214 protein-coding genes, 4 tRNA genes and 1 riboswitch (1 of these 219 only partly in view) are annotated in these 218,445 nt (G+C 62.7%); of the genes, 96 read left to right on the top strand and 122 right to left on the bottom strand.

The window, feature by feature from the left end; all coding sequences use genetic code 11:
* Window positions 1–306 precede the first annotated feature (306 nt).
* Complete coding sequence (locus tag WA070_RS19165; protein WP_422635483.1) at window positions 307–687, top strand: hypothetical protein; 381 nt, start codon at window positions 307–309, stop codon at window positions 685–687.
* A 189-nt stretch (window positions 688–876) separates the two neighbouring features.
* Entirely contained in the window at window positions 877–1,317 is a 441-nt protein-coding gene (locus tag WA070_RS19160) for a hypothetical protein (RefSeq protein ID WP_422635482.1), read from the top strand.
* 179 nt (window positions 1,318–1,496) lie between these two features.
* Here WA070_RS19160 and WA070_RS19155 read toward each other — a convergent pair whose 3' ends face one another.
* The 4 genes from WA070_RS19155 to WA070_RS19140 all read right to left on the bottom strand — a co-directional run bounded on the left by WA070_RS19155 (window position 1,497) and on the right by WA070_RS19140 (window position 5,611).
* On the bottom strand, window positions 1,497–2,234 hold the full coding sequence (locus tag WA070_RS19155) for a peptidase (protein ID WP_422635481.1): 738 nt from the start codon (window positions 2,232–2,234) through the stop codon (window positions 1,497–1,499).
* 25 nt (window positions 2,235–2,259) lie between these two features.
* A complete protein-coding gene (locus WA070_RS19150) occupies window positions 2,260–3,132 on the bottom strand; it encodes a transglutaminase family protein (RefSeq protein WP_422635480.1) in 873 nt (290 codons plus the stop codon).
* 24 nt (window positions 3,133–3,156) lie between these two features.
* Complete coding sequence (locus tag WA070_RS19145; RefSeq protein ID WP_422635479.1) at window positions 3,157–4,089, bottom strand: alpha-E domain-containing protein; 933 nt, start codon at window positions 4,087–4,089, stop codon at window positions 3,157–3,159.
* 112 nt (window positions 4,090–4,201) lie between these two features.
* Window positions 4,202–5,611, bottom strand: coding sequence for a circularly permuted type 2 ATP-grasp protein (locus WA070_RS19140; protein ID WP_422635478.1), 1,410 nt, complete (start codon window positions 5,609–5,611; stop codon window positions 4,202–4,204).
* Between the two features lie 143 nt (window positions 5,612–5,754).
* Between WA070_RS19140 and WA070_RS19135 the strand changes: the two genes are divergently transcribed.
* From WA070_RS19135 to WA070_RS19125, 3 genes are all read left to right on the top strand, one after another.
* Window positions 5,755–6,600, top strand: coding sequence for an alpha/beta hydrolase (locus WA070_RS19135; RefSeq protein WP_422635477.1), 846 nt, complete (start codon window positions 5,755–5,757; stop codon window positions 6,598–6,600).
* A gap of 97 nt (window positions 6,601–6,697) precedes the next feature.
* Window positions 6,698–6,774: transfer RNA gene (locus tag WA070_RS19130), tRNA-Met, on the top strand.
* A 164-nt stretch (window positions 6,775–6,938) separates the two neighbouring features.
* On the top strand, window positions 6,939–8,165 hold the full coding sequence (locus WA070_RS19125) for an NAD(P)/FAD-dependent oxidoreductase (protein ID WP_422635512.1): 1,227 nt from the start codon (window positions 6,939–6,941) through the stop codon (window positions 8,163–8,165).
* 219 nt (window positions 8,166–8,384) lie between these two features.
* Here WA070_RS19125 and WA070_RS19120 read toward each other — a convergent pair whose 3' ends face one another.
* The 4 genes from WA070_RS19120 to WA070_RS19105 form a co-directional block, all read right to left on the bottom strand.
* Complete coding sequence (locus WA070_RS19120) at window positions 8,385–8,933, bottom strand: hypothetical protein (RefSeq protein ID WP_422635476.1); 549 nt, start codon at window positions 8,931–8,933, stop codon at window positions 8,385–8,387.
* A gap of 173 nt (window positions 8,934–9,106) precedes the next feature.
* The gene (locus WA070_RS19115; protein WP_422635475.1) at window positions 9,107–9,487 is read right to left on the bottom strand and encodes an STAS/SEC14 domain-containing protein; all 381 of its coding nucleotides are present in this window, start codon (window positions 9,485–9,487) and stop codon (window positions 9,107–9,109) included.
* A 62-nt stretch (window positions 9,488–9,549) separates the two neighbouring features.
* A complete protein-coding gene (locus tag WA070_RS19110; RefSeq protein ID WP_422635474.1) occupies window positions 9,550–9,804 on the bottom strand; it encodes a hypothetical protein in 255 nt (84 codons plus the stop codon).
* Window positions 9,805–9,884: 80 nt separating this feature from the next.
* Complete coding sequence (locus tag WA070_RS19105; protein ID WP_422635473.1) at window positions 9,885–10,076, bottom strand: hypothetical protein; 192 nt, start codon at window positions 10,074–10,076, stop codon at window positions 9,885–9,887.
* Between the two features lie 166 nt (window positions 10,077–10,242).
* On the opposite strand from WA070_RS19105, the gene WA070_RS19100 reads away from it, so the two are divergent.
* Together WA070_RS19100 and WA070_RS19095 are read left to right on the top strand one after the other, a co-directional pair.
* The gene (locus WA070_RS19100) at window positions 10,243–11,367 is read left to right on the top strand and encodes a sensor histidine kinase (RefSeq protein ID WP_422635511.1); all 1,125 of its coding nucleotides are present in this window, start codon (window positions 10,243–10,245) and stop codon (window positions 11,365–11,367) included.
* 5 nt (window positions 11,368–11,372) lie between these two features.
* Window positions 11,373–12,131, top strand: coding sequence for a LytR/AlgR family response regulator transcription factor (locus WA070_RS19095; protein WP_422635472.1), 759 nt, complete (start codon window positions 11,373–11,375; stop codon window positions 12,129–12,131).
* Between the two features lie 601 nt (window positions 12,132–12,732).
* Here WA070_RS19095 and WA070_RS19090 read toward each other — a convergent pair.
* From WA070_RS19090 to WA070_RS19080, 3 genes are all read right to left on the bottom strand, one after another.
* Entirely contained in the window at window positions 12,733–13,020 is a 288-nt protein-coding gene (locus WA070_RS19090) for a type II toxin-antitoxin system RelE/ParE family toxin (protein ID WP_422635471.1), read from the bottom strand.
* On the bottom strand, window positions 13,017–13,265 hold the full coding sequence (locus WA070_RS19085) for a type II toxin-antitoxin system ParD family antitoxin (RefSeq protein ID WP_422635470.1): 249 nt from the start codon (window positions 13,263–13,265) through the stop codon (window positions 13,017–13,019). Before WA070_RS19085 ends, WA070_RS19090 begins: the two co-directional genes overlap by 4 nt.
* A gap of 137 nt (window positions 13,266–13,402) precedes the next feature.
* Window positions 13,403–13,747: a UrcA family protein gene (locus WA070_RS19080; protein ID WP_422635469.1), complete on the bottom strand. Its 345-nt coding sequence runs from the start codon at window positions 13,745–13,747 to the stop codon at window positions 13,403–13,405.
* Between the two features lie 664 nt (window positions 13,748–14,411).
* On the opposite strand from WA070_RS19080, the gene WA070_RS19075 reads away from it, so the two are divergent.
* The 9 genes from WA070_RS19075 (at window position 14,412) to WA070_RS19035 (ending at window position 22,707) form a co-directional block, all read left to right on the top strand.
* Window positions 14,412–15,194: a helix-turn-helix domain-containing protein gene (locus WA070_RS19075; RefSeq protein WP_422635468.1), complete on the top strand. Its 783-nt coding sequence runs from the start codon at window positions 14,412–14,414 to the stop codon at window positions 15,192–15,194.
* 132 nt (window positions 15,195–15,326) lie between these two features.
* Complete coding sequence (uvrA, locus tag WA070_RS19070) at window positions 15,327–18,320, top strand: excinuclease ABC subunit UvrA (RefSeq protein ID WP_422635467.1); 2,994 nt, start codon at window positions 15,327–15,329, stop codon at window positions 18,318–18,320.
* On the top strand, window positions 18,321–20,000 hold the full coding sequence (locus WA070_RS19065; protein WP_422635466.1) for an AIPR family protein: 1,680 nt from the start codon (window positions 18,321–18,323) through the stop codon (window positions 19,998–20,000).
* Between the two features lie 57 nt (window positions 20,001–20,057).
* On the top strand, window positions 20,058–20,234 hold the full coding sequence (locus WA070_RS19060) for a stability determinant (RefSeq protein ID WP_422635465.1): 177 nt from the start codon (window positions 20,058–20,060) through the stop codon (window positions 20,232–20,234).
* Complete coding sequence (locus tag WA070_RS19055; RefSeq protein ID WP_422635464.1) at window positions 20,234–20,506, top strand: type II toxin-antitoxin system RelE/ParE family toxin; 273 nt, start codon at window positions 20,234–20,236, stop codon at window positions 20,504–20,506. Before WA070_RS19060 ends, WA070_RS19055 begins: the two co-directional genes overlap by 1 nt.
* A 229-nt stretch (window positions 20,507–20,735) precedes the next feature.
* Window positions 20,736–21,617 carry a hypothetical protein gene (locus tag WA070_RS19050; protein WP_422635463.1) on the top strand — a complete coding sequence of 294 codons (882 nt, stop codon included), beginning with the start codon at window positions 20,736–20,738 and terminating at the stop codon, window positions 21,615–21,617.
* 166 nt (window positions 21,618–21,783) lie between these two features.
* The gene (locus tag WA070_RS19045) at window positions 21,784–21,996 is read left to right on the top strand and encodes a cold-shock protein (RefSeq protein ID WP_422635462.1); all 213 of its coding nucleotides are present in this window, start codon (window positions 21,784–21,786) and stop codon (window positions 21,994–21,996) included.
* 168 nt (window positions 21,997–22,164) lie between these two features.
* Window positions 22,165–22,362 (top strand): hypothetical protein, encoded by a 198-nt coding sequence (locus WA070_RS19040; RefSeq protein WP_422635461.1) that lies wholly within the window; start codon window positions 22,165–22,167, stop codon window positions 22,360–22,362.
* A 123-nt stretch (window positions 22,363–22,485) separates the two neighbouring features.
* Window positions 22,486–22,707, top strand: a complete 222-nt coding sequence (locus WA070_RS19035) for a hypothetical protein (RefSeq protein ID WP_422635460.1) — start codon at window positions 22,486–22,488, stop codon at window positions 22,705–22,707.
* A 216-nt stretch (window positions 22,708–22,923) separates the two neighbouring features.
* On the opposite strand, the gene WA070_RS19030 is transcribed toward WA070_RS19035, so the two are convergent.
* The 4 genes from WA070_RS19030 to WA070_RS19015 all read right to left on the bottom strand — a co-directional run bounded on the left by WA070_RS19030 (window position 22,924) and on the right by WA070_RS19015 (window position 26,370).
* Complete coding sequence (locus tag WA070_RS19030; RefSeq protein WP_422635459.1) at window positions 22,924–23,853, bottom strand: electron transfer flavoprotein subunit alpha/FixB family protein; 930 nt, start codon at window positions 23,851–23,853, stop codon at window positions 22,924–22,926.
* Window positions 23,850–24,599 (bottom strand): electron transfer flavoprotein subunit beta/FixA family protein, encoded by a 750-nt coding sequence (locus WA070_RS19025; protein ID WP_422635458.1) that lies wholly within the window; start codon window positions 24,597–24,599, stop codon window positions 23,850–23,852. The genes WA070_RS19030 and WA070_RS19025 overlap by 4 nt, the downstream gene beginning before the upstream one ends.
* Window positions 24,600–24,697: 98 nt before the next feature.
* Complete coding sequence (gene sucC / locus WA070_RS19020) at window positions 24,698–25,897, bottom strand: ADP-forming succinate--CoA ligase subunit beta (protein ID WP_422635457.1); 1,200 nt, start codon at window positions 25,895–25,897, stop codon at window positions 24,698–24,700.
* A gap of 146 nt (window positions 25,898–26,043) precedes the next feature.
* Window positions 26,044–26,370 (bottom strand): hypothetical protein, encoded by a 327-nt coding sequence (locus WA070_RS19015; RefSeq protein WP_422635456.1) that lies wholly within the window; start codon window positions 26,368–26,370, stop codon window positions 26,044–26,046.
* Between the two features lie 85 nt (window positions 26,371–26,455).
* On the opposite strand from WA070_RS19015, the gene WA070_RS19010 reads away from it, so the two are divergent.
* On the top strand, window positions 26,456–26,854 hold the full coding sequence (locus WA070_RS19010) for a low affinity iron permease family protein (protein WP_422635510.1): 399 nt from the start codon (window positions 26,456–26,458) through the stop codon (window positions 26,852–26,854).
* 31 nt (window positions 26,855–26,885) lie between these two features.
* Here the strand turns inward: WA070_RS19010 and WA070_RS19005 are convergent, their stop codons facing one another.
* Window positions 26,886–27,065: a hypothetical protein gene (locus tag WA070_RS19005; RefSeq protein WP_422635455.1), complete on the bottom strand. Its 180-nt coding sequence runs from the start codon at window positions 27,063–27,065 to the stop codon at window positions 26,886–26,888.
* Window positions 27,066–27,309: 244 nt separating this feature from the next.
* On the opposite strand from WA070_RS19005, the gene WA070_RS19000 reads away from it, so the two are divergent.
* Genes WA070_RS19000 through WA070_RS18985 form a run of 4 tightly spaced genes read left to right on the top strand, consistent with a single transcriptional unit; the run spans window position 27,310 to window position 31,511 of the window.
* Entirely contained in the window at window positions 27,310–28,722 is a 1,413-nt protein-coding gene (locus WA070_RS19000) for a glycosyl transferase family protein (RefSeq protein ID WP_422635509.1), read from the top strand.
* Between the two features lie 32 nt (window positions 28,723–28,754).
* On the top strand, window positions 28,755–29,780 hold the full coding sequence (locus WA070_RS18995) for a hypothetical protein (protein ID WP_422635454.1): 1,026 nt from the start codon (window positions 28,755–28,757) through the stop codon (window positions 29,778–29,780).
* Between the two features lie 58 nt (window positions 29,781–29,838).
* Window positions 29,839–30,753, top strand: a complete 915-nt coding sequence (locus WA070_RS18990; protein WP_422635453.1) for a sulfite exporter TauE/SafE family protein — start codon at window positions 29,839–29,841, stop codon at window positions 30,751–30,753.
* A complete protein-coding gene (locus WA070_RS18985) occupies window positions 30,750–31,511 on the top strand; it encodes a TIGR02186 family protein (RefSeq protein WP_422635452.1) in 762 nt (253 codons plus the stop codon). Before WA070_RS18990 ends, WA070_RS18985 begins: the two co-directional genes overlap by 4 nt.
* Window positions 31,512–31,554: 43 nt before the next feature.
* Here the strand turns inward: WA070_RS18985 and WA070_RS18980 are convergent, their stop codons facing one another.
* On the bottom strand, window positions 31,555–32,541 hold the full coding sequence (locus WA070_RS18980; RefSeq protein ID WP_422635451.1) for a threonine ammonia-lyase: 987 nt from the start codon (window positions 32,539–32,541) through the stop codon (window positions 31,555–31,557).
* Between the two features lie 97 nt (window positions 32,542–32,638).
* Window positions 32,639–32,714: transfer RNA gene (locus WA070_RS18975), tRNA-Ala, on the bottom strand.
* Between the two features lie 230 nt (window positions 32,715–32,944).
* Here WA070_RS18975 and WA070_RS18970 point away from each other — a divergent pair.
* Entirely contained in the window at window positions 32,945–33,847 is a 903-nt protein-coding gene (locus WA070_RS18970; RefSeq protein WP_422635450.1) for a DUF2171 domain-containing protein, read from the top strand.
* A gap of 54 nt (window positions 33,848–33,901) precedes the next feature.
* Here WA070_RS18970 and queA read toward each other — a convergent pair whose 3' ends face one another.
* The 5 genes from queA to WA070_RS18945 all read right to left on the bottom strand — a co-directional run bounded on the left by queA (window position 33,902) and on the right by WA070_RS18945 (window position 37,601).
* Window positions 33,902–34,936, bottom strand: a complete 1,035-nt coding sequence (gene queA, locus WA070_RS18965) for a tRNA preQ1(34) S-adenosylmethionine ribosyltransferase-isomerase QueA (protein WP_422635449.1) — start codon at window positions 34,934–34,936, stop codon at window positions 33,902–33,904.
* 100 nt (window positions 34,937–35,036) lie between these two features.
* Window positions 35,037–35,813 (bottom strand): peptidylprolyl isomerase, encoded by a 777-nt coding sequence (locus tag WA070_RS18960; protein ID WP_422635448.1) that lies wholly within the window; start codon window positions 35,811–35,813, stop codon window positions 35,037–35,039.
* Window positions 35,814–35,908: 95 nt separating this feature from the next.
* Window positions 35,909–36,421 carry a pantetheine-phosphate adenylyltransferase gene (coaD, locus tag WA070_RS18955; RefSeq protein WP_422635447.1) on the bottom strand — a complete coding sequence of 171 codons (513 nt, stop codon included), beginning with the start codon at window positions 36,419–36,421 and terminating at the stop codon, window positions 35,909–35,911.
* A gap of 3 nt (window positions 36,422–36,424) precedes the next feature.
* The gene (locus WA070_RS18950) at window positions 36,425–37,264 is read right to left on the bottom strand and encodes a polyprenyl synthetase family protein (RefSeq protein WP_422635508.1); all 840 of its coding nucleotides are present in this window, start codon (window positions 37,262–37,264) and stop codon (window positions 36,425–36,427) included.
* Window positions 37,265–37,340: 76 nt separating this feature from the next.
* Window positions 37,341–37,601 (bottom strand): exodeoxyribonuclease VII small subunit, encoded by a 261-nt coding sequence (locus tag WA070_RS18945; protein ID WP_422635446.1) that lies wholly within the window; start codon window positions 37,599–37,601, stop codon window positions 37,341–37,343.
* 193 nt (window positions 37,602–37,794) lie between these two features.
* On the opposite strand from WA070_RS18945, the gene WA070_RS18940 reads away from it, so the two are divergent.
* On the top strand, window positions 37,795–38,175 hold the full coding sequence (locus tag WA070_RS18940; RefSeq protein ID WP_422635445.1) for a hypothetical protein: 381 nt from the start codon (window positions 37,795–37,797) through the stop codon (window positions 38,173–38,175).
* 103 nt (window positions 38,176–38,278) lie between these two features.
* Here WA070_RS18940 and WA070_RS18935 read toward each other — a convergent pair whose 3' ends face one another.
* On the bottom strand, window positions 38,279–38,500 hold the full coding sequence (locus tag WA070_RS18935; RefSeq protein WP_422635444.1) for a hypothetical protein: 222 nt from the start codon (window positions 38,498–38,500) through the stop codon (window positions 38,279–38,281).
* A 172-nt stretch (window positions 38,501–38,672) separates the two neighbouring features.
* Between WA070_RS18935 and purL the strand changes: the two genes are divergently transcribed.
* A complete protein-coding gene (purL, locus tag WA070_RS18930; protein ID WP_422635443.1) occupies window positions 38,673–40,850 on the top strand; it encodes a phosphoribosylformylglycinamidine synthase subunit PurL in 2,178 nt (725 codons plus the stop codon).
* Between the two features lie 148 nt (window positions 40,851–40,998).
* A complete protein-coding gene (locus WA070_RS18925; RefSeq protein ID WP_422635442.1) occupies window positions 40,999–41,358 on the top strand; it encodes an endonuclease domain-containing protein in 360 nt (119 codons plus the stop codon).
* Between the two features lie 161 nt (window positions 41,359–41,519).
* Here WA070_RS18925 and WA070_RS18920 read toward each other — a convergent pair whose 3' ends face one another.
* Complete coding sequence (locus WA070_RS18920) at window positions 41,520–42,287, bottom strand: methyltransferase domain-containing protein (RefSeq protein ID WP_422635441.1); 768 nt, start codon at window positions 42,285–42,287, stop codon at window positions 41,520–41,522.
* Between the two features lie 97 nt (window positions 42,288–42,384).
* Between WA070_RS18920 and WA070_RS18915 the strand changes: the two genes are divergently transcribed.
* The 3 genes from WA070_RS18915 to bfr all read left to right on the top strand — a co-directional run bounded on the left by WA070_RS18915 (window position 42,385) and on the right by bfr (window position 44,495).
* Window positions 42,385–43,638: a DUF418 domain-containing protein gene (locus WA070_RS18915; RefSeq protein WP_422635440.1), complete on the top strand. Its 1,254-nt coding sequence runs from the start codon at window positions 42,385–42,387 to the stop codon at window positions 43,636–43,638.
* 59 nt (window positions 43,639–43,697) lie between these two features.
* Window positions 43,698–43,868 carry a (2Fe-2S)-binding protein gene (locus WA070_RS18910; protein WP_422635507.1) on the top strand — a complete coding sequence of 57 codons (171 nt, stop codon included), beginning with the start codon at window positions 43,698–43,700 and terminating at the stop codon, window positions 43,866–43,868.
* Between the two features lie 147 nt (window positions 43,869–44,015).
* The gene (gene bfr, locus WA070_RS18905) at window positions 44,016–44,495 is read left to right on the top strand and encodes a bacterioferritin (RefSeq protein WP_422635439.1); all 480 of its coding nucleotides are present in this window, start codon (window positions 44,016–44,018) and stop codon (window positions 44,493–44,495) included.
* 37 nt (window positions 44,496–44,532) lie between these two features.
* Here the strand turns inward: bfr and WA070_RS18900 are convergent, their stop codons facing one another.
* Window positions 44,533–44,940 (bottom strand): (deoxy)nucleoside triphosphate pyrophosphohydrolase, encoded by a 408-nt coding sequence (locus tag WA070_RS18900; RefSeq protein ID WP_422635438.1) that lies wholly within the window; start codon window positions 44,938–44,940, stop codon window positions 44,533–44,535.
* Between the two features lie 81 nt (window positions 44,941–45,021).
* Between WA070_RS18900 and WA070_RS18895 the strand changes: the two genes are divergently transcribed.
* On the top strand, window positions 45,022–45,210 hold the full coding sequence (locus tag WA070_RS18895; protein ID WP_422635437.1) for a Flp family type IVb pilin: 189 nt from the start codon (window positions 45,022–45,024) through the stop codon (window positions 45,208–45,210).
* Between the two features lie 134 nt (window positions 45,211–45,344).
* Complete coding sequence (locus WA070_RS18890; RefSeq protein ID WP_422635436.1) at window positions 45,345–45,503, top strand: Flp family type IVb pilin; 159 nt, start codon at window positions 45,345–45,347, stop codon at window positions 45,501–45,503.
* A 430-nt stretch (window positions 45,504–45,933) separates the two neighbouring features.
* On the opposite strand, the gene WA070_RS18885 is transcribed toward WA070_RS18890, so the two are convergent.
* The 5 genes from WA070_RS18885 to WA070_RS18865 form a co-directional block, all read right to left on the bottom strand.
* Entirely contained in the window at window positions 45,934–47,409 is a 1,476-nt protein-coding gene (locus WA070_RS18885) for a M48 family metalloprotease (protein WP_422635435.1), read from the bottom strand.
* Between the two features lie 66 nt (window positions 47,410–47,475).
* Window positions 47,476–48,420 (bottom strand): acetyl-CoA carboxylase carboxyltransferase subunit alpha, encoded by a 945-nt coding sequence (locus tag WA070_RS18880; RefSeq protein ID WP_422635434.1) that lies wholly within the window; start codon window positions 48,418–48,420, stop codon window positions 47,476–47,478.
* Window positions 48,421–48,431: 11 nt separating this feature from the next.
* The gene (locus WA070_RS18875) at window positions 48,432–49,361 is read right to left on the bottom strand and encodes a tyrosine recombinase (RefSeq protein WP_422635433.1); all 930 of its coding nucleotides are present in this window, start codon (window positions 49,359–49,361) and stop codon (window positions 48,432–48,434) included.
* Between the two features lie 3 nt (window positions 49,362–49,364).
* Window positions 49,365–51,164, bottom strand: a complete 1,800-nt coding sequence (locus WA070_RS18870) for a hypothetical protein (RefSeq protein ID WP_422635432.1) — start codon at window positions 51,162–51,164, stop codon at window positions 49,365–49,367.
* A 36-nt stretch (window positions 51,165–51,200) separates the two neighbouring features.
* Entirely contained in the window at window positions 51,201–51,389 is a 189-nt protein-coding gene (locus WA070_RS18865; protein ID WP_422635431.1) for a hypothetical protein, read from the bottom strand.
* 112 nt (window positions 51,390–51,501) lie between these two features.
* Here WA070_RS18865 and WA070_RS18860 point away from each other — a divergent pair, with 112 nt between their 5' ends.
* Window positions 51,502–52,050 carry a shikimate kinase gene (locus WA070_RS18860; protein WP_422635506.1) on the top strand — a complete coding sequence of 183 codons (549 nt, stop codon included), beginning with the start codon at window positions 51,502–51,504 and terminating at the stop codon, window positions 52,048–52,050.
* Window positions 52,041–53,147 carry a 3-dehydroquinate synthase gene (gene aroB / locus WA070_RS18855; protein ID WP_422635430.1) on the top strand — a complete coding sequence of 369 codons (1,107 nt, stop codon included), beginning with the start codon at window positions 52,041–52,043 and terminating at the stop codon, window positions 53,145–53,147. Before WA070_RS18860 ends, aroB begins: the two co-directional genes overlap by 10 nt.
* A 176-nt stretch (window positions 53,148–53,323) precedes the next feature.
* On the opposite strand, the gene map is transcribed toward aroB, so the two are convergent.
* The 13 genes from map to rpsB all read right to left on the bottom strand — a co-directional run bounded on the left by map (window position 53,324) and on the right by rpsB (window position 66,132).
* Entirely contained in the window at window positions 53,324–54,151 is an 828-nt protein-coding gene (map, locus tag WA070_RS18850; protein WP_422635429.1) for a type I methionyl aminopeptidase, read from the bottom strand.
* Between the two features lie 504 nt (window positions 54,152–54,655).
* Complete coding sequence (gene rpmE, locus WA070_RS18845) at window positions 54,656–54,880, bottom strand: 50S ribosomal protein L31 (protein WP_422635428.1); 225 nt, start codon at window positions 54,878–54,880, stop codon at window positions 54,656–54,658.
* A gap of 312 nt (window positions 54,881–55,192) precedes the next feature.
* The gene (gene fabZ, locus WA070_RS18840) at window positions 55,193–55,669 is read right to left on the bottom strand and encodes a 3-hydroxyacyl-ACP dehydratase FabZ (protein ID WP_422635427.1); all 477 of its coding nucleotides are present in this window, start codon (window positions 55,667–55,669) and stop codon (window positions 55,193–55,195) included.
* Between the two features lie 7 nt (window positions 55,670–55,676).
* Entirely contained in the window at window positions 55,677–56,330 is a 654-nt protein-coding gene (locus WA070_RS18835) for an OmpH family outer membrane protein (protein WP_422635426.1), read from the bottom strand.
* Window positions 56,330–58,987 (bottom strand): outer membrane protein assembly factor BamA, encoded by a 2,658-nt coding sequence (bamA, locus tag WA070_RS18830; RefSeq protein WP_422635425.1) that lies wholly within the window; start codon window positions 58,985–58,987, stop codon window positions 56,330–56,332. Before bamA ends, WA070_RS18835 begins: the two co-directional genes overlap by 1 nt.
* A gap of 90 nt (window positions 58,988–59,077) precedes the next feature.
* The gene (rseP, locus tag WA070_RS18825; protein ID WP_422635424.1) at window positions 59,078–60,211 is read right to left on the bottom strand and encodes an RIP metalloprotease RseP; all 1,134 of its coding nucleotides are present in this window, start codon (window positions 60,209–60,211) and stop codon (window positions 59,078–59,080) included.
* Window positions 60,208–61,365: a 1-deoxy-D-xylulose-5-phosphate reductoisomerase gene (locus tag WA070_RS18820; RefSeq protein ID WP_422635423.1), complete on the bottom strand. Its 1,158-nt coding sequence runs from the start codon at window positions 61,363–61,365 to the stop codon at window positions 60,208–60,210. The genes rseP and WA070_RS18820 overlap by 4 nt, the downstream gene beginning before the upstream one ends.
* Entirely contained in the window at window positions 61,365–62,141 is a 777-nt protein-coding gene (locus WA070_RS18815) for a phosphatidate cytidylyltransferase (protein ID WP_422635422.1), read from the bottom strand. Before WA070_RS18815 ends, WA070_RS18820 begins: the two co-directional genes overlap by 1 nt.
* Before the next feature lie 4 nt (window positions 62,142–62,145).
* Window positions 62,146–62,886: an isoprenyl transferase gene (locus tag WA070_RS18810; protein WP_422635421.1), complete on the bottom strand. Its 741-nt coding sequence runs from the start codon at window positions 62,884–62,886 to the stop codon at window positions 62,146–62,148.
* A gap of 43 nt (window positions 62,887–62,929) precedes the next feature.
* Complete coding sequence (frr, locus tag WA070_RS18805) at window positions 62,930–63,487, bottom strand: ribosome recycling factor (RefSeq protein WP_422635420.1); 558 nt, start codon at window positions 63,485–63,487, stop codon at window positions 62,930–62,932.
* Between the two features lie 4 nt (window positions 63,488–63,491).
* Window positions 63,492–64,217, bottom strand: a complete 726-nt coding sequence (gene pyrH / locus WA070_RS18800) for a UMP kinase (protein WP_422635419.1) — start codon at window positions 64,215–64,217, stop codon at window positions 63,492–63,494.
* Window positions 64,218–64,329: 112 nt separating this feature from the next.
* On the bottom strand, window positions 64,330–65,274 hold the full coding sequence (gene tsf, locus WA070_RS18795) for a translation elongation factor Ts (protein WP_422635418.1): 945 nt from the start codon (window positions 65,272–65,274) through the stop codon (window positions 64,330–64,332).
* A gap of 99 nt (window positions 65,275–65,373) precedes the next feature.
* On the bottom strand, window positions 65,374–66,132 hold the full coding sequence (gene rpsB / locus WA070_RS18790; RefSeq protein ID WP_422635417.1) for a 30S ribosomal protein S2: 759 nt from the start codon (window positions 66,130–66,132) through the stop codon (window positions 65,374–65,376).
* Window positions 66,133–66,389: 257 nt separating this feature from the next.
* Between rpsB and WA070_RS18785 the strand changes: the two genes are divergently transcribed.
* Window positions 66,390–66,611, top strand: a complete 222-nt coding sequence (locus WA070_RS18785) for a hypothetical protein (protein WP_422635416.1) — start codon at window positions 66,390–66,392, stop codon at window positions 66,609–66,611.
* A gap of 7 nt (window positions 66,612–66,618) precedes the next feature.
* Here the strand turns inward: WA070_RS18785 and WA070_RS18780 are convergent, their stop codons facing one another.
* Together WA070_RS18780 and WA070_RS18775 are read right to left on the bottom strand one after the other, a co-directional pair.
* The gene (locus WA070_RS18780; RefSeq protein WP_422635505.1) at window positions 66,619–67,359 is read right to left on the bottom strand and encodes a CDP-alcohol phosphatidyltransferase family protein; all 741 of its coding nucleotides are present in this window, start codon (window positions 67,357–67,359) and stop codon (window positions 66,619–66,621) included.
* A 50-nt stretch (window positions 67,360–67,409) separates the two neighbouring features.
* Window positions 67,410–68,144: a phosphatidylserine decarboxylase gene (locus tag WA070_RS18775; RefSeq protein ID WP_422635415.1), complete on the bottom strand. Its 735-nt coding sequence runs from the start codon at window positions 68,142–68,144 to the stop codon at window positions 67,410–67,412.
* Between the two features lie 173 nt (window positions 68,145–68,317).
* On the opposite strand from WA070_RS18775, the gene WA070_RS18770 reads away from it, so the two are divergent.
* Window positions 68,318–69,538: an NADP-dependent isocitrate dehydrogenase gene (locus tag WA070_RS18770; protein WP_422635414.1), complete on the top strand. Its 1,221-nt coding sequence runs from the start codon at window positions 68,318–68,320 to the stop codon at window positions 69,536–69,538.
* A 108-nt stretch (window positions 69,539–69,646) separates the two neighbouring features.
* The gene (locus tag WA070_RS18765) at window positions 69,647–71,260 is read left to right on the top strand and encodes a GNAT family N-acetyltransferase (RefSeq protein WP_422635413.1); all 1,614 of its coding nucleotides are present in this window, start codon (window positions 69,647–69,649) and stop codon (window positions 71,258–71,260) included.
* A 110-nt stretch (window positions 71,261–71,370) separates the two neighbouring features.
* On the opposite strand, the gene glmS is transcribed toward WA070_RS18765, so the two are convergent.
* The 3 genes from glmS to glmU form a co-directional block, all read right to left on the bottom strand.
* A complete protein-coding gene (glmS, locus tag WA070_RS18760; protein WP_422635412.1) occupies window positions 71,371–73,194 on the bottom strand; it encodes a glutamine--fructose-6-phosphate transaminase (isomerizing) in 1,824 nt (607 codons plus the stop codon).
* Between the two features lie 111 nt (window positions 73,195–73,305).
* Window positions 73,306–74,169 carry a metallophosphoesterase gene (locus tag WA070_RS18755; protein WP_422635504.1) on the bottom strand — a complete coding sequence of 288 codons (864 nt, stop codon included), beginning with the start codon at window positions 74,167–74,169 and terminating at the stop codon, window positions 73,306–73,308.
* Between the two features lie 11 nt (window positions 74,170–74,180).
* The gene (gene glmU / locus WA070_RS18750; RefSeq protein ID WP_422635411.1) at window positions 74,181–75,581 is read right to left on the bottom strand and encodes a bifunctional UDP-N-acetylglucosamine diphosphorylase/glucosamine-1-phosphate N-acetyltransferase GlmU; all 1,401 of its coding nucleotides are present in this window, start codon (window positions 75,579–75,581) and stop codon (window positions 74,181–74,183) included.
* A 44-nt stretch (window positions 75,582–75,625) separates the two neighbouring features.
* Here glmU and gph point away from each other — a divergent pair, with 44 nt between their 5' ends.
* Window positions 75,626–76,294, top strand: coding sequence for a phosphoglycolate phosphatase (gene gph / locus WA070_RS18745; protein ID WP_422635410.1), 669 nt, complete (start codon window positions 75,626–75,628; stop codon window positions 76,292–76,294).
* Window positions 76,291–77,052: an enoyl-CoA hydratase/isomerase family protein gene (locus WA070_RS18740; protein ID WP_422635409.1), complete on the top strand. Its 762-nt coding sequence runs from the start codon at window positions 76,291–76,293 to the stop codon at window positions 77,050–77,052. The genes gph and WA070_RS18740 overlap by 4 nt, the downstream gene beginning before the upstream one ends.
* A 200-nt stretch (window positions 77,053–77,252) precedes the next feature.
* On the opposite strand, the gene lpdA is transcribed toward WA070_RS18740, so the two are convergent.
* From lpdA to WA070_RS18695, 9 genes are all read right to left on the bottom strand, one after another.
* Entirely contained in the window at window positions 77,253–78,653 is a 1,401-nt protein-coding gene (lpdA, locus tag WA070_RS18735; protein WP_422635408.1) for a dihydrolipoyl dehydrogenase, read from the bottom strand.
* Window positions 78,654–79,043 (bottom strand): lysozyme inhibitor LprI family protein, encoded by a 390-nt coding sequence (locus WA070_RS18730; RefSeq protein WP_422635407.1) that lies wholly within the window; start codon window positions 79,041–79,043, stop codon window positions 78,654–78,656. It lies immediately after the preceding gene.
* 29 nt (window positions 79,044–79,072) lie between these two features.
* Window positions 79,073–80,332: a 2-oxoglutarate dehydrogenase complex dihydrolipoyllysine-residue succinyltransferase gene (gene odhB / locus WA070_RS18725; RefSeq protein ID WP_422635406.1), complete on the bottom strand. Its 1,260-nt coding sequence runs from the start codon at window positions 80,330–80,332 to the stop codon at window positions 79,073–79,075.
* 8 nt (window positions 80,333–80,340) lie between these two features.
* Window positions 80,341–83,136: a 2-oxoglutarate dehydrogenase E1 component gene (locus WA070_RS18720; protein ID WP_422635405.1), complete on the bottom strand. Its 2,796-nt coding sequence runs from the start codon at window positions 83,134–83,136 to the stop codon at window positions 80,341–80,343.
* Window positions 83,137–83,227: 91 nt separating this feature from the next.
* Window positions 83,228–84,112 carry a succinate--CoA ligase subunit alpha gene (gene sucD, locus WA070_RS18715; protein WP_119745596.1) on the bottom strand — a complete coding sequence of 295 codons (885 nt, stop codon included), beginning with the start codon at window positions 84,110–84,112 and terminating at the stop codon, window positions 83,228–83,230.
* A 96-nt stretch (window positions 84,113–84,208) separates the two neighbouring features.
* Complete coding sequence (gene mdh / locus WA070_RS18710; protein WP_422635404.1) at window positions 84,209–85,171, bottom strand: malate dehydrogenase; 963 nt, start codon at window positions 85,169–85,171, stop codon at window positions 84,209–84,211.
* 353 nt (window positions 85,172–85,524) lie between these two features.
* Entirely contained in the window at window positions 85,525–86,637 is a 1,113-nt protein-coding gene (zapE, locus tag WA070_RS18705; protein ID WP_422635403.1) for a cell division protein ZapE, read from the bottom strand.
* The gene (locus WA070_RS18700; RefSeq protein WP_422635402.1) at window positions 86,634–87,092 is read right to left on the bottom strand and encodes a PaaI family thioesterase; all 459 of its coding nucleotides are present in this window, start codon (window positions 87,090–87,092) and stop codon (window positions 86,634–86,636) included. The genes zapE and WA070_RS18700 overlap by 4 nt, the downstream gene beginning before the upstream one ends.
* Before the next feature lie 5 nt (window positions 87,093–87,097).
* Complete coding sequence (locus WA070_RS18695) at window positions 87,098–87,886, bottom strand: succinate dehydrogenase iron-sulfur subunit (RefSeq protein WP_422635401.1); 789 nt, start codon at window positions 87,884–87,886, stop codon at window positions 87,098–87,100.
* A gap of 200 nt (window positions 87,887–88,086) precedes the next feature.
* On the opposite strand from WA070_RS18695, the gene WA070_RS18690 reads away from it, so the two are divergent.
* From WA070_RS18690 to WA070_RS18680, 3 genes are read left to right on the top strand one after another with little or no spacing between them, the layout of a single operon-like run.
* On the top strand, window positions 88,087–89,163 hold the full coding sequence (locus WA070_RS18690) for a glycosyl transferase (protein ID WP_422635400.1): 1,077 nt from the start codon (window positions 88,087–88,089) through the stop codon (window positions 89,161–89,163).
* A complete protein-coding gene (locus WA070_RS18685; RefSeq protein ID WP_422635399.1) occupies window positions 89,160–90,257 on the top strand; it encodes a CDP-alcohol phosphatidyltransferase family protein in 1,098 nt (365 codons plus the stop codon). The genes WA070_RS18690 and WA070_RS18685 overlap by 4 nt, the downstream gene beginning before the upstream one ends.
* A complete protein-coding gene (locus WA070_RS18680; RefSeq protein ID WP_422635398.1) occupies window positions 90,254–90,694 on the top strand; it encodes an HIT family protein in 441 nt (146 codons plus the stop codon). Before WA070_RS18685 ends, WA070_RS18680 begins: the two co-directional genes overlap by 4 nt.
* Before the next feature lie 7 nt (window positions 90,695–90,701).
* Here the strand turns inward: WA070_RS18680 and WA070_RS18675 are convergent, their stop codons facing one another.
* Together WA070_RS18675 and WA070_RS18670 are read right to left on the bottom strand one after the other, a co-directional pair.
* Window positions 90,702–91,223, bottom strand: coding sequence for a hypothetical protein (locus WA070_RS18675; RefSeq protein WP_422635397.1), 522 nt, complete (start codon window positions 91,221–91,223; stop codon window positions 90,702–90,704).
* Between the two features lie 597 nt (window positions 91,224–91,820).
* Window positions 91,821–92,588 (bottom strand): sugar phosphate nucleotidyltransferase, encoded by a 768-nt coding sequence (locus WA070_RS18670; protein ID WP_422635396.1) that lies wholly within the window; start codon window positions 92,586–92,588, stop codon window positions 91,821–91,823.
* Between the two features lie 215 nt (window positions 92,589–92,803).
* On the opposite strand from WA070_RS18670, the gene WA070_RS18665 reads away from it, so the two are divergent.
* Complete coding sequence (locus WA070_RS18665) at window positions 92,804–94,111, top strand: lipopolysaccharide biosynthesis protein (RefSeq protein ID WP_422635395.1); 1,308 nt, start codon at window positions 92,804–92,806, stop codon at window positions 94,109–94,111.
* A 143-nt stretch (window positions 94,112–94,254) separates the two neighbouring features.
* Here WA070_RS18665 and rpsI read toward each other — a convergent pair whose 3' ends face one another.
* From rpsI to WA070_RS18640, 5 genes are all read right to left on the bottom strand, one after another.
* Window positions 94,255–94,830 carry a 30S ribosomal protein S9 gene (rpsI, locus tag WA070_RS18660; protein ID WP_422635394.1) on the bottom strand — a complete coding sequence of 192 codons (576 nt, stop codon included), beginning with the start codon at window positions 94,828–94,830 and terminating at the stop codon, window positions 94,255–94,257.
* On the bottom strand, window positions 94,830–95,309 hold the full coding sequence (rplM, locus tag WA070_RS18655; RefSeq protein ID WP_422635393.1) for a 50S ribosomal protein L13: 480 nt from the start codon (window positions 95,307–95,309) through the stop codon (window positions 94,830–94,832). The genes rpsI and rplM overlap by 1 nt, the downstream gene beginning before the upstream one ends.
* A gap of 162 nt (window positions 95,310–95,471) precedes the next feature.
* Window positions 95,472–96,509 carry a COX15/CtaA family protein gene (locus WA070_RS18650; protein WP_422635392.1) on the bottom strand — a complete coding sequence of 346 codons (1,038 nt, stop codon included), beginning with the start codon at window positions 96,507–96,509 and terminating at the stop codon, window positions 95,472–95,474.
* A 70-nt stretch (window positions 96,510–96,579) separates the two neighbouring features.
* Window positions 96,580–97,212, bottom strand: a complete 633-nt coding sequence (locus WA070_RS18645; protein ID WP_422635391.1) for a 2-dehydro-3-deoxy-6-phosphogalactonate aldolase — start codon at window positions 97,210–97,212, stop codon at window positions 96,580–96,582.
* Window positions 97,209–98,111 (bottom strand): 2-dehydro-3-deoxygalactonokinase, encoded by a 903-nt coding sequence (locus WA070_RS18640; protein ID WP_422635390.1) that lies wholly within the window; start codon window positions 98,109–98,111, stop codon window positions 97,209–97,211. The genes WA070_RS18645 and WA070_RS18640 overlap by 4 nt, the downstream gene beginning before the upstream one ends.
* A gap of 137 nt (window positions 98,112–98,248) precedes the next feature.
* On the opposite strand from WA070_RS18640, the gene WA070_RS18635 reads away from it, so the two are divergent.
* The 8 genes from WA070_RS18635 to WA070_RS18600 all read left to right on the top strand — a co-directional run bounded on the left by WA070_RS18635 (window position 98,249) and on the right by WA070_RS18600 (window position 106,649).
* Window positions 98,249–100,051, top strand: a complete 1,803-nt coding sequence (locus WA070_RS18635; protein ID WP_422635389.1) for an IlvD/Edd family dehydratase — start codon at window positions 98,249–98,251, stop codon at window positions 100,049–100,051.
* Between the two features lie 150 nt (window positions 100,052–100,201).
* A complete protein-coding gene (locus WA070_RS18630) occupies window positions 100,202–101,779 on the top strand; it encodes an aldehyde dehydrogenase (NADP(+)) (RefSeq protein WP_422635388.1) in 1,578 nt (525 codons plus the stop codon).
* Window positions 101,776–102,699 (top strand): Gfo/Idh/MocA family protein, encoded by a 924-nt coding sequence (locus tag WA070_RS18625; RefSeq protein WP_422635503.1) that lies wholly within the window; start codon window positions 101,776–101,778, stop codon window positions 102,697–102,699. The genes WA070_RS18630 and WA070_RS18625 overlap by 4 nt, the downstream gene beginning before the upstream one ends.
* Before the next feature lie 15 nt (window positions 102,700–102,714).
* The gene (locus tag WA070_RS18620) at window positions 102,715–103,449 is read left to right on the top strand and encodes a FadR/GntR family transcriptional regulator (RefSeq protein WP_422635387.1); all 735 of its coding nucleotides are present in this window, start codon (window positions 102,715–102,717) and stop codon (window positions 103,447–103,449) included.
* 117 nt (window positions 103,450–103,566) lie between these two features.
* Window positions 103,567–104,211: a PepSY-associated TM helix domain-containing protein gene (locus tag WA070_RS18615; RefSeq protein WP_422635386.1), complete on the top strand. Its 645-nt coding sequence runs from the start codon at window positions 103,567–103,569 to the stop codon at window positions 104,209–104,211.
* Between the two features lie 14 nt (window positions 104,212–104,225).
* Window positions 104,226–104,759: a DUF2271 domain-containing protein gene (locus WA070_RS18610; protein ID WP_422635385.1), complete on the top strand. Its 534-nt coding sequence runs from the start codon at window positions 104,226–104,228 to the stop codon at window positions 104,757–104,759.
* A 13-nt stretch (window positions 104,760–104,772) separates the two neighbouring features.
* The gene (locus WA070_RS18605) at window positions 104,773–105,684 is read left to right on the top strand and encodes a DUF4198 domain-containing protein (RefSeq protein ID WP_422635384.1); all 912 of its coding nucleotides are present in this window, start codon (window positions 104,773–104,775) and stop codon (window positions 105,682–105,684) included.
* Window positions 105,685–105,782: 98 nt separating this feature from the next.
* Window positions 105,783–106,649: an FAD:protein FMN transferase gene (locus tag WA070_RS18600; protein WP_422635502.1), complete on the top strand. Its 867-nt coding sequence runs from the start codon at window positions 105,783–105,785 to the stop codon at window positions 106,647–106,649.
* Window positions 106,650–106,676: 27 nt separating this feature from the next.
* Here the strand turns inward: WA070_RS18600 and WA070_RS18595 are convergent, their stop codons facing one another.
* The 9 genes from WA070_RS18595 to WA070_RS18555 form a co-directional block, all read right to left on the bottom strand.
* Window positions 106,677–107,360: a Fe2+-dependent dioxygenase gene (locus tag WA070_RS18595; protein WP_422635383.1), complete on the bottom strand. Its 684-nt coding sequence runs from the start codon at window positions 107,358–107,360 to the stop codon at window positions 106,677–106,679.
* 17 nt (window positions 107,361–107,377) lie between these two features.
* A complete protein-coding gene (locus tag WA070_RS18590) occupies window positions 107,378–108,070 on the bottom strand; it encodes an energy transducer TonB (protein WP_422635501.1) in 693 nt (230 codons plus the stop codon).
* A 269-nt stretch (window positions 108,071–108,339) separates the two neighbouring features.
* Window positions 108,340–110,778, bottom strand: a complete 2,439-nt coding sequence (locus WA070_RS18585; protein WP_422635382.1) for a TonB-dependent receptor — start codon at window positions 110,776–110,778, stop codon at window positions 108,340–108,342.
* Window positions 110,779–110,839: 61 nt separating this feature from the next.
* Complete coding sequence (locus WA070_RS18580; protein ID WP_422635381.1) at window positions 110,840–111,133, bottom strand: ribbon-helix-helix domain-containing protein; 294 nt, start codon at window positions 111,131–111,133, stop codon at window positions 110,840–110,842.
* 4 nt (window positions 111,134–111,137) lie between these two features.
* Complete coding sequence (gene phbB, locus WA070_RS18575) at window positions 111,138–111,860, bottom strand: acetoacetyl-CoA reductase (RefSeq protein WP_422635380.1); 723 nt, start codon at window positions 111,858–111,860, stop codon at window positions 111,138–111,140.
* 19 nt (window positions 111,861–111,879) lie between these two features.
* A complete protein-coding gene (hemH, locus tag WA070_RS18570; RefSeq protein WP_422635379.1) occupies window positions 111,880–112,890 on the bottom strand; it encodes a ferrochelatase in 1,011 nt (336 codons plus the stop codon).
* Window positions 112,887–115,163, bottom strand: a complete 2,277-nt coding sequence (locus WA070_RS18565) for a molybdopterin cofactor-binding domain-containing protein (protein WP_422635378.1) — start codon at window positions 115,161–115,163, stop codon at window positions 112,887–112,889. Before WA070_RS18565 ends, hemH begins: the two co-directional genes overlap by 4 nt.
* Before the next feature lie 38 nt (window positions 115,164–115,201).
* Window positions 115,202–115,636, bottom strand: a complete 435-nt coding sequence (locus WA070_RS18560) for a CoA-binding protein (RefSeq protein WP_422635377.1) — start codon at window positions 115,634–115,636, stop codon at window positions 115,202–115,204.
* 140 nt (window positions 115,637–115,776) lie between these two features.
* On the bottom strand, window positions 115,777–116,745 hold the full coding sequence (locus WA070_RS18555; protein WP_422635376.1) for an Mrp/NBP35 family ATP-binding protein: 969 nt from the start codon (window positions 116,743–116,745) through the stop codon (window positions 115,777–115,779).
* Window positions 116,746–116,819: 74 nt separating this feature from the next.
* On the opposite strand from WA070_RS18555, the gene hflK reads away from it, so the two are divergent.
* The 12 genes from hflK (at window position 116,820) to WA070_RS18495 (ending at window position 136,163) form a co-directional block, all read left to right on the top strand.
* A complete protein-coding gene (gene hflK, locus WA070_RS18550) occupies window positions 116,820–117,995 on the top strand; it encodes an FtsH protease activity modulator HflK (RefSeq protein ID WP_422635375.1) in 1,176 nt (391 codons plus the stop codon).
* Entirely contained in the window at window positions 117,995–118,843 is an 849-nt protein-coding gene (gene hflC / locus WA070_RS18545) for a protease modulator HflC (RefSeq protein ID WP_422635374.1), read from the top strand. The genes hflK and hflC overlap by 1 nt, the downstream gene beginning before the upstream one ends.
* A gap of 129 nt (window positions 118,844–118,972) precedes the next feature.
* Window positions 118,973–120,484: a Do family serine endopeptidase gene (locus WA070_RS18540; RefSeq protein ID WP_422635373.1), complete on the top strand. Its 1,512-nt coding sequence runs from the start codon at window positions 118,973–118,975 to the stop codon at window positions 120,482–120,484.
* Window positions 120,485–120,647: 163 nt separating this feature from the next.
* Window positions 120,648–122,282, top strand: a complete 1,635-nt coding sequence (locus tag WA070_RS18535; RefSeq protein ID WP_422635372.1) for a helicase HerA-like domain-containing protein — start codon at window positions 120,648–120,650, stop codon at window positions 122,280–122,282.
* Window positions 122,283–122,314: 32 nt separating this feature from the next.
* Entirely contained in the window at window positions 122,315–122,704 is a 390-nt protein-coding gene (locus WA070_RS18530; RefSeq protein ID WP_422635371.1) for a hypothetical protein, read from the top strand.
* A gap of 101 nt (window positions 122,705–122,805) precedes the next feature.
* Window positions 122,806–124,110, top strand: a complete 1,305-nt coding sequence (locus WA070_RS18525; protein WP_422635370.1) for an MFS transporter — start codon at window positions 122,806–122,808, stop codon at window positions 124,108–124,110.
* Complete coding sequence (gene cysK, locus WA070_RS18520; protein WP_422635369.1) at window positions 124,107–125,036, top strand: cysteine synthase A; 930 nt, start codon at window positions 124,107–124,109, stop codon at window positions 125,034–125,036. Before WA070_RS18525 ends, cysK begins: the two co-directional genes overlap by 4 nt.
* Window positions 125,037–125,054: 18 nt before the next feature.
* Window positions 125,055–126,398: a cell wall hydrolase gene (locus WA070_RS18515; RefSeq protein WP_422635368.1), complete on the top strand. Its 1,344-nt coding sequence runs from the start codon at window positions 125,055–125,057 to the stop codon at window positions 126,396–126,398.
* A gap of 310 nt (window positions 126,399–126,708) precedes the next feature.
* On the top strand, window positions 126,709–130,875 hold the full coding sequence (gene rpoB / locus WA070_RS18510) for a DNA-directed RNA polymerase subunit beta (RefSeq protein ID WP_422635367.1): 4,167 nt from the start codon (window positions 126,709–126,711) through the stop codon (window positions 130,873–130,875).
* 78 nt (window positions 130,876–130,953) lie between these two features.
* Window positions 130,954–135,240 (top strand): DNA-directed RNA polymerase subunit beta', encoded by a 4,287-nt coding sequence (gene rpoC / locus WA070_RS18505; protein ID WP_422635366.1) that lies wholly within the window; start codon window positions 130,954–130,956, stop codon window positions 135,238–135,240.
* 212 nt (window positions 135,241–135,452) lie between these two features.
* A tRNA-Gln gene (locus tag WA070_RS18500) sits at window positions 135,453–135,526 on the top strand.
* A gap of 115 nt (window positions 135,527–135,641) precedes the next feature.
* Entirely contained in the window at window positions 135,642–136,163 is a 522-nt protein-coding gene (locus tag WA070_RS18495; protein ID WP_422635365.1) for a PilZ domain-containing protein, read from the top strand.
* On the opposite strand, the gene WA070_RS18490 is transcribed toward WA070_RS18495, so the two are convergent.
* Window positions 136,140–136,352, bottom strand: coding sequence for a hypothetical protein (locus WA070_RS18490; RefSeq protein ID WP_422635364.1), 213 nt, complete (start codon window positions 136,350–136,352; stop codon window positions 136,140–136,142). The two genes, WA070_RS18495 and WA070_RS18490, sit on opposite strands and share 24 nt — an antisense overlap.
* 185 nt (window positions 136,353–136,537) lie before the next feature.
* On the opposite strand from WA070_RS18490, the gene WA070_RS18485 reads away from it, so the two are divergent.
* Window positions 136,538–136,810 carry a hypothetical protein gene (locus WA070_RS18485; protein WP_422635363.1) on the top strand — a complete coding sequence of 91 codons (273 nt, stop codon included), beginning with the start codon at window positions 136,538–136,540 and terminating at the stop codon, window positions 136,808–136,810.
* Between the two features lie 25 nt (window positions 136,811–136,835).
* On the opposite strand, the gene WA070_RS18480 is transcribed toward WA070_RS18485, so the two are convergent.
* The 4 genes from WA070_RS18480 to WA070_RS18465 form a co-directional block, all read right to left on the bottom strand.
* The gene (locus WA070_RS18480) at window positions 136,836–138,455 is read right to left on the bottom strand and encodes an NAD(P)/FAD-dependent oxidoreductase (RefSeq protein ID WP_422635362.1); all 1,620 of its coding nucleotides are present in this window, start codon (window positions 138,453–138,455) and stop codon (window positions 136,836–136,838) included.
* Between the two features lie 49 nt (window positions 138,456–138,504).
* Window positions 138,505–139,776 (bottom strand): PepSY-associated TM helix domain-containing protein, encoded by a 1,272-nt coding sequence (locus WA070_RS18475; protein WP_422635500.1) that lies wholly within the window; start codon window positions 139,774–139,776, stop codon window positions 138,505–138,507.
* Between the two features lie 16 nt (window positions 139,777–139,792).
* Window positions 139,793–141,826, bottom strand: a complete 2,034-nt coding sequence (locus WA070_RS18470; RefSeq protein WP_422635361.1) for a TonB-dependent receptor family protein — start codon at window positions 141,824–141,826, stop codon at window positions 139,793–139,795.
* A 169-nt stretch (window positions 141,827–141,995) separates the two neighbouring features.
* Window positions 141,996–142,400: a DUF2946 family protein gene (locus tag WA070_RS18465; protein ID WP_422635499.1), complete on the bottom strand. Its 405-nt coding sequence runs from the start codon at window positions 142,398–142,400 to the stop codon at window positions 141,996–141,998.
* A 99-nt stretch (window positions 142,401–142,499) separates the two neighbouring features.
* Between WA070_RS18465 and WA070_RS18460 the strand changes: the two genes are divergently transcribed.
* The 10 genes from WA070_RS18460 (at window position 142,500) to WA070_RS18415 (ending at window position 152,097) form a co-directional block, all read left to right on the top strand.
* Window positions 142,500–142,910, top strand: a complete 411-nt coding sequence (locus WA070_RS18460) for a MerR family transcriptional regulator (protein WP_422635360.1) — start codon at window positions 142,500–142,502, stop codon at window positions 142,908–142,910.
* Window positions 142,911–142,946: 36 nt separating this feature from the next.
* Complete coding sequence (locus tag WA070_RS18455) at window positions 142,947–144,749, top strand: acyl-CoA dehydrogenase C-terminal domain-containing protein (RefSeq protein ID WP_422635359.1); 1,803 nt, start codon at window positions 142,947–142,949, stop codon at window positions 144,747–144,749.
* A 201-nt stretch (window positions 144,750–144,950) separates the two neighbouring features.
* Window positions 144,951–145,868: a YihY/virulence factor BrkB family protein gene (locus WA070_RS18450; RefSeq protein ID WP_422635498.1), complete on the top strand. Its 918-nt coding sequence runs from the start codon at window positions 144,951–144,953 to the stop codon at window positions 145,866–145,868.
* A gap of 53 nt (window positions 145,869–145,921) precedes the next feature.
* Window positions 145,922–145,997, top strand: a tRNA-Trp gene (locus tag WA070_RS18445).
* 167 nt (window positions 145,998–146,164) lie between these two features.
* Window positions 146,165–146,371 carry a preprotein translocase subunit SecE gene (gene secE / locus WA070_RS18440; protein ID WP_422635358.1) on the top strand — a complete coding sequence of 69 codons (207 nt, stop codon included), beginning with the start codon at window positions 146,165–146,167 and terminating at the stop codon, window positions 146,369–146,371.
* A gap of 133 nt (window positions 146,372–146,504) precedes the next feature.
* Window positions 146,505–147,041, top strand: a complete 537-nt coding sequence (gene nusG, locus WA070_RS18435; RefSeq protein ID WP_422635357.1) for a transcription termination/antitermination protein NusG — start codon at window positions 146,505–146,507, stop codon at window positions 147,039–147,041.
* A 215-nt stretch (window positions 147,042–147,256) separates the two neighbouring features.
* On the top strand, window positions 147,257–147,688 hold the full coding sequence (gene rplK / locus WA070_RS18430; protein WP_422635356.1) for a 50S ribosomal protein L11: 432 nt from the start codon (window positions 147,257–147,259) through the stop codon (window positions 147,686–147,688).
* A 4-nt stretch (window positions 147,689–147,692) separates the two neighbouring features.
* Window positions 147,693–148,391 (top strand): 50S ribosomal protein L1, encoded by a 699-nt coding sequence (gene rplA / locus WA070_RS18425; RefSeq protein WP_422635355.1) that lies wholly within the window; start codon window positions 147,693–147,695, stop codon window positions 148,389–148,391.
* 316 nt (window positions 148,392–148,707) lie between these two features.
* A complete protein-coding gene (locus tag WA070_RS18420; protein ID WP_422635354.1) occupies window positions 148,708–150,498 on the top strand; it encodes a DEAD/DEAH box helicase in 1,791 nt (596 codons plus the stop codon).
* A gap of 60 nt (window positions 150,499–150,558) precedes the next feature.
* Complete coding sequence (locus WA070_RS18415; protein ID WP_422635353.1) at window positions 150,559–152,097, top strand: cryptochrome/photolyase family protein; 1,539 nt, start codon at window positions 150,559–150,561, stop codon at window positions 152,095–152,097.
* On the opposite strand, the gene ybaL is transcribed toward WA070_RS18415, so the two are convergent.
* Window positions 152,094–153,734 carry a YbaL family putative K(+) efflux transporter gene (gene ybaL / locus WA070_RS18410; protein ID WP_422635352.1) on the bottom strand — a complete coding sequence of 547 codons (1,641 nt, stop codon included), beginning with the start codon at window positions 153,732–153,734 and terminating at the stop codon, window positions 152,094–152,096. The two genes, WA070_RS18415 and ybaL, sit on opposite strands and share 4 nt — an antisense overlap.
* A gap of 227 nt (window positions 153,735–153,961) precedes the next feature.
* On the bottom strand, window positions 153,962–154,369 hold the full coding sequence (locus tag WA070_RS18405) for a hypothetical protein (protein ID WP_422635351.1): 408 nt from the start codon (window positions 154,367–154,369) through the stop codon (window positions 153,962–153,964).
* Window positions 154,370–154,555: 186 nt separating this feature from the next.
* Between WA070_RS18405 and rplU the strand changes: the two genes are divergently transcribed.
* From rplU to WA070_RS18390, 3 genes are all read left to right on the top strand, one after another.
* Window positions 154,556–154,921 carry a 50S ribosomal protein L21 gene (gene rplU / locus WA070_RS18400; RefSeq protein WP_422635350.1) on the top strand — a complete coding sequence of 122 codons (366 nt, stop codon included), beginning with the start codon at window positions 154,556–154,558 and terminating at the stop codon, window positions 154,919–154,921.
* A 92-nt stretch (window positions 154,922–155,013) separates the two neighbouring features.
* Window positions 155,014–155,283 (top strand): 50S ribosomal protein L27, encoded by a 270-nt coding sequence (gene rpmA / locus WA070_RS18395; RefSeq protein WP_422635349.1) that lies wholly within the window; start codon window positions 155,014–155,016, stop codon window positions 155,281–155,283.
* A gap of 306 nt (window positions 155,284–155,589) precedes the next feature.
* On the top strand, window positions 155,590–156,165 hold the full coding sequence (locus WA070_RS18390; protein ID WP_422635348.1) for a GNAT family N-acetyltransferase: 576 nt from the start codon (window positions 155,590–155,592) through the stop codon (window positions 156,163–156,165).
* Between the two features lie 57 nt (window positions 156,166–156,222).
* On the opposite strand, the gene WA070_RS18385 is transcribed toward WA070_RS18390, so the two are convergent.
* A complete protein-coding gene (locus WA070_RS18385; protein WP_422635347.1) occupies window positions 156,223–156,750 on the bottom strand; it encodes a GNAT family N-acetyltransferase in 528 nt (175 codons plus the stop codon).
* A 31-nt stretch (window positions 156,751–156,781) separates the two neighbouring features.
* Complete coding sequence (locus WA070_RS18380) at window positions 156,782–157,633, bottom strand: metal-dependent hydrolase (protein WP_422635346.1); 852 nt, start codon at window positions 157,631–157,633, stop codon at window positions 156,782–156,784.
* 55 nt (window positions 157,634–157,688) lie between these two features.
* On the opposite strand from WA070_RS18380, the gene WA070_RS18375 reads away from it, so the two are divergent.
* The 5 genes from WA070_RS18375 (at window position 157,689) to WA070_RS18355 (ending at window position 162,384) form a co-directional block, all read left to right on the top strand.
* Window positions 157,689–158,339: a TetR/AcrR family transcriptional regulator gene (locus WA070_RS18375; RefSeq protein WP_422635345.1), complete on the top strand. Its 651-nt coding sequence runs from the start codon at window positions 157,689–157,691 to the stop codon at window positions 158,337–158,339.
* Window positions 158,340–158,370: 31 nt separating this feature from the next.
* Window positions 158,371–159,465, top strand: coding sequence for a GTPase ObgE (gene obgE, locus WA070_RS18370; RefSeq protein WP_422635344.1), 1,095 nt, complete (start codon window positions 158,371–158,373; stop codon window positions 159,463–159,465).
* 97 nt (window positions 159,466–159,562) lie between these two features.
* Window positions 159,563–160,690 (top strand): glutamate 5-kinase, encoded by a 1,128-nt coding sequence (gene proB / locus WA070_RS18365; protein WP_422635343.1) that lies wholly within the window; start codon window positions 159,563–159,565, stop codon window positions 160,688–160,690.
* A gap of 6 nt (window positions 160,691–160,696) precedes the next feature.
* Window positions 160,697–161,611, top strand: a complete 915-nt coding sequence (locus WA070_RS18360) for an NAD-dependent epimerase/dehydratase family protein (protein ID WP_422635342.1) — start codon at window positions 160,697–160,699, stop codon at window positions 161,609–161,611.
* 254 nt (window positions 161,612–161,865) lie between these two features.
* On the top strand, window positions 161,866–162,384 hold the full coding sequence (locus WA070_RS18355; RefSeq protein WP_422635341.1) for a TPM domain-containing protein: 519 nt from the start codon (window positions 161,866–161,868) through the stop codon (window positions 162,382–162,384).
* 59 nt (window positions 162,385–162,443) lie between these two features.
* On the opposite strand, the gene WA070_RS18350 is transcribed toward WA070_RS18355, so the two are convergent.
* Together WA070_RS18350 and radA are read right to left on the bottom strand one after the other, a co-directional pair.
* Window positions 162,444–162,950 carry a CvpA family protein gene (locus WA070_RS18350; protein WP_422635340.1) on the bottom strand — a complete coding sequence of 169 codons (507 nt, stop codon included), beginning with the start codon at window positions 162,948–162,950 and terminating at the stop codon, window positions 162,444–162,446.
* Between the two features lie 11 nt (window positions 162,951–162,961).
* Window positions 162,962–164,329, bottom strand: coding sequence for a DNA repair protein RadA (gene radA / locus WA070_RS18345; protein ID WP_422635339.1), 1,368 nt, complete (start codon window positions 164,327–164,329; stop codon window positions 162,962–162,964).
* 88 nt (window positions 164,330–164,417) lie between these two features.
* Here radA and WA070_RS18340 point away from each other — a divergent pair, with 88 nt between their 5' ends.
* The 3 genes from WA070_RS18340 to WA070_RS18330 all read left to right on the top strand — a co-directional run bounded on the left by WA070_RS18340 (window position 164,418) and on the right by WA070_RS18330 (window position 168,145).
* Window positions 164,418–165,113, top strand: coding sequence for an endonuclease/exonuclease/phosphatase family protein (locus WA070_RS18340; protein WP_422635338.1), 696 nt, complete (start codon window positions 164,418–164,420; stop codon window positions 165,111–165,113).
* A 186-nt stretch (window positions 165,114–165,299) separates the two neighbouring features.
* On the top strand, window positions 165,300–167,645 hold the full coding sequence (locus WA070_RS18335) for a patatin-like protein (RefSeq protein WP_422635337.1): 2,346 nt from the start codon (window positions 165,300–165,302) through the stop codon (window positions 167,643–167,645).
* Between the two features lie 29 nt (window positions 167,646–167,674).
* A complete protein-coding gene (locus WA070_RS18330) occupies window positions 167,675–168,145 on the top strand; it encodes a hypothetical protein (protein WP_422635497.1) in 471 nt (156 codons plus the stop codon).
* An 18-nt stretch (window positions 168,146–168,163) separates the two neighbouring features.
* Here the strand turns inward: WA070_RS18330 and WA070_RS18325 are convergent, their stop codons facing one another.
* A complete protein-coding gene (locus WA070_RS18325) occupies window positions 168,164–168,454 on the bottom strand; it encodes a 4a-hydroxytetrahydrobiopterin dehydratase (RefSeq protein WP_422635336.1) in 291 nt (96 codons plus the stop codon).
* Between the two features lie 58 nt (window positions 168,455–168,512).
* On the opposite strand from WA070_RS18325, the gene WA070_RS18320 reads away from it, so the two are divergent.
* From WA070_RS18320 to WA070_RS18305, 4 genes are read left to right on the top strand one after another with little or no spacing between them, the layout of a single operon-like run.
* Window positions 168,513–168,920 (top strand): metallopeptidase family protein, encoded by a 408-nt coding sequence (locus tag WA070_RS18320; RefSeq protein WP_422635335.1) that lies wholly within the window; start codon window positions 168,513–168,515, stop codon window positions 168,918–168,920.
* Complete coding sequence (gene ccmA, locus WA070_RS18315) at window positions 168,917–169,531, top strand: heme ABC exporter ATP-binding protein CcmA (RefSeq protein WP_422635334.1); 615 nt, start codon at window positions 168,917–168,919, stop codon at window positions 169,529–169,531. Before WA070_RS18320 ends, ccmA begins: the two co-directional genes overlap by 4 nt.
* A complete protein-coding gene (locus WA070_RS18310) occupies window positions 169,528–170,175 on the top strand; it encodes a heme exporter protein CcmB (protein WP_422635333.1) in 648 nt (215 codons plus the stop codon). Before ccmA ends, WA070_RS18310 begins: the two co-directional genes overlap by 4 nt.
* 47 nt (window positions 170,176–170,222) lie before the next feature.
* Entirely contained in the window at window positions 170,223–171,113 is an 891-nt protein-coding gene (locus tag WA070_RS18305; RefSeq protein WP_422635332.1) for a DMT family transporter, read from the top strand.
* Between the two features lie 13 nt (window positions 171,114–171,126).
* Here the strand turns inward: WA070_RS18305 and WA070_RS18300 are convergent, their stop codons facing one another.
* Window positions 171,127–171,405 carry a chorismate mutase gene (locus tag WA070_RS18300; RefSeq protein WP_422635331.1) on the bottom strand — a complete coding sequence of 93 codons (279 nt, stop codon included), beginning with the start codon at window positions 171,403–171,405 and terminating at the stop codon, window positions 171,127–171,129.
* 158 nt (window positions 171,406–171,563) lie between these two features.
* Here WA070_RS18300 and WA070_RS18295 point away from each other — a divergent pair, with 158 nt between their 5' ends.
* Window positions 171,564–172,592: a polyprenyl synthetase family protein gene (locus WA070_RS18295; RefSeq protein ID WP_422635330.1), complete on the top strand. Its 1,029-nt coding sequence runs from the start codon at window positions 171,564–171,566 to the stop codon at window positions 172,590–172,592.
* Between the two features lie 79 nt (window positions 172,593–172,671).
* A complete protein-coding gene (locus tag WA070_RS18290) occupies window positions 172,672–173,451 on the top strand; it encodes a TSUP family transporter (RefSeq protein WP_422635329.1) in 780 nt (259 codons plus the stop codon).
* 12 nt (window positions 173,452–173,463) lie between these two features.
* Here the strand turns inward: WA070_RS18290 and WA070_RS18285 are convergent, their stop codons facing one another.
* Entirely contained in the window at window positions 173,464–175,077 is a 1,614-nt protein-coding gene (locus WA070_RS18285) for an ATP-binding protein (protein ID WP_422635328.1), read from the bottom strand.
* Between the two features lie 147 nt (window positions 175,078–175,224).
* Here WA070_RS18285 and hrpB point away from each other — a divergent pair, with 147 nt between their 5' ends.
* From hrpB to WA070_RS18260, 5 genes are all read left to right on the top strand, one after another.
* Entirely contained in the window at window positions 175,225–177,678 is a 2,454-nt protein-coding gene (gene hrpB / locus WA070_RS18280) for an ATP-dependent helicase HrpB (RefSeq protein ID WP_422635327.1), read from the top strand.
* A gap of 56 nt (window positions 177,679–177,734) precedes the next feature.
* Entirely contained in the window at window positions 177,735–178,013 is a 279-nt protein-coding gene (locus WA070_RS18275; protein ID WP_422635326.1) for an NADH dehydrogenase ubiquinone Fe-S protein 4, read from the top strand.
* A 119-nt stretch (window positions 178,014–178,132) separates the two neighbouring features.
* Entirely contained in the window at window positions 178,133–178,375 is a 243-nt protein-coding gene (locus WA070_RS18270; RefSeq protein WP_422635325.1) for an acyl carrier protein, read from the top strand.
* Between the two features lie 125 nt (window positions 178,376–178,500).
* Window positions 178,501–179,766: a serine palmitoyltransferase gene (gene spt / locus WA070_RS18265; RefSeq protein WP_422635324.1), complete on the top strand. Its 1,266-nt coding sequence runs from the start codon at window positions 178,501–178,503 to the stop codon at window positions 179,764–179,766.
* 69 nt (window positions 179,767–179,835) lie between these two features.
* Entirely contained in the window at window positions 179,836–181,827 is a 1,992-nt protein-coding gene (locus tag WA070_RS18260) for an ATP-binding protein (protein WP_422635323.1), read from the top strand.
* Here the strand turns inward: WA070_RS18260 and WA070_RS18255 are convergent.
* The 28 genes from WA070_RS18255 to WA070_RS18120 all read right to left on the bottom strand — a co-directional run bounded on the left by WA070_RS18255 (window position 181,784) and on the right by WA070_RS18120 (window position 213,258).
* Window positions 181,784–182,662: a hypothetical protein gene (locus tag WA070_RS18255; RefSeq protein WP_422635322.1), complete on the bottom strand. Its 879-nt coding sequence runs from the start codon at window positions 182,660–182,662 to the stop codon at window positions 181,784–181,786. The genes WA070_RS18260 and WA070_RS18255 overlap by 44 nt on opposite strands.
* Before the next feature lie 50 nt (window positions 182,663–182,712).
* Window positions 182,713–183,357: a DUF938 domain-containing protein gene (locus WA070_RS18250; RefSeq protein ID WP_422635321.1), complete on the bottom strand. Its 645-nt coding sequence runs from the start codon at window positions 183,355–183,357 to the stop codon at window positions 182,713–182,715.
* On the bottom strand, window positions 183,354–184,931 hold the full coding sequence (gene gcvPB, locus WA070_RS18245) for an aminomethyl-transferring glycine dehydrogenase subunit GcvPB (RefSeq protein WP_422635320.1): 1,578 nt from the start codon (window positions 184,929–184,931) through the stop codon (window positions 183,354–183,356). Before gcvPB ends, WA070_RS18250 begins: the two co-directional genes overlap by 4 nt.
* Window positions 184,928–186,286 carry an aminomethyl-transferring glycine dehydrogenase subunit GcvPA gene (gene gcvPA, locus WA070_RS18240; RefSeq protein ID WP_422635319.1) on the bottom strand — a complete coding sequence of 453 codons (1,359 nt, stop codon included), beginning with the start codon at window positions 186,284–186,286 and terminating at the stop codon, window positions 184,928–184,930. Before gcvPA ends, gcvPB begins: the two co-directional genes overlap by 4 nt.
* 48 nt (window positions 186,287–186,334) lie before the next feature.
* Window positions 186,335–186,706, bottom strand: coding sequence for a glycine cleavage system protein GcvH (gcvH, locus tag WA070_RS18235; protein WP_422635318.1), 372 nt, complete (start codon window positions 186,704–186,706; stop codon window positions 186,335–186,337).
* A gap of 27 nt (window positions 186,707–186,733) precedes the next feature.
* Window positions 186,734–187,897 carry a glycine cleavage system aminomethyltransferase GcvT gene (gcvT, locus tag WA070_RS18230; RefSeq protein WP_422635317.1) on the bottom strand — a complete coding sequence of 388 codons (1,164 nt, stop codon included), beginning with the start codon at window positions 187,895–187,897 and terminating at the stop codon, window positions 186,734–186,736.
* A gap of 174 nt (window positions 187,898–188,071) precedes the next feature.
* A riboswitch (glycine riboswitch) is annotated at window positions 188,072–188,172 on the bottom strand.
* A 57-nt stretch (window positions 188,173–188,229) separates the two neighbouring features.
* The gene (locus WA070_RS18225; protein WP_422635316.1) at window positions 188,230–189,402 is read right to left on the bottom strand and encodes a deoxyguanosinetriphosphate triphosphohydrolase; all 1,173 of its coding nucleotides are present in this window, start codon (window positions 189,400–189,402) and stop codon (window positions 188,230–188,232) included.
* Between the two features lie 12 nt (window positions 189,403–189,414).
* The gene (locus tag WA070_RS18220; RefSeq protein WP_422635315.1) at window positions 189,415–191,250 is read right to left on the bottom strand and encodes an SPOR domain-containing protein; all 1,836 of its coding nucleotides are present in this window, start codon (window positions 191,248–191,250) and stop codon (window positions 189,415–189,417) included.
* Window positions 191,251–191,491: 241 nt separating this feature from the next.
* Window positions 191,492–192,931 carry a cell division protein FtsZ gene (ftsZ, locus tag WA070_RS18215; protein ID WP_422635314.1) on the bottom strand — a complete coding sequence of 480 codons (1,440 nt, stop codon included), beginning with the start codon at window positions 192,929–192,931 and terminating at the stop codon, window positions 191,492–191,494.
* Window positions 192,932–193,040: 109 nt separating this feature from the next.
* Window positions 193,041–194,327 (bottom strand): cell division protein FtsA, encoded by a 1,287-nt coding sequence (gene ftsA / locus WA070_RS18210; protein WP_422635313.1) that lies wholly within the window; start codon window positions 194,325–194,327, stop codon window positions 193,041–193,043.
* 7 nt (window positions 194,328–194,334) lie between these two features.
* Entirely contained in the window at window positions 194,335–195,276 is a 942-nt protein-coding gene (locus tag WA070_RS18205; protein WP_422635312.1) for a cell division protein FtsQ/DivIB, read from the bottom strand.
* The gene (locus tag WA070_RS18200; protein ID WP_422635311.1) at window positions 195,269–196,219 is read right to left on the bottom strand and encodes a D-alanine--D-alanine ligase; all 951 of its coding nucleotides are present in this window, start codon (window positions 196,217–196,219) and stop codon (window positions 195,269–195,271) included. Before WA070_RS18200 ends, WA070_RS18205 begins: the two co-directional genes overlap by 8 nt.
* 43 nt (window positions 196,220–196,262) lie before the next feature.
* On the bottom strand, window positions 196,263–197,156 hold the full coding sequence (gene murB, locus WA070_RS18195; RefSeq protein ID WP_422635310.1) for a UDP-N-acetylmuramate dehydrogenase: 894 nt from the start codon (window positions 197,154–197,156) through the stop codon (window positions 196,263–196,265).
* Between the two features lie 2 nt (window positions 197,157–197,158).
* Complete coding sequence (locus WA070_RS18190) at window positions 197,159–197,356, bottom strand: hypothetical protein (RefSeq protein ID WP_422635309.1); 198 nt, start codon at window positions 197,354–197,356, stop codon at window positions 197,159–197,161.
* Entirely contained in the window at window positions 197,356–198,783 is a 1,428-nt protein-coding gene (murC, locus tag WA070_RS18185) for a UDP-N-acetylmuramate--L-alanine ligase (RefSeq protein WP_422635308.1), read from the bottom strand. The genes WA070_RS18190 and murC overlap by 1 nt, the downstream gene beginning before the upstream one ends.
* A gap of 163 nt (window positions 198,784–198,946) precedes the next feature.
* On the bottom strand, window positions 198,947–200,113 hold the full coding sequence (gene murG / locus WA070_RS18180; protein WP_422635307.1) for an undecaprenyldiphospho-muramoylpentapeptide beta-N-acetylglucosaminyltransferase: 1,167 nt from the start codon (window positions 200,111–200,113) through the stop codon (window positions 198,947–198,949).
* Window positions 200,110–201,312 carry an FtsW/RodA/SpoVE family cell cycle protein gene (locus WA070_RS18175; protein WP_422635306.1) on the bottom strand — a complete coding sequence of 401 codons (1,203 nt, stop codon included), beginning with the start codon at window positions 201,310–201,312 and terminating at the stop codon, window positions 200,110–200,112. Before WA070_RS18175 ends, murG begins: the two co-directional genes overlap by 4 nt.
* Before the next feature lie 45 nt (window positions 201,313–201,357).
* On the bottom strand, window positions 201,358–202,698 hold the full coding sequence (murD, locus tag WA070_RS18170) for a UDP-N-acetylmuramoyl-L-alanine--D-glutamate ligase (RefSeq protein WP_422635305.1): 1,341 nt from the start codon (window positions 202,696–202,698) through the stop codon (window positions 201,358–201,360).
* Window positions 202,695–203,768 carry a phospho-N-acetylmuramoyl-pentapeptide-transferase gene (mraY, locus tag WA070_RS18165; RefSeq protein WP_422635304.1) on the bottom strand — a complete coding sequence of 358 codons (1,074 nt, stop codon included), beginning with the start codon at window positions 203,766–203,768 and terminating at the stop codon, window positions 202,695–202,697. The genes murD and mraY overlap by 4 nt, the downstream gene beginning before the upstream one ends.
* A gap of 3 nt (window positions 203,769–203,771) precedes the next feature.
* Complete coding sequence (locus WA070_RS18160; RefSeq protein ID WP_422635303.1) at window positions 203,772–205,184, bottom strand: UDP-N-acetylmuramoyl-tripeptide--D-alanyl-D-alanine ligase; 1,413 nt, start codon at window positions 205,182–205,184, stop codon at window positions 203,772–203,774.
* Window positions 205,181–206,626, bottom strand: a complete 1,446-nt coding sequence (locus WA070_RS18155; protein ID WP_422635302.1) for a UDP-N-acetylmuramoyl-L-alanyl-D-glutamate--2,6-diaminopimelate ligase — start codon at window positions 206,624–206,626, stop codon at window positions 205,181–205,183. The genes WA070_RS18160 and WA070_RS18155 overlap by 4 nt, the downstream gene beginning before the upstream one ends.
* Entirely contained in the window at window positions 206,623–208,329 is a 1,707-nt protein-coding gene (locus WA070_RS18150) for a peptidoglycan D,D-transpeptidase FtsI family protein (protein ID WP_422635301.1), read from the bottom strand. Before WA070_RS18150 ends, WA070_RS18155 begins: the two co-directional genes overlap by 4 nt.
* Window positions 208,329–208,979, bottom strand: coding sequence for a colicin transporter (locus WA070_RS18145; protein WP_422635300.1), 651 nt, complete (start codon window positions 208,977–208,979; stop codon window positions 208,329–208,331). Before WA070_RS18145 ends, WA070_RS18150 begins: the two co-directional genes overlap by 1 nt.
* Window positions 208,976–209,947, bottom strand: coding sequence for a 16S rRNA (cytosine(1402)-N(4))-methyltransferase RsmH (rsmH, locus tag WA070_RS18140; RefSeq protein ID WP_422635496.1), 972 nt, complete (start codon window positions 209,945–209,947; stop codon window positions 208,976–208,978). The genes WA070_RS18145 and rsmH overlap by 4 nt, the downstream gene beginning before the upstream one ends.
* Window positions 209,948–209,952: 5 nt before the next feature.
* Window positions 209,953–210,447: a division/cell wall cluster transcriptional repressor MraZ gene (locus WA070_RS18135; protein ID WP_422635299.1), complete on the bottom strand. Its 495-nt coding sequence runs from the start codon at window positions 210,445–210,447 to the stop codon at window positions 209,953–209,955.
* Window positions 210,448–210,632: 185 nt separating this feature from the next.
* Window positions 210,633–211,874, bottom strand: a complete 1,242-nt coding sequence (locus WA070_RS18130) for a DUF4350 domain-containing protein (RefSeq protein WP_422635298.1) — start codon at window positions 211,872–211,874, stop codon at window positions 210,633–210,635.
* Between the two features lie 28 nt (window positions 211,875–211,902).
* Entirely contained in the window at window positions 211,903–212,223 is a 321-nt protein-coding gene (locus WA070_RS18125) for a hypothetical protein (RefSeq protein ID WP_422635495.1), read from the bottom strand.
* A gap of 39 nt (window positions 212,224–212,262) precedes the next feature.
* Window positions 212,263–213,258, bottom strand: a complete 996-nt coding sequence (locus WA070_RS18120) for a cysteine synthase A (protein WP_422635297.1) — start codon at window positions 213,256–213,258, stop codon at window positions 212,263–212,265.
* Window positions 213,259–213,477: 219 nt separating this feature from the next.
* Here WA070_RS18120 and WA070_RS18115 point away from each other — a divergent pair, with 219 nt between their 5' ends.
* Complete coding sequence (locus tag WA070_RS18115) at window positions 213,478–214,407, top strand: cell wall hydrolase (protein ID WP_422635296.1); 930 nt, start codon at window positions 213,478–213,480, stop codon at window positions 214,405–214,407.
* A 352-nt stretch (window positions 214,408–214,759) separates the two neighbouring features.
* Window positions 214,760–214,888 (top strand): entericidin A/B family lipoprotein, encoded by a 129-nt coding sequence (locus WA070_RS18110; RefSeq protein ID WP_422635295.1) that lies wholly within the window; start codon window positions 214,760–214,762, stop codon window positions 214,886–214,888.
* 90 nt (window positions 214,889–214,978) lie between these two features.
* Here WA070_RS18110 and tatC read toward each other — a convergent pair whose 3' ends face one another.
* From tatC to nagZ, 6 genes are all read right to left on the bottom strand, one after another.
* Window positions 214,979–215,770, bottom strand: coding sequence for a twin-arginine translocase subunit TatC (gene tatC / locus WA070_RS18105; RefSeq protein WP_422635294.1), 792 nt, complete (start codon window positions 215,768–215,770; stop codon window positions 214,979–214,981).
* Entirely contained in the window at window positions 215,767–216,213 is a 447-nt protein-coding gene (gene tatB / locus WA070_RS18100; protein ID WP_422635293.1) for a Sec-independent protein translocase protein TatB, read from the bottom strand. The genes tatC and tatB overlap by 4 nt, the downstream gene beginning before the upstream one ends.
* A 32-nt stretch (window positions 216,214–216,245) precedes the next feature.
* Window positions 216,246–216,485, bottom strand: a complete 240-nt coding sequence (locus tag WA070_RS18095) for a twin-arginine translocase TatA/TatE family subunit (protein ID WP_422635292.1) — start codon at window positions 216,483–216,485, stop codon at window positions 216,246–216,248.
* A gap of 28 nt (window positions 216,486–216,513) precedes the next feature.
* Window positions 216,514–217,104 (bottom strand): SMC-Scp complex subunit ScpB, encoded by a 591-nt coding sequence (scpB, locus tag WA070_RS18090; protein ID WP_422635291.1) that lies wholly within the window; start codon window positions 217,102–217,104, stop codon window positions 216,514–216,516.
* Window positions 217,101–217,871, bottom strand: coding sequence for a segregation and condensation protein A (locus tag WA070_RS18085; RefSeq protein ID WP_422635290.1), 771 nt, complete (start codon window positions 217,869–217,871; stop codon window positions 217,101–217,103). Before WA070_RS18085 ends, scpB begins: the two co-directional genes overlap by 4 nt.
* Window positions 217,872–218,010: 139 nt before the next feature.
* Window positions 218,011–218,445, bottom strand: the final stretch of a protein-coding gene (gene nagZ, locus WA070_RS18080) for a beta-N-acetylhexosaminidase (RefSeq protein ID WP_422635289.1). The gene runs 579 nt beyond the window's last position; the window shows 435 of its 1,014 coding nt (coding positions 580–1,014); its start codon lies off the right edge, out of view — the gene reads right to left on this strand; its stop codon occupies window positions 218,011–218,013.

The following is a 218,445-nucleotide window of genomic DNA, read 5'->3' as shown; positions in this document are numbered from 1 at the left end:
ACGCCGCATTGAGAAAAACAAGCACAAGGTTGATTAACGTGTCGACGCACTGCCCGACGCGATCAGCCTTCCCATGCTAGCCACGCTTGACTGGAGGGATGCGATTATACAACCGTTACAAGTCCAGAACCACGAAGTGGTGGAGGGGTGTCGCCATCTCGATAGGGCGACACCCCTCCGTCTGGCCTGCGGCCATCCACCTCCCCTTGCAGGGGAGGATGACGGGAAACGGCCATTTTTTGATGTTCCCAAGCCTCGCTGTTGATCCCAATTGCGGACATAGCCAAAGCAGCTAAAGTCGAAAGAATGAGCACTTCAATCTCCGACCGCCTGCTTGACCAGCGCCTTCGCAATGGCATGATTGAGCGTCTACAAATGCTCGTGGATTGGACTGAAACGATAGCGGCTGTCGGTGCGGCAGGCTATTTCAACAGCTTTTTTGATGTGTTTCCAGACAAACCGCCATTGCCGGTCAATACCGTTCTGTCGTCGGAAGAATGCGAAGCTTTGACGAAAATCCTTGAACTGATGGACCAAGTGGCATCCTGCACCCGCCAGAACCTGACGGACGATGAACTGGTCGCAAGTGCGTGGCCTATGAGAATTGGCGAGCAGGCAAACTCTGCACTGTCAATCATGATGGTTCGCGGGAAGCTATCGGATGATGTTGAGGTTCCAATACCATAGCCGATGGTCGGTCTTCACCTCTGCCGTGCTGAAAGCAGAAGGTCCGCTTTCCACCCGCCGGTGCTGCTCCTTTGCTGGATCGGGTCGAGATAGAAGCTGCCCAACGGCTCTCGACCAAATATTGCCGTTCTTTTGCAGTTTCCTCACGCCCGATTGCAGACGTTGCGGTAGAATGCGAAGCATAGGCTCATGAACAAGCTAACCCTCCGCTATCAGTATGACGCCAGCTTCTTCGATCCCAAGCAGCCGACTGATGATTTCGGTCGCCTGTCCATCGAGGTGAAAACCGATCGCTTTTCAGGCGAAGGAGGCTTTTGGGTTCAATGGCAGGACGTAAAAGAGTTTGGCGAGGCTCTAAGCGCCTTCCCCATTACGACAGATCATCCAATCACGGCGCAGTGGGGGTATGAAATGCAAGAAGGCGACGATTTGATCCTGCGCCTTGAGATTGCCCCTGCGAACAATCGTGGCGATCTTGCTGTTAGATATGAAATTGCTGACGAACATGAGCCTCACTGTCGGACACGCGGATGGTTCACTACAAACTACCCTGACCTTGACCTCTTTCGTGTCAGCATAGCGCGCCTACTGGACCGGGAGGCTGAAGAAGCCATCTTGATTGGCCGGTAACGGCAGCTTCGCTCAATTTCTTGCCACAAGCCGACTGTCAGCTCCCCACCCAACTCGTCATTCCCGCGAAGGCGGGAACCCATCTCCCAAACTCTCCAGATAAAAGGGCGGGAGATGAATCCCCGCCTGAGCGGGAATGACGGTCGTGCGGTGACATACGCAGCCCCGCCCCTACCCGCTCAATCCAATACGTTCGGCAGATCCTCGAAGCCCCGGCGCAGGGCGGTGCTCCAGCCGTGGGAGATCATCGCGAATTCTTCGTTGTCCGCTTCGATCCGGGTGCGGACGCGGAAGTCGAAGGCGTCGGTGGGGATGACGGTCAGGTCGAGCGGCATGCCGACCGACAGGTTGGAGCGCAGGGTCGAATCCATCGAGACCAGCACCGCCTTTGTCGCGTCCTCCAGCGTGGTTTCGCGGCTGACGATGCGGTCGAGGATGGGCTTGCCATATTTATGTTCGCCGATCTGGAAGAAAGGCGTGTCCTCGGTCGCTTCGATGAAATTGCCCGCGCTGTAGATCAGATACAGGCGTGGTTTACCGCCCTTGCGCTGGCCAGCGACCATGATCGACGCGCTGGCGCCCGATCCGCCCATTTCGATGCTTTCGCGATAGCGGGCCTGCATGGCGCGCATATTGTCGCCCACGATTTGCGCGACGCGGTGCATGGTGTCGCAATTGAGGATGGTTTCCACGTCGGGGTCGACCTTGGCATCCTTGATCGCCTTGCTCAGCCGCGCCTTCACCCCCTGCGTGATGGACAGGTTGCCCGAACAGAGCAGCGTGATCGCCCGTTCGCCCGGCACGCTATAGGTGAAACTTTTGCGGAAGCGGGCGATATTGTCCATGCCCGCATTGGTGCGGGTGTCGGACAGCATGACCAGCCCCTGGTCAACCCGCACCGCCACACAATAGGTCATTGCCAAAAGGCTCCCGAAAATCGATTCAATCTGCTGCTTGGTTCAGCGGGTTAGCCTGCTGCTGCTGCCTCTGCAACTGCCGTTGGTCGATCATCGGCTGTGCCTGCGCGATGCGGACGTCCGCGTCGATGGTCATAACGCCCGCCATCAGCACTGATCCCCGGATCGGCGCGGCCTCATCCGCATCAAGGCCGCTGGCAAGGCGCAGATAGCGTTCGGTGACGCAAACGCGGTTGGACGGGTCGAAGCCGATCCAGCCCAGACCGGGCAACAGCGCTTCGGCCCAGCCATGGGTTTCGTGGAGTGCAGCGCCATCCCCGGCAAGCAGATAGCCCGATACATAGCGCGCAGGCACGCCGATGACGCGGGCGGCGGCGATGAATATCTGGGCATGGTCCTGACACACGCCAGCGCCCAGGGCAAAGGCCTGCGCGGCGGTAGTGGCCGATGTGGTGACGCCGGAGCGGTAGGCGACGCACGCGCTGACGGCGGCGGACAGGGCGTGCAGGCGGGCAAGTGGGTCGCCGCTGTCGGGGATGCCGTGCGCCATCGCGATGATCGCGTCGGATGGCTGGGTCAGCGACGTGCTTCGCAGATAATGGATCGGGTTGACCCGGCTGTCCGGCCCGCCGACCATCCCGTGTGTCTCGCGCGTGTCCACCAGTCCCTCCGCCACAATAACGGCCTGATCGTGGCGGTCGTGGCGAACCCAGATCGCTTCCATCTCGCCATAGCTGTTGCGGCGAAAGCCGGTGAGCGGGGTGCCGTCGATGCTGACGGTCCAGTCGCGCACGACCTGCGCGGGGGTATCGACCGGCATGAGTTTGAGGCGCATCGCCACGCGTCCGGCCGATGCGGCGTAGCGATAGATGGTCTGGTGGCGGACGAGCAACTCCATAACGCGCCGCCTCGCCTCCCCTATTCAGCCGAAATGATAGGCCTCGGCAATTTCGGCACCCAGCCGGTTGGTCCTCGACAGCCCGTGCTGCACCGTTTCATGCAGGCCGAAGCGGAAGATTTCGCCGCTGTCCAGTTGCTCCAGCGCGCTGACCATCTCGCTGATCGTGTCATGGCATGCGGCGCGGTCATCATGCCAGCCCGCCAGTCGATTGAGCCGATAGGCCAATTGATCGTAGCAATAGGCGATAGAGCGCGGGAACATGCGGTTGAGCATCAGGAAGTCGGTGATCTGCCAGGGCGTGTAGGTGCCGCCATAGACATGGTGATAGGCGCGGCCACCAGACAGCGCATGCAGCACCGACGTCCATTGATAATGATCGCGGTTGCCGCCGATGACTTCGGTTTCGGGCAGCAGGACATAATATTTGACGTCCAGCAGGCGCAGCGTCATCTGCGCCCGTTCCAGCGCGGAGCCGCAGCGGAGGAAATCATGGCCTTCGTTGCGCAACTGGCCCGAATGAGTCGCGCCGCGAAAGGTCATGACGCGGGTCTTGATCCAGTCGATCAGCGTGGGCAGTTCCTGCCGCGCTTCATCAACGCTGTAGCTGTCGAGCTTGCGCCAGCCGTCGTTGAGCGCCTCCCACATGTCCTGCGTCAACATGGTGCGCGCGGACTTGGCGTTCGACCGCGCCTTGAGCAGGCAGGAACGGATCGAACTGGGGTTGTCGGCGTCCAGCATCAGAAAGGACACGACGTCGCTTTCGGTAACCTGCACGCCTTCGGGGAATTGATGGCCCGATCCGGTCGCGCGCACGACGGAGCGCCATTCGTCGCGATGATGCGCGCCCGGCAGGATGGCCATGCGTTGCCCCATGGTCAGCAACCGCGCGGTGGATTCAGCCCGCTCCATATAGCGCGCCATCCAGAACAGGTTTTCAGCAGTGCGGCTCAGCATGGGACATTATCCCGATATGGTGTGGGCGTTCGTGCGAAACTGGATGCCGCACAATCTATCCTCCCCTTGAAGGGGAGGATGTCGGTGGACGGGGCGTTTTTCTGCATGTCCATCAATCCTGCAACACCCAGGTGTCCTTCACGCCGCCGCCCTGGCTGGAGTTCACCACCAGCGATCCTTCAGTCAGCGCGACGCGGGTCAGGCCGCCGGGGACCAGCCGGATCTGCTTGCCGACCAGACAATAGGGACGGAAATCGGCATGGCGCCCCACGACCGATGCGGGGCCAAGCGTGGGGACGGTCGACAGGTCCAGCGTAGGCTGGGCGATGAACTCATGCGGATTGGCGCGAATGCGATCGGCATAGGCGTCGATTTCGTCCTTGGTCGATTTGGGACCGATCAGCATGCCGTACCCGCCCGAACCATGGACTTCCTTGGCCACCAGTTCATGCAGGTTTTCCAGCACATAGGCGCATTCGTCGGGCTTTCCGCATTGCCACGTCTGGATATTGTCGAGGATCGGCTCCTCGCCCAGATAGAAGCGGATCATCTCCGGCACGTAGATATAGACGGCCTTGTCGTCCGCGATGCCCGATCCGGGCGCGGACGCCAGCGTGACGCCGCCATTGCGATAGACGTTGAAGATGCCCGGCACGCCCAGCAGGCTGTCGGCGCGGAATACCAGCGGGTCGAGATATTCGTCATCGATGCGGCGATAGATCACGTCCACCGCCTTTGGCCCCAGCGTCGTCTTCATCCATACCCGGTCTTCGTCGACGAACAGGTCGGCCGGCTCCACCAGTTCCACGCCCATCAGGTCGGCGAGGAAACTATGTTCATAATAAGCGCTGTTAAGCGATCCGGGCGTCAGCACGACGACGACGGGATCGCCCTTGCACGCGGGGGGGGCGACTTCCTTCAGGCTCTTGAGCAGTTCGGCGGGATAATCGTCCACCGGCGCGACCACGCCCGCCGCAAAGAGTTCGGGAAACATGCGCGTCATGATTTCCCGGTTTTCCAACATATAGGACACGCCCGAAGGGGTGCGGCAATTATCCTCCAGCACTTCAAAACTGCCCGGCCCCGTGCGCACAATGTCGATGCCGACAATGTGGCTATAGACGTTTCCAGGCGGAGAAAAGCCAGCCATTTCAGATAGATAAGCGCTGTTATTATAAATGATGTCGGCGGGCATGATACCGGCCTTCACGATTTCGCCGCCGTTATACACGTCGTGCAGAAAAGCGTTGAGCGCCCGCGCGCGCTGCCGGATCCCCTTGTCCAGCACGCGCCATTCCTGCGCGGTGAAAATGCGGGGCAACAGATCGAACGGGATCAACCGTTCCGGGTCGCCCCCCTCGCCATAGACGGCAAAGGTAATGCCGATGCGGCGGAATATCGCCTCCGCCTCGTCCATGCGTCGATTAAGCCCGGCAATGCCCGTTCGTTCGACCCATTTTTGCACTTCATCGTAGCAAGGGCGTATCGAACCATCCGGTTCGGACATTTCGTGGAAGGGCAAGTGGTCAATCCTCCCTTGGCCAGGACGGCCATCGTGGTGCGTTGCAACAATAGTGCGCGGCCGAAACCGGATTGCAACATAAAAATCGCACGCGCTGGTTCCGGTTCCGCTATTCCCTTAAATTCAGTGGTTCAGGAGGATGAATGCGGCGCGGAACAGCAGGATTATCGGCCACGATCGCAGCAGCGCTGGCGCTGGCGGGATGCGCGTCCGCCATGCGGCACGAAATATATCAGGCGGACGCCACCCCCGTCGATATCTCCCGATGGACCCGCGCCGCGCCCACACCCCTGATCGTGCGGACGCAGGACGGGCTATCACTGACCGGATATCAATGGCCCGGCGATCCTGCCGACCATGATGTCATCCTGTTCTTCCACGGGCGCGGATCGAATCAGGGGATCGCGGCGCGCTATGCCGAATATCTGACCGGGCATGGCGACCATGTGATCGCTGTGTCCTATCGCGGCTTTGGCGGCAATCCGGGCAAACCGACGCAGGCGGGGCTGGTCGCAGATGGCCGCGCCTTCGTGGCAAAAGCGCGGTCGATCGCCGGGCCGGACGCGCGCATATATCTGGTCGGCCATTCGCTGGGCGGCGCGGTGGCCCTGCATGTCGCGGCGACGGCGCCGGTCGCGGGGGTCATCACGCTCTCTACTTTCGACAAACTCGAAGAATCGGCGCCTGCGGGCATGGGCGCGCTGATCCCTGACAAGTGGAATAATCTGGATGCCGCGACCAAAATCCATGCGCCGCTGGTCATGATGCTGGGCACCGCCGACAAACGCGTGGCCATGACGCAGGGCGACGCGCTGTTCGCCACGGCGCGACCGCCCGCCACCTTCGTCACCATAGGCGACGCAGGGCATAATCCCGACATGGCGCGCATCGGCCCGCTGGTGACGAGCGCGGTGGAAGCGATGGATTCCGGGGCATTGGCACGCTGGCCCGATGCGCTGCCGCCCGGATGGAGCGTGCGGCGCAAATAAGTTGCACAGGCATAGGCAAACGCCCGTTGACCGACCCGCCATCGCTGCGTATAGCGCGCCCTCACCGCAGGGCCGCAACGCCTTGCGCAGCCCATGGGGCGGAGTAGCTCAGCTGGTTAGAGCGCGGGAATCATAATCCTGATGTCGGGGGTTCAAGTCCCTCCTCCGCTACCATTTCCCGATATCAAGGGCCGTTAGCCCGCCCTCCTCGTCCGACTATGGCGCGTAAATCCCGGATCGGGCGATCTGGTAGCGCTCCCGCATGCCAACCCCCCTTGCCACCGCCCCCAAAGCGCGCCAATCAGCCCCCCACCAACATGCAAGAGAGTAGCGGGCGGATGAGCTATTATGACGTTCTGATCGTGGGTGCGGGCCATGCCGGTGCGCAGGCGGCGATTTCGCTGCGGCAACATGGGTATGATGGATCGGTCGCGATGATCGGTGACGAAAAAGATCCGCCCTATGAACGTCCGCCGCTGTCCAAGGAATATTTCGCGGGCGACAAGAGTTTCGACCGCATCCTGATCCGCCCTGCCGCCTTCTGGGGGGAGCGTAATATCGACATGCTGCTGGGCCGTCGGGTCAAGAGCGTCGATCCCGTGGGCAAATTCGTGACCGCCGGGACGGAAGAAATCGGTTATGGCAAGCTGATCTGGTGTACCGGTGGCAGCCCCCGGATGCTGACGTGCAACGGCGCGGACGCAGCCAATGTCCATGGCGTGCGCCGCCGCGACGATGTCGATGCGATGATGGCGAAGCTGGATTCCGTGCATCATGTGACGATCATCGGTGGCGGCTATATCGGGCTGGAGGCAGCCGCGGTGCTGTCGAAATTCGGCAAGACAGTGGTGCTGCTCGAAGCGATGGACCGGGTGCTGGCGCGTGTCGCGGGCGAGGATCTGTCGCGCTTTTACGAGGGCGAACATCGCGCCCATGGCATCGACCTGCGCACCGGTGCGAAGATGGATTGCATCGAGGTGAAGGATGGGCTGGCCACCGCAGTGTTGATGGCGGACGGTGAGCGGATCGAAACCGACATGGTGATCGTGGGCATCGGCATCATTCCCGAAACCGGGCCGCTGATCGCGGCAGGCGCGGCGGGCGGCAATGGCGTGGACGTGGACGAATTTTGTCGCACCAGCCTGCCCGACATCTATGCCGTGGGCGATTGCGCATCGCACGCCAACCGCTTTGCGGGCGGCGCGCAGATGCGGCTGGAATCGGTGCAGAATGCCAATGACCAGGCAAAGGTCGCGGTCGCGCACATCATGGGCAAGGAAGATGCCTATGACGCGGTGCCGTGGTTCTGGTCGAACCAATATGATCTCAAGCTCCAGACGGTCGGCCTGTCCACCGGCTTTGATCAGACGATCACGCGCGGCGACCCGGCGACGCGCAGCTTTTCGGTCGTGTATCTGAAGGGCGGCAGGGTCATCGCGCTCGATTGCGTCAACATGATAAAGGATTATGTGCAGGGGAAGGCGCATGTGCTGTCTGGCGCGGCGCTGGATCTGGCGCAGCTGGCGGATGCAGGCGTGCCGTTGAAGGAAGTCGGCCTGGCCTGAGGCCGGGCGATCGCTCTTCGGTCAAGGGTGTGATATGGCGGACAGGGGTCGGCCATTCATGAGACGGTGACACCCCTCCGTCAGCGCTACGCACCGCCACCTCCCCTTGTCAGGGGGCGTTGCGAAATAGGTTATTCACAAATTTTATCGTCATCCCCGCGCAGGCGGGGATGACGATAATCTTAATGGAATCCGTATTTCGCAAACGGTCCCCAATCATCAGTTGGCCCGGCTCAAATCCACCTTCTCCACCCATTCAGGGTAGAATGTCGGTTCGCGGTTGGACCAGCCCACTGCCGTGGCCGCCGCTTCGCTGATCGACTGGAGCAGCACGCGCCGCTTTTCAGGATGCAGATGCGGCAGGCTCGCCGCCGCGCAGAAAGCGCCCGGCAACCATGGCCGCGATCCCGCGCCCAGCAGGCGTTCGTACAAAAAGCGATAGGCGGAAAAACTCGATAGCCGGTCCTGTCCGAGATCGAAAGCGGAGACCGTCACCAAAGGCGCCATGAACGGCTCCACCTGTTCCAGTCCGCTATCGTCGGGCACCCGCGCCTTGATCTCGTCCAGCCGTCCGTAGATGCGCGCCTGCGCCCGGATGGACGCTTCCTCCACCATGTCGCGTGACCACAGCTTCATCGCGTCGCGGCGATGCAGGCCGATGTCGAGCGATCGACGGATATAGCGTTGGGTGGATGACGGAAAACTCGCGAATTCACGCAGTTCCGAAAAGGTGATGCTTCCGTCCGCCGGTCTTGCACTCGTGCCCATATGTCTTGCCCTCCGACTTGAAGTCGATCGCCAGAACATGCGCCCTTCTTGGTTACTAAAGGCTTAAGCACCTGTTCTACCGCCATTCACAAGGGATCAGATTTCTTTGTGCGGCGCAACATGTAAGTTGGGGATTGCGACAGGAGGATGACAATCGCACGCGATCGCGTGGATCAGGCGGGCGCCGCGACATCCTCCAGCAACCATGCCAGCGCCACATCGGGCGCGGCGAATATCTGCAAATAGGGCTGGGTCATTTCCCGCTGCACCTGCATTCGCGCGATCATGCTGGGCGTCACCACCGCGATCCGCCGTGCGACCGGAAAGCCGGAAAAATGCGTTCGGAACATCGCCAGCGCGTCCTGCGGCTGCACCGCGCTCTGGCTCATGTCCATGCGCAGCAGATAGCCGGGGCGAAACCCGGCGCGCGCAAATTCCGCAAAGCAGTCCGCAGCATAGTCGGCCACATCCGTCGGCGCAAAATACCGACGCCATGCGACATCCATCAGGGCGATGTCGGACCGGAACGTGATGGAATAATGGGCGCGGGACATGTCGGACTACTTTGCTGTGCCGCCCTAAAATGTCCCGCAAACGTTAGCAAAAACCTAAAGCCTCATACGCCCTGACGCCGTTCCAGCACCGCGCCGATCATGTTGCGCCACACGGCCACGTCGCCAGCCTGCGCCATTTGCGCGTCGGGTTCGCGCAAAGTGTGGAGGATGGCATAGGCATCATCCACATGGTTCCGCCAGGCCGCGTCCACGGCGCTCGCCGCATGGGCCTCCTTACCCTCGCCATTATGGCTGAGCTGACGCCCGGCCAGGACACGGGCGATACGTTCGATCGCGGGGGTGGTGGAAGTGGGCATCGATATGTCTCTCCTCTACGCGATGGCGGCGTATTCGCCATGCCATCGCGCAAACTATCATGGATTGTGGTGGACGACCATCACTCCGCGTCTTCCTTGAAGCCCGAAGACGGCGCCGGTTCGCCATGATCGTCAGGGTGGGTGGACGATGGCGGATCGGACGCATCCATGGAATCGTCCAGTTCCTTGTCCAGCTTCTCATCGGGCGTCAGCGCCTTGTCCTGCGCCTCTGCGTCCGCCTGATCCTGATGGCTATGGGGTGTATCGGTCATATCCCGGCTCCTCTTGATGCGGGGCAGGACGCCCCGTCGTTCCATGCAATCAACGGGCAACATATCCGTGCGGTTCCGCCCTGCTTTCGACCAACATGCTGCGCCCTTCGACCAGAGGCGGCGGGCAGGGGCGACAATTCCCCTGCCCGCGCCTACACCCGACATCATGACCACCCTTCCCTCAGATACTCCCCCCAATGAAGGTCGCGGGGTGTCGCCTGCCATCGCGCTCTATTCCATCCTCGCCTTCTGGCTGTTCTACGCCATATTGGTAACGGCCCGCGCCGCGCTGATGGGGTTCGGATCGCCGCTCGAACTGGGCGCGCGTCGCGCCATCGTGACGGTCATCGGCATCGTCGTGACGTGGATTCTCTACCTCGCGCTGCGCCGTTTCGACCATAAGCCGCTGACCGTGCGCGTCGTGGCGGGCTTTTCCCTCGCCGCCCCCTGCGCGCTCGCCATGGCGCTGGCCAACTATTATATGTTCAACATCTATGACCCCGTGAACATCTTCCCCGGCGGAGACATGAAACCGGGCGACATGCAGGATCACGACATCCTGATCGGCATCGTCGAAGACACGCTCAGCCGCTATTTTTTCCTCGCCGCCTGGTCCGGCCTCTACCTCGCCCTCTCCTACGCCAGCGAAGTGCATCGCACCGAACGCCGCGCCGCCCAGCTTGAGCGCGCCGCGCAACAGGCCGAACTGCGCTCGCTCCGTTATCAGGTGAATCCGCATTTCCTGTTCAACACGCTCAACTCCCTCTCCTCCCTCGTCATGAAGGACAGGCGCGACGAAGCGGAACAGATGATCATGTCCCTCTCCAACTTCTACCGCACCAGCCTGACCGGCGATCCGCTGGATGAAGTGCCGCTGGAGGAAGAAGTCCATCTCCAGAAACTCTATCTGGATATTGAGGGCGTGCGCTTCCCCGAACGGCTGACCACCCGCATCGACATTCCCCCCGCGCTGCTCAGTGCGTGCGTGCCGGGGCTGATCCTGCAACCGCTGGTGGAAAATGCGATCAAATATGGCGTGTCCCGCACGTCCAGCCCCGTCACCATCACCATCACCGCGCGCGAAGTCGGCGACCTGCTCCACCTGACCGTCAGCGACGATGGCGACAAGCCGCCCAGCCACGCCGATCGCGGCAGCGGCATCGGCCTTGCCAATGTGCGCGACCGCCTGTCCGCCCGCTTTGGCGCTGCGGGCCGCATCGTCTATGGTCCGCGCGAAGGCGGCGGCTTTGCCGTCGACCTTACCCTCCCCATCGTCCGCAGGGGCTGCTGATACCCATGACCACCACGCCCACCATCCGCACCATGATCGTCGATGATGAACCGCTCGCCGTCGAACGGCTTCAGATGTTGTGCGCGCGCGAACAGCGCATCGCGCTGGTCGGCACCGCCACCGACGGCGAAGCCGCGCTGCGCCTGATCGAGGGGTTGAAGCCCGACCTCGTCATGCTCGACATCGCCATGCCGCTGCTCGACGGCATCGGCGTCGCCCGCGCTGTCGGCCGCATGGGCCTGCGCCCCGCCGTCATCTTCGTGACTGCGTTCGAGGGGTTCGCGGTCGAAGCCTTCGACCTAGCCGCCGTCGATTATATGCTCAAACCAGTCGCCCATGACCGGCTGACCCGCGCCATCGACCGGGTGGAAGCGGCATTACGCAACCGTGCGTCGGACGGCGGCGCAGCAACCTCGACCGAACCCCAGCCCGAATGGGCCGAGGAATTCTGGGTGCCGCACCGCGCCGAACTCATCCGCATCGCCACCAGCCAGATCGACCGGATAGAGGCCGAGCGCGACTATATGCGCCTTCACGTCGGCAGCCACAGCTACCTGCTGCACCAGACGATCAGCGCGCTGGAGGAACGATTGGACCCCCAGCAGTTCGTCCGCCTCCACCGCTCCCACATCGTCCGCCGCGACCACATAGCCCGCCTGCGCCACGACGGCAGCGGCGTGTGGTTCGCAGCGCTGGCCGATGGCGGCGAGATACGGATCGGGCGGACGTTTCTGGCGAATGCGCGGGCTATGACGGGCCGGTGATGGGGGTGGCGGAAAAACCTGGTTCCGGGGTTTCCGCGGATCCTGGCAATCCGTCAGTGTTTTTGGGGTATGACATTGGATGCTGGGGGTGTGGCTATCCGACCCAAAACGATCAATGAAAATCATGTCTCGATCACGCCGCTGGTTGGTAGCTGCCTTTACTCAGAAGCCCGCTAATTTGGAGACACCATGCGTCAAAGGCCGGAATGATGATCTATAAATCATAAATCTTTAGACCTGCCCCATGGATAGTGGTCTTGTTCGTACTGTCGATCGTAATCAGGGGCTGCACTTTGTGCTGCGTGCCTTTCGATTTCCTTCAGAGTATCGAGTGTCGCTTGAGCCAAATCGCTTTGGCTCTCGATTATGCATGGATGACAAGCCATTGAGCGCAGACAGAATATCACCAAGACGGCTGCTTATCTGAATACATGTTGCAGCTACTACCGCCAAGAACACCACGGCGATCCCAGCGAGCCAAATCATGCAAACCTCCAAACAGCGATGAAACAGAACTGGCCGAGCATTAGCTCGAACGAGTTAATCAAATGCCTGTGGTCAATGGCTTTTTAGTGCATCATCAAATATCAACAACGCCGTCCTAGAGATGCCGGTCCCTATCCTGCCTGCCATGCAGGATGCGAATGATTTCGATCCTGTCGTCAAAATCGCAAAAATAGACCATATGCGCGCCGACAGGGCATTTTAAATATCCCGCTCGCACCTGAACCGTCCTGCCCTGCTTCCTGCCAGCCGCCAATGCGCGACATAGGTCGTGAATATCGCTCGTGTAGCGATCGGCCTGATCCACGCTCCATTGGTCGGCGCTGTAATCCCATATGTCTGCAATGTCGCTCTGGGCCGCGGGCGTGAAAAGAAGCCGCTTCACGCGCCAGCCCGCTCCCTGCGTTTGCGGGCCTTGAATGCTTCGAAATCAAAGGGTTGCGGATCGCCGGATGTTTCTCCGGCAATCAGGGCATCCTGCAACGCCCGCACCTGAATTTCATGCTCTTCCAGCAGCCTCAGCCCGGCGCGTACAACATCGCTCGCCGACCCATAGCGTCCGGCCTGCACCTGCTCGCCGATAAAGGTGGTAAAATGCTCGCCGATTGTCACGGAAGTATTGCGTGCCATGGGGATAATCCTTAGTTTCCTTACAATTATTTATACCAATAAATAATACTTCTCAATACTCCCACAGCCCATGCATACAAAAAGGCCCGGCAATCCGCCGAGCCTCCCTGCTGCACACGATGCGCAACCCGCAGCAATCAATGCCCCGCGACGGGCAGCGTATCCACGCCCCGCGCATCGGCATAGCGCTCACCCGTGGCGGCGCGGGCGATGGCCGCGTTGATCGGCACCTGCACCTGCGCGATCGCCTTGGCCTTGCACGCCTGCTGCGTGGCAAGGTCGGACGAGGAACATACGCGTCCCGCCGCGCGGGCGATGCGGCTGCGCAACTGGGCCTGATCGGCCGCTTTCGACAGGTTGAGGTCGCCATGGCGCACCTCGAACGTGCGGCCGTTGGATATGAAGTCCTGTGCGGATGCAGCGCCTGCGCTGACGATCAGGCTGATGGAGGCGGCGGCGGCGAAAATGGTGGAACGGAACATGGGCATATCTCCTCAAAATCTGGTTGACCGGCACGTCGCCAAGGGGGGCTTTGCGTTGCGCCGGTGCAGATCGGGCGGGACTGCCAGAGGGCTTGTCTATCCACCCCGTCTACCCATCCTGTTTAGGCCGCGCCGTCCTTTGCCGCGCGCCCGGTTCGACGGGCGGCGACCCTCGTCTGCGAACGGCACGCCCATCGACAAAGCGCCGACCTCCCCGGACCAACAACGCCACGAACGACATGGCCGCGTGCGCAAACGGCATCTTTCCGTAACGGAAAGCGCGAATCGCAACGATTATGGAGAGAAGCTGTCCGTGCGGCACCGCGCCGACACGAAAACGCCCCCGGCGCAAGGGAAGGCCGGGGGCGTATCCAGGTTGCTGTCGGGCACCGGGATGGGGTTGAAACTCTTTGAACCACAGACGACACCATTTAAGATGAACCGTCCCTGACGGATCGCACTGTGCATCGTTCCGTTCGCTCGTCTTAGCGTCGAACCGGCGTCGCGGGGCGATCGTTCGATGATGAGTATCATCGACACGCCGGACGGCATGGCACAGCGACAAACCGTCCATGCGCATCCACCAACGACATGGCGCATTGGGGACAGGGACAAATTTTTAGGGGTAGCTGGCCCGTCCTACCCCATTAGGGTGGCCACCATCATGACCACACAGGACCAACCCGACATCGCGACCCTGACCGAGCGCGAAAAACAGACGCTGCGCCTCATGGTCCGTGGCCATGACGCCAAATCCATCGCGCGCGACCTTGGCCTGTCTGTCCATACGATCAACGAGCGGCTGCGCGACGCCCGGCGCAAGCTGGCGGTGTCGAGCAGCCGCGAAGCCGCCCGCCGCCTGTTGGATGCGGAAGTCAGTTCATCCCCCGATTATGTGACGGACAAGCAAATCGGGGAAGATCGCGCGATCGGGGACGCGCATCAGGATGCCGCGCCGATCGACGGCGCCGGGCGACCCGACAGCCGCCCGCGGACCATTATAGGAGCTATCCTCATGACAATGTCTCTTGGCCTGCTGGCGCTCGCCCTGACTCCCAACGCCCAGGCTCCCAACGCCACGACGCCCGCCCCCGCTACCCCCACCGCGCAGACATCGCCGGACGCCGCCGTCGTGGACGCCGCCCGCCACTTTCTGACGCTGGTCGATCAGGGCCGCTGGGACGACAGCTATGCCACGACCGGATCAGCCTTCCGCAAACTCAACACGGCGCAGGTCTGGGCGGATATCTCGCAAAAAGTGCGCCCGCCGCTGGGCGCCTTGATCTCCCGCACCTTGCTGAGCCAGCAAGACCTGCCCGCTCCGCCCGCCGGTTATCAGGTCGTCACATTCCGTACCGCATTCGCCAACAAAGCGAAGGCGATAGAAACCGTCTCACTCGAACGGGAAGACGGCGCATGGCGGGTGGTCGGCGTCACCATCGAATAAGCTCTCCTCGCCATTATAAGGGGTGCGCCCATTTATAATGGCATCTTCCCCTTTTAACCTTCTTTCCCCCGGCCCTCCGGCTTCCTATCTTCCGCTCTGGATTCCCGCCTGGAACGAAGATAGAACATCCTTATGAGTCTTACACATATTTCCGTACGCGGCGCGCGTGAGCATAATCTCAAGGGCGTCGACGTCGATCTGCCGCGCGACAGCCTCGTCGTCATCACCGGGCTTTCGGGATCGGGCAAATCCTCCCTCGCCTTCGACACCATCTATGCAGAGGGTCAGCGCCGCTATGTGGAGTCCCTCTCCGCCTATGCGCGCCAGTTTCTGGAGATGATGCAAAAGCCCGATGTCGAACATATCGAAGGGCTGTCCCCCGCGATCAGTATCGAGCAGAAGACGACCAGCCGCAATCCGCGCTCGACCGTCGCGACCGTCACCGAAATCTACGACTATATGCGCCTGCTGTGGGCGCGCGTCGGCATCCCCTATTCGCCCGCCACGGGCCTGCCCATCAGCGCGCAGACGGTCAGCCAGATGGTCGATCGCGTCGCGACCCTGCCCATGGACACCCGCTTCTACCTGCTCGCCCCCGTCGTGCGCGGGCGCAAGGGGGAATATCGCAAGGAACTGGCCGAATGGCAGAAGGCGGGCTACACCCGCGTCCGCATCGACGGCGAAATGATGCTGATCGAGGACGCGCCGGCGCTCGACAAGAAATATAAGCATGACATCGAAGTCGTGGTCGATCGCCTGGCCGTCGAACCCGACATGGGCACGCGGCTGGCCGACAGTTTCGAACAAGCCCTCAAACTCGCCGACGGCCTCGCCTATGTCGATCTGGCTGATACGACTGTTGCAGAAGCGCAGTCGTCCAACCCCAACACCGTTCGCCCTGAGCCTGTCGAAGGGTCGGCTGAGCCTGTCGAAGCCGCCGACCTCGCCACCCTGAAAAAGGGTATGAAGGGTACGGGCATCCCCGCCAACCGCATCGTGTTCAGCGAAAAATTCGCCTGCCCGGTCAGCGGCTTCACCATCCCCGAAATCGCGCCGCGCCTCTTCTCCTTCAACGCCCCACAAGGCGCCTGCCCCGCCTGCGACGGCCTTGGCGAGCGGCAGGAGTTCGACGCCGAACTCGTCGTCCCCAACGAAGCGCTCTCGCTGAAAAAGGGCGCGGTCGTCCCCTGGGCCAAATCCAACCCGCCCAGCCCCTATTATATGCAAGTGCTCGGCTCGCTGGCCAAGGAGTTCGGCTTCTCCCTCGACACCCCTTGGGCCGATCTGCCCGGCGAAGCGCAGCTCATCATCCTCCACGGCACCGGCGGCAAGCCCGTGACGCTCAAATTCATGGACGGCCGCAAAAGCTATGAAGTGAAGAAAGCGTTCGAGGGTGTCATCGGCAATTTGAACCGCCGCCTGCTCCAGACCGAAAGCGCGTGGATGCGCGAGGAACTGTCCAAGTACCAGCGCGCCCAGCCCTGCGAAACCTGCCACGGCGCGCGCCTCAAACCCGAAGCGCTCGCGGTCAAGATCGTGGGCGAGGACATTTCCCTCTCCACCCGCCGCTCGGTCGTGGACGCGCTCAACTTCTTCACCGCCCTGCCCGAACGCCTGAACGACCAGCAGAATCAGATCGCCAAGGCCATCCTGAAGGAAATTGTCGAGCGCCTCGGCTTCCTCAACAATGTCGGCCTCGACTATATCAGCCTCGACCGCACCAGCGGCACCCTGTCCGGCGGCGAATCCCAGCGTATCCGCCTCGCGTCCCAGATCGGCAGCGGACTGTCGGGCGTCCTCTACGTGCTGGACGAACCCAGTATCGGCCTGCACCAGCGCGACAACGACCGCCTGCTCGTCACGCTCAAGCGCCTGCGCGACCTGGGCAACAGCGTCATCGTCGTGGAACATGACGAAGACGCGATCCGCCACGCCGACTATATCGTGGACATGGGACCGGGCGCGGGCGTCCATGGCGGCGAAATCGTCGCGCAGGGGACGCTCAAGCAGATATTGAAGGCGAAAAACTCCCTCACCGCCGATTATTTGAACGGCACCCGCGCCATCCCCGTCCCCAAAAAACGGCGCAAGGGCAATGGCAAGAAGATCACCGTCCACAATGCCCGCGCCAACAACCTGACGGGCGTCACCGCGTCGATTCCGCTCGGCACCTTCACCTGCATCACCGGCGTGTCCGGTTCGGGCAAGTCCAGCTTCACCATCGACACGCTCTACGCCGCGTCCGCCCGCGCATTGAACGGCGCGCGCATCATCGCGGGCGCGCATGACAAGGTCACGGGCCTCGAACATTGCGACAAGGTCATCGACATCGACCAGTCGCCCATCGGCCGCACCCCCCGCTCCAACCCCGCCACCTATACCGGTGCCTTCACCAACATCCGCGACTGGTTCGCGGGCCTGCCCGAAAGCCAGGCGCGCGGCTACAAACCGGGCCGCTTCTCCTTCAACGTCAAGGGCGGCCGCTGCGAAGCCTGCACCGGCGATGGCCTCATCAAGATCGAGATGCACTTCCTCCCCGACGTCTATGTGACCTGCGACGTATGCCACGGCGCGCGCTACAATCGCGAAACGCTGGAGGTGAAGTTCAAGGGGATGAGCATCGCCGACGTGCTCGACATGACGGTCGAGGACGCAGTGGAATTCTTCAAGGCCGTGCCGCCCATCCGCGACCGCATGGCCATGCTCGCGGAAGTCGGCCTCGGTTACGTCAAGGTCGGCCAGCAGGCCACGACCCTGTCCGGCGGTGAAGCCCAGCGCGTCAAACTCGCCAAGGAACTCGCCCGTAGAGCCACCGGCCAGACCCTCTACATATTGGACGAACCCACCACCGGCCTGCATTTCGAGGATGTCCGCAAACTATTGGAAGTCCTCCACGCGCTGGTCGAACAGGGCAACAGCGTCGTGGTGATCGAACATAATCTGGATGTCATCAAGACCGCCGACTGGATCATCGATATGGGACCGGAAGGTGGCGTCAAAGGCGGCGAAATCGTCGGGACCGGCACGCCGGAGCAAGTGGTGAAAGAGCCGCGCTCATTTACGGGGCATTATCTGGCGCCGTTGCTGGGGGTGAACGATATTAAAAAGAATGCGGAATTAGTCTAAATGGCTACTTTGTTAGACTGGGGCAATGTGGACGCTGCTGCTGGAGAAATTCAGAGCAGTCTAGAATTAGAAAGTAGAAGAGAGGCCTTCACTTTTTTAGTTTTGTCTACAATTCTCCGAATTGACCTCGATGAAGCACGAGCGTGCATTACTGATGGCCCCGAAGATCGTGGAATTGATGCCGTGTTTCTTGACGAGCGGTTTGGCCGACGGGTAATACATTTATTCCAGATTAAACATCATCGAGAATATAAACGAACAAATCGCAATTTTCCTTCGTCTGAAATTGATAAGATTTTATCTTTCATAACTGATTGCTTTGAGCAAACCGATGGGTTCCTTCAAACATGTAATAATATTTTGCATCAGAAAGTTATAGATATTTGGGAATTCGTTCGAGGCGGAACTTGTGAAGTAGAGGTGCACTTTTGTTCAAATGGTGAAAAATTAGTAAGTGACCAAAAATCCAGAATAGAGTCCTCACTTCATCGGTTTAAATTTATTAATCTCTACGAGTCTGACCTCGACGCGATATCGGACTCAATAACTCACAAGCATTCTGTTCATAGGGAAATTAGCTTAAGAGTTGTTGATGAACAAATTTTCGAAAGGACTGATGGAAATGTAAGGGGTGTTATAGGAACTCTTCGAGCCGATGATTTTATAGAAGCTTTTACCGATAAGAAAAATCCTCTTCAGCTCGATCCCTACTTATTTGAAGAAAATGTGCGAGTTTATCTGGGCGAGCAAAACGACATTAATAAGAGAATATATGATACTGCCATATCATCAGAATCGACTATGTTTTGGTACTACAACAATGGAATCACTATTGTTTGCGAAAGTTTCTCTCATCAGCCCGGCTTTAGAAATAGCCCATTAACCCTGTCTAACCCACAGGTCGTGAATGGTGGGCAAACGTCCCATGCTCTTTTTGAAGCATCAAAAAGCAACTTCACGATGCTATCAAAAGTAAGAATTCTTGTCAGAATTATAGAAACTAGAGATAAATCACTATATGCTAAGGTTGCCGAAGCGACGAATAGCCAAACACCAATAAGAAGTAGAGATTTACGCTCCAACGATCCCATGTTGGTCCGCCTAGAGTCGTCTCTTCGTGCTTTAGGTTGGGTTTTTGATAGAAAAAGAAATCAAAATTCTTCTATTCCTGATCACAAAAAAATTGATGCACTTAAGCTAGGTCAAATCTGGCTCGCATATGTACGCGGCGAACCCGACAAAGCAAAAACGGCATCTGATCGCATTTTTGGTGAATATTTTCCTTTGATATTTGATCCCATGGAAATGTCAGCAAACCGGGTGGTAAGTGTCTGGAACCTATATAAGTCTTTGGAAACCGGGCGTCGTGCAGACTTAAGAACATCACGAACAGGTGCAAGATCTGCTGACGAACGGCTTATGGAAGGTTTTTGGATCGTAGAGGGCATATATCACCTTGCTTACACAGTAAGACGCCTTGCCGAACAAGAAAATATAGACATATTTGATTTTGACAGAGTTGAAAATCTTATTAGTAAGGCGCAAATTCGCCTTTCGTCTTTTGTTGCCGAACGTCCCGGTATTTCTTTGTATAGACTATTTCGAAACTCAGGAACAAAGAATAGATTATTCTTGCAGTCCATTTCTGACGGTCAGCTTGATCTGGACCTCGGAGATTAATAGCGTACAGCCTAAACGGCCTTGGTGCAGCTACGGCAATTTGATATGAGCCTTGTTATGACCAAACTCACCCCCATAGAGTCGGAGTTCGCGACGACGGAGGACGCCGAAGCCTATGACGCTTGGTTCCGCGCGACGATCGAAGCGAGAATGCTATCCAAGACACCGGGCATCCCGCACGACGAAGCGATGGCGCGGATGCAGGCGATTATTGATCGGCCCAAAAAAGCCTGATGCTGCCGCTAATCTGGCATCCCGAAGCTTTGGACGATCTTGAGCGGATCGTAGATTTTATAGTGGCTCGAAATCCCTCCGCCGCTGAACGCACCGGCATAGCTATTCGACATTCCGCCGATCGCCTGCCAGATCACCCCTACATGCACCGAATTGGTCGCGTACCCGGCACGCGCGAGGCCGTTGTTACCCCAAACTATATCATCGTCTATCGCGTGACGCAGATCATAGAGATACTGGCTGTCAAACACACACGCCAACAATATCCCTAACTAATCAGGAACGGGGCGCCATTTCGTTCAGATGTAACCGAAAAATGTGATTGTCGAGCATCGGAGCGCAGCGGACTTAATGTCCGTGAGCACCGAAGCGCAGAGAATCGCGCTTTGCAGGCCATCTGGGCGAAATGGCACTCCGTTCCCATTTTGTTCTGTCCTACATCCCCCATCCCGCGCTACCCTCCCGGCAAATTCCTTCCCTCAGCCGGAGAGACCAGCGCCCATGTCCTGTCATTTCCCCTCGCTCCCCACCCCCGCGCAGCAAAGCCGCGCGGATGGCTGGTCGCCCGCGCTCCAGCGCACCTTCCTAGAAACCCTCGCCGCCACCGGCGTCGTCACCCAGGCCTGCGAAGCCGTCGGCCTCACGCCGCGCTCTGCCTATAATCTGCGCATCCACCGCGACGGCGCGGCCTTCCGGCTTGGCTGGGACGCGGCCATCCTCATCGCCCGTGCGCGGCTGGCCGACGATCTGCTCGCCCGCGCCCTCACCGGCTGCACCGATACGATCCGCAAGGACGAAGATAATTTCGAAGTCACCCGCCACCGCCACGACAACCGCCTCGCCATGTCGATGCTCGCGCGGCTCGATCGCATGGCCGACAGCCCGCCCGAAGGCACCGACGCCGCGCTCGCCCCCGGCGCATCCGCAGCGCTGTTCATCGCCGCGCGCATGGCGCTCCACACCCCCGCGCAACCTGCGCAAAAGCGCGACATCTGGCCCTCCCAGCAACGGTGTGAACTTCCCGAACCGACCGTCGATCTCATGACCCTGCCGCCGCACGAAGCCGTCACCCGGATGCGTGGCGTCTGGTGGGATGAGGAACGCGCAGGCTGGCGGACGGATTTCCCCGCCCCGCCCGACTTCGACGGCGACCTTAACGACGATGCTCAGGCCGACGCAGATTATGACATCGACTATTATGAGCGCGACCTGACCCCGCAGGAGGACGCCGTCTGGACGCAGATCCAGTCCGACCTGTACCGTCCCTTCGCCCACGCCGCCGCCCGCGCGCGCGACGCTTATTTCGGCTTTGACGCCGCCGACGAAGCGCAGGCGACCGACGTCCCCGCCACGGCAGGCGATCGGGCGCCCGCCCCCGCCTGACAGCATCGCGATTTGCTATTGTGCGCCACTTGCCCTATAGGGGGGATGCTACAGTCGCAAATCGACGGTTCTCGGCGCTTTGCGGCACCTGTTTCCTTCTTTCCCTGCCCGTTAGCGCACCGGCCCATCCACTCAGGATTGGCCGTCAGAAAGCTAAGGAACTACCATGAGCATCACCGGAACCGTCAAATTCTTCAACGCCGACAAGGGCTATGGCTTCATCGCCCCCGACGATGGCAGCCCGGACGCGTTCGTTCACATCACCGCTGTCGAGCGCGCTGGCCTGGCCACGCTGCGCGAAAAGGACCGCGTCACCTATGAGCTGGAACAGGATCGCCGTGGCAAGATGGCCGCTGTGAACCTTCAGCACGCCGAGTAATCGGCGCGGGTGTTCGTCCGCGACGGGGCAACCCGCCTGCCGGACGACTGCCCGACCTGACTGGTCCCCAACCTGCTGCCTGATTCGTCGGGCGCAATTGGGGACCGAACCGGACGCCGTGTCAAAACGGCGTCCGGCTTTCTTTACTGAACTTAAGAGGAGCGCAGCATGGCTCACCCTGATTATCATGCCCTCGCGACCGAAGCCCGCAAGCAGGCTGACGCGACCACGCTGGACAATGTCCGCGACCGCTGCCTCCGCTCCGAAGCTGCCTTCCTCGCCATGGCCTCGCGCCAGGATCAGGCCGACGCCAACCGCGCCCGCCGCGAAGCCGAACCATCGGCCTACGCCCCCGCCGCCGTCTGACCGCGCGGGCCACACGGCCCGCCGCACCTTTGGTCCGCCTTCAATAACAACGGCGAATATCGCTGGAACTCTTGTCGCCCCTTGCCGGTTATGACCCCCGAACCGCAACAAGGAGCCACCCACATGATCCGCACTCTGATTTTCGGCGCCATCGCCGGTTACGTCGGCAAAAAGCTGTATGACGAAGGCAAGCTGACCGAGTTCAAGAACGACGTCGTCGCCCGCTACAGCGATGCCAAGGCCGAAATCGCCGACAGCAAGGCCGCCCAAGACGTCAAGTCGACCCTCTCGACTTCACCGATCCTGAACGCAGCCGGCACGCCAGCGCGCCCCCTGACCAACTAACGCATAGTGATTTCCGGTCAGATCGAATGATCTGACGACCCGGAAATCGCGACAGACAAAACCTTTCCTCATACCGGCGGCAGTCCCCTCTCGCCGCCGGTCGCCGCCCGCTCCGACATGCGCCCCCCTCGCACTGTCCGGCGGGCGGTTTCTTTGGGCCGGACGCAAAAAAGGGTGCGGTTCCTGACGAACCGCACCCTTTCTATTGGTCGAAATTTACAGCTTGCTGGTCAATTCCGGCACGATCTTGAACAAATCCCCAACCAGGCCGATGTCCGCCACCTGGAAAATCGGCGCGTCCTCATCCTTGTTGATGGCGATGATGGTCTTGCTGTCCTTCATGCCAGCCAGATGCTGGATCGCCCCGGAAATGCCCACAGCGATATAGACTTCCGGCGCGACGATCTTGCCGGTCTGCCCGACCTGATAGTCATTGGGAACATAGCCCGCATCCACCGCAGCCCGGCTGGCACCCACCGCAGCGCCCAGCTTGTCGGCCAGCGGATAGATGACTTCCTCGAACGTCGGCCCGTCCTTCAATGCCCGGCCACCCGACACGATGATCTTGGCGCTGGTCAGTTCAGGACGCTCCAGCTTGGCGATCTCCGCCCCGACGAAGGACGAAATGCCCTTGTCGCCGGTTGAGCTGACCGCTTCCACTGTGCCTGAACCACCGTCACGAGCAGCTTTCTCGAAAGCCGTACCGCGAACGGTAATGACCTTCTTGGCATCCTTGCTGCGCACCGTGGCGATCGCATTGCCCGCATAAATCGGCCGCGTGAACGTATCTTCGCTCTCGACCGACAATATGTCGCTGATCTGCATGACGTCGAGCAGAGCGGCGACGCGCGGCGCGATATTCTTGCCGTTGCTGGTGGCAGGCGCGATAAACGCGTCATGATGCGCCATCAGATCGACGATCAACGGCGCGACATTTTCCGGCAAGGCATGGCCAAAGGCGGCATCGTCGGCGACATGGACCTTGCCCACGCCGGAGATTTTGGCAGCTTCGGCAGCGACGACATCGACGCCCTGCCCCGCGACCAGCAGATGCACTTCGCCCAGCTTAGATGCGGCGGTGACGGCGGACAGGGTCGCGTCCTTGACCGCGCCATGTTCATGTTCAACCCAGACGAGCGTTTTCATGCGGCAACTCCCATGGCCTTCAGCTTGGCAACCAGTTCATCGACATCGGCGACCTTGACGCCAGCGGTGCGCTTGGGTGGCTCGACAACCTTAAGCGTTTCCAGCCGTGCGCTGATGTCCACGCCATAATCGGCAGGCGTCTTCTGCGCGAGCGGCTTGGACTTGGCCTTCATGATATTGGGCAGCGACGCATAACGCGGTTCGTTCAGCCGCAGGTCGGTGGTGATGATCGCCGGCGTGTTCAGCTTCACCGTCTCCAGCCCGCCATCGACTTCGCGCGTCACGCTGACCATGTCGCCCTCGACCTCCACCTTCGACGCGAACGTGCCCTGCGGCAGGTTCAGCAACGCGGCGAGCATCTGGCCGGTCTGGTTGCTGTCGTCATCGATCGCCTGCTTGCCCAGGATGATGAGGCCAGCGCCTTCCTCTTCCTGCACCTTGGCCAGCAGCTTGGCCACGCCCAGCGGTTCGACCTCGTCATCGGTCTGGATCAGGATCGCGCGGTCGCAACCCATGGCAAGCGAGGTACGCAACGTTTCCTGCGCCTTGGCAACGCCAATGGATACGGCGATCACTTCGGTTGCGACGCCCTTTTCCTTCAGGCGAATGGCTTCCTCGACCGCGATTTCGTCGAACGGGTTCATGCTCATCTTGACGTTAGCCAGATCAACGCCCGTCCCGTCCGCTTTCACCCGCGGCTTCACATTATAGTCGATGACCCGCTTCACGGGCACAAGGATCTTCATTTTCAACATCCTCCATTATAAATGCCAACACGGGCGCGGGCAGCCCGTCCCCGGACCACCCGCACCCTTTAAGGTGTCAGTTCAGTTGGAAAGCCGCCTCAGGCTGCCTTCCTCACTTCCGCCACGATCTTGCGCGCCGCATCGCCCAGATCGTCTGCGGGGACGATGGCGAGGCCCGAAGCCGCCAATATATCCTTGCCCTGCTGAACATTGGTGCCTTCCAGACGCACGACCAGCGGGACCGAAAGATTCACTTCCTTGGCAGCGGCCACGATACCATCGGCGATGATGTCGCACTTCATGATGCCACCGAAGATGTTGACCAGGATGCCCTTGACCGCTGGATCCTGCAAAATGATCTTGAAGGCCGCCGTTACCTTTTCGGTCGTGGCACCGCCGCCTACGTCCAGGAAGTTGGCTGGAAATTCACCGTTCAGCTTGATGATGTCCATCGTTGCCATGGCCAGACCAGCGCCGTTGACCATGCAGCCGATGTTGCCGTCCAGCTTGATGTAGGCCAGGTCATATTTGCTGGCTTCGACTTCGGCCGCGTCTTCTTCGGTCAGGTCGCGCAGTTCGGCGATGTCCTTGTGGCGGAACATGGCGTTACCGTCGAAAGCGACCTTGGCGTCGAGCACCAGCAGGTTGTTCTGCTCGGTCAGCGCCAGTGGGTTGATTTCGATCTGCTCGGCATCGGTATCGAGGAAAGCTGCATAGAGCGAACCGGCTACCTTCGACGCCTGCTTGGCCAGATCACCGGTCAGGCCCAGCGCTGCGGCGATCGAGCGGCCATGATGCGGCATGAAGCCGGTCGCAGGATCGACCGAGAAGCTGTGGATCTTTTCCGGGGTAGAATGAGCGACCTCTTCAATGTCCATGCCGCCTTCGGTCGATACGACGAAGGCCACTTCGCTGCTGCCACGATCGACCAGCAGCGCCAGATAGAATTCCTTGGCGATGTCCGCACCGTCGGTCACATACAGGCGGTTGACCTGCTTGCCAGCGTCGCCGGTCTGGATCGTGACCAGCGTGTTGCCCAGCATGTCGGTGGCGTGAGCCTTCACCTCGTCCAGGTTGAAGGCGAGGCGAACGCCGCCCTTGGCTTCGGGGGCCAATTCCTTGAACTTGCCCTTGCCGCGACCACCGGCATGGATCTGCGACTTCACGACATAGAGCGGTCCGGGCAGCTTCTTGGCGGCCTCGACGGCTTCCTCGACGGTGAAGGCGGCGTGACCGGCAGCGACAGGCGCGCCATATTTGGCGAGCAATTCTTTCGCCTGATATTCATGGATGTTCATGGGGCTTGCCGTCCTTTTCCGTCGAAACCTGATGACGACGGCTAAAGCACAGCATGAATCGCAGCGCTAGAAGGATTTCGCAAACACACTTTGCAAAATTGCAAAAGCGTTCCGGCTCGATCGACCCGATTATTGCGAAATGACGGTCAAATCGCGCAGCGGATGGCAGCTTTGCTGCTCACCACAAATATCTCCGGATCCTCCAGCGCGCGGACTTTGTAGAGGAATCGATCGATCGTCATCCCGCCGATGTGAGACTTGCGGAGCGAACCGAGCGATTGCAGCCGCTTCATCTGCGAGATACTCAGCCGGTCAGCCATGTCTGCGGCCATGCACCCGGCCATATGCGGTGAGACGCCCGCCTCCATCAACCCCGTACGCAGTTTCGATTCGGGCGACAGGCTCGCGCATGAAGCCAGAAGCAGGGTCGCGGCCAAACCGCATGCAAGGGGACGAATGGTGATGGCTGTCATACGCAACTGATGGCATGACCTGTCTGAACACAGCCTAAATATGCCCACCCGTCCTGCGGCGGGCGACATGGGAACGACGATCATGATCGACAGATTCTTCACGGCCTTTTCGCATCGCGTCGCCGGTTGGGCGGGACAGCCGATCGCCTTCATCCTGGCCGGCGCGGTCGTCATTATCTGGGTGCTCACCGGCCCGCTGTTCGGCTATTCCGACACATGGCAACTGGTCATCAACACCGGCACCACCATCGTCACCTTCCTCATGGTCTTCCTGATCCAGAATGCGCAAAATCGCGATGGCTCCGCCATTCAGGCGAAACTGGACGAACTCATCCGCGCCATTGAAAATGCCCGCAACGATTTCATCGGCATCGAACATCTGACCGAGGCCGAACTGGAGCGGATCAAGCGGGTACTGGAACGCGAATGTGGCCAGGACGCCGACCATCATAAGGCTATAGAGCGCCTGTTAGAGCGACTCTAACGCCCACACCTTCTCTAAGCCACGCCTGCCCTCAATGCGCGCGAACGCTCATCTTCTCGTTGAGCCGCTTATACGCATCCACGCGTTCGTTATAGCTTTGCGCAAGGCCTTCATAAGCCGCCTTGCCTTCGAGCGAGGCGCTCGACTGCGCCCGGATCAATGAAATCTGCTGGCGAAACAACAGATAGTTGACGTCCGTGTCCGTGCTCATATTCGCCCTCCTCTCGCATGATGTCCAAGGGGTTGGTCGATCGTCCATCCACGCGATGAAGCGATCGGGACAGGAACGATCCTATCACAGCCGTATGAGTCTGACGAACGTCAAAAGGGCGCGCACGGGCAGTCCGCCGTATAGACCGCGCGTCCCGACGCAATATGCCCGGCCGACCGATCCTGCAAAATGTGCAAAAGACTTGGAAGTAATTGAAACTGATGCCATTCTACCTCGCGCAGGCATCGGGGGAAGCGGCTTGGGGGAATATTGGGTCACGGCGCTATCTGTCCTGCACCATGAAATCTTGCTCTTCGCGGTTGTCGGCCTGGCATTGGGCGGACTGGACGACCTCCTCATCGACATCATGTTCCTGTGTCGCAAAAGCTGGCGCGACATGACGATCTATGTGCGCCATCCCCGCATGACCACCACCACCCTGCCGCCATCACCCAGTCCGGGCCGGATCGCGATATTCATTCCCGCATGGAGCGAAGCGGACGTGATCGCTCCGATGTTGCGCAATGCGCTGACTCAATGGGAACAGGGCGCATACCGGATATTCGTGGGCGTCTATCCCAACGACCTGCCCACCCTGTCGGCCGCTGCTGCCGTGGCGCAGGATGATCCGCGCATCCAGATTGGGGTCAATCCCCAACCCGGCCCGACGACGAAGGCCGATTGCCTCAACCTGCTGTGGCGCGCGATGCTCGCTGATGAGGCGGCGAGTGGCGTCCGCTACAAGGCCATCGTTTTGCACGACGCCGAAGACGTCGTCCATGCCGACGAAATCCGCCTGTTCGACTTCATGATCGACCGCTTTGCCATGGTGCAACTGCCCGTGTTGCCGCTGCCCGGACGGGGCGGCTGGATGGCACGCGCCATCGCCAACCATTATTGCGACGAATTTGCCGAAAGCCATGGAAAATTTCTCACCGTCCGCGAAGCGCTCGGCGCATCGGTGCCATCGGCCGGCGTCGCCTGCGCCTTCGAGCGCGACACGCTCGCCCGGCTCGCTCAGGATGCCGCCCATGGCCCGTTCGATCCATCGTCCCTGACGGAGGATTATGAAGCGGGGCTGCGCATCCGCAACATGGGCGGCCGGGGCGCGTTCGTGCGCATGCGTGACGGGCGTGGCGGTCTGGTGGCGACGCGCGAGTATTTCCCCGACAGCATCGACGCCGCCGTCAAGCAGAAAGCCCGCTGGATCGTGGGCATTTCGCTCGCCGGTTGGGATCGGCTGGGATGGCAGGGCGGCCCGGCCGAATGGTGGATGCGCCTGCGGGATCGGCGCGCGACGCTGGCCGCACTCGTCCTGTTCGCTGCCTATCTTGCCCTGTTCCTGACCGGCGCCTTGTGGCTTATCCAGCGTTTCGACCCCATGCCGATCAAACCGCGCTCATTCACGATCGACGCCCTGCTCTGGCTGAACCTTGGCCTCATGATCTGGCGCAGCGCAATGCGCGCACTGTTCGTGGGGCAGGCCTATGGCTGGCGCTATGGTCTTGGCGCGATCCCCCGCACCTTCATTGCGAACATCATCGCCATCATGGCCGCCCGCCGCGCCCTGTTCCTCTATGCTCGATCTCTGACCGGCAAGCCGCTCCTGTGGGACAAGACCCAGCATCGCTTCCCCGATCTGCGAACCGATCCGTGACACCGGCGGTCAACGGGAAACCATTGCGCTTCATGCTGTTGGTCATATCCGCATGGGTCGGCATTCGTCTGGTCAGCCAGCCCGGACCGCTGCCCCCGCCGGTCCAGCTTGTTACGTTCAGCCAGGCGAAGCCGATCGCTGCGACACTGCCTCAGCGCCCCGCAATAGCCAGCCCCGTCCAATCCACCGCGTCCCAGCCACAAATATTAGCAGCGCGACGCACCACCCGGCCTGGCCTGCGCGCCATTTACCCTTACCCAACCGCAAAAGCCCCGCGTGAAACCGCGCCTGTCGATCTGCTGGACTTTATCGACGCCTCCACCACCTTTGCCAAAGGGCACGACATGCAGGACGCGCCCATGGCCGGGCGCAGCGTCCTTGCCCAGCCGCCCCCGCTCTTACCTAAAGCAGGGCCACCCCCCAGCCGCTGGCACGGCAGCGCATGGATGCTCTGGCGCAGCGGCGGCTCCGCCACCGACATCGCCAGTGTCGGACGGCTGGGCGGATCGCAGGCCGGTCTGCGGATCGATCATGAACTCACCCTCGCCCCCTCCGTTCGCACCATCGCCTATGCCCGCGCCACCGTTGCGCTGCAAAGCCCCGCAGCGCCCGAGGCTGCGATCGGCGTCGCCGTTCAGCCCGTGCGCGCGGTGCCGGTGAACATAGCGTTCGAACGCCGCATCGCACTGGGGACAGATGCACGCGACGCCTTCGCGATCATGGCAGTCGGTGGCTTTGGCCCCACGCCTGTCGGACGCGGCCTTGTAACCGAAGCCTATGTTCAGACCGGCATGGTCGGCTTCAACCGGCGTGATGCTTTCATCGACGGCAAGGTTTCGCTCCTGTCCCCTATCGCCGGGTCTGCGATCAGGGTCGGCGCAGCGCTGTCGGGCGGCGCGCAACCGGGCGTAGAGCGGATCGACATCGGTCCCGAAGTGCAAATGCGCCTGCCCCTGCCGATGGCGCCCGCGCGGATTGGCCTTGAATGGCGCGAACGGATCGGCGGCCGCGCCGCCCCCACTTCGGGCCTCGCGCTCACGCTCGCGGCGGATTTTTAGCAGCCACGACAGTCCAAGCCTTTATATCGTCGCGCTTTGCCCCTACGCCTGCTCGACCATGAATCTCTATCTGCCCATCGCCAACCTGTCGGTGAACGCACTGGTCATCATTGGCCTGGGCGGACTTGTGGGCCTGTTGTCGGGTATGTTCGGCGTGGGCGGCGGTTTTCTCACGACGCCCCTGCTGATCTTTTACGGCATACCGCCAACCGTCGCCGCAGCCTCCGCCGCCAGCCAGGTAACTGGCGCCAGCGTATCGGGCGTCATCACTCACATGTCGCGCGGCACGGTCGATTTCCGCATGGGCGGCGTGCTGATCGCGGGCGGCGTCGTCGGCGCGGGCCTTGGCGTCCTCATCTTCCGTCTGCTGCAACATATCGGCCAGATCGATACCGTCATCGGCATCCTCTACGTCGTCATGCTGGGCGGCATTGGCGGCCTGATGGCGAAGGAATCGATCCAGTCGCTCGTTGCGCTGAAATCAGGCAAACGCGCACCCGCCCGCAAGCGTCGCCACCATCCGCTCGTCGCCGCGCTACCGATGCGCTGGCGCTTCTACCGATCGGGCCTCTATATTTCGCCGCTCGCCCCCCTGTTGCTGGGCATGGCGACCGGCATCCTGACGATGCTGCTGGGCGTGGGCGGCGGCTTCATCCTCGTCCCTGCCATGCTCTACCTGCTGGGCATGACCACTCAGTCGGTCGTCGGCACCTCGCTGTTCCAGATCCTGTTCGTCACCATGGCCAGCACCATGATGCACGCCATGACGACCAAGGCGGTCGATCTCGTGCTGGCCCTGCTCCTGCTGATCGGATCGGTCACGGGTGCGCAGGTCGGCACCCGCATTTCCATGTCGGTGCGACCCGAATATCTGCGCGTGCTGCTCGCCTTCATCGTGCTGCTGGTCGCCGCGCGCATGGCGCTGGGGCTGGCGTGGCGGCCCGATGAAATCTTTACGATCGAACTGCTGTGACACGCCGCGCTGCCCTCTGGCTGCTGGCAGCGCTGCCGCTGATCGGCGCAGCGGACGAACCGCAACTCGTGCCCGACGTGTCGCAGCGCGAAGTCGTGATCCAGTACAGCTTCACCGGCGCGGACCTGTTGCTGTTCGGCGCGATCGTCTATCCCGACGGACGCCGCCCCGAAAAGCCTGCCGACATCGTCGTGGTGCTCAAGGGGCCGGAACAGTCCATCACCATGCGCGAAAAGCAGAAGGTCGCCGGCATCTGGGTCAATGCCGACCGCGCCCGTTTCCGTTCAGCGCCCAGCTTCTACGCCATGGCCTCATCCCGCCCCATCGAACGCATCGTCGATCCGCGCACCGCCGCCATCTACGAACTGGGCGTGGATAAACTGCAACTCTCCCCCTCCTCCCTCAACGACAGCGCCGAACTGGATCGGTTTCAGGCGGGGCTGGTCGATCTGCGCCAGCGCAGCGGCCTGTTCGTGGAGCGTCCCGGCACGGTGGAGATCACCGACGGCGTCCTCTATCGCGCACGCCTGCCCTTGTCGGCGCGCGTCATCGTGGGCGACTATACCGCCGAAACCTTCCTGGTGCAGGATGGCCGCGTGGTCGCCGCAGCCGTGCGCGATATTTCCGTGCGCAAATCCGGCTTCGAACAGTTCATGGCCAGCGCCGCGCAAAACTGGTCCTTCCTCTACGGCCTGGTCGCTATCGCCATGGCGGTGGGCATGGGCTGGGCAGCGGGCGCGATCGCCCGCCGCATGTGATCCCTGACGCCGTCCGTTTGCTTCGAGCGAAGTCGAAAAGCCATCACCCCTGAATGATCTGCGCATAGAGCGCCGGATCGACATTCCCGCCCGACAGCACTACCACGCTCGCCCCCTCGCACGCCGGGGCCAGCCCGCTCAGCATCGCCGCCAGCGCCACCGCCCCGCCCGGTTCCACCACCAGCTTCAGCGCGGAAAAGGCGAACGACATCGCGTCGCGCACCTGATCGTCGCTGACCACCAATCCGCCCGTCAGCAGCGCCTGATTGATCGGAAAGGTCATCGACCCCGGACTTGGCGCCATCAACGCGTCGCAGATCGATCGTGCATCCGGCGCGACCTGTTCACGCACCCCGCTCGCCAGCGACCGCGCCGTATCGTCGAACGCCTCCGGCTCCACGCTATAGAGTGCGACGTCCGGCGCACGCGCCTTCACTACCGTGGCGATCCCAGCCGTCAGCCCCCCGCCCCCGCAACATACCAGTATCTGCCCGACCGGCGCGCCGATCACTTCGGCCTGCTCCATGATCTCCAGCCCCACGGTCCCCTGCCCCGCGATGATGAACGGATCGTCGAACGAAGGCACCAGCGTCGCCCCGCGTGCCTGCGCCAGCGTAGTCGCTATCTCTTCCCGGCTCTCGCTATGCCGGTCATAGGTCACGACCTCCGCTCCCAAAGCGCGCGTATTGGCCAGCTTGATCGCTGGCGCATCGGCGGGCATCACGATCGTGGCAGGCATGGCCAGCAGCGAAGCAGCAGCCGCCACCCCCTGCGCATGATTGCCCGATGACCAGGCCACGACACCCGCCACCCGCTCCGCCGCATTCAGCCGCGCCAGCCGATTATATGCCCCGCGAAACTTGAATGATCCGGTATGCTGCGCACCTTCGAACTTCAGCAGAACCCGCCGCCCGCACAGCGCGTTGAGCGCCGCATTTTCCAGCAGCGGCGTGCGCACGGCGGCATTGCGGATGACGCGCGCCGCATCGATCACGTCGCTGGCGTCAATGACAAAAGATGGTCTGGACATTCGGCAACTCCCTGTAACTGCCTATGCTAGGCAGATGACCGCACGGACGCAAAAAACCCGGACCTCGCGCCTTGCGAAATCCGGGTTTCCGTAATCTTGGTGGAGCCTAGCGGGATCGAACCGCTGACCTCGTCATTGCGAACGACGCGCTCTCCCAGCTGAGCTAAGGCCCCAAGGTGGCAAGCGTATAATCGAGCCATATCGGCAATGCAACGGCCATTTCCGCAAATCGCGCGCATCTAATCTGATCTCGATCAACCTCTGGGACTTCAATGTCGGCAGAGCGACGGATAGGCGGGATATTACCCTCCCGTAACGCCCGGAACGAAGGCTTTGCCCGCTCATTTCCTATCCATCGACGTCATGATGACGTCGCCTGACGACGGTAAGAAGGAGACGGACCATGGGTTACCAGGACGGACGCCGCTACGGTGAGGATCGATATTATAGCGACCGGGATCGCGGCGGCAGCCGCTACGGCGCAAACCGCGACCGCTACGGGTCGGACGAACGCAGCTATCGTTATGGCACGCGCGGCCAGTTCGGCAGCGGCGGCGATTATGGCCGTGGTCGCGACGACCGCTACGATCCCGACGATCGCGGCTTCTTCGATCGCGCGAGCGACGAAGTGCGTAGCTGGTTCGGTGATGAAGAAGCCGAGCGCCGTCGCGAATATGACGAACGCTATGACCGTGAGCATGACGACAGCTACGGTCGGGGTCGTTATGAAACCACGGGCGATCGAGGCCGCTACGCGCAAAATCGCAGCTATGGCAGCGACTATGGCAACCGTTCGCGTCCTTATGGACCGCAGGAGGGCCGTGGCGCGCATCATGATCACAATTACCACAGCTGGCGCCAGCAGCGCATCGAAGAACTCGATCGCGATTATGCCGAATATCAGAACGAACATCGCGATCGGTTCAACACCGAATTTGGCAGTTGGCGCACGCGTCGCGGCGAACAGCGTCAGGCGGTCCAGCAGGTACGCGAACATATGGAAGTTGTCGGCAGCGATGGCGAACATGTCGGCACCGTAGATAAGCTGCGCGGCGACCGCATCATCCTGACCAAGACGGACACGGATGCTGGCGGAATGCATCATTCGGTGCCGTCGAGCTGGATCAAGTCGGTCGATGCAACGCGCGTCACGCTTGAAAAAACCGCCGATCAGGCACAGACCGCATGGCGGACCGAGCGCGAACAAAATGCCATGTTCGGCGACCGCGACCAACAGAGCAGCAGCCAAGGCTATGGCGCCGCCAGCGCATCGACCACGTCCTACCAGACGAACCGCGATCGCTGATCCTGCCATGACGCATTAATGAAGGACCGGCCACGCAGGCCGGTCCTTTTCCTATCAGGCGCCCGGCAGCAACAGGCTCGAATCCCCATAGGAATAAAAGCGATAGCCCGTCGCAATCGCCTGCGCATAGGCCGCCCGCATACGCTCCCGCCCCATCAACGCCGACACCAGCATGAACAAAGTCGATTTGGGCAAATGGAAATTGGTCATCAACCCATCGACTGCCTGAAACTGATAGCCCGGCGTGATAAAGATGCGCGTCTCATCGGCGAAGGGCCGGATGATGCCATCCTCGCCCGCCGCACTTTCCAGCAGGCGCAGGCTGGTCGTACCCACCCCAATCAGGCGACCACCCGCCGCCCGTGCGGCGTTCAGCCGATCAGCGGTGGCGGCGTCGATCCGCCCCCATTCCGCATGCATCCTGTGGTCGTCCGTATCGTCCGCCTTCACTGGCAGGAACGTCCCCGCCCCGACATGCAGCGTCAGCGTTTCCGTCAACACCCCCGCCTGCGCCAGCCCCGCCATCAGTTCCGGCGTGAAGTGCAGCGCCGCCGTGGGTGCGGCGACCGCGCCATCCTCCCGCGCGAACATCGTCTGGTAATCGCTGCGGTCCTGCTCGTCGGTGGGACGTTTGCTGGCGATATAGGGTGGCAAAGGCATCCGCCCCGCCCGCTCCAGCAAGACCTCGACCGGCTCGTCCCCCTCGAACGTCAGCGTCACGCCGCCATCGTCGTCTCGCGCGCCGGCAATCGCAGCTACGCCTGCGCCGAAATCGATCCGGTCGCCTTCCCGCACACGCTTGGCGTTGCGCAAGAACGCCTGCCACTGACGCAATCCCTGACGTTTGTGCAGCGTCGCGCCGATCCGCGCCTCGCCCCGCATGCCTTCCAACTGGGCGGGGATCACCCGCGTATCGTTGAATACCAGCACATCGCCAGCCCGCAGCAGCGAAGGCAGGTCGCGCACGACCCGATCCTCCATCGCGCCATCCGCAGGCACCAGCAACATCCGCGCCGAATCTCGCGGCGAGGCAGGACGCAGCGCAATATTCTCCGCCGGCAAATCGAAATCGAACAAATCTACGCGCATGCAAAAGGCTCTATTCAACAAGCAGCCGTATTTCCCGCGCAGGCGGGAACCCAGTTCAGACGCCGGGACTGGGTTCCCGCCTGCGCGGGAACAGGCCAACTTACTTCTTGGCGGGCGCAGCCTTCTTCACCGCAGGCCTGGCGGCCACTGGCTTGTCCACGATCGACGGCGCAGGCGCGGCCATGGGCGGCGCGACGACCGGTGGCTTGCCGTCGCTATCCATTGATGCCTGCAGGATCACGGTCGGGTTGGCTGGCGGCTCACCCTGCGCGATCGCATCGACATATTGGATGCCGTCGATCACCCGGCCAAACACCGTATATTTCTTGTCCAGTTGCATCCGGGGCAGCAGCACGATGAAGAACTGGCTGTTCGCGCTGTCCTCGCCCTGCGCACGCGCCATCGACACGGTGCCGCGCAGATGCGGCATCGGATTGAACTCGGCCTTCAGGTCCGGCATCGTCGAACCGCCGGTGCCATCACCCTTGGGGTCGCCGCCCTGCGCCATGAAGCCGGGGATGACGCGATGGAATTTCAGGCCGTTGTAAAATCCCTGCCGCGTCAATTCCTTGATCCGCTCGACATGCGCAGGCGCGATATCGGGGCGCAGCTGGATGCGCACGCGCCCGCCGCTCGACAGGTCCAGATCCCAGATATTCTGCGGATCGGCGGGCACCGTCGCGGGGGGCAGCTTGGGCGTCAGGTCACTGTTCAGCGACTTGGCGTTCTGTTCTGCACGCGCAGCCGCTTCCGCCTTCTTGGCGTCCACGCCACCGCCACCGCCGCCTGGAGCACCGCCACCCTGAGCAAGCGCCAGCCCCGACGCGGTGAGGGCAAAGCTGATCGCCACGGTCTTGAGCGCGGAACTGAAACGCATGGGATTGGTCTTTCCTTGATCTCTGGGGCCGAAGGGCCGAGCCGTCCTGATAGCGCGCTGATCGCGATTGGCAACTGAACGCAGGCTGAGCGGACTTAAACCCCGCCCTTGCGCCCAACCTGCTTGACCCGCGCGACAACGTCCTTGCACACGGCCGGGCTGACGAATTTGTGGATCGGCCCGCCATAGAGCGCGATTTCCTTGACCAGCCGCGACGCAATGGGCTGCAACCCCACGTCCGCCATCAGGAATACGGTCTCGACCCGCGCGTTGATCTGCTGGTTCATGCCCGCCATCTGATATTCATATTCAAAGTCCGCCACCGCGCGCAGCCCGCGCACGATGACGCTGGCCCCCTGCGATTCGGCAAAGTCCATCAGCAGCGAATTGAAGCCGATAACGACGATGTCGGCGTCGATGTCCGCACATTCGCGGCGCACCATGTCCAACCGTTCCTCGTCGCTGAACATGGGCGACTTGGCGATATTGGTGGTCACGCCGATCACCAGCTTGTCGACCAGCTTCGCGCCGCGCCGGATGATATCCATATGCCCCAGCGTGACGGGGTCGAAAGTGCCAGGATAAACGCCGATCCGCTGCTTGGCCATGGTTTAGCGATCCCTTTCCACGATATAGTCCGCAATCGCGCGCAGCAGGTCGGCCTCCGCGCCATAGCTGCGCAGATGCGCCTTGGCCTGAGCGACCAGCATATGCGCCTGTTCCCGCGCCCGCTCCACGCCCAGCAACGACACGAACGTCTCCTTGCCCGCCGCCGCATCCTTGCCCAGCGCCTTGCCAGCCAGATCCGCGTCGCCCTCGACATCCAGCAGATCGTCGGCAATCTGGAACGCCAGCCCGATGTCGCGGGCATAACCGTGCAGCCCGGTACGCCCCTCGACCGGCACGCGCGCCATGATCGCGGCAGCCTCCACGCAAAAGCCGATCAGCGCCCCGGTCTTGAGATTTTGCAACCGCGTCACGGTGGCAAGGTCAAACCGGGCATTCTCCGCCGCCAGGTCCATCATCTGCCCGCCCGCCATGCCCGCCGGGCCGCTCGACGCCGCCAGCGCCCGCACCAGTTCGATCCGCACGAACGGATCGGCATGCGTATCGGCATCGCTCAATATCTCGAACGCCAGATCGTGCAGGCAATCGCCCGCCAATATCGCCGTTGCCTCGTCGAACGCCTTGTGGACCGTTGGCTTGCCCCGGCGCAGATCGTCATCGTCCATCGCGGGCAGATCGTCATGCACCAGCGAATAGACATGGATGCACTCGACCGCCAAACCCACGCGCAGCGCCGATTCCCGCCCGATGTGGAACAGGTCGCACGTCGCCTGCACCAACAATGGCCGCAATCTTTTGCCACCGCCGATCGCGGCATGGCGCATCGCTTCGTACAATCGCGCGCGCGCATCGTCCGGCACGGCCAGCAGCCGGTCGAACGCCATATCGACATCCTCCGCCAGCGCGGCAGAGCGGCTCTTGAGCAACTGGCTTGCCTCGTCCCCCCGCGTCACGTCAGGGTCAGTCCGCACCAAAGGGCTGCGTACCTGTGACCGCGCCATTGGCGTCCACCGTCAACTTCGCAATCCGCGCCTCAGCCGCCGCCAGCCGTTCGGCACAGCGTTTGCGCAATTCCTCGCCCTGCGCATAGAGCGAGATGGACTCGTCCAGCGGCACGTCTCCGCTCTCCAGGCGACGCACGATCGTTTCGAGTGCGCGCAGCGCATCCTCGAACGAAAGCGCTGCGGGGTCGGTGGACGGGGTGCTGCTATCCATGGCCATCCGCCTGCATTGACCGCCGCCGCCCGCCCGGTCAAGCCCCGGAGTCGCGCCACGGACCTACGCTTCACCGCGTCGGCGAAGGCGCACGGACCCTTCCGCACCCGACCGGACGCCCCGCATCTGCGCCTTATGGCGGAAACGCGGCAGTTTAGCGTTGACGGCTCATGTTGCACATGCACATAAAAGGATCGCTATGAAATCTTATATCCCCCTTTTCGCCGTTGCCGCCGTTGCCCTTCTTTCGGCCTGCAACAAAAATGATGAACCCGAAGTCGTGGGCGGCCCTGCCGATCCCATGGCGGCGGAACTCGCCAACGCCGCGCCAGTCGAACTGCCGCCATCGGTCAAGTCCAACAAACAATATCGCTGCAAGGACAACAGCCTCTTGTTCGTCGACTTTATGAGCGACGACAAGACCGCCCTGCTGCGCACCGAAAAGGGCGGCACCGCCACCTCGCTCAAGGCTGCCGAAGCCGGCCAGCCCTTCACGGCCGAAGGTTATGAGGTCAAGGGTTCGGGCGACGCGGTGACCATCACCGTCCCCGGCAAAAGCGCGCAGGCCTGCCACATCTGATCCAACCCCCGAATTTTCGCCTCCACACAGGCCGGATCGCTTAAACGGTCCGGCCTTTTTCTTGCGCCTCTATCCTTCTCCCGCAGGCATGCGCCCTACCCGCTCAAGCGAACGCCACCGCGCCCCCATGCACCACAGCGCCAGCGCGCGAAATCATATGCCTGTGCCAGAACAGCGAAACCTGCCTGTCCCGCACGCAGATTTGCCGCCGCGCTGCCATTATCGCCAGCATTCGGTCGAGATCATCGTCCCCGATGTCACCCAGCGCCGATAACGGCACCGGCCCCGATCCCAGCCGCTGTAGAATGTAATATTCCAGGGTCATGGAGGGGCATAATGCTGCATCGCAAACTATGTTCAACCTGCTCTTGCCGTTAACCTCGTTTTTTACGACAGGCTCCCTTCGCTCCCCAATTCCGCGACGAACACCCCTCTTTCCGCTCCCCCCGCCACAGCCACCATTGCGCGCCCGCCGCGCGCTCGCTAAAGGCGCGGGCATGTCCAGCGCACCCACCCAGATCACCCCGGAAATCGTTGCCGAACACGGCCTTTCCCCGGAAGAGTATGACCGCGTTCTAAACGCCATCGGGCGCGAACCCAACCTCACGGAACTGGGCATATTTTCGGTGATGTGGTCGGAACATTGCAGCTATAAAAGCTCCAAGATCCACCTGATGAAGCTGCCGACCACCGGCCCGCAGGTCATTTGCGGCCCCGGCGAAAATGCGGGTGTCGTGGATATCGGCGATGGTCAGGCCGCGATCTTCAAGATGGAAAGCCACAACCACCCCAGCTATATCGAACCCTATCAGGGCGCAGCGACGGGCGTGGGCGGCATCCTGCGCGACGTGTTCACCATGGGCGCACGCCCGATCGCCAACATGAACGCGCTGCGCTTCGGGCGACCGGACCATCCGAAGATGAAGCATCTCATCAGCGGCGTCGTGCGCGGCATCGGCGGCTATGGCAATTGCGTGGGCGTGCCCACCGTGGGCGGCGAGGTTAATTTCCACCCCGCCTATGACGGCAATATCCTGGTCAACGCGATGACCGTGGGCGTAGCCGACACCGACAAGATTTTCTACAGCGCTGCGTCCGGCATCGGCAACGCCATCGTCTATGTCGGGTCAAAGACCGGCCGCGACGGCATCCATGGCGCGACCATGGCCAGCGCGGATTTCGGCGACGACGCCGACGCCAAGCGCCCGACCGTGCAGGTCGGCGACCCCTTTACCGAAAAGCTGCTGATCGAGGCGTGCCTGGAACTCATGGCGTCCGACGCGATCGTCGCCATTCAGGATATGGGCGCGGCGGGCCTCACCTCCTCCAGCGTCGAAATGGCGTCGAAGGGCGGCGTCGGCCTCCTCCTCAACATGGACGCCGTGCCACAGCGCGAAACCGGCATGACCGCCTATGAAATGATGCTCTCCGAATCGCAGGAGCGCATGTTGATGGTGCTCAAGCCCGGCCGCGAAGAATTTGCGCAGGCCATTTTCCACAAATGGGAACTCGACTTTGCCATCATCGGCCAAGTCACCGACACGGGCCGCATGGTCCTCGTCCACCACGGCGAAACCGTGTGCGACATTCCCCTCGCTCCGCTGGCCGACGACGCCCCGCTCTATGATCGCCCGTCGATGCCCAAGGCCGACTATAAGGTCTGGTCGAACGTTCAGCCCTTGGGCGACGTGCCAGAATCCACCGATATCGGCGCGGACCTCATCACCCTGATGGGCAGTCCCGACATCGCCAGCCGTCGCTGGATCTGGGAACAATATGACCATATGGTCGGGGCCGACACGGTCCAGCGCCCCGGTGGCGACGCCGCCGTCGTGCGCGTCCACGGATCGAACAAGGGCATCGCGATCAGCACCGATTGCACGCCCCGCTATTGCTATGCCGACCCCTATGAAGGCGGCAAGCAGGCGATCGCCGAATGCTATCGCAACCTCTCCGCCGTCGGTGCGACGCCGCTGGCCGTGACCAACTGCCTCAACTTCGCCAACCCCCAGCGCCCCGAAATCATGGCGCAACTCACCGGCTGTCTCGACGGCATGGGCGACGCCTGCCGCGCGCTCGACTTCCCGATCGTGTCGGGCAACGTCTCGCTCTATAATGAAAGCAAGGCGACCGGCGGCGGCAGCGCCATCCTCCCCACCCCCGCGATTGGCGGCATCGGCCTGCTGGCGGATGTGGACGTGATGGCGACGGTCGCGTTTAAGAATGAAGGCGACGCCATCTGGCTGATCGGCGGCGAAGGTACGCATCTGGGCCAGTCCATCTGGCTGCGTGAAATCACCGGCCGTGAAGCGGGCGAAGCGCCCACGGTCGATCTGGGCGCCGAACGCACCAATGCGGAAACCGTCCGCGCACTTGTCGCCGCCGGCACGGTCAACGCCGTGCATGATATCTCGGACGGCGGCCTGATCGTGACGATCACGGAAATGGCGCTGGCTGGCAAGATCGGCGCAACGATCGACGCGCCCCTGACCACCACCACCGCCTTCGGCGAGGATCAGGCCCGCTACGTCGTCACCACGCCGGGCGATATCACGATCCCCAACGCAACCCGCATCGGCACCACCGGCGGCACCAGCGTCGCAGGCGTATCGCTAGACACCCTGCGCACCGCCCATGAAGGCTTCTTCCCCAAGCTGATGAACAGCGAAATTTGAGGACAGGGGTGGGAACCGGCCCCTCCGTCTGGCCTGCGGCCAGCCACCTCCCCATGCCTGCGGCACAGGGAGGAACTTGCCTTTCTTCGATCCTCCCTGTCGCGCAGCGATGGGGAGGTGGCAGCCTGAAAGGCTGACGGAGGGGCAAATGGCACGCGCAACGACCCCACGCACCGTCACCAACGCCCGCACCCTCCGCCAGAACCTCTCCCTCCCCGAAGCCCTGCTATGGCGCCTGCTCAAAGGCCAGCCACAAGCCATCAAATTCCGCCGCCAGCACCCGATCGGCCCCTACATCCTCGACTTTTACGCACCCGCCCAAAAACTCGCGATCGAGATCGACGGCGCTGCGCACGACATGGGCGACCGTCCCAACCGCGATGCGACGCGCGACGCCTGGCTGCGCGAACAAGGCTTCGAAGTCCTCCGCATCCCGGCCAGCGACATCCTGAAAGACCCTACGCAAGTAGCCGAGGCGATCCTCGCATACGTTAGCGCACGCAAATAGCCCCTCCGTCAACGCTCCGCGCTGTTGAACGGAGTCACGTGCCTCCGTTCAACTCCCCATCGCTTACGCGACAGGGAGGATTTTAGCGTCGTGTGAGATCCTCCCTGTCGCGCAGCGATGGGGAGGTGGCTCGCCGCAGGCGAGACGGAGGGGCCAAGACCTCACGCCCCCCGCGTCACCCTTCCAAACAGCACCTGATACCCATCCACCCCGCCGTCCGCCTCGAACGCCGCCATCACCCGCCGCAAATCCCCCGGCCGCAATGGCGCACGCCCCTCATCCGCCACTACCGCGCCAATCCCTCGCAAATGCGCAATCAGCCCCCGCGCGTCGCGACACTCGATCGGATAATCCTCGTCAAACCCAAACCCATCCCCGACCCCTGCCAGCATCGCGCGCAGCGCCTCCAGCGTCGGATAATCCGGCACTCCGCACGCCACCCCGCACACGGCGTGGGCCGCACGCCACCGCGCGAAGCTGCCCTGCCCCATGGTGGAAAAGATCAAGCTCCCCCCCGGCCGCAGCAACCCGGCCAGCCGCGCCACAGCCCCCGCCAGATCATCAAACCACTGGAACGCCAGACTGGACAGGATCAGGTCGAACCACGGCCCGTCGAACGAGGGCGCTTCTCCATCCATCTCTAAAAAGGTCGCCGCAACCAGCCCCCGCGATGCCGCAACGTCCAGCATCCCCGGCGACAAATCCGTCACCACCAGTTCCACGCCGGGCCAGCGCGCCTGTATGTCCCGCGTCAACAATCCGGTGCCGCACCCGATCTCCAGGATGCGCGCCACGCCATCGGGCCGCTGCCGTTGCGCCAGATCCGCGACCAGCGCGGCCGCCTGTCGCTGCGGCCCGGCATGATCGTCATAATATGCCGCCGCCGCGCCGAATGCGTCGCTTATCCGTTGCTTGCGAGGGCGGTTCATCGTTAAGCGCATGGCAGAGCCCCGGCCCCATGACCAGTCCCCATGGCCAGCCCCTTCCCCGGCCTTTCCCGGCCGCAGACCCGGAACCTTTGCTGCCATGACCGCCCCTATGTCCGCCTCCGCCCGCATCCCCGCCATCGATGTGCTGCGTGGCTGCGCGGTCATGGGCATACTCTGGATGAACATCACCGCCTTCGCCCTGCCCCAGCCCGCCTATTTCGATCCGGCTGCATCGGGTCACACGGGCGTCGCCGATATCGCCTTCTGGTGCGTCAGCCTGGCTTTGGTCGATGGCAAGATGCGCGCGCTGTTTGCCATGCTGTTCGGCGCGTCGATGCTGCTGCTCATCGACCGGGAGGAAATGGCGGGCCGCGACGGAACACGCACGCACCTGATCCGCGTCGGCTGGCTCTTCGTCATTGGCCTTGCCCATTATCTGCTGCTCTGGTGGGGCGACATATTGATGGTCTATGCCATCGTTGGCGTCGCCGCTTTGTCCTTCGTGCGCCGCCCACCCATGGCGCTGGTCAAGACCGCCTTCTTCTTCTTCCTCCTGCATTTCCTGCTGGTCGCCGGCTTCATGGCCAGCATCTACGCCTGGCACCACAGCGCAGCCGCCCCTGACGCCAGCGCCGCGACGCGCGAGAGCTATGCCGCCTTCATCGCCTCCCTCACCGATCCGACCAGCCCCGCCATCCTCACCGAAATCGCCACCTATCGCAGCGGCTTTGCCACCATTTTCCTGCATAAGATCGGCCATTTCCCCGGCGAATGGTTCTGGGGCTTCCTGTTTACGGGTCTCGATACGCTCGGCTTCATGCTGCTGGGCATGGCAATGCTCAAAGGTGGCTTCCTCACCGGCCGCTGGAGCGCCGATCAATATTGGCGCACCGCCCGCCATTGTTTCCTGATCGGCCTGCTGCCGATGGCCGCGCTGGCGACCTGGGTCATCGCCAGCGGCTTCGACGCGCTTCCCGCTTATGGCACGGCGCTCGCGTGGTCCTTCCCCTTCCGCATCCCGCTCGCCGTCGGCTGGGCCTCCCTGATCCTCTGGCTGCTCACCCGTCATCGCGATCACCCCATGGTCCCGCGCATCGCCGCAGCCGGTCGACTCGCGCTCAGCAATTATCTCGCGACCAGCCTTGTCATGACCGCCCTCTTCGACGGCTGGGGTCTGGGCCTGTTCGGCCATGTCCGCCCTGCGCTGCTGCCACTGTTCATCCTGCCCGGCTGGGCCGCGATGCTGTTCTGGTCGCTCCCCTGGTCCCGCCGATTCGCGCTCGGCCCCGCCGAATGGCTCTGGCGCAGCCTGTGCAACGGCCGACCGCAAAAGATTCGCAAGAGCAGTTGATTACTATTGCGACCTATTATCACCTGCGCTATCTCTCCCTGTGTCAGGAGAGTGCTTCGATGGTCGTGTGTATCTGCAATGCCATTCGTGAAAAGGACTTGAAGGAAGCCGTGCGCGATGGCGCCGACACGCCATGCAGCGCCTATGCGCGTTTTGGCCGTCGCCCCAAATGTGGCCAGTGCGTTCCCTTCGCCCGCACCATCATCGCTGCGGAACGCGCCTCCATTTGATGGCATTGCGAGTCAGCCGCACGAATTAAGCGCGAACTTGAATCAATAGCGCTCAGTAAAACGGCGGTTTCCCAAGGGTTTTCAGCTTAACAGCCTCTTGCGAAACGTCTATAGCCCGGCCATTCACCAACAGCCGGAGCATAAGCCATGAAGGGCGACCTCAAGGTCATCGAATATCTGAACGAGGTGCTCAAAAATGAGCTGACCGCGATCAATCAATATTTCCTGCACTATCGCATGCTGAACCATTGGGGCATCGAAAAGCTCGCCAAGTTCGAATATGCCGAATCGATCGATGAGATGAAGCATGCCGACAAGGTGGCGGAACGCATCCTCTTCCTCGACGGCCTGCCCAATTTCCAGCTTCTGGGCCGCCTGAAAATCGGCGAGACGGTGGAGGAAATCCTCAAGTCCGACCTCGAACTCGAATATGAAGCGCTGCCCGTCCTGCGCGACGCGATCGCCTATTGCGAATCGATCCGCGACTTCGTTTCGCGTGACCTGTTCCAATATATCCTCGAAAGCGAGGAAGAGCATGTCGATACGCTGGAAACCCAGTTCGAAATGATCGAACGCATGGGCATCCAGAACTACGTCCAGCTTCAGAGCAAGGCCAAGGAAGACTGATCGTCGTTCGGGGCGTCGATCCGATCGATGCCCCGCCTTACAACAACGCTTCCAATATCCCGATCATCGGCAGGTCCGCCGGCGGCATTTCCAGCCCATACATCTGCGTCGGCCGCACCCATTGCAGCGCGGTCGCATGCCGCGCTTCCGGCATCCCCTGCCATTTACGACATACATATAGCAGCAGCAGCAAATGCCGCTGGCCCAACGCTTCGCTGGCGAACGTCGCGGGCGCCAGGCAGCTTGCGTGGGTTTCGATACCCAGTTCTTCCTCCAGTTCGCGGATCAGGGCGGCTTCGGGCGTCTCCCCCGGCTCCACCTTTCCCCCCGGAAATTCCCACAATCCGGCCATCGCTTTCCCCGGCGGGCGCTGTTGCAACAACACGCGCCCGTCCGCGTCGATCAGGGCGGCGGCAACGACGAGCAGGGGAGAAATATGCGGCATATCGGTCCAACTGGAGGGCTTTCTTAACCGTCCCTCTTTTACATGCCTGTCGAGGACTGTCTGTAGCCAACTGGGGACTCTATGCGCGCCATCATCGACATTATCGCTCGCAAAGGGCTTATCCGGTGCGAACGCGGCGCGACAGCGATCGAATATGGCCTCATCATCGCCATGGTCGTGCTGGCCATCATGGTGGCGCTTTCCAACATCGCTACCAAGACGACAGGCATGTGGAACAACGTGGCGGTAAAAGTACTAACGGCGCAGTAACCATCATAATTTGACAGTTGCCTATCGCGTTAAGACATTTTCAACCGCCATCCTCTAATTCAATCCTCGCTGACCACAGATATTCTAGCGGGGCGGCCGGGTAGTTAAACGTCATCAAGTCAAGGAGACACAACATGCAGTTCATCCGTAAGATGCTGAAGAACGAAAAGGGCGCGACCGCCATCGAATACGGTCTGATCGCTGCTCTGATCGCCGTCGCTGCTATCGGCGCGATGTCCAGCCTGGGCGGCAAGCTCGGCAACACCTTCAACAATGTTTCGACAAAGCTGTAATAAGCCCGACGTATTGTTGAAATAAAGGGGCGGCGAACCACGGTTCGCCGCCCCTTTTCGTGTGCGTGTGGTTGAGGTTCGGACCAGATTAAGCCGCCTCAATAATTGGGGCGAAACACCTCCCATACCTGCGTCATACTGAACGCATTTAGCTGCGCTGGCCTCCGGCTCAGCATCCATCGCGCCCCACAAGCATCCGCCCGTGACGAGAAATCGGCCCTGAACCAAGTTCAGGATGACGTATCAGGAGAACAAGGTTCCATACCCGACAGTCTCAATTGACGAGGTGAGCAGCGAAGTATCTCGCTACGCCACCGCACCACCCACCCAGTTCACTTCGAGCTTGCCGAGAAGCCGGTAGCATCAGGCCCGCATTTCGCGACAGGCTCGAAACGAACGAAACTCAGGTGCAAATCCCATGCACCAAACCCTAAACGATAATCTTCACCTTCTGCCCCGGCGGCAACCTGGCATCCGCGCGCAACGCATTGATCGTCAAAAACCGCTCCAGCTGCAAATCGCCATATGCCATACGCTTGGCCAGCGACTGCACCGTATCCCCGGCCTTGACCGTCACCACATCGACCCGGCGTGGCTTGATCGCCGCCGCATCCTGCGCGGTCAAACGCTGCATCGACTGGACCATCGACGTAAATGGCCCCACCCCCTGCCCCGCAGCCGTCAGGATCAGGAAATGATAGGCTTTCCCACCACCAAAATCATAGGCGAACACCGTCGCATCCATCTGCCCGGACTGGCTGCTGGCCCGCACCGTCCGCCATGCCGCAGGCAGGCCGTTGATCGTCGTGCGACTGACTTCGCCGGGCGGCACCGACCCGTTCGCCCCGCCCAGCTTGCCCAGCACGGCATCGATATAGCCAGCCAGATCGCCTTTATAGGCGGCCGCGCTAAACTGCGCCTGCCCGCCCGAACCGGTAATCGACACGGCATCGGCGCCATTTTCCATGCCGAACCCGGTCGGCGCAGAAAAGGTCAGGCGCAAATCGGGATGCCGAAAGCGCCGACCGTCGATCATCCCCTGCCTGGGATCATCGCCGTAGAGCACACCATCCACCGCCGCCAGAAAAGCGTCGCGATTACGCACCGTGCTGGTCGATCCACTACCAGACGCCCCCTTGGCCGCGCGGCTGACACGCGACGCCGGATCGGGATGGGTGCTGGCCCATTCGGGCATCGACCGCGCGCTGCCCGCCGCCTGCGCATCCAGATTGCTTTGCGCGGCCAGCGACGCCAGCATGTCCGACAGCGCGCGCGGATCATAGCCCCCCGACGCCAGATAACGGATGCCCAGATCGTCCGCTTCATATTCCTGGGTCCGCGAAAATTTCAGCGTCAGCAACTGGCTGCCCGACCCGATGCCTTTCTGCACCAGCCCCGCCAGCCCCGAATCGCCCAGCAATGCGCCGCTCAATACCTGCAACAAAGCCCCGCCTATCGCGTTGCGCTGCGCCGCCTGTTGCCGTCGCTGACCATGGCGCGCGGCGACATGGCCGACCTCATGCCCCAACACACCCGCCAGTTCAGCCTCGTCATTCATCAACGCCATCAACTGGCGCGTGACATAGATATAGCCGCCCGGAATCGCGAAGGCATTGTTCACCGGACTGTTCAGCAGCGTGACGGTAAAATCGCCCTGCGCATTGGACAGGCCAGATTGTACGGCGATGCGTCGCCCTACACCCTCGACATAGCGCGCCTGCGGCCCGGCATAGGCGCCGCCAAATTCCTTGACCAGTTCGGGATGCTGCTTCGCGCCGGTCGTCTTGTCCTGCGCGCTGATCGACGACACGGTGCGAATGGCGCGCTGCTGGCCGATCACGGCTGGCGCGGCCAGCGCCACGACCAAAGCCACGCCGCCACAGGCGATCGAAAATATCCGCTTCATGATCTTCCCCTCAATCTCCGCAACCGTAACGATGCAGGACGGGGAGGCGTTCCAAAATCTAGCCGATCACGCGCCGATGGCCAGAAACTTGTCCGCCCGGTCGACCCGCAACGCATCGGCATCCATGCCGTCCAGCGCATCCAGTTCCGCCGCAATTCCCGCGCCCAGATTGGCGATCGCCTCGACAGGATCGCGATGCGCGCCACCCACCGGCTCGGCCACGATCCGATCGATCACGCCAAGCGCCTTCAAATGCTGCGCCGTCACCTGCATCGCCGTGGCGGCATCGCTCGCCTTGTCGGCGGTCCGCCACAAAATCGACGCGCAGCCTTCGGGTGAAATCACCGAATAGACCGCATGTTCGAACATCAACACGCGATTCGCCGCCGCCAGCGCGATCGCGCCGCCCGATCCGCCTTCGCCTACCACTGCCGCCACCATCGGCACGCCCAGCGCCAGGCACGCCTCGGTCGACCGGGCGATCGCCTCGGCCTGACCGCGCTCTTCCGCCTGCACGCCCGGAAACGCGCCCGACGTATCGACCAGCGTCACGACCGGCAGGCCGAAGCGGTCGGCCAGTTCCATCAGACGGATCGCCTTGCGATAGCCTTCGGGCTTGGCCATGCCGAAATTGTGCCGCACCCGACTGGCGGTATCGTCGCCCTTTTCATGGCCGATCACCATGACGCGCCGCTCGTTCAGCGTCGCAAAGCCGCCGATGATCGCCTGATCGTCGCCAAAGGCCCGGTCGCCCGCCAGCGGCATGAAATTGTCGAACAGCCCGGCGACATAATCCTTGAAATGCGGCCGCTCCGGGTGACGCGCGACCTGCGTCTTCTGCCACGGCGTCAGCTTGCCATAGGTGTCGGTCAGCAGCTTGCGCGCGCGGCCTTCCAGCGTCGCGATTTCGCCGTCGATATTGATGTCGCCCACACTCGCAGTGGCGCGCAGTTCGACGATGCGCGCTTCCAGTTCCGCGACCGGCTTTTCGAATTCCAGAAAACTTACCATGGGCGAAGGCGTTAAGGGGATGGCGGCGGCTCGTCAACGCGGGGATGCGCGATCTTGGGTGTCATCGTCGCCAATGGGTGACGGCTGTTGACCAGTTCGACCAGACGGCGGCTGTCGACATGGGTATAGATTTGCGTCGTGCCGATATCCGCATGGCCCAGCATCGACTGCAACGCCCGCAAATCCGCCCCGCCCTCCAGCAAATGCGTGGCGAAGGCGTGGCGCAGCACATGGGGGCTGACTCGTTCGGGCGCGATCCCCGCCGCGCCCGCCAGATCCTTGACCATCTGATACAGCCGGATGCGGCTCAAATGACTTTTGCCCGAAGGAAACAGCCACGCGCTATCGCCCGGCACATGCGCCAGCCATGCCGAGACGGCGGCCCGCGCGCGATCGGAAATCGGCACCAGCCGGTCCCGGTCGCCTTTCCCCTTGATAATCAGGAAAGGCCGGTCCGCCGCCAACGCCCGGCGCGGCAGGGACACCAGTTCGGTCGCCCGCAACCCCGATCCGTAGAGCAGCTCGATCAACGCCGACAACCGCAAGTCCAGCCGCGCAGGATGCGCCACGTCCAGCCGCCCGGCGATCAGCGCAAACAGCGAATCGACCTCCGCCGTGGATAATATCTTGGGCAAAGGTCGCTGCGTCACCGGGCGTGGCAGCGCCGCCGACGGATTGTCCGCCCGCAGCCCTTCCTCCTCCAGAAACGCATAAAAAGCCCGGCACGCCGACGCCTTGCGCGCCACCGAAGACGCCGCCAGCCTAGCCCAGGCTCCCGCCAGCGCGCCCAGCCCTTCCCGACTGGCGCCCGCCAATCCGCCAACAATCTCGCCCGCGCCCAGCAGGTCCGCGCGATAGGCCAGCAGCGTATTGCGCGAAGCCCCCCGCTCCGCCGCCATCATCTCCAGAAAGCGGTCGATCAGGGCGGCGTCCTCGCTCACCGATCAGGTCCGGCTGATCGCCTCCGCCGCGATCATGCGCGCTTCGGGGTCCAGCCCCACGCGATGCAACGCAGCGACGACATGATAGAGGTGCGCGGCCGGAAAGCTGGCCCAGTCACTGCCCTGCATCCCCACCGCCGCCAGCAGCGCGACGCTGCCCTTCTCGCCCCGCTGCGCCGCCGCATCGATCGCGCGCGCCCAGCGGCTGTTGGCGGCCAGCACCACGCCATTCTCCTGCGCCAGCGTCGCCACCTCGCCGCCCGGCAGACGCGACAGCCCCGCCAGCGCCGCGATCAGCATCCGCCCGCGCGCGTCACCCGCTTCGGTGATGAAGGCGGAAATCCGGCTGTTATCGATGTCCACCACCGGGCTTGGCGCGCCCACGGCCAGCAAGCCCCAGAACTGGCTCGCCCCATCGCCATCCATCTGCCCCAGTGCCCGTGCCCAGCGCGCCGCATTGCGATCATATCCAGCGCTCAGCATCGCCGCGACCAGATTGGCCGCCGCCCGCGCATCCGCCTGCGCGACTGGCAAAGCCGCCGCCGCCCGTGCCGTCGCGATCAGGCCGACATAATCGGGCCTGGCCTTGTCCTTCCACAGCGTCTGCATCGCATCCAGCCGCGCACCCACCGTCGCACCGCTGCTCGCATTGCGCAGCGCATCGATTCGGTCGGCCAACGCATCGGGCGCATCGCCGTCGCTGTTCATCTGCCCGTAAAAACCCACCAGCGCCGCGCTGGAAAACACGCCCAGCCGCGCCGCGATCTCGACACCGGGCTGCCGCCGCACTGCACTCAGCGCAGGCGCCCGCGCTTCCCAAGCCCGCACATGCGGCCCCACCGTGCCATACAGCGCCGATGGTATCTCGACATTCAGCGCCGTCGCCAGACCGAAGCGCCACGCCGTCAGCCGATCGACGCCATCCCAGTCGATCTTCACCGACCGCCGCGCATTGAAACCCGTGCCGACCACCTTTTCGGCCAGCCGATAATCCACGCCCCGCACCACGCCGCGCCGCTGCGCCTGATTGAGCGCCCCGCTGGACGACCCCTGATCGCCCGACAGCGCCGGACAGATCGCCCGCGTCATGTCCCAGCCCGGCTCCTTGCTGAACCGCAGCGCCCCGTCAGACAGCGGGCACAGCCCCGCCGGGTCCGCCGTCGCCAGATAGGTCTGCATCGCAATGGCATAGAGGCGCGGGGAGTAACGATCCGCGTCCACGCTCTGCACCATCAACCGCGCGCTATCCGCCTCGCCCATGCGCAGCAGCAGCCAGGCGCGCTCCGCCGCCCAGTCCGCGCCGTCAATGTCGCGCGGCGTATCGAGCGCCGACAGCAACGTCCGCCGCAACAGGATCGATGCCCATCGCGACACGATCGGCGCATGCGTCTCCCGCATCAGCGCCGCCAGATACTTCCCCGACTGCGCGCCAAAGGCGTCCGGCTCCATCCCCCGCGTCTGCGGCGTCAGCGGCCCGATCCGGTCGAGCGACCGCCGCGCCGTTTCCGGCAGGTCATATTTCGCCTTCTGCGCCGCCAGTTCCTCCGGCGTCAGTTCTTCTTCCGCCGCCACCGCATTGTCGATCGGCTGGATCAGCGACAAGTCGGGCGGCGTGGCAGGATTAAGCGCAGGCGCGGCGCTTGGCGCTGACGGCGTACCGGGCGCGACCGGACGCGCAGGCTGCGGCGCGGGCGCTTCGGGTGCATCGCCGAAACCGGGCGGCAACAGCGATTCGGGCGACTGCTGCGCCACCACCGGCAGAGCCAGCGCGAGCGCAAAGCTGCCCAACGCCACCCGGCTCATCCTGCTGGATGCCTGCCCCCGCCACGCCATGACCGCTTATTTCCCCAGCTGTTCTGCGGGGATTATCTTTTCGACGGGTTGCTGCGGCTGTTCCCCGCCGCGCGACCACAGAAAGACGAGCAGCAACACGACCAACACCACCAGAGCGATCGGAATGATAGGCAGGTTTGTACCACGGCGGCGCGAGCTGCCCTCGAAACTGCTGCTGTTGCGATTATTCTTCATGAAACCTTCTGCGGCGCTGGCCGAGCGAAATGGGGCTGATCGGAACGGGACCGATCGAACAGGAAAGATGCGATTTGCCTCTCTGGCGGCTGGTTGTATAGCCCCGGTCGCCATGCAGCGAAACAGCAAATTCCTTGGAGACACCCCCACACGCGGCCCGATCGTCCTGATCGGCATGATGGGCGTGGGCAAATCGACCGTGGGACGGCGGCTCGCGGCGCGCCTTGGCCTCACATTCGTGGACGCGGACGAGGAAATCGAAAAAGCCGCCGGCATGACCGTGGCCGAAATCTTCGCCCGCTATGGCGAAGCGCATTTTCGCGACGGCGAACGGCGCGTCATCGCCCGGCTGATGGATGGCGCGGCCAAGGTGATCGCGACCGGTGGCGGCGCGTTCATGCAGGACGACACCCGCGCCCTCATCCTCGCCCAATCGACCGCCATCTGGCTGGACGCAGACATCGCCGTGCTGGTCGATCGCGTGTCCCGCCGCGAAAGCCGCCCCCTGCTCAAGGATCGCGATCCCCGCGAAGTGCTCACGCAACTGGCGGCCATCCGCAATCCCGTTTACGCCCTCGCTCCCATTCATGTGAAAAGCATCGCCGCGCCGCATGAAGTGACGGTGGACAGCATCATGGAGAAATTGACCGCATGGCCATAGTCCGCGTCGCGCTGGATGCGCGCAGTTACGACATCATCATCGAACAGGGCGCACTCGACCGCGCTGGCGACCTCCTTGCCCCCTATGCGCGCAAAGGACGGCTTGTCGTCGTCACCGACGCCCATGTCGCCGCCGCCCAACTGTCCCGGCTGGACGCTGCCCTGCGCGCCGCCGACATCGCGCTGGAACCCATCATCCTGCCACCGGGCGAACAGACCAAAAGCTGGCGGCACCTCGAACAGTTGATGGACGCCCTGCTCGCGCTGGAGATTGAGCGCGGCGATCATATCGTTGCGCTGGGCGGTGGCGTCATCGGCGATCTGGTCGGTTTTGCCGCCTCCATCCTCAAACGCGGCTGCCACTTCATTCAGGTGCCGACCACCCTGCTGGCACAGGTCGATTCGTCGGTCGGCGGCAAGACGGCGATCAACACTCGCGCGGGCAAGAATCTGGTCGGCAGCTTCTATCAGCCCGCCCTCGTCCTCATCGACCCCTCGACCCTCGACACCCTACCCCCGCGCGAAACCCGCGCTGGCTATGCCGAAGTCGTCAAATATGGCCTGATCGACGACCCCGCCTTCTTCACATGGTGCGAGGACAACGCCGCCGCCCTGCTGGCTGGCGATCCGCAAGCCCGCACCACCGCCATCGAACGCAGCGTCCGGGCCAAGGCAACCATCGTCGCCGATGACGAGCGCGAAACGACGGGCCGCCGCGCGCTTCTCAACCTCGGCCACACCTTCGGCCACGCGCTCGAAGCCGACACCGGCTTTTGCGACACCCTGCTCCATGGCGAAGGCGTCGCAGCGGGCATGGCGCTCGCCTTCCGCTACTCCGCGCATCTGGGCCTCTGCCCGCAAGCCGACGCCGACCGAGTCACCGCCCACCTGCGCGCCACCGGCCTCCCCCACGACCTCACCACTGCCCACGTCACCGCCGACGGCGCAGCCCTTGTGGGCCACATGCTCCACGACAAGAAAATGGCAGCAGGCACCCTCCCCTTCCTGCTGGCACGCGGCATAGGCCAGACCTTCCTGTCGAAGGACGTAGCGCTGGACGATGTGGCGGCGTTTCTGGACCGCGACCGGGCGGCCTGATCCACAGACCCAGCCCGTTCGACAATTCACCCTCTCCGGCACCTAATGACTTTACCTTGATCCGTTCGCTTCGAGCGAAGTCGAGAAGCCAATAATGCCGCGCTTGGTCGTTTCGGCACGGGCCAGTCCAGAGCGTCCATAACAGGCCGCCGAAAGACTAGAAACGCCCACCCCCCTCAATAAGGCGGCCGGTCCAACCCCTTGGGACTGCGCGTAAACACCTCCGCCGGTCCCGCTTCGGTAATACCGATCGAATGTTCGAACTGCGCCGACAAGGTGCGATCCCGCGTCACCGCCGTCCACTCGTCGTCCAATATCTTGACGCCCGGCTTGCCGATATTGATCATCGGCTCGATCGTGAAGATCATGCCGGGGCGCAATTCCGGCCCGGTCCCGGCCCGTCCATAATGATACACGTCCGGCTCGTCATGATAGACCAGTCCCACGCCATGCCCCACGAAATCGCGCACCACGCCATAACGATGTTTTTCCGCATGGCGCTGGATCGCATGGCCGATGTCGCCCAGCCGATTGCCCGCCACTGCCTGCTCGATGCCCAGAACCATGCATTCATAGGTCACATCGACCAGCCGTTTCGCCTTCAACGGCACGTCCCCGACCAGGAACATGCGGCTTGTGTCGCCATGCCACCCGACCTCCACCGCCGTCAGGTCGATGTTCAATATGTCGCCTTCCGCCAGTATCTTCGCGCCGGGGATGCCATGGCACACCACATGATTGACCGAAATGCAGGTCGCATGGGCATAGCCCTTGTATCCGATATTGATCGGGATCGCCCCCGCCGCGACGATCGCATCGCGCACGAAATCATCCAGCGCCCCGGTGCTGACCCCCGGCACCACCATTGGCACCAGCGCATCCAGCGTCTCCGCCGCGATCCGCCCGGCGCGCCGCATCCCCTCGAACCCCTCCGCGCCATAAATTTTGATGGCGTTGGTCCGGGTGCGAGGCGTAGCCGCGGTTACATCGATATAGGCTGTCATCCCCGTCCGATAGAATGTTCGCCCCACCTTTTCCAGCGTGATGGTTAGAACAGCAGTCCGTCATCACACACCACAGACCCAAACCATAATAACCATGCCCCGGCGTCGGCGGGATTCCAGTCCCGCCCGTTGCCCTGGCAGCAAGGCTATCGCATGAGGAACCACTCCTCCCAGCTGTCACCCTGAACCAAGTTCACAGTGACGAACAAAGGAGAAAGCATGTCACATGCTCTTATCCAGCCCTCAGCCCCAACACCGCAAACCATCGTCGCGACAACACGCAGCTGATGCCCCCCACCTCCGTTCGCTTCGAGCGAAGTCGAGAAGCAGACAGCGCTATGCCCGCGTTTCTCGACTTTGCTTGAACCGAACGGATCGCCCCAAAGCCCCCGCTCCAACTCCACCACAAAACAAAAAGGGCGCCCCACAGGGACGCCCTCTTCATTCCAGTCCGGCAAACATTCCCCGCACGGCCAACAGCCACACAGGAAACAGGCCGACCGATTATTTCTTCAGCGTCAGGCCGCCGAAACGCTTGTTGAAGCGCGCCACCTGGCCGCCCTGATCCAGCTGACGCTGGCCGCCGATCCATGCCGGATGCGACTTGGGGTCGATGTCCAGCGCCATCGTGTCGCCTTCCTTGCCCCAGGTGGAGCGGGTCTGGAAAACGGTGCCGTCGGTCATCTGCACATTGATCATGTGGTAGGCGGGGTGCGTATCGGGCTTCATGGCTATGCTCCGTAAGGTGCCGGTTCCGACCGGCTGTGGATGCGGTAAAAACTGCGAAGGCGCGCGGTTAGCGGTTTTGGCCCGATATGGCAAGCACAAGCCCTGCCCGACCGCGACGATCCGCCTGCACGCAGCGCCCGATCAACAGGCGCCATCATCGATTCCACGAAAAAAACGCAAACCCCGCACTCAACTCCAACAAAAAGGCCGTGCAATAACAATATGTTACTACACAGCCTCTCTATCCAATGCGCAAAAGCTGTGGTGCTCACTCTGGAAATCGCCCAGCCCGAACCGACCACAAATTGCGCCTCAATCCTTGGGCGGGTCCGAAATCATCGCGACGAAATTGGCTTCCGCCACCAGCTTGCCGTCGACCATGGCCTTGCCGCTGAACTTGCAGATCGCCCCCCGATTCTGCGTCACTTCGACCAGCAGGTCCATCAGGCACCCCGGCTCAACAGGCGACCGGAACTTCGCCCCGTCGATGCTCATGAAATAGACGAGCTTGCCCGAATCGGCCAAATTCATCGATTCCACCGCCAGCACGCCCGCCGCCTGCGCCATCGCTTCCACGATCAGCACGCCGGGCATGATAGGCCGCGTGGGGAAATGCCCCTGAAAAAACGGCTCGTTGACCGACACTGCCTTGATCGCATGGATCGACTGGTTCGGCACCAGCGACACCACGCGGTCGATCAGCAGCATCGGGTAACGATGCGGCAGCGCGGCCATGACCCGACGGATATCCATCGGGCCACGGGCGCTATTATCAACCTCTAACGTCATGCTTCGATCAGCGCGACTTGGGTGCCTGCGGGTTTGCCGCCGGTGCAGCAGCAGCCCCGGCCTGACCCTGACGACCCGGCTGCCAGCCAGCAGGCGGCGTGATGCCGACGCTTGGGACCAGTGCGTTGAGTTCAGTGACGACCGCCGCCGTGATATCGACGCTCGGCTGGTAGGACACGGTCGCGTCCGGACCCAGAACCAGATCGACCTTCGCCTTGGTCATCGCCGCTTTCAGCGCATCCGACAGCTTGGCTGTGATCTGCTCTTCGACATAGGCGTTGGCGACCGCGATCGGCTGGCCCAGACGCTGAAGCTCGGCCTGCGCCGTCTGCTGCGCCTGCTGGAACGTCTGATACTGGGTTTCGATCGCCGGGGTCGGCTTGTTGTTCGCCGCCTTCAGCGCAGCCTGAAGCGCGTCGCTCTTGGTCTTGAGGTCTGCGTCGATCGCGGCCTTGCGCGCATTGAACGCATCGATCTGCGGCTTGTAGGTCGTGTTCATCTGCGTGCGTGCAGTCGTGTACGCAGTGCTGGTGCCCACGGCACGCTGCAAGTCGGCGACGGCGATACCGGCCTTCGACTGCGCGACGGCAGGAACAGCGGTCAGCGCAATGGCGGTCATGGGCGTCAGAGCGAGCGCCGCGGCCTTGAAAATCATCTTCATCAGAATTGAGTCCCTACGTTAAAGGTAATGAGCTTGTCGTCGTCCCCTGGTTCCTTGAGCAGAGCCTTGGCGATGTCGATACGGAACGGGCCGAATGGCGAATTCCAGTTGACGCCAAAGCCGACCGACAGGCGCGGCTTGAGCGTATCGCCCAGATATTGCTCTGCAAATCCGGTGCCGCTGTTATGCGTGCCGCTGGCACAGATCGGCGCAGCCGCCGTACCCGTCGCCCTGACGGTCGAACCGCTCGCCAGAGTGCAGGTGCCCGCATAATCGATCGTGCCCGGATCCTTCAGCCCGGCGACCGCGCCCACGTCCATGAAGATGGACGGGCGCAGACCCATTTCGCGTGCGCCCGACCCCAGCGGAATCTCCACCTCGCCACGCGCCATATAATAGATGCGACCACCCAGCGCGTCGTCGGTGCGGTTGTTCCTGTCTGTCGACTGGACACCGGTGATGACCCCCGTCGTCGCGTCGGTCGTGCTGGTGTAAAAGCGCCGGATCACGCGCGGCCCGATGCCACGAATGTCGAAACCGCGCATCTGCGGTTCGCCCAGGAAGAAGCGATCGGTCAAACGGATCGGATCGACCAGCGCGCCGGTCGCATCGCGACGGTCGCCTTCCAGGCTGTGGATATAACCGCCCTCGCCAGTCAGCGAGAAGATGAAGCCAGCGCCCAGCGGGATATATTTCGCTGCGTTGAACCGGGTGCGGATATATTTCACGTCACCGCCCAGACCCGCAAAATCCTGGCTCAGCACGAAGTTGTAGCCGCGCGTTGCCCGGATGCGATTATCACGCGTGTCATAGATCAGCGAGTAGCCGAGCGAGGACGTCGTGCGCTTGCCAATCGCGTCGCACAGATAGCGGCCAGCCAGCAGCGGATCGCACTCGGTCACGCCATCGCCGTTGGTGTCCGAATAATAGGTATCCTTGTCGAGCGTCACATCGTCGAGGTTGAGGCTGTAACGCAGCGCCAGCGACATATATTCCGTGATCGGCACACCGGCGCGGATCTGGAAACCCGTCGTCGTCTGCTCATAGGTCGTGTCGCGATCATTATTGTTGAGGTAGCGGAAGCTGTTCAGATCGCGGCGGTAGATGTCGCCACCCAGCGCGATATTCTTGTCCATGAAATAGGGTTCGGTGAACCCGACTTCCACCGACTTGCTATAGGCCGAATAGTTGACCGACGTGCGCAGTTCCTGGCCCTTGCCACGGAAGTTGCGCTGCGTGATCGACGCCGACACGATGAAGCGTTCCAGCGAGGAGAAACCAGCCGACAGCGACAGTTCGCCGGTCGATTTTTCCTGCACATTGGTTTCCAGCACGATGCGGTCGGGCGCGGAACCCGGCTTCTGCTCGATGTCCAGCTTCTCCTGGAAGAAGCCGAGCGAGTTGATCCGGTCCTTCGACCGCTTGACCAAGAAGCTGTTGAACGCATCGCCTTCGGCCAGCCGGAACTCGCGGCGCACCACCTTGTCCTGTGTCAGCGTATTGCCGTTAATGTCCACCCGTTCGACATAGACGCGCGGCGCATTGGCGATGCGGAAATTAATCCCCATCGTCAGCGTGTCCTTGTCGCGGTTGAAGTCCGGCGACACGTCGGCAAAGGCATAGCCGAACAGACCAGCCGTCTCGCTGAGCGTATCGACCGTATCTTCGACCTGCTTGGCGTTATACCAGTCGCCCTTCTTCATCGGCAACCGCTTGGTCAGGCCATCGCCCGACAGATCGCGAATGTCCGACTCGACCTTCACGTCGCCAAATTTATAGCGCGATCCTTCCTCCACCACATAGGTGATGATGAAGTCCTGCTTGTCCGGGGTCAGCTCCGCCACGGCCGAAATGACGCGGAAATCGGCATAGCCTTCGGTCAGATAATATTGCCGCAGCTTCTGCTGGTCATAGGCCAGACGATCGGGATCATAGCTGGTGCCAGACGAAAACAGACGGAACCAGCGCGACTGCTTGGTCACCATCTGGCTGCGCAGGTCGCCATCGCTGAACTTGTCGTTACCGATGATGTTGATCTGGCGAACCTTGGACTTTGGCCCTTCGGTAATTTCGAACACGATGTCGACGCGGTTCTGGTCGAGCTGCACCATCTTGGGTTCGACGCTGGCGGCGAACCGGCCCTGACGGCGATACAGTTCGATAATCCGCGCGACGTCGGCACGAACCTTCGACCGGGTATAGATCTGACGCGGGGCCAGCTTGATTTCGGGCCTGATCTTGTCGTCCTTCAGGCGCTTGTTGCCCTCCAGCACGATGCGGTTGATGACCGGGCTTTCCTTGATATCGACCGTCAGCGCGCCATTGTCATTGCGGATCTGGACGTCGGCAAAAAACTCCGTCTCGTACAAATCACGCAACGCCTGATCGAGCGATTCCTGGGTAAAGGGCTGACCGATGCGCAACTTGGTGTAGGATAATATCGTATCCGGCTCTAAACGTTGCTGGCCGGAAACAGTGATGCTGCTGACCGTACCCAGCGGCGATGATGCTGTGGTGGTCGGTACTGGAGGCGCGGCAGGCGCGGTTGCCGGAGCACGCGACTGCTGCGCCATGGCAGGAGCCGCCGAAACACCTGCGATCATCGTGGTCGCCAACAGGACCGCGACAACCGGGCGCTGCCTCTTGCTGCTCATCATCGCTGTCACCCGCATCACCTCAAAAACTCGAAAAATAATGTTTCCGCCGAAACAGACGACGCCAAACCGCGTCTCCCTGCCCGATGCGGGTCAGCCGATCAAGCCGGACAGGCTTTTCCACAGTCCGAAAGACGACAAATCGTTGAAAGTCACCAGCACCATCATCGTCAACAGCACCGCCAGCCCCGACCGATAGGCCCATTCCTGCGCAGTCGCGCTGACCGGACGCCGTCGCACCGCTTCGATTCCATAAAAGAGCAGATGCCCGCCATCCAGCATTGGAATTGGCAACAGGTTGATGAACCCCAAGTTAATAGAGATGAGCGCTACGAAGAAGATGAAGCTTTCCAGCCCCAATGTCGCCGCCTGCCCCGAAACCTGTGCGATCTTGAGCGGCCCGCCCAGTTCCTTCACAGACCGACCGCCGCTGACGATCTGGCCCATCGTCTCGACCATCGTGCGCACGATCTGCCCGGTGCGCTCCACCGCGACGACCGGCGCGCGGAAAAGGCTGACCGGCTCCACCACGGGTGCGCCGGGGGCCAGGCCCAGCCGACCGATCTGGAACGTGTTGCCGAACCCGTCACCCTCGGTCACGCTGCCGACCTTGCCCTGCCGCTCGAAGGTCTTGCCATCGCGCTCGATGACCATCGCCACCGGCTCGCCCGGACGGATCTGCGCATACATACGAATATCGTCGAATGTCGCCATTTCGCGCCCGCCCAGCGACACGATCCGGTCGCCCGACTGGATGCCAGCGGCCGCCGCCGCGCTGCCCGGCTGCACCATTCCGGCAACCGCAGGTGTCCGGCTTTCGCCATGGACGAAGGCGAAGGTCGCAAGGATCAGGATCGCGAACAGGAAATTGATCGCCGGCCCCGCCGCGACGATCGCGGCCCGCTGCCACAGGGGCTTGGCAGGAAAACTCTGCGCCCGCTCCGACGCTGGCAATTGCAGCCAGGCCGGGTCGGTCATGCTGGCAGCGTTCATATCGCCCTTGAACTTCACATAGCCACCCAGCGGCAGCGCCGCGACGCGCCAGCGCGTGCCACGCTTGTCGACCCAAGCAAACAACTCCGGCCCGAAGCCGATCGAAAACGCTTCCGCCTTCACGCCGCACCAGCGCCCGACCAGATAATGGCCCAGCTCATGCACGAAAACGAGCGGCCCAATGACCGCCACGAAGGCAAGAACGGTCATCAGGAAACCGGGATTGTGGATCAAGCGATCATTCTTTCCATCACATTGCCCGCCAAAATGCGGGCCTGCGCATCGGCCGCCAGAACATCGTCAATGGCGGCAGGCGTTGGTGCGCTATAGCGGTTCAACACATCTTCCACAATCATGGCAATATCAATGAAGCCGATCCGACCGCTTAGAAAAGCCGCGACTGCCACCTCGTTCGCTGCGTTCAGGATCGCCGGGGCCACCCCGCCCGCCTCCGCCGCCGCCCGCGCCAGACGCAGCGCAGGAAAGCGTATCGGATCAGGCGCTTCGAAGTCGAGCCTGCCGATCCGAGCCAGATCCAGCGGCTGGCACGGCGTCGCCATCCGCTGCGGCCAGGCGAGCGCGTGGGCGATCGGAATCCGCATGTCGGGCGATCCCAACTGGGCCAGCGTGGATCGGTCGCGATACTCCACCATGGAATGGATGACCGATTGCGGATGGACCAATATCTCGATCCGATCGAGACCGACCGGGAAGAGGTGCGCCGCCTCGATCAGTTCCAGCCCCTTGTTCATCATCGTCGCGCTGTCGACGCTGATCTTCGCGCCCATTGACCAGTTGGGATGCGCGACGGCCTGCGCTGGCGTAATGTCCTGCATCTCCGCCCGGCTACGTGTGCGAAACGGCCCGCCGCTGGCGGTCAGCGTGATCCGCGCGACATCGTCCAGGCTACCGCCTGCAAGGCATTGGAAAATGGCGTTATGCTCGCTATCGACCGGCAAGAGCGTCGATTGCGTCCGGTTCGCCATCGCCATCATCAGCGCACCGGCGGACACCAGCGATTCCTTGTTGGCCAGCGCGACCGTGCCGCCTGCTTCCAGCGCCGCCATCGTCGGGCGCAATCCGGCGCATCCCACGATCGCCGCCATCGTCCAGTCCGCGCCCGTCCGCGCAGCATCGACCAGCGCCACCTCGCCCGCCGCTGCCTCCACGCCCGACCCGGCAAGCGCCGCCTTCAATGCGCCATATTTCGCTGAATCGCCAATCACCGCCACCTGCGCGCGCATGTCACGCGCCAATCTGGCCAGACCATCGACATCGCTATTGGCCGTCAATGCCACTACGCGATAGGCGTCGGGATCACGCCGGATCAGGTCCAGCGTCGACATGCCGACCGAACCGGTCGCGCCGAAAATAGATATGGACCGCATCAGCCTTGCACCAAAAAGAGGTAAAACAGGGCCGCGAGCGGGACAGCGGTCGCGACGCCGTCCAGCCTGTCCATCACCCCGCCATGGCCGGGCAACAGCTTCCCGCTATCCTTGACCCCGGCGCGGCGCTTCATCCCGCTTTCGAACAGATCGCCCAGCTGCGCGGCGACGGCCAACACGCCACTCGCCGCTGCCAGCTGGATCGGCAACCCACCGAAACGATGAAACAGGAACCCGGTCAGCAAAGCCGCCAGCACACCACCGGCCAGCCCCGCCCATGTCTTTGACGGACTGACACGCGGCGCAAGTTTTGGCCCGCCGATCGAGCGACCAGCGAAATAAGCGCCGATATCCGTCGCCCAGACCAGACCCAACGCCCAAAAGGCCAGCATCAGGCCAGTAAGATTGGGCGTCTGCGCGCGCAGGAACAGCAGCGCGATCACAGGCGCGCACACATAGAAAAGGCCAAACGCCAGTTTAGGAACACGCGTCACTATTGCAACGAAGATGATCGACGCGGCCAGCAAGCCAAATGCAAACCCATGAACCCCTGCCGCCAAGGGACATAAAATCGCCAGCGGCACGGACACCGCATACATGGACAGTTTCTTGTCGCGCTCCGTCACGCCGGTCAGGTCGGCCCATTCGCCCTGCATCAGCACGCCCGCGACCACCAGTAACAGCCAGAAGATCAGCCCCCCCGACAATAACGCCCCCAGAGCCAAAGCGATCAGACCGGCTCCAACGACGGCACGGGTACGCAATTCGCTCGTCACATGCTCACAGTCCGCCGAAACGGCGGTCCCTCATGCGAAACGCGTCCAGCGCTTGCCCCAAAGCATGTGCGTCAAAATCGGGCCACAGCATATCGGTGAAATATAGCTCGGCATAGGCGGCCTGCCACAGCATGAAATTGCTCAGCCGATGCTCGCCCGAGGTGCGGATCAGCAGGTCGAGCGGCGGCAGGTCGGCCGTATCCAGCGCCTCGTCGATCGCTTCCACGCCGATGTCCTCGGCCGCGATCTCGCCCGCCACCGCGCGCTGCGCCAGTCGTCGGGCCGCGCGCACCATTTCATCCTGCGCGCCATAGTTGAGCGCGATCGCAATGACCGGCCCCGTATTCCCCGCCGTGCGCGCCATTGCCCCGTCGATCATTTCGACCAAAGAGGGTTCCAGAACGCGATAATTGCCGATGATCCGCAATCGGACGCCATTGGCGTGCAACTCGTCAATATCCGACTGAATGAAATGGCGAAGCAACCCCATCAGATCGGCGACTTCGCTGGCCGGACGCTTCCAGTTTTCCGACGAAAAGGCGTAGAGCGTCAAACATTCCAGCTTCAACTCACGCGCCGCCCGCGACACGCGCCGCACCGCTTCGACGCCCGCCCGATGCCCCGCGATCCGCGGCAGGAAACGCTTTTTGGCCCAACGGCCATTGCCGTCCATGATGATGGCGACATGGCGCGCGCCATGGGCTGGTGCGCTGCTGAGCAGGTCGGGCTTCACCTGACTGGCCATCAAAAAGATATGCGCGTTCTGGACACGAAGGGGAAGCCCCGGCTCACTGGCCGAGAATTTCCTTTTCCTTCGCCGTTGCCGCCGCATCCAGTTCCGCAATAACGCCGTCGGTCAGCTTCTGGACCTCGGTTTCCTTACGCTTGCGCTCATCCTCGCTGATTTCGCCCTTCTTCTCGTCCGCCTTCAGGCTGTCCATGCCGTCGCGGCGCACATTGCGCACGGCGATGCGTGCAGCTTCAGCATATTTGCTCGCCAGCTTGGCCAGTTCCTTGCGGCGATCCTCCGTCAGGTCGGGGATCGGCAAGCGCAGGGTCTGCCCGTCGGTAATCGGATTGAGGCCCAGCCCTGCCGACCGGATCGCCTTGTCGACCGCCCCTACATTGACCTTGTCCCACACCTGCACCGACAACATGCGCGGTTCAGGCGCCGATACGGTCGCCACCTGATTGAGCGGCATTGCCGCGCCATACACTGTGACCACCACCGGATCGAGCAGCATGACGTTGGCACGTCCGGTACGCAGGCCGGACAGATCGCTCTTGAGCGATTCGACCGCGCCCGCCATGCGGCGTTCCAGGTCCGACTTGTCATATTGTGCCATGGATTCAGCTCTCCTGATTTTGCACGATCGTCGCCACACCCTGCCCTGCCAGAACCTGCGCCAGGTTGCCGGTTTCGCGGATGTTAAAGACAACGATAGGAATATTATTTTCACGGCACAGCGCGATGGCGCTGGCGTCCATGACCTTGAGATGGTCGTTCAGCACCCGATCGAAACTGATTTCGTCATACCGAACGGCGTCGGCTACCTGCTTGGGATCGGCATTATACACGCCATCCACGCTGGTGCCCTTGAAGATCGCGTTGCAATTCATTTCGGCGGCCCGCAGCGCGGCGGTCGTGTCCGTGGTGAAGAAGGGGTTGCCGGTGCCCGCCGCGAAGATGACGATCCGGCCCTTTTCCATATGCCGCACGGCCTTGCGACGAATATAGGGTTCGCACACCGACGCCATCGGAATGGCTGACTGAACCCGCGTATCGTAACCTAGTTTTTCCAACGCGTTCTGCACCGCAAGCGCGTTCATGACCGTCGCCAGCATGCCCATATAGTCGGCGCTGGTCCGGTCGAAACCCTTGGCCGCGCCCGCCAGTCCGCGGAAGATGTTGCCGCCGCCCACCACGACGCACAGTTCGAATCCGGCATCCTTGGCCGCAGCGATTTCACCTGCCACACGGTTCACCGTCTCCGGCTCGATACCGAACTGGCCCTGCCCCATCAGCACCTCACCGGACAGTTTCAGCAATATGCGCTTGAAGGCAGGCCGGGTCATGCGGAGGATTATTCCATCTGTTAAGCGGGCAAGGAAATGGCGCGCACCTTAGGCAGCACGCGCCATTCTGTGAAGCAGCTTTTCCTCCCCGGCAAGGGGAGAAAGAGAAGAATCAGACCCCGGCCGCCGCCGCGACTTCGGCAGCGAAGTCGCTGACTTCCTTCTCGATGCCTTCGCCCAGCTGGAAGCGGACATAGGATGTCAGCGTGATTGACGCCCCGGCATCCTTCGCGGCCTTGGCAACGACCTCAGCGATCGGGGTTTTATTGTCCATCACAAAGATCTGGCTGAGCAGCGCCTGCTCCTTGGCGAACTTGGCAACCGAGCCGTCCAGACGCTTGGCGAGGATGTCGGCAGGAATCTGCTTGCCACTCTTGGCGGCTTCTTCGGTAGCCTTTTCAGCGGCGATCGCGCGCTCGCGCTCCAGCAGGGCCGGGTCGATGTCAGCAGCCGAAAGAGCCAGCGGGAAGGCGGCGGCGATGTGCATCGCAATCTGCTTGCCCAGCGGTTCCAGCACGGCAGCAGGCGCATCGCCTTCCAGCGCGACCAGCACGCCGATCTTGCCCAGACCAGGCGCAGCGGCATTGTGGACGTAGGAGACGACGACGCCCTGGCTCACTTCGACATGGCCGACGCGACGAACGGTCTGGTTCTCACCGATGGTGGCGATGTTCGCGACCAGCTTTTCCGAAACGGTGCCGCCCGACGGATAAGCGGCTGCTGCCAGTGCATCCGCGTCAGCCGCGCCGGTTTCCAGCGCGATCGTCGATACGGTGCGAACGAAATCCTGGAACTGCTCGTTCTTGGCAACGAAATCGGTTTCGCTGTTCACTTCGACGGCAACGCCCTTGGTGCCGGATACGGCAACGCCGACCAGACCTTCGGCAGCGGTGCGGCTCGACTTCTTTTGCGCAGCGGCCAGACCCTTGGCGCGCAGCCAGTCGGTTGCCGCTTCGATGTCGCCACCGGCTTCGGTCAGCGCCTTCTTGCAATCCATCATGCCCGCGCCCGAACGGTCGCGCAGTTCCTTGACGGCGGCAGCGGTAATATCGGCCATGTTTCGGCTCCTAAAATATAGTGGTTCAAATATGCGGCAGGGCGCGTCTCAACAAAGAGCGCGCCCTAGCCTGTCATTCTTGCAGTTGCGCGACGCTGTTTAGGCTTCCGCGACAACCTCTTCAGCCATTGGCTCGTCCATCGCGCCCAGATCGACGCCCGACGCCTGCTGCGCACCACGGTTGCCCTTGGTCGCGGCTGCAGCAATCGCATCGCAATAAAGGCGGATCGCACGGCTGGCGTCATCGTTCGCGGGGACCGGGAACGCGATGCCATCGGGCGAGACGTTCGAATCGAGGATCGCAACGACCGGGATACCCAGCGTGTTGGCTTCCTTGATCGCCAGCTCTTCCTTGTTCGCGTCGATCACGAACATGACATCAGGGATGCCGTTCATGTCGCGGATACCGCCCAGCGACGCTTCCAGCTTCTCGCGCTCGCGAGTCATCTGAAGGACTTCCTTCTTGGTGAAGCCATGGGTGTCACCCGACAGCTTTTCCTCAAGGGTCTTGAGACGCTTGATCGAACCAGAAATCGTCTTCCAGTTGGTGAGCATGCCGCCCAGCCACCGATGATTCACGAAATGCTGACCCGACTGGCGCGCGGCGTCAGCGATCGGATCCTGTGCCTGACGCTTCGTTCCGACGAACAGAACCTTGCCGCCAGCGGCGACCGTCGACGACACGAAGTCCAGCGCGCGGCTGAACAAAGGCACGGTCTGCGACAGGTCGAGGATGTGGATGCCGTTGCGCTCGCCGAAGATGTACGGCTTCATGCGCGGGTTCCAACGATGGGTCTGGTGGCCAAAATGCGCGCCAGCGTCGATCAATTGGTGCATGGTGACAACAGGAGCTGCCATAATATACGTCCTTTCCGGTTAATGCCTCTGGGAATCAGGAACTGCCAACAGCCTGAAAGGCCGTCCTCAGCACCGGATATGTCGATTCCCATGTGGAATGAGCCGCGCCTTTAGCGACCCTTAAAATGATACGCAAGGGTTGACTTGCGCTTAAACCAAGAACATAGAGTGAACAAACGGAACAAGCACGGTTATCCGACGTTTGGATCGTTATCGTGGGACAAGCCGTGCAAACGGCAAGATAGAAAGTGATCTCCATGTTCACGTTCGTTGCAGCAACCCTGTTTTTCGTCGCCTTTCTGCTGGCCGTCGGCACCATCGCATGGATGTTCTTCCTCTACCATGACAAGATGGTGGCAGCGCTCCAGTTCGAGCCCCTACCCGATCACAGGCCGGTCTATCACATCCGCGTGCGTCGCCCGCGTGTTGTTCGTCGTACATCACCCCTCAGCGCGCCGACCACCATTTTGGCCGCCTGATCTAATCTTAGGCGGTGTCCGGCGCGGCCTGTCGCTGCGTTTCGCGTTGCCGCTTGACCTTGGAATAGGACAGGATGCCAAAGGGGATCAGCGCGACGTAGATGCCGCAGATCAACAACAAGGTCAGCCACGGATCGGTAAACAGCAATGCAGCCAACAATCCGGCAAAGGCGATAGCCTCCAGCCGTATGCGCTTACGCAGCCGCAACACCGACCATGTATAAGTCGCGATGCTCGATATCATGAGGAACGCGATGAAGGCGGCCCATGGCGCGACAATATACCAGGCACGAAAAATCTCCTGCCCCGTCACCAGCCATAGATAAAGCGGCACGAACGCCAGCCCTGCACCTGCTGGGGCCGGAACGCCGGTCATGAAACCCGCCGATTTGTGCGGCTGCTCGTCCGCATCGATATTGGCGTTGAATCTGGCAAGCCGCAACGCGCAGGACAAAGCGTGCGCCAGCGCGAATATCCACCCGAACTTGGGCATCGCATGGAGCGACCAGAGATACAGGATCAGCGCAGGCGCGACACCAAAGGCAATCGAATCGGACAGTGAATCCAGTTCCGCGCCGAACCGGCTTTCTCCGCGCAACAGCCGGGCGATGCGTCCATCCAGTCCATCCAGCACCCCGGCAAAGATGATGGACAGGACGGCGCGTTCCCAATCGCCCGATATGCCATAGCGCACGCCAGTCAGGCCAAAGCATAATGCCATCGCTGTGACAGCATTGGGCGCCAGCATACGCAAGGTTATTCCCCGGCGGAGCCCCTGTGGCACGGCGCGCCGTTGCCTCACTGTTGAATACCCGGAATCACGCGACGATCGCCGACCTGGCCCAATATGGTTTCGCCAGCCACAGTGCGCTGCCCAAGGATGACGCGCGGCGCCGTTCCTGCGGGCAGATAGACATCGACCCGGCTGCCAAAGCGGATAAGACCAATCCGTTGCCCGGCCGCGACCATATCTCCGGGCTTCACGAACGGCACGATCCGCCGCGCGACCAGACCTGCAATCTGGGTAAAGCCGATGCGCAATCCATCATGGCGTTCAACCAAAATATGCTGCCGTTCATTATCCTCGCTGGCTTTATCGAGATCGGCATTGAGAAACTTGCCCGAAATATAGACGACCGACTTGATCGTCCCGCCGATCGGGGTGCGGTTGATATGGACATCGAACACGCTCATGAAAATCGACACCCGGATCAGCGGTTGATCGCCCAGGCCCAGCGCGCCCGACATCTCGCGCGGCGGGGGCACCCGCTGGATCAGCGTGACCAGACCGTCTGCGGGCGCAATGATCGCGTTCTCGTCCTGTGGCACTGCCCGGATGGGGTCGCGAAAGAACGCCAACACCCAGATGGTGAGCATCAGCATCAACCAGCCGACGATTTCCCAGCCCAGCAGAAAGAATCCGCCCGTGATCGCAGCAGCGATCAGGCCGAATTTCACGCCCTCCGGGTGAACCGACGGCCAACGCCATTTGACATTGCCACCTGCGGCGATCGTGATCTCATTATTGTCCATGGCACCGTCTTTAGGGAGAGACTTGTTGCCTGACAACGACCGATCCCGGTGAAGGGGTCCACGCGCGCGGCATAAGCGCGACATAAGTGGGCCAGAGCGGTTGAACATTGGCGCCGCTTTGCCTAGGGCGTGTCGCAATTCCATCCCACTAAAGCAGAAAGCGAAGCAGGCGCATGGCAAAGATAAAGGTGAAGAATCCCGTCGTAGAACTTGACGGCGACGAAATGACCCGGATCATCTGGGAATGGATCCGCGAACGTCTGATCCTGCCCTATCTCGACATCGACCTGAAATATTACGACCTTTCCGTCGAAAAGCGCGATGAGACCGACGATCAGATCACGATCGACGCGGCCAACGCGATCAAGCAATATGGCGTCGGCGTAAAGTGCGCGACCATCACGCCTGATGAACAGCGCGTCGAGGAATTCAACCTCAAGTCCATGTGGCGCTCGCCCAACGGCACGATCCGCAACATCCTGGGCGGCGTCGTGTTCCGCGAACCCATCGTCATCAAGAACGTGCCCCGCCTCGTCCCCGGCTGGACCGACCCGATCGTCATCGGCCGTCACGCATTTGGCGATCAGTATAAGGCGACCGATTTCCTCGTACCCAGCGCGGGCAAGCTGCGCATGATCTGGGACGGCGAAAATGGCGAAAAGATCGAGAAGGAAGTGTTCAACTTCCCCGCCGCCGGCGTCGCCATGGGCATGTACAACCTCGACGATTCGATCCGCGATTTCGCGCGCGCTAGCATGAACTATGCGCTCGACCGCAAATGGCCGCTCTACCTGTCAACCAAAAACACGATCCTCAAGGCCTATGACGGCCGCTTCAAGGATCTGTTCCAGGAAGTGTTCGACGCCGAATTCGCCGATCAGTTCAAGGCGGCCAACATCATCTACGAACATCGCCTGATCGACGACATGGTCGCCTCCGCCCTCAAGTGGAGCGGCAAGTTCGTGTGGGCCTGCAAAAACTATGACGGCGACGTTCAGTCCGACACCGTCGCGCAGGGCTTCGGCTCGCTTGGCCTCATGACGTCGGTCCTGCTCACACCCGACGGCAAGACGGTCGAAGCAGAAGCCGCGCATGGCACCGTCACCCGCCACTATCGCCAGCACCAGCAGGGCAAGGCGACCTCCACCAACCCGATCGCATCGATCTTTGCCTGGACGCAGGGCCTGTCCTTCCGTGGCAAGTTCGACGGCACGCCGGACGTCACCAAATTTGCCGAAACGCTGGAGCGCGTCTGCATCAAGACCGTCGAAGACGGCGCAATGACCAAGGATCTGGCATTGCTGATCGGCCCCGATCAGGCTTGGATGACGACGGAGCAGTTCTTCGAACAGATCCGCGTCAACCTGGAAACCGAAATGGCGACCTGGGCCTAAAAAACGGGAACTGATCCGCGCCTGCGCGGTTCAATACGCAAACGGAATGAGGCGACGCCGTGCAACCGGCGTCGCCTTTTCCATATCTGATAGAGCGGAGGCAACCCGATGACGACTGCGACCAAGAAACGCCTGGAGGTGCGCGCCGCTGTGCCCGCGGACGTACGCGCCGTCCTGCGCCTTATCGCGCGCGTCTATCCTGGCATGCCCAACTATTCGCCCGCCACCGTGCGCGGCCAGATCAACAATTTCCCCGACGGCTGCTTCGTTGCCCTCTACGACAACAAGGTGGTGGGCTATTGCGCGACCATGCGCGTCAGCAAGGGCATGGCCTTTGCCCATCATGATTGGGAAGAAATCACCGCCAACGGCTTTGGCACCCGCCACAGTGCGGCAGGCGAATGGCTTTACGGCTATGAAATGGCGGTCGATCCAAAGCTACGCGGCCTGCGCATCGGCCAGCGCCTGTATGACGAGCGCAAGGAACTGGCCGAACAACTCGACCTGCATGGCATTGTCATCGCCGGGCGGATGCCGGGCTATCTACGTACCAAGCGCAAGGTCGAAGGACCGAAAGACTATCTGGACAAGGTCGTCCAGGGGAAGATCCGCGATCAGGTCGTCAGCTTTCAGCTGAAAAACCAGTTCGAGCCACTCGGCGTACTGGAAAATTACCTGCCCGAAGACAAACAGTCCGACGGACACGCCGCGCATCTCGTCTGGCGCAATCCCTATGTCGATCCCGATGAAGCCGCCAAAATGCGGGTGCCACGCGGCGTCGAAAGCGTCCGCCTCGCCACCTGTCAGCTACAGGCCCGCGCGGTCGAGGATTTCGACGCCTTCATTCGCAACATCGAATATTTCGTCGATGTTGCGGCTGATTATCGGTCGGACTTCATCGTTTTCCCCGAATTGTTCACGCTTCCCCTGCTGTCTTTCGAGACCAAGAAGCTCAATCCCATGGAGGCGATCGACAAGCTGACCAGCTACACCCCGCGCCTCACCAAGGAACTGACGCGGATGGCGTTGCAATATAATATCAACATCATCGGCGGATCGCACCCGACCCGCGCCGACGATGGCGATATACAGAATATCGCCTATGTCGCGCTGCGCGACGGGTCAGTGCATACACAGGAAAAAATCCACCCAACCCCCAATGAATCCTTCTGGTGGAACATCAAGGGCGGCGATTCCCTCGACGTGATCCAGACTGACTGCGGCCCGATCGGCGTGCTGATCTGCTACGACAGCGAATTCCCAGAACTGGCGCGCCGCCTGGTCGATCAGGGCGCGCGCATCATCTTCGTCCCTTTCTGCACCGATTCGCGCCTTGGGTACATGCGCGTGCGCTACTGCGCGCAGGCAAGGGCGATCGAGAACCAATGCTATGTCGTCATGTCCGGCAATGTCGGCAATCTGCCCAACGTCGACAATATGGACATCCAGTATGCCCAGAGCGCGATCCTGACGCCCTGCGATCTGCCCTTCGCCCGCGACGGCATCGCGGCGGAATCGACCGAGAATGTCGAAACGCTGACGATGGCGGACGTCAACCTCGCCGACCTCAGCTGGGCGCGCGCGGAAGGCACCGTCCGCAACCTGCGCGACCGCCGCTTCGACCTTTACCACATCGAATGGGACAGCAACCCCGACCACAGCCACGCGCCCAGCGGAGGGCCGGTGCCAGCGGGCGGACATAATTCTCCGGGTGGTGGGTGACGGCGATTTACGAAACGCGGTTCTCCTCAACCGTCATGCCAGCGAAGGCTGGGATGAGAGTGGTTGGTGATTGAGAATGGTCGTCAGTCGCCCAACCAACCCTCACTCAATCACTCCACCGTCACCGACTTCGCCAGATTCCGGGGCTGATCCACATCCGTGCCCTTGATCACCGCGACATGGTAAGCCAGTAACTGCACCGGCACCGCATAGACCAATGGCGCGATCAGCGGATGGACCTGCGGCATCTCGATCGTCGCCATGCAGCCTTCGCCGGCCAGCGCGATACCCTCCGCATCGGAGATCAGCACCACCTTGCCGCCCCGCGCCTGCACTTCCTGCATGTTGCTGACGGTTTTTTCGAACAGCGGCCCCGACGGCGCGATGACGATGACCGGCACGGCATCGTCGATCAGAGCGATCGGCCCATGCTTCATCTCGCCCGCCGCATAGCCTTCGGCGTGGATATAGCTGATTTCCTTGAGCTTCAGCGCGCCTTCCAGCGCCATCGGATAATCCGGCCCACGGCCCAGATACAGCACGTCCCGCGCCGGTGCGATCAGATGCGCCATCGCCTCGATCTGCCCGTCGCGGCTCAATGCCTCGTTCAGCGCGGCGGGCGCTTCCGACAGGTGCCAGACGATTTGCGCCTCTTCCTGTGGCGTCAACCGGCCCTTGGCCCGCGCCAGATTGGCCGCCAGCGCCGCCAGAACCGCCAACTGGCATGTGAACGCCTTGGTCGATGCCACGCCGATTTCCGGCCCGGCATGGGTGGGCAGCAGCAGATCGGCTTCGCGCGCCATCGAACTGGTCGGCACATTAACCACTACGGCGATGATCTGCCCCTCCGACTTGGCATGGCGCAGCGCGGCCAGCGTGTCGGCGGTCTCCCCCGACTGGCTGATGAACAGCGCCAACCCACCCGGCTCCAGCACCGGATCGCGATAGCGAAACTCGCTCGCGACATCGATATCGACGGCCACGCGTGCGAACTTCTCGAACCAGTATTTCGCCACCAGCCCGGCGTAATAGCTGGTGCCACACGCAACGATGGTGATGCGTTTCACTTGGCCAAGGTCGAAGTCCATGTCCGGCATGGCGACTTCATTGTCCATCCGCCGCAGGTAGGACCGCAAAGTCTGGGCGACGACGACTGGCTGCTCGTAAATTTCCTTTTGCATGAAATGGCGATGATTGCCCTTGTCGATCATCGCGCCGGACACGCCGGAAATCGTCACTGGCCGTTCGACCGGCTGATTATCCCTGTCGAAAATCTCCGCGCCATCCGCAGTGATGACGACCCAGTCGCCCTCCTCCAGATAGGCGATGCGCTGCGTCAGCGGCGCCAGCGCCAGCGCGTCGGACCCCAGGAACGTCTCGCCATCGCCATAGCCGACCACCAGCGGCGACCCCAGCCGCGCGCCGATCAGCATGTCAGGATGGCTGCGGAACAGGATTGCCAGCGCGAACGCGCCATGTAGCCGGGGCAAGACCTGCCGCACTGCATCCTGCGGCGATGCGCCCTGTTCCACCAGTTCGCTCACCAGATGGGCGACGACCTCGGTATCGGTCTGGCTGTCAAAATGACGGCCCCGCGCCATCAATTCGGCGCGCAGCGGTTTGAAGTTCTCGATGATGCCATTGTGGACCAGCGCCACTTCGCCGGTCGCATGCGGATGCGCATTGCTGGTCGTGGGCGCGCCATGGGTGGCCCAGCGGGTATGGGCAATGCCGATCGTGCCGGGCAGCGGTGCTTCAGACAAGGCGTTGACCAGATTGGCGAGCTTCCCTTCCGCCCGCCGCCGGTCGATCATAGCATCATGCACGGTCGCCACGCCCGCACTGTCATAGCCCCGATATTCCAGCCGCTTCAGCCCATCCACCAGCCGTTCGGCCACGTCGTTCCTGCTGATGATTCCAATGATGCCGCACATGAATGACTGTCCCGAAACGACTGACTGATGATGCCTTCCATAGGGCTGGTGGCTGACCATGTCATTAATGACCGGCCTGAAACGGCGATGATTTCGCCGTCTCGCGCACGCCTATTGCGGGCGAATGGTAATCAGCCAAATGTCGGGCGGGGACAACAGCCGGATCGGCAGTCCGCTGGTCCCTACGCCCGCCGCCACGATCATGCGCCGCGCGCCCAGCCGATATTGGCCGCAGGCATAGCGCGTCCCATATTTCGACGGCACATAGATGATACCCCAATAGGGTAGAGCGACCTGCCCGCAATGGGTATGCCCAACCAGCATCAGTGACGGCGCATCAGGCAGTTTGGGAAAAACGTCCGGCCCATGCGACAGGATGATCGGCGCGCCACCCAGCTTGGCCATGGCGCGCATCGTGCCTGCCACATCAGGCTTGCGGGTATAGATGTCGCGCAATCCCCCGATAACCAGCGGCCCGCGTCGGACTGCCCGATCCTGCAACAGGGTGATACCCATCTGCGTAAACGCCGCCTGCCATCCCGGCCCGCTCATCGGATAGGGATTTTTCTTGCTGAGACTATCATGATTGCCCATCACCGCGATCACGCCCATCGGCGCGCGCAGCCCGGCAAAGACGGCGATGCTCTGGCGAGCATTGTAGGTCGCCCCGCCCTTGTCATCGCCCATATAATCGCCGCCCAGCAGGATGAGGTCGGGCCGCAGTCCGTTGATCTGCGCGACGATGCGCGCCATGCGCCGTGGGCTGTTGTCCGGCCCGGACAGATGCGTATCGGTCAGCAACACGACGCGTATCGGCTGATGCGGCCCACCGGCCGGATAGGGCAGCGCGATGTTCGCATGACGCACGATCGGCATCGCGCGCGCATTGGCGATGAGGGACAATATGCCCGCGACCAGCAACAGCAGGACGATCAGCAACGCGGTCCAACCGGGATAGCGGCGAACCACCCCCAATCCGCGCAGGCTCAAGCCTTGTTCGCCTTCCTTGTCTTCATCCGTTCACGAAAACGCTTGGCCCATCCCGGCTTGTCGACCTGATCGGGCCGTACCAGGCACAGTGCGTCCGCCGCCACCGGCTTCGTCACAACGCTACCCGCCGCCACGATCGCGCCTTCGCCGATACTGGCGGGAGCGACCAGCGCGCTGTTGGACCCGATGAAGGCTCCCGCGCCAATGTCCGTGCGATATTTGAAGAAGCCGTCATAGTTGCAGGTAATGACGCCCGCGCCAATATTCGCCGCCGCCCCGATGCTGGCGTCGCCGATATAGGACAGATGATTGACCTTTGCGCCTTCGCCCAATGTCGCCTTCTTGATCTCGACGAAATTGCCGACCTTTGCCTTCGCCCCAATCTGCGCGCCGGGACGCAGCCGCGCATAGGGACCGATCTGCGCGCCGCGTTCCACCCGCGCGCCTTCAAGATGCGAAAAGGCGTGGATTACCACGTCATCGGCAATGGTAACTTCCTGAGCGAACACCACATGTGGCTCGACTATGACGTCACGGCCCAGCACGGTGTCGTGGCTGAAAAATACAGTGTCCGGCGCGATCAGCGTCACGCCGTCGCGCATCGCTTCGATCCGGCGGCGGGCCTGCCATTGCGCCTCGACCTGCGCCTGTTCGACCCGGCTGTTCACGCCAGCCACTTCCCAGGCGTCGGTTTCAATCACCGCGCTGGGTGCGCCGGGTAACATGATGATATCAGGGAGATAATATTCTCCCGCCGCGTTGTCGTTGCCGATCTGGTCCAGCAATATGAACAGGTCGGTCGAGCGCACCGCCATCAGGCCGCTGTTGCACAAAGTGACGGCGCGCTCGGCTTCGCTGGCATCCTTATACTCGACCATTTTTTCGATGATGCCCTGCCCATCGGCGATGATCCGGCCATAGGCAGCGGCATCATCTGGACGAAACCCCAGCACGACGGCACGTGGTTCATCGCCACGGTTCAGCCGGTCGATCATGGCCTTCATCGTTTCGGCCCGCACCAGCGGCACGTCACCGTAGAGGATCAGCACATCGCCTGCGAACCCGGCCAGCGCGTCATGCGCCTGAGCGACCGCATGACCCGTCCCCAATTGCGCATCCTGCACCGCGATCACAGCGCCGGTGCCCTCAACCGCCTTTTCCACCTGATCGCGCCCGGCCCCCACGACGACGACCTGACGCTCTGGATGGAGCGCCGCCACGTTCGCCAGCAGATGTAACAGCATCGGCCGCCCGGCGATGGGATGCAACACCTTGTGCATAGCCGATTTCATGCGAGTCCCCTGCCCGGCGGCAAGGATGATGACGGCGAGCGGGCGGGGAGAAGTCACGGTGATAGGAACCTCGATCGAAGCGATAATCGATCCGCTCTCTGCCATGTTTGACTTGCCTTTGCCACCGCCCACACGGCATGGATTGCCCCATGGCACGCTTTCCTTTCGACATTGTCGGCTTCGATCTCGACGGCACCCTGATCGACACCAGCGGCGATCTGGCCGCAGCGGTCAATCACGCCATCGCGACCATCGATCGTCCACCCTTCCCGGTCGCGTCGATCCACCCCTTCGTGGGTAAAGGCGCGCGGGTCATGCTGGAACGCGCGCTGGACGCATCCGGCGGTTATGACGATGCCATGCTGGAACAACTGCTGCCCGTGCTGCTCGACCATTATCAGCAGAATCTGGCCATCCATTCCGTCCCCTATCCCGGCCTGATCGTCGCCATGGACGCGCTGAGTGCGGCGGGCGTCAAACTGGCCATCTGCACCAACAAGGCCGAACGCTTCACCATCCCGCTGATGGATCAGATCGGACTGTCGGATCGCTTCGCCGCGATCATCGGCGGAGACACTGTAGGCATATCGAAGCCAGACCCCGCGCCGATCCATGCCATGATCGAGCGATCGGGGGGCGGGCGCGCAATTTTCCTGGGCGACACGATCAACGATATTGCAAGCGCGCGCAACGCGGGCATACCCAGCATTGCCGTCAGCTTCGGCTTCCTCGACGGCCCGGTCGAAGACCTGGAGGCCGACGCCGTTATCGACCATTATGACGAACTGCTTCCTCTGCTGGAAAACTGGCCGTCATGACGCTGCACCTCGAACGTGACGGCGCGATCGCACGCCTGACGATCGATCGACCGGCACGGCGCAACGCCATGACGCAGGCGATGTGGCAAGAACTGCCCCACCTCGTCGCAGAGGCCATGGCTGATGCAGCCATCCGCACCCTCATTCTGACATCGGCGACGCCGGGGCTGTTTTGCGCCGGAGCCGACATAGACGAATTTGCGACATGCTCGTCCGACCCGGACTGGCGCGTCGCCAATCAGGCCGCGATCCGCGCCAGCCAATATGCGCTGGCCCATGCGCCAAAGCCGGTGATCGCGGCGATCGACGGGGACTGCGTGGGTGGCGGATGCGGCCTCGCCATCGCATGCGATATACGCATCGCTGCGCCCACGGCGCGGCTGGGAATCACGCCAGCCAGACTGGGCATCGTCTATTCGCTGTTCGACACGAAATTGCTGGTCGATCTGATCGGCCCGGCGAGAGCCAGGCGGGTGCTGTTTACCGGTGCCTTGCATCATGCGGACGACGCGCTGTCGATCGGCCTGATCGACCAGATCGCCGACGATCCGCTCGCCGCCGCCAGGGATCTCGCCGCAACGATCGCGGCCAACGCCCAACATAGCGTGCGATCGTCCAAGGCCATCATACGCCGCATCCTCGACGGTCAGGCCGATGATGATGACACCACGCTCGCCCTGTTCCGCGATGCCTTTACGTTGCCCGACTTTGCGGAGGGGGTAGCGGCATTTCGGGGAAAGCGTCGCCCGAATTTCTAGTCCTTGGACCATAATGACTTCACCTTAATCCGTTCGCTTCGAGCGAAGTCGAGAAGCTGATAGCGCCGTGCTAAGTTTCTCGACTTCGCTCGAAACGAACGGACGCGGTGCAACGCCACATAATATCAGGTCCCAATCACATGCAAAAAAGGCCTCCGAAACCGGAGGCCTTCCCTGTCTGTAGAGCGATCGTCAGCCGATCACATATGGATCGGCTTACCCGTGACGGCCATCGCCGCTTCCTTGATCGCTTCGCTATGCGTGGGATGCGCGTGGCAGGTGTAGGCGATGTCCTCGCTCGACGCGCCAAATTCCATGGCCTGCGCGGCCTGCGCGATCATCGTGCCAGCAGGCACGGCGATGATCCACACGCCCAGCACCTTGTCGGTTTCCGCGTCTGCAATGATCTTCACAAAGCCGTCCGGCTCATGATTGGTCTTGGCGCGGCTGTTGGCCATCATCGGGAATTTCCCGACCTTGATCGCGCCCTTTTCCTTGGCTTGCTCTTCGGTCAGGCCAACGCCCGCGATTTCCGGTTTGGTATAGACGACCGACGGGATGATAGCGTGGTTCACGATGCCGGTCAGGCCAGCAATATTCTCCGCAACGGCAATGCCTTCATCCTCGGCCTTATGCGCCAGCATCGGACCGGGAATGACGTCGCCGATCGCCCACACGCCCGCCACCTTTGTGCCGAATTCATGATCGGTTTCGATCTGGCCGCGCGCATTGACCTCCAGCCCGATCTTGTCGAGGCCCAGACCATCTGTGTTGGGACGACGGCCGATGGACACCAGAACGACGTCCGCCTCGATCGTCTCGGCAGCGCCGCCAGCGGCCGGCTCGACGGTCAGCTTGACGCCTTCGCCCACCACTTCCGCGCCCGTCACCTTGGTGCTCAACAGATATTCGAAGCCCTGCTTCTTGAACATCTTGTTGGCTTCCTTGCGGACTTCACCGTCCATGCCGGGCAGGATCTGGTCGAGATATTCCACGACCGTGACCTTCGCGCCCAGCCGCTTCCACACCGAACCCAGTTCCAGACCGATGACGCCACCGCCAATGACGACCAGGTGGCCGGGCACCTTGGCCAGCTCCAGCGCGCCGGTCGAATCGACGATTCTACCGGCTGCATTGTCCACGGCCACGCCGGGCAGGGTCGCGACCGACGAACCCGTCGCGATGACGATATTCTTCGCCGTCACCTTTTCGCCCGCCACCTCGACGCTGTTCGCGCCGGTGAAGCTGGCCAGACCCTTGAGCCAGGTGACCTTGTTCTTCTTGAACAGAAATTCGATGCCGCCGGTCAGCCCCTTGACCGCGTCGATGCGCTGGCCCTGCATGGTGGGCAGGTCCAGGCTCATCTGGTCGATCTTGACGCCCAGCTTGGCCAGCGTGCCATTGGCCGCTTCGTCATAGAGTTCCGAGGCATGCAGCATCGCCTTGGACGGGATGCAGCCGACATTGAGGCAGGTGCCGCCCAACGTGTCCCGGCTTTCGGCGCACGCGGTCTTGAGACCCAATTGCGCCGCCCGGATCGCAGCGACATAGCCGCCGGGACCGGAACCGATCACCAGGACGTCATAATCGAACTCACTCATTTAAGAATCTCCTACGCGGCCCAGCCTGCTCACATTGCAGCTGGTGCCACGACATTCGGCCAAACGATCCGACAGGAACTGGATACGGCTGCGCGTTGTCGCAAGTGCGCAATCGATGTTGACGGCGTTGCTGTTGCCTTCGGAGCGATAGCATTGCTTGTCCCGCATCGCTATCCATCCGCGCTGCCCGTCCCGCAAAACCACTTTGTCGGCCGGTTTGAGCAAGCGCATCAGCGCAACATAATTGTCGTTCAACTGCCGATCCAGGTCCATATAGACTTTGGCGAAGCAATAGACATTGTCGAAACCGGGACGCGGGGCGTCGCAACTGGCGGCATGAGCGGCAGGAACGGAAAGCGCCATCGCGGCGAAAGCAGCCAGTCTCTTCATTCCATTTCCTCTCATGCTGCGCTTGTTGCTTACAGGTCGATCAGAAGGCGGGTCGGATCCTCGATCGCGTTCTTGACCGCGACCAGGAACGTCACCGCTTCGCGACCGTCAACCATGCGATGGTCGTAGCTGAGCGCCAGATACATCATCGGACGCGCCACGATCTGGCCATTGCGGACGACCGGGCGTTCCTCGATGCGGTGCAGACCCAGAACCGCCGACTGGGGCGGGTTGATGATCGGGCTGGACAGCAGCGAACCGAACACGCCGCCGTTGGAGATGGTGAAGGTGCCGCCCTTCATATCTTCCATCGTCAGCTTGCCTTCCTTGGCCTTCTTGCCAAAGCCGCCGATCGTCTTTTCGATGTCAGCCACGCTCAGCGTTTCCGCGTTGCGGATGACCGGAACGACCAGGCCGGTCGGGGCCGACACGGCGACCGAGATGTCGCAGAAATCGTTATAGACGATCTCGTCGCCTTCGATCTGCGCATTGACGCCCGGAATGTCGCGAAGCGCCATGCAGACCGCCTTGGTGAAGAAGCCCATGAAGCCCAGACGGACGCCATGTTTCTTCTCGAACAGATCCTTATATTTCGCGCGCGCCTCGATGATGTTGGTCATGTCGACGTCGTTATAGGTGGTCAGCAGCGCGGCGGTGTTCTGCGCTTCCTTCAGCCGCTTGGCGACGGTCTGGCGCAGGCGCGTCATCTTGACCCGTTCCTGCGCTCGGCTTGGGCCAGCGGCAGGCGCGGCGGCGGCAGGTGCGGCAGCGGCGGGCGCCGACGCAGCAGCCTTCGCCGTTCCGGCTGCGACAGCCGCGGTGACGTCATCGCGTGTCAGGCGACCGTCCTTGCCGGTGCCTTTGATCTTGCTGGGGTCCAGACCATGTTCAAGCACCATGCGGCGCACGGCGGGGGATAGCGTCAGATTGCCGCCATCATCCTCATCCGCCGGGGCGGGCGCGGATGCGGCAGGCGCGGGAGCCGCGGCCTCTGCCTTCGCCGCCGGGGCTGCTGCTGCGGGGGCAGCGGCAGGCGCGGCCGATGCTGCGGCGCCCTCGTTCACATAAGCCAGCAGCGCGCCAACATTGACGGTATCGCCTTCCTTGGCGACTACATCGCCCAGCGTGCCTGCCACTGGCGATGGCACGTCGACGGCCACCTTGTCGGTTTCGAGGCTGACGATGGGTTCGTCGAGCGCGACGGCCTCACCGGGCTTTTTGAGCCACTGGCCCACGGTTGCTTCGGTAACGGATTCGCCCAATGTTGGGACTTTGACTTCGGTAGCCATGAGCTTGTTCAGCCTTTCTTCTGGCGACGGATTTCTTCACGGACGCTGTGACCCAGCGCATCGGCAACGAGAGCACCCTGTTCGGCGACGTGCCGCTTGGCAAGGCCGGTGGCGGGCGACGCCGATGCCTTGCGGCCAGCATAGCGGGCACGCATGGGCGACCGGCCGGCATCCGCCAGTGCTTCCTCGATATAGGGTTCGACATGGAACCACGCGCCATTGTTGCGCGGCTCTTCCTGGCACCAGATCACTTCTTCCAGCTTGGGCATTTTTTCCAGACGTGCGGTCAAAGCCTCTGTCGGGAAAGGATAAAGCTGCTCGATCCGTATGATCTGGGTGTGCTTGTCGCCAGCAGCGTCGCGTGCCTCGATCAGGTCGTAGGACACTTTGCCCGAACACAGAACCACGCGCCTGGTATCCGCGTCCGCCGCCGGGTTGGTGTCGGACAGGATGCGCTGGAAATGCGTATTGCCCTGAAAATCCTCGGCCTTGCTCACCGCCAGCTTGTGCCGCAGCAGCGACTTGGGCGTCATGATGATCAACGGCTTGCGGAACGGGCGCAGCATCTGGCGACGCAGGACGTGGAAGTAATTGGCCGGGGTCGTGATGTTGGCGACCTGAATATTCCCTTCCGCACATAGTTGCAGGAACCGTTCCAGACGCGCCGAACTATGCTCTGGTCCCTGCCCTTCATAGCCATGCGGCAACAGGCAAACGAGGCCGTTGGAGCGCAGCCACTTCGTCTCCGACGACGCAATATACTGATCGAAGATGATCTGCGCGCCGTTGGCGAAATCGCCAAACTGCGCTTCCCACAGCACCAGCGACTTGGGGTCGGCCAGTGCATAGCCATATTCAAAGCCCAGCACGCCATATTCCGACAGCGGGCTGTCCAGCACGTCGAACCGGCCATGTGGCACGGTGGCGAGCGGGATATATTTCTGCTCGCTATTCTGATCGACCCAGACCGAATGCCGCTGACTGAACGTGCCGCGACCCGAATCCTGCCCCGACAGACGCACGCCATAGCCTTCCGACAACAGCGATCCGAACGCCAGCGCTTCGCCGGTCGCCCAGTCGAAATTCGCGCCGCTTTTGAACATCTCCGCCTTGGCATCCAGCACGCGCTGCAACGTCTTGTGGACGACATGGCCCTGCGGAACCGTGGTCAACGTCTTGCCCAGGCTGTCGAACAGCTTGGGCGTGATCGCCGACTCCACGCTCTGGCGACCCGTTTCGGCATCGGCGGGCTTGTGCAGGCCCGACCAGCGACCAGCGAACCAGTCGGCCTTGTTGGCCTTGTAGCTTTTGGACGCTTCGAACTCGTCTTCCAGATGGCTGACGAAATCGCTCGTCACCTGTCCCGCATAGGCGTCGTCGATGACGCCTTCGGCCTTCAGCCGCGCGGAATAGATGTCGCTGACCGGCGGATGCTGGCGGATTTTCGCGTACATCTGCGGCTGGGTGAAGGACGGTTCGTCGCCTTCGTTATGACCGAAGCGGCGATAGCACCACATGTCGATCACGATGTCACGGTGGAAGGTCTGGCGATATTCGATCGCCAGCTTGCATGCGAAAGTCACTGCCTCAGGATCGTCGCCATTGACGTGCAGGATCGGCGCCTGAACGCCCTTGGCCACATCGCTGGGATAGGGCGATCCGCGCGAAAATTGCGGGCTGGTCGTGAAACCGATCTGGTTGTTGACGATGAAGTGGATGCAGCCGCCGGTATTGTAACCCTTGACGCCGGAAAAGCCGAGGCATTCCCAAACGATGCCCTGCCCGGCGAACGCCGCGTCGCCGTGGATCAGCACGGGCAGAACCTGCTCATGCTTGCTCAGGTCGTCGCGGAACGTCTGCTGCGCGCGCACCTTGCCCAGCACCACCGGATCGACGGTTTCCAGATGCGACGGATTGGGGACGAGCGACATATGCACCTTGATGCCGTCGAACTCGCGGTCGGTGGACGTGCCCAGATGATATTTCACGTCGCCCGAACCGCCGACATCTTCCGGGTTGGCAGTGCCGCCGGAAAATTCGTGGAAGATGACGCGGAAGCCCTTCGCCAGCACGTTGGCCAGCACGTTCAGGCGGCCACGATGGGCCATGCCATAGACGATTTCGCGCACGCCCTGCGCGCCGCCATATTTGATGATCGCTTCGAGCGCGGGAATCATCGATTCGCCGCCGTCCAGACCGAAACGCTTGGTGCCTACATATTTGCGGCCCAGGAATTTCTCATATTGCTCGCCCTGGATGACCTTGGACAGGATGGCCTTCTTGCCCTCAGGCGTGAAGATGATTTCCTTGTCCTTGCCTTCCAGCCGTTCCTGCAGGAAACGGCGTTCCTCCACGTCGGCGATGTGCATATATTCCAGGCCGACATTGCCGCAATAATTGGCCCGCAGGATCGCGACGATCTCCGCCACGGTCGCATATTGCAGGCCCAGCGTACCGCCCAGGAACACCTTCTTGTCGAGCGACGTCAGCCCGTGATATTCCGGCGTCAGGTCGGCGGGCAGGTCGAGACGGTTCAGCCCCAGTGGATCGAGATTGGCGGCAAGATGGCCGCGCACGCGATAGGTGCGGATCAGCATCTGCGCGCGGATCGCGTCTTCGGCGGCCTGCGCGATGTCGGCGTCCGACACGGCCTTGCCCTGTGCCTTGGCCGCGCTCTTGACGGCGACCTGCATCTGCGTGGGGTCCAATGCCCCGGTCAGATCGTCGGTGTCCGTCAGCGGCCAGTTGGGCCTGGCCCAGCTTGGACCTTGCTCGATTTCGAAGTCCTGGTTCTCGTAACCCATGTCTCTTGTCCCATCCCAGCCGCGTGCAGTCGCGGAACGGGGGTAGCAAGCGGCCGGGGTGCAGCCCGACCGCTTCATATACAGGCCTGATTTAGCCCTTCAACACTTCCAGCAGGGTCGTGCCAAGCTCCGATGGGCTGGCCGCGACCTTGATCCCGGCCGCTTCCATCGCCGCGATCTTGCTTTCCGCGTCGCCTTTTCCGCCCGACACGATCGCACCGGCATGGCCCATGCGACGACCCGGAGGGGCCGTGCGACCGGCGATGAAGCCAGCCATCGGCTTCTTGCGGCCGCGCTTGGCTTCGTCGATCAGGAACTGCGCCGCCTGTTCTTCCGCGTCGCCGCCGATTTCACCGATCATGATGATGGATTCGGTTGCGTCGTCGGCCAGGAACAGTTCCAGCACGTCGATGAAGTTGGTGCCGTTGACCGGATCGCCGCCGATGCCGACGGCCGTGGTCTGGCCCAGGCCAGCATTCGACGTCTGGAACACCGCTTCATAGGTCAGCGTGCCGGAGCGCGACACGACGCCGACGCTGCCCGCCTTGAAAATGCTGCCGGGCATGATGCCGATCTTGCATTCATTGGGGGTCAGCACGCCGGGGCAGTTCGGGCCGATCAGGCGCGACTTGCTGCCTGACAGCGCCCGCTTGACGCGGACCATGTCGAGAACGGGGATGCCTTCGGTGATGCAGATGATCAGCGGGATTTCCGCGTCGATCGCTTCCAGGATCGAATCCGCCGCAAATGGTGGCGGCACATAGACGACCGAAGCATCTGCACCGGTCTTGGTCTTGGCTTCCAGCACGGTGTCGAACATGGGCAGGCCGATATGGGTCGAACCACCCTTGCCCGGCGTCACGCCGGCAACCATCTGCGTGCCATAAGCGAGCGCCTGCTCAGTGTGAAAGGTGCCGGTCGCGCCGGTCATACCCTGCGTGATGACCTTGGTATTCTTGTTCACCAGAATGGACATGAATGCCCCTTTTTTCCTGCGGACGTGGCAGTTGATAAAAAGCGTTCCGCTCCAGGCTGCGCACTTACCTGGAGCGGAACGGTGCAGCTTTTATATTCAGGCGAGGCTGGGGTCGATGCCCTTGCACGCTTCCAGCAATTCCTTGACCGCGTCGACCGACACGGTGAGGTTCGCCTTGGCTTCCTCGTTCAGTTCGATTTCGATGACCTGTTCCACGCCATCCTTGCCGATGATGACAGGCACGCCGACATAGAGATTGTCGATGCCATATTGGCCGGTCAGGTTGGCAGCGCAGGGCAGCAGGCGCTTCTTGTCGCCCAGATAGGCTTCGGCCATCGCGATCGCGCTGGTTGCGGGCGCATAGAAAGCCGAACCGGTCTTGAGCAGCGCGACGATTTCACCGCCGCCCGAACGGGTGCGCTGCACGATGGCGTCGATGCGCTCCTGCGTCGAACGGCCCTGCTTGATGAGGTCGGGAATGGGGATGCCAGCGACGGTCGAATATTCGATGACCGGGACCATCGTATCGCCATGGCCGCCGAGCACGAAGCTGGTGACGTCCTTGGCCGACACGTTGAATTCTTCCGCCAGGAAATGGTTGAAGCGCGAACTGTCCAGTACGCCCGCCATGCCAACGACCTTGTTATGGGGCAGGCCAGAAAATTCGCGCAGCGCCCATACCATCGCGTCGAGCGGGTTAGTGATGCAGATGACGAAAGCGTCGGGCGCGTTGGCGGCGATGCCCTCGCCCACGGCCTTCATGACTTTCAGGTTGATGCCCAGCAGATCGTCGCGGCTCATGCCCGGCTTGCGCGCAACGCCAGCGGTGACGATGATCACGTCCGCGCCGGCAATGTCGGCATAGTCGTTGGATCCGGTGATCTTCGCATCGAAACCCTCGACCGAAGCGCATTGCGACAGATCGAGCGCCTTGCCCTGCGGCACGCCCTCAGCCACGTCGAACATCACGATGTCGCCAAGCCCTTTCAGGGCCGCCAGATGGGCAAGCGTTCCACCGATATTGCCAGCGCCGATCAGCGCGATCTTGTTACGGGCCATATGCGTGTCATCCTCCAAGGCATTAATTCTGGAATTGCAGGTTCGCCTACGCCGTTCGGACGGGGGTTTCAACCTGTGACTGGCAATATCGCCAATTTATCTTTGCAAATCATTCGCAATTGCATTATGGCCGATTCATGCCCTGTCGCTCCTGGCTCTTACCCTGGCCAGCGAGCCTTCCCTGCAGAGCAATCCTGCCGGGTGCTGTCTTTCGCGATGGCACCCGGCCTCTTTCCCAGCATAAGATTGCGTCCTGATGAATGGCATACGCGCCATCGGACGGGTGGATTCCATGCAGCGGTGAGTAGAGGAAAAAGGCCGTGTTCCCGCACAGGCGGGAACAGGCCGCATTTCTATTTCGGCCCGTGTCCCAGCGCCAGATATTCGTCCGACTGCATTTCCATCAGCCGCGACACGGTTCGCTCGAACTCAAACGCGCCGTCGCCCTGCGGATAAAGTTGCGTCGGTTCGGCGTCTGCGGACACCAGCAGCTTGACCTTATATTCGTACAGGGAATCGATCAGCGTCACGAAACGTGCGGCTTCGTTGCGGTTCTCCGGCCCCAGCACCGGGATGCCCACAAGGATGACCGTATGATATTTGCGCGCGATCGCCAGATAGTCCGGTGCGCCGCGCGCCTCCGCACATAGCCGTTTGAACGAAAAGACCGCAACGCCCTTCAGGCTTTTTGGCACATGCAGCGTGCGGCCGCCCTGCACGGCGATATCCTCCGACGGCACATTGGCGCGATCGGACGGCGGATAGTCGGTCAGGCGAAAGAAGGCCGTGCTCAGCGCGTCGGTCGCCGCCTGCCCGTTGGGGCAATGCCACAGGGTCGCGTCACCCAGACGGTCGCGCCGATAATCGACCGGCCCGTTCAGCGTCATCACGTCCAGCTTGTCCTTGATCAACGTGATGAAGGGCATGAAAAGCTGGCGGTTGAGGCCGTCCTTGTACAATTCGTCGGGTTCGCGGTTCGACGTGGTGACGATCGTCACCCGCTTTTCCAGCAGGCCCGTGAACAGTCGCGACATGATCGCCGCGTCGGCCATATTGTTGACGACCATCTCGTCAAAGCACAGCAGCCGCGCTTCCTCGGCCAGCGAGTCGACTACCGGCGGGATGGGATCGCCGCTTTCGGATTTGCGCGCTTCGGCCAGGCGCGCATGGACGTCCAGCATGAATTCATGGAAGTGCGCCCGCTTCTTACGCGTGACATGCACGGTATCGTAAAACAGATCCATCAACATGGATTTTCCGCGCCCGACGCCGCCCCACATATACAGGCCGCGGGGCGGTTCAGGCTGTTTGCGCAGCAGCTTCCACAGGGTCGATCCGCGTGCCGGGGTTGCTTCCAGTTCGCGTTGCAGCGCATCGAGCCGAACCGCGCCCGCTTCCTGATCCGGGTCGGCGCGCAGTTCGCCAGCGGCGACCAGTGCCTTGTATCGCGCCAGCACGGTGGTCACTGTGCGACCGACACCTTGCGGACCGTCGCGGTGGAGGCCGCGATGCTCTCGCCCTCCTGCGTCAGCAGCATCCGCATGAACATCAGCCGCCCTGTCTCGCGCAGCAACTCCACCTGCGCAATCAGGTCCGGCCCGACCCGGCCCGACCCCAGATATTGCATCGACAGGTCGATCGTCACGCCTTTGACCTGCGCGGTGTGGCCCATGATCCACAGGCCGCCGAAATAGGCATGATCGGCAAAGGCGGCCAGGAAGCCGCCATGCAGCGTATCGAGACGATTGCGATGACTAAAGCGCGTTTCCAGAGCGACCTGTGCGCGACCGGGCGCTTCGCACCGCATATAGCCCGTGCCGATCGCCTGCAAAAACGTGTCGGGCGTGGGGTCCGACCAGCGCACCCACCCCGCCCAACGCCCTTCCGTCAGCGGCGATCCACCTGCAACACCATCACTCACGCCGATCAGAGCTGCCGCTCGACCATCATCTTCTTGGTTTCCGCGATCGCCTTGGCCGGGGACAAACCCTTGGGGCAGACGTTCGCGCAATTCATGATGGTGTGGCAGCGATAGAGGCGGAAGGGATCTTCCAGCTCATCCAGCCGGTCGCCGGTAAATTCATCGCGGCTGTCCGCCAGCCAGCGATAGGCCTGCAACAGGATCGCGGGTCCAAGGAACTTGTCGCTGTTCCACCAATAGGAAGGGCAGCTGGTCGAGCAGCAGGCGCACAGGATGCACTCGTACAGCCCGTCCAGCTTCTCGCGATCCGCAGGCGACTGGAGCCGTTCCTTGCCCGATGGCGGGGGCGACACGGTCTTCAGCCAGGGCTGGATCGAATTATACTGCGCGTAGAAATGGGTGAAATCAGGCACCAGATCCTTGATCACGTCCATGTGCGGCAGGGGCGTGATGCGCACATCCTTGCCCGCGCACTCGTCGATCGCGGTGGTGCAGGCCAGACCATTCTTGCCGTTCATGTTCATCGAACAGCTACCACAAATGCCTTCGCGGCATGACCGGCGGAAAGTCAGCGTGGGGTCATATTCATTCTTGATCTTGAGCAGCGCGTCCAGAACCATCGGACCGCAGCTGTCGAGGTCGATCTCGAACGTGTCGTAACGTGGATTTTGACCCGATTCGGGATCGTAGCGGTACACCTTGAAGCTGCGCACGTTGGTCGCACCTGCAGGCGCAGGGTGGTTCACACCCTTGCCACTGATCTTGCTGTTCTTGGGCAACGCAAATTCGGCCATCGCTCGTCGAGCCTCTCGGGATGATGTCTGCAGGTTTGGGGTCCGCATAACAAAATATCTGCAAAGGTCCAGCGTCTAGACAATGTTTCTGCCCTTGCCGCCACCGCTGCAACCGGTTTCGCCGGGCAGGAACGCCATCGGGCACTTGCTTGCGCCGCCATCCGCGCTAGGTCAGCGGGAAGCCTGCTAGGGACGCGCCATTGCCGATCGACATCGCCTTTCTTGCCATTGCCGAAGCGCAGCAGCTCTATCACTGGCTGCCTGCCGCACTGGAACTGGCGCGCCGCCCGGACGTACGGGTCAGCATTCTTTCCCCATCTGACCGAATTTTGGATCTGGTCACCAGCTACGATCCTGATCTGCGCCTGCGCATCGTCCGACTGACGCGCCCGCCCGGTCGCAGCGACTCGCTTTTTCATCAACCCTCGCGCCTTGCGACGCTGTTGCTGAACTATCGTACCATCGCGCATTTTCCCATTTTGGTTACCACGGAAATATCCAGTGCGTGGTTGCGCCGCGTGCCCGGCTTTTCGTCTGGCCTGATCCTGATCAAACATGGCGCGGGCGACCGTGAGGGCGGGTATAAGAAGCGCCATGCCGCGTTCGACCTGACCCTGGTCGCAGGGGACAAGGACCGCCGCCGCCTGATCGACCGTGGCCTGTGCGCGCCGCAAGCCGTCGCGGTGGGCGGCTATGCCAAGTTCGAACTGAAAGCGCCCCCACTACGCGTCTTTGCCAATGATGATCCGGTCCTGCTCTATAATCCGCATTTCGACCGGAACCTGTCGTCGTGGGTCCGCCATGGACCCGCCATGCTGGCCGCGCTGGAATCGCTGCGCGGGTGGAATGTCATCATCGCACCGCACACCAAATTGGCCCGCAATGTCGCCCCGATCGTCAGCGCCGCTCCCCATATCCGCGTGGACATGGGCAGTCGGCACTCCATCGACATGAGCTATACCACGAGCGCCGACGTCTATCTGGGCGATGTGTCCAGCCAGGTGTATGAATTTCTCGTCCAGCCGCGCCCCTGCATCTTCCTGAACCTCGATGGACGTGCATATGCGCAGGACGACGCCTTTGCGCACTGGAAACTCGGGCAGGTGACAGATGACGCCGCTGCCCTGCCGGCCGCCCTGGCGCGCGCCTTCGACTTGCAACCCGGCTTCGTTGCTGCTCAGGAAGCGGCCATGCAGGATTCGATCGATCACTCCCCGGTCCCCGCCTCTGTGCGGCAGGCCGACATCATCCTAGATTTCGCTGGGCAATCGTCATGACCAACATCCTCTCCACCTCCCTTGGCCCGGTCATCCTGATCGGCGACAACAGGACCCCCATCTGGGGCATATCCAACGCCGAACGATGCCGCCGCATGGCTGAAAGTTCAGCCAAGGCCGGCAGCACACTAGCCCCTGACCATGCCCTGCTCTTCAATCTGGCCTATGTGTTCGACCCGCTGCTGTTGCGGCTGGTGCTGGAAACGCCCGGCACGCTGTTCGTGTGGGGCCGCACGCCGATCGTCGGGCATATCCCCCAGCACAGCGATCCGCTGACCGCCGCCACCGTCATCGACCTGTCGGACGGGCGCAAACTCTACAACCGCCAGTTGCGCAAGCTGGAACAGCCGATGGTCCGCGAACTCACGCCTGCGACCCGGCGAGAGATAGAACGGCGCAGCTATTTCGGGGCGTATAAGGGCGTCACCGACCTGCTCACCAAATATCTGTGGCCCGAACTGGCGCTGGTGCTGACGCGGATCGCGGCGCAGTTGCGCATGACGCCCAACATGGTGTCGGTGATCGGCGTGACCCTGTGCTTGATCGCGACATTCCTGTTTGCCGAAGGGATGTACTGGACCGGATTCCTGTGCGGCTTCATCTTCATGGTGCTGGACACGGTGGACGGAAAGCTGGCCCGCTGCACCATCACATCGTCCAAATGGGGCAATGTGATCGACCATGGCGTCGATCTGGTCCACCCGCCCTTCTGGTGGTATTTCTGGGGCACCGGGCTGGCCGCATGGGGGCTGTCGCTCTCGGGGCAGGCCTTCACGCTGGTCATGGCGGCGGTCATCGCAGGCTATGTGCTGCAACGGTTGATCGAGGGGATGTTCCTGAAAGATTTCGGCATGGACATCCACGTCTGGCGCCCCTTCGACAGCCAGTTCCGGCTGATCACCGCACGGCGCAATCCCAATATGGTCATCCTGTTCGTCGCGCTGCTCTTCGGGCGGCCCGACATCGGGCTGGTCGCGCTGGCATGGTGGACGGTGATTTCGCTGGTCGTCCATGCGGTGCGGCTGGCGCAGGCCTACGCAGTCAAGCGATCGGGTCGTCCGATCGTCAGCTGGATGGATGAGGCAACGGCATGAACGCGACGATGAAAAAGTTCGGCTGGCCCGACAGCCTGATCGCGGACTATGACTATTGGGTCGTCCTGCTGCGCCCGGCCCAGCCGACGCTGGGATCGCTGGTGCTGGCGGCCAAGAGCGGCGCGACCGCGTTCGGCGATCTGGACGGCGCGGCCCATGCCGAACTCAAGGCGGTGACGGCGGCGATCGAAGCGGCGCTGACGCAAGCCGTGGGCTATGCCAAGATCAACTATCTGATGCTGATGATGGTCGACCCCCACGTCCATTTCCACGTCATCCCCCGCTATGAAGGCACGCGCAGCGGCGGTGGTTTGACCGTGACGGATGCCGGATGGCCGGGTCAACCGGACCTGAACGCCGCAGTCAAAGTCGCGAGTGAAGACCAGACATGTTTGCGCGATTGGGTGAATGGTTGTTTCGGTACTGTAATGAATTGAGTGACGCTTATTTCCCGGCTCGCTTTCCAGCAGGACAAGCGGCCTGCAATAACTCGGGCCTCATGGCGGCAAGGGTTTGGTTGAACATAGCGGCATATCGTGTAGCGGCATCTGCGCATTGCCATTCTATGGTCAGAAAGGATGCCCGAGAGATGGATTCAGGCAGTCGTCTGAAAATGAGGCTATCGTTTACCGCCTCAAACGTCGGTACGCAATCTTTGACCCCTGGCACCGTCTGCCGAAAAATAACGCCATAAGAACCGGCCGTGTAAAATCGAGGCTGCGGTGACTTAACGGCAATCTTGGCTTCCTTGACGCCATCTTTTTGCGCGTAAGCGGCAATACAGATTTTTGCGCTTTTTAGATTTTTGAGAATAGCATTTTGGACAGTCGGTGATTGCTGATCGAACCGATATTTTTCATCCTCCGTCATCAAGGCTGCTTCGCGCAGTGGACGCCCGTGGCCTGATGGGGACAACCCCAACGCAACTGACGTTATAATAATCGAGACCATCAGGCTGGATTTCATCAGGCCTCTCCCAAAGATGCGTTTGCAAACATACGCTGTTGCGCGGGATCGTCCAACTCTGGGCGCTTTCCATCGCTCTTCCTCATCGTCATCCCGGGCTTGACCCGGGATCCCGCTTTTCTACCGCGTGACAAGAAGAGAGATCCCAGCCTTAGCTGGGATGACGAGGATAAGCGACAAAAGCTGGTCGCGTCCGCATCCTCCCCTGCAAGGGGAGGTGGATGGTCGCAAGGTCAGACGGAGGGGTGTAGCCTTCTCGATAGGGTGACACCCCTCCGTCAGCACTGCGTGCTGCCACCTCCCCTTGCAGGGGAGGATTTAACGCCGACCGCTTATGCCAGCAGCTTCCAATGTAGGATTTCTTCTGATCTATCCTCATGGATGCAGCACCTGACGCCACCCTACGACCGGCCAACGCAGCCCGACGCATCGCCGTTACGTCGATGGCGCGTCGATGGCGCGTCTGGCGCGCGGGGATGTGACCCGATCGGTGCGTCGTTGTCCCCTCAACGGCGCTTGGTTGTCGCTTCACGGACGAAAACGGCGCGAAAAGTCGCACGACATCGTGAACTTCGGCTTGGCGCGTGGGCGGGCGGCTTATGCGCCGTATCGCCCCTCTTCCACCCACTTGGCGGTCAATGCCATGGCGTCCTCGACATCCTGTGGGAAATCGACTTCCTGCCACTCCATCCCTTCGATCGACACGGTGCCGACGCGGTTGCCCTTGGCGATGATGTCGATGGCGCGCAGATACCAGCGCTCGACGCCTTCGGGCGTGCGCATCATCTGTTCGACCTGGCTGCGGAAAATCGCCGGGCCTTCGCCGGTGAAAGCCAGCATGCCGATGGATTCGGCATTGGTGTCGGGGGGCAGCAGGCGCTTGCCGATATGGTGCAGGCGGCCGCTGTCATCGCGGTTCACCTTCATATCATCATCGTCATAATCGCCCGGCTTTACATCGACCGTGACCGTCACGGCATCCTGCGCGCCCGCGATCAGTTTTGCCACGATCCCATCTGACACGATGGTGTCGCCATTCAGGATGATGAAGTCGCGGTCCATCTCTTCCCGCACGATCCAGCAGGTGCCAAGATTGTCGGCGACCTGAAAGAAGGGGTTGAAGACCGTGCGGATGCGGGCGCCGGTTTCGCGATAGAGTTGCAGCGCATGATCCTCGACCCGTTCGGTGCGGAATCCCGTGACGACCACGATGTCAGTCACGCCATTGGCGACCAGCGCCGCGACCTGCCAGCTTATGAGGGTGCGGCCGTTCAGTTCGATCATGCATTTGGGCACGTCGCGGGTCAGTGGCAACAGGCGGGAACCCTGACCTGCGGACAGGATGATGGCTTTGGTGATGGTCATGAGAGGGGCTTTAGAGCGATTTCAAGTCAGATGGAACATCTGACGGCTCGGAAATCGCGCCGGACAAACGCGGAATTTGGCCGAAAAAAGGCGGCTTCAAGTCAGCGTTCGCAGCGCCTAAGGCAGAGCGCGATATATCCGTCCGTTCGTTTCGAGCGAAGTCGAGAAACCAACGGGCGTAAATGGCATGTCTCACGACGGGTTGAAGGACTAGGATGAAGTTCAAACGCAAACCCGGCGCAGCGCAGGACGGGTTTTCCCGCATACTGGCCAATACCGGATGGTTGCTGGGGGGCAAGGGTGTGGGCGCGCTCCTGTCCATCGCCTATCTCGCCATCGTCACCCGGACGCTGGGCGTGGCCGATTTCGGGCGGTTCGCACTGGTGCTGAGCGCCGCGACGGTCATCAAGACGGTGGTCAGTTTCGATAGCTGGCAGATTATCGTGCGCTATGGCCAGATGCATCTGGCCCGCGACGATGGCGATGCGCTCAACCGCGTGCTGCGTTTTTGCATCCTGATCGACCTGGCTTCAGCGGTTGCAGGGGGCGTGGTGGCGGCCGCCATCATTCTGCTCCTTGGCGACCTGCTCGCCCTGCCGCCGGGAATGGGGTTGCAGGCGTGGCTATTCTGCATGGTGATGATGATTACCATCCGGTCCAGCCCGACCGGCATATTACGCCTGTTCGATCGGTTCGATTCGGCCGCCTTTGCCGAAACGATGATCCCGGTCGGCCGGATGATCGGGGCGCTTATGGCGCTGGCGCTGATGCCGACGATCACCGGCTATCTGATCGCCTGGGGCGCGGCGGAACTGCTGTGCGCGGTGGCTTACTGGTGGCTGGCATTGCGGGTGGGGCGGGACCGGATCGGGCGCTGGCGGGCGGGTCGGGCATGGGATGCGCGTGCTGAAAATCCGGGCATCGTCGGCTTCCTGACCGCTACCAACCTGCAAACCACGCTGTCGTCGGTGGGGCAGCAGGTCGCGGTGCTGATCGTGGGCCTGTTCGTTGGGCCGACCGGTGCGGGTCTCTATCGCCTCGCCAACCAGTTGGCCAACTCGCTGACCAAGATTTCCGGGCTGCTCTCGCGCAGCATCTTTGTCGAACTGTCGCGCAGCCATGCGCAGGGGACGGAGGCGCTGGGCCTGTTGTTCCGACGCACCAACCGACTGGCGCTGATCGCCGGTGCGGTCATCATCGCGCTGATCGTGACGATCGGGCGGCCGTTGCTTGGGTTCATCGCCGGGCCGGAATTTCTGCCGGGCTATCCGCTGCTGCTGCTGCTGGGCGTGTCGGCGTGCATCGAACTGATCGGGGTCAGCTATCGCCCGCTGTTGATGGCGACTGACCGGGCGGGACTGTCGTTGCGCATTACCTTTGCCTCGACCTTGTTGCTGCTGGGATTACAGGCAGCGCTCTTGCCGCTGTACGGGACGGTCGGAGCGGCGGCGGCGAACATCGTCGCATCGATCGCTGGCGTTGCGATGATGGGGGTGGCCAGTCGGCGAGCGGTGACGGGGTGAGTTCGGATGGATTGTTTCCGTGAAAGGGGGACACCCCTCCGGCTGGCCTTCGGCCATCCACCTCCCCTTCAAACTGGAGGATCTTTACGCAATAAAAAAGGGCCGGTTGCCCGGCCCTTTTCAAATTCTCTGTAACGAAGCTGTTAGCGCTTCGAGAACTGGAAGCTCTTGCGGGCCTTCGCCTTGCCGTACTTCTTACGTTCGACGACGCGGCTGTCGCGGGTCAGGAAGCCTTCGGCCTTGACCGTGCTGCGCAGCGCAGGTTCGTACTTGGTCAGCGCCTGGGCGATGCCATGCTTGACCGCGCCGGCCTGACCCGAAAGGCCACCGCCCTTGACGGTGCAGATCACGTCATACTGACCGACACGCTCGGTCACGCCGAACGGCTGGTTGATGACCAGACGCAGGGTAGGACGGGCGAAATAGGTTTCCTGATCGCGACCGTTGACAGTGATCTTGCCGGAACCGGGCTTGACCCAGACGCGAGCGACGGCGTCCTTACGACGGCCCGTGGCGTAGGCACGACCCTGAGCGTCGATTTCCTGCTCACGCAGCGGCATGGTGGATACCGGAGGCGCGACAGGCGCGGCGGGCGCTTCTGCTTCGGTCGAAACGGCGGCGGGCGCAGCTTCGGCAGCGGCGGGCGCTGCAACCGGAGCGGCTGCGGCGTCGGCGGCGATCTGCGCGAGATCGGACAGGGACTGGCGGTTATCGGACATTATGCACCCACCTTGTTCTTGCGGTTGCGCGATGCGAAATCGAGCACTTCGGGGTTCTGGGCTTCATGCGGATGCTCGGCGCCGCCGAATACGCGCAGGTTGCGCATCTGCTGGCGACCCAGCGGACCACGGGGAATCATGCGCTCGATGGCCTTTTCAAGCACGCGCTCAGGGAAACGGCCTTCCAAAATCTTGGCAGGCGTGGTTTCCTTGATGCCACCGGCATAACCGGTATGCTTGTAATAGATCTTGTCGGTCAGCTTCTTGCCGGTGAACTTCACCTTGCCAGCGTTGATGATGATGACATTGTCACCACAATCGACGTGGGGAGTGAAGCTGGTCTTGTGCTTGCCGCGCAGGATGTTTGCGACGGTCGAAGCCAGACGGCCGACGACGAGACCTTCCGCGTCGATCAGCACCCATTTCTTTTCCACGTTCGCCGGGTTTGCCGACTTCGTGGTCTTCATCAGCGCCTTCATGGTGCCAATCTCCAGACAGAATTAAAGACCCGAACGCCCCTATGGATGTTCGGAAGTGGGGCGCTAATGACCGTAGGAGGGGCGCAAGTCAAGAGATTCGGCGGCTTTGCTGACGGGTAAAATGATACCCGCGTCGATTTGACGCTGGAAAACGCACCGAATCTATCGGCGCGCGCCCACTGCATGCGCGGCCCATGCGGCAGACGCGACGACCAACGCGCCAACCGCCTGATGCAGCACGGCGATCGGCAGGGCGATGCCGCTGATAACGGTCGCGATGCCCAGAGCGATTTGCGTGCCGACTGTCGCGTTGATGGCGATGGAGGGGCCGCGCTGGCCCGCGCGCCTGGCCTTTCGTGCGAGCAGGATGAGCGCCCCGGCCGCGACCCACGCCCACCAGCGGTGAATGAAGTGAACGAGATAGGGATCGCTGGAGACCGTCGCCCAGAGCGAACCGAGCCATTGAATACCCTGCGGCACCAGATGATCGTTCATCAACGGCCATGTGCTGGACACATATCCCGCGTCCAGCCCGGCGGTGAACGCGCCGAACATCAACTGCACGAACAGAAGCAGCAGCACGCCGATCGCCAGCGGACGAAGGCGTGCGGGCCGTGCGGAGGAATGGCGGGCGAGCGCGAACAGGTCGAGCGCAGTCCAGATCAGGCCGCCGATGATGAAGAGTGCGGTCAGCAGATGCACCGCCAGCCGATAATGGCTGACATCGGTGCGGACAGACAGGCCGGACTTGACCATCCACCAACCGATCGCCCCCTGCAATCCGCCCAGGGCAAGTAGCGCGACGAGGCGCAGGCCATAGCCCTGCGGGATCGCACGTTTCCAGGCGAACCAGATGAGCGGCAGCGCGAAGGCGACCCCGATCAACCGCCCGATCAGGCGATGCAGCCATTCCCAGAAGAAGATGAACTGGAAATCCGACAGGCTCATGCCCTGATTGATGGCCCGATATTCGGGGATCTGCTGGTAGCGGCGAAACGCCTCCATCCACTGCGCATGGGTCAGCGGGGGAATAGCGCCGGTGATCGGCTTCCACTGGGTAATCGACAGTCCCGATTCGGTCAGGCGCGTGATGCCGCCTACGACCACCATCAGGAAGACGAGGAATGCGACGGCCAACAGCCAGCGCGCGATGGCGCGGGGGGCTGGACGAGCGGAAGCGGAAAAGGCGGACTTGGTCATGCCCGGTCCATGCGCCGATGTTTACCGCCTTTCAAGAGGAGCGGCGCGGGCTGTGCGTGGACAAATCGCCCTAAGCCCGTGTCGCTTTCCATGCGGCGACCAGATCCCGTCCGCGTTGTCCAACGGTCGCCGCATCGTCGCCGGGGCGGTAGAGCGCGCCGCCGACGCCTATGCCTTCGCATCCAGCGCCCAGCCATTCCCCGACCGTGTCGGCGCCGGTGCCGCCTACGGCCCAGACGCCAACATGACGGGGCAGCACATCCTTGACCGCCTTGACATAAGCAGGGCCGAGGCGGGCGGCGGGGAAGAGTTTGATCCGGCGTGCGCCAGCCTCGATCGCGGCGAAGGCTTCGCTGGGAGTCATGAAGCCGGGCAGCAGGTCGAGACCGAGCGCCGCACCGCGCGCAATAACCGCCGGGTTGGTGTTGGGCGTCACCATGATGCGCCCGCCCACGCCATGCAGCGCCTCGACCGCCTCGATACTCAGCACCGTGCCGCCGCCGATAATCGCGCGGTCGCCGAACGCCTGTTGCATCGTGGCGATGCTGTCGAGCGGGTCGGGCGAGTTGAAAGGCACTTCGAGGATGCGGACGCCCGATTCGACCAGCGCGGCGGCAACGTCCAGCGCTTCATCCGGGCGGATACCGCGCAGGATTGCGGCGATCGGCGGTGCGCCATCGGCCAGCAGTTCGTCCATCGTCATGCCGCAATCTCTCCTGTAAATCCAAGGCCTGCGAGCGCGCAGGCGTCGCCGTCCAGCCGCCGCGCCGCGACACCCTGCGCATCAAGCGCACGGGCATAGCGATCGGCAAGGCCCGCATCGCCGACCAGAGTTACCCCATCCCCGCCACTCAGCAATGCGCGGGTTTCCACGATTTCGCCACCAATCAAAAGGCCCGACAGATAGCCCAGCGCCCAGTCGGCCGAACGCCCGGCGCGTAGTCGCATCGACCGGGCGGCGAAAAGTGACGTAAGCGGGCGGCCATCGCCCGCACGCGCCAATCCTTCGTCAAAGCCTGCCGACTCTTGGCCTGCGTCACCGGTCGCGTCCTTTGGCCCCAGCGTCGAGCGATCCCGCAGCAAAGCGAACAGTTCGCCGGTGGGTACGGTACGGAAGTTGACGATCCGCCCATCGTCCACCAGCGCCCATTTGCTGTGCGTGCCGGGCAAGATGATGAGATGACGCCCCCGCCCGAGTGCAGGGTCCAGTGCGATCGCGCCGAAAATCTGCGCCTCTTCGCCCCGCATCACGTCGGGAATGTCGTCGTCGCCGATGCAGGCCAGACCCGCCATGATGGCGAGCGGCGCGCCGTTCCAGTCGAAGCGCACCGCCGCCGATCGCCATATATCCCGATCAGCCGGGCAGGTCGCATAGGGCGCCTCCACCCATCCGTCGCGCGCACCGACCATGCCGCACAGGGCTATGTCCTGCGGTGGGCCGTCCGCCACCCAGGGAGCGATGGTCTGCGCGAAGGCCGCTTCGGCCTCTGACCCGACAGTACCGATTCCGGGTCCGACCCGCCGTGCGACAATGCAGTCATATTCGACCCGGAACAGGCGCAGGCGGCTCGTCCCCCAGTCGCCGATCACCCTATAAGGCATGAACATCTGTCCCTGTCTTCATACATGATGGCGCTCTTAACATCTCTTCAGGAGTTCTTGAACTTTTCATTTGTATGAGTATATCAGGGTCGCCAAGCGCGTCAACGCGCCACGCCTTTCTTTGCAGGGATGCCATAATGAGCGATTCGTCCAAGCCCGCCCCGAAGCTGCGCAGTCGCGCATGGTTCGACAATCCAGACAATGTCGACATGACGTCGCTCTATCTGGAACGTTATCTCAACTTCGGATTGAGCCTGGAGGAATTGCGCAGCGGCAAGCCGATCATCGGTATCGCGCAGACCGGCAGCGACCTGTCGCCCTGCAACCGCCATCATCTGGTGCTGGCCGAGCGCGTCCGTGAGGGCATCCGCGAAATGGGCGGCATCGCGCTGGAATTTCCGGTCCATCCGATTCAGGAAACCGGCAAGCGGCCGACGGCTGGCCTTGATCGCAATCTGGCCTATCTGGGGCTGGTAGAGGCGATCTATGGCTATCCGCTCGACGGCGTGGTGCTGACCACGGGGTGCGACAAGACGACGCCTGCGCTGCTGATGGCGGCGGCCACTGTGAACATTCCTGCGATTGCGCTGTCGGTCGGCCCGATGCTGAACGGCTGGTTCAAGGGTGAACGCACCGGGTCCGGTACGATCGTGTGGCATGGTCGGCAACTACTGGCCGCTGGCAAGATCGACGACGAGGGCTTCATCAAGCTGGTTGCGTCGTCCGCGCCGTCGACTGGCTATTGCAACACCATGGGTACGGCATCGACGATGAACAGTCTGGCCGAAGCGCTGGGCATGATGCTGCCGGGTTCGGCCGCCATCCCCGCCCCCTACCGCGACCGTCAGGAAGTGGCATGGCGCACCGGCAAGCGGATCGTGGAAATGGTGCATGAGGATCTGAAACCCTCCGACATCCTGACGCGCGACGCATTCCACAATGCGATCATGGTCAACAGCGCCATCGGCGGATCGACCAACGCGCCAATCCATCTGGCCGCGATCGCCCGTCACATGGGCGTCGAACTGCCGCTCAAGGATTGGGAGACGGTGGGTCACAAGATCCCGCTGCTCGTCAACCTGCAACCGGCGGGCGAATATCTGGGCGAGGATTATTATCGCGCAGGCGGCGTCCCCGCCGTGGTGTCGCAGCTGATGCAGCAGGGGTTGATCCACGAAGACGTCATGACCGTGAATGGCAGGACGATGGGCGACAATTGCCGGGGTGTGGAAATCGAGGATGAAAAGGTCATCCGTCCCTTCGCGCAGCCATTGGTCGAGGAAGCCGGCTTCCTGGTACTGTCAGGCAATCTGTTCGACGCGGCGGTCATGAAGACCAGCGTCATCAGCGAAGAATTCCGTAGCCGCTATCTGTCGAACCCGGACGATCTCAATGCGTTCGAAGGTCCGGCGGTCGTATTCGACGGGCCGGAAGATTATCATCATCGCATCGACGATCCGGCGACCGGCATCACCGCCAACACATTATTGTTTATGCGCGGCGCGGGGCCGATCGGCTATCCCGGCGCTGCCGAGGTTGTGAACATGCGGCCGCCTTCCTACCTCATCACCGAAGGCGTCAGCGCCCTGCCCTGCATCGGCGACGGGCGTCAGTCGGGCACGAGTGGTAGCCCGTCCATCCTGAACGCGTCGCCCGAAGCGGCGGCGATGGGTGGTCTGGCGCTGCTGAAGACCGGAGACCGGGTGCGCATGGACCTGAACACCGGCACGGTGGACGTGTTGATATCCGACGAGGAATTGCAGGACCGCCGCGTGAAGCTGGAGGCCGCTGGCGGCTTCCAATATCCCGCTTCGCAAACGCCTTGGCAGGAAATCCAGCGATCGGTCGTCGGGCAAATGAACACCGGCGCGATTTTGGAAGGCGCGGAGAAATATCAGCGCATCGCGCAGACCATGGGCCTGCCGCGCGACAATCACTGATCAGGCACATTGAATAAAGGGGGCGGCGGACCATCTATATGGCTGCCCCCGATCATTCCATTTTCAGCATCGCGCGCATCACAGAATGGTCAGTTCGATCCGGCGTGATGGTCTAGACAGACCCCCAACGACATTTTCAGGAGAACATCTATGTTCAACGGAGCCATCCTCATCGGCGCGAGCGAGCGCAACAGTGGTGAGCCTTTCTACGCGATCAATCCGGCGACCGGGGCGAAGGGCGACGTCGCCTTTTCCAGCGCCATGCCCGCCGACGTCGAAGAAGCGACCAGGCTGGCCGATGCAGCGTTCGACAGCTTTTCGACGCTGACGCCTGACGCTCGCGCGACTTTTATGGAAACCGTGGCCGACAATATCGTCGCCATCGGCGACCTGCTGATCGAAACCGCCATGGCAGAATCCGGCCTGCCCCGCGCCCGTCTGGAGGGTGAGCGTGGCCGCACCGTGGGCCAGTTGCGGCTGTTCGCCAGCTATGTGCGGCTGGGCGACTGGCTCGACGCCACCATCGACCCTGCCATGCCCGACCGCGCGCCCATGCCGCGTGCGGACCTGCGCCGCGTCAACCATTCGGTCGGTCCGGTCGGCGTGTTCGGCGCGTCCAACTTCCCGCTCGCTTTCTCGGTCGCGGGCGGCGACACGGCGTCGGCCTTCGCCGCTGGATCGCCCGTGGTGGTCAAGGGGCATAGCGCTCACCCAGGCACCGGCGAACTGGTCGCCCGCGCCATTCAGGCAGCGGTCAAGGCATGCGGCCTGCACGAAGGCGTCTTTTCCTACCTGCCCGGCGCGAACCGGGCGTTGGGCGGCGCGCTGGTCGCCGATCCGCGCATCAAGGCAGTCGGCTTTACCGGATCGCGCGGCGGTGGCGTGGCGCTGATGAAGATCGCCGCCGAACGCAACGAGCCGATTCCGGTCTATGCCGAAATGTCGAGCATCAACCCGGTCGTGCTGCTGCCCGGCGCACTGGCCGAGCGGGCCGAAGCGATGGGCACGGCGTTCGTCGGTTCGCTGACCATGGGATCGGGGCAGTTTTGCACCAATCCGGGTCTGGTGATCGCGCTGGATGGTCCCGATCTCGACACCTTCGTTGCCGCCGCAGCGCAGGCGATGTCGGGTGCAGCGCCGCAGGTCATGCTGACGCCGGGCATCCACGACGCCTATGAAAAGGGCGTTGCAGCGCTGGTCGGTGCCGATGGCGTCACCACCGTCGCGCGCGGCACGGAACCGGAAGGCTGCAACCGTGGGCAGGCCGCCTTCTTTGCGACCGACGCTGCCACCTTCAAGTCCAACCCCGTGTTGGCGGAAGAAGTGTTCGGCTCCTCGTCGGTGCTGATCCGCTGTTCCAGCATCGAGGAGGTCATCGCGACCATCGCCGGTCTGGAAGGTCAGTTGACCGCCACGCTGCAACTGACTGCGGCTGACAATGACGACGCCGCCAGACTGTTGCCGGTGCTGTCGCGCAAGGTCGGCCGCATCCTGACCAATGGCTGGCCCACCGGCGTCGAAGTGACCCATGCCATGGTCCATGGCGGTCCCTTCCCATCGACTGCCGATGGCCGTTCGACATCGGTCGGCACGTTGGCAATGATGCGCTTCCTGCGTCCCGTCTGCTATCAGGACGTGCCTGACGCGCTGCTGCCAGCCGCGTTGCAGGACGCCAACCCATGGGGTCTGACCCGTCGGATGGACGGCAAGCTGACGGTCGCAGCATGACGATCCGGGCGGGTCTGGTCGGGCTGGGTAAAATCGCGCGCGATCAGCACCTGCCCGCGATAGCCAAAACGGACGGCATCGACCTGATCGCCGTCGCCAGCCGCAACGCGCGGGGGGATGGGGTGGACAACTACCCCGACCTCGGCGCGATGCTGGCAGGCGACAGCGGTGTCGATGCCGTCATCCTGTGTCAGCCGCCACAGGTCCGCTACGCCGCTGCGCGGCAGGCGTTGCTGGCGGGCAAGCATGTATTTCTTGAAAAGCCGCCCGGCGCGACCGTGTCAGAAGTCGATGCGCTGATCGCACTGGCACGGCGACAGGGCGTGACTCTCTATGCCAGCTGGCACAGCCGCTATGCCGCCGCCGTCGCGCAGGCTAAAGCATGGATTGCGCAACGCAAGGTCGAGCGCATATCGATCCAGTGGCGCGAAGATGTTCGCCACTGGCATCCTGGCCAGCCGTGGATATGGGAAGCGGGCGGCTTCGGCGTGTTCGATCCGGGCATCAATGCCTTGTCCATCCTGACGGAAATCGTGCCCGAACCCGTAACCGTCCTGTCGGCCAATCTGGAAGTGCCAGTCAACAAGGACGCGCCGATCGGGGCGGCTATCGCCATGGCGACCGCATCGGGCGCGCCGATCGACGCTTTGTTTGATTGGCGTCAGACAGGACCACAAACCTGGGACATCGCGGTCGAGACCGACAATGGCAGCCTGCTTCTTTCGGAAGGCGGCAACACATTGCGGCTGGACGGCGAAATCCAGATGAAGGCACCAGACGAGGAATATCCGGCCATGTATCGCCGCTTCGTCGATCTGGTCGGGGACAGGGCCATCGACGTGGATACCGCTCCGCTGCGCCTGGTGGCTGACGCCTTCCTTTGCGGCCGCCATTGCCCTACCACGGCTTTCGAGGATTAAAACAGGGGACAGGATTTGGGCAGCGCGCGGACACATCGACCGGAAGAAAGCGCGCTTCGCATCCATCAAACGATCGCGCGCGACATTGGCACTGCCATCCTGACCGGCAAGCACCAGCCCGGCGACCTGTTCGAAGGCGAGATCGAAGCGTCCGAACGTCTGGGCGTATCGCGCACGGCCTACCGCGAAGCGGTGCGCATATTGGTGGCCAAGGGCGTGCTGGAAAGTCGGCCCAAGGCGGGCACCCGCGTGCTGCCGCGCAACCGATGGAACCTGCTGGACCCTGAAATGCTCGGCTGGATGTTTGCAGGCGAACCGGACCCCGCCTTCATTCGCGACCTGTTCGAACTGCGCGGCGTGATCGAACCGGCGGCGGCGGAATTTGCCGCACGACGACGCACCGACGAACAACTGGGGGTGATGGAAGCTGCACTGGCGGAGATGGGGCGTTATGGCCTGTCCACACCGGAAGGCCGCGCGGCTGACCAGCGTTTCCACAATATGATCCTGGCTGCGACACGCAATGACGCGCTGGAATCGCTGGCCAGTTCGGTCGGGGCGGCGGTCAGTTGGACCACGACCTTCAAGCATCGCAAGAAGCTGTTGCCGCGTGACCCCCTGCCCGACCATTTCGCGGTGTTCCAAGCAATCGCTGCGCGCGACACGGCGGCGGCGCGCGCGACGATGGCTGAACTGTTGCGGTTGGCGCTGGCTGACATGGACATCGCCCTGAACGAACCGGACAGTTAGCGGCACAATCCGCCGCGACATCTTGATACAATTTTTCGTCGCCCAGCCTGTTTGCAAATGCGAGTCGTTCGCGGTATGGGGCGTCTACCTCATCCCGCAGGACGTATTTGCTCTCCCATGCACGGCACCACCCGCATCCAGTCGCAGAAAAAGAAGAGTGCCAAGTCCTTCTGGATGAAGCAGCTGCACAGCTGGCACTGGATCAGTTCCGCCGTCAGCCTGATCGGTCTGTTGCTGTTCGCCTTTACCGGAATCACGCTCAACCACGCCGCCGATGTCGAGGGATCGCCCAAGACGGTCGAGAAAAGCGCGGTGCTGCCCGCCGAGCTGCGACGGCTGGTCGCGCCCGACGATGCGGCAGACGTGAAGAAGCCGCTGCCTGCCCCTGTCGCCACCTGGGTGGCGACCGCAATCGGAGGGCGTGGGACAGGCGAGGCGGAATGGTCCGCCGACGAAATCTATTTGCCTCTGCCCCGCCCCGGCGGCGACGGGTGGGTGTCCATTGATCGGCACAATGGCAAGGTTACTAGCGAAGCGACAAGCCGCGGCTGGATCAGCTACCTCAATGATCTGCACAAGGGCCGGAACGCGGGCGTGGTGTGGAAATGGTTCATCGACATTTTCGCCGTCGCCTGTTTCCTCTTCGCCCTGACCGGCCTGCTGCTTTTGCAGCTTCATTCCAAGAAACGGCCCAGCACCTGGCCGCTGGTCGCCATCGGCCTGGCCATTCCGGCGGTCCTGGCCATCGTCTTCATTCACTAAAAGGGGGAAAGATTATGCAGATCCGCTATCGGGCACTGCTGACCGGCACGGCGGCGATGGGTGCGGCAGGCGGGCTGGCCATGCCTGTCGGCGCGCAGACGATGACGCTGTCCGTCGGCCTGCCCCGCCTGTCGGTTGCCGAATATCATCGCCCCTATGTCGCCATCTGGATCGAGAAGGAAGGCGCGGCGCCGCGCACCCTGTCGGTCTGGTATGATTATGACAAGGCGAAGGGCGAAGGCACCAAATGGCTGCGCGACGTGCGCCAGTGGTGGCGCGCATCAGGCCGGACGATGAACTTTCCCGCCGATGGCGTGACCGGCGCAACCCGTGCGCCGGGCGATAACAAGATCGCCTTCACCGCTGGCAAAGGCCCGCTCGGCACGCTGGCCGCAGGCAATTACACGTTGATCGTGGAGGCCGCGCGCGAAGTGGGTGGTCGCGAAGTCGTTCGCCTGCCTTTCGCCTGGCCGCCAAAGCCGGGCGCGAGCGCGAAGGCGCAGGGCAGCACCGAATTGGGCGCAATAGCGCTGAACTTCACAAAATAAGGGGATGATAATCATGAAGGCCAGATTGTTGATCGCGGGCGCATTCGCCGCCCTGATGCTGCCCGCCACCGCGCAGGCGCATCGCCAATGGATGATGCCATCCTCCACCACTCTATCGGGCACCGACACTTGGGTGACTGTCGATGCAGCGGTATCCAACGACCTGTTTTATTTCGAACATGTCCCGATGCGCACCGACGGCATCACCGTGACCCAGCCGGACGGCAGCGCAGGCAGGATCGAGAATGCCGCCACGGGCAAATATCGCTCCACTTTCGACGTTCACCTGACACAGCCAGGCACCTATCGCATCGCCAACGCGTCCACTGGTGTCATGGGCAGCTATATGCTGAACGGCAAGCAGGAGCGGTTGCCGCGTGGCACCACGAAAGACAAGTTGGCGAGCGTCATCCCCGCTGGTGCGACGGACGTGCAGACCGCCGAAATGTCCAGCCGCAACGAAATTTTCGTGACGTTGGGCGCGCCCAGCAACGGCATTTTCAAACCGACAGGTTCGGGCATCGAACTGGTCCCCGTCACTCATCCCAACGATCTGGTGTCGGGCGAGGCGGCAACCTTCCAGTTCCTGCTCGACGGCAAGCCTGCCAGCGGCCTGAAGGTCATGGTGATCCCCGGCGGCATCCGTTATCGCGACGCGCTGGACCAGATGGATCTGGTCACCGACAAGGATGGCAAGGTCGCGATCACCTGGCCGACGCCCGGCATGTACTGGCTGAACGCCAGCATCGGCGGTGGCCGTGAAGGCGGCGGCGAAGGCGGTCCCGGCGGTCCAGGTGGCCAGCGCCCCGCTGCGCAAGGCGCTGCGCCTGCTGGGACGGAAGGCGGCCAACGTCCGCCGCGTCCCGCAGGTCCGCCACAGCGGCGCGCCAGCTATATCAGCACGCTGGAAGTGCTGGCCCCCTGACGCATCCCGTCCGCATCGCCATCCCCCCTGCCCTGTCGCCCGCACTATGCGCCGGGCGACAGCGGTTCGGGCGCGTGGCGACGCTGGGCGGGCCGACGATGGGCACCAACTGGTCCGCCCGGATCGTCGATCCGCCCGAAGGTTCCGAGGCGGCGATTCTGGCGACGATCGCGCGGATCATCGCGCAGATGAGCAATTGGGAAACAGATTCCGACATCAGCCGCTTCAATCGCGCGCCGATCGACCAGTGGGTGCCGTTGCCCCCGGATATGCTGACGGTGTTACGCGCTGGATTGGATATGGCGCGCTTGTCGGGCGGCGCGTTCGACCCTGCCATGGGCCATCTGGTCGATCGCTGGGGCTTTGGCCCTTCCGTCCGTTCCACCGCGCCTATGGTCGCAACCTCACCGTGGCAGGCAATCGAAGTCACGAGCGACGCTGCCCGTCGCCGTGCCGACATAGCGCTGGACTTTTCCGGCATCGCCAAGGGATTTGCCGTGGATGCGGTGGCAGACACGCTGCGCGCACTGGAAGCTGACAATTTCCTCATCGAGATCGGCGGCGAATTGCGTGGGCAAGGAATAAAGCCCGACATCCAACCATGGTGGGTCGATGTCGAAGCCCCCACTGGCCTGTCGGTGCCAATCCTGCGCATCGCACTGTGCGGCCAATCCGTCGCCACGTCGGGCGACTATCGCCGTTATCGCATGGAAGGCGCGCGGCGTTTGTCGCACAGCATCGACCCTGCGACGCAAGCGCCCATCGATCACGGCGTCGCGTCCGTCACCGTCCTGCATGAGCGTGCCATGATGGCCGACGCCTGGGCAACGGCCATTACGGTGCTGGGGCCGGATCGGGGCATGGCACTCGCCACGCGCCATGGCCTGGCCGCGCGGCTGGTGATGCGCGATGACGGGCGAGGCATGGAGCATATGACCCCGGCGCTCGCGGCGATGCTGGACTGATCCGATTGCAGCCTGTGCCGGAGAACGTCAGCCTTCGGCCCAGCGGCGCAACAGGTTGTGATAAACGCCGGTCAGGCGAATGACCTCGCCATTGCCATGTCCCAGTTCGCCAGCCAGCGTCTGCACGCTGCGGTCGAGGTCGAACAGCATTTGCCGCGCAGCATCATCCCGGATCATCGATTGCAGCCAGAAGAAGCTGGCCACCCGCCGCCCGCGTGTCACCGGCTCGACCCGGTGCAGGGAAGAGGACGGGTAGAGCACGGCATGTCCGGCAGGCAGCTTCACCTGCTGGACGCCGAACTGCGTCTCGATCGTCAGTTCGCCCCCGTCATAGGCGTCCGGTTCTTCCAGAAAGACCGTCATCGACAGATCGGACCGCACGCGAAAGCCAGTGCCCGCCTGAATCCGTATCGCATTATCGACATGCACGCCAAACGCCTGCCCGCCCGCATAGCTGTTGAAAAGCGGCGGAAAAATCTTGAAAGGCAGGGCGGCGGCAATGAAGATCGGCGAACGGCTGAGCGCGTCGAGTATCGCTGCTCCCGCCTGCTGTGCGGCGGGGGCGTCTTCGGGCAGTTGCAGGTTGCGCTTGGCCATCGCCGATTGCGGACCGGACGTGACATTGCCGTCTACCCAGTCGGCATCGTCGATCAACGCGCGGACGGCGGCAACGCCAGCGGCGTCAAGCAGGTCGGGAATGGCGATCAGCATGAATGAAAAGCTATCTGTCAGGCCGCATCGCTGCGCAGGACGAAGGGGATTTCGACCACGCCCTTAACCCGCACGGGTTGCCCGTTGCGTAGCATCGGCTTCCAGCGCCAACCCTTCACGGCGTCGCGCGCAGCGTTGTCGAGCCGGGAAAAGCCGCTGCTCTGCGTTACGGCGATCGTTTCCACTGCGCCGTCCACTCCGAGCGTCAGGGTCATCACGACGGTGCCCTGCTCGCGTTTGCGGCGACTGTCGATCGGGTAGCGGGGCGGCTTGCCGCTAACCATCTGCGTACCAAGGTCGCCGCCCTGCACCATGCTGGGCGGCGCTGGCGGCGCAGCCGGGACGGCGGAAGGAGTCGGCGCGATCGCGGCCGCAACCGGCACGGGGATGGGAGTTGGAACTGGCGTGGTCTGCACGGGCACGGGCGGCGCAGGTGTCCGCACGATCGGTGGGGGGGCGACGACTTGCGGCGTGGACGGCGGTGGGGGGGGTGTTTCGGACGCCGGTGGCGGTGGAGGCGACAGATTGACGACTGTCAGCTTCGTCGCCTGTACGCGCAGGACATGGCTGCGCACCTGGATCAATGCGGCAAGGGCGATCGCATGGATGATGACGATCAGGATGATGACGGGAATATTGGGGCGCGATTTTACGCCATAGCGATCGGTGGGCAGCGAGAAAGTCGGCACCGGCGGGCGCAGGGGCGACATGGCCGTACTCTCCTGATCCATGTCAGGCAGCAGATCGTCATTGGGTCTGCTTACGGCGTGCAGCATGACAGCGCCTCCTTTGCGTCATCCAGTCCCCAGCGCGATACCGCGAACCATAATGCGAATCAATTGCGATATTACATCATCTACAAACAAAGAGTGGACGGGCGGCAATTGCAGCGGGTCGACCGAGGAGGATGGTCATGGAAGCTGCATCGCCGCCCGTCCGCCCCGACAGGGACGGGCCGGGGATTCCGGGTGCTAAAGCATCAGAACATATAGTTCAGGCTGAACACTGCCGAGCGCGTGGGCGCAGGCTGCGCCCAACTTCCTCCAATGGCGTTGCGCACCGTCGTCACATATTTTTCGTTGGTAAAGTTCTGAACGTTGATCTGCGCCTTCAGCTTATCCGTGATCGGATAGCTCGCCATGAAACGGTGGATCGTATAGCTTGGCACATTGTAACCGACATAGGTTCCGGCCGTAAGCTGGGCGAGCGACGGCTGGTTCAGCAGGAACTTGCCCTGATAGGTCAGGCCATAGCCCAGTTCCAGACCGAAACCGAAGCGATAGGTCGTGAACAGGCTGCCTGAATGTTTGGGCGTGTTGGTCAGCGCATAGCCAGCGGTCGGATCGGGGAAGGCCGCGCTGTTGGCGCAGGTGCCCGCAGCAGGATCGACCTTGCCCGGATTGGCCAGACAGTAATCGGACACGCCCTGCTTGATCTTGCTTTTGAGATACATGTAATTTGCAGAGATCGTCCAGTTGCTGGTGATGTTACCCGACGCGCCGAAGGAAATGCCCTCAACCCGCTGGAACCCGTCCGTCGCCTGATCCGGCAGCGTGGGATCACCCGACACGACCTTGATCTGGTCGCGATCGTTGCGGAATGCGGCCAGCGTCAGCAGCAACTTGCTGTCGAACAGGTCGGCCTTGGCCCCGATTTCGTAATTCTTGGTCGTTTCCGGCTTCACGAAGCAGGTGCCGCTGCCACCGGCCGCGTTGGCAACGGTGCAGGTGCCATCCACCGATGCCTTGGATGGCAGTTTGCTGTTGCCATAGGCGACATAGAGGCTGGTGTTGGGCGTCGGCTTCACGACCGCGCCGACGCGATAGGAGAAGAGATTGTCGTTAGTGCGGGGCGGCGTTGTGACAGACGTGAGCGTGCCGAGTGCGGGCAAGCCGATCGCCGTAGTATTATAGGCGAATGTGCGGCTGAAACCCTTCACTTTTTCATAGCGCACGCCGCCGTTAATTTCGAACCAGTCGGTAAATTTCATCGTGTCGAACAGATAGGCGGCATAGCTTGTCTGTTCGCCGATGGCATGGCTGGCGCGCATGAAGTTGATCGGGCCGGTATAGACGTTGCTGCCATAGGTGAAGCCGGTCGGGCCTGCGACGACCTCGCCCGGATTGGCGATGTTGACCAGCGGGAATGTGGGGGTCGATCCGTCAGCATTGCGCGGTAGCGCGCCCGACGTCTGGTCATACCGTTCCCACAGGGCAGACCCGCCCAACACCAGCGTATGACCGATGCCGCCAGTGTCGAAATCGGCGCTCAGGTCGATCTGGTTATAGGCGGTCTCGTTATTGATGAACCGTTCCGTCCCGCGCCCGCCAGTGGGCAGATAATAGCCCGCCGGAACAGTCGCCGGACAAGCCGCGCTGACGCCGTTAATGTCCATCGGCTGACGGCCGGTCGATGCCAGACAGAAAGTGCCGGTTGGCTGGCTGGTCACGGTGTTCTGCGTGATCTTTTCATAACGGGTCAGGTTGCGGATCTTCAGCGTGTCGCTGAAGGCATGGCTGAAAATGGTTTGGAGCGAGCGGGTCTTGCTGTTCTGCTTGTCCAGATTGGCAAAGCCATAATAGCCTTCGCGATCAAAATCAGACAGGAAACCCCCATTGTTGGCATAATAGCGCAGGCCATATTGCGGCATCGCCTTGTCATCCAGATATTCGCCCTGAATGGTCAGGCTCGTCGGCCCGTCGATGCCGATCGTGATGGCGGGTGCAATGCCCCAGCGCTTATAATCCTCGACATCGCGGCCGGGCACGTCGTTTTCATGATAGACCGCGTTGATGCGCACCGCGATCAGATCGTTGATGCGCTTGTTGGTGTCCACGGTCGCGCGGTAATAATTGTCTGTGCCGATGCCAGCATTCAGCACGGTCTGGTCGTCGGCCAGCGGCTTTTTGGTAACGAGGTTGATCGTGCCAGCGACGGAGCCGCCGCCATTCATGACCGAATTCGCACCGTTGGTCACTTCGACCTGTTCGATATTATAGACTTCATTGCGGTTGACGAACGCGCCGGACCGGACGCCGTCGATTGTCACGTCATTCTTGGCGTCCTGCCCGCGCAGGATGATGCGGTCGCCATAGCCAAAGCCGCCCTCGCCCGCGCCGAATGTGATGCCGGGCACTGTGGACAATACGTCGCGCAGGGTGAGCAGGTTCTGCTGCTGGATCGTTGCCTTGCCGATGACGGTGATGGTCTGCGGCGTGTCGAGCAGCGGGCGGGTATATTTAGGCGACGCTGCCTTATCCACCTTGATTTCGGATTCGTCGATCGCAGTGTCGGTGACGGTCATGCCGCCCAGACGCGCGCCGGACTGGCTGTCCTGCGCATGAGCGTTGGCGACGAACGCCATCGCGCCGACGCAACCAAGCGCCAGAAAGGATGGAATGGATGCAGATTTGGACATGGTTCAGATCCCCCTATTTGTCGAGGGCGCTGCTATTGCGAGTCCTTCGCAGAGTCAAATATTATTGCGAGTAATTACTATTATCGCCGTGTAAAATACGCTCGAACAGCCAGCACCGTAGGGCGCTGGTCAGGTTGGGAGGATAAGCCACGCCCATGCGCGCGAGGTCGATATTGGCGATCAGGGCGTTGAGCGGCAGCGCCTGCCGCTGCGCCTCCGCGCGAAGGGCGTCCCAGAATATTGGCTCAAGACTGATTGCGGTCTGATGACCCGCGATCGTTACGCTGCGCTTTACGGGCGGCGCAAAGGGCGATCCGGCAGGATCGGAAGAGTCCGTCATGGGATCGCCCGTCATTGCATCAATACATATGCTGGCCGCCGTTGATCGACAGGGTGCTGCCGGTCACGAAACCGCCCTCTTCGCTACAGAAGAAGGCGACGCCGCGGGCGATTTCATGTGCCTGGCCCAGACGGCCGACGGGGATCTTTGCAACGATCTTTTCGAGCACCGCAGGCGGCACGGCAGCCACCATGTCGGTGTCGATATAACCTGGCGCGATCGCGTTGACGGTTATGCCCGCCTTCGCCCCTTCCTGCGCCAGAGCCTTGGTAAAGCCATGGATGCCCGACTTGGCGGCGGCGTAGTTCACCTGGCCATATTGGCCCGCCTGCCCGTTGATCGATCCAATGTTGACGATCCGGCCCCAGCCGCGTTCCCGCATACCGCCGAACGTCGCCTTGGACATGTTGAAGCAGCCGCCCAGGTTGATGCGCATCACTTCGTTCCAGTCGTCGAAGCTCATCTTGGCCAGCACGCCGTCACGCGTGATGCCCGCATTGTTGACGACGATATCGACGGGGCCAAGCTGCTCCGCGACCGCCGCGCATCCATCCAGGCACGCCTGATGGTCGCCCACGTCCCATTTGAACGCGGCGATGCCGGTTTCTTCCGTAAAAGCCTGCGCCTTGGCATCGTTGCCGCCATAATTGGCTGCGACGGTATAGCCCATGTCCTGCAACGCCAGACTGATCGCTTGGCCGATCCCGCGCGTTCCGCCGGTCACGATCGCTACTCTCGACATATGGGCATCCTCTTCCTGACTAACCCGGCTGGTCCATCCAGCCCGACAGTTCACGGCTGATAAGCCTGTGATACAGAATGATAGCTTCGGGCGATGCGTTTAGACAGGGCAAATAGGCAAATTTTTCGCCACCTTCGCGTAAAAACACCTCTTTCGCGCGCAGGGCGATTTCCTCCAGGGTTTCAAGGCAGTCCGCCGAAAACCCCGGACATAAAACCGCAACATTACAGACACCCTCACGAACCAATTTGGTAAGCGTCGATTCCGTTTCCGGTTCAAGCCATTTGGCCCGCCCGAAGCGGGACTGAAAACTCATATGCACTGGCAACGACAGCGCGTCGCGCAACAGCCTTACCGTCTTGACCGACTGGCAATGATAGGGATCGCCCAGATGCAGCGTGCGTTCGGGCATGCCGTGGAAACTGGCGAGTAGCGCATCGGGCGTGAAGTCGAGCGCGGCGAGACTGATTTCCACCGAGGTCTTGAGAGCGTCGATATAGGCCGGGTCGTCATGATAGGGCGGCAGCGTGCGGAGCGCCGGTTGCCAGCGCATCCGGGCCAGCGCCGCAAAGGCAGCATCATTGGCGGTCGCCGTCGTCGCGCCGCAATATTGCGGGTAAAGTGGCGCGATCAGGATGCGATCGCACCCCGCTGCCTTCATCGCGTCCAGCCGCGATGCGATCGACGGATTGCCGTAGCGCATGGCCCAGTCGACATGCACGTCGCTGCCCATAGCCGCCTGAACCGCATGGGCGGCGGCGCGGGTGTTGACAGCCAGCGGCGATCCTTCCGCCGTCCATACCTGACCATAGGCATGGGCGGATTTGCGCGGGCGCGTGGTCAGGATGACGCCGCGCAGGATCGGTTGCCAGAGCAGCGGCGGTATCTCCACCACGCGGCGGTCGGACAGGAATTCGCCAAGGTAACGGCGCACGGATTTGGCGTCGGGCGCGTCGGGCGTGCCAAGGTTGATGATGAGAACGCCGACCCTGGGAGTCGGGATGGCGGGATGATCGGGGGGTAATGTCATGATGTGGCCAATAGCGGCAGGCGGCGCAAACGCTGACCTGTCCATGTGTACAGGGCGTTGGCGATCGCGGGCGCGACCAGCGGAGCGGCCAGATCGCTGACGCCGGTCGGCGCAGCGGTGCTGCGGATCAGCTCGACGTTGATTTCGCCGATGTCGGCCAGACGCGGCAGATTCATCCGGCCAAGGATCGCACGCGTCGGCAGGCCGCGTTCATAGGGAACGGACGCGCCCATGGCATAGGCCAGACCATAGATAAGACCGCCCTCCACCTGCTGCCGGGCGATGTCGGGATTGACCTGATCGCCGACATCGACCGCCGCGACGATACGGGTGACGTTCAGTCGATCGCCGCTCATGGCAGCTTCCACGAGGATCGCGGCATAGGCACCGTCCATCATGTGGACGGCGATGCCCTGCCCGCTGCCCGCTATGCCGCCCTGCCATCCGCCCATGGCAGCGGCGGTGGACAGGCAATGGGCGAGGCGCGGGTTGCCGCCGAGCATTTGGATGCGAAAACTCATCGCCTCCATGTTCGCCAGATGGGCGAGTTCATCGACGAAACTTTCGGTGAAGAACGCGCCGTGCAGGCGCGCATTTCCCTGAGCGAGCCCCACAGGTAAACCGACATCGACGGGATAGTGATCGACCGCCCAGTTGGGAATGGCATAGGGCGGCACCATGCCAGCGACAGCAAGCCGGGTTGCCTTATCGGACCCGGCCGCTGCCGCTTCATGGGGCAAGGCACGGTCGGCGATGCGCGCCCAGGTCTGGGTTATAGCGCAAGGGGCGGCGACCTTTGCCAGCCAGCCTGCGATCGCGCCGTTGCGGCCCAGCCGGGCGGCCATGCGGGCGTGAGCGGGGGCGCTGGGGCGGTCCTGTATGACATCCTCCAGCCGGGACCAGAGAAGCTGGACCGGGCGGCCCATGTCGCGGGACAGCAGGGCGGCCTGCACGCCTGCGTCCCAGTCCATCTTGCGCCCGAACGACCCACCGGCATGGAGGGGATACAGCGTCACGGCTTCGTCGGCCAGGCCCAGCACGTCGGCGATGGCGGCGCGGGCAAGGCCGGGCGCCTCCGTCGCCATCCATATTTCCGCACCATCATCCGTTACCCGCGCGGTCGCGGCCATGGGTTCGATCGCAAGGTGCAGTCCGGCGTCCACCTGATATTCGCTGGCGAGGATGGTTGCCCCTTCGAACACAGGGAGAAGGTCGCCCTGTTGATAAAGGCGCTGCCCCGAAGATCCGGCGAAGGCAGACTCCAACGCATTGTCTATGCCGTTACTGCTGACCGGGGTGCCGCGCAGAGTGAAGACCGGATCGGCCAGATCCAGCGCCTTGTTCGCGGCCCACCAGTTGCTTGCCACTGCCGCGACCCAGCGATCCTGCCGCACCAGTTTGAGGAATCCCGTGACGCCGCTCGCAGAGCGTTCGTCCACCCCGGCAAGCAGCGCGTCGCCGATCGGTCCCTGACGGATGGAGGCATAGACCATGTCGGGCAGGCGAATGTCGGCGGTATAATTATGACTGCCGTCGATCTTGGACGGGGTGTCGAGCCGGGGCAGATCCTGTCCCGCCAGCCGCCCGTCCTGCCCCTGACGCAGGGGCAATATGTCGGGCAGCTTATACTGCATCGCGTCGCCCGCCACCTCACCGATCTTCATCCGGCGCGCCGCGCCATCGGTAATCAGGCCATCGACTATGTCGCAGCTTTCCCACGGGATGCCCCAGCGCGCGGCCGCCGCCTGGCACAGTAGCACGCGCGCCGCCGCGCCTGCGTCGCGATAGGCATCGTGGAACATCGGGACCGACGTGCCGCCGCCGGTCAGCATCAGCGCGGAGCGGGTCGCATATTGGCCGACCGCCCAGTCGCCCACGCCACCCAGCAGGCGCGTCCAGTCGCTCGCCAGCCATTCGCGCGCCAGCAACGTGTTGGCGTAAAGGGGGCTGACCGGCGCGCTTTGCACCGCGACCGTGCGCCAGTCCGCGCCCAGTTCGTCGGCCAATATCTGCGGTAGGACGGTCGTCACCCCCTGCCCGCTTTCGGTTTGCGGCACGATGACGATGATCTGGCCAGACCGGTCGATCTTCAGGAAGGCGTTGACGATCGTTTCGCCGGGACCGGCGTTGAGGTTGGGCGCGTAGCGGCGCGGCCATGCGCCCCACGCGATCAGCAGCCCGGCCGCCGCCCCACCCCCGACCAGCAGCGTGCGCCGGTCGATACCGCCGCCACTCTTTCCCTTGTCCGATCGCTTTCGCGGTATGCGCGCCATAGGGGTCTGATAGATGCGCTTGGGCGTGCTGCCTAGCGCTATTCGGCGGCTATGGGCGCGATGCCCAGACGCGGTATCTCTATGGCGGGGCAGCGGTTCATGACGACTTTCAGCCCGGCGGCCTCGGCGCGAGCGGCAGCGGCTTCATTGATAACGCCCAACTGCATCCAGACTGCTTTCGCGCCCGCCGCGATGGCATCATCGACCGCCTCGCCTGCTGCGTCGCTGCGCCGGAATATGTCCACCATGTCGATGGGCAGGCCAATGTCGGACAGGCGACCCCAGACAAAATCGCCATGGACATGTTCGCCCGCGATCTGCGGATTGACCGGCAGCACGCGATAGCCGTGGCTCTGGAGAAAATGCATCACGCCATAGCTGGGCCGATCGGGCCGGTCGGATATGCCGACCAGCGCGATGGTGCGGGTTTCGGTGAGCAGCGTGGCGATGTCCTGCGGGTCGGTGAGCGGCATGGGCGTTCTCCTGTGTCAGAGAGAGGACGCGGGAGGACGCGGGACGTTCCCTTGCCTTCAAAAGCGTCAAAGCGTGTTCCTGCGCAGGCGGGAACACATGATGCTTCATTAGCCATCGCTTCCTGCATCGAGCGATGTCGTCAGCCCGGCAGCGCCTTGACCCAGTCCGACACTTTGCCTGCGATCGCGCGAAAGATGTCGGCATGGTCGCCTTCGCCAGCCGCCGGAGGATCGCCCGCGTCCGAGCGGCGGCGGATGTCGATCGCCAGCGGCACGCGGCCCAGGAACGGCATCGCCATCTCGCCCGCCGCCGTTTCCGCGCCGCCCTGCCCAAAGGGATCGGAAATTTCGCCGCAATGGGGGCAGGCATAGCCGGCCATATTTTCCACCAGCCCGATCATCGGCACGCCCGCCTGTTCAAACAGGCTGACCGCGCGGGTCGCGTCGATCAGCGCCAAATCCTGCGGCGTGGAGACGATCACGGCGCCTGCGGGCTTGTGTTTCTGTAACATCGACAGTTGAATGTCCCCGGTGCCGGGCGGCATGTCCACGATCAGCAGATCGACGTCGCCCCAGTTGGCATCGACCAGTTGCGACAGCGCATTGCCAGCCATCGGCCCGCGCCACGCCAGCGCCTTGCCCGGATCGACCAGATGGGCCATCGACAGCATCGGGATGCCCAGCGTGCCGTGGACGGGGAAGAGTTTCTTGTCGCGTGCCTGCGGCTTTTGATCCTCGCTCGCCATCAGCTTTGCCTGCGAGGGACCATAGATGTCGGCATCGACCAGCCCGACGCGATGGCCCAGCCGGTGCAGCGCGACTGCGAGGTTGGCCGATATGGTGGATTTGCCCACGCCACCCTTGCCCGACGCGACCGCGATGATCCGCATCGCCCTGCGCTCCGACGTCATGGCGATCCTGACGTCGGTCACGCCGGGCACGGTCAGTGCGCCTTGCCGGATCGCGTCGGCCAGTCCGTCGCGGCGATCCGCCGACAGTCCGCCCACATTCAGGGCAATGGTCATCACGCCATCCCTGACCCGTGGGGCGCTGGCGCGGCCATCGGTCAGGGCGGTCAGACGGGCGGTGAAATCAGCAAGATCGGTCATGACGACGCCCTGTAGGAAATAAACGCGGCCATTGGCACTGTTTTTCGGTCGAAACCCTACCTATAGAAGGGATCATGAAAAGAATTTTCGGGTGGATGCCCGCCATCGCGAGCATGGCTCAAGGCCCATGGGGCGGCAAGAATGACGGACCGGACGGCAGCGACGGCTCCGGCAATGGTCCAGGGTCGGGCGATGGAGGCCCGCGTAATCCGTGGACTCAGCCCCCGCGTCCGACCGGTCAGAAGGGGCCATCGGCGATCGAGGAACTGCTGCGCCGTGGCCGCGAAAGTTTCGGTCAGGGCGGCGGCGGTGGCAATGGAGGCGGCGGCTTTGGCGGCATGTCTCCGCGCGGCAACAGCAAGGCGCTGTGGCCGATCGCCATTGGCCTGATCCTCATCCTGTGGCTGGTGATGACCAGTTTTCATCGGGTCGGCCCGCAGGAACGCGGCGTCGTGACATTGCTGGGCAAATATAGCCGCACACTGACGCCGGGCATCAGCCTGACGCTGCCTGCGCCATTCGAGGCGGTAACGACCGTGGATGTCGAGGAAATTCGCACCATCGACGTCGGATCGGCCAGCGCGGAAAGCGAGAATCTGGTGCTGACCGGTGACCAGAATATCATCGATCTGGCCTATTCGGTGCGGTGGAATATCCGCAACCCTGAGCTTTACCTGTTCCAGTTATCCGAACCCGACGCCGCCGTGCGCGAAGTCGCCGAAAGCGCGATGCGCGCCGTGCTGGCGAGCGTCAGCCTGGACGACGCGCTGGGTGCAGGCCGCACCGCTATCGAGCAGCAGGTCGAACAGCGGATGCAGGAAATACTCGATGGTTATAAGTCAGGCATCCGCATTCAGGGCGTCGCCATCAAGCAGGCCGATCCGCCAACCGCCGTCAACGACGCGTTCAAGGCCGTGTCCGCTGCGCAACAGACCGCGCAGACTTACCTGAACGAAGCGCGCGCTGCGGCCCAGCAGGTGACGGCCAAGGCGCAGGGCGAAGCCGCTGCGTTCGACAAGGTCTATGCGCAGTATCGCCTGTCGCCCGATGTGACGCGCCGTCGCATGTATTATGAAACCATGGAGGGCGTGCTGTCGAACGTCGACAAGACCATCGTTGAGGGCGGCAATGTGACGCCCTATCTGCCGCTGCCCGAAATCAAACGCCGTGCGCAGGCGGCGACGCCCGCGTCGCCATCCGCATCCAGCGGCACGGCCAGCACGACGACCAGCACCACGGGGGGCCAGTGATGCCCGGTTTCATGCGTCAACCCGTCGCGCTTGCGCTTGTTCTGCTTGCGCTGTTGATCCTGATCGGCAGCACCGTGACCATCGTACCGGAAACCCGGCAGGGCGTGATCGTGCGCTTTGGCGATCCCAAGGCGATCATCAACCGCTATCGGCCCAGGGAAGTGTTCGGCGAGACCGGCGCAGGCGTGATCCTGCGCTGGCCGTTCGTCGACCAGATCGTGTGGATCGACAAGCGCGTGCTGTCGGTCGAAATGGAACGGCAGCAGGTATTGTCCACCGACCAGTTGCGTTTGCAGGTCGATGCCTTTGCTCGTTATCGCATCGTCGATCCGCTGCGCATGTATATCGCGGCGGGTAGCGAAGAGCGCGTATCCGATGCGCTGCGCCCGATCCTGGGTTCTGCGCTGCGTAACGAACTGGGCAAGCGGCCGTTTGCCGCGCTGCTCAGCCCGGAACGTGGTCAGGTGATGCAGAATATCGAGGCAGGCCTTGATCGCGTCGCGCGCCAATATGGTGCCGAGATTGTGGACGTGCGGATCAAGCGGGCCGACCTGCCCGATGGTACGCCGCTGGAAAGCGCCTTCACGCGGATGCGCACCGCGCGCGAGCAGGAAGCGCTGACCATCCGTGCGCAGGGCGCCAAGCAGGCGCAGATCATCCGTGCCGAAGCGGACGCCAACGCCGCGCGCATCTATTCCGACAGTTTCGGCAAAGACCCCGATTTCTATGATTTCTATCGGGGCATGCAGAGCTATCGCTATACCTTCGCGCCGGACAAGCCCGGCCAGACCAACATCATCCTGTCGCCAAACAATGAATTCCTCCGGCAGTTTCAGGGGCGGCGTTAATCCGCCTCTGGTTCATTTCGGAACCAGCACCATTCAATGAGGGTTAAGGCAAGTCGGCGCATTTTCAGGTTTCACCCAGAGTCCCGCCTTCTTTTCCCCTGTTTGAAGTTCATGAGAGGACCGTCACGAGTGCGTTACGCTTATGCCATTACCGGTGCCCTGCTGCTGGGCGGCACCGCCATCGCCATCACGTCCCCCAATGTCGGCGCGCAGGTCGCGCAGAATGAGGGCATTCAGGCAGCGGCTCCTGCAGGTGCGCCCGCCAGCCTTGCCGACATGGTCGAGAAGCTCCAGCCAGCCGTGGTCAACATATCGACCAAGCAGCGCGTCAAGGTGCAGACCCAGAACCCGTTCGCGGGCACGCCGTTCGGCGACCTGTTCGGTCAGGGGCAACAGGGCGGTGGCCAGCCGCAGACGCGGCAGGCGCAATCGCTGGGGTCGGGCTTTCTGATCTCCGCCGACGGCTATATCGTGACCAACAATCATGTCGTGTCCGCCGGGGCCGAAGGCGCAACCGTCGATTCCATCACGGTCACGCTGACGAACAAGGAAGAATATCCGGCCAAGCTGATCGGGCGTGATCCTGCGACCGATCTGGCGGTGCTGAAGATCGAATCGAAAAAGCCCCTGCCCTTCGTCAAGTTCGGCGACAGCACCAAGTCGCGCGTGGGCGATTGGGTCGTCGCGATCGGCAACCCCTTCGCTTTGTCCGGCACGGTCACGGCGGGCATCATCTCCGCCCTGCATCGCGGCACCGGCGGCAGCTATGACAAGTTCATCCAGACCGATGCGTCGATCAACCAGGGCAACTCCGGTGGCCCGATGTTCGACATGCGCGGCAACGTCATCGGCATCAACAGCCAGATTCTGTCGCCGTCGGGCGGCAATGTCGGCATCGGCTTTGCCATCCCCTCGGAACAGGCCGCGCCCATCGTCGCCACCCTGCAAAAGGGGCAGACGATCAAGCGTGGCTATCTGGGCGTACAGATCAGCCCGCTGAGCGAGGATCTGGCCGATTCGCTGGGTCTGGCAAAGAATCGTGGCGAATTCGTGCAGGGCGTGGAGCCGGGCAAGGGCGCGGAGAAGGCAGGCATCAAGGCGGGCGACGTGATCGTCAGCGTGGCGGGGCAGGAAGTCAGCCCCGACCAGAATCTGTCGTCCATCGTCGCGTCGCAGCCGATCGGGTCGAGCGTGCCGATCGTATTGTTGCGCAATGGCCAGCGCCAGAGCGTGAATGCGGTCGTGGGCGAACGTCCGTCCGAAGACGAACTGAGCAACTTCGCGCCGCAGCAGGATGAGGACTTTAGCCAGCAGGATCAGAATCCGGGGCAAGCCGCACAGCAATCTCTGGGCATTTCGGCGATACCGCTGACGCCGGGCATCATTCGTCAGTTGGGTGTGGCTGCCGATACGCGCGGTGTCGTCATCACAGCCGTGGACGGATCGACCGATGCGGGATCGAAGGGGCTGCGGCGCGGGGATGTCATCATCACCGCCAACAACCGTCCCATCGCCAGCCAGGCGGAACTGGACGCGCAGGTCAAGGCCGTGTCGGGTCAGGGGCGCAACGCCATCCTGCTCCAGGTGCTGCGTCGCGGCCAGCAGCCTATCTTCCTGCCGGTGCGTCTGCGCGATAAATAAGGTTACAAACTCCTCTCCCCTTGTGGGAGAGGAAGATGTGCGGTTAATTCCGTCATTCCTGCGACAGCGGGCATCCATCTCCCATCCTCGTCAATGAGGGTAGCGCAGGAGATGGGTTGCCGCCTTCGCAGGGATGACGGTTTTTTGTTTTGGGGAAGATAGGATGAGCGACGGTATCTTCATCGGTCTTGGCGCACCGGAAAAAGATGGCGGGGTTCCCCAGATATTAAACCTGCGCCGGGCCAATCGCCATGGGCTGATTGCAGGCGCGACCGGCACGGGCAAGACGGTGACATTGCAGGGCATTGCGGAGAGCTTTTCCGCGCTGGGTGTGCCGGTGTTCCTGTCCGATGTGAAGGGCGACCTGTCTGGCATCGCCATGGCCGGTTCTCCCACCGCCAAAAATGCCGACAAGCTGGTGGCGCGGGCGGCCGAGATTGGGATCGAACAATATAGCTATGCCGACAATCCGGCGATTTTCTGGGATCTCTATGGGCAGCAGGGCCATCCGGTGCGCACGACCATCAGCGAGATGGGACCGTTGCTGCTCGCCCGGCTGATGGGCCTGAATGAAACGCAGGAAGGCGTGCTGACCATCGCCTTCAAATATGCCGATGAAGAAGGGATGCTGCTGCTCGACCTGAGCGATTTACAGGCGATGTTGAGTTACTGCGCGGATAATGCAGACACGCTGTCCGCCCGCTTCGGCAATGTGACCAGGGCCAGCGTCGGGGCGATCCAGCGGCAGTTGCTCCAGTTGGAAAGTCAGGGCGGCGACCATTTCTTTGGCGAACCGGCACTCGACATTCACGACATGTTGAAGGTGGACGATCAGGGTCGCGGCTATGTGAATATCCTTGCCGCCGACAAGCTGATGCAAAGCCCCAAGCTCTACGCCACGTTCCTGCTGTGGCTGTTGTCCGAACTGTTCGAAACGCTGCCCGAAGTGGGCGACCCGGACAAGCCGGTGCTGGTGTTCTTTTTCGATGAAGCGCATCTGCTGTTCGATGACGCGCCAAAAGCGCTGACCGACAAGATCGAGCAGGTCGTGCGGCTGATCCGGTCCAAGGGAGTGGGCGTCTATTTCGTGACGCAAAACCCGATCGACATTCCCGAAGATGTGGCCGGGCAATTGGGCAATCGGGTGCAACACGCGCTACGCGCCTTCACGCCGCGCGACCAGCGGGCGATCAGGGCAGCGGCGGAAACATTCCGTATCAACCCGGACCTGAACGTCGAAACCGCGATCACGCAATTGAAGGTCGGCGAAGCGCTGGTGTCACTGTTGCAGGAGGATGGGTCGCCCGGCATCGTCCAGCGCACATTGATTGCCCCGCCCCGGTCGCGGCTGGGACCAGTGAGCGACAAGGAACGCGCGATCATCCAGTCGATCTCCCCCTGTGCGGGCAAATATGACGATGCGGTCAATCGCGAGTCGGCGCAGGAGATTTTGGAAGCGCGCGGTCAGGCCGCCGCTGCCGCTGCACAGGCAGGCAAGGCGCAGGCGGAGGCCGACAAGGCCGCCGCCGTACAGGCAAAGGTCGAAGCCAAGCAGCAGGAAGCCGCGCTGAAGGAACAGGCGCGGCGTGATGCGGTGGAACAGCGGGAGGCCGCCAAGCCATCCGCGCTGGAAAAGGCGGTCCAATCGGCGACACGCGCGGCAGGTTCCTCGGTCGGGCGGCAGGTCGCCAATGAACTGGGCAGGGCCGTTTTCGGCGGCGGCACCCGTCGCAAATCGTCGGGCGGCGGGATCGCTGGCAATCTGGTGCGCGGCATATTGGGCAGCCTGTTCAAATAAGCGGCGGCGAGGCACGGACTGGAGGGCGGAACATGAAGTTCGCAGCAATCTGCATCATCGCAGGCCTGTTTACCGGTGGCCCCATATATGCGCAGAGAGTTATACTTCCGCGCGATGTCGTCGGTGCAGCGATCGTCAGCGATATTGCCCGCGACCGGCAGGCCGAACGGGAAGCGCGACGCTATCCCTATGCCTCTCCCGGTCAGGGAAATATCACCAGCGCAGGCGGGGCGCGTGACGCCTGCGTCGTTGAGGCGCGTCAGGAAATGGGCGCGGGCGCGCGGCTGATTGGTCAGGCGGTCGCCAGAAGCATGGCGACCGGTTGGGAAGTCGAGGGCCATGTCGCTATTGGCAACGACAATAGGCCGTTCGTCTGCTCGGTTCGCAACGGATCAGTCAGCGGTCTGTTACTGCGGCCATAAGCCCGCAAAATAGGGCAGGCATTGCGGCCCCAAGAAAAGCTGCGTGACATATCGCGCGCCACGCTTGTTTCCGTTCGGGCAAGGCGGCTAAGGCAGTGGATATGACCGCGCATGCCCTCCCCACCCATCCGCTGCACGTCCCCAATTTCCGGGCCTATCTGGTCGGGCGGCTGTGCGCGGTACTTGCCCAGTATAGCATGATGATCGTGCTGGGGTGGCAGGCCTATAATATCGCCCGCGAAACCATGACGACGTCAGGCGCATCGGCGCAGCTGGGCCTTATAGGACTGGCGCAATTCCTGCCGCTGTTTTTCCTGACACCGGTTACAGGGTGGGTGGCGGATCATTATGACCGGCGGATGATTACGCGGCTGACACTGACGCTGTTGGCGATTTCCGCCGGGCTGCTGGCTTTTGCCACGTTCGAGGGGTGGATCAGCCTGCCGCTGATATTCGGCATCGCCGTCATCGTCGGGATCGCGCGGGCGTTCAATGGCCCGGCCTATGGCGCTTTGGCGCCCAATCTGGTCCCGCGCGAGGTGCTTCCCAACGCCATCGCGATTTCCAGCGTGGTGTGGCAGACTGGATCCATCGTGGGTCCGGCGCTGGGCGGCTATGCCTATGCTGCGACGCCATGGGGGGCTTATGCGCTGGCGTCCGGGCTGTTTGGCATTGCACTGTTTGCAATGTTGTTGATCGGGCCAGTGCCGCAGCCAGCCCGTGACATGACCCGCCACCCCATTCGCCAGATGATCGACGGGCTGACCTATGTGCGGGGCAATCGGCTGGTGATGGCGACGATCACGCTGGACCTGTTCGCCGTATTGCTGGCCGGGGCGACGGCGCTGCTGCCCGTCTATGCGCGCGACATATTACATGTCGGGTCCGCAGGTCTGGGTCATCTGGCTGCTGCGCCGGGCATCGGTGCGGGCGCGACGGCCCTGTGGTTTTCCTTTCGTCCGATGAAGAGTGAAGTCGGCCTCAAAATGCTGGGCGCAGTCGTCCTGTTCGGGCTGGCGACGATCGCCTTTGGCTGCACCGCATTCATGCCGCGCAGCATCGCGATCGAAGCGGGCATCGCGGCGCTGATCGTACTGGGCGCGGCGGACATGATTTCCGTGTTCGTTCGCCAGTCGCTGGTGCAGCTGCATACGCCCGATGCCATGCGCGGGCGCGTGTCGAGCCTGTCGCAGCTGACCATTTCGGCATCCAACGAACTGGGCGAGGCGGAAAGCGGCTTTCTGGCCGCGCTGGTCGGGCCGATTGCCGCTGTTATCGGCGGGGGCATCGGTGCTATCATCATCACCATCATCTGGGCGCGGCTCTTTCCCGAATTGCGCCTTGCACGCACGTTCGACCCACCCGACATACGGGAGGCGCATAACAGCCAGGAGAAGCCCGTATGAAAGTCGATTCCGTTCTGGACACCATCGGCAACACGCCGCACATCCGCGTCGCACGGCTGTTTGCCGATGCGCCTGCTGGCACCGAAATATGGATCAAATCCGAACGATCGAACCCCGGCGGATCGATCAAGGACCGTATCGCGCTGGCGATGATCGAGGCAGCCGAAGCGTCCGGCGATTTGCAGCCGGGCGGCACCATCATCGAACCAACGTCGGGCAATACCGGCGTGGGGCTGGCGATGGTCGCGGCGGTCAAGGGTTACAAACTGATCCTCGTCATGCCCGAAAGCATGTCGGTCGAGCGGCGGCGGCTGATGCTGGCCTATGGCGCGAGTTTCGACCTCACCCCGCGTGAAAAGGGTATGAAGGGGGCGATCGAGCGCGCGCTGGAGCTGGTGGCGCAGACGCCGGGCAGCTGGATGCCGCAACAGTTCGAGAACCCCGCCAATATCGACGTGCATGTCCGCACCACGGCGCAGGAAATCCTGTCCGATTTCGCCGACACGCCGATCGACGCGCTGATTACGGGCGTAGGTACGGGCGGTCATATCACGGGCGTCGCGCAGGTTTTGAAAGCGCAATGGCCGGGTCTGAAGGTCTATGCGGTGGAGCCGGCCCTGTCCCCGGTCATCGGCGGTGGCCAGCCCGGCCCGCACCCGATTCAGGGCATCGGAGCGGGCTTTATTCCTGCCAATCTACAGACCCAGTTGCTGGATGGCGTGATTCAGGTCGATGCCGCCGATGCCAAGGACTATGCGCGCCGTTCAGCGCGCGAGGAGGGATTGCTGGTTGGCATTTCGTCGGGCGCGACATTGGCGGCGATCGCCAGCAAGCTGAAGGAACTGCCAGCGGGTAGCCGTGTTCTGGGCTTCAACTATGACACCGGCGAGCGTTATTTGTCGGTGCCAGATTTCCTGCCGGAATAGAGACAAGCCCCACCAACCATGACCAGACCGGATTCCGTTAAGGAGCCGCATCCCGCGATGTGGCTCGTCTGGCTGTTGCTGTTCGCCGGACTGCCCGCGCTGGTCGCTGGATGGGAAGCGCGGGATCGCCCCGATAGCGGTGTGCGGCGTTTTGCAGCGGCGCAGGCTGCCCGGTTGCAAGCGCCGCCCACGCCTCCGCCGCCCGTCGAGCCGGTCGAGGTTTATGCGCTGGACCGGGATCAGGCGCGGGCGTTCAACGCGAAAATCCCTTTCTCCCCCCTGCCCAATCCGGCGGCGCGGCCGTTTGTCTTTGCAGGGTCGGAGGTCGATCTGGCCCGCGCCATAGATTGTCTGGCAGCGGCGCAGATTTATGAGGCTGGCGACGATGCGGTCGGCGAACGGGCAGTGGCGCAGGTCGTGCTGAACCGGGTGCGCCACCCCGCCTTTCCCAAGACAGTGTGCGCGGTCGTGTTTCAGGGGCAGGAGCGGCGGACCGGATGCCAGTTCACCTTCACCTGCGACGGGGCACTGGCGCGCACGCCATCCCCGGCGGTATGGGATCGCGCGCGGGAGATTGCGCGTGGGGCGTTGGCGGGGAAGGTGTTTCCGGCAATCGGCTATGCCACCCATTATCATACCAACTGGGTCGTCCCCTATTGGAGCGACAGCCTGGACAAGCTGACGATGGTGGGAACGCATCTCTTCTTCCGCTGGCGTGGATGGTGGGGGACACCGCCCGCGTTCAGGCGGGGGAGTGAGAGCGGCGAGCCGGTGATCGCGCAGATCGCGCGGCTGTCGGCGGCGCATCGGCCAGAGAATGAGACGCTTACATCTGCATCGACTGCTATCGCTGCGGCCATGGCTTCGTCAGCGGAACTCGCGGCGCAAGCACCGATGGCGATCGGGCCACATTCTGTCGGCAAGGTAATCGCGGGTGGCCGGTTGATCGCGACCGATCCGGATGGCGTGACTTTCATGGTCGAGGTCGGACGAACCACAGCAAGCGATAGCTGGCTGACCATAGCGCATAAAATATGCGGTGGGCGCCCATTATGCCGCGTCATGGTTTGGCGAGGGGGTAGTGCGCCAGCAGCCTGGCCGCCCAGCACCGCCCAGATCGAGACAATGAGCTTTGGTTATATTCACAATCTAGACGTCGGCCTGCAGCGTGCGTTATGGAATTGCACGCAAACGCCGCGCGCAGCCAAGAGCGAGTGCATGCGCCAGCGCGTGCCGACGGGCGCATCCGCCGCGCCCATGGGTGACGCTGGCCTTGACGGCGTGCGGCGCAGGGGGCGGTTCGAAACGGTGAAGATCGTGCCGCCTGCGCCAACACCGCCCCCTGCCCCGTCCACCCCTTAAGCAATACCCCCTTCACAAAAACCCTGCGCGGTCCTATATGGCGTTCATCAAGTCGATCGATGACGCCGCTTTGGCTATGTCGGTCGCGCCCGGTTCGCTCGGGGTTCGGATAATCGGTTTGCGCACGATTTTCGGCGGTATTGGGCGGGTTTACGGGTTTCACCAGACGCTGGCAGTGCGGTTCGGATAGTCCCGGCCCGCACTTTTTTTCGTGGATGAAGGGCGACGAATCACGTCGCTTTTTGCCCGTTCAGGACTGAATTTTCGCTGCAATGCGGAAAAATACGACGAATGAAGGCAAGGACAACGCATGGCGACCAAAGCTCTCCCCCCGATCAGCAACACCGGCGCTAAGAAGCGCATCCGTAAGGTGTTCGGCGACATCCACGAAGTGGTGCAGATGCCGAACCTGATCGAAGTCCAGCGGGAGAGCTATGAGCAGTTCCTGCGTTCCGACCCGTCGATCGGTTATGTATCGGGTCTGGAAAAGACGCTGCGCAGCGTGTTTCCGATCCGCGATTTTGCTGGCACCGCCGAAATGGATTTCGTCCATTATGTGCTGGAAGACCCCAAATATGACACCGAGGAATGCCGCCAGCGCGGTATAACCTATGCCGCGCCGATGCGCGTTACCCTGCGCCTGATCGTATTCGAAGTCGATCAGGACACCGAAACCCGTTCGGTGCTCGATATCAAGGAGCAGGACGTGTACATGGGCGACATGCCGCTCATGACCGGCAACGGCACCTTCATCGTCAACGGCACAGAGCGTGTCATCGTGTCGCAGATGCACCGTTCGCCGGGCGTCCTGTTCGACCATGACCGTGGCAAGACTCACTCGTCGGGCAAATATCTGTTCGCCGCGCGCGTCATTCCCTATCGCGGTTCGTGGCTCGATTTCGAATTCGATGCCAAGGACATCGTCAACGTCCGTATCGACCGCAAGCGCAAGCTGCCGGTCACGGCGCTGCTGTTCGCGCTGGGCCTGACGCCTGAGGACATCCTCAACGAATTTTACAACAAGGTCGTTTACATCCGTGGCGAAGGCGGCTGGGAAATCCCGTATCTGGCGGAAGCCTGGCGCGGCCTGAAGCCTGCGTTCGACATCGTGGACGCCAAGACGGGCGAAGCGATCTTCCCCGCCGGCACCAAGATTTCGCCGCGCGCCGCAAACAAGGCGGAAAAGGACGGGCTGCAAACGCTGCTGATCCCGACCGAGGAAGTCTATGGCCGCTACAGCGCCTATGACCTGATCAACGAAACCACCGGCGAAATTTACATCGAAGCCGGTGACGAAGTGTCGCCTGAAAATCTGGAAAAGCTGGACAAGGCGGGCATCGACCGTCTCGAACTGCTCGACATCGACCATGTCGGCACCGGTCCGTGGATCCGCAACACGCTCAAGGCCGACAAGGCCGAAGAGCGCGATCAGGCACTGAGCGACATTTATCGCGTCATGCGCCCCGGTGAACCGCCAACGAAGGAAACCGCCGAAGCGCTGTTTGCTGGCCTGTTCTTCGATCCAGAGCGCTACGACCTGTCGGCTGTGGGCCGCGTGAAGCTGAACATGCGTCTCGACCTGGACGCCGAAGATACGGTCACCACCCTGCGCGTCGAGGACATCCTCGCCGTGGTCAAGGAACTGGTGAACCTGAAGGACGGCAAGGGCGAAATCGACGACATCGATAACCTCGGCAACCGGCGTGTGCGTTCGGTCGGCGAATTGCTGGAAAACCAGTATCGCGTCGGGCTGCTGCGCATGGAGCGCGCCGTCAAGGAGCGTATGTCGAGCGTCGACGTATCGACCGTGATGCCCAACGACCTGATCAACGCGAAGCCCGCCGTGGCCGCCGTGCGTGAATTCTTCGGCTCTTCGCAGCTGTCGCAGTTCATGGATCAGACCAACCCACTGTCGGAAGTCACCCATAAGCGCCGCGTGTCGGCGCTTGGGCCGGGCGGCCTGACGCGTGAGCGTGCAGGCTTTGAAGTCCGCGACGTTCACCCGACCCATTATGGCCGTATCTGCCCGATTGAAACGCCAGAAGGCCCGAACATCGGCCTGATCAACTCGCTGGCCACGTTCAGCCGCGTGAACAAATATGGCTTCATCGAAACGCCGTACCGCAAGGTCATCGACCATAAGGTGACGGACGAGGTCGTGTACCTGTCGGCCATGGAAGAGGCCAAGCACACGATCGCGCAGGCCAACGCCGAAGTCGATGCCGACGGTCATTTCGTGGAAGACCTGATTTCGTCGCGTGAAGCGGGCGAATTCCTGATGGCGCCGCGCGATCACATCACCCTGATGGACGTCAGCCCCAAGCAGCTGGTGTCGGTCGCCGCATCGCTCATTCCTTTCCTGGAAAACGATGACGCCAACCGCGCGCTCATGGGATCGAACATGCAGCGTCAGGCTGTGCCGCTGGTTCAGGCCGAAGCGCCGTTCGTGGGCACAGGCATGGAAGGCACGGTCGCCCGTGACTCCGGCGCGGCCGTCGCGTCCAAGCGTGCGGGCATCGTCGATCAGGTCGATGCGACCCGTATCGTCATCCGCGCGACCGGCGATGTCGAACCCGGCCAGTCGGGCGTCGACATCTACACGCTCCAGAAGTTCCAGCGTTCCAACCAGGACACCTGCATCAACCAGCGTCCGCTGGTGCAGGTCGGTGACCTGATCGAAGCTGGCGACGTCATTGCCGATGGCCCGTCGACCGAGTTCGGCGAACTGGCACTGGGCCGGAACACGCTCGTCGCGTTCATGCCCTGGAACGGCTATAACTACGAAGACAGTATCCTCATCAGCGAACGCATCGTGAAGGATGACGTGTTCACCTCGATCCATATCGAGGAGTTCGAAGTCATGGCGCGCGATACGAAGCTGGGGCCGGAGGACATCACCCGCGACATTCCCAACGTCGGTGAAGAAGCGCTGCGCAACCTCGACGAGGCGGGCATCGTGTACATCGGCGCGGAAGTGGAGCCGGGCGACATCCTGGTCGGCAAGATCACCCCCAAAGGTGAATCGCCGATGACCCCGGAAGAAAAGCTGCTCCGCGCGATCTTTGGTGAAAAGGCCAGCGACGTGCGTGACACGTCCCTGCGTCTGCCACCGGGCGTTGCCGGGACGGTCGTTGAAGTGCGCGTGTTCAACCGCCACGGCATCGACAAGGACGAGCGCGCCATGGCGATCGAGCGGGAGGAAATCGACCGCCTCGCCAAGGATCGCGAGGACGAACGCGCCATTCTGAACCGGGCGACCTACAACCGCTTGCAGGAAATGCTGCTGGGCCAGACAGCCACCGCAGCGCCCAAGGGCGTCAAGAAGGGCGTGGAAATCGACGACGCCCTGCTGGGTGAAGTCGAGCGTCACGAATGGTGGAAGTTCGCCGTCGCCGATGACGTGCGTCAGGCCGGCATCGAAGCCGTCAAGGCGCAGTATGACGAAGCGGTGAAGATCATCGTCGACAAGTTCGAGGATCGCGTCGACAAGCTGCAACGTGGTGACGAGCTGCCGCCGGGCGTGCTCAAGATGGTCAAGGTGTTCGTCGCGGTGAAGCGCAAGCTGCAACCGGGCGACAAGATGGCCGGACGTCACGGTAACAAGGGCGTCATTTCGCGCATTCTGCCGGTCGAGGACATGCCGTTCCTGGAAGACGGCACGCATGTCGATATCGTGCTGAACCCGCTGGGCGTGCCGTCGCGCATGAACGTTGGGCAGATCTTTGAAACGCATCTGGGCTGGGCCGCCCGTGGCCTTGGCCAGCAGCTCAAACATGCGCTGGAAGACTGGCGCGAAGCCAATCCCAACCCGTCGGCGGGCGACATGCCCGACGCGGTCAAGGAACGGCTGATCACTGCCTATGGTCCGCGCTATCACGACCAGATCGAAGCCCGGACGCCCGAACAGATCATCGATCTGGCTGAGCATCTGGAACGCGGCGTACCCATGGCGACGCCCGTGTTCGACGGCGCCCGCGAAGCGGACGTATCGACCATGTTGTCGCTGGCGGGGCTTGCGACTTCGGGTCAGTCGGACCTGTATGACGGCCGCACCGGTGACCGCTTCGACCGTAAGGTCACGGTGGGCATCATCTACATGTTGAAGCTGCATCACCTTGTCGATGACAAGATCCATGCCCGCTCGATCGGTCCCTACTCGCTCGTCACGCAGCAGCCGCTGGGTGGTAAGGCGCAGTTCGGTGGCCAGCGCTTCGGGGAAATGGAGGTCTGGGCGCTCCAGGCCTATGGTGCCGCTTACACCTTGCAGGAAATGCTGACGGTGAAGTCCGATGACGTGGTCGGCCGTACCAAGGTTTACGAGGCGATCGTCAAGGGTGACGACACGTTCGAGGCCGGTATCCCCGAAAGCTTCAACGTGCTCGTCAAGGAAATGCGCTCGCTGGGTCTGAACGTCGAACTCAACTCGCTGGACAAAATTCCAACGGATGAGGGCGGCTTCGCGGCCGCGGCGGAATAAGGAAACGGGGCGCTGCTGATGCGGCGGCGCCCCTTCCCCTTCGCACCTGGACTTTCGCCCTCATGAGGGAATGACATTATGAATGAACTGACCAACTTCGCCAATCCGGTTGCCAAGACCGAGACGTTCGACCAGATCCAGATCGGCCTTGCCTCGCCAGAGCGCATCCGGTCATGGTCGTTCGGCGAGATCAAGAAGCCCGAAACCATCAACTATCGCACGTTCAAGCCGGAACGTGACGGCCTGTTCTGCGCGCGCATCTTCGGTCCGATCAAAGATTACGAATGCCTGTGCGGCAAGTACAAGCGCATGAAGTATAAGGGCATCGTCTGCGAAAAGTGCGGCGTGGAAGTGACCGTTTCGAAGGTCCGCCGCGAACGCATGGGCCATATCGAACTGGCCGCGCCGGTTGCGCATATCTGGTTCCTGAAATCGCTGCCTTCGCGCATCGGCCTGCTGCTCGACATGCAGTTGAAGCAGCTGGAGCGCGTCCTCTACTTCGAATCCTACATCGTCACCGAGCCGGGCCTGACCCCGCTGGAGAAGTTCCAGCTGCTCAACGAAGACGAACTGCTCGACGCGCAGGATGAGTATGGCGAAGACGCCTTCTCCGCCGGGATCGGCGCGGAAGCGGTCAAGCAGATGCTGATGGACCTCGACCTTGAAGGCGAGAAGAAGATCCTTCTGGAAGAACTGGCGACGACCAAGTCGGAGCTGAAGCCCAAGAAGATCATCAAGCGCCTGAAGGTCGTGGAAAGCTTCCTGGAATCGGGCAATCGCCCCGAATGGATGATCCTGGACGTCGTGCCGGTGATCCCGCCGGAACTGCGCCCGCTGGTGCCGCTGGACGGTGGTCGTTTCGCGACGTCGGATCTCAACGATCTGTATCGCCGCGTCATCAACCGCAACAACCGTCTGAAGCGCCTGATGGAACTGCGCGCGCCGGACATCATCGTCCGCAACGAAAAGCGCATGTTGCAGGAAGCGGTTGACGCCCTGTTCGACAATGGCCGTCGTGGCCGCGTCATCACCGGCGCGAACAAGCGCCCGCTGAAATCGCTGTCCGACATGCTCAAGGGCAAGCAGGGCCGCTTCCGCCAGAACCTTCTGGGCAAGCGCGTCGATTATTCAGGTCGTTCGGTCATCGTGACCGGGCCTGAACTGAAACTGCATCAGTGCGGCCTGCCCAAGAAGATGGCGCTCGAACTGTTCAAGCCGTTCATCTACGCGCGCCTCGACGCCAAGGGTCTGTCCATGACCCTCAAGCAGGCCAAGAAGTGGGTCGAAAAAGAGCGCAAGGAAGTCTGGGACATTCTGGATGAAGTGATCCGCGAACATCCGGTCATGCTGAACCGCGCGCCCACGCTTCACCGTCTGGGCATCCAGGCGTTCGAACCCGTGCTGATTGAGGGTAAAGCAATCCAGCTTCATCCGCTGGTCTGCTCCGCCTTCAACGCCGACTTCGATGGCGATCAGATGGCCGTTCACGTTCCACTGAGCCTTGAGGCGCAGTTGGAAGCCCGCGTGCTGATGATGTCCACGAACAACATCCTGTCGCCCGCGAACGGCAAGCCGATCATCGTGCCGTCGCAGGACATGGTGCTGGGCATCTATTATCTGTCGATGGAACGCGAAGGTGAGCCGGGCGAAGGCATGCTGCTGTCCGACATGTCCGAAGTGCATCAGGCGCTGTTCGCCAAGGCCGTGACGCTGCACAGCAAGATCACCAGCCGCGTACCGCAGACCGATGAAAACGGTCAGCAATATATGAAGCGGTTCGAAACGACGCCGGGTCGCATGTTGCTGGGCGAGTGCCTGCCGCAGAACCACAAGGTGCCGTTCGACACCGTCAACCGCCTGCTGACCAAGAAGGATGTGGGCGACGTGATCGATGAGGTCTATCGTCACACTGGCCAGAAGGACACGGTGCTCTTTGCCGACGCCATCATGGCGCTGGGCTTCCAGCATGCATTCCGCGCGGGCATTTCGTTCGGCAAGGACGACATGGTCATCCCGGACAGCAAGGTGACGTTGGTCGATGAGACCAAGGCGCTGGTGGCTGATTACGAGCAGCAGTATCAGGACGGCCTGATCACGCAGCAGGAAAAGTACAACAAGGTGATCGATGCCTGGTCGGGTTGCGGCGATCGCGTCGCCAACGCGATGATGGACGAGATCCGCGCCCAGCCCAAGGACCCCAAGACCGGTCGTCTGGCGCAGATCAACTCGATCTACATGATGGCTCACTCCGGTGCGCGTGGTTCGCAGGCGCAGATGAAGCAGTTGGCGGGTATGCGCGGTCTGATGGCCAAGCCTTCGGGCGAGATCATCGAAACGCCGATCATCTCGAACTTCAAGGAAGGTCTGACCGTCCTTGAATATTTCAACTCGACCCACGGCGCTCGCAAGGGTCTGGCCGACACCGCGCTCAAGACGGCTAACTCGGGTTATCTGACTCGTCGTCTGGTCGATGTGTCGCAGGATTGCACGATCGTCGAGGAAGATTGCGGCACCGACCGCGCGCTGGAAATGAAGGCGATCGTCCAGGGCGGTTCGACCATCGCTTCGCTGGGCGAACGTATCCTGGGTCGCACCACGGCGCAGGATATCGTTGATAGCAAGGATGGCAGCATCGTCATCCCGATCGGCACGTTGCTGGACGAGCCGATGATCGCCAAGATCGAGGCTATCGGCACGCAGGCCGTGAAGATCCGCAGCCCGCTGATCTGCGAAAGCAAGATGGGCGTCTGCGGCAAATGCTACGGCCGTGATCTGGCCCGTGGTACGCCGGTGAATATCGGTGAAGCGGTCGGCGTCATCGCGGCGCAGTCGATCGGTGAACCGGGCACGCAGCTGACGATGCGGACGTTCCACATCGGCGGCGCGGCGCAGCTCAACGAAACGTCGAACCTGGAAGCCGTGTCCGACGGTACGCTGGAACTGCGTGACATGCCCACGATCAAGGACAGCCGTGGCCGTCGCCTGTCGCTCGCCCGCAACGGCGAACTGGCGATCATCGACATCGAGGGCCGCGAACGTGCAGTCCATCGCCTGCCTTATGGTGCGACGGTGCTGTTCGAGGACGGCGCGTCCGTGAAGCAGGGCGACCGGATTGCCGAATGGGATCCGTTCACCATGCCGGTGATCACCGAACGGCCGGGCATCGTCAAATATGTCGATCTGATCGACAGCAAGACGCTGGCCGAACAGACCGACGAAGCGACGGGCATTTCCCAGCGCGTAGTCACCGAACATCGTGGCGCATCGCGCACCAAGGAGGATCTGCGTCCGCGCCTGACCCTGCTGGACGATGGTTCGGGTGAAGCTGCCCGCTACATGCTGGCCGTGGGCGCGATGCTGTCGGTCGAAGATGGCCAGACGGTGCAGGCCGGTGACGTGCTGGCGCGTGTCAGCCGCGAAGCCGCCAAGACCCGCGACATCACGGGTGGTCTGCCGCGCGTGGCCGAGCTGTTCGAAGCACGCAAGCCCAAGGACAACGCCATCATCGCCAAGGTGTCGGGCCGCGTCCAGTTCCTCAAGGACTATAAGGCGAAGCGCAAAATCGCCATCAATCCTGAAGACGGCGGCGAGCCGGTCGAATATCTGATCCCCAAGAGCAAGGTGATCGACGTTCAGGAAGGCGATTTCGTCAAGCGCGGCGACAATCTGATCGGTGGTTCGCCCGATCCGCACGACATTCTGGAAGTGCTGGGTATCGAGCCTCTGGCTGAATATCTGGTTGCTGAAATCCAGGAAGTCTATCGCTTGCAGGGCGTGAAGATCAACGACAAGCACATCGAAACGATCGTTCGTCAGATGCTGCAAAAAGTCGAGATCATCGAGTCCGGCGACACCACCCTGTTGGTGGGCGAGCAGGTCGATCGCGAGGAAATGGACGAGATCAACAGCAAGCTGGGTGCAGGCTTCGCGCCTGCCGCCGGTAAGCCAGTGCTGCTCGGCATTACCAAGGCCTCGCTCCAGACCCGGTCGTTCATTTCGGCTGCGTCGTTCCAGGAAACCACCCGCGTCCTTACCGAAGCGGCGGTTCAGGGAAAGAAGGACACGCTCGTCGGCCTGAAGGAAAATGTCATCGTCGGCCGCCTGATCCCGGCGGGCACCGGTGCTGGCATGAATCGACTGCGCGTGGCGGCGTCTTCGCGCGACGCTGCCCTGCGGGCCGCGATGCGTCCGGCGGTTCAGGTCGATCTGATCGCACCCAAGACCGCTTCTGCGGAACATGCCGCCGAACTGGCTCAGGGTCCAGAAGCCGCGATCGGCAACGATCCGCTGGGCGCCGTGAGTGGTGAGACGCATGGCACCGACGCGGATGCCGGTGATTACCTGATCAAGGGTGATGAAGCGTAAGCCATTTGAAATAGCGGGAGCTGGTTCCTATCTAGGGACCAGCTCCCAAGCTCATCGGCCCTTCACCGGGCAGGTGCTCATGCCCGTCGGATGCGGTTCACGCTCCGGCGGGCTTTTCTTTTATGTCGGCACGGGAATATAAAAACGCTCTTGACCGCCTGTCCAACCCCGCCTATCTGCGGCCTCCCGAGCGGGGGACACCCTGCTCATGATGCCCGATCCTCTAATGGTAAGAGAGCGGACTCTGACTCCGTCAATCAAGGTTCGAGTCCTTGTCGGGCATCCAAATTCTTCTATTTGACATCCTATGTTGGTCGCAATCGTAACGTTTTTGCGATTTCGGCTTAGCGTTTGCTGCGCACGGACGTTTTAGAGGATTATTCCCCGTCCGAGGTGCGTTGGTGCTCAAATCTTTGCAGGTTGGCTATAAAGCCCGCGAGCCGCGCTATACGGTCCTGATCCAGGCACGTATGCATGCCGGATCGACCTGGACCGATGTCGTGATCCACAATCTGTCGGCCCATGGCGCGCTGCTCGCCAGCGACGATGCGCCCGACCGTGGCACCTATGTCGACATCCGGCGCGGACAGCAGACCATCGTGGGCTGCGTCGTGTGGCGCAAGGACCGCTTCTTCGGCATTCGCGCGCAGGGGACGATCGACATCGCGGCGATCACCAACGAACCGCGCCTGACCCGCCGCCCGCAACCGACGGAAGCAGGGGCCGCAGCGGATCGCCGCGCGCAGGCGCGAATGAACGCGGACGCGAACATCGCGCGGCAGTTGGAAAGCAGCCGCCGCTGGTCGTCAGCCTTCCAGTTCGGCCTGCTGGTGGCCGCTGGTCTTTTTGCCGCCGGTTTTGCAGCCATGGAAGTGTTCGATGTCCTGTCCAACCCCTTTTCAGCGGTAGCCAAGCACCTGTAATCCATCGGCATGGCCCAGCGCCTCGGCCTGCTGGTCGATGACCTCCTCAATCCATACGGTGCCGAAATAGGCTTCGAACAAGGCCATTTCCTCCTGAGCCATGCCATTGGTCCAGCCCAACAGGATCGATCGGCCCTGTCGATTTGCAACGATCCGGTGCGTCTCGCCCACATAATGCCTGATTGTCACGATCCGTCCCCCATATGATCGGCGAAAGGTGTGAAGGCAGTGAGGCCATGTTAAGTTCCTGTAATCCCGACAGATTGATGCCATAATCAGGCCAAAGGCGCAAAATCCGGCTAAATGCGGATATTTGCTGCGATGGTTTTTAACATCGCTTGACGGACGCAGGACTCCGGGCGACCATCCTGCCCATGAAACCGATCGAACGCGCCGCCCGCACCCTTTGCGCCCTTGATGGCAAGCTGGAAGATGACGACTTCAAAGGCAAGCCGATGTGGCAAAGCTATCTGCCAAGGGTGCTTGCAGTCGTGGACGCGCTGCATGAACCAAGCGAGGTCATGAAGGAAGCCGGGAGCGAGATTTTCAAAGGCTATAACCCCGAACAATCCAACCATGCGCATCTGAGCGACGCCGCCAATGTGTGGCGCTATATGATCGATTCGATGCGCCGGGACGCCGGGTAAAGCAGCCTTACGCCAGATGGCCTGACTATCGGACGATCGCCTGACCCACGGCTTCGGCGACCTTGATGCCGTCGATCGCCGCCGACAGGATGCCGCCTGCATAGCCCGCCCCCTCACCCGCCGGATAAAGGCCCACGACGTTGAGGCTTTGGAAATCGCGGTCGCGCGTAATGCGGATGGGAGAGGATGTGCGCGTTTCCACGCCCGTCATCACTGCGTCGGGATGATCGTAGCGGTCGATCTGCCGTCCGAAGGCGGGCAGGGCTTCGTGGAACGCCTCGATCACGAAGTCGGGCAGGCATAGCGACAGGTCGGTGGGCGTGACGCCCGGCTTGTAGGAGGGAACGACTTCGCCCAACGCGGTCGATGCACGACGGGCAAGGAAATCGCCGACCGTCTGACCCGGCGCCCAGTAGGAGGAACCGCCCGCGACATAGGCCATGCTTTCCCAATGGCGTTGTAATGCGATGCCAGCCAGCGGCCCATCGGGATAGTCGCGCGCCGGGTCGATGCCGACGACAAGGCCCGAATTGGCGTTGAACTCTGCGCGGCTATATTGGCTCATGCCGTTGGTGACGACGCCGCCCTCCTCCGACGACGCAGCAACGACGCGGCCGCCCGGACACATGCAGAAGCTATAGACCGTACGGCCATTGGCGCAATGATGGGCCAGACTATAGGCCGCAGCGCCCAGATCCGGGTGGCCCGCGCATTGGCCGTAGCGGGCGCGATCGACCCAGCTTTGCGGATGTTCGATGCGTACGCCGATGGAAAAGGGCTTGGGTTCGATATGCACGCCCCGGCCATGCAGCATGGTGAAGGTCGGGCGAGCGCTATGGCCCACGGCCAGCACGACATGGTCGGTGTCGATGACGCTGCCATCCTGAACCACGATGCCACGCACCTTCTGCGTACCGTCGCTTGTCCGTTCAAGCACCAGATCATCGACGCGCGTCTGCCAGCGATATTCGCCGCCCAGTGCCTCGATCTGCCGCCGCATCGCTTCAACCATGGTGACGAGGCGGAAGGTGCCAATGTGGGGGTGCGCTTCCCAGAGAATGTCGTCGGGCGCGCCTGCGGCCACGAACTCCTCCAGCACTTTGCGTCCCAGAAAACGGGGGTCTTTGACCCGGCAGTAGAGCTTGCCGTCGGAGAATGTGCCTGCCCCGCCCTCGCCGAACTGGACATTGCTGTCCGGGTTCAGTTCCGCGCGCCGCCATAGTCCCCATGTGTCCTTGGTCCGTTCGCGCACCACCTTGCCCCGGTCGATGATGATCGGGCGGAAACCCATCTGCGCGAGGATGAGGCCGGCAAACAGGCCGCATGGCCCAGCGCCGATGACGATCGGCCGCTTGCCTAGCCAGCCATCGGGGGCGTGGGTGACGAAGCGATAGGCCGTGTCGGGCGTCGGGCGCACGTCATGATCGTTGGCGAAGCGAACCAGCACGGCGGCTTCATCGGCAACATCCACGTCGAACGTATAGACGAGCATGATGGCGCTGCGGCGGCGGGCGTCGTTGCCGCGCCGCACGAGGCTATGGCCGCGCAGGTCGGCGGATTCGATGCCTAGCCGCGCACAGATGGCGGGGACAATCGCGTCGGCGGGATGGTCGAGCGGCAGGGTGAGACCGGAAAGGCGGATCATGGGCCGCCCCATACCGCCTTGCCCGGATAAAGGGAAATATTGTGTGCGATCAGGTGGGGCGGAGCCGGGCCGCGACCCATTCGCCACCCAAAGCGACGACCATCGACAGGCCGGTCAGCGGGAACAGCAGACCCACGCCCAGCATCATCGCTCCGACGACGCGCTGCGTCCCGATGGGCGCGGGCGGCGGCGGGGCGAGGCGGCCATGGCGGCGACGCTTCCACCACAGGACGGGGGCCGTCACGCACAGGGTCAGCAGGCACAGGCATCCGGCCAGCATGAGCAGGCGATTGGCCTCCCCATATTGCTGGCCCTGATGCGTGGCGATGCCCCATTCGACCGCCTTTGCGCCCGGCCCGAACATGCGCCAGTCCATGTCCTGCACCACCGCGCCACTGGCCGCGTCGATGACGAGGGCGCGGGCGTCGTTCGCGCGAATTACCTGAGTCACCACCAGACATGGCGCGCCCGGTGCGAATGGCAGGATGATCTGGTATCCGGCGCGTAGTCCCCTGGCAGCAGCGATGCGCGCGATGGCGTCGATGCCCACGAAGCCGGGCGTTCCGGTCGCCAATCCACCTTCGCGCAGGGACCATGGCATTGCGTCGTTGGTCGATGCATCAAAGGGCAATGTCGCCATTTTCGGGCGACCCCAGCCATTGGCCGCGACGATCGATCGCAGCCCCCCGCCCCACACATCCGTCCACGGCATACCGGTCACGGCCAGGAACAGGATGGCCCCGGCCGACAGGAAGCCCAGCGTGCCGTGAAGGTCTCGCCAGAACAGGCGACCCCTCGCGCTGCCCCGGACGGCGAGTGCAGGCTGGCCGCGTCGGGGCCAGCGCAGATAGACGCCAGTGATGCAGAGCAGGATCGCCCAGCCCGCAACGACCTCCACCAGCCGGTTGCCGATCGGGCCGGTCAGGGCGAGGCTGTGCAGTTGCTTGACCCATTGCATCGCGCCACCATCGCGCATCGTACCGAGCAGACGCCCATTGCGCGGATCGACGAAATGGACCGTCTGCGCGCCATCGGCTGATCGGGTCGCGATGCGCCAGCTTTGGGAGGGCAAGGCGGGATGCGTGAGTTGCGCCACCGGCTCGCCGGTCGCCCGCTCGACCGCCGCGACCAGTCTGGAAGGCGCGAGCGGCACGCCCTCTGCCGGGGCGGGCAGATTCACGGGGTAGAGCGCTGCCTCGATCTCCGGCTTGTAGAGATAGAGCGCGCCCGTCACCGCCATCAGCGCCAGCACCGGCAGGACGATCAGCCCGGCATAGAAATGCCAGCGCCAGATCGCCCGATAGAAAGCGGCTTCGCGCATCTTGCCTTCCCCCGAATCAGAAATGGGCACGGACGCCTCCATAAATGGCGCGACGTTCCACGGGATAAAAAGCCACGCTGCCTTCGTCCGCCGCCGTCGCCGGATTGTCGGCGGCGTAGCGCACCAGCGCGCTGATGTCGCCGATCGCGCGCTTGCCGGTCAGGTTGCGCATGTCGAGGAACAGGGTGACGCCATCGCGGACTTCCGCCCGTGCGCCAAGGTTCAGCAGCGCATAGCTTCCGACCCGCTTCGTATTGGCATAATCCACCCATGCGCCCTGCGGGAGCCATTCGACCGATGGCGAGACGCTCATGCGTTCGGTGCCGAGTTTCAGCTCCGCGCGATAGACGTGGCGTGGCACCACGGGCAGGCGATTGTCGCCGAACTGGATGTCGCCCCGGAAACGAAAATCGCTATATTGATAGGATTGGCGCAGGGTTGCCCAAGGGGTGAAGGTCAGGTCCAGCCCCGCCTCCAGCCCCTGATGCCGGGTGCGGTCGGCGTTGAAGGTTGCCGCAGGGATGACGCCGGGGACGACGCTATATTGCAGTATTTCTCCCCTGATATCAGCGCGATAGAGGCTTATGTCCCATGTCGCGATGCCGACGGTGCCGCGCGTGCCGACTTCCGCCGTCCAGGCCTTTTGCGGACCGACCGAAGTGAAGCCGGGCGCGCCGCCTGCCGGCGCCTGACTCAGTTCGCCAAAGCCGGGTAGTTCGACCGACCGGCTGACATTGGCGTAGAATTGCACGGCCCCGGTCGGCTGGTAAAGCAGGCCGAATTTGGGGGCGAAGGTGTCGAATTGGGCGTCGCCGCTGCGTGCCGGGGCGAAGTGGTTGGCGATGCGCCGTTCGCCATGGGTGTAGATGCCGCCCGCGATCAGCCACAGGTCCGGCATCGGTGCGACGCGCACTTCGCCATAGCTATCGATCGTCTGCGCAGTCTGGCGCGCGGAGGCGGTTGGCGCGCCGCTGCGGCCCGCGATATTGACGAACTGGCGCGCATCGACGCTGCCGAATCGCGCCTGACTGCCAAGTGTCATTTCGACCGGCATACCGCCCAGATCGCCCGCCAGATCGAGGCTGGCGAACACCCCGCGATCCTCCGACTTCTGGTCGATGACCTGATAGATGGGGTGGTGCAGTTGCTTGGCGTTGAAATAGAGGCCAAAGGCAAGCGTGCCATTAGCCAGCGCCACGGTCGTGCGGTTTTGCAGACGGATCGAATCAATATCGCGCGCCTGATCGCCCACGCTGTTGCCCTTGCCCGGATTGGTGAGCGCATCCCTTTCGCTGAGCGCGCCCGCCAGATGCTGGCGGATCGACTGGACGCTGGCGTAGAAACGCGTCTCGACCCCCTCGCCCAGTTTCAGACCGACATTGCCGTTGAAGCGCACAGCTTTGCGGTCGCCATGGGCGCGGTCGCTGTCGGATCGGTCGGCGGTCAGTGCGGCATAGGCGTCGCCGCGATCGTCGGCATAGCCATAGGCCAGCTTGCCCCGGACGGTGTCGAAACTACCGCCGTCGATCCGCATGTCGATGCCCGGCGCGGCGCGTCCCGTAGGCGTCACGGCGTTGATCGCGCCGCCCAGCGTAGAGCCGCCGTAACGTAGCGCATTGCCGCCGCGATAGACTTCCAGATGCTGGAACACCTGCGGGTCGAGTTCCTGAAAATCGCCATTATCGTCGGCGGCGTTGATCGGGATGCCGTCCTGCAACAGCGTGAGCCCGCGCATATGATAGCCGCGCGACAGGCCAGAGCCGCGGATCGAAATGCGGACCTCCTGCCCGAAACGCGGCTGAGTATAGACGCCGGGCGAAAAGGCGAGCGCGTCGCGCAGCGAAACGGCCAGCCGGTCGGCATAGTCATCCGCTGCCACGACATCCACGCCGCCGGGGGTGCGCTGGACGCGGGCGATGGCGTCCTGCACCGCCGGGGTGGCGGTGACGATGAGGGTGGGACGGTCGGTTTCGTCTTCGGCGAAGGCGGGGGCAGACGACAGGATAAGGGCGCACAGCGATACGCTGCGCAGGCCATGGGTGTGGCGCATGGGGATTTAACCTACTGGAATAAGAATATTATTTCGGACGAAACAAATCCTCCCCTGCAAGGGGAGGTGGCTGGCCAAGGGCCAGACGGAGGGGTGTAACCCTATCGAGAAGGTGACACCCCTCCGTCAGCACTGCGTGCTGACACCTCCCCTTGCAGGGGAGGATCTATTAGGCAGCAGGCGGTCCCGATGATGGCGGCGGGGGCGCGGCCATGCGGGCTATGACGCCGGTATTCAGCGCGAAGGCGATCGGGCCGAAGGCCAGTTGCCAGGCAGGCAGCAGCAGGTCGGCCAGCACCAGTGGCGGAACGACCGGCTGGACCGATGCGGCAAAGGGGCAATGTTGCTGCCCGGCCATGCCATCGTCGGGTTGATGGTCGCGGGCAGGCACCGTGCCGCGTGCTACGACGACGTTCATCGCGCCCTGCCCGGTGCAGAGGGTCACGACCACGCCGCGATCGGTGCGCACCGGCATGAAGCCCGATGGCGCGATCATCTGGATCGCCAGGACGAGCAGCGCCAGCGCAGCCAACAGGCCGCGTGCGCCTTCATTCTGTCTGATCGCCCCCATCATCAATCGCCCGATACGGCAGAATCTATCCCGTGTCACTGGGACAGAATGACCATGACCTCTCACCTTGACGTAAACGTAAGGTAGGATTATATCCATGCCATGAACCAGCTCAGCAGCATCGCAGGCATCGAACTGCCCGACCATCGCGACCGGCAAAGCTACAGCATCACCGACCTCGCCGAAGAATTTGGCGTGACCGCCCGTGCGCTGCGCTTTTACGAGGACGAGGGGTTGATCTCGCCGGAACGGCAGGGACTGGCGCGTATTTATTCGCGGCGCGACCGGGCGCGGCTGGCGTGGATATTGCGCGGTAAGCGGGTGGGCTTCAGCCTGACCGACATTCGCGAGATGATCGACCTGTACGATGCCGACGAAGAGCATGAGGAACAGCGGCGCGTGACCGTGGCCAAGTGCAAGGCGCGCATCGACCTGCTGACCCGGCAGAAGGACGATATCGACGCGGCCATCGCCGAGCTGGCGTCTTTCGTCACTGCACTCACCCCTCAATAAAAACCCTACCGCATAAAAATTTCGCAGGAGAAGATCATGCCCAGCTATGCCGCCCCCGTTCGCGACACCCGTTTCGTGCTGGACCATGTGGTCGGCCTTGACCGCTATACCAACCTGCCCGGCTTCGAAAATGCGACGCCTGATCTGGTCGAGGCGATCCTGACCGAAGGCGGCAAGATGGCGGCGGAAGTGCTGTTCCCACTAAACGCGGTGGGCGATAAGGAAGGCTGCACCCGCAACCCCGATGGCAGCGTGACGACGCCGACTGGCTTCAAGGCGGCGTTTGACCAGTTCGTCGAGGGCGGATGGACGACGATTCATGGCCCCACGGAATTTGGTGGTCAGGGGCTGCCCTCCGTTCTGGCGACGGCCGTGGACGAATATGTGCTGTCGGCCAATCAGGCGTTCGAAATGTATCACGGCCTGACCGCAGGTGCGGTCGCCGCCCTGATCGCCAAGGGCAGCGCGGAATTGCAGCAGCGCTACATCCCCAACATGGTATCGGGCAAATGGACCGGCACGATGAACCTGACCGAGCCGCAGTGCGGCACCGACCTTGGCCTCATCAAGACCAAGGCAGTGCCCAACGCCGATGGCAGCTTTGCGATCACCGGGACCAAGATTTTCATCTCGGCGGGCGAGCATGACCTGGCCGAAAATATCATCCATCTGGTGCTGGCCAAGACGCCGGGCGCCCCCGACAGCAGCAAGGGCATTTCGCTGTTCGTCGTGCCTAAGTTCATGGTGCTGGACGATGGATCGCTGGGCGACCGCAACGCCGTGTCGTGCGGATCGATCGAACATAAGATGGGCATCCATGGCAACGCGACCTGCGTCATGAATTATGACGGCGCGACCGGATGGATGGTCGGCGAGGAGAATAAAGGGCTGGCCGCGATGTTCATCATGATGAACGCAGCGCGGCTGGGCGTGGGCCTGCAAGGGCTGGGTCAGGGCGAAATCGCCTATCAGAACGCCGTCCATTATGCCCGCGACCGGCGGCAGGGCCGCGCCCTGACCGGGGCTAAGGAGCCGGAGGAAAAAGCCGACACGCTGTTCGTCCATCCCGACGTGCGCCGCATGCTGATGGAGGCCAAGGCGATCACCGAAGGGCTGCGCGCGCTGATCCTGTGGGGCGCGTTTCAGGTCGACCTGTCGCACCATGCCGCGACCGAGGAAGAGCGCCAAATGGCCGACGATCTGATCGGCCTGTTGACCCCGGTCATCAAGGGATATGGCACGGACAAGGGCTTCGATGTCGCGGTTTCCAGCCAGCAGGTGTTCGGTGGCCATGGCTATATCTGGGAAAATGGCGTGGAGCAGTATGTCCGCGACGCACGCATCGCCCAGATTTACGAAGGCACCAACGGGATTCAGGCGATGGATCTGGTCGGGCGCAAGCTGCCGATGAATGGCGGCCGGGCGTTGCAGGCTTTCCTTAAGATCGTGGCCGACGAAGTGGCGGTGGCCAAGGGTAATGAGAAGCTGGCCAGCTTCGCCGATGCGCTGGAAAAGGCGAGTGCGCAACTGGGCGCGGCGACCATGTGGCTGATGCAGAATGCGATGAAGAACCCCGACAATGCGGGTGCTGGCGCACACCATTATATGCATATCCTGGGCATCGTCGCGACGGGCCTGATGTGGCTGCGCATGGCGAGCGCGGCGACCAGCCTGCTGGACACTGGCGAAGGCGACGCGAAGTTCCTGGAGGCCAAGTTGATCACCGCGCGCTTCTTTGCCGAACGGATCATGCCCGACGCGGGATCGCTGCGTCGCAAGATCGAGGGCGGCGCGGAGGCGCTGATGGCGCTCGACCCCGACATGTTCCTGGCGGCGTAATACACCCACACCCGTTCGGGCTGAGCGTGTCGAAGCCTCTTACTTCTCTTCTTCCCTACGAAGAACAGTAAAAGCCCTTCGACAAGCTCAGGGCGAACGGGTGTAGGTGACACTGCCCCGCTTTCTTCGCCCCGAACGGAACCCCTCTTCCCCTTCACGCGCTTGCCCCTATGAACCGCAGGGCCAGTCGCAGGGGGAATGATGACAGAACGCGTCGCGCAGCAGGTGCATGTCCATGCGCCATGGAAGATACCGCCGCGCGCCTGGTGGGAGATTTTGAAGCGCGTCTATACCGCCATGTCCGCCAACCATATCGGGCTACTGGCCGCCGGCGTGGCCTATTACGCCTTCCTGTCGATCGCGCCGCTGCTGGGTGCCGTCGTGCTGACCTATGGCCTGTTCGGCGATCCGGCGATGGTCGGGCGGCATATGCAGGCGATCATCTCCGTCGTGCCACAGGACGCCGCAGGGCTTATCAACGATCAGTTGCTGGGCGTCGTCAGCACCGCCAAGCCAGCGATCGGCTTTGGCCTGCTGCTGGCGCTGGTGCTGGCCATCTATGGCGCAACGCGGGCGGCTTCGGCGATCATGGAATCGCTCAACATCGTCTATGGGCAAAAGGAAGGGCGCAACATCCTGCGCTTCTACCGCACCTCGATGAGCATCACTTTCTCCGCCGTGCTGGTCGTGGTGGCGGGCGTGCTGACCGCGACGATCATTGGCCTGCTTCAGGATTTCCTGACCGGATGGGGTCCGGCCGTCCTCTTTGCGATCAAGGCGCTGACATGGGTCTTGGCGGGCCTGCTGGCCAGCCTGATATTCGGCCTCATCTACCGCTTTGGCCCCGATCGTCGTCAGGCGCAGTGGCAATGGCTGACGGTCGGTTCGGTGGCCGCGACGATCTTCTGGCTGCTCGCGACGCTGGGCGTGTCTTTCTACGTCTCGACCTTTGGCAATTATAACAAGACCTATGGGTCGCTGGGCGCGGTCGTCGTGCTGCAACTGTGGCTGTTCGTGTCGGCCTATATCGTCCTGCTGGGCGCGCAGATCAACGCGGAAGCAGAGCGACAGACAAGTGCGGACACCAGCGTCGCCCCGGCGGAGGAAAAAGCCGCATAATGTCGCTTGCCCTGCCTGCCGCCCCACGCTAAAGCGCCCTCCTTCGCCGACACAGGAGTGTAGCTCAGTTGGTAGAGCGTCGGTCTCCAAAACCGAATGCCGTGGGTTCGAGTCCCTCCACTCCTGCCAGTCGCTTCGCCGCGAACCTTGATCTTTCAGGGTTTCGCAGCTAGGCGCGTCAACGAAGTATGTGTCGCGAAGCAAGCGGCCGCCTCCCCCGGACGCCAGACAGGGCGGGACGGGAGGGCGGACTATTGCTTCGCGCTTTGGTGTTGGTACAGGATTTGAGGCAGGCGATGGCGAAGGTTTCTCCAGGCGAATTCGTCAATCAGGTGAAGACCGAAGCGTCGAAGATCGTGTGGCCCACGGGCCGCGAAACGGTGATGACCGGTGTCATGGTCGTCATCATGACGACGACGCTGGGCCTCTTCTTCTTTGGCATCGACACCTTCTTCGGCGCGATTGTCCAGTGGTTGCTGGGCGTTGCGGCGGGTCGGCCATAAAGACAGAATTTAAGACGCGATTGCAAAGCCCGCCGGCATCGCAATCGCAAAGTAGAAGTGCTTGGACGCGATTGCCGAGTTTGCCGGTTTACCCGGTCTGGACATCGCTCTGTTGGGAGTTTGAAACGGTAACATGGCGCGCTGGTACATCATCCACGCCTATTCGGGCTTCGAAAACAAGGTCAAGGAATCGATCCTGTCCGAAGCCGAGCGCATGGGCCTTTCCCAACTGGTCGAGCAGGTCGAAGTCCCTGTCGAAACCGTGACCGAAGTGAAGCGCGGCAAGAAGGTGCAGGTCGAGCGCAAGTTCATGCCCGGCTACGTCCTGGCCAAGCTGGCGATGAACGACGACATATACCATCTCGTCAAGAACACGCCCAAGGTCACAGGCTTCCTGGGTTCGATGGGCAAGCCACAGGCGATCAGCGAAACCGAAGCCGCGCGCTATTTCGGCGCACGCAAGGAAGCCGAAGCCGCCCCCAAGCACAAGGTCAGCGTCGATTACGAAATCGGCGATGCGGTCAAGGTATTGGACGGTCCCTTCGCCAGCTTCAACGGCACGGTCGAGGAACTGGATTTCGAAAAGAACCGGGTCAAGGTGTCGGTGTCGATCTTCGGTCGCGCCACGCCGGTGGAACTGGATTTCGAGCAGGTCGAACTGTCCAAGTAACGATTTATATCCGTCACCCCAGCGAAGGCTGGGGTCTCCCTGTTCTTCTCCACCGAAGAAAGTGGGATGCCAGCCTTCGCTGGCATGACGGCACACAGAATTTCCGGGCAACCGGGAATGCGCGCGGGAGGAGGCTTTTACCGGCCTTCGTTTGAACCGCTAAACTTGAACCGGAAGGCCAGCTTGCTGCCCTTCCACCTACAGAGTGAGTCATCATGGCTAAAAAGATTACGGGCTATATCAAGCTCCAGGTGCCTGCCGGAGACGCCAAACCTGCACCGCCAATCGGCCCGGCACTGGGTCAGCGCGGCGTGAACATCATGGAATTCTGCAAGGCGTTCAACGCGCAGACGGCCAATGTCGACAAGGGCACCCCGCTGCCCACGATCATCACCGTCTATGCCGATCGCAGCTTCACCTTCACGATGAAGCAGCCGCCTGCGACCTTCCTCATCAAGAAGGCGATGAACCTGAAGTCCGGTTCCAAGGAACCCGGCAAGATCGTCGCTGGTCAGATCAAGCGCTCGCAGCTTGCTGAAATCGCGCAGGCCAAGATGGTCGATCTGAACGCGAACGACATCGACGCTGCAACGAAGATCATCGAAGGCTCCGCTCGCGCGATGGGCCTTGATGTAGTGGAGGGCTAAGACCATGGCAAAGCTGACAAAGAAGGCCAAGGCTCTGGCCACCGCCATCGACAAGGAAAAGCTGCACGGCGTGAACGAGGCTCTGGGCCTGGTTCGCACCCATGCGACTGCCAAGTTCGACGAAAGCGTCGAAATCGCCATCAACCTGGGCGTTGACCCCCGTCACGCCGACCAGATGGTCCGTGGCGTCGTCACCCTGCCCGCTGGCACCGGCAAGGACGTTCGCGTCGCCGTGTTCGCCCGCAACGACAAGGCACAGCAGGCGCTCGACGCCGGTGCCGACATCGTGGGTGCCGAAGACCTGCTGGAATCGATCCAGGCCGGCAACATCGATTTCCAGCGCGTGATCGCGACGCCGGACATGATGGGTCTGGTCGGTCGTCTGGGTAAGGTTCTGGGTCCCAAGGGCCTGATGCCGAACCCCAAGCTGGGCACCGTCACACCAAACGTCGCCGAAGCCGTGAAGGCCGCCAAGGGTGGCCAGATCGAATTCCGCGTCGAAAAGGCCGGTATCATTCACGCAGGACTGGGTAAGACCAGCTTCTCGCCTGAAGATCTGCGCAAGAATTTCGATGCGTTCGTCGATGCCATCGTGAAGGCAAAGCCGACCGGTTCGAAGGGCAAATATGTCCGCAAGATCGCGCTGTCGTCGTCGATGGGGCCGGGCGTGAAGGTCGATGTGGCAGAAGTCGCCGCGATCTGATTTTTATGCTATGATCGCAGGGAAAGCCTCCTTCCTCGGAAAAGCGGAAGGAGGCTTTCCTGTTTTCAATTCATCCTCCCCTGCAAGGGGAGGGGGACCGCCAGCGTAGCTGGTGGTTGAGGGGTGTATTCCTCTCATGAGAGGGGGACACCCCTCCGTCGGGGCTACGCCCTGCCACCTCCCCTTTCCAGGGGAGGATGTAAAATCAGGGTGTGTGTGACCTAGCACCCTGAACGCTCCCCAACAGGGCGTAAGGAACAGGTCTTTTGGTATCCGTCGGAATGGCGGGTCGCTATTACCGATGGAACATAATTGCATGGCATTTGATAATCTCCCCCCCGTCCTCGCGCAGGCACTGACCGCCAAGGGCTATGAAGTCCTGACCGAAGTGCAGGCATCGGTCATCGAACCCGAAGCGATTGGCCGCGACATGATCGTGTCCGCCAAGACCGGGTCGGGCAAGACCGTCGCTTTCGGCCTCGCCATGGCGGGCGAACTGCTGAACGAGGAAGGCCGCCTGCCCCCCGCCGCATGGCCGCTGGCGCTGGTCATCGCGCCGACGCGCGAACTGGCGTTGCAGGTCAGCCGCGAACTGGAATGGCTGTTCGCTGGCGTGCGTGCGCGCATCGCCACCTGCGTGGGCGGTATGGACGCGGCCAAGGAACGCCGCGCACTGGCGCAGGGCGCGCATATCGTCGTCGGCACGCCGGGCCGTCTGCGCGACCATCTGGAACGCGGCGCGCTCGACCTGTCGGCGCTCAAGACCGCCGTGCTGGATGAAGCGGACGAAATGCTCGACATGGGCTTCCGCGAAGATCTGGAAGGCATCCTTGATGCCACGCCCGATGGCCGCCGCACGCTGCTGTTTTCGGCGACAATGCCAAAGCCCATCGTCGCGCTGGCCCGCCGTTATCAGAAGGACGCGATTCAAATCGCGACCACATCGACCGAGCGTGGCCATGGCGACATCAGCTATCAGGCGATGACCGTGGCCCCCGCCGACATCGAAAATGCGGTCGTCAATCTGTTGCGCTATCATGAAGCGGAAACGGCGATGCTGTTCTGCGCCACGCGCGACAATGTGCGTCATCTGCATGCCAGCCTGACCGAGCGTGGCTTTGCCGCCGTCGCCCTGTCGGGTGAGCATAGCCAGAATGAGCGCAACCATGCGTTGCAAGCACTGCGAGACCGTCGCGCCCGCGTCTGCGTCGCAACCGACGTTGCCGCACGCGGTATCGATCTGCCCACGCTGACGCTGGTGGTCCATGTGGAATTGCCACGCGACGCAGAAACCATGCAGCATCGTTCGGGCCGTACCGGGCGTGCGGGCAAGAAGGGAACGGCGGTCCTGATCGTCCCCTATCCCCGCCGTCGCCGCGTCGAAGCCATGCTGAAGGGCGCGAAAATCCCCGTCGAATGGACGACGGCCCCCAGCAAGGAAGCCATCGCGCAGCAGGATGCTGAGCGTCTGCGCGCGCAATTGCTGGCGCCTGCCGAACTGGAAGAGTCCGACTGGACGCTGGGCGCCGAACTGTTGGAGGCCAAGAGCGCCAAGGAAATCGCGGCCATGCTGGTCCGCTCCGCCCGCGCCGCCATGCCAGCGCCAGAGGAATTGCTGGACGCCAGCGAAGCCCCCGCGCGTCGCGACGGACCGCGCCCCGGTTTCGAGGATACCCAGTGGTTCCGCATGAATATCGGCCGCACCCAGAATGCCGATCCGCGCTGGATATTGCCGCTCATCTGCCGTCGCGGCCATGTGTCGCGCGGTGATATCGGCGCGATCCGCATCACCACGAACGAAACCATGTTCGAAATTCCAAAGGCGATCGCGACCAAATTCCTGGCGGCGGTCCGCCGTTCGGGCGAGGCAGGCGACGAGGGGGCGGACGTGATGTTCGATCCTGTCGATGGCGCGCCCCGCGAGGAAGCACGCGAAAACCGCAAGCAGTTGCGTCCCGCCAATGGCGACCGTCCCAACCGCACCGGCCCGCCCCGTGGCGGTCCGGGTGCCGGGTCGCGTGGCGGCGCTGCACCGCACAGCCCGCGTCCGTTCCGGGGCGCTGGCGCTGGTGGCCCGCGCAAGGGTCCACCACGCCCGCGCGGCTAAGGGCCTGATAGCCTTTAGGACATATGGGACCGAAAGGGGCCGTCAGTCATTGCTACCCGCATGACTGACGGCCCCTTTCTCATTCCCGTGCTGGGCGACCAGCTGACCCTCGACATCGCGGCGATGGCCGAGGCCGACAAGGCCCGCAGCGTCATCCTGATGATGGAGGTGGCGGACGAAACCACCTATGTCCGCCACCACAAGGCCAAGATCGCCTTCATCCTGTCGGCCATGCGCCACCATGCCGATCGCCTGCGGGCGCTGGGCTGGACAGTCGATTATGTGCGGCTGAACGATCCGGACAACAGCGGCAGCTTCACCGGCGAAGTCATGCGCGCGGTCGAACGCCACCGGCCCTGCGCCGTCCATGTGACGGAGCCAGGCGAGTGGCGGGTTCGCGCCATGCTGGAAAGCTGGGAGCTGCGCCTCGACGTCCCCGTCGTCATCCATGAGGATGACCGTTTCCTCTGCACCCATGCGGAGTTCGACACATGGGCGGCGGCGCGCAAACAGTTGCGCATGGAATTTTTCTATCGCGACATGCGGCGCAAGAGCGGCCTGTTGATGACCGCAGAGGAAAAGCCCGAAGGCGACCAGTGGAATTACGACGCAGACAACCGCAAGCCCGCGCCGCCTCGCGACCTGCTGATGCCGCAACCGCTCCGCTTTGCGCCCGATGCCGAAACCCGCGACGTGATGGATATGGTCGCCACGCGCTTTGCCGATCATATCGGCATTCTGGATCATTTCGCTTTCGCCGTGACGCAAGCGGATGCGCAGCGGCAGCAGCAACGCTTCCTTGATGAAGCGCTCCCCCGCTTTGGCGATTATCAGGACGCGATGCTGACCGACGAGCCATTTCTGTGGCACTCGATCCTGTCGCCCTATATCAATGTCGGCCTGCTCAATCCCATGGAGCTATGTCGGCAGGCCGAGGCGCGCTATCATGCAGGCAAAGCGCCGCTCAACGCGGTCGAAGGCTTCATCCGCCAGATCATCGGCTGGCGCGAATATGTGCGCGGCATTTATTGGCATGAAGGGCCGGATTATGCGCGCCGCAATGCGCTGAACGCCACGCGCGACCTGCCCGGATTCTACTGGACCGGCGACACGGACATGCACTGCATGGCACAGGCGATCGGCCAGACGATCGACCATGCCTATGCCCATCATATCCAGCGGCTGATGATTACCGGCAATTTTGCCCTGCTCGCAGGCGTCGATCCGCATCAGGTGCATATCTGGTATCTGGAAGTCTATGCCGACGCCTATGAATGGGTCGAACTGCCCAACACGCTGGGCATGAGCCAGTTTGCCGACGGCGGCCTGCTGGGGTCGAAACCCTATGCGTCGGGCGGCGCTTATATCAACCGCATGTCGGACTATTGTGGCCAGTGCCGTTACGACGTCAAACAGCGTGTGGGGCCGGACGCCTGCCCGTTCAACGCGCTCTATTGGGATTTTTTGGCGCGCAACGAACGGACGCTGGGCCGCAATGTCCGGCTGGCCCTGCCCTATCGCAACTGGGCGCGCATGGATGACGATACCCGCGCCGCCATCCGGGATCAGGCGGCGCGGTTTCTGGGGACGCTGGATTAGCCCGCCCCGCACAGCGTCAGCATCCGACCGGCCAGCTCACGCTCGCCCATGACGATATGCGCGACACCCAGCGTTTCCAGATGCGCAACTTCGGCATCGGAATGGGCGCGGGCAATGACCTGAAGATTGTCGTTCAGGTGCCGGGCATGTTCATGGATCGCGCCGCCCTCAAATCCTTCAGGCACCGCTATCAGCAGATGGCGGGCTTCGCGAATGCCGGCCTTCAGCAGATATTTGTCCTCCAGCGCATTGCCACGCACGACCGACATGCCCGCTTCCTTGGCTTCATCCACCCTGTCGCCGTCATCCTCGATGATGGTGAAGGCGACCTGCCGTTGGGTCAGCCGATCGGCGATCAGCTTGCCCACGCGGCCATAGCCGACCAGAATGACATGGCCGATCCCTGGCGCAGCGGCGGCCGCGACGCGTGCGTCTTCCTCGTCCTTCTCCTCCTGTTTGCGGCCACGCACCACCATCGAAAACAGAATGGGGTTGAGGAATATCGACACGATCGCACCGGCCAGGATCAGGTCGCGTGCGTCGGCAGGCAGGACGCCAAGGCCCGTGCCGAGCGTGGCAAGGATGAAGGAAAATTCGCCGATCTGCGCCAGGCTGACGGCGATGGTCAGCGCGGTGTCGCCGGGATAGCGGAACAGGCGCACGATGGCGAAGGCGGCGATGGACTTGCCCACGACGATGATCGCCACGGTCGCCAGCAGCGGCAGCGGCTGTTCCCATAGCACGCTGGGGTTGAACAACATGCCCACCGATACGAAGAACAGCACGGCAAAGGCGTCGCGCAGCGGCAACGTCTCCTCCGTCGCGCGACGGCTGAGCGGCGTTTCGCCCAATATCATGCCCGCAAAGAAGGCACCCAGCGCGAAGGACACGTCGAACGCATAAGCCGCGCCGAATGCGACGCCCAGCGCGATGGCAAGGACGGCCAGACGGAACAGTTCACGCGATCCTGTATGGACGACCCAATGCAGTGCCCATGGGATGACGCGGCGACCCACGATCAGCATCAGCGCGACGAAGCCTGCCACCTTGAGCAGTGTGCCGACCAGCGGCGCGATCAACGCCCCTGCGCCGCCCCCTGCGTCCGCGCTGTTCATGACATTGGCGAGCGCGGGCAGCAGGACGAGCGCCAGCACCATCACCAGATCCTCGACGATCAGCCAGCCTACCGCGATCCGGCCCCGCCGTGTCTCGACAAGGTTCGCGCCCTGAAGCGCGCGCAACAGCACCACCGTACTGGCGACCGAGAGAGCCAGGCCGAACACGACGCCGCCCAGCAACGGCCAGCCCATGATCTGCGACAGCCCCATGCCCAGCAGCGTTGCCACCGCGATCTGCACCAGTGCGCCGGGGATGGCGATATATTTGACCGACAACAGGTCTTTCATCGAAAAATGCAAGCCGACCCCAAACATCAGCAGGATGACGCCGATTTCAGCCAGTTCGTTGGCCAGCCCCGCGTCGGCAACGAAGCCGGGCGTGAAGGGACCGACCATGATCCCGGCGACCAGATAGCCGACAAGGGGCGAGAGTTTGAGCCTGTGGGCGATCGCGCCCATGATGAAGGCGACGACGAGACCGGCGACAATGGTCCCGATAAGGGGCGTGTGATGAGGCATGAAAGACTTTCGATCCGGTTCGTCAGGCTGTGTTGCAAGGGCAACGCCGCCTGACGATTTTTTATCCTTGGGCGACGGGCAGCAGCACGGCGGACAGCAGGGCGGCGGCAATGCCCAGACCCGCCATCACGGCGGGCATGAACCACCAGGGCGGGCGACGTTTGCGAGACATGAAGATGCTCCCTAAATCTGACGAAGGTCCGTCGGAGCGGACCGGATGCGTTTCGTCAGAAAGGAAGTGGGGGCGCGCGGGCGCACTTCGCGCCATCGCGCCGGCGTGCGAGGCGCGGGGAGGACACGGACCTAAAGGCTTGTACCGGAACACGGAAGCATAGGAGAAAGACGAGCACCGCCGAGACAAGCGCGACGAACGGCGCAACATGGCTATCCCCATCGCCATCCGGCCGGGTCGGCTGCGCCACCTGCGCGGCGGGCAGCGCGCGCACCTTAAGCACGACATCGCTCGTAGCTGGATTAAAAGCCGATCCAGTCACACGGCTGAGCGGTGGTCCCAGCGGCGCAAGCGCGGACAAAAGCGCCACGGCAATCAACATCCACAGCGTCAGCGCCCACGGGACGGCGGCGATGGCGACGTGCGCCCCTCTACCTTCTGCCCTGTGTTGCCTTGCCATCATGCGATAAATCTGCTCCGTAAGGTCTCAAGATAGAGGTTGGAACCACAGAAAACCAGCCCCGACATCGCCCCCGTAGTTGACAGGCGCGAGTCATTCCCTTACCGGGCCACATTCCCGCGCGGGTCGGCAAGGCAACATGTCTTTGGTGAGCGGCGTAAAGCAGATTTGAACGAGAAGAGATAAGCCATGTTCGCTATCGTGCGCACAGGCGGCAAGCAGTATCGCGTCGCCGCCGGAGACAAGATCGTCGTCGAAAAAATGGCCGGTGAAGCCGGTGACAAGATCACGCTGGACGACGTCCTGCTGGCCGGTGAAAACGGCGAGTTGAAGGATATCGGCGGCCTGACCGTTTCGGCGGAAATCATCGCGCAGGCGAAGGGCGAGAAGGTCATCGTCTTCAAGAAGCGTCGCCGTCATAACTATCGCCGCAAGAACGGCCATCGTCAGCGCCACACGATCCTGCGGATCGTGGCGATCGGCAACGAGGACAAGAAGTCCAAGAAGGCCGCCGCCAAGAGCGAAGACGCAGCCCCGGCCGCTGCCGAAGCCTGATCGCTTCGAACCGGTCGTTTGTTGTTACGCGGTTCCGGCTCTGGTGGATGTGATCATTCGCCTGGCCAACCGTTAAAGTAGGAGTTTGCACAATGGCACATAAGAAAGCAGGCGGTTCTTCGCGCAACGGTCGCGATTCGGAATCGAAGCGCCTTGGCGTCAAGAAGTTCGGCGGTCAGGAAGTGATCGGCGGCAACATCATCATTCGTCAGCGCGGCACCCGCGTCTATCCCGGTCGCAATGTCGGCATGGGCAAGGACCACACGCTGTTCGCACTGGGCGAAGGCCGCGTGGTATTCCACGCTGGCAAGCAAGGCCGCAAATATGTGTCGGTCGACGCACAGGCGCTGGCGGCTGAATAAACGGACGATCGATGACGGATCGTCCCCCGCATAAGGGGCGATCCTCCCGGTAGGGGCCAGTCTGGCACCGCCGGTTTTCGAGGGAAACAAGGGGCGCTCCTTTCATGGGAGCGCCCCTTTTTCCGTTGCGTGATTCTTGCCGGATCGCGACCGACAGACAAAGAGTTATTGCTCCTTCCGATTTCCCTCAAACCTCTGGAACTCCACGCCTTCTCACGCGTCGTGCGGAGCGGAACCTTCCAGAAAAGGAGCGTCGTCAAGCCGTCATCATTGATGGTTATCGGCGCATAAAAAGAGGAGAGACGAATGTTCGCCCGTACCCCCCGCCTGCTCCTGCGTCCCGGCTGGATGGAAGACGCGCCTGCGCTGGCCCACGCCATCGGGGACGTTGCGATCCTGCGCAACCTGACCCGCGCGCCCTGCCCCTATGGGGTGGATGATGCGGGCGAATTTCTGTCCCGTCCGCAGGACGCCCGCCTGCCCCGCTTACTGGCCTTTTCCCGCACACAGGGCGCACCGCGCCTGATCGGCGGCTGCGAAGTCATGCGTGATGAAGATGGCAGTCACGAACTGGGTTACTGGATCGCCCGCCCCTACTGGGGTCTGGGCTTTGCGACCGAAGCGGCCCGCGCCGTCATGGGCATGGCCCACGCCAATGGCGTCACCGCTATCCGCGCCGCTCATTTCGCCGACAACCGCGCATCGGGCAACGTCCTGCGCAAACTGGGCTTTCGCTACACCGGCCGGATCGAACAGCGGTTCAGCCCGGCGCGCAACAGCCATGCCGACTGCCTGACGCTGGAGGAAGGCATGATGCCGGGGTCTTATACCGACCCCGCAGCGGACCTCTACGCCGACGCGATGCCCGCTCTGGCGGCCTGATCGGCGGACGAAACGCCGGGTCCGGGGATGCAGATGCCCCGGACCTGGCGACCAGAACTACATGCCCTGCTTTCGCTCCATCACATGCACGGACTTCTTCTCCATTTGTGTATCGGCGAACGGCGCGAAACCCAGCTTGCCCGCGACCGCAATCGACGCGCCATTGTCCGGCTCGATGATGCAGCGAATCGCCGGGGCATCGAGATAAGCATCAGCCCAGCCCAGCACGGCGGCCATCGCTTCTGTTGCGATGCCCCTGCCCCACGTCTGCGGTCCCAATACCCATCCGGCCTCCGGCACGCCATCCAGTTCAGGCAGGCCGCGCGCGGCGTTCAGCAGCCCCGCCTCGCCCAGAAAAGCGCCGGTGGCCCGATCCTGCACCACCCACATGCCATAGCCCAGCAGCGACCACATGCCCGCATAGCGCAACAGCCGGAACCAGACCGCCTGCGCATCCTGTGGCGATCCGCCGATATGGCGCACGACCTGAGCATCGCTCCATAAGGCGCAAGCCGCGTCGAAATCGCCGACGCCATGCGGGCGCAGTATCAGTCGATCGGTGTGCAACAGCGGGGCAGTCGTCATCCCGCGATAAAAGCCTGACCCCGCCCGATGGTCAAGCCACCGACGCCAGCCCCCTGTCGCTGCGTGCATCGGCATAGTCGCTCTCTGCCCGCCCGATCAAATGCCGGTCATCGACTTTCCACGGATGAAAGCCGGGCAGGAAATAGCCAAGCCACGGACGCGCGACCCGCAGCAATATGCCGGGCCGCACCAGCGCATAATGTAGCAATCCGCCCCACGCCCGCACGCCGGTCACGCCGTCCTGCCGCAGCAGGTCCATCATGCCGCGTGCGCGATGGTGCAGGAAATGCCTGGTCGCGATCAGCATCATCAGCGTCTTGAGCCGCCAGCGCTTCGCCCGGCTCCAGTCGCGTGTGGCGTGCATCCATGTGTCATGCGCCACGCCCTTATGCTCGATTTCCTCGATCGCGTGCCAGCGCCACAGCGCCGCCAGTTCCGGGTCTGCGCCCTTCAGGTGTCGCGGATCGCGCAGCAACTCATGGGCCAGAATCGCCGTGAAATGCTCCAGCGCCATCGTCGCGGCCAGGCTGACGATCGGCGCGCGGCTTTTGGCCATATCCAGCACATGAATGACATCCGCCTCCAGCCGCGATACGTCATAGCCATGGTCGGTCACTTGCCGGTTGAACGCCAGATGTTCGCGGCTATGCGCCACCTCCTGACGAATGAAGGCCGCGATCTCTCCTGCCAGCTTGTCCGGCGCGCCATCGCGAAAGGCGCGAACGCTTTCGATGAAATAAGCCTCCCCGCGCGGGAAGGTGACGGACAGCGCGTTGAAGAAAGCCGTAGCGATCGGGTCCGCGTTCAGCCAATGTCGCGCCGACGCAGCGCCTCTGCCAAAACGGCGGTCGCGGGGGATGATGGTCAGGTCTTTCGGTGTCATGTGCGTAGCCTCTTCTGGTTACTTACATTGATGTAAATAAGAGTTACTTACACTCATGTCAATAAAGCGCTCGCGCCTCACTCCCGACGAAAGCCGCCTCGCCGCGATGGAGGCGGCGCGCGCGCTGTTGATCGAAGCCGGGCCGCAGGCCGTGACACTCAAGGCCGTCGCGGGCAGGATCGGGCGCACTCACGCCAATCTGCTGCACCATTTCGGGTCGGCGGCGGGATTGCAGAAAGCGCTGGCCGCCTATCTGGGCGACACGATCACCGCGACCATCGGCGAGGCGGTCAACGCCGTGCGCCGTGGAGAGGTGGAGCCACGCCGCATCGTGGACATGACCTTCGACGCGTTCGATGCAGGCGGCGCGGGCGCACTGGCCAGTTGGATGCTGGCATCAGGCAATGAAGACGCGCTCGATCCGGTGGTGGAGGCGATCCACCGGCTGGTGGACAAGCTGGCTGCGACCGCGCTGACCCCGCGTCTGGCCGACCTGATCCGCGAACAGACGCTGATGCTGGTCCTCGTGGCGCTGGGCGATTCGCAGATGGGCGGACCGATGGCGTCATCGCTTGGCCTGTCGCGGGAAAAGGCACGGGAAATGGCCACGCGCGGGTTGATTGCCGTGCTGATGGAGGAGGCATCGGCCATGGCCGCACGGGCCGCGCAGGACCGTGACGCGAAAGCGACACAAGCCAAGGTTTAATTCTGCGTCATAAGGCGCTATGGGCCGCCCCATGCATTTTCTCGATCAAGCAAAAATATTCATCAAATCCGGCTGGGGCGGCCCCGGCGCGGTCAGTTTCCGCCGCGAAAAATATGAGGAATATGGCGGCCCGGACGGCGGCAACGGCGGCAAGGGCGGCGACATCATCTTCGAAGCGGTGCAGGGTCTCAACACCCTGATCGACTTCCGCTATACCCAACATTTCAAGGCACCGCGCGGCACGCCCGGCATGGGCAAGAACCGCTATGGCGCGGGCGGCAAGGATCTGATCATCAAGGTGCCGGTCGGCACGCAGATCCTGTCCGACCCCAAGGTGATCGAGGGTAGCGAGGACGAAGACGGCTATCCCGAATATGGCGAGCAGGAAATCCTGGCCGATTTCACCGAAGTGGGTCAGCGCATGACATTCCTGCGCGGCGGCGATGGCGGCCGTGGCAACATGTCCTACAAGACCAGCACCAACCGCGCCCCGCGTCAGCATGGCACGGGCTGGCCGGGTCAGGAAATGTGGGTCTGGCTGCGCCTCAAGCTGCTGGCCGACGTGGGTCTGGTGGGCATGCCCAACGCAGGCAAATCGACGCTCATCAATCAGGTCACGAATACCAAGGCGAAGGTCGGCGCCTATGCCTTCACCACGACCAAGCCGCAACTGGGCGTCGTGCTGCACAAGCAACGCGAATTCGTGCTGGCCGACATTCCCGGCCTGATCGCGGGCGCGGCAGAGGGCGTGGGTATCGGTGACCGGTTTCTGGGCCATATCGAGCGTTGCCGCGTGCTGCTGCACCTGATCGACGCGACCGGTGACGATCCGGTCGAAGCGTTCCATATCGTGCAGGAAGAACTCACCGCCTATGGTGAGGGGCTGGACGAAAAGCCGCAGATCGTCGCGCTGAACAAGGGCGATCTGCTGGGCCAGGAACTGATGGAAGACATTGCCGACCAGCTGCGCGAGGAAGGCGTGGAGGATATCTTCATCATCTCCGCCAGCACCGGCGAGGGGATGGAAGCCCTGCTCGACGCGATCCTGCCGATCGTGGGTGAAGCCAAGGGTGAAGTGATCAGCGAGACGGGGGAAGAAAGCGAAAAGACGTGGTCGCCGATCTAGGCGTCAACTAGTCTACTCCCGTTCGGTTCGAGCTTGTCGAGAACGGCCCGCTAACTTCTCGACAAGCTCGAACCGAACGAATGTAGTTTTAGAATCCATGACCGCCCTCTCCGGCTTTCCCCCCGCCGCCATTCGTCGGCTCGTCATCAAAATCGGTTCGGCCCTGCTGGTCGATCCGGCCGGGGAAGTGCGCGCCGATTGGTTGCGCACGCTGGTCGCCGATGTCGCCGCGCGTAAAGATGCGGGACAGCAGATCATCATCGTCTCGTCCGGCGCGATCGCGCTGGGCGCACGGCGGCTGAAACTGCCCAAAGGCGGTCGCGGCAGTCTGGAAGATGCGCAGGCTGCGGCGGCGACAGGCCAGATCGCCCTGTCGCAATGCTGGGCCAGCCTGTTGCAGGAACGCGGCATCGTCGCCGCGCAGATGCTGGTGACGCTGGACGATCTGGAAAATCGCCGCCGCTACCTTAATGCGTCGGCCACGCTGGAGCGGTTGATGGCGCTGGGCGTCGTGCCGGTGGTCAATGAGAATGACAGCGTGGCGACGGCGGAAATCCGCTTCGGCGATAATGATCGGCTGGCGGCGCGTATCGGACAGGCAGCACGGGCTGACGCAGTTGTCCTGCTGTCGGACGTGGACGGGCTTTACACGGCCAACCCGCAAGTCGATGCGGACGCGATGCTGATAGAGACAATAGACAGGATCGACGCGCGAATCGCGGCCATGGCAGACGGCGGTTCCGCGTCGGGCATGGGTTCGGGCGGCATGACGTCCAAGATCGAGGCGGCAAAGATCGCCACCGGCGCGGGCGCGCACCTTGCCATCATTTCGGGCAAGGTCGATGCTCCGCTGTCCCGATGGGCCGATGGCGGCAAGGGGTCGATCTTCCTGGCCGCCCCGGTCAAGCGCGCGCGCAAGGGCTGGCTGGCCGGGCGGCTGACGGTGCGCGGACGCATCATCGTGGACGCGGGCGCGGAACGGGCGCTAGGCAAGGGCAACAGCCTGCTCCCCGCTGGCGTAGCGAGCGTCGAAGGCATGTTCGCGCGCGGCGACGTGGTGGACATCGTGGCGCAGGACGGGCGGATCATCGCGCGCGGCCTGATCGAATATGATAGCGAGGCCGCGACCAAGATCGCCGGCAGACGCAGCGAGGACATTCCCGCACTGCTGGGCGAAATGCCCCGGTCGGTGCTGGTCCATCGCGACCATATGGCGATGGTCTGACCGCCCATGCCGTTCAGAATTGCCATGACGGGCGCGACGGGTTTCGTCGGCGCGCAGGTGTTGGAACAGGCGCTGGCTGACGGCCTGCGCGTCAATGGCCTGACCCGCAGTGCCCAGCCGCCGCGCGCGCGGCTGAAATGGGTGCCGGGATCATTGGAGGAAGCCGCCGCACTCGACACGCTGGTGCGGGATGCCGACGCCGTGATCCATATCGCGGGCGTGGTGAACGCGCCAGACCGCGACGGGTTCGAAGCGGGCAATGCGCGCGGCACCATGGCCGTGGTGGACGCGATGCGGCGGCGCGGCATCCGGCGGCTGATCCATGTCTCCTCGCTCGCCGCGCGCGAACCGGGCCTGTCGGACTATGGCTGGTCCAAGGAACTGGCCGAACGCCATGTGAAGGCGAGCGGCCTCGATTGGACCATCGTGCGCCCCCCCGCCATCTACGGCCCGAACGACCGCGAAATGCTCGAACTGTTCCGCATGGCCAAGCGCGGCATCATGATGCTGCCGCCGGGCGGGCGATTGTCCGTCATCCACGTCAGCGATCTCGCCCGGCTGCTACTTGGGCTGGCGCAGGAACGCGACGTCAGCCTCGCCCATGTCTATGAAATCGACGACGGCACCCCGAACGGCTGGGATCATAAGGATTTCGGCGCAGCGATCGGCAAGGCGGTCGGACGCAGCGTGAAGACGCTCGCCACCCCCGCCTGGCTACTGGGCGTCGCCGCCCGCACCGACCGCATGATCCGCGGCAAAAACGCCAAACTCACCCCCGACCGCGTCGATTATTTCTGCCACCCGGATTGGGTCGCGGCGACGGCGAGCCATGTGCCGAAGCAACTATGGATGCCACAAGTCACGACGGCGGAGGGACTGAAGGCAACGGTTGAGGCGTATCGCGTGAAGGGGTGGCTGTAGGAACTGTCGATCAAGAAGCGACATGAAGGATCCTCCCCTGCAAGGGGAGGGGGACCGTTCGCAAAGCGAATGGTGGAGGGGTGTCCCCCTATCGAGAAAGCGACACCCCTCCGTCTGGCCTACGGCCAGCCACCTCCCCTTGCAGGGGAGGATGACAGGAAGCGACGGCATGCGGCATCACCACGGAAAAGCGGCGGTAGTTTGCGACACTTGCAGGTATTGACGATTTAGGAACGCGTTCTCACTGTGTGGGGATGAAGGCCATCTTCCCTCTAATGCTGACAGCCGCTGCATTCTGCTCGGATGGACAAGCTACCAATCAGTCATCTTCTAGCAACCGACTGGAAGCGGGGACTACCGCGCTCGCGAAAGTTGCGTTTCGAGGGAGGGTCACGGACGACGCCGACATACTCAACCCTGAGCAAGAGGCGAGCCTGTCCACCCGGTTGCAGGCGTTCGAGGACGCATCTGGTCACCAGATGGTCGTAGTCACGGTGCAGTCGCTTGGGGGACGGGACGTGGCCGTGTTCACAAAGGAGCTTGGCAACACTTGGGGTATTGGAAGAGCCGAACAAGACGACGGGATTATACTTCTTGTAGCGCCAAAAGAACACATGACGCGGATAGAAGTTGGGCTGGGCTTGGAACGGACACTTCCGAACACCTTATGCCAGCAGATAATGGATAATGAGATCATTCCCCACTTCCAGAACGGCGACTATCCGAGCGGCATCAGTGCTGGGGTGATCGCCCTCATCAGCCATGCATCCTAGGGCGAGGACTATGGCTGCTTTCTACCCTTTTCGACCACACCCAAAACGCATCCACCGATTCACCCCGGCTTCTTCGCCCGCTGCTCCGCCAGAAACTCGCTGATCGCCTGCCCGCTCGCATTGAGCAGCGGATAAGTGCGCGCATCCGACAGCCAATCCGGCCGTCGCGCACCGCTGCCGTAGAAGGTGTCGTAGACAAGACTGAACGCCAGGAACATCAGCGTCGCGCCGATCAGGCCCTTCACCGCGCCGAAGCCGCCGCCCAGCACGCGGTCGACCGGCCCCAGCACCGACTGGCGCGTGCGGCGACCGATGGCGTGGGCGATCATCTTGCCCGCGCCGAACGTCACGCCGAACACCAGCACCAGCGCCAGCACCGCCGCGCCGCTGGTCGATCCGACGAGCGGCGTCAGCAATTCCGCCGCAGACGCATGAAACAGGCGGATGGCGAAGATCGCCAGCACCCATGCCATGAGCGAGAGCGTTTCCAGCACAAAGCCGCGCAGCAGCCCCAATATGGTGCAGCCGCCAATGGCGAGCAGGACGAGAATGTCGATCGCGTTCATCGCCAGCGTGGCTATCCGCGTCCCAGCATCTGGTCAACCAACTGTGCGAGGGTGCGGAAACCACTGACCGCGATTCCCTTCACCCCGTCAGCCGCCGCCGCAGGAATGAAGGCGCGGTTGAAGCCCAGCTTGGCCGATTCGCGCAGACGCAGCGGCGCATGGGCAACCGGGCGGATCTCGCTCGACAGCGCGATTTCGCCAAACAGCACGACATCGGACGGCAACGGCTTTTCCGACAGCGCCGACACCAGAGCCGCCGCAACCGCCAGATCGGCGGCAGGGTCCGACAGCCGATACCCCCCCGCCACGTTCAGATAGACTTCGCAGGTCGAAAAGCTCAGCCCACAGCGCGCCTCCAGCACCGCCAGCACCATGGCCAGCCGCCCGCTGTCCCATCCGACCACCGCCCGGCGCGGCGTCGCCCCGCTCGACAGGCGTACGACCAGCGCCTGTATCTCCACCAGCACAGGCCGCGTCCCCTCCAGCGCCGGGAAGACCGTCGCGCCGGTCACGGTTTCGTCGCGATGGGTCAGGAACAGGGCGGACGGGTTGGCGACCTCCTCCAGCCCTTCGGAGACCATGGCGAACACGCCGATCTCGTCCGTGCCGCCGAAGCGGTTCTTGATCGCGCGCAGGATGCGATATTGGTGGCTGCGCTCCCCTTCGAACGCCAGCACGGTATCGACCATATGTTCCAGCACGCGCGGCCCGGCGATGCTGCCATCCTTGGTCACATGGCCCACCAAAATCATCGCAGTCCCACGCTGCTTGGCGAATTTGATCAGTTCTTGGCTCGAAGCGCGCACCTGGCTGACGGTGCCGGGCGCGCCCTCGATCAGGTCGCTGTGCATCGTCTGGATCGAATCGATCACCACCAGCGCGGGCGGCGGCCCTTCCCCCAGCGTCGTCAATATGTCGCGCACCGACGTCGCGCTGGCCAGCATCACCGGCGCATTGCCCAGCCCCAGCCGCTGCGCGCGCAACCGCACCTGATCGGCGGCTTCCTCACCACTGATATAGACGACCGACAACCCGCGCGCCGCGATCCGCGCCGCCGCCTGTAACAAGAGGGTCGATTTGCCGATCCCCGGATCGCCGCCGATCAGCGTGGCCGATCCCGCCACGATCCCGCCGCCCAGCGCCCGGTCGAATTCGGCGATGCCGGTGCTGGTGCGCGGCGGCAGGGCGACTTCGCTGTCCAGCCCCACCAAAGTGATCGCCCGCCCGCCGGTATGCAGATCGTGCCGCGCGGAAAAGACGGTCTCGCCCGCCTCCTCCACGATGCTGTTCCACTCACCGCAATCCTCGCACTGCCCCTGCCACCGCGCGGCGACGGTGCCGCATTGCTGACAGACGAATTTGCGCTTTGTCTTGGCCATGGCGTCGATATGCCGCCATGATGCGAACAATGCAAGAACATTGCCATGACACTGGAAACCTACGTCACCCTCGCGCATTGGTGACCCGATGAAAACAATCCGCGTCGCAAGCTATAATATCCGCAAGGCCATCGGCACCGACCGGCGACGGATTCCCGAACGGGTGCTGGAGGTGCTGGCGGAGGTGGACGCCGACATCATCGCTTTGCAGGAGGCCGACCGGCGCTTTGGCGTGCGGTCCGCCGCGATACCCGCCGCGATGCTGGACCGGCAGAGCGATTATAAATCCGTGCCGATCAATGTGCAGGTCGATTCGATGGGCTGGCACGGCAACGCCATCCTCGTGCGCAAAGCGGCAGATGTCGGCGCGCACGACGTGGTCCATATCCCCTATCTGGAGCCGCGCGGCGCGACCATGGCCGAAGTGTCGGTGAAGGGCGTATCCATGCGCGTATTCGGCATGCATCTCGACCTGTCGGGCCTGTGGCGGCGCAAGCAGGCGGCGGCGGTCATCCATGCCGCCGCGCAGGGGAATGCGATGCCCACCGTGCTGATGGGCGACCTTAACGAATGGAGCGCCAACCGGGGATGCCTGGCCGACTTCGCCCGCCACTACAGTTTTGCCGGATGCGGGCGCAGCTATCATGCGCAACGCCCCGTCGCGCGGCTCGACCGGATCATGCATTGCGGCAAGCTGACCCTGACCGACTGCGGCGTCCATGAAAGCGCGGCGGCGCGTAAGGCGTCTGACCATCTGCCGATCTGGGCCGATTTCAAAATCTGAGGGTTGTTTGAGAATGCGTGGAAGGACGCATTTTGCGGCGGCACCGGCCCGCACCCCCTCCCGGCCTCCCATTCAGGATATTCTGTGGGCGGCCGGGAGGGGGTGCGGGCCGGTGCCGCCGAATGCGCGTATGCGCATCCTCAAACGAACCTCGACAAGTTCCCCGCCCTCTGCGACGTTCGGCGTATGAAGGAGAGAGAACTCAGGCTCGCGCTGGTCTGCTATGGCGGGATCAGCCTGGCCATCTACATGCATGGCATCACCAAGGAGGTGTGGCGGCTCGCACGGGCCAGCCGCGCCTATCATGACGGCGCGCCACCGGGCGAAGGCATAGAGGGCGTCTATGGCCGCCTGCTTGGCGAGATGGAGGCGCAGAGCGGCGTGCGGCTACGTGTGCTGCCCGACATCATCGCCGGTGCCAGCGCGGGCGGCATCAACGGCATCTTTCTGGCGCAGGCGATCGAGACGGGACAATCGCTGGAGCCGCTGACAGCGCTGTGGCTCGACAATGCCGATGTCGACAGCCTGCTCGACCCCGACGCCCGCCCTGCCCGTGCGATGACGAAATTCTGGGCAACGCCACTTGTGTGGATGGCCGCGCGCCGCCCCGGCGACGCGGTGGAACGCACCGTCGCGCCGGACACGCGGGAAGAAGTGCGGATGAAACTCTCCCGCTTCATCCGCTCGCGCTGGTTCGAACCACCCTTTGGCGGAGAGATATTCTCCCACATGCTGCTCGACGCGTTCGATGCAATGGCCGCCGCCCCGCGAGGCAACCCGCTGTTGCCCGAAGGCCATCCGCTCGACCTGTTCGTTACCGTCACCGATTTCGAAGGCCATCCCCAAAGCCTGACACTCAACAGCCCGCCGCAGGTGGTAGAGACGGAGCATCGCCTCTCGATCGGCTTTCGCGCGCGGGGACGGGCGAGCGAGGGTGCGCAGCGCGCCTTTGCCGATCCGGTCGAACTGGTGTTCGCCGCGCGCGCGACGGCCAGCTTCCCCGGCGCATTCCCGCCTTTCACCGTGCGCGAACTCGACCGCGTGCTCAAACGCCGCCATCGCCACTGGGCGACGCGTGACAGCTTCCTGGCCCGCGCCCTGCCCCGCCATGCGGCACGCGGCACGGCGGAGGAGGCGGTGCTGATCGACGGATCGGTACTGGCCAACGCCCCCTTCGCGCAGGCGATCGGTGCGCTGCGCAACCGCCCGTCGCGGCGAGAGGTGGATCGCCGTTTCGTCTATATCGATCCCAAGCCCGGCCACCGCTCGATCCGCCTGAATAAACAGGGCGAACAGGAAGACGCCCCCGCCGGTGCGGACACGCCGCTGCCCGGCTTCTTCCGCACTATCTTTGGCGCATTGAGCGACATTCCGCGCGAACAGCCGATCCGCGACAATCTGGAGGCGATCGACCGTCATTCCACCCGTATCCGCCGGATGCGCCGCATTCTCGACGCGCTGCGGCCCGGCATCGAGGCGGAGGTGGAAAGCACGATCGGCGGCATGTTCTTCCTCGATCGCCCCACCCCCGCCCGCCTGTCCGCCTGGCGCGCCAAGGCGCAACAGCGCGCGGCGGGATCGGCCGGGTTCGCCTTTCCCGCCTATGGCCATCTCAAACTGTCGGGCATCGTCGAATCGCTCGCCAACCTGCTGTTCCACCTGTCGGGCGAAGACAGCATGATGATGCGGGACGCCTATCGGCAGGCGATCTGGGCACAGATCCGCAGTGACGGCGCGGATCAGTTGACCGACAAGGATGGCGCATCGTCCGCCCCCGTCACTTTCTTTCGCACCCATGACCTTGCCTTCCGCATCCGCCGTCTGCGCTTTCTGGCGCGGCGGCTGGCCGAAACGCTGGAAAGCGACGAGGACGCACAGGCGGGCGATGTGCAGGCGATGCACGATGGCATCTATGCCGCGCTGGCGCTTTACGCCGAATGTGAGGATAGCGATTTCCATGGGGCTGCGGTCGTTGCGGCTGCCCGCGAAGTCCCCAACGACGCGGCGGCGGCGCTGGCGGCTGTCGCACAGGAACGCGGCCTTCAGGCGCGCGACGATGCCGCCGACCGCATCCTTGCCGACGCCTTCGCCGCCCTGCCAAAGGGGTCGCGGCGAACCATGCTGCTCGCCTATCTCGGCTTCCCATTCTACGACATCGCCACATTACCGTTGCTTCAGGGTGACAGTGTCGATGAATATGATCCGGTGAAGGTCGATCGGATATCGCCCGAAGATTGCTCGGCGATCCGGTCGGGCGGCGCGCAGGCGACACTCAAAGGCATTGAATTCAACAATTTCGGCGCCTTCTTTAGCAGGGTCTATCGCGAAAACGATTATCTCTGGGGTCGTCTGCACGGTGCGGAGCGGCTTCTGGACATCGTGATTTCGGCAATGCCCGCAGCAAGCCGTCTTTCGTCCGATCATGTTCACGCCTATAGGCGAGCCGCTTTCCTGGCGATCCTGGACGAGGAAGAGTCGCGACTGACTCATGCGTCCGATCTAATCGCCAGCTTGCGGGAGGAAATCGGTTGAGCAGGCGTTCGAAGCTGGTTCCGATGGTCATGATGCTGGCGCTCGTCGCTGGCTGCCGTGCGTCCGATGAAGGGGCGCAGGCGGACAATAGCGTTGCGCCTCAGCCTGTCGCCGTCGCCGCTGCGGCACCCCCCGCCCCGCCGCCGCCAGCGCCCATTGCCACGCCACCCGCAAAGCCCGCACCGACCGTCATCGTCCGCGCCCAGCCAGCCCCGGAATTTCCGCTCGACCTGCCCCCGTCCGACGTCGCCGCCAGCGCCGCGCCCTTCCCACGCGAAGTGACGCAGTTCATGGTGTCGCGCGACGGATGCGACCATTTTCGGGGCGAGGAAGCCTATGATGCGGAACGCCGCGCCTATATCGACGAAAGCGTCGCCGAACTATGTCAGGGGTCGGACGCAAAACTGGCGATGCTGCGGCGGCGCTATTCGGGCGACCCGTCAGTCATTGCCGCGCTGCGTGGCTATGAGGACCGGATAGAGGATCACGCCGACGATTGATCGTTCAGCGATGAACGCTCAGGGCAGCAGCGCGTCGATGGCATGGGCCAGGTCGATGTCGCGCTGCGACAGGCCACCGGCGTCATGGGTGGTCAGCGTTATGACAACGCGGTTGTAGACATTCGACCATTCAGGATGATGATCCGCCTTTTCCGCCAGGATGGCGACCCGCGTCATAAATCCGAAGGCGGCAACGAAATCGGGGAAAGTGAACTTCCGCACAATCCCGTCCGGTTCGGACACCGCCATCCATTCGGGCAGCTCGGCCAACGCCAGCGCACGCGCCTCATCATCCAGTTTTTCGATCATCGGCGGTACTCCATCAAAATCTTTGGCCTCATGACGGGCTTTGGCTTATGTGACAGCCATGTCGCATCATGGTCAACCACCCCGCTTAGCGCCCACCCCGCAGGATATAGAGACGCTGGCGCTGGAGGCGTTGAGCCGCCTGCCCGAACCGTTTCGCGACCATCTGGCCCATGTCGTGCTGTTCGTACAGGAATTTGCCGACGCCGATATCCTCAAGGAGATGGAGGTCGACGATCCTTTCGGGCTGACGGGCCTCTATACCGGCCGCCCGGTGGGCCAGGAAGCACAAAGCGGCGATCCACCACCGACCGTCCATCTGTTCCGCCGCCCCCTGCTGGACGAATGGGTGGAAACGGGTGTGCCGCTCGACGTTCTGATCAACCATGTCGTGGTGCATGAAATCGGCCATCATTTCGGCCTGTCGGACATCGACATGCATGTGCTGGAGGATATGGTCGCTTCATGACGCGCGCGGGGTTGCGTCTTACCGACCTTGCCTGCCTGCGCGGCGGGCGGATGCTGTTTCGCGGCGTGTCGCTGGCGCTGGAGCCGGGCGAAGGCGCGTTGCTGGTCGGGCCGAACGGCGTGGGAAAATCCAGCCTGCTACGGATATGCGCAGGCCTGCTTCCGGCCTTTTCCGGAACGATAACGCGTCGCGGTAGCATCGCGCTGGCCGACGACCGCCTTGCGCTCGATATGGAAAGACCTCTGGTCCTCACTCTGGAATTCTGGGCGCAACTCGACCGCGCCGAACCCGCCAAACTCGCCGCTGCGCTGGACGCCATGGCCCTGACGCCACTGGCCTACGTGCCCGTGCGGATGCTCTCCACCGGCCAGCGCAAGCGGGCAGCGCTGGCGCGAGTGATCGCATCGAACGCCGACATCTGGCTGCTGGACGAACCGGCCAATGGCCTGGATGCGGCATCGACCGACTTGCTGGGCGCCGCAGTCAGGCGGCATCTGACGGCGGGCGGCATCGTCCTGGCCGCCTCCCACCAACCCCTGCCAATCGACGGCCCGGTGACGATCGCCTTGCAGGACTATCAGGCTACCGACGACCGGGCGGACGCGGCATGAGGACGCTCTGGCTACTGGCGCGCCGCGATCTGTATCAGGGCTGGCGATCGGCGGGCCTGTGGCTCCCGGTCGCCTTCCTGCTGCTCGTCGCCAGCCTCTACCCCTTCGCCGTCGGACCCGATGCCGCCCTGCTCGCCCGCACTGGCGGCGGCATGATCTGGATCGCCGCGCTGCTCGCCAGCCTGCTGCCCATAGATCGACTGGTCGCGCCGGACAGAGACGCGGGCATATTGGACCAGATCGCCCTGCGCGGCATTGGCGAGGAAATGGTCGTGATCGCCCGCCTTGTTGCGCATTGGCTCAGCTTCGGCCCGCCGCTCATGGCCGCCACCCTGCCCGCCGCCTTACTACTCAAACTCGACGGGGGCACGATCGTGAAGCTGGAAATGGGACTGGCGGTCGGCACGCCCGCGCTGGCGGCACTCGGCCTGCTGGTCGCTACGCTGACGGCGGGACTGCGGTCCAGCGGAGCGCTGGCAGGGCTGCTGGCGTTGCCACTCGCGGTGCCCTTACTCATCTTTGGCGCAGGTACGCTGGGCGATGGCAGCGGCGCAGCGTTCAAATTCTTGGGCGCCGCATCACTCCTGCTGATCGCGATCACCCCCTTCGCCGGGGGTGCGGCGATTCGCGCCGGGCGGGAGTAGCAACGCTCCGCTCGACATAGGACGACCTGTGGGCCAAAGGCGGCGGCATGTTCGGTCTCGGTGCCTCCATCCTGTTCGTCCTCATCTGGTCCACTGGCTTCATCGTCGCCCGCGCCGTGGTGCCGCATGGGGCGCCCGAACTCATCCTTGCGATCCGGCTGCCCCTTACCACCCTGCTGTTGGGGGGCTGCGCGCTCTATGCGCAGCAGGCTTTTCCACGGGGCAAGCGGCTGGCGCTGCATCTGGCCGCCGGGGCCATGCTCCACGGCCTGTACCTGACGGTCAGCTGGTGGGCGGTCAGTCGGGGCATGCCTGCCGGCGTCATGTCCCTGCTGGGGTCGCTGCAACCGCTGATGGTCGCGGTGGCGAGCGTGGCCTTGATGGGCGAAAAGTTGCCCGGCCGGGCCTGGGCAGGGCTGGCGATCGCGATCACCGGAGTCGCCTGCGTCCTGCTGCCCGCGCTGGAGCGCACTGGCGTAGGGTCGATCACGCTCATCCCCATGGTCGCGGGGATCGCCGCGATCATCGCCATGACCGGCGGCACGCTGATCCAGCGTGGCGCGATCGCGGGCGACCCTATCCTGATGTCAGGTGCGGTGCAGAATCTGGGCGGCGCGCTGGTCGCGATCCTTGCCACGCTGATCGTGGGCGAATGGCGGTGGGACAATGCCCCGGTCCTGTGGTTCGGGCTTGGCTGGTCGGTGCTGGGCCTGTCGGCCGCGGGCCTTAGCCTGCTGGTCTGGCTGGTGCGGCATCAGGGACCAACGCGCATGTCGATGCTGCTGCTGCTCGTCCCGCCGCTGGCCGCCATCGAAGCCTGGCTCCTGTTCGGCGAGCGGCTGGGACCGGTGCAACTGGCCGGATTCGCGCTGGCGCTGGGTGGCGTGCTGCTGGGGCGGTCACAGCCCCGGCGCGCGGAACTGACCGAACCGGCCTGAACGGCGCAAGGGGTCAGGCGTCACGCAACCGTTCATGATGGCGGATCACTTCATCGATGATGAAGCGCAGGAATTTCTCGGTAAAATCCGGGTCCAGCTTCGCGTCGAGCGCCAACTGGCGCAGGCGGGTGATCTGCTGCTCCTCGCGCCCTGCGTCGGCGGGCGGCAGGGCATGGGTGGCCTTATATTCGCCCACGGCCTGCGTCACCTTGAATCGCTCAGCCAGCATGAACACCAGCGCCGCGTCGATATTGTCGATGCTTTCGCGATAGCGTTGCAGGGTGTCGTCCATGTCGGTCCTTCCACACGGGCCATCGCAGCAGGCACCGGTTTTCCGCCCGCCTGCGATGCGTCCATCAAATGTTCGGCGCGTCTTTTGCCCCATCCGGCGGAGCGCGCAAGCTATTCCCGCTTGCCATCTGCTTTTCCCGCCGCCAAGGGACGCAGGTCATGACAGCACCAGCCCCCGGTAACGTCCACCCCATCGCCCGCGCCAATGGCGCGCCCTCGCTCGCCCCGATCATGTCGCTGGTCGCAGGCGGCATGAATCAGGTCAACGCCGTGATCGTGGACCGCATGCAATCGCGCATCCCGCTGATCCCCGAACTGGCCGGACATCTGATCGCCGGCGGGGGCAAGCGATTGCGCCCGATGCTCACCCTCGCCTGCGCCGATCTGGTCGGCTATGCAGGCAATCGCCATTACAAGCTGGCGGCCGCGGTGGAATTTATCCACACCGCCACGCTGCTGCACGACGACGTGGTCGATGGATCGGGCCTGCGCCGTGGGCGCAAGACCGCCAACATCATCTGGGGCAACAGCGCCAGCGTGCTGGTGGGCGACTTCCTCTTCTCCCGCTCGTTCGAACTGATGGTGGAAGCGGAATCGCTCAAGGTGCTGCGCATCCTGGCCGACGCATCCGCCGTGATCGCGGAGGGCGAGGTCAACCAGTTGACCGCCCAGCGCAAAATCGACACGAGCGAGGACCAGTATCTCGACATCATCGGCGCCAAGACCGCCGCGCTGTTCGCCGCCGCATGCCGCATATCCGCCGTAGTCGCCGAACGCGGTGAAGCGGAAGAGCAGGCGCTCGATGTCTATGGTCGTAACCTTGGCATCGCGTTCCAGTTGATCGACGATGCGATTGATTATGAATCCGACGGCGCGACCATGGGCAAGGATGCTGGCGACGACTTCCGCGATGGCAAGGTCACTCTGCCGGTCATTCTGGCCTACGCCCGTGGCAGCGAAGAGGATCGTGCCTTTTGGAAAGCGGCGATCGCAGGGCACAAGATCAGCGACGACGATCTGGCCCACGCGACCGACCTGCTGCGCAAGACAGGGGCGATCGGCGACACGATGGCCCGCGCACGACTATATGGTCAGCGCGCGATCGACGCGCTGGGCATGTTCCCCTCTGGCAATGTCCGCGCCGCGCTGACCGAAGCAGTAGAGTTCGCCATCGCGCGCGCCTATTGAGGACAAGGCGGCGAATGATCGTTGGATCGGATGCCCCTCCTCGCTCTTCGCCTGCGCGCGTTCGAAAGCCCGAATGTCAATGATCCTGTCGCCTGAAACCCTTGGCTTTCTGATGGCTGCCGCGCTCATGGCCGGATGTATCGACGCGATGGCAGGCGGCGGCGGCCTTATCACCCTGCCCGCGCTGATGGCGGCGGGCATTCCGCCCGTTCAGGCGGTCGCGACCAACAAGCTGCAAAGCTGTTTCGGCACCTTCGGCGCCTGCGTCGCCTATGCCCGGCGCGGTCATATGGACCTTAAGACCTACAGGGCGCCGGTCATCGCGGCCTTTGTCGGATCGGTGGGCGGCGCGTGGCTGTTGCAGCGGGTCGATCCGTCGATTCTCGCTGGATTGATGCCTGCCCTGCTGATCGTCATCGCCGCCTATTTCAGCTTCTCCCCCAAATTGGGCGATGCCGACCGCCATGCGCGCGTCGGCATGGTGGCTTTGAGCGCAATGGTCGGCGTCATCGGCTTTTACGACGGCTTTTTCGGGCCGGGTGCGGGCGCGTTTTACACCACCATCTTTCTGGCGATGGGAGGCTTGTCCATCCTGCGTGCGACGGCCCAGACCAAGGCCGCCAATTTCGCCAGCAATGTCGCGGGTCTGTTGACGATGTTGGCGGGCGGACATGTGCTGTGGGTCGCGGGCCTGACCATGGCGGTGGGCAGCATCGTCGGTGGACAGGTGGGATCTCATCTGGCGATGCGGTTCGGATCCCGGCTGATCAAGCCGCTGCTGATCGTCATGTCCCTCGCCCTGACGGCCAAGATGCTGCTGGACCCGAAGAACCCGATCCACATCTATCTATTCGGCTGAAACCCGACGCGGTCAGTCCGGCTGGAGCAACAGCGTCGCCACGCGTCGACGCAGTTCATCCACGACGAACGGCTTGGTCAACACTTCCATGCCATGTTCGATATGACCGTGGTTCAGCACGGCGTTTTCCGCATAGCCGGTAACGAACAGGATTTTCAGATCAGGTCGTGACACCCGCGCCGCATCGGCGACCTGACGCCCGTTGAGGCCACCGGGAAGACCGACGTCAGTAACCAGCAAGTCGATCCTCGCACCCGATTCGATGATCTTGAGGCCTGATGGGCCGTCCCCTGCTTCCAGACAGGCATAACCCATATCGCTGAGCGCATCGACCATCAACATCCGCACGGTGGGTTCATCGTCGATCACCAGTATCGTTTCGCCCGCGTCGGCATCCTTTACGCCATCCAGTAACTGTGGCGCGTCCTCCTCCTCTTCCCCCCGATGGCGCGGCAGGTAGATGCACACCATCGTGCCATCGCCGATTTCGGAATATATCCGCACATGGCCATGGCTCTGCCGCGCAAAACCATAGACCATCGACAGGCCAAGGCCTGTCCCTTCGCCCATCGGCTTGGTCGTGAAAAACGGGTCGAACACCCGGTCGATTATCGCCTTGTCGATGCCGGTGCCAGTGTCACTCACGCATACGGTCACATATTGGCCAGCCGAAAGCCCCTGTTCGCGCGCAATCCGGTCGTCCAACCAGCGATTGGCGGTTTCGATGGTGATCGTGCCACCATCGGGCATTGCGTCCCGCGCATTGATGCACAGGTTCAGCAGCGCATTTTCCAGCTGATTTACATCGACCAGCACGGGCCACAGGCCTCCCGCCTCCACCGTCTGCACGTCGATCTGCGGCCCCACAGTGCGTCGCACCAGTTCGCTAAGGTCCGCAAACAGCCGATTGATGACAATCGGTTTGGGCGACAGCGTCTGGCGGCGGGAAAAGGCGAGCAGTCGGTGCGTGAGCGCAGCGGCGCGGCGGGTGGCCCCCTGTCCGGCCGACAGATAACGTTCGACGTCCCCCGATCGCCCTTGCGCCAGCCGCAGGGCGATCATTTCGAACGCACCGGAAATGCCCGCCAGCAGGTTATTGAAGTCATGGGCCAGGCCGCCGGTCAGTTGGCCCACCGCCTCCATCTTCTGCGCCTGACGCAGGGCTGCCTGCGTTTCCTCCTGCTCGCTTAGCGCCTGCGCGATGCGTGCTTCCAATGTCTCGTTGAGCTGCAACAGCGCCTTTTCCGCATTGATGCGGTCAGTCACATCCTTGAAATGAACGGCGACCTGGCGATCCTCGAACGTCCCGACGCGGAAGGAGGATACCTCCAGATAGCGGCTGGTCGCCACCAGTTCGCGCTGAAATCGGATAGGCTCACCAGTGCGCAGAACGCTGCCATAGAGTTCGACCCAGCCATCGGCTTCGTCAGGCACCATTTCGCGCACCTTTTGACCAACGACATCGGGGATACCCGTGTTACGCGCATAGCCATCATTCGCTTCGACATGAATGTAATCACTAAGCGGTCCGTGGGGGCCATCCAGAAATTCGATGATGCAGAAACCGTCGTCCATCGCTTCGAAAAAAGCGCGATACCGTTCGGCGCCCCCGGTTAGACCCTGCATTGTCGCATCGACTCCAGTTGCGCTGCGTCGGCGCCAGGCAATTGATCAAAGTCACCCGAGAACGTGTGAAGGGACAAGAGTTTCCCTGCGTGCCTATTCGATTTGAACGGCTTGCGATTTCCGGTCAATGGCGCGACAGGAACGGGCATGATCGCCCTGCCCATCCACGCTGTCCTGCCCGAATTACTCGCTGCTTTGCGATCCGGCAGCAATGCCGTGCTGGTTGCTCCGCCGGGCGCAGGCAAGACGACGGCAGTCGCGCCCGCGCTGCTGAACGAGCCATGGTGTACGGGACAGGTCTTGCTGTTATCGCCGCGCAGGCTGGCGGCGCGTGCGGCAGCGGAGCGGATCGCCGAAATGATGGGCGAAACGCCGGGCGGCACAGTGGGATATGCCACCCGGATGGACAGCAAACAATCCGCGCGCACGCGCCTATTGGTGCTGACCGAAGGGATTTTCGTCAGACACATCCAGGACGATCCTGAACTGTCGGGCGTATCGGCGGTGCTGTTCGACGAAGTGCATGAGCGCAGCCTGGACAGCGATTTCGGGTTGGCGCTGGCGCTGGATGCGCAAGGCGCGCTGCGGCCGGACCTGCGCATCTTGCCCATGTCGGCGACGCTCGACGGCGCCCGCTTTGCCGCGCTGCTGGATGGTGCGACTGTGATTGAAAGCGAAGGGCGTATCCAGCCGTTAGAGCTACGCCATATCGGCCGCAACACGAAAAAGCGGATCGAGGATGAGATGGCAGCGGCGATCCGTCGCGCGTTGAGCGAGGAGCCAGAGGGCGACCTGCTCGCCTTTCTACCCGGCGTGCGGGAGATCGAGCGCACGGCGGAAAGGATCGATGGCGGCGGATATGATGTGCATATGCTGCACGGATCGCTGGACCCCGGTGCGCAACGCACCGCGATCCGCCCGTCACGCGATGGACGGCGCAAGGTCATATTGGCGACGTCGATCGCCGAAACCAGCCTGACCATCGACGGCGTGCGCATCGTGGTCGATAGTGGGCTGGCCCGGCGTCCCCGCTATGACCGGGCGGCGGGCGTCACCCGGCTGGTAACCGAGCGCGCAAGCCAGGCGGCGGCGACCCAGCGCGCGGGCCGCGCGGCACGGCAACGGCCCGGTGTGGCTTACCGCCTGTGGGAAGCGGCGGCGAACGCGGGGATGCCGCCGTTCGACCCGCCCGAAATGCTGGAAAGCGACCTGTCCAGCCTGCTGCTCGACTGCGCGCTATGGGGCGTGAACGATCCCGCATCCCTGCGCTGGCTCGATCCGCCGCCCGCCGCTGCGGTCAGCGAAGCGCGGGCGCGGCTCACGAGCCTGGACGCGCTGGATACCGATGGACGCATCACGCCACATGGGAAGGTGCTGGCGACTTTGCCGCTCTCTCCGCGCATCGCCCATATGCTGGTGCGCGCGGCGGAGCGCGGCATGGCGCAGACGGCAGCGGAGGTCGCAGTGCTGCTGGGCGAGCGCGGTATCGGCGGACAGGACACCGACCTGACGCTGCGGCTGCAACGCTGGCGACGGGAAAGCGGCAAGCGGGCCGATGCCGGGCGGGCGATGGCGAAGCGGTGGGCGAGATTGGTCGGCGGGGCGCAAGATTTGCGGAGCGGGCAGGATGCAGGGCTGTGCCTGGCGCTGGCTTTCCCCGACCGGGTTGCCAAACGGCGATCGGCCGATGGCGCGGACTGGGCAAGTGTCGGCGGGCGCGGGTTCCGGCTCGATCCCCTGTCACCGCTGGCGCGCGAAGAATGGCTGGCGGTCGGCGAAGTTCAGGGAAGCGCGGCAGGCGCGCGCATCCTGTCCGCCGCACCGATCAGCGAGGCGAACGTGCTGGTATTATTTGGCGACCATATCGTTGAGCAGCGCAGCGTGCGCTTTCGCCCCGCCAATGGCGGTATCGAAGCCTTGCGGGAGCGACGGCTGGGCGCGTTGCGCCTGTCGTCCGGCTCCGACGACCGGCCCGATCCCGATGCCATAGTTGCGGCATTGACTGATGGCGTCAGGCAGGGTGGAATCGATCTGCTGCCCTGGTCCGACGGCGCACGGTCTTTGCGGATGCGCGCTGGCTTTGCCGCGATGGAAATGGTGTCCGACGCGGCGTTGATCGACAGCCTGGACGAATGGCTGCCGCCGCTGTTGCAGGGCAAGCGTCGCTTGTCAGACATCGACCGTTCGCACCTGTCGGCGGTCCTGGAAGGACTGATCGGCTGGGACGGCAAGCAGCGGCTCGACCGCCTGGCCCCACCGGAGTTCCGATCGCCGGCCGGCAGCAGCCATGCGATCGATTATGCAGCCGAGGGCGGACCACGCGTGGAATTGCGGGTGCAGGCGCTGTTCGGGCTGGCCGAACATCCAGTCGTTGGCAGCGCGCACATTCCGCTGGTCCTTTCTCTCACCTCTCCTGCCGGTCGCCCCATTCAGACGACCCGCGACCTGCCGGGATTCTGGTCAGGCAGTTGGACCGCAGTCGCCAAAGAGATGCGCGGCCGCTATCCGCGCCATCCCTGGCCCGACGATCCCGTCGGATCAGACGCTACATTGCGGACCAAACGCGCCGATGCACGTCATGGTGATCGCACCAAGTCTTGACTTCGCAACCGCCGCTGGTGCAACGCAGCATGACGATTTACCGGAGTTCCAACGCGATGAGCGCGCGCATTTATCAAGTTCAGAAAAACGCCCTCCAGTCCGGCAAGGCGCTGACCCATAAATGGGTGCTGGAACATGCGCCCGCAGAAGCCAAGCAGGCCGATCCGCTGACCGGTTGGGCGGGGTCCGGCGATACCCGCCAGCAGGTGAAGCTCAACTTCCCTTCCGAAGCGGCGGCAAAGGCCTATGCAGAAAAGCAGGGCATTGCCTACACCGTCATCGCGACCCCGCCCAAGACACTGAAATTACAGGCCTACGCCGACAATTTTCGTTAAGCGCGGATTGGCCTCGTGCGATTTCGGGCGGGATGCTGCCCGATTGCCGCCTTATTCCCTTGCCAAGAGGCGGGCCGAGGCGGCAAAAGCCGTGTTTTGACGGGAAGAAACTAACCAGAATGACGGATCGCAGCGACATTTTCGATAGCGTGACAGCGCAGATCGCGCCCTTCAACAAAAAGGGCGTCGCGCTGACCGAAAGCACCAGCTTTGCAGGCGACCTGGAGTGGGATAGCCTGACCGTGATGGACTTCGTCGCGGCGATCGAAGATGAATTCGACATTTTGATCACTATGAACATGCAGGCCGAAATCGAAACCGTTGGCCAGTTGGTGGACGCGGTCGAGAAGCTGAAAGCCTGAACCAAAGATAGTCCGTTCGTCCTGAAACGCCGATGAGCCAAGTGACCCGGCAGTTATACGGATATGGGATGCGATCGGCGTTTTGACACAGGCCGCTCACAGCGAACGGTTATAGGAAAGCAACGATGACCCAAGCCGCAGAAACCGCAAACGACGCCCACAGCCCTGCCGAGGTGCCGGACGCACGCGATCTTTTTTCCAAGTTCGACGCGCTGATCGCAGAACGCGAAGCCCTGATGGCCACCGGTGTTCGCGACCCCTTTGCGATCGTGATGGACCAGGTGCTGTCCCCCACCCGCGCGATCATCAAGGGCAAGGAAACCATCCTGCTCGGCACCTATAATTATATGGGCATGACGTTCGACCCGGACGTGGTTGCGGCAGGCAAGCAGGCACTGGACGAGTTTGGCGCAGGCACCACCGGCAGCCGCGTGCTCAATGGCACCTATCAGGGCCATCGCGAAGTCGAGGACGCGCTCAAGGAATTTTACGGCACATCCTCCGCCATGGTCTTTTCGACCGGCTATCAGGCCAATCTGGGCGTCATTTCGACGCTGGCGGGCAAGGGCGACTATGTCGTGCTGGATGCCGACAGCCATGCGTCCATCTATGACGGTTGTTTCCTGGGCGATGCCGACATCGTGCGCTTCCGCCACAACAGCGTCGAGGATCTGGACAAGCGGCTTGGCCGTTTGCCCGCCGATGCGCTCAAGCTGGTGGTGCTGGAGGGCGTCTATTCGATGCTGGGCGACATTGCCCCCCTCCCTGACATGGTCGCCGCGATCCGCAAGCATCCCAATTGCATGATCCTGGTCGATGAGGCCCACGGCATGGGCTTTTTCGGCGCCAATGGCCGTGGCGTCTATGAAGAACAGGGCGTCGAGAAGGACGTCGATTTCGTGGTCGGCACTTTCTCGAAGTCGGTCGGCACAGTGGGCGGATTTTGCGTATCGAACCATCCCAAGTTCGAGATTCTGCGCCTTGTATGCCGCCCCTATGTCTTCACCGCATCGTTGCCGCCCAGCGTGGTCGCCACTGCGGCAACGAGCATCCGCAAGCTGATGCACGCAGGCGACAAGCGCCAGCGCCTGTGGACCAACAGCAAGCGGCTGCATGGCGGGTTGACCGACCTGGGCTTCAAGCTCGGCACGGCGACGCCGCAATCGGCGATCATCGCGGTCATCCTGAACGATCAGGCGCAGGCGGTCGCCATATGGCAGACGCTGCTGGAATTGGGCCTGTATGTGAACATGGCGCGCCCACCCGCAACACCGGCAGGCACATTCCTGCTGCGCTGTTCGCTGTGCGCGGACCATAGCGAAGAGCAGGTCGAGCAGATTATCGGCATGTTCGAAACGGCAGGCAAGGCGACTGGCGCGATCGGCGCGTAAGGGCAGGTATCGACACGTTCCAAGTGACGGGGTTTCGCGACCATGGCTGTTGAGATACTGTAACGGTCGATGGCAGGGGACGACTATCTTGATGAGGCCGACACGGCATGGCGCGCCGCCGCCCGGCGCTTCATCCCGCTGTTGATCGTCGTGCTGCTGATCGGTTCGCTCGGCGCGCTTTTATATAATGCCAGTGGCGCGGCGCGCGACCATGAGCAGGCGCTCGACGAACAACGCCACAGTTTCGAGATCATGGTGCTGGCGCGCGGGTTCGAGGCGAAGATCGCGCGCGCCGAAGTGACGCTGGCCCGCTATGTCATCAGCCTCGATCCCGACACTGGCCGGTTGTTTCAGGACCAATGGCGATCCGCCGCCAGTCAGTTGAAGGTGTTGACCTACGCCACCCGGTCGACCGGGTGGCAACATGGCAATGTGGAAGCGCTCACCTACGCCTTCATTCAGCGCGGCAAGACCCTGAATGAAATCGGCCTGCGCACCACCTATGACCAGAAAATGTCAGCGCTTGGCCGCTTTCATCAGGCTGGCAGTTCGCAGGATCTACGGCGGATAACCGCCCTGCTCGACATCGTGATCCGCGCTGAAAATGCGCGTTTGCGTGAACGCAGCCGCGCGGTCACGCTGGCGGGGAACCGCACGGAGTTCGTCGGCAAGACATCACGCCTGATCGGCCTGATCATGTTCGTGTGCGTTCTGGTGGCGGCGTGGTTTGCGCAGACCGCCTATGCGGATCGCCGGACCGCCCGTCGCCTGGCCGATATGGAAACCGAACGGGCCGACCGTCTGGACGCTGCGGTGCGGGCGCGCACGGTTGAGCTGAGCGAGGCCTATGAGCGGTTGCAGGAGGAAACGAACGAGCGTGCGGCGGCGGAGGAGCATCTGCGCCAGATGCAGAAAATGGATGCTGTCGGCCAGTTGACGGGTGGCATTGCCCATGATTTCAACAATATGCTGGCCGTCGTCGTCGGCGGTCTGGAACTGGCGAAGCGGCATATCAAAGTGAAGCCGGAAGAAGCAGGTCGCCATCTCGACAATGCGATGGATGGCGCGCACCGGGCATCTGCCCTGACTCGCCGCTTGCTGGCATTTGCACGTTCTGAGCCTTTACTCCCTAGCATGGTCGATCCCAACACACTGCTATCGGGCATGGCCGACCTGATCGACCGCACCATCGGCGACCAGATCAAAGTGAAATTGCGGCATGAGGCGCAGGGCTGGCACATATTTGTCGATCAACATCAGATGGAAAATGCGATCCTCAATCTGTGCGTCAACGCCCGTGACGCCATGGATGGACGAGGCGAGTTGGTCATCAGTTCCGATCAGGTCGTATTGATGGCCGGAGAGATCGGTGAATGTCCAGCAGGCGACTATGTCGTGGTGACGGTGACCGACGATGGATGCGGCATGAGCGGAGACGTGCTGACCCGCGTGTTCGAACCCTTCTTTACCACCAAACCCGTGGGCAAGGGTACGGGACTGGGACTCAGCCAGATTTTCGGCTTCGTACGCCAGTGCGAGGGGGAAATCCGCATCGAATCGGAGCCGGGCAACGGCACCAGCGTCCATATCTACCTGCCTCGACGGATCGCTGCGACAGGTGCCGGACCGGCACCGACGGTGACGGTGGAACGAACGCCCGTCACGCACCCTCCGACCCGCATATTGGTGGTGGAGGATGATCCGCGTGTCCTGAAGCAGACGATGGCGGCGCTGGCAGAACTGGGCCACTTACCGATCGCCTGCGATCATCCATCCAAGGCGGCGAGACTATTGGACCATAATGACGACATTGGTCTGATCGTCAGCGACGTGTTGATGCCCGACATGACTGGCCCTGAAATGGTGCGCGCACTGGCCGCCACCCACGGTCACCTGCCTGTCCTGTTCGTCACCGGCTACGCGGGGGACGCGACGCAGAGCATCGATTTCGCAGGGCATGAAGTGCTGCGCAAACCCTATACGCTTCTGGCGCTGGGCAACGCCCTGTCATCGGCGCTCACCGAATCGCACCACCCAGGAACAGCCGCGGCAGCAGAGTGATCGCGCCCAGCAGGGGCCAGCGCCTCTGCCATGGCTTGATCGTGATGGCCGTCCCGGCGTGCCGGTTGATCTTCCATGCCAGATAGTCGATCCCGCCCGCATAAGTGAAACTGGCCTTTGCCAGACGGACGACGGACAGCCATTTGCCCCGCCTTTGGAGTGCGCGCCAGCGACCCAATGCGTTGGTCGGCGACGGCGGCAATCCGTCGGCCAATGCGGCTTGGCCAAAGCGGCGGTAGCGATCGGGGTCGGCATCCACTATCGACAGCGATCGGCCCGTCCGCTCCGCCCGCAATTCAGCATCGTAGGTCAGGGTAAAGCCGGTTCGCCACAGCGCAACGACATCTCCCTCTCCCTCTGCCATCGGACGTGCAAGCGACAGCAGCGTCGGCGTGGCGCTGGCAACGGCGGCAATGGCGCGTTGCCAGGCGAGATCGTCCGCTGCCCAGAGCAGGCGCGAAGGCTGCGCAAAACGCGCCCAGACCGAAACATTGTCCGCTGCCGTGCTGGTCAGCCGGGCAAAGTCGGCTTCCGATAGCACCGCATATTTGGCGATCAGCCCCTGATGCGCGAATGGAAAAACGTTGGGCGGGATGGCGGCGTTCGCGCGAGCGAGCCAGCTATTTCCATATGCAGCACCATAGTCAGACACGATCAGGTAGAAGTCCAGCATCAGGCCGTCGAGATTGGCTTCCCGCAGGCAGGAACCATAAAAGAGAACGGCACGGGCGGCTTGCGGGTATTGGGCGGCAAGCGCGCCGGCCATGGCGGCGGCGCGCGGATCGGCGGGTGCGGTCAGTTCTGCGGTGACAAGGGGCAAGAGTTGGCTGGACATAGGATCACTATAGGGTTGCCCATCGGCTTTCGCAGGAGCGCCCCGGTCTTTCAATCCCGGCGACGCAGGAGAAGGGAGAGATTATGCGCAGGCATGTCGATCAGGCGATCGAGTATCAGCCCATGCGCCACGGCGGCAGCCTCGACCGCCTCTACCGACCGCAAACCCCACCGTGCATCGCGGGCCTTGAGCGAGGCGTCGAACATTTGGTTGCTGGGGGCGGTGTCCACGCCCGCGCGGACAAAGGGACCATAGAGATAGAGCAAACCGCCGAGTGGTAGCGCCGCACCCGCTCTGGCCAACAGGCCTAAGGTCGCTTCCCATGGGCTGATATGCACCATGTTAATGCACAGGATGGCGGATGCCTGTTGCATCGGCCACGACTGGCCCGCGTCAAGCAGAAGCGCTGAACGCAGGTTGGGCAGGTCAACCTCAGCGCGCCATGCCTCGATAGACGCCAGCGCCGCAGGGTCGGGATCAGTCGGTTGCCAATCCAGCGCAGGCAAAGCGGCGGCAAAGTGGACGGCATGTTCGCCGCTGCCGCTCGCTACCTCCAGCACCAGACCAGATGCGGGCAATTCATCCCGCAGGATCGCAAGGATGGCGTCGCGGTTGCGCAGCGTCGCAGGGGCATGGCGCTTGCCCGCGATCGCTGGGCCGGAGCCTGGCTGCCAAGGCTCCGGCCCGTCGGTCATTCGGCGGCCTGCGCCAGGTCCGGTTCGCTCCACGTCAGCACTGGCTTGCGCGCAGCCAGCGTTTCGTCGAGGCGGCGGCGCGGGGCGTGATAGGGCGCGCCCTTCAATGCCTCGTCTCCAGCCTTGGCGCGCTGCGCCAGGCTGCGCAGCGCCATGATGAACTGATCCAGCGCCGCCTTGCTTTCAGTCTCTGTGGGTTCGATCAGCATCGCACCATGGACGACCAGTGGGAAATACATGGTCATCGGGTGGAAGCCTTCGTCGATCAGTCCCTTGGCGATGTCGAGCGTGGTGAAGCCTTCGGCCAGTCCCTTGTCGCTGAACAGCGCCTCATGCATACATGGGCCACTGCCGCCAAACGGCGCGTCCAGCACATCGTCCAGACTGCGCAGGATATAGTTGGCGTTGAGGACCGCATCCTCCGCAACCTGACGCAAGCCGTCCGCGCCATGGCTGAGGATATAGGCCAGCGCGCGGGTGAACATGCCCATCTGGCCGTGGAAGGCGACCATGCGGCCGAATGTACCGGCATGATGTTCGCCCGCAGTCTCTTCCTCGACCAGCACGAACAGGTCGCCCTGCTTTTCGACAAAGGGCAAGGGGGCGAAGGGGGTGAGCGCTTCGCTGAGCACCACCGGGCCGGAACCCGGACCGCCGCCGCCATGGGGGGTGGAGAAGGTCTTATGCAAATTGATGTGCATCGCGTCGATGCCCAGATCACCGGGCCGCACGCGACCGACGATCGCGTTGAAGTTCGCGCCGTCGCAATAGACGAAGGCGCCGACGGCATGGACCGCATCGGAAATCACCTTCATGTCGCGTTCGAACAGGCCGCAGGTGTTGGGGTTGGTGATCATCACCCCCGCGACGTCCGGGCCAAGCCGACGCTTGAGCGCTTCCAGATCGACGCGGCCTTCTGGCGTGGCGGGGATATCCTCCACCTTGTATCCGCAAAAGGCGGCGGTTGCGGGATTGGTGCCGTGCGCGCTTTCGGGGACCAGGATGACGCTGCGGGCGTCGCCGCGTGCTTCCAATGCTGCACGGATCGCCAGAAGGCCGCAGAGTTCGCCATGGGCGCCAGCCTTGGGACTCATCGCGACGGAATGCATGCCTGTCAGCGTCACCAGCCAACCAGCCAGTTCATGTATGACGGCGAGCGCACCCTGCACCGTCGATTGGGGGCTAAGCGGATGAATGTCGGCAAAGCCGGGCATCCGCGCGACCTTTTCATTCAGACGGGGATTATGCTTCATCGTGCAGCTACCAAGCGGAAACAGGCCAAGGTCGATGGCATAATTCTGGCGGCTGAGGCGCGTATAGTGACGCACCGTTTCCTGTTCGGACAAGCCCGGCAGGCCGATGGAATCCGTGCGTGCCAGATTGCCCAGACGGCTGGCGACCTGCGGCGCTGGCGCGAAATCGACGCCGGTGGTGGCGGTCGATCCGATCTCGAAGATCAGCGCTTCTTCCAGCATCAGCGCGCGGTTGCCGGTGGCCGTCGTGGGGGACATATGGGCTTCGTTGACAGGGACCGGCGTCGGTGCGGTGGGGCGGCCCTCCTTGAGCATGCTCATGCCAGTTCCTCCTCAAGCGCCTTGGCCAATGTTTCGATATCCTCCGCCGTGACCGTTTCGGTCACCGCCACGACAAGGCCGTGGCCGATCTGCGGCGCGTGGGGGAACAGGCGGCCGAGCGAGACGCCGCCAAGAATATTCTTATCCGCCAGGGTGCGCACGACGTCGCGCGCGTCCTTGTTCAGGATCAACGTAAATTCGTTGAAGAAGCTGTCATTGAGTATCGTGACGCCGGGCACCTTGGCCAGGCGATCAGCGGCCTGCACGGCCAGCGCATGGTTGAGCGTTGCCATTTCACGCAGGCCAGCTTCACCCAGCAGGGTCATGTGAATACTGAATGCCAGCGCACAAAGCCCTGAATTGGTGCAGATGTTCGACGTCGCCTTTTCCCGGCGGATATGCTGTTCGCGGGTCGAGAGCGTCAGCACGAAGCCGCGCTTGCCTGCTGCATCCACCGTTTCGCCACACAGGCGACCGGGCATCTGGCGGACATATTTCTGTTTGCACGCGAACAGGCCGAGATAGGGTCCGCCAAACTGAAGGCCCACGCCAATCGATTGGCCTTCGCCCACGACGATGTCCGCGCCCATCGCGCCGGGCGCCTTGATCGCGCCCAGCGCCACTGGTTCGGTGACGACCGCGACCAGCAATGCGCCAGCGGCATGGGCCGCGTCGGCCAGTGGGGTCAAATCGGCAATGCGGCCCAATATGTCGGGATATTGGACGACGACGCAGCTGGTGTCCTTGTCAATCCCGGCGATCAGAGCATCAATGTCGGTGGTGGCTTCCAGAGTCGGCGCATCGTGCAACAGCGTGTCGCCGGTGAACTTCGCCATGGTGTCAGCAACGGAGACGTAATGGGGATGCAGGCCTGACGACAGGATCGCCTTGCCACGCTTGGTGATGCGGCGGGCCATGACGATCGCTTCCCAGCAGGCGGTCGATCCGTCGTACATGGATGCGTTGGCGACGTCGCAACCCAACAGGCGTGCGACCTGCGTCTGAAATTCGAACAACACCTGCAATGTGCCCTGCGCGATTTCGGGCTGATAGGGGGTATAGGCCGTGAGGAACTCGCCGCGCTGGATCAGATGATCGACGCTGGCCGGAACATGGTGCTTGTATGCGCCAGCACCCAGGAAAAAGGGCGCCTCCCCTGCCGACAGATTCTGGCGGGCCAAAGCGGCCATATGGCGTTCGACCGCTAGCTCGCTCGCATGATCGGGCAAACCGGGGATCGTGCCGGAAAGCCGCGCCTGCGCGGGCACATCCACGAACAGATCGTCGATACTGTTCGCGCCGATGACGGCGAGCATGTCCTGCCGATCGGTGTCAGTTAGGGGTAGGTAGCGCATGTTCCAAAACTCCCCCCTCCCTTAAAAAGGGAGGGACTTATATGCTGCTTAGAGGCCCGCGACGAAGGTCTTGTAGGCGGCTTCGTTCATCAGGCCCTCCAGCTCGCTGGCGTCGGTGATGCGCAGCTTGAAGAACCAGCCGTCCTCTTCCGCATCGCTGTTCACCAGCGCAGGCTCGTCTTCGAGCGCACCGTTGGATTCGACCACTTCGCCGGAAATCGGCGCGTAGACGTCCGACGCGGCCTTGACCGATTCAACGACGGCGGCGTCATCGCCCTTGTCGAAGGTTGCGCCTTCGGCAGGCAGTTCGACGAACACGATGTCGCCTAGTTGTTCCTGCGCATAATCAGTGATGCCGACCGTGGCGATTTCGCCCTCGACGTCGATCCATTCATGTTCGTCGGTGAAATAACGGCTCATGGATTGCCTCCCTTCGGAAAAAAGATGTCAGGCCTTGCGGCGATAGCGATGCGGAACGAACGGCATGGGCGCGACCACAGCGGCGATGCGCTTGCCACGCACTTCGATCTCCAGCGCTGTGTCGAGCGCGGCATGCGGCAGGCTGACCCAGCCCATGGCGATCGGCGCGCCGACGCTGGGCGCGAAACCGCCGGACGTCACTTCGCCTACCAGCACATCGCCAGCATAGATCGATGCGCCTTCTCGCGCAGGCAGGCGGCCTTCGATCTTGAGGCCGACGCGCTTGGTGCCGGGACCATCGGCCAATTCCTTGACGATGCGCCCATGTCCGATGAAACCGCCTTCCTCACGACGCCGCTTCTGGATGGCAAAGCCAAGGTCCGCGCCGATCGTGCTGACAGCAGGCGTCAGGTCATGACCGTAGAGCGGCAGCCCAGCCTCCAGACGCAGCGAATCGCGTGCGCCAAGGCCGATCGGCTTGACCTGTGGCAGGGCGCACAGTGCTTGGGTCAGCGATTCCACCGCATCGGCAGGCACGCTGATTTCGAAGCCGTCTTCGCCGGTATATCCCGAACGGCTGATCCAAAGAGCTATGTCGTTCCAGATGAAGGGACCAGATTGCATGAACAGCAAGTCGGCAGTCGCGGGAAGCAGGCTGGCCAGCACGTCGCCTGCTTCCGGCCCTTGCAGCGCCAGCAGCGCTTGGTCGGCCATATGGTTCATGACGATGTCATCGGGCAGATGTTCGATCATCCAGCCCATGTCGTCATATTTGGTCGCGCCGTTGACGACCATATATATGGCCGCGCCGTCGAACGCGCCATCGCCGGGGCGCGAGACCATCAGGTCGTCGAGAATGCCGCCATCCTGATCGAGCAACATCGAATAACGCTGGCGAAAGTGCTTCAATCCCTTGATATCGCTGGGCAGGAGGAGTTCAAGCGCTTCGTCCACCTGGGCGCCGCCAACTTCGTCCGAGAAAGTGATCTGGCCCATATGGCTGACGTCGAACAGGCCCGCATGCTCACGGGTCCAGCTATGCTCGGCCATGATGCCTTCATATTGGATCGGCATGTGATAGCCCGCGAAGCCCACCATGCGCGCGCCCTGCGCACGATGCCATGCGTCAAGCGGCAGCGCCTCCAACGGGCGTTCTTCTTCGATGAGAGCGATATCGTCCTTGCCGGTCATGCGCGGCCTTTCCGTAAATTGAGGCGTGGCGACAGGACGAAATAGCCCTGAACGGACCTTTCGCATTGCCACCCCCTCTGTCACGGAACCTGAGAGCTTTCACCAGCAACCTTGCGGCCGCATGGCTTACCCCTTCGGTGGGACGGCATTATCCGTCCGCTTTCCAGAGTGCCTGCGCGCGATGCGGTCCTTTGGCCTGAGAGATTCCGGGGCGGTTGCTCCTTCGGCGACGGGCCTGGCCTGAAAGGCCGCCCATGCTCTCCCGCATCGTGCCCGACAACGAATCCTCGTCGCCGGAGACCCCCGTGCATTGCGGCAAATGCACGGGCGCGTCAATCGGTCGAAAGGGCAGCCAAAGCATCCACACCAAAAATTTCCGCATGGCGATTTTCAGCGTAACGATCGGTCATGCCCGCGATGAAGTCGGCGATGTGGCGGCTGCGCGCCGGTTCGTCCAGCACGCAGGCGTCGCGCCATTCGCCGGGCATCAGGTCGGGGCGGTCCTGATAGGCACGGAAAAGATCGGTGACGATCACCCGCGCGCGGTCCGCCGCCGCCAGCTGTTCGGGATGATGGTAGAGCGTCGCATACATGAAGCGCTTGAGATCCCGTTCCTGCGCGGCAAGGTCGGGCGAGAAGGCAACCAGCGTGCGGCCCAGCGCACGCACGTCCTCGACCGTCTCGACCCGTGATTCCGCGATGTTGGCGCGGGTCGCGGCGATCAGGTCGTTGGCCATCACGCCGATCTGTTCGCGCACAAGTTCGCGCAGCAACCTGTCCTGCGGCACATCGGGATAGCGTGCGCGCACCCGGTCCCAGCATCGCGCGACAAAGGGGACTTCGAGCAGTTGTTCCAGCGTCAGCAACCCGGCGCGCAGCCCGTCGTCAATGTCGTGATTGTCATAGGCGATGTCGTCGGCGATCGCAGCAAGCTGCGCTTCGAGCGACGCATGGCTGGTGAGGTCCAGCGGAAAGAGCGCGTCGAGTTCGCGCATCGCCCAGCTTGGCTTGTCGATCGGGCCATTATGCTTGGCCAGCCCCTCCAGCATTTCCCAGCTCAGGTTCAGTCCGGAAAATAACGGGTAGGGGCTTTCCAGCAGCATCAGCGTGCGCAGCGTGTGGGCGTTGTGGTCAAAGCCGCCATGGCCGTCGAGCGCGGCCTCCAGCGCGTCTTCGCCCGCGTGGCCGAAGGGCGGGTGGCCGATGTCATGGGCCAGACACAGCGCCTCGGTCAGATCCTCGTTCAGGCCCAGCGTGCGCGCCGTTGTGCGGCCGATCTGCGCGACTTCCAGACTGTGGGTCAGGCGGACGCGAAAATGATCGCCGTCGGGCGACACGAAAACCTGCGTCTTGTGGCGCAGGCGGCGAAAGGCGATCGAATGAATGATCCGGTCCCGGTCGCGCTGGAACATGTCGCGCGGACCACGCACCTCTCCGCCCGGTTCGGGATAGAGGCGGCCACGGCTGGCGGCAGGATGGCAGGCATAGGGCGCGAGGATCGTCATAGGACGCCTTCTCTACTCGCCGCCCAGCCGTTCGACCACCTCTCCCGCATCGCTTTTCCATGCAAAGGCGTCACCCCCGCCTGCCTTGATCTTGTCCTCCACCGCCTTGGCGCGCGTGAAGCTGGCAAAAGGACCGACCAGCAGCCGGTTGGTGCGACCCCATGACGCGCTCCAGGCGTCCTGCGCGTTCAGGCTGTCATATTTCTTGCGCAGCCCCTTCATGGTGAAGGCCAGCGCCGACTTGCTGGACCCGACACCGATCTGAAGCCAATTGCGCGATGGGTTGGCGGCCAGTCGCTTCTTCTCCTCGGCCTCCTTCTTCGCCTTGGCATCGGCTTCCGCCTTTGCCTTTGCGACGGCGGCTTTACGCGTCTTCTCGGCTTCGCTTGCCGCCGCGACTTTGCGTTCGGCACGGCGGGCTGCCTGCAAAGCCTGAATTTCGGTGAGGTCTACAGCGGCAACGCTCGACTGGCGTTCGGATGCGGGCACGTCGATGGCGCGGATGATGTCCGCCAGAGTGCGGGTTGCCTGTGGGTCAGGCTGCTGTGTCACAACCGGCGCCGCTGGAACGGACCTGGTGGGTTCGGGCGGCGTCGCGGCCGATGGCGGCGGCGCTGACTGTGCAGGGACATCTGCCTGCGCCAGCGCAGGTGCGGGTTGGCTGGTCGGAGCCGTAGCGCTCCGGGCGGTTGCAACCGAATCGAAGCCCGGTGCGGGTGGCCCCTGCACTGCGCGATCAGGTGCTGTCGCCTGTCGAACAGGCTGTGTGGGGGAAGGCGTTGGCGTGGGTATAGGCTGAACCGTCTGAACCGGGGCAGCGACTTGCCGAGTCGGCGTGGGGGCAGGTGTCGGAACCGGAGGCAGTGTCTGTGCCGGGACCGACTTCGCTGGCTGCATGGGAGCAGGCGCGGGCGTCGTCATTGGTGTCGAGCGCTTCGCGTCCGCTCTGGCAAGGCGCGTGGCGTCGCGTTGCTGGCGCTGTTCCTCTGCGCGGCGGGCACGGCGGTCGCTCGCTGTTTCGCGACGGGTCGGAGCCTTGGCAGGTGCGGCGGCGACCACGGTCGGCGGAGTACGCGCCATAGCAGGCGCGCCGGATTCGGGTGCCAAGGGCGTCGGAATGACCGCTGCAATGGTCGTGCCTACCTGCGCCGGGAAATGGCCGAAATGCACCGCCGCCGCCTTTTGCGCCGGGGTCAGATAGGGCATTTTCTGCATGTAGGGCGTAATCGCGGCCGCCAGTTGCGCGGGCATAGTTTGCAACGCGATTTTCTGTGCATCCGCCTGTCGGTTGTTCATTGCCAGAATGAAGGCGCGATATCGCCAGGCGGCACGGTCGCTTTTGAAGAAAAGGGGTTGCATGACGCGATCGGACGCTTCGACATGCCCGGATATGCCCAGCGATGCCGCGTAACGGCGAATTGTTTCCGCGTCATCCGGCGTGCGTTGCAATGCCGCCTGATAATCCTTTTGTGCGCCAGCCTGATCCCCGGTCATATCGCGGGCAAGTCCACGGTCAGCCAGGATCGTGGCTTCTGGATAACGCAGCCGGGTCGCCTGATCGAACAGGATCAGGGATTGGGCAGGGTTCTGCAATTTTAGCATGACGCGACCAAGCCCGGCCTTGATGCGGCCATTGCTGTTTTCGATGGCATCGGCCCGTGCGTAGAAACCAGCGGCAGCGCGTGGATCATCGAGCGCCAGCGCCGCTTCCCCTGCCCCTATCAGGGCGGACACATCCCGCGGATTGGAGGCCAGCCGGGCGAGATTGCTGTTGAGATCGGCGGCACCGAGCGGACGCACCAATTGGGACTGGTCCGTTTGTGCTTGCGCAATGGATGAGAGGGCCATGCCACAAAAAAGCCAGGGGAAAATATGTTTCACAGTGGCGCCTTACAAGGATTTCCCGCTCGGCCGCACTCCCCGCCGCTCGTAGAATCGCGTTAAAATTAAACTGCCTTCATGGTCGAGCCGGATTTAACCGAACATCGCCTGAATAGGAAATTGCCAGAACGAAAAAGCGCGCCGGGTCGCCTTACAGGACCGACGGCGCGCTTTTAAAAGTACGATGCGTCAAGGACGCGCCGCGTCTTTACTGATTATTCTGCCGATTGAGAAAACGCGGAATGTCGAGGCCGCCATTTCCTTCCTCGGCTGCGCCCGGTGCTTTTTCCGATCCGCGTGTCAGGCCCGCCATGCGTTCGAACAGCGTTCCTCCAGTTGCAACGCGTGGCGCAGGCTGCGCGGCGGCTGGAGCGGGAGGCGTTTCGGCACTGTCAGCACCCAACACCAGTTCGTCTTCCGAATCTTCATCCGAAAACACTGCAGCCGGGCGCGACGCAGCGACGGGGGTCGGCGCCGGTGTGGCGGGAGGAGCGAAGGATACCGGGGCCGGTGCTTCGGGCACGTCGAGTTCAAGCGCTTCGGGTTCCGGCGCAGGCTGCTGCGCTGCCACGGGCGCAGCAGCGGCACGTGTTGCGCTGGACGAGTTTGATTGAGGCACTGAAACAGCCGGACGGCTGGCGAAGCTGAACGGCTGGGTCAGCGGCGCAGCGTGGTTGCCGATTTCATTGTCGATGCCGGTAGCGACCACCGATACGCGAATCTTGCCGTTCAGATTGTCGTTGAACGCGCTGCCCCAGATGATGTTCGCATCTGGATCCACCAATTCGCGAATGTGATTGGCGGCTTCGTCGACTTCCATGAGCCGCATGTCTTCACCGCCGACAATCGAGACGATAACGCCCTTTGCGCCGCGCATCGATACACCGTCGAGCAGCGGATTGGCGATGGCCTTTTCTGCCGCCTGAAGCGCGCGACCGTCGCCCTCTGCTTCGCCGGTGCCCATCATCGCCTTGCCCATTTCACCCATCACGGACCGCACGTCGGCGAAATCCAGGTTGATGAGGCCAGGCATCACCATCAAGTCGGTGATGCCGCGCACCCCCTGCTGCAACACTTCGTCCGCCATCTGGAACGCTTCTTTGAAGGTCGTGTTCGGATTGGCGATCAGGAACAGATTCTGGTTTGGAATGACGATCAGCGTATCGACATGCTTTTGCAGTTCGTCGATGCCCGATTCCGCCGACTTCATGCGGCGATTGCCTTCAAACGTGAATGGCTTGGTCACGACGCCGACGGTCAGGATGCCCTTGTCGCGCGCGGCCTTTGCAATGACGGGCGCAGCGCCGGTGCCGGTGCCGCCACCCATGCCAGCGGCGATGAAGCACATATGTGCGCCTTCCAGCGCCTGTTCGACCGCCGCGATCGTTTCTTCAGCCGCCGCTTTGCCGATTTCCGGCCGCGACCCTGCGCCAAGGCCTTCGGTTATTTGCGGACCAAGCTGGATGCGCCGTTCGGCGGGCGATGCGTTCAGCGCCTGCGCGTCGGTATTGGCGACGATGAAATCGACGCCCTCGACATGGGCCGCAATCATGTTCGCGATGGCATTGCCGCCCGCACCGCCGACGCCGATGACCGCGATACGCGGCTTCAGTTCGTCCACATGGGGCGGGCTGATCTCAATGCTCATAAATTCTGCTCCCTCAGCTTCCTCGTCAGGAAGCGACAACCGTCACCAAATATTAACACCAGAAAATAGAGTATTTCACCAGCTATTTTCGTCTTCATCCAATTTCTTATCAGTAATTCGTCCGCATCGCGCGCATCATCCGTTGCCACCATAGGGGAGTGCCCATCCGATGCACGGTTTGCGGCGCGGGCGCCATCGTGCGGAGATCAACCGGGTTGGAAGCGCCATAAAGCGCCAATCCCGCCAATGTCGCAAAGGCCGGACCGCTGTGGGCTTCGGGCATGGCGGACAGGCCACGGGGCCGCCCAATCCTTACCGCGCGGCCCAGTGCGCCCTGCGCATAATCGGCGATGCCCTTCATTTCCGCTCCACCACCTGTCAGTACCACCTGACGACCAGTCGGCGTGTTAAAGCCCATGCCCGCCAAGGCAGCGCTGACTTCCGACATCACGATGTTGAGCCGTTCGCAAATGACGCCAACCAGCGCGGCGCGGGTAATCTTGCCACCTTCAGCGCTGGGACCAGCCGCCTGCCCCGCGACGGCGACATCGCCATAGGGCGGCGCAATCTCGATCATCTCGCGGAAATCCCGTGGATTTTGCATCGCCGAACCATAAAAGCATTTGATCCGTTCTGCCTGACTGCGGCGGATGCCGAAGGCCGATGCGATGTCGTCGGTAATGTCCGACGCGCCGATCGGGATCGAGTGCAGCCCGACCAGCATGCCCCCGGCATAGAGCGACACGTTGGTCACGCCTGCCCCCATTTCCACCAGCGCCACGCCCAGATCGCGCTCCTCCTCCGACAGGCATGCAAGCCCGGTCGCGATCGGCGAGGCAACGATGGAATTGACGTTCAGATAGGCACCGCGCACGCACAGGTCGAGATTGGCGAGCGGCGCACCATCTGCCAGCACGACATGAATATCCACGCCCAGCAAGTCCGCATGCATTCCCAGCGGCTTCTTCACCGGCACCTTGCCATTGATGGTAAAGCAGGTTGGTTGGGCATGCAGGACGATGCGGCCGTCCGGGTCTATCCCCTGCTGCCCGGTCGTGAGCAGGTCGTCGATGTCGGATTGTTCGATACGATAGCCGCTCATGTCGCGCTCGACCGTGACGACATCGCTGACCAGACTGCCGCCGGAAAAGCTGACCCAGACATCCTCGATGTTGGTGCCAGCAACCCGTTCGGCCTGCTCGACGGTTTCGCGCACGGCGAGTTCGGTGCGCTCCATGTCGGCGATGAAGCCGCGCCGCACGCCCCTGCTCTCGCGCTGGCCAGTGCCCAGAATCGCCAGCTCGCCGGTATCCGTGCGCCCTGCGATGAGGGCGGATACTTTCCACGAACCGATATCGATCGCGGTAATCAGCTTTTCGACCTTGGGCTGCGCCATGGCGGTGTCAGCCTTCCTCGCCAACCGGCGCGCTGGTGGCGTCGCCCGTCGTGCTCACTGGCGTTTCCTTGACCTGCCCCTGAGGCAGCCGCAGAACGAAACGGTCAGGATCGCGCATATCGAAACGCACGATGCCCCTGCCCAGCAGACGGTTCACGCCATCCATACGCGCAAAATTGACGAGCGCAGCGGCCGAAATCTTGTCGCCTTCGGGCAGGGACAGCGTTTCACCCGATTGAAACCGCAAGTCCCAGCGACGATTGCCGACCCATGTTGCGCCCGCCAGCATAGGTTTTAACGCCGGGGCGTTTTCCATCAGGCGGTTGAGGCCAGCGGTCTGCCGATTGGCATAAGGCCCAACGACCAGCGGCAGGTCAGGCATGGCGCTGGCCGACACCGATTGCAGCACCGCGCCGTTCACGTCGATCAAATGCAACTGCCCATCATGCTGCCACACGGCAACGGGATCGCGTTCCACGATATCGACCACCAGCGTGTCGGGCAGGCGGCGTGAAATGCGGGCATCCTTAACCCAGCCCAGCTTGAGCATCTCCGCCCGCACTTTTGGCAGGTCGAGTGCGAGCATCGACCGGTCCACCTGACCGAGCGCGATATTGTAAACGGGCAGTTCGTCCATCCGCTCGACACCGCGCACCTCGACCTTTTCGACTTCGAAACCCGCGCGTGCGGCCAAGTCAGCGGCCTGGTGCTGTGCGATGCCGGGAAGGCCGAAATATATGGCCAGTGCGATGATGATCGCGCCGAATATTCCGAAGATCGCCCAGCTGGCGAGCCGCTGTAAGGTCGCTTCGCTGATGGGGAGCGCCTCGATCAGGCGATCGATCGAGGATTGGCGCTTGAGCGTGCGACCGCGACCGCCCTTCGTTGCCTTACCCCTGGCGCTGCTGAGCCGTGCGGTGCCGCCGCGCCTGATGCGTGCTTCAGCCATGTTTCGGTCCCCCGGCGCTGCTTAGCGCGTCCTCGACAATACGCTCAACCAGTTCGGCATAGTCAATGCCCAGCTTCGCTGCCTGTTCGGGGACAAGACTAAGTGGTGTCATGCCCGGCTGGGTATTGACCTCCAGCAGGAACAGACCCTCGATACCCTGTTCATCGTCCCAGCGGAAGTCGGAGCGCGACGCGCCCTTGCAGCCCAGCAACTGGTGCGCACGCAGGGCGATGGCCTTGCACGCCTCCGTAATTTCGGGCGGAATGTCAGCAGGGCAGACATGTTCGGTCATGCCTTCGGTATATTTGGCGTCGAAATCATAAAAGCCGCTTTTGGGCCGCAATTCGGTGACCAGCAATGCTTCGTTGCCCAGCACTGCAGTGGTGAGTTCACGCCCGCGAATATAGGGTTCGGCGAGCAGTTCGGGGAAATCCTGCCATGGCCCGACGCTGTCGCGTCCAATAGGGTCGCCATAATTGCCGCCTGCCGTCACGATCGCCACCCCCACGGAGCTGCCCTCATTCACGGGCTTCAAGACATAAGGGCGCGGCAGTGGGTCGGCGGCGCACAGGCTTTCGCTGGTCACGATCTGACCGCCCGGCATGGGGATGCCGTGCGGGACGAGCGCCTGCTTCGTCAGTTGCTTGTCGATGGCAATGACCGAAGTGGCAAGGCCGCTGTGCGTGTAGGTCAGGCCCATCAGGTCCATCATGCCCTGCACCGTGCCGTCTTCGCCCGGCACGCCATGCAGCGCGTTAAACACGATGTCAGCCTTGGTTTCCGACAGGCGCGCGGCCACGTCGCGGTCCATGTCGATGCGGGTGACTTTGTGGCCGCGCGATTCCAGCGCCGTGGCCACACCCTCGCCCGAAGACAGCGACACGGGGCGCTCTGCCGACCAGCCGCCCATCAGAACGGCGACGTGCCAGGGACCACGGTTCATGGGTATATCCTCCCTTTGAAGGGGAAGATTACAAACATCGCACTCACTTCATCACCCCGACCCGCTGAATTTCCCATTCCAGTTCGATGCCGCTCTTGTCCTTCACGCGGCGGCGCACTTCTTCGCCCAGCGCTTCGATATCGGCGCTGGTGGCGTCGCCGCTGTTGAGCAGAAAATTGGTGTGCTTTTCGCTGACCTGCGCGCCGCCGATCTGAAGGCCGCGACAGCCCGCTTCATCAACCAAGGCCCACGCCTTGTGCCCATCCGGGTTCTTGAAGGTCGATCCACCGGTCTTGCTGCGCAGCGGCTGGCTTTCCTCGCGCGCGGCCGCGATGCGGTCCATTTCCGCTTGAATCGCAGCGGATTCGCCGGGTTTACCATGGAATGTCGCGCTGACGACGATCGCGCCGTCGGTCAGGTTCGAATGGCGATAGGTATAGGCAAGGTCGCGGTTCAGCAGCGTCACCTGCTCGCCCGATCGCAACACTACATCGCAGGAAACCAATATGTTACGCGTTTCCCGGCCATAAGCGCCGCCGTTCATACGCACGAAGCCACCGACAGTGCCGGGGATCGAACGCAGGAACTCCAAACCGGCTATCCCCGCATCGCGCGCGGTGGACGACACGAGAATGCCCGACGCACCGCCGCCGCAAATCAGCGTCGTTTCGTCCAGTGTCGCGACCTTTGCAAAGGGCTTACCCAACCGGACCACGACACCGGGCACCCCGCCATCGCGGATGATGAGATTGGACCCCAAGCCCAGCGCCATGACCGGCACGGCCGGGTCGAGCGCCGCGAGAAAATCAGACAGGTCGTCCGTGTCCTTAGGCTCAAAAAGCCATTGGGCCGTGCCGCCCGCCTTGAACCAGACGAGGGGAGCCAAAGGCGCGTCCGCTTTAATCGTGCCGCGCACCGATGGCAGGGCAATGGCCATGGTCAACCGCGCATCCCCCACAGCTTCATCCAGCCTTTCATCGCTTTCATACCCGCTTCACCAGCATTTTGCGCAGCGATGCCAGCCGTCACATTACGCTGGGCGGCATCGACCATATCGCGTGCGGCTTCGACGCCCTGCATCTGGACGTCGATCATCTTCTTCTGCATTTCCAGGCCGACGGCGAACAGTTCGAACATCAGACCGTTTCCTCCCGTTTGGCAGCAACGGCAGACGCCAGACCCGCTGCCCATTTGGTGATGTCTCCCGCACCCAGGCAGATAACCATGTCGTCGGGCTGGATATCGGCTGCAAGCGCTTCGGCCAGCGCGTCCGCCTCGGCGACGGTCGATGCGTGACGGTGGCCCCGACGCTTGAGGCCAGCGACCAGTGCGGCGCTGTCCACATCCACGATGGGGAGTTCGCCCGCCGTATAGACCGGGGCGGCATAGACGATGTCGGCGTCGTTGAACGCCTGCTGAAACTCGTCCATCAGGTCGCGCAGGCGCGTGAAACGGTGTGGCTGGACCACGGCGATGACGCGGCCCTTGGCTCCTTCGCGCGCGGCGGCGAGGACTGCCTTGATTTCGACCGGGTGGTGGCCATAATCGTCGATGACGGTCGCAATGCCACCGCCGAGCGCGATCTCACCGACCTTGGTAAAGCGGCGTTTCACGCCACCGAATTTGGCGAAACCAGTCTGGATCGTCGCATCGTCGATGCCCATGTGCAGAGCCACGCCGATCGCCGCCATGGCGTTCAGCACGTTATGACGGCCCGGCATTGGCATTTCGATGCCTTCGATCCTGCGTGTCGAGCCGTCGCGTTCGCGCACCTGAATGTCGAAGCGGTTGCCACCGGGGAAGCTGACGACATTGTCGCCGCGAATGTCCGCCTGCGCCGAAAAGCCGTAGGTGACGATGCGCCGATCCTGCACGCGCGGCAGGATGGCCTGCACTTCGGGATGGTCGAGGCACAGCAAAGCCGCGCCGTAGAAGGGGACGTTGCCGACGAACTCGACAAAGGCGTCCTTTACGCGATCGAAACTGCCATAGTGGTCGAGATGTTCAGGGTCGATATTGGTGACGACCGCGATCGTACCATCCAGACGCAGGAAGCTGCCGTCGCTCTCGTCTGCCTCCACGACCATCCAGTCGCTGTTGCCGAGCCGCGCGTTGGAACCATAGCTGTTGATGATGCCGCCGTTGATGACGGTCGGATCGACGCCGCCCGCGTCCAACAGCGCCGCGACCATGGACGTTGTCGTGGTCTTGCCATGCGTGCCAGCCACCGCGACGGTGGATTTGAGGCGCATCAGTTCGGCCAGCATTTCGGCGCGGCGGATGACGGGAACGCGGTTTTCCAGCGCCAGTTCGACTTCCGGGTTGCCGCGCTTGATGGCGGTGGAGGTGACGACAACGGCGGCGTCGCCCAAATTCTCGGCCTTGTGGCCAATCATCACCTTGATCCCTTTGGTGCGCAATCCTTCCACGACATAGCCTTCGGCCACGTCGGACCCCTGAACCACATAACCCAGATTATGCATCACTTCGGCGATACCGGACATGCCGATGCCGCCGATACCGATGAAATGGATCGTGCCGATGTCTGTGCCGACACCCTTCATGCCTGGGCTTCCTTGTTATTCATTGCGCCGTAATCCTCCCCTGCAAGGGGAGGTGGATGGCCGAAGGCGAGACGGAGGGGTATCCCCCCAAGGAGAGGATGACGCCCCTCCACCGGCTTCGCCGCCCCCCTTGCAGGGGAGGATATATTCACGGCAGCCTGGCTCACGCCGGAACGCCTGCCAGATTGAGCGTGGTCGGCGTTGGACCGACTTTCACGGGATCGTTCATGATCGGCGCATGGCCGATGCTTTCGAGCAGATCAGCCATATCGCGGGCGGCATAGGGCCGACCGCAGCCGAGGGCGCGCTTGGCCGCATTCTGAAGCGCACCTGGCTCCATCGCCATTTTCTGCATCTGCTTGGCCAGTTCGACGGCGGTGAAGCGCGCCTGCATGATCGTGCGTGCGCCGCCCGCTTCGGTCATTTCGCGCGCGTTGGCGGTCTGGTGATCGTCCATCGCGCTGGGCAGCGGGATCAGGATGGCAGGGCGCCCTGCGCAGGTCAGTTCGGCCAGCGTCGATGCGCCCGCGCGTGCGATGACCAGATGCGACCAGCCCAGCTTTTCAGGCACATCGTTGAAATAGGTGGCGAGGTCAGCAGGGATTTCCATCTCCGCATAGACTTTGCGCACGCGCTCAATATCTTCCGCCCGGCATTGCTGCGTCACCTGAAGGCGGCGGCGCAAAGCGACGGGCAACATCGACAGGCCTTCGGGCACGACGCTGGACAGGATCGACGCGCCCTGGCTCCCGCCGATGACCAGCACCCGGAACACGCTTTCGTCGGTCAGCGCAGGGAAATCCTCCTCGCGCAGAGCCTTGACCTCTTCACGCACCGGATTGCCGACGAGATGGACTTTCGAGGCATATTTGGGCTTGAGCCGCTCGACATCGGGATAGGCGGTTGCGATCGCATCGACGCGCCCGGCGAGCAGGCGATTGACACGGCCCAATACCGCATTTTGTTCATGGACAGCCGTCGGGATGCCATCGGCCAGCCCCCCCAGAAGCGCGGGCATGGCAGGGTATCCGCCAAAGCCAACGACGGCGGTAGGGCGGAACGTTTCGTTCAGCCGTCGCGACATCGCGCGACCAGCGAGGATCGCCTTCAACGCGCCGGGCCAACTTGCGGGATTTTTGGTCATGCGTCCGGCGGGCATCACATGCACCTGCGCATGTTCGAAAATGCCGGGAATCTTCGCACCCCGCTCGTCCGTGACCAGCGCGACATGATGGCCGCGCGCCATCAATTCCTCCGCCACGGCATGGGCGGGAATCATATGACCCCCCGTCCCGCCAGCGGCGAGGACGAAGTGACGGGAAATGCTCATCGGCCACTCCATTTGACGACGGTGTGCCGGCCCATGAACGGGTTACGCCGCGTGAAGGCGAGCAGCAGGCCGACCCCGATGCAAAGCGCCAGCATAGAGGAGCCGCCATAGCTGATAAAGGGCAGCGTCATACCCTTAGATGGAAAAATCTGCGCATTGACGCCCATGTTGATGATCGCCTGCAACCCGAACTCGGTGGTCAGGCCCGCTGCCGCTAAAATGGTGAAGCTGTCCTCTTCATCCAGCAGACGCAGCAACACACGCACGATGATCGCCAGATAGACGCAGGCGATGGCGATGCAGGCAAGCAGGCCGAATTCTTCCCCGATGACAGAGAAGATATAGTCAGTGTGCGCTTCGGGCAGGCGGAATTTATTCTGCCCACCGCCCGGACCCACGCCCGTGAAACCGCCATGGGTGATGGTGCGGAACGCAAGGTCCGTCTGGTCCGGGCCGGTGTCCATGGTGACGCCGATGCCCAGAAAGTCGTTGATCCGCTGACGCCCATTTTCGTAGAACATGTACGTCGCGACAAGGCCGCCCAGCGCCGCAAGTCCCATGACGCCGATCATCCTGAACGATATGCCCGACAGAAGCAGCAGCGCGCCCCAGCAGGCGCAGAAGATGACGGTCTGGCCAAAGTCAGGCTGGCGCATCAGCAGCAGCGCGATGAGCGCGGTCAGCACGAAGGTCAGCCGCATCACCGGCAGCGTCGCATCCTTGCCGCGCAGGGACAGCAGCCATGCGATCGTCACGACATAGGCGGGCTTGAGAAATTCGGACGGCTGGAAACGGAAACCGGGCAGATCGATCCAGCGCTTGGCCCCGTTGACGGTGGAACCGAGCAACGGCACGAACACCAGCAGAATGACGAAGAAAGCGCACAGGAACAGCGCCAGCCGCCGCGCCTGTTGGCGGGGCAGCATGGAAATGACCAGCATGACCGGCAGGCCGATCACCACCCACATCAACTGGCGATAGAAATAGATAAGCGGATTGACGGCAATAGTAGCGGTCGACCGATCAATCGCCGCGACCGGCGACGCGGCGGCGACGGCAACCAGCCCGATCGCCATCAACGCGACGATGAGCGACAGGAGGACACGGTCGATTTCCCAGAACCAGATCGCCAGCGCCGTACGCTCGCGCGGGACGGTGCGGGTTCTGAAACCCTTCACCAGCTCGCCTGGCCTGAACATGTTCGTCGTCCCTTCCCTGTTCATCGCCCTGCCCCTCTAGCCGCTTTATTCGAGTGCCGCGACGGCGGCAGCGAAAGCATCGCCGCGTGCTTCGAAATCGCGAAACTGGTCGAAACTGGCGCAGGCAGGCGACAGCAGTACGACGTCGCCCGGTTGCGCGATACGCGCAGCACGGCGCACGGCGGCGCTTAGCATTTCGCTATCGTCCACGGCCATAGCGGGTCGCAGCAGATCGGCGAACATATGCCCCGCTTCGCCGATGGTGTAGGCATGGGCGACATTGCCGAAATAGGGTGCGCATTCGTCCAGATTGTCAGTCTTGGCGATTCCCCCGACAATCCAGTGGATGCGCGGGCGACCGTCGATCGGTGGCCATGCCGCCAGTGCTGGCGAAGTGGATGCTGCGTTGGTCGCCTTGCTGTCGTTGACGTAGAGAACGCCGTTGTGGGTTGCGACAGCCTGCATACGGTGTGGAAGGCTGGCGTAGCTGGTCAGCGCCGGAAAAATGTCGTCGTCCGAAATGCCCAGCGCGCGGGCCACCGCGATGGCGACGGCTGCGTTTTGCGCGTTGTGCGGGCCTTGCAACGCTGGCCATGTGAGTTGAGCAACGGGGTCGATATCGGTGGACGCCACCTCAATGATGTCAGGAGATGGGTTCCCGCCTACGCGGGAATGACGGATGGTGTTCACGATGGCTTGGCTTGATTCATCCTCCGCAGCAATAACAGCCACATGTCCCTCTGACTGCATATCGAACAATCGCGCCTTCGATGCGACATAGCCTTCGAAGCCATTGTAGCGATCGAGATGATCGGGGGTGATGTTGAGCAGGACCGCTACGTCGCAATCCAGGCTGTGGGTCAGGTCGATCTGATAGCTGGACAGTTCCAGCACATATACGCCAACGCCGTGCAGATTTGGCTCCAGCGGCGGCTGGCTGAGGATCGGAAGGCCGATATTGCCGCCCATGACGGTCGGATAGCCCGCCTGTTCGATGATGTGATGGATCAGCGCGGTGGTGGTCGATTTGCCGTTGGTGCCGGTGATGCCGACAACCTTATGCGGCGGCAGGGTCGCGCGGGCGAGCGCGAACAGTTCGATGTCGCCGATGATCGGCACACCCGCGATTCTGGCGCGCATGGTGATCGGATGCTTGTTGAGCGGCACGCCCGGCGACACGACAATGCCATCGAAGCCGGACAGGTCGATTTCCATCGGATCGCCTAGTTCCGCCTGATCGGCGACCAGCGCGCGGGCGGTATCCTGACTGTCCCAAGCGACGACGCGCGCGCCGCTGGCCACCAGAGTAGCGACCGTGGCAAGGCCCGATCGCGCGAGGCCAAGGACGGCATAAGTCTTGCCCGCAAAGGCGCTGGAGACGATCATCGCAGCTTCAACGTGGCAAGACCAGCGAGCGCCAGAACGAAGGCGATGATCCAGAAGCGGATGACGACGGTCGGTTCGGCCCAGCCAAGCTGTTCGAAATGATGGTGGATCGGCGCCATCTTGAACACGCGCCGGCCGGTGCGCTTGTAGAAAAAGACCTGAATGATGACGCTCATCGCTTCCACCACGAAAAGCCCGCCGATGATGCCCAGCACAATCTCATGATGCGCGGTGACAGCTATGACGCCGATCGTGCCGCCCAGCGCCAGCGAGCCGGTATCACCCATGAACACCGCCGCAGGCGGCGCATTGAACCACAGGAAGGCAAGCCCCGCCCCCACGATCGCGCCGCACAGGATCGTCAGGTTACCAGCGCCCGGCACATGCGGAATGCCCAGGTAGTCGGCGAAGTCGGCGCGGCCGACGAGATAGACGATCAGCATGAATGCGAGACTGGCGATGATGACCGGCATGGTCGCCAACCCATCGAGACCATCGGTCAAGTTCACAGCGTTCCCGAAGGCCACGATTACGAAGGCAGCAAAGCAGAAGTAGAACGGCCCCAGTTCGATCGCAGGACCATTGTAGAAGGGTACATAAAGCGCGGTGTTGCCATGATGATGGACGATCATCCACGCCGCGATGCCCGCAATAAGAAATTCGGCCAAAAGCCGCGCCTTGCCAGACAGCCCTTTATGGCTGGCCTTTGTTACCTTGTCATAATCATCCATAAAGCCGATCGCGCCGAAACCGAGCGTTACGAACAGGCAGGCCCAGATATAGATGGAGGACAGGTCCATCCATAGCAGCACCGATGCGACCATGGACGTCAGGATCATCAGGCCGCCCATGGTCGGCGTGCCGCGCTTGGCCAGATGGGTCTGCGGTCCGTCGCTGCGGATCGGTTGCCCCTTCCCCTGCCGCACGCGCAGCCAGCCGATGAATTTGGGACCGATCAGCAGGCCGATCAGCAGCGCGGTAAAGATAGCCGCGCCCGCGCGAAAGCTGAGGTAGCGGATGAGGTTGAACACCCCCGCGAAATCCATGGTCTGGGCAAGCCAGTAAAGCATTGGTCAGGACTTTCCTTCGCTGGCGCCATCAATCGCAGGGGCGACCAGTGCAGCGACGAGGCGCGACAAGCCGATACCGTTAGACCCCTTGACGAGGACGGCGTCGCCCGCGCGCATGTGTGTGGTAAGAAGCGACGTGGCGCTCGCCGCGTCAGGAACATGGTCGTACCCGATCACGCTGCCCGGCCTATTGGCCAGCGCATCGGCCAGCGGCGCCATTTCCGCACCGACCAATATCGCATAATCGACCTTCGCGGCGACGAGCGGGTCGGTAAGACCGGCATGCAGCTCTTCGCTGCGGCTGCCCAATTCACGCATCCCGCCCAGCACAGCGATGCGTCGATCAGCCGATTCGCGCCCCAGTTGCGTCAGCGTCGCCGCCATTGACAGCGGGTTGGCGTTATAGCTTTCATCGATCAGCAGCACTTGTCCCCCCGCCACTGGCAGGATGCGCCGTTCGCCACGACCCGGCAGGCCCGGCATTTCTGCCAGCGCCAGGCCTGCGGCGGCCAGATCGCCATCGACGGCATCGACGGCCGCCAGCACGGCCAGCGCATTGGACACCCAATGGTCACCGGGCGCAGCAACGGTGAAGCAGAGTTCGGCGTTCGGCAGCTTCGCCGTCACCAGCGTGCCACCGCCAAGGGCGGGCATGGCTTCGCGCGCATGAATGTCCGCTTCGCGGCTCATGCCAAAGGTCAGGATGCGGGCTGCATAGCGCTCAGCGCGGCTGTAGAGCAGCGCGACATGCGGACTGTCATAGGGGATGATCGCCGTGCCGCCCGGTTCCAGACCCTGAAAGATCTCGGCCTTCGCCTCCGCAATGGCGGCCTCTGTTGCGAAAAATTCGATGTGTGCCGGGGCAATGGCAGTAACGATCGCGACGTCGGGACGCACCTGCCGGGTCAGAACGGCCAGTTCGCCCGCATGGTTCATGCCCATTTCGAACACGCCAAAACCAGCGTTACGCGGCATCCGCGACAGGCTGAGCGGCACGCCGACATGGTTGTTGTAGCTTTTGACCGATCGATGAACGCCATCGGGATGCGCGCGTTCCAGTGCGTGGAACAGCGCCTCTTTCGTGCCGGTCTTGCCGACAGAACCGGTCACGCCGATAACCTTGCCAGTCATGCGCGCGCGCGCGGCCTGCCCCAATGCTTCGAGCGCGACTGCGCTATCGCTGACGAGGATATGGGGATGATCGACCGGCGTGCTGACGATCGCGCCTGTTGCGCCCTGCCCGAATGCTGTGTCGATGAATTTATGGCCGTCGGTCGCGTCGCCCTTCATCGCGACGAACAGATCGCCGGTCGATACTTCGCGGCTGTCAAACGCGACGCCTGAAACGGCAAACGGCGCCGACGCGGCGCCGCCCGTTGCTTGAGCGATTTCGGCTGAGGTCCATAGGTCCGTCAACCCGCGCACTCCCGCGCGACCGTGACATCATCGAACGGCAGCACGCGGTCGCCAATGATCTGACCCTGTTCATGCCCCTTGCCCGCCAGCAGCACGATATCGTCCGGCCCGGCATGGGCGATAGCGGCGGCGATGGCCGCGCGGCGCCCGCCGATTTCCTGCGCCCCCGGCGAGCCAGCCATCACGGCGGCGCGAATGGCGGAGGGTTCTTCCGACCGGGGATTGTCGTCGGTGACGATGACATGATCGGCCAGCGCCGCCGCGACCTTGCCCATTTCCGGGCGCTTGCCGGTATCGCGATCGCCACCTGCGCCGAACAGCGCGATCAATCGCCCACGCGTATGCGGCCGCAACGCCTCGATCGCAGCCTTCAGGCCGTCGGGGGTATGGGCATAATCGACATAGACCGGCGCACCCGCCTTGCTGATGACCGCCCGCTCCAGCCGCCCGCGCACGGGCTGGACACGGCCCAGCATCTCCAGCGTCCGGGCAATATCGCCGCCAGTCGCGATGACGAGGCCAGCGGCCGTCAGCGCGTTGGCGGCCTGATAGGCACCGATCAGCGGGAGGTTGACGATGTAGCTTTTACCGTCGGCAAGGATGTCCAGCGTCTGCCCCAAATGGGTCGGCGTCCGCTTCACCAGACGTAGCCCTTCGCCACCTTCGCCGACGGTAAACAGCCACAGTCCGCGTGCCATGGCGCGTCCGGCGGCCTTGTCGGACCAGGCGTCGTCGGCCCAGATAACGGCGGCGCCATCGGGCGACACGACATCATCGAACAACCGCATCTTGGCGTCGAAATAGCTGTCCATGTCGCCATGATAGTCGAGATGATCGCGCGACAGGTTCGTGAACGCACCCGCCAGTACCGGCAGCCCCTCGGTACGATACTGGTCCAGCCCATGGCTCGACGCTTCGAACGCGGCATGGGTGATGCCTTCGCGCTTGAGGCCGGACATGTTGGCAAGGAAGGTCACGATGTCGGGGGTCGTAAGGCCAGTCGATACCTGATCGACGGCGGTGGTGACGCCCAGTGTCCCGATCGACGCGGATTTCTGCCCCAGCATCCGCCACAATTGCCGTGCCAGTTCGACAGTGCTGGTCTTGCCATTGGTGCCGGTGACGGCGACCGTCACGTCCGGAAACGGCGCGAAATAACGCGCCGCAAGCAGGGCAAACAGGTGGCGCGGATTGGCGTGGGCGATATGGATTGCCCCATCCACTTTCGCCTCCGGGCGGGCAACGACAGCGATGGCGCCAGACTTTACCGCGTCGGCGATATAATCCTCGCCATTAACGCGCAGCCCCTGGAACGCGCCGAATATGGTGCCGGGCGCGACTTTACGATTGTCGATCGCGAAACCGGTTACGGACAGGTCCGCGCCGGCCGCGTCGCCAATCGCAATGTCCATTCCGCCGACCAGCGCACCCAGACGCGTCATTCCGCTTCCCCCTTGGGCTTCCACAATAGCGGCATCAGGTCCGAAATATCCACGTCGCGCCGTTCGTCGGGCATGACGCCCAGCATCGGTCCGACCCGCTCGACCACCCGCTTGGCCACTGGCGATGCCGTCCAGGCCGCGGTGCGCAAACCAAACGCTCCGGTCGCTTCATCCATAATGACCACCACAACATATCGCGGATTATCCATAGGGAATGCGGACGCGAAAGTCGTCACGAGTGAACTCTTGTTATAACGGCCTGCTTCGGGCTTTTCGGCTGAGCCTGTCTTGCCCCCGACCCGGAAGCCCTTGGCATCAGCGCTACGACCTGTACCCGCCGCCACGATCATCCGCAACAACTGGCGCATCCGGGCGCTGGTGGCGGCGGAGAACACGCGCCGTCCTTCGGGCACTTCGTCCGCATTCAGCTTACGCAAAGTTGCCGGGCGCCATGTGCCGCCATTAACCAGTGCGGCATAGGCGCTGGCCAGATGCAGCGGGGTGACGGCGATGCCATGGCCGTAGGACACGGTCATGGTCGTAATGCGGCCCCAGTTGACGGGCCACAAAGTCCCTGCCCGCTCCTTCAGTTCGATCGGGGCGCGCTGGTCGAAATCGAGGCTGCGGAACAGCTTTTGCAACGGCGCGGCGCCCATTTCGTCGGCAATCCGCGCTGTCCCGATATTGGAGCTGTGTACCAGGATTTCCGGTACGTTAACCCAGCGGCCGAGCGCATGGTCGTCCTTGATATGAAATCCTGCAACGGCCAAAGGTGCAGTCGCGTCATAGCGCTTGCTCATCGACGTCACGACGCCGCTGTCCATGGCAGCAGCGATCGACAATGGCTTGAACGCGGAGCCAAGTTCATAGCGCGCCTGCACCATATGGTTACACAGCGGCGATTCGCCGCACGACTTGCCTGCATAATTTTGCAGTTTGTTGGGATCGAACACCGGGATGGATGCCATGGCAACGACTTCGCCCGTATTCGCGTCCAATATGATGCCGCCCGCACCCTTCGCGCGCTGCGCCACCAGCTGTGCATACAGTTCGCTTTCCAGCGCGCCCTGCACCCGTGCGTCGATGGAAATGGCGAACGGCTTGCCGCGCAGCGCCGCATCGGTCAGGCGGTCGTTGAACGCAGCCTCCACACCCATGCCGCCCACGCCGGCGCTATCGGGGGCAAAGCCCAGCACATGTGCCGCGAGCGTGCGTTGCGGATAGAGGCGTTCCTTCTCACGCGGAAATTCGATGCCGATTTCGCCCAGCGCGTTCACCGCCGCCACCTGTTCAGGCATGGCGCGACGGCGCAGATAGGCCCAGCCCCGACCGGTCAGCTTCTTGTAGAAGGCCGCTTCCGGTTCGTCGGGAAAAATCTCGTGCAGCTTGCGCGCCAGTTCCGCCGGTTCCCCGATCAGCTTGGACGGGCGCACCGCCACGGAATAGGCATCCATCGTTCGCGCCAGTGGCACGCCGTTGCGGTCCACTATGTCAGCGCGCGCTGGCAGGAAGGGAGACAGCGTGCCATCGCCCTGCGTTCCAAGCGCGAACACACCCACCCACAGTAAGCGACCGATCAGGATGGTAGTGATTGCCATGAACAGAATGAGCAGCAACATCAATCTATTATGGGCGATTGCGGTCAGGCTGACGCGTTGCCGCCCAGTCCGTGCGCTGCCTGGCTGAACGATGATCGTAGCCATCAGCGCGCCTCCTTCTTACGTTCGCGCGCGGCCTTAGCGCTCAGATCGCCCAGCGTGCTGTCATCCAGCAGCTTGGCGTCCAGCATCGCCATCCGCTCCGCCTTGCGCGCGACCGGATTGGGCCTGGATATATCGGCGTCCAGCTTCGCCCGCTGGACCGGCGCAGGCCGCGCCACCTTGGGCAGCTTGTCCACATTGTCGGCGGCATGCGCTTCCCGAATGACCGCGATTTCGCTGCGGATCTGGGTCGCGGCGGGGCTTTCGGGCGCTTTTTGTGGAGCAGATGGCAGGTCGGCTGGCGTTTCAACCATAGCAACCATGACCGGGGGCGCCACATATTCGGGACCATTGGGCTGCACCCCGTCCAATTGCGCCAGCGCCCGTTCTCCAGCCAGATATTGCTGGGACGTGGGCGTGGCATAGAGGAAATCATGCTGGTTCCAGCTTTCCAGCTGCCGCATCGACGCGCGCGCGCTGAATTCGGTTTCCAGATAGCGAATGTCGCCCTTGGCCCGTGCGATCTGAACGCGCACGCGCATCAACTCATTGCGCTCGGTCGCGACCTTGAGCGACACCATATATGCACCGAGCGCGCCCAGCGCGACAAGGATCACCCAGATCAGGCTCTGCAACCTTTTGACGGCGATCATGGGCGAACACTCCGGACGGGCAGGGCAGAGGAAGCCGGGGCAGCGGTGCGAACAGCGCTGCGCAGCGTGGCGGATCGGGCGCGGGGGTTACGCGCCAGTTCCGCTTCACCCGGACGCACTGCCTTGGCCGGCTTGGCAAAAGTCGGCGCGTTGCCGACAACCTTTGCCGGCATGTGACGCGACCCGCCACCATCGCCACCACTGCGATTGCGCAGGAATTGCTTGACGATACGGTCCTCAAGACTGTGGAAGCTGACGATCGCCAAACGACCGCCTTCTTCCAGCAACGCTTCAGCCGCTTCGAGCGCCTGCTCCAGTTCCTCCAGTTCGCGGTTTACATGGATGCGGATCGCCTGGAACGTGCGGGTCGCCGGGTCCTTCTTGTCATGGGGCTTATGACCTAGCGCGCGGCGCACGATATGGGCGAGTTGCCCGGTGCGTTCCAGCGGGCGGGCATCCACGATCGCGTGAGCGACCCGGCGCGAGCGCGGCTCGTCGCCATAGCGGTAAATGACGTTGGCAATGTCTTCTTCGGCTGCCTCGTTCAGGAAATCGGCAGCGCTCATGCCATCCTGACTCATCGTCATGGTCAGCGGGCCGTCCGATTGAAAGGAAAAGCCGCGTTCCGCCCGGTCGAGTTGCATGGACGACACGCCGATGTCGAGCGTGATGCCCGCCACCTTGTCGATGCCACGTTCGGCCAGCAGTTCGACCATCCGAGAAAATTCGCCGGGGATCAGCGTGATGCCATGGGCGTCGGCCAGCGCCTGCCCTTCGCGGATCGCGTCGGGATCACGATCGAAGGCGAACACGCGCGCACCCGCCAGCGCCATGGCACTGGAGTAGCCACCAGCGCCGAACGTTCCATCGACATGGACTTCGCCGGGGGCAATGGCGAGCGCGTCAAGGACTTCGCCCATCAGGACAGGGATGTGCGGCACGGACGTGGACGAGGCCTGGGGTGCAATCTCGCTCACTGGCCACTCTCCGCCGCGCGGGCGTCGATCCAGCGTTTCACCTTGTTGCGGATCAGGGCGGGGCGTTCGGGACTTGCGACCAGCGCTTCGGGCTTCCAGATCTGGAAATATCGGCCCACGCCATAGAAAAACACCGCGTCTGTGATGCCCGCTTCTTCCTTGATATCGTGGTGCAGGAAGAAACGGCCGCCATCATCGAAATTCACATCCTCGATAGTGCCGAGGCGGTTTTCGCGTTCCAGATCACCGTTGAAGGGGCGGTTGGCTTCGCGCGCCAGCCGTTCCAGTTCAGCCACTTCATCGAACAGGAACTGCTTGTGCGACAGGCCAAAGCCGGTGGCGCAGCCATTGTCCATATGAACCGACAGGCACAGGCGGTTGTCGCCGCTGGCCTGCTTGACCAGCTTGCGCATCTCAAGGGGCAACACGAAGCGGCCTTTGCCGTCCGCGACGCTGAATGCGTTACCCGAATAGAGAATGACGTCAGACACGGTGAAAAGTGGCCCCTTTTCCATGGGGCACAGACTTCCCACCGCCAGAAACGCCTGGGCGAATCCGGGTGCGCGGAATGATCAACGCCTGAATAACCCCAATGCCGGATTATCTACCAAGCATCAGGGCGGCTGAAAAGGGGAAATGTCGGGTAAATCTGGGAAAAACTGTTCGAGACTGGGCTTTAGTCGCATTTCCTTGGGTCAGGCATTTCATTTTCTGCTTTTGTTCTACTCTCGTTCGTTCCCGCACGCCATGTGAAAATTACGCTGCCCAGGATCGCCCAGATCAACCCGGCCAAAAGCGCCCAACGCACCGCCAGGATCGTGGAAATCCCATCGCGCATCCATCGCCTCTCGCCGGGGATCGGCGCGCCCAGCCAGTTCGCCACGCGTGCGGGCGTATCCGCACTCCAACTATGCAAGTCGAGCGGGCGGGCCGGATCGGCAAGCCATAGCCGGTCATCGAGCAGGTCGGCGTCGCCCACGACCACCACCATGCCCCGCCCAATCCGTTTACGACGGACGAATCCGTCGCCAGACTCAACCCGGCCATCGTCAATATCTGTTTGGAAGACCTGAATCCCTGACACAGTGACAAGATCCTGGTCCGGCGTCACATAGCGTACCTCGCCATCCCTCACATAATCAGCCCGGAAACCCCAATGAGTCAGCAGCGGCGCAAGCAGGCTGGCCGATGGCGCGCGACGGCGATCGCCCAGCGGCAATGCGGAGGGCCAGCGCAACAGCGGGTCGGACAGCACAAGCACCGTGCCGCCATCCCGCACCCAGCGATCGATCACGATCAGGCCCGCTGGCGACAGGCTGCGCGGTTGGGCCAGCAACAGAAGCTTCGCGCCCGTTTTTTCCAGTTGGGCCAGATCATCCATCGGCTTCACTGTGAATCGGGTGCGCAGGACTGTGATGATTGGCGCGTCTGCGGGACCATGTTCCGCCCCCTGCCCCGGCTCCGCCCAGAAAAGCGGCAGTCCGGTTATGACGGCGAGCTTGGGCCGGTCCTGAACTGGTGCGATGGGCTGCGCGGGGCCAAGGTAGAGCAGCAGGGACGCTGCCACCAACGCCGCCGCGCCGATACGCCAGCGCCGCGCACGCAACGCGCATCCAGCCATTGCCCCCAATAACGCGACACAGATAAGGCCACCGGCTGCAACTGGATCCGGTTGGCGGCCTGCGGCGATGATGCAGAAGATCAGGGCCGACCCAGCAGCGCCCATACAGGCCCAGATCGGCAAGGCCCAGCCGCGCCTGCCCAACCACCAACCCGTCGGCGCGAGAATCAGACAGGCCGCCCATCCCCAAAGCCATGGGTCAGCCTGACCGGTGAACCAGCACTGTTTGAGGCCAACGATAAATATCAACAGCCCCGGCAGCCAGAACCAGAGGAATCGTTCGGGCACCGCCTTCACTGGCGGCCCCGCCCGTCCATGCGCACGTTCAGCGCTGCTGCGGTTGCGGCTGGCCCTGAAGATCGCGGTCCATCGGCTTGCGCAGATTGGGATCGGGCTGAAGATCGGGGACGATCGGCGCCTGTTCGGGCGCTGGCTGGACGCCCAGTTCGGCCAGCGGATCCTTGGCGGCGGCGACCGCATTGGCGCTCAGCGTCGGAACGACCGGCGGCGGCAATGCGGCATCGTCCATCCGCGCCTTGTCGATAACGATATTGGCCAGACCTACGAGCAGCACGATGCCAGCCAGACCGGTCAGCCCGACCTGAACGCGCTGTAACCCTTCCTGTCGTCGGGGCGCTTCAGCCATGATGCTCTTGTCCTGATGGCCGCGACCCATGTCGGCCCGTCATGCAGTGTGCGCGAGCCAGGGGAATACCGTCAAGCCCTTCGCTTCGAGCCACTGGCGATTGTAGAGCGTCGAAAGATAGCGAAAACCGGTGTCGCACAGGATCGTCACGATCCGCTTGCCCGGCCCCAGACGCCTGGCCAACGCGACCGCGCCCGCCACGTTGATGCCCGATGACAGGCCAAGACATAGGCCTTCTTCGGCCAGCAGGCGGCGGACCCATTCCAGTCCTTCCTCATCGGAAATGCGGAACTGGGTATCGATTGGCGCGCCTTCCAGATTGGCGGTGATGCGCCCCTGCCCGATGCCTTCGGCCACGGAACTGCCCTCCGCCTTCAACTCGCCTTCGGCATAATAGCTGTAGAGCGCGGCGCCGTGCGGGTCGCTGAGAGCGATGGTGATCGCTTCGTCCTTGGCTTTCAGGCCAAGGCCTACGCCAGCGATCGTGCCACCCGTCCCCGCCGCGCAGGTGAAGCCGTCGATCCGGCCGTCCATCTGGGTCCAGATTTCTTCGGCCGTGCCCACGATATGCGCCTTGCGATTGGCGATATTATCAAACTGATTGGCCCAGATCGCGCCTGCCGTCTCTTCGGCCAGACGGCGGGACGTATGGACGAAATGACCGGGGTTCGAATAGGGCGCGGCAGGCACCGTCACCAGTTCTGCGCCCAACGCGCGCAAGGTGTCCATCTTCTCACGGCTTTGCGTTTCGGGCATGACGATGATCGTCTTATACCCCTTGGCATTGGCGACCAGCGCCAGACCAATGCCGGTATTACCCGCCGTTCCTTCCACAATCGTGCCGCCGGGCTGCAACAGCCCTTTTTCTTCGGCGTCGTTGACGATGAACAGCGCGGCGCGGTCCTTCACCGACGCACCGGGATTGGCAAATTCGCATTTGGCGTAAATATCGCAACCGGTCGCATCGGACGGGCCAGCGAGGCGCACCATCGGCGTGTTGCCGATCAGGGCGAGACTATCGGGTGTAAGCAGCATGACCCACGCATAGCGGAGCGCGTGGCGCTTTGCCAAGCAAGGGAATGATGGATGGCGCAAAGGCGTGATTTGCCCGACCCGCGTTAACCTGTCGGCCCGCGACCGTCCCATCGCGGCACAGCGGGCCGGAGACAGTAATCCGCACAGGAAGTCGAAAGCATTTTCGCCTATTGGCAGGCTGGAAAGCGGCAAGCGTCGCATGGATGTGAAGGACGGCACATGGCGGCAATGGGGTGGAAAGGACGTAGCGGCATCGGCGCGCTGGCCCTGTTCGCGCTGATCGCCCCGCGCCTCATTACAGCCGCACCGCTGGACATGCTGCATGCCGCGCAGGCGCAGGCCGACCCGTCAGAAGACGCCGCCGATAACTTCCCCGGATCCGCTTTCTTCTATGCGCAGGGTGCGTTCGATCCGGCGCCGGGCGTGGAAACGGAGCAATCGCAGCATGTGCTGGGGCTGGAGGCAGTTAAGGCTGCGCCAGCGGCGATCTTTCGCGGCATGTCCCCGCTCGACAGCTATCGCGCGCTCAATTGCCTGACATCCGCCATCTATTATGAAGCGGGGAACGAGCCGGTCGAGGGACAGCGCGCCGTTGCTCAGGTGGTGCTCAACCGGGTGCGTAGCCAGCTTTGGCCCAATACGGTGTGCGGCGTCGTCTATCAGGGGTCCGAGCGGGCCGACTATAAATGCCAGTTCACCTTTAGTTGCGATGGTGCGATGGCGCGGATGCCCGCCGCAGCGCCATGGGCGCGGGCGCGCCGCGTGGCGCAGGACGCACTGGCCGGGCAGGTTTATGGTCCCGTCGGCCTTGCCACCCATTATCACACGCTGGCGGTGCGGCCCGAATGGTCGTCCAGCCTGCAACCCGTCGCCGTGATTGGCGCGCATATCTTTTATCGCAATCCCGGCTTCAACGGTACGCCTGCTGCGTTCCGGGCCGTCTATCTTGGCCGCGAAGCCATTTCCGGTCCCGCGCGCAGCGTTTGGCCGATCCGGCCCGTGGTGCCGGTCGAGATGATTGCGCCGGCCCTGCCCAGCGCGCGCATGGATCGGACGCCGACTCCAACCCTTGCCCCTGATCGGGATGCCATGTTGCCCGAATCCACTATCCGCCCGGAATATCGCAATAGCGGACGGCCATTGATCTGACCGACATCCAAATGCGGAATTATTTTGCGAATAACGGTGTAATAACCATCCAAGCATCTGAAATAGCGTCAGATTAAAAATTCAGCTTTTTTTTGACCTGCGGGAACCGACCGCGCTTTTGCGGGTTCTAATATTCGGATAGCAAATCTTTTGCCCCCCGCTCTTGCTATCCAAAATTATGAGCCCGGAACGCATCCCCCCCGACGCGTCTCCGGGCTCAGACTTTTTGGGGCACGGTTCCCCTTTCCCCAATATATTTTCGCAAGCGGAACGCTTTTCATCGGAGCGGGTTTCTGTCTGGACGCCAGTATGGTTCGCCATGCGGTCGCACAGTTTTCCAAGGAGAGATTTCATGACCAAGAAAATCCTGGCCGCAATGCTGCTCACCGGTTCGCTGATGGTTGCTGCGTGCAACACGGTCGAAGGCGCTGGACGCGATGTTCAGAGCGCAGGCAAGGCAGTCGAGAAAACGGCTAACTAAACTTCTCGACTATACGGACTACCCCTCCCCTAGCATTGGCCCGTCCTTCAAAAGACGGGCCATTTTTTTTGGGCATATTGGGCGGCGTGATTATGCCGAGGCTTCCTCAGCGTCCGTTTCGGCCAGTGCCATTTTTTCCTGCCGCCGGTCTGTGAACCAGATCGCGACGATGGTGATTTCATACAGCAGCAGCAGCGGAACCGCGAGCATCAGTTGCGACACGACATCGGGCGGGGTCAACACCGCTGCCAGGATGAAGGCCGCCACGATCATATAGCGACGCATGCCGATCAACTGCGCGCGCGACACAAATCCGGCACGATTGAGTAGCATCAGCAGCACCGGCATCAGGAAGCAGATGCCAAACGCCAGAATAAACTGCATGACAAGGCCGAGATAGGCATCGGCACTGGGTAGCGCCTCGACTTGCAGGCCACTGCTATTTCCCTGAAATTCCAGGAAAAAGTGGAATGCCATTGGCATGACGACGAAATAAGCGAGACTGGCGCCCAATGCGAACAGAAATGGCGTCGCGATGATGAAGGGCAGCAGCGCCTTCTTTTCCTTCGCATACAAGCCCGGCGCAACGAAGGCCCAGAGCTGGTTGGCGATGATCGGAAAGGACAGGCAGACTGCACCGAACGCCGCGATCTTCACCTGCACGAAAAAGGCTTCGTATAATTTGGTATAGACCAGCTTGCCGCCGCCGGTGCCGAACGCTTCCTTGAGCGGATGGACGAGGATGGCGAACAGTTCGTTGGAAAAATAGAAGCTGACGGCGCCGGTAAGCAACAGTGCATAGACGCATTTGAGCAATCGCCCGCGCAGTTCGATCAGATGATCGAGCAGGGGTGCCTTGCTGTCGTCGATATCGCCGCTCATGCCGCCGTTCCGTCCTTCGTGGCATGGCCCGGTTCACCCGCCAGATAGGGCGGGCCATCCGACGCGATCACGCGGGCAGGCTGCGGAGCAATCGGAGTCGGCTCCTCCTGCCCATATTGCGCGACATAGGCCGGGCTTTCGGCAACAGCCGTTGCGTCATCATCCTGCGGTGCTGGCAGGGCTTCCATGACGGGCGCAGACGTTTCTGGCGGATGCTCCGCCATGATCCGCTTGTTCTGGTCCGCCCATTTCTTTTCCAGTTCCTCCAGCTCGACTTCCCGCACCATGGCGTCGAGGCCGGTGCGGAAATGACGCGCCATTCCCTGTGCCTTGCCCACGATCTGCCCTACCTTGTAAAGCGCGCGCGGCAAGTCTTTCGGGCCGATGACGATCACCGCGACGATGACGATCAGCAGGAATTCGGTCGAATCGATTCCAAACATGCGGGACTACCCTGCCAACCGGCGCTGACCGATCAGACCTTGGTCTTTTCTTCGGTCGTAGTCGTCGCGTCCTGTTCAGGGACTCGCTGGCCTTCGAGCCGGCTCGCGGGCTTGGCTGGCGTCACGCCGTCGTCGTCGTCCGCCATACCCTTCTTGAAGCTCTTGATGCCCTTGGCAACATCACCCATCAGGCCGGAAATCCGACCGCCACCAAAAAGCAGCATGACGACCAGGAGTACGATGACCCAGTGCATCAGCGAAAAGGAACCCATTTTTCAATACTCCAGAGAATAAGCCTATCTAGGCCACATCGTCGTCATTTTCCAGAACGGATTGGCCGCCCATACCCTCCAGAGCCAGATCGACCGGATCGAGTAGTCCTGCCGCGCGCAGATCGTCCATGCCCGGAAGGTCGCGACGGCTGCTAAGCCCGAAATGTGACAGAAAATCTACGCTCGTTGCGTAGATGAGTGGACGACCGGGGACTTCGCGCCGCCCCGCTGGACGGACCCATCCTGATTCCATCAACACGTCCAGCGTACCCTTGGCCACCTGCACACCACGGATCGCTTCTATCTCCGCCCGACTGACTGGCTCATGATAGGCAATGATCGCCAGCGTTTCCATGGCAGCGCGCGACAGTTTGCGCGGCTCGTCCTTTTCACGGCGCAGGATGTGGGCAAGGTCCGGCGCAGTCTGGAAATGCCATCGCCCGCCCCGCTCGACCAGATTGACGCCCCGCCCGGCATAATCGTCCGCCAGCCGCCGCAACGTACCGTCCAGATCGCCCGCCCCCACATGCAGGCGCAACTCGGCGGGTGTCAGCGGCGCTTCGGCCACGAACAAGGCCGCCTCCACCGCGCGCAGGAAATCGTCGGGTTCCGCGCTCATGCCACCGCGCCCGCCACAGGCGCGCGCAGGTACAGCGGCGCAAAGATCGAATCCTGCCGCATGTCCAGCCGCCCCTGCCGCGCCAGTTCAAGCGCGGCGACAAAGCTGCTCGCCAGCGCGGACTTCGCCTTGGCCCGGTCGAGACCAGCGGGCAGGAAGGATTCTAACGCGGTCCAGTCAATTGCCGTCCCGACCAGCGCCCCGACACGCTGGATCGCTTCGTCCAGCGTCATAACTGGCCGCACTGCGATGACATGCGTCACCGGCTTGGTCCGGGCGCGGAGCTGCCCATAGGTCTGGATCAGGTCGAACAAGCTGGCACGCCACTGCGCCTTGCGGACCAGTCGCAATCCTTCAGGCTTACGGCGCACGAACACGTCACGCCCCATCCGATCCCGTGCCATCAGTCGCGCTGCCGCGTCACGCATGGCGTGCAGCTTTTGCAGCCGCAATTGCAGACGCAGCGCCATATCTTCGGGACTGGGGTCGGCCTGTTCCTGGCGCGGCAACAGCAGGGAGGATTTAAGATAGGCCAGCCATGCCGCCATCACCAGATAATCCGCCGCCAGTTCCAGCTTCAGTTCGCGCGCGCCGTCGATGAAAGCCAGATATTGTTCGGTCAGGTCCAGGATCGATATTTCGCGCAAATCCACCTTTTGCGTGCGCGACAGGCTGAGCAGCAGATCGAGCGGCCCTTCCCAATGATCGAAGCTGACGGTCAGGGTATCGGGGCCGGTGGCGGCGGTAGGAATGAAAGCATCCTCCACCTTCAGGCCTCCCCTGCAAGGAGAGGGGACAGCGCGTAGCGATGACGGAGGGGTGTCGCCCTATCGAGAGGGTTACACCCCTCCACCGGCTTCGTCGGCCCCCCTCCCGTTGCAGGGGAGGATGTTTCGAAGATGCACCTCAAGCTGTCACCAGTCCCAGAAGCGTATCGCGCGTCGCCAGCAACTGTTCCAGCGGCGGCTGATCCGTGCCCCGCGTCACGCTGGCCATCGCCCGGTCCAGCCGGTCGCGCGCCACCTGCGTCATATCCGGCAATCGATCGGCGATGCCGACCATATCGTCCATACGCCCCCAGCAATTAAGCGCCAGATCGCACCCCGCCGCGACGACGCCCGCCGCCAGATCGGCTATGCTACCGTTCAACGCCTTCATATCCAGATCGTCCGACATCAGCAGTCCATCAAAGCCGATCTGCTGGCGGATGATCGTCCCGATCACGGTGGGGGACAGGCTGGCCGGGCGATCGGCGTCCCACGCGGTGTAGACGACATGGGCAGTCATCCCCATTGGCGCGTGGCGCAACGTCTGGAACGGTTCCAGATCGATCGCCAGCGT

Origin of the sequence: Sphingobium sp. (assembly GCF_049304695.1) — a bacterium.
In the GTDB taxonomy this organism is placed as follows: domain Bacteria; phylum Pseudomonadota; class Alphaproteobacteria; order Sphingomonadales; family Sphingomonadaceae; genus Sphingobium.
Note: the sequence above shows the minus strand (reverse complement) of the source record. Positions and strands in the feature narration are given on the sequence as shown.

Excerpts from the sequence above, each read along its gene's own strand:
- WA070_RS18535 (WP_422635372.1), top strand. The coding sequence starts at position 120,648 with ATGAGCGACGGTATCTTCATCGGTCTTGGCGCACCGGAAAAAGATGGC.
- fabZ (WP_422635427.1), bottom strand. The coding sequence starts at position 55,669 with ATGACGTTAGAGGTTGATAATAGCGCCCGTGGCCCGATGGATATCCGT.
- WA070_RS18740 (WP_422635409.1), top strand. The coding sequence starts at position 76,291 with ATGACGCTGCACCTCGAACGTGACGGCGCGATCGCACGCCTGACGATC.
- gcvT (WP_422635317.1), bottom strand. The coding sequence starts at position 187,897 with ATGACCGGCAAGGACGATATCGCTCTCATCGAAGAAGAACGCCCGTTG.
- proB (WP_422635343.1), top strand. The coding sequence starts at position 159,563 with ATGACCGCCCTCTCCGGCTTTCCCCCCGCCGCCATTCGTCGGCTCGTC.
- WA070_RS18565 (WP_422635378.1), bottom strand. The coding sequence starts at position 115,163 with ATGGCGCGCATACCGCGAAAGCGATCGGACAAGGGAAAGAGTGGCGGC.
- WA070_RS18340 (WP_422635338.1), top strand. The coding sequence starts at position 164,418 with ATGAAAACAATCCGCGTCGCAAGCTATAATATCCGCAAGGCCATCGGC.
- WA070_RS19045 (WP_422635462.1), top strand. The coding sequence starts at position 21,784 with ATGAGCATCACCGGAACCGTCAAATTCTTCAACGCCGACAAGGGCTAT.
- WA070_RS18780 (WP_422635505.1), bottom strand. The coding sequence starts at position 67,359 with ATGCTGGCGCCCAATGCTGTCACAGCGATGGCATTATGCTTTGGCCTG.
- WA070_RS18685 (WP_422635399.1), top strand. The coding sequence starts at position 89,160 with ATGACCAACATCCTCTCCACCTCCCTTGGCCCGGTCATCCTGATCGGC.
- WA070_RS18380 (WP_422635346.1), bottom strand. The coding sequence starts at position 157,633 with ATGACACCGAAAGACCTGACCATCATCCCCCGCGACCGCCGTTTTGGC.
- WA070_RS18900 (WP_422635438.1), bottom strand. The coding sequence starts at position 44,940 with ATGCCGCATATTTCTCCCCTGCTCGTCGTTGCCGCCGCCCTGATCGAC.
- WA070_RS18870 (WP_422635432.1), bottom strand. The coding sequence starts at position 51,164 with ATGAGCCGGGTGGCGTTGGGCAGCTTTGCGCTCGCGCTGGCTCTGCCG.
- WA070_RS18970 (WP_422635450.1), top strand. The coding sequence starts at position 32,945 with ATGGGTTACCAGGACGGACGCCGCTACGGTGAGGATCGATATTATAGC.
- WA070_RS18285 (WP_422635328.1), bottom strand. The coding sequence starts at position 175,077 with ATGCAGGGTCTAACCGGGGGCGCCGAACGGTATCGCGCTTTTTTCGAA.
- mraY (WP_422635304.1), bottom strand. The coding sequence starts at position 203,768 with ATGCTTTACTGGCTTGCCCAGACCATGGATTTCGCGGGGGTGTTCAAC.
- WA070_RS18765 (WP_422635413.1), top strand. The coding sequence starts at position 69,647 with ATGACGACTGCGACCAAGAAACGCCTGGAGGTGCGCGCCGCTGTGCCC.
- WA070_RS18450 (WP_422635498.1), top strand. The coding sequence starts at position 144,951 with ATGACAGAACGCGTCGCGCAGCAGGTGCATGTCCATGCGCCATGGAAG.
- WA070_RS18225 (WP_422635316.1), bottom strand. The coding sequence starts at position 189,402 with ATGACGATCCTCGCGCCCTATGCCTGCCATCCTGCCGCCAGCCGTGGC.
- WA070_RS18580 (WP_422635381.1), bottom strand. The coding sequence starts at position 111,133 with ATGACGGGCGATCCCATGACGGACTCTTCCGATCCTGCCGGATCGCCC.
- queA (WP_422635449.1), bottom strand. The coding sequence starts at position 34,936 with ATGCGCGTAGATTTGTTCGATTTCGATTTGCCGGCGGAGAATATTGCG.
- murC (WP_422635308.1), bottom strand. The coding sequence starts at position 198,783 with ATGAAGGGTGTCGGCACAGACATCGGCACGATCCATTTCATCGGTATC.
- WA070_RS19050 (WP_422635463.1), top strand. The coding sequence starts at position 20,736 with ATGTCCTGTCATTTCCCCTCGCTCCCCACCCCCGCGCAGCAAAGCCGC.
- WA070_RS18125 (WP_422635495.1), bottom strand. The coding sequence starts at position 212,223 with ATGGCTGAAGCGCCCCGACGACAGGAAGGGTTACAGCGCGTTCAGGTC.
- WA070_RS18785 (WP_422635416.1), top strand. The coding sequence starts at position 66,390 with ATGTTCACGTTCGTTGCAGCAACCCTGTTTTTCGTCGCCTTTCTGCTG.
- WA070_RS18200 (WP_422635311.1), bottom strand. The coding sequence starts at position 196,219 with ATGAACCGTGGTCCCTGGCACGTCGCCGTTCTGATGGGCGGCTGGTCG.
- bamA (WP_422635425.1), bottom strand. The coding sequence starts at position 58,987 with ATGATGAGCAGCAAGAGGCAGCGCCCGGTTGTCGCGGTCCTGTTGGCG.
- map (WP_422635429.1), bottom strand. The coding sequence starts at position 54,151 with ATGACAGCCTATATCGATGTAACCGCGGCTACGCCTCGCACCCGGACC.
- WA070_RS18645 (WP_422635391.1), bottom strand. The coding sequence starts at position 97,212 with ATGACGATGGACGAACTGCTGGCCGATGGCGCACCGCCGATCGCCGCA.
- WA070_RS18460 (WP_422635360.1), top strand. The coding sequence starts at position 142,500 with ATGAACCAGCTCAGCAGCATCGCAGGCATCGAACTGCCCGACCATCGC.
- WA070_RS18415 (WP_422635353.1), top strand. The coding sequence starts at position 150,559 with ATGACTGACGGCCCCTTTCTCATTCCCGTGCTGGGCGACCAGCTGACC.
- WA070_RS18635 (WP_422635389.1), top strand. The coding sequence starts at position 98,249 with ATGAGCGATTCGTCCAAGCCCGCCCCGAAGCTGCGCAGTCGCGCATGG.
- ftsZ (WP_422635314.1), bottom strand. The coding sequence starts at position 192,931 with ATGAGCATTGAGATCAGCCCGCCCCATGTGGACGAACTGAAGCCGCGT.
- WA070_RS18895 (WP_422635437.1), top strand. The coding sequence starts at position 45,022 with ATGCGCGCCATCATCGACATTATCGCTCGCAAAGGGCTTATCCGGTGC.
- tatB (WP_422635293.1), bottom strand. The coding sequence starts at position 216,213 with ATGTTTGGAATCGATTCGACCGAATTCCTGCTGATCGTCATCGTCGCG.
- WA070_RS18585 (WP_422635382.1), bottom strand. The coding sequence starts at position 110,778 with ATGTCCAAATCTGCATCCATTCCATCCTTTCTGGCGCTTGGTTGCGTC.
- phbB (WP_422635380.1), bottom strand. The coding sequence starts at position 111,860 with ATGTCGAGAGTAGCGATCGTGACCGGCGGAACGCGCGGGATCGGCCAA.
- WA070_RS18940 (WP_422635445.1), top strand. The coding sequence starts at position 37,795 with ATGAAATCTTATATCCCCCTTTTCGCCGTTGCCGCCGTTGCCCTTCTT.
- WA070_RS18600 (WP_422635502.1), top strand. The coding sequence starts at position 105,783 with ATGGGCACCAACTGGTCCGCCCGGATCGTCGATCCGCCCGAAGGTTCC.
- WA070_RS19100 (WP_422635511.1), top strand. The coding sequence starts at position 10,243 with ATGACCACCCTTCCCTCAGATACTCCCCCCAATGAAGGTCGCGGGGTG.
- WA070_RS18720 (WP_422635405.1), bottom strand. The coding sequence starts at position 83,136 with ATGGGTTACGAGAACCAGGACTTCGAAATCGAGCAAGGTCCAAGCTGG.
- WA070_RS19120 (WP_422635476.1), bottom strand. The coding sequence starts at position 8,933 with ATGGGCACGAGTGCAAGACCGGCGGACGGAAGCATCACCTTTTCGGAA.
- WA070_RS18770 (WP_422635414.1), top strand. The coding sequence starts at position 68,318 with ATGGCAAAGATAAAGGTGAAGAATCCCGTCGTAGAACTTGACGGCGAC.
- WA070_RS19165 (WP_422635483.1), top strand. The coding sequence starts at position 307 with ATGAGCACTTCAATCTCCGACCGCCTGCTTGACCAGCGCCTTCGCAAT.
- WA070_RS19065 (WP_422635466.1), top strand. The coding sequence starts at position 18,321 with ATGGCTACTTTGTTAGACTGGGGCAATGTGGACGCTGCTGCTGGAGAA.
- WA070_RS18885 (WP_422635435.1), bottom strand. The coding sequence starts at position 47,409 with ATGAAGCGGATATTTTCGATCGCCTGTGGCGGCGTGGCTTTGGTCGTG.
- odhB (WP_422635406.1), bottom strand. The coding sequence starts at position 80,332 with ATGGCTACCGAAGTCAAAGTCCCAACATTGGGCGAATCCGTTACCGAA.
- hemH (WP_422635379.1), bottom strand. The coding sequence starts at position 112,890 with ATGACATTACCCCCCGATCATCCCGCCATCCCGACTCCCAGGGTCGGC.
- WA070_RS18910 (WP_422635507.1), top strand. The coding sequence starts at position 43,698 with ATGGTCGTGTGTATCTGCAATGCCATTCGTGAAAAGGACTTGAAGGAA.
- WA070_RS18915 (WP_422635440.1), top strand. The coding sequence starts at position 42,385 with ATGACCGCCCCTATGTCCGCCTCCGCCCGCATCCCCGCCATCGATGTG.
- WA070_RS18305 (WP_422635332.1), top strand. The coding sequence starts at position 170,223 with ATGTTCGGTCTCGGTGCCTCCATCCTGTTCGTCCTCATCTGGTCCACT.
- WA070_RS18190 (WP_422635309.1), bottom strand. The coding sequence starts at position 197,356 with ATGTTCGAACTGTTCGCCGTCGGCCTGGAAATGCAGAAGAAGATGATC.
- WA070_RS19150 (WP_422635480.1), bottom strand. The coding sequence starts at position 3,132 with ATGGAGTTGCTCGTCCGCCACCAGACCATCTATCGCTACGCCGCATCG.
- rplA (WP_422635355.1), top strand. The coding sequence starts at position 147,693 with ATGGCAAAGCTGACAAAGAAGGCCAAGGCTCTGGCCACCGCCATCGAC.
- WA070_RS18110 (WP_422635295.1), top strand. The coding sequence starts at position 214,760 with ATGACCAAGAAAATCCTGGCCGCAATGCTGCTCACCGGTTCGCTGATG.
- WA070_RS18275 (WP_422635326.1), top strand. The coding sequence starts at position 177,735 with ATGAGCGCGCGCATTTATCAAGTTCAGAAAAACGCCCTCCAGTCCGGC.
- WA070_RS18255 (WP_422635322.1), bottom strand. The coding sequence starts at position 182,662 with ATGTCCAGCCAACTCTTGCCCCTTGTCACCGCAGAACTGACCGCACCC.
- WA070_RS18465 (WP_422635499.1), bottom strand. The coding sequence starts at position 142,400 with ATGATGGGGGCGATCAGACAGAATGAAGGCGCACGCGGCCTGTTGGCT.
- WA070_RS18260 (WP_422635323.1), top strand. The coding sequence starts at position 179,836 with ATGGCAGGGGACGACTATCTTGATGAGGCCGACACGGCATGGCGCGCC.
- WA070_RS18880 (WP_422635434.1), bottom strand. The coding sequence starts at position 48,420 with ATGGTAAGTTTTCTGGAATTCGAAAAGCCGGTCGCGGAACTGGAAGCG.
- WA070_RS18670 (WP_422635396.1), bottom strand. The coding sequence starts at position 92,588 with ATGACCATCACCAAAGCCATCATCCTGTCCGCAGGTCAGGGTTCCCGC.
- WA070_RS18205 (WP_422635312.1), bottom strand. The coding sequence starts at position 195,276 with ATGGCTGAAGCACGCATCAGGCGCGGCGGCACCGCACGGCTCAGCAGC.
- ccmA (WP_422635334.1), top strand. The coding sequence starts at position 168,917 with ATGACGCGCGCGGGGTTGCGTCTTACCGACCTTGCCTGCCTGCGCGGC.
- WA070_RS18095 (WP_422635292.1), bottom strand. The coding sequence starts at position 216,485 with ATGGGTTCCTTTTCGCTGATGCACTGGGTCATCGTACTCCTGGTCGTC.
- murG (WP_422635307.1), bottom strand. The coding sequence starts at position 200,113 with ATGAGCATTTCCCGTCACTTCGTCCTCGCCGCTGGCGGGACGGGGGGT.
- WA070_RS18775 (WP_422635415.1), bottom strand. The coding sequence starts at position 68,144 with ATGGACAATAATGAGATCACGATCGCCGCAGGTGGCAATGTCAAATGG.
- WA070_RS18925 (WP_422635442.1), top strand. The coding sequence starts at position 40,999 with ATGGCACGCGCAACGACCCCACGCACCGTCACCAACGCCCGCACCCTC.
- WA070_RS19025 (WP_422635458.1), bottom strand. The coding sequence starts at position 24,599 with ATGAAGATCCTTGTGCCCGTGAAGCGGGTCATCGACTATAATGTGAAG.
- WA070_RS19055 (WP_422635464.1), top strand. The coding sequence starts at position 20,234 with ATGCTGCCGCTAATCTGGCATCCCGAAGCTTTGGACGATCTTGAGCGG.
- WA070_RS18360 (WP_422635342.1), top strand. The coding sequence starts at position 160,697 with ATGCCGTTCAGAATTGCCATGACGGGCGCGACGGGTTTCGTCGGCGCG.
- WA070_RS18335 (WP_422635337.1), top strand. The coding sequence starts at position 165,300 with ATGAAGGAGAGAGAACTCAGGCTCGCGCTGGTCTGCTATGGCGGGATC.
- gcvH (WP_422635318.1), bottom strand. The coding sequence starts at position 186,706 with ATGAGCCGTTATTTCACCGACGAACATGAATGGATCGACGTCGAGGGC.
- WA070_RS18300 (WP_422635331.1), bottom strand. The coding sequence starts at position 171,405 with ATGGACGACACCCTGCAACGCTATCGCGAAAGCATCGACAATATCGAC.
- purL (WP_422635443.1), top strand. The coding sequence starts at position 38,673 with ATGTCCAGCGCACCCACCCAGATCACCCCGGAAATCGTTGCCGAACAC.
- WA070_RS18640 (WP_422635390.1), bottom strand. The coding sequence starts at position 98,111 with ATGCCTTATAGGGTGATCGGCGACTGGGGGACGAGCCGCCTGCGCCTG.
- glmS (WP_422635412.1), bottom strand. The coding sequence starts at position 73,194 with ATGTGCGGCATCATTGGAATCATCAGCAGGAACGACGTGGCCGAACGG.
- lpdA (WP_422635408.1), bottom strand. The coding sequence starts at position 78,653 with ATGAGTGAGTTCGATTATGACGTCCTGGTGATCGGTTCCGGTCCCGGC.
- rplK (WP_422635356.1), top strand. The coding sequence starts at position 147,257 with ATGGCTAAAAAGATTACGGGCTATATCAAGCTCCAGGTGCCTGCCGGA.
- WA070_RS19015 (WP_422635456.1), bottom strand. The coding sequence starts at position 26,370 with ATGACAGCCATCACCATTCGTCCCCTTGCATGCGGTTTGGCCGCGACC.
- rpmE (WP_422635428.1), bottom strand. The coding sequence starts at position 54,880 with ATGAAGCCCGATACGCACCCCGCCTACCACATGATCAATGTGCAGATG.
- WA070_RS18120 (WP_422635297.1), bottom strand. The coding sequence starts at position 213,258 with ATGCTGCTTACACCCGATAGTCTCGCCCTGATCGGCAACACGCCGATG.
- WA070_RS18555 (WP_422635376.1), bottom strand. The coding sequence starts at position 116,745 with ATGACCGATCTTGCTGATTTCACCGCCCGTCTGACCGCCCTGACCGAT.
- murD (WP_422635305.1), bottom strand. The coding sequence starts at position 202,698 with ATGATCGTCTCCAGCGCCTTTGCGGGCAAGACTTATGCCGTCCTTGGC.
- rpsB (WP_422635417.1), bottom strand. The coding sequence starts at position 66,132 with ATGGCAGCTCCTGTTGTCACCATGCACCAATTGATCGACGCTGGCGCG.
- WA070_RS18150 (WP_422635301.1), bottom strand. The coding sequence starts at position 208,329 with ATGGCTACGATCATCGTTCAGCCAGGCAGCGCACGGACTGGGCGGCAA.
- WA070_RS18115 (WP_422635296.1), top strand. The coding sequence starts at position 213,478 with ATGGCGGCAATGGGGTGGAAAGGACGTAGCGGCATCGGCGCGCTGGCC.
- WA070_RS19080 (WP_422635469.1), bottom strand. The coding sequence starts at position 13,747 with ATGTTCCGTTCCACCATTTTCGCCGCCGCCGCCTCCATCAGCCTGATC.
- WA070_RS18475 (WP_422635500.1), bottom strand. The coding sequence starts at position 139,776 with ATGCGCGAAGCCGCTTTCTATCGGGCGATCTGGCGCTGGCATTTCTAT.
- WA070_RS19035 (WP_422635460.1), top strand. The coding sequence starts at position 22,486 with ATGATCCGCACTCTGATTTTCGGCGCCATCGCCGGTTACGTCGGCAAA.
- obgE (WP_422635344.1), top strand. The coding sequence starts at position 158,371 with ATGCATTTTCTCGATCAAGCAAAAATATTCATCAAATCCGGCTGGGGC.
- rpsI (WP_422635394.1), bottom strand. The coding sequence starts at position 94,830 with ATGTCCGATAACCGCCAGTCCCTGTCCGATCTCGCGCAGATCGCCGCC.
- rplM (WP_422635393.1), bottom strand. The coding sequence starts at position 95,309 with ATGAAGGCGCTGATGAAGACCACGAAGTCGGCAAACCCGGCGAACGTG.
- WA070_RS18730 (WP_422635407.1), bottom strand. The coding sequence starts at position 79,043 with ATGAAGAGACTGGCTGCTTTCGCCGCGATGGCGCTTTCCGTTCCTGCC.
- WA070_RS18630 (WP_422635388.1), top strand. The coding sequence starts at position 100,202 with ATGTTCAACGGAGCCATCCTCATCGGCGCGAGCGAGCGCAACAGTGGT.
- WA070_RS19060 (WP_422635465.1), top strand. The coding sequence starts at position 20,058 with ATGACCAAACTCACCCCCATAGAGTCGGAGTTCGCGACGACGGAGGAC.
- WA070_RS19085 (WP_422635470.1), bottom strand. The coding sequence starts at position 13,265 with ATGGCACGCAATACTTCCGTGACAATCGGCGAGCATTTTACCACCTTT.
- aroB (WP_422635430.1), top strand. The coding sequence starts at position 52,041 with ATGGCCATAGTCCGCGTCGCGCTGGATGCGCGCAGTTACGACATCATC.
- rplU (WP_422635350.1), top strand. The coding sequence starts at position 154,556 with ATGTTCGCTATCGTGCGCACAGGCGGCAAGCAGTATCGCGTCGCCGCC.
- WA070_RS19135 (WP_422635477.1), top strand. The coding sequence starts at position 5,755 with ATGCGGCGCGGAACAGCAGGATTATCGGCCACGATCGCAGCAGCGCTG.
- nusG (WP_422635357.1), top strand. The coding sequence starts at position 146,505 with ATGGCGCGCTGGTACATCATCCACGCCTATTCGGGCTTCGAAAACAAG.
- WA070_RS18485 (WP_422635363.1), top strand. The coding sequence starts at position 136,538 with ATGAAACCGATCGAACGCGCCGCCCGCACCCTTTGCGCCCTTGATGGC.
- tatC (WP_422635294.1), bottom strand. The coding sequence starts at position 215,770 with ATGAGCGGCGATATCGACGACAGCAAGGCACCCCTGCTCGATCATCTG.
- WA070_RS18405 (WP_422635351.1), bottom strand. The coding sequence starts at position 154,369 with ATGATGGCAAGGCAACACAGGGCAGAAGGTAGAGGGGCGCACGTCGCC.
- WA070_RS19155 (WP_422635481.1), bottom strand. The coding sequence starts at position 2,234 with ATGACCTATTGTGTGGCGGTGCGGGTTGACCAGGGGCTGGTCATGCTG.
- WA070_RS18270 (WP_422635325.1), top strand. The coding sequence starts at position 178,133 with ATGACGGATCGCAGCGACATTTTCGATAGCGTGACAGCGCAGATCGCG.
- secE (WP_422635358.1), top strand. The coding sequence starts at position 146,165 with ATGGCGAAGGTTTCTCCAGGCGAATTCGTCAATCAGGTGAAGACCGAA.
- WA070_RS18470 (WP_422635361.1), bottom strand. The coding sequence starts at position 141,826 with ATGCGCCACACCCATGGCCTGCGCAGCGTATCGCTGTGCGCCCTTATC.
- WA070_RS19095 (WP_422635472.1), top strand. The coding sequence starts at position 11,373 with ATGACCACCACGCCCACCATCCGCACCATGATCGTCGATGATGAACCG.
- WA070_RS18515 (WP_422635368.1), top strand. The coding sequence starts at position 125,055 with ATGACCAGACCGGATTCCGTTAAGGAGCCGCATCCCGCGATGTGGCTC.
- WA070_RS18695 (WP_422635401.1), bottom strand. The coding sequence starts at position 87,886 with ATGGCCGAATTTGCGTTGCCCAAGAACAGCAAGATCAGTGGCAAGGGT.
- WA070_RS19105 (WP_422635473.1), bottom strand. The coding sequence starts at position 10,076 with ATGACCGATACACCCCATAGCCATCAGGATCAGGCGGACGCAGAGGCG.
- uvrA (WP_422635467.1), top strand. The coding sequence starts at position 15,327 with ATGAGTCTTACACATATTTCCGTACGCGGCGCGCGTGAGCATAATCTC.
- coaD (WP_422635447.1), bottom strand. The coding sequence starts at position 36,421 with ATGGCCAAGCAGCGGATCGGCGTTTATCCTGGCACTTTCGACCCCGTC.
- WA070_RS18990 (WP_422635453.1), top strand. The coding sequence starts at position 29,839 with ATGAATCTCTATCTGCCCATCGCCAACCTGTCGGTGAACGCACTGGTC.
- WA070_RS18390 (WP_422635348.1), top strand. The coding sequence starts at position 155,590 with ATGTTCGCCCGTACCCCCCGCCTGCTCCTGCGTCCCGGCTGGATGGAA.
- WA070_RS18675 (WP_422635397.1), bottom strand. The coding sequence starts at position 91,223 with ATGAAATCCAGCCTGATGGTCTCGATTATTATAACGTCAGTTGCGTTG.
- WA070_RS18935 (WP_422635444.1), bottom strand. The coding sequence starts at position 38,500 with ATGACCCTGGAATATTACATTCTACAGCGGCTGGGATCGGGGCCGGTG.
- WA070_RS18145 (WP_422635300.1), bottom strand. The coding sequence starts at position 208,979 with ATGATCGCCGTCAAAAGGTTGCAGAGCCTGATCTGGGTGATCCTTGTC.
- WA070_RS18385 (WP_422635347.1), bottom strand. The coding sequence starts at position 156,750 with ATGACGACTGCCCCGCTGTTGCACACCGATCGACTGATACTGCGCCCG.
- WA070_RS18320 (WP_422635335.1), top strand. The coding sequence starts at position 168,513 with ATGTCGCATCATGGTCAACCACCCCGCTTAGCGCCCACCCCGCAGGAT.
- WA070_RS18295 (WP_422635330.1), top strand. The coding sequence starts at position 171,564 with ATGACAGCACCAGCCCCCGGTAACGTCCACCCCATCGCCCGCGCCAAT.
- WA070_RS18605 (WP_422635384.1), top strand. The coding sequence starts at position 104,773 with ATGAAGGCCAGATTGTTGATCGCGGGCGCATTCGCCGCCCTGATGCTG.
- sucC (WP_422635457.1), bottom strand. The coding sequence starts at position 25,897 with ATGAACATCCATGAATATCAGGCGAAAGAATTGCTCGCCAAATATGGC.
- WA070_RS18980 (WP_422635451.1), bottom strand. The coding sequence starts at position 32,541 with ATGTCCAGACCATCTTTTGTCATTGACGCCAGCGACGTGATCGATGCG.
- gcvPA (WP_422635319.1), bottom strand. The coding sequence starts at position 186,286 with ATGCGCTACCTACCCCTAACTGACACCGATCGGCAGGACATGCTCGCC.
- WA070_RS18945 (WP_422635446.1), bottom strand. The coding sequence starts at position 37,601 with ATGGCCATGGATAGCAGCACCCCGTCCACCGACCCCGCAGCGCTTTCG.
- WA070_RS18155 (WP_422635302.1), bottom strand. The coding sequence starts at position 206,626 with ATGACGCGTCTGGGTGCGCTGGTCGGCGGAATGGACATTGCGATTGGC.
- bfr (WP_422635439.1), top strand. The coding sequence starts at position 44,016 with ATGAAGGGCGACCTCAAGGTCATCGAATATCTGAACGAGGTGCTCAAA.
- gph (WP_422635410.1), top strand. The coding sequence starts at position 75,626 with ATGGCACGCTTTCCTTTCGACATTGTCGGCTTCGATCTCGACGGCACC.
- tsf (WP_422635418.1), bottom strand. The coding sequence starts at position 65,274 with ATGGCCGATATTACCGCTGCCGCCGTCAAGGAACTGCGCGACCGTTCG.
- WA070_RS18525 (WP_422635370.1), top strand. The coding sequence starts at position 122,806 with ATGACCGCGCATGCCCTCCCCACCCATCCGCTGCACGTCCCCAATTTC.
- WA070_RS18860 (WP_422635506.1), top strand. The coding sequence starts at position 51,502 with ATGCAGCGAAACAGCAAATTCCTTGGAGACACCCCCACACGCGGCCCG.
- WA070_RS18610 (WP_422635385.1), top strand. The coding sequence starts at position 104,226 with ATGCAGATCCGCTATCGGGCACTGCTGACCGGCACGGCGGCGATGGGT.
- WA070_RS18375 (WP_422635345.1), top strand. The coding sequence starts at position 157,689 with ATGTCAATAAAGCGCTCGCGCCTCACTCCCGACGAAAGCCGCCTCGCC.
- WA070_RS18355 (WP_422635341.1), top strand. The coding sequence starts at position 161,866 with ATGAAGGCCATCTTCCCTCTAATGCTGACAGCCGCTGCATTCTGCTCG.
- rpmA (WP_422635349.1), top strand. The coding sequence starts at position 155,014 with ATGGCACATAAGAAAGCAGGCGGTTCTTCGCGCAACGGTCGCGATTCG.
- WA070_RS19125 (WP_422635512.1), top strand. The coding sequence starts at position 6,939 with ATGAGCTATTATGACGTTCTGATCGTGGGTGCGGGCCATGCCGGTGCG.
- hrpB (WP_422635327.1), top strand. The coding sequence starts at position 175,225 with ATGATCGCCCTGCCCATCCACGCTGTCCTGCCCGAATTACTCGCTGCT.
- WA070_RS18625 (WP_422635503.1), top strand. The coding sequence starts at position 101,776 with ATGACGATCCGGGCGGGTCTGGTCGGGCTGGGTAAAATCGCGCGCGAT.
- rpoB (WP_422635367.1), top strand. The coding sequence starts at position 126,709 with ATGGCGACCAAAGCTCTCCCCCCGATCAGCAACACCGGCGCTAAGAAG.
- WA070_RS19115 (WP_422635475.1), bottom strand. The coding sequence starts at position 9,487 with ATGTCCCGCGCCCATTATTCCATCACGTTCCGGTCCGACATCGCCCTG.
- WA070_RS18865 (WP_422635431.1), bottom strand. The coding sequence starts at position 51,389 with ATGAAGAATAATCGCAACAGCAGCAGTTTCGAGGGCAGCTCGCGCCGC.
- WA070_RS18325 (WP_422635336.1), bottom strand. The coding sequence starts at position 168,454 with ATGATCGAAAAACTGGATGATGAGGCGCGTGCGCTGGCGTTGGCCGAG.
- WA070_RS19005 (WP_422635455.1), bottom strand. The coding sequence starts at position 27,065 with ATGAGCACGGACACGGACGTCAACTATCTGTTGTTTCGCCAGCAGATT.
- WA070_RS18650 (WP_422635392.1), bottom strand. The coding sequence starts at position 96,509 with ATGACCAAGTCCGCCTTTTCCGCTTCCGCTCGTCCAGCCCCCCGCGCC.
- WA070_RS18290 (WP_422635329.1), top strand. The coding sequence starts at position 172,672 with ATGATCCTGTCGCCTGAAACCCTTGGCTTTCTGATGGCTGCCGCGCTC.
- WA070_RS18950 (WP_422635508.1), bottom strand. The coding sequence starts at position 37,264 with ATGGCGTTCGACCGGCTGCTGGCCGTGCCGGACGATGCGCGCGCGCGA.
- rpoC (WP_422635366.1), top strand. The coding sequence starts at position 130,954 with ATGAATGAACTGACCAACTTCGCCAATCCGGTTGCCAAGACCGAGACG.
- WA070_RS19040 (WP_422635461.1), top strand. The coding sequence starts at position 22,165 with ATGGCTCACCCTGATTATCATGCCCTCGCGACCGAAGCCCGCAAGCAG.
- pyrH (WP_422635419.1), bottom strand. The coding sequence starts at position 64,217 with ATGACCCGGCCTGCCTTCAAGCGCATATTGCTGAAACTGTCCGGTGAG.
- WA070_RS18615 (WP_422635386.1), top strand. The coding sequence starts at position 103,567 with ATGCACGGCACCACCCGCATCCAGTCGCAGAAAAAGAAGAGTGCCAAG.
- WA070_RS18995 (WP_422635454.1), top strand. The coding sequence starts at position 28,755 with ATGCTGTTGGTCATATCCGCATGGGTCGGCATTCGTCTGGTCAGCCAG.
- WA070_RS18250 (WP_422635321.1), bottom strand. The coding sequence starts at position 183,357 with ATGACCGACGGGCCGGAGCCTTGGCAGCCAGGCTCCGGCCCAGCGATC.
- WA070_RS18680 (WP_422635398.1), top strand. The coding sequence starts at position 90,254 with ATGAACGCGACGATGAAAAAGTTCGGCTGGCCCGACAGCCTGATCGCG.
- WA070_RS18665 (WP_422635395.1), top strand. The coding sequence starts at position 92,804 with ATGAAGTTCAAACGCAAACCCGGCGCAGCGCAGGACGGGTTTTCCCGC.
- scpB (WP_422635291.1), bottom strand. The coding sequence starts at position 217,104 with ATGAGCGCGGAACCCGACGATTTCCTGCGCGCGGTGGAGGCGGCCTTG.
- WA070_RS18455 (WP_422635359.1), top strand. The coding sequence starts at position 142,947 with ATGCCCAGCTATGCCGCCCCCGTTCGCGACACCCGTTTCGTGCTGGAC.
- sucD (WP_119745596.1), bottom strand. The coding sequence starts at position 84,112 with ATGTCCATTCTGGTGAACAAGAATACCAAGGTCATCACGCAGGGTATG.
- WA070_RS19145 (WP_422635479.1), bottom strand. The coding sequence starts at position 4,089 with ATGCTGAGCCGCACTGCTGAAAACCTGTTCTGGATGGCGCGCTATATG.
- WA070_RS18920 (WP_422635441.1), bottom strand. The coding sequence starts at position 42,287 with ATGAACCGCCCTCGCAAGCAACGGATAAGCGACGCATTCGGCGCGGCG.
- hflC (WP_422635374.1), top strand. The coding sequence starts at position 117,995 with ATGCCCGGTTTCATGCGTCAACCCGTCGCGCTTGCGCTTGTTCTGCTT.
- WA070_RS18590 (WP_422635501.1), bottom strand. The coding sequence starts at position 108,070 with ATGTCGCCCCTGCGCCCGCCGGTGCCGACTTTCTCGCTGCCCACCGAT.
- gcvPB (WP_422635320.1), bottom strand. The coding sequence starts at position 184,931 with ATGAGCATGCTCAAGGAGGGCCGCCCCACCGCACCGACGCCGGTCCCT.
- WA070_RS18310 (WP_422635333.1), top strand. The coding sequence starts at position 169,528 with ATGAGGACGCTCTGGCTACTGGCGCGCCGCGATCTGTATCAGGGCTGG.
- WA070_RS19075 (WP_422635468.1), top strand. The coding sequence starts at position 14,412 with ATGACCACACAGGACCAACCCGACATCGCGACCCTGACCGAGCGCGAA.
- mdh (WP_422635404.1), bottom strand. The coding sequence starts at position 85,171 with ATGGCCCGTAACAAGATCGCGCTGATCGGCGCTGGCAATATCGGTGGA.
- hflK (WP_422635375.1), top strand. The coding sequence starts at position 116,820 with ATGAAAAGAATTTTCGGGTGGATGCCCGCCATCGCGAGCATGGCTCAA.
- WA070_RS18835 (WP_422635426.1), bottom strand. The coding sequence starts at position 56,330 with ATGAAGATGATTTTCAAGGCCGCGGCGCTCGCTCTGACGCCCATGACC.
- WA070_RS19030 (WP_422635459.1), bottom strand. The coding sequence starts at position 23,853 with ATGAAAACGCTCGTCTGGGTTGAACATGAACATGGCGCGGTCAAGGAC.
- WA070_RS18175 (WP_422635306.1), bottom strand. The coding sequence starts at position 201,312 with ATGTTCAGGCCAGGCGAGCTGGTGAAGGGTTTCAGAACCCGCACCGTC.
- WA070_RS18330 (WP_422635497.1), top strand. The coding sequence starts at position 167,675 with ATGATGCTGGCGCTCGTCGCTGGCTGCCGTGCGTCCGATGAAGGGGCG.
- WA070_RS18595 (WP_422635383.1), bottom strand. The coding sequence starts at position 107,360 with ATGCTGATCGCCATTCCCGACCTGCTTGACGCCGCTGGCGTTGCCGCC.
- WA070_RS18960 (WP_422635448.1), bottom strand. The coding sequence starts at position 35,813 with ATGCGTTTCAGTTCCGCGCTCAAGACCGTGGCGATCAGCTTTGCCCTC.
- ybaL (WP_422635352.1), bottom strand. The coding sequence starts at position 153,734 with ATGCCTCATCACACGCCCCTTATCGGGACCATTGTCGCCGGTCTCGTC.
- WA070_RS18530 (WP_422635371.1), top strand. The coding sequence starts at position 122,315 with ATGAAGTTCGCAGCAATCTGCATCATCGCAGGCCTGTTTACCGGTGGC.
- murB (WP_422635310.1), bottom strand. The coding sequence starts at position 197,156 with ATGGCCATTGCCCTGCCATCGGTGCGCGGCACGATTAAAGCGGACGCG.
- WA070_RS18350 (WP_422635340.1), bottom strand. The coding sequence starts at position 162,950 with ATGAACGCGATCGACATTCTCGTCCTGCTCGCCATTGGCGGCTGCACC.
- WA070_RS18820 (WP_422635423.1), bottom strand. The coding sequence starts at position 61,365 with ATGCGGTCCATATCTATTTTCGGCGCGACCGGTTCGGTCGGCATGTCG.
- frr (WP_422635420.1), bottom strand. The coding sequence starts at position 63,487 with ATGGCACAATATGACAAGTCGGACCTGGAACGCCGCATGGCGGGCGCG.
- WA070_RS18220 (WP_422635315.1), bottom strand. The coding sequence starts at position 191,250 with ATGGCCCTCTCATCCATTGCGCAAGCACAAACGGACCAGTCCCAATTG.
- WA070_RS18480 (WP_422635362.1), bottom strand. The coding sequence starts at position 138,455 with ATGATCCGCCTTTCCGGTCTCACCCTGCCGCTCGACCATCCCGCCGAC.
- WA070_RS18560 (WP_422635377.1), bottom strand. The coding sequence starts at position 115,636 with ATGCCGCTCACCGACCCGCAGGACATCGCCACGCTGCTCACCGAAACC.
- radA (WP_422635339.1), bottom strand. The coding sequence starts at position 164,329 with ATGGCCAAGACAAAGCGCAAATTCGTCTGTCAGCAATGCGGCACCGTC.
- spt (WP_422635324.1), top strand. The coding sequence starts at position 178,501 with ATGACCCAAGCCGCAGAAACCGCAAACGACGCCCACAGCCCTGCCGAG.
- WA070_RS19110 (WP_422635474.1), bottom strand. The coding sequence starts at position 9,804 with ATGCCCACTTCCACCACCCCCGCGATCGAACGTATCGCCCGTGTCCTG.
- glmU (WP_422635411.1), bottom strand. The coding sequence starts at position 75,581 with ATGGCAGAGAGCGGATCGATTATCGCTTCGATCGAGGTTCCTATCACC.
- WA070_RS18810 (WP_422635421.1), bottom strand. The coding sequence starts at position 62,886 with ATGGCCAGTCAGGTGAAGCCCGACCTGCTCAGCAGCGCACCAGCCCAT.
- ftsA (WP_422635313.1), bottom strand. The coding sequence starts at position 194,327 with ATGGCGCAGCCCAAGGTCGAAAAGCTGATTACCGCGATCGATATCGGT.
- WA070_RS19160 (WP_422635482.1), top strand. The coding sequence starts at position 877 with ATGAACAAGCTAACCCTCCGCTATCAGTATGACGCCAGCTTCTTCGAT.
- cysK (WP_422635369.1), top strand. The coding sequence starts at position 124,107 with ATGAAAGTCGATTCCGTTCTGGACACCATCGGCAACACGCCGCACATC.
- WA070_RS18420 (WP_422635354.1), top strand. The coding sequence starts at position 148,708 with ATGGCATTTGATAATCTCCCCCCCGTCCTCGCGCAGGCACTGACCGCC.
- WA070_RS18890 (WP_422635436.1), top strand. The coding sequence starts at position 45,345 with ATGCAGTTCATCCGTAAGATGCTGAAGAACGAAAAGGGCGCGACCGCC.